At 71.6% G+C, this 227068-nt stretch carries 210 protein-coding genes, 1 tRNA gene, 6 pseudogenes and 1 riboswitch (2 of these 218 running past the window's edge); of the genes and pseudogenes, 75 read left to right on the forward strand and 142 right to left on the reverse strand.

From position 1 onward, the window contains the following. A protein-coding gene (locus tag RWE79_RS17220) for a HelD family protein (RefSeq protein WP_475940961.1) crosses the window boundary here: on the reverse strand, positions 1-684 show its 5' end (the start). 1344 nt of this gene lie to the left of the window's left edge; only the first 684 of its 2028 coding nucleotides appear in the window; it begins with the start codon at positions 682-684; the stop codon falls past the left edge of the window. Between the two features lie 239 nt (positions 685-923). Here RWE79_RS17220 and RWE79_RS17225 point away from each other — a divergent pair, with 239 nt between their 5' ends. Both RWE79_RS17225 and RWE79_RS17230 read left to right on the forward strand, forming a co-directional pair. Beyond that, positions 924-1298, forward strand: a complete 375-nt coding sequence (locus RWE79_RS17225) for a hypothetical protein (RefSeq protein WP_475940962.1) — start codon at positions 924-926, stop codon at positions 1296-1298. Between the two features lie 2 nt (positions 1299-1300). Further along, a complete protein-coding gene (locus tag RWE79_RS17230; RefSeq protein WP_475940963.1) occupies positions 1301-1588 on the forward strand; it encodes a DUF4031 domain-containing protein in 288 nt (95 codons plus the stop codon). Positions 1589-2033: 445 nt separating this feature from the next. Here the strand turns inward: RWE79_RS17230 and RWE79_RS17235 are convergent, their stop codons facing one another. Further along, entirely contained in the window at positions 2034-2693 is a 660-nt protein-coding gene (locus RWE79_RS17235; RefSeq protein WP_475940964.1) for an HD domain-containing protein, read from the reverse strand. 25 nt (positions 2694-2718) lie between these two features. On the opposite strand from RWE79_RS17235, the gene RWE79_RS17240 reads away from it, so the two are divergent. Beyond that, positions 2719-3423, forward strand: a complete 705-nt coding sequence (locus tag RWE79_RS17240; RefSeq protein WP_475940965.1) for a copper homeostasis protein CutC — start codon at positions 2719-2721, stop codon at positions 3421-3423. A 32-nt stretch (positions 3424-3455) separates the two neighbouring features. On the opposite strand, the gene RWE79_RS17245 is transcribed toward RWE79_RS17240, so the two are convergent. The 5 genes from RWE79_RS17245 to thrC all read right to left on the reverse strand — a co-directional run bounded on the left by RWE79_RS17245 (position 3456) and on the right by thrC (position 8983). Beyond that, the gene (locus RWE79_RS17245) at positions 3456-4565 is read right to left on the reverse strand and encodes an NADH:flavin oxidoreductase (protein ID WP_475940966.1); all 1110 of its coding nucleotides are present in this window, start codon (positions 4563-4565) and stop codon (positions 3456-3458) included. Between the two features lie 162 nt (positions 4566-4727). Next, positions 4728-6353: a chaperonin GroEL gene (groL, locus tag RWE79_RS17250; protein WP_475940967.1), complete on the reverse strand. Its 1626-nt coding sequence runs from the start codon at positions 6351-6353 to the stop codon at positions 4728-4730. 337 nt (positions 6354-6690) lie between these two features. Beyond that, positions 6691-6894 carry a cold-shock protein gene (locus RWE79_RS17255; RefSeq protein WP_037910665.1) on the reverse strand — a complete coding sequence of 68 codons (204 nt, stop codon included), beginning with the start codon at positions 6892-6894 and terminating at the stop codon, positions 6691-6693. Between the two features lie 476 nt (positions 6895-7370). Next, the gene (locus RWE79_RS17260; RefSeq protein ID WP_475940968.1) at positions 7371-7649 is read right to left on the reverse strand and encodes a ubiquitin-like small modifier protein 1; all 279 of its coding nucleotides are present in this window, start codon (positions 7647-7649) and stop codon (positions 7371-7373) included. A 41-nt stretch (positions 7650-7690) separates the two neighbouring features. Beyond that, positions 7691-8983 (reverse strand): threonine synthase, encoded by a 1293-nt coding sequence (gene thrC, locus RWE79_RS17265; protein WP_475940969.1) that lies wholly within the window; start codon positions 8981-8983, stop codon positions 7691-7693. Between the two features lie 17 nt (positions 8984-9000). After that, positions 9001-9128: riboswitch (SAM riboswitch) on the reverse strand. A gap of 211 nt (positions 9129-9339) precedes the next feature. Here thrC and RWE79_RS17270 point away from each other — a divergent pair. The 4 genes from RWE79_RS17270 to RWE79_RS17285 all read left to right on the forward strand — a co-directional run bounded on the left by RWE79_RS17270 (position 9340) and on the right by RWE79_RS17285 (position 12608). Then, positions 9340-10305: a glucosyl-3-phosphoglycerate synthase gene (locus tag RWE79_RS17270; protein ID WP_475940970.1), complete on the forward strand. Its 966-nt coding sequence runs from the start codon at positions 9340-9342 to the stop codon at positions 10303-10305. A gap of 61 nt (positions 10306-10366) precedes the next feature. Beyond that, a complete protein-coding gene (locus tag RWE79_RS17275; protein ID WP_475940971.1) occupies positions 10367-11824 on the forward strand; it encodes an alpha,alpha-trehalose-phosphate synthase (UDP-forming) in 1458 nt (485 codons plus the stop codon). A gap of 50 nt (positions 11825-11874) precedes the next feature. Next, a complete protein-coding gene (locus RWE79_RS17280) occupies positions 11875-12207 on the forward strand; it encodes a hypothetical protein (protein ID WP_475940972.1) in 333 nt (110 codons plus the stop codon). Beyond that, positions 12204-12608, forward strand: coding sequence for a hypothetical protein (locus RWE79_RS17285; protein ID WP_475940973.1), 405 nt, complete (start codon positions 12204-12206; stop codon positions 12606-12608). Before RWE79_RS17280 ends, RWE79_RS17285 begins: the two co-directional genes overlap by 4 nt. A gap of 29 nt (positions 12609-12637) precedes the next feature. On the opposite strand, the gene RWE79_RS17290 is transcribed toward RWE79_RS17285, so the two are convergent. Further along, the gene (locus RWE79_RS17290) at positions 12638-13087 is read right to left on the reverse strand and encodes a hypothetical protein (protein WP_475940974.1); all 450 of its coding nucleotides are present in this window, start codon (positions 13085-13087) and stop codon (positions 12638-12640) included. A 158-nt stretch (positions 13088-13245) separates the two neighbouring features. On the opposite strand from RWE79_RS17290, the gene RWE79_RS17295 reads away from it, so the two are divergent. Continuing rightward, on the forward strand, positions 13246-14064 hold the full coding sequence (locus RWE79_RS17295; protein WP_475940975.1) for a helix-turn-helix domain-containing protein: 819 nt from the start codon (positions 13246-13248) through the stop codon (positions 14062-14064). Next, complete coding sequence (locus tag RWE79_RS17300) at positions 14061-14309, forward strand: DUF397 domain-containing protein (protein WP_475940976.1); 249 nt, start codon at positions 14061-14063, stop codon at positions 14307-14309. Before RWE79_RS17295 ends, RWE79_RS17300 begins: the two co-directional genes overlap by 4 nt. Before the next feature lie 55 nt (positions 14310-14364). On the opposite strand, the gene RWE79_RS17305 is transcribed toward RWE79_RS17300, so the two are convergent. Continuing rightward, positions 14365-14778 (reverse strand): peptidoglycan-binding domain-containing protein, encoded by a 414-nt coding sequence (locus tag RWE79_RS17305; RefSeq protein ID WP_475940977.1) that lies wholly within the window; start codon positions 14776-14778, stop codon positions 14365-14367. A gap of 176 nt (positions 14779-14954) precedes the next feature. On the opposite strand from RWE79_RS17305, the gene RWE79_RS17310 reads away from it, so the two are divergent. Further along, on the forward strand, positions 14955-16010 hold the full coding sequence (locus RWE79_RS17310) for a helix-turn-helix domain-containing protein (protein WP_475940978.1): 1056 nt from the start codon (positions 14955-14957) through the stop codon (positions 16008-16010). On the opposite strand, the gene otsB is transcribed toward RWE79_RS17310, so the two are convergent. Both otsB and RWE79_RS17320 read right to left on the reverse strand, forming a co-directional pair. Further along, entirely contained in the window at positions 15997-16872 is an 876-nt protein-coding gene (otsB, locus tag RWE79_RS17315) for a trehalose-phosphatase (RefSeq protein WP_475940979.1), read from the reverse strand. The genes RWE79_RS17310 and otsB overlap by 14 nt on opposite strands. A 29-nt stretch (positions 16873-16901) precedes the next feature. After that, positions 16902-17510, reverse strand: coding sequence for a tetratricopeptide repeat protein (locus RWE79_RS17320; protein ID WP_475940980.1), 609 nt, complete (start codon positions 17508-17510; stop codon positions 16902-16904). Positions 17511-17745: 235 nt separating this feature from the next. Here RWE79_RS17320 and RWE79_RS17325 point away from each other — a divergent pair, with 235 nt between their 5' ends. Then, positions 17746-18705 carry an ArsR/SmtB family transcription factor gene (locus RWE79_RS17325; RefSeq protein WP_475940981.1) on the forward strand — a complete coding sequence of 320 codons (960 nt, stop codon included), beginning with the start codon at positions 17746-17748 and terminating at the stop codon, positions 18703-18705. On the opposite strand, the gene RWE79_RS17330 is transcribed toward RWE79_RS17325, so the two are convergent. Next, on the reverse strand, positions 18659-18928 hold the full coding sequence (locus tag RWE79_RS17330) for a DUF3263 domain-containing protein (RefSeq protein WP_475940982.1): 270 nt from the start codon (positions 18926-18928) through the stop codon (positions 18659-18661). The genes RWE79_RS17325 and RWE79_RS17330 overlap by 47 nt on opposite strands. 66 nt (positions 18929-18994) lie before the next feature. On the opposite strand from RWE79_RS17330, the gene RWE79_RS17335 reads away from it, so the two are divergent. Then, positions 18995-19906: an ROK family protein gene (locus tag RWE79_RS17335; RefSeq protein WP_475940983.1), complete on the forward strand. Its 912-nt coding sequence runs from the start codon at positions 18995-18997 to the stop codon at positions 19904-19906. Next, positions 19906-21087, forward strand: coding sequence for an N-acetylglucosamine-6-phosphate deacetylase (gene nagA / locus RWE79_RS17340; RefSeq protein ID WP_475940984.1), 1182 nt, complete (start codon positions 19906-19908; stop codon positions 21085-21087). Before RWE79_RS17335 ends, nagA begins: the two co-directional genes overlap by 1 nt. Positions 21088-21150: 63 nt before the next feature. On the opposite strand, the gene RWE79_RS17345 is transcribed toward nagA, so the two are convergent. After that, the gene (locus tag RWE79_RS17345) at positions 21151-22146 is read right to left on the reverse strand and encodes a carbohydrate-binding protein (RefSeq protein ID WP_475940985.1); all 996 of its coding nucleotides are present in this window, start codon (positions 22144-22146) and stop codon (positions 21151-21153) included. 180 nt (positions 22147-22326) lie between these two features. On the opposite strand from RWE79_RS17345, the gene RWE79_RS17350 reads away from it, so the two are divergent. Continuing rightward, complete coding sequence (locus RWE79_RS17350; protein WP_475940986.1) at positions 22327-23301, forward strand: SAM-dependent methyltransferase; 975 nt, start codon at positions 22327-22329, stop codon at positions 23299-23301. Positions 23302-23326: 25 nt separating this feature from the next. Further along, on the forward strand, positions 23327-24469 hold the full coding sequence (locus RWE79_RS17355) for an NADH-quinone oxidoreductase subunit D (RefSeq protein ID WP_475940987.1): 1143 nt from the start codon (positions 23327-23329) through the stop codon (positions 24467-24469). A 25-nt stretch (positions 24470-24494) separates the two neighbouring features. Here RWE79_RS17355 and RWE79_RS17360 read toward each other — a convergent pair whose 3' ends face one another. The 13 genes from RWE79_RS17360 to dacB all read right to left on the reverse strand — a co-directional run bounded on the left by RWE79_RS17360 (position 24495) and on the right by dacB (position 38168). After that, entirely contained in the window at positions 24495-25457 is a 963-nt protein-coding gene (locus RWE79_RS17360; protein WP_475940988.1) for a hypothetical protein, read from the reverse strand. 256 nt (positions 25458-25713) lie between these two features. Beyond that, a complete protein-coding gene (locus RWE79_RS17365; protein ID WP_475940989.1) occupies positions 25714-26199 on the reverse strand; it encodes a DUF3180 domain-containing protein in 486 nt (161 codons plus the stop codon). Positions 26200-26255: 56 nt separating this feature from the next. Next, positions 26256-26846 carry a 2-amino-4-hydroxy-6-hydroxymethyldihydropteridine diphosphokinase gene (gene folK / locus RWE79_RS17370; RefSeq protein WP_475940990.1) on the reverse strand — a complete coding sequence of 197 codons (591 nt, stop codon included), beginning with the start codon at positions 26844-26846 and terminating at the stop codon, positions 26256-26258. Then, positions 26843-27202, reverse strand: coding sequence for a dihydroneopterin aldolase (folB, locus tag RWE79_RS17375; protein WP_475940991.1), 360 nt, complete (start codon positions 27200-27202; stop codon positions 26843-26845). Before folB ends, folK begins: the two co-directional genes overlap by 4 nt. 227 nt (positions 27203-27429) lie before the next feature. Further along, a complete protein-coding gene (locus tag RWE79_RS17380) occupies positions 27430-27909 on the reverse strand; it encodes a nuclear transport factor 2 family protein (RefSeq protein WP_475940992.1) in 480 nt (159 codons plus the stop codon). Further along, complete coding sequence (folP, locus tag RWE79_RS17385) at positions 27906-28760, reverse strand: dihydropteroate synthase (protein WP_475940993.1); 855 nt, start codon at positions 28758-28760, stop codon at positions 27906-27908. Before folP ends, RWE79_RS17380 begins: the two co-directional genes overlap by 4 nt. A 27-nt stretch (positions 28761-28787) precedes the next feature. Next, the gene (locus RWE79_RS17390) at positions 28788-30539 is read right to left on the reverse strand and encodes a phosphatidylglycerol lysyltransferase domain-containing protein (RefSeq protein ID WP_475940994.1); all 1752 of its coding nucleotides are present in this window, start codon (positions 30537-30539) and stop codon (positions 28788-28790) included. A gap of 154 nt (positions 30540-30693) precedes the next feature. After that, positions 30694-31302 carry a GTP cyclohydrolase I FolE gene (gene folE, locus RWE79_RS17395; protein WP_475940995.1) on the reverse strand — a complete coding sequence of 203 codons (609 nt, stop codon included), beginning with the start codon at positions 31300-31302 and terminating at the stop codon, positions 30694-30696. Between the two features lie 110 nt (positions 31303-31412). Next, on the reverse strand, positions 31413-33458 hold the full coding sequence (ftsH, locus tag RWE79_RS17400) for an ATP-dependent zinc metalloprotease FtsH (RefSeq protein WP_475940996.1): 2046 nt from the start codon (positions 33456-33458) through the stop codon (positions 31413-31415). A gap of 220 nt (positions 33459-33678) precedes the next feature. Then, the gene (gene hpt / locus RWE79_RS17405; RefSeq protein WP_475940997.1) at positions 33679-34233 is read right to left on the reverse strand and encodes a hypoxanthine phosphoribosyltransferase; all 555 of its coding nucleotides are present in this window, start codon (positions 34231-34233) and stop codon (positions 33679-33681) included. A 20-nt stretch (positions 34234-34253) separates the two neighbouring features. After that, positions 34254-35366, reverse strand: coding sequence for a tRNA lysidine(34) synthetase TilS (tilS, locus tag RWE79_RS17410; RefSeq protein WP_475940998.1), 1113 nt, complete (start codon positions 35364-35366; stop codon positions 34254-34256). Between the two features lie 151 nt (positions 35367-35517). Further along, positions 35518-36693 carry a zinc-dependent metalloprotease gene (locus RWE79_RS17415; RefSeq protein ID WP_475940999.1) on the reverse strand — a complete coding sequence of 392 codons (1176 nt, stop codon included), beginning with the start codon at positions 36691-36693 and terminating at the stop codon, positions 35518-35520. A 62-nt stretch (positions 36694-36755) separates the two neighbouring features. Beyond that, on the reverse strand, positions 36756-38168 hold the full coding sequence (gene dacB / locus RWE79_RS17420) for a D-alanyl-D-alanine carboxypeptidase/D-alanyl-D-alanine endopeptidase (RefSeq protein WP_475941000.1): 1413 nt from the start codon (positions 38166-38168) through the stop codon (positions 36756-36758). Between the two features lie 120 nt (positions 38169-38288). On the opposite strand from dacB, the gene RWE79_RS17425 reads away from it, so the two are divergent. Continuing rightward, positions 38289-38783 carry an inorganic diphosphatase gene (locus RWE79_RS17425; protein ID WP_475941001.1) on the forward strand — a complete coding sequence of 165 codons (495 nt, stop codon included), beginning with the start codon at positions 38289-38291 and terminating at the stop codon, positions 38781-38783. 165 nt (positions 38784-38948) lie between these two features. On the opposite strand, the gene RWE79_RS17430 is transcribed toward RWE79_RS17425, so the two are convergent. Together RWE79_RS17430 and RWE79_RS17435 are read right to left on the reverse strand one after the other, a co-directional pair. After that, positions 38949-40682 carry a threonine/serine exporter family protein gene (locus RWE79_RS17430; protein WP_475941002.1) on the reverse strand — a complete coding sequence of 578 codons (1734 nt, stop codon included), beginning with the start codon at positions 40680-40682 and terminating at the stop codon, positions 38949-38951. A 44-nt stretch (positions 40683-40726) separates the two neighbouring features. Further along, positions 40727-41446, reverse strand: coding sequence for a DedA family protein (locus RWE79_RS17435; RefSeq protein WP_475941003.1), 720 nt, complete (start codon positions 41444-41446; stop codon positions 40727-40729). A 141-nt stretch (positions 41447-41587) separates the two neighbouring features. Here RWE79_RS17435 and RWE79_RS17440 point away from each other — a divergent pair, with 141 nt between their 5' ends. Both RWE79_RS17440 and RWE79_RS17445 read left to right on the forward strand, forming a co-directional pair. Then, complete coding sequence (locus RWE79_RS17440) at positions 41588-42940, forward strand: ABC transporter ATP-binding protein (RefSeq protein WP_475941004.1); 1353 nt, start codon at positions 41588-41590, stop codon at positions 42938-42940. 18 nt (positions 42941-42958) lie between these two features. After that, positions 42959-43336, forward strand: coding sequence for a YbjQ family protein (locus RWE79_RS17445; RefSeq protein ID WP_475941005.1), 378 nt, complete (start codon positions 42959-42961; stop codon positions 43334-43336). A gap of 31 nt (positions 43337-43367) precedes the next feature. Here the strand turns inward: RWE79_RS17445 and RWE79_RS17450 are convergent, their stop codons facing one another. Beyond that, positions 43368-44123, reverse strand: a complete 756-nt coding sequence (locus RWE79_RS17450; RefSeq protein WP_475941006.1) for a MerR family transcriptional regulator — start codon at positions 44121-44123, stop codon at positions 43368-43370. A gap of 49 nt (positions 44124-44172) precedes the next feature. Between RWE79_RS17450 and leuE the strand changes: the two genes are divergently transcribed. Genes leuE through RWE79_RS17465 form a run of 3 tightly spaced genes read left to right on the forward strand, consistent with a single transcriptional unit; the run spans position 44173 to position 47288 of the window. Beyond that, positions 44173-44847: a leucine efflux protein LeuE gene (gene leuE, locus RWE79_RS17455; RefSeq protein ID WP_475941007.1), complete on the forward strand. Its 675-nt coding sequence runs from the start codon at positions 44173-44175 to the stop codon at positions 44845-44847. Positions 44848-44872: 25 nt separating this feature from the next. Next, positions 44873-46276 carry a glutamate decarboxylase gene (gad, locus tag RWE79_RS17460; protein WP_475941008.1) on the forward strand — a complete coding sequence of 468 codons (1404 nt, stop codon included), beginning with the start codon at positions 44873-44875 and terminating at the stop codon, positions 46274-46276. Positions 46277-46304: 28 nt separating this feature from the next. Further along, positions 46305-47288 (forward strand): cation diffusion facilitator family transporter, encoded by a 984-nt coding sequence (locus tag RWE79_RS17465; protein WP_475941009.1) that lies wholly within the window; start codon positions 46305-46307, stop codon positions 47286-47288. Between the two features lie 9 nt (positions 47289-47297). On the opposite strand, the gene RWE79_RS17470 is transcribed toward RWE79_RS17465, so the two are convergent. Further along, positions 47298-47939, reverse strand: coding sequence for a response regulator (locus tag RWE79_RS17470; protein ID WP_475941010.1), 642 nt, complete (start codon positions 47937-47939; stop codon positions 47298-47300). Next, positions 47930-49129, reverse strand: a complete 1200-nt coding sequence (locus tag RWE79_RS17475; protein WP_475941011.1) for a sensor histidine kinase — start codon at positions 49127-49129, stop codon at positions 47930-47932. The genes RWE79_RS17470 and RWE79_RS17475 overlap by 10 nt, the downstream gene beginning before the upstream one ends. 109 nt (positions 49130-49238) lie before the next feature. On the opposite strand from RWE79_RS17475, the gene RWE79_RS17480 reads away from it, so the two are divergent. After that, entirely contained in the window at positions 49239-51086 is a 1848-nt protein-coding gene (locus RWE79_RS17480) for an ABC transporter permease (RefSeq protein WP_475941012.1), read from the forward strand. Positions 51087-51395: 309 nt separating this feature from the next. Here the strand turns inward: RWE79_RS17480 and RWE79_RS17485 are convergent, their stop codons facing one another. Further along, positions 51396-52520: a peptidoglycan DD-metalloendopeptidase family protein gene (locus RWE79_RS17485; protein WP_475941013.1), complete on the reverse strand. Its 1125-nt coding sequence runs from the start codon at positions 52518-52520 to the stop codon at positions 51396-51398. A 69-nt stretch (positions 52521-52589) separates the two neighbouring features. Next, positions 52590-54290, reverse strand: a complete 1701-nt coding sequence (locus tag RWE79_RS17490) for a SpoIIE family protein phosphatase (RefSeq protein WP_475941014.1) — start codon at positions 54288-54290, stop codon at positions 52590-52592. 182 nt (positions 54291-54472) lie between these two features. On the opposite strand from RWE79_RS17490, the gene mreB reads away from it, so the two are divergent. From mreB to RWE79_RS17505, 3 genes are all read left to right on the forward strand, one after another. Then, complete coding sequence (gene mreB / locus RWE79_RS17495; RefSeq protein ID WP_475941015.1) at positions 54473-55501, forward strand: rod shape-determining protein MreB; 1029 nt, start codon at positions 54473-54475, stop codon at positions 55499-55501. 129 nt (positions 55502-55630) lie between these two features. Further along, the gene (locus RWE79_RS17500) at positions 55631-56080 is read left to right on the forward strand and encodes a hypothetical protein (protein WP_475941016.1); all 450 of its coding nucleotides are present in this window, start codon (positions 55631-55633) and stop codon (positions 56078-56080) included. Next, entirely contained in the window at positions 56077-56454 is a 378-nt protein-coding gene (locus tag RWE79_RS17505) for a VOC family protein (protein WP_475941017.1), read from the forward strand. The genes RWE79_RS17500 and RWE79_RS17505 overlap by 4 nt, the downstream gene beginning before the upstream one ends. A gap of 276 nt (positions 56455-56730) precedes the next feature. On the opposite strand, the gene RWE79_RS17510 is transcribed toward RWE79_RS17505, so the two are convergent. From RWE79_RS17510 to RWE79_RS17530, 5 genes are all read right to left on the reverse strand, one after another. Then, positions 56731-57909 carry an IS4 family transposase gene (locus tag RWE79_RS17510; protein WP_475940874.1) on the reverse strand — a complete coding sequence of 393 codons (1179 nt, stop codon included), beginning with the start codon at positions 57907-57909 and terminating at the stop codon, positions 56731-56733. Positions 57910-58179: 270 nt separating this feature from the next. Continuing rightward, entirely contained in the window at positions 58180-59241 is a 1062-nt protein-coding gene (locus tag RWE79_RS17515; protein WP_475941018.1) for a PDR/VanB family oxidoreductase, read from the reverse strand. Beyond that, positions 59238-60194, reverse strand: coding sequence for a metal-dependent hydrolase (locus RWE79_RS17520; RefSeq protein ID WP_475941019.1), 957 nt, complete (start codon positions 60192-60194; stop codon positions 59238-59240). Before RWE79_RS17520 ends, RWE79_RS17515 begins: the two co-directional genes overlap by 4 nt. Further along, positions 60191-61123: an alpha/beta fold hydrolase gene (locus RWE79_RS17525; RefSeq protein ID WP_475941020.1), complete on the reverse strand. Its 933-nt coding sequence runs from the start codon at positions 61121-61123 to the stop codon at positions 60191-60193. Before RWE79_RS17525 ends, RWE79_RS17520 begins: the two co-directional genes overlap by 4 nt. Positions 61124-61210: 87 nt before the next feature. Next, the gene (locus RWE79_RS17530) at positions 61211-62245 is read right to left on the reverse strand and encodes a DUF2786 domain-containing protein (protein WP_475945884.1); all 1035 of its coding nucleotides are present in this window, start codon (positions 62243-62245) and stop codon (positions 61211-61213) included. Between the two features lie 246 nt (positions 62246-62491). Between RWE79_RS17530 and RWE79_RS17535 the strand changes: the two genes are divergently transcribed. Continuing rightward, positions 62492-63685: a S8 family peptidase gene (locus RWE79_RS17535; protein ID WP_475941021.1), complete on the forward strand. Its 1194-nt coding sequence runs from the start codon at positions 62492-62494 to the stop codon at positions 63683-63685. Here the strand turns inward: RWE79_RS17535 and RWE79_RS17540 are convergent. The 7 genes from RWE79_RS17540 to rho all read right to left on the reverse strand — a co-directional run bounded on the left by RWE79_RS17540 (position 63667) and on the right by rho (position 71400). Further along, the gene (locus tag RWE79_RS17540) at positions 63667-65046 is read right to left on the reverse strand and encodes a cytochrome P450 (protein WP_475941022.1); all 1380 of its coding nucleotides are present in this window, start codon (positions 65044-65046) and stop codon (positions 63667-63669) included. The two genes, RWE79_RS17535 and RWE79_RS17540, sit on opposite strands and share 19 nt — an antisense overlap. A 621-nt stretch (positions 65047-65667) precedes the next feature. Beyond that, positions 65668-67077, reverse strand: a complete 1410-nt coding sequence (locus RWE79_RS17545) for a cytochrome P450 (protein ID WP_475941023.1) — start codon at positions 67075-67077, stop codon at positions 65668-65670. Next, on the reverse strand, positions 67074-67694 hold the full coding sequence (locus RWE79_RS17550) for a GTP-binding protein (RefSeq protein WP_475941024.1): 621 nt from the start codon (positions 67692-67694) through the stop codon (positions 67074-67076). The genes RWE79_RS17545 and RWE79_RS17550 overlap by 4 nt, the downstream gene beginning before the upstream one ends. Next, positions 67675-68040, reverse strand: a complete 366-nt coding sequence (locus tag RWE79_RS17555; protein ID WP_475941025.1) for a DUF742 domain-containing protein — start codon at positions 68038-68040, stop codon at positions 67675-67677. Before RWE79_RS17555 ends, RWE79_RS17550 begins: the two co-directional genes overlap by 20 nt. Beyond that, positions 68037-68444 carry a roadblock/LC7 domain-containing protein gene (locus tag RWE79_RS17560; protein ID WP_475941026.1) on the reverse strand — a complete coding sequence of 136 codons (408 nt, stop codon included), beginning with the start codon at positions 68442-68444 and terminating at the stop codon, positions 68037-68039. Before RWE79_RS17560 ends, RWE79_RS17555 begins: the two co-directional genes overlap by 4 nt. After that, positions 68441-70000 (reverse strand): ATP-binding protein, encoded by a 1560-nt coding sequence (locus tag RWE79_RS17565; protein WP_475945886.1) that lies wholly within the window; start codon positions 69998-70000, stop codon positions 68441-68443. The genes RWE79_RS17560 and RWE79_RS17565 overlap by 4 nt, the downstream gene beginning before the upstream one ends. Positions 70001-70287: 287 nt before the next feature. After that, the gene (gene rho, locus RWE79_RS17570) at positions 70288-71400 is read right to left on the reverse strand and encodes a transcription termination factor Rho (protein ID WP_475941027.1); all 1113 of its coding nucleotides are present in this window, start codon (positions 71398-71400) and stop codon (positions 70288-70290) included. Positions 71401-71902: 502 nt separating this feature from the next. Here rho and RWE79_RS17575 point away from each other — a divergent pair. Then, entirely contained in the window at positions 71903-73018 is a 1116-nt protein-coding gene (locus RWE79_RS17575; protein ID WP_475941028.1) for a terpene synthase family protein, read from the forward strand. Here the strand turns inward: RWE79_RS17575 and RWE79_RS17580 are convergent. After that, positions 73002-73922 carry an aldose 1-epimerase family protein gene (locus RWE79_RS17580; protein WP_475941029.1) on the reverse strand — a complete coding sequence of 307 codons (921 nt, stop codon included), beginning with the start codon at positions 73920-73922 and terminating at the stop codon, positions 73002-73004. The genes RWE79_RS17575 and RWE79_RS17580 overlap by 17 nt on opposite strands. A gap of 50 nt (positions 73923-73972) precedes the next feature. Beyond that, complete coding sequence (locus tag RWE79_RS17585; RefSeq protein ID WP_475941030.1) at positions 73973-74278, reverse strand: SHOCT domain-containing protein; 306 nt, start codon at positions 74276-74278, stop codon at positions 73973-73975. 195 nt (positions 74279-74473) lie between these two features. Here RWE79_RS17585 and RWE79_RS17590 point away from each other — a divergent pair, with 195 nt between their 5' ends. The 3 genes from RWE79_RS17590 (at position 74474) to RWE79_RS17600 (ending at position 77926) form a co-directional block, all read left to right on the forward strand. After that, positions 74474-75313 (forward strand): SDR family oxidoreductase, encoded by an 840-nt coding sequence (locus RWE79_RS17590; protein WP_475941031.1) that lies wholly within the window; start codon positions 74474-74476, stop codon positions 75311-75313. Positions 75314-75452: 139 nt separating this feature from the next. After that, positions 75453-76874 carry a cytochrome ubiquinol oxidase subunit I gene (locus RWE79_RS17595; RefSeq protein WP_475945888.1) on the forward strand — a complete coding sequence of 474 codons (1422 nt, stop codon included), beginning with the start codon at positions 75453-75455 and terminating at the stop codon, positions 76872-76874. Then, positions 76871-77926 (forward strand): cytochrome d ubiquinol oxidase subunit II, encoded by a 1056-nt coding sequence (locus RWE79_RS17600; RefSeq protein ID WP_475941032.1) that lies wholly within the window; start codon positions 76871-76873, stop codon positions 77924-77926. The genes RWE79_RS17595 and RWE79_RS17600 overlap by 4 nt, the downstream gene beginning before the upstream one ends. Positions 77927-77934: 8 nt before the next feature. Here RWE79_RS17600 and RWE79_RS17605 read toward each other — a convergent pair whose 3' ends face one another. Continuing rightward, positions 77935-78351 (reverse strand): DUF6325 family protein, encoded by a 417-nt coding sequence (locus RWE79_RS17605; protein ID WP_475945890.1) that lies wholly within the window; start codon positions 78349-78351, stop codon positions 77935-77937. A gap of 208 nt (positions 78352-78559) precedes the next feature. Between RWE79_RS17605 and RWE79_RS17610 the strand changes: the two genes are divergently transcribed. After that, positions 78560-79978, forward strand: a complete 1419-nt coding sequence (locus RWE79_RS17610) for a hypothetical protein (RefSeq protein WP_475941033.1) — start codon at positions 78560-78562, stop codon at positions 79976-79978. On the opposite strand, the gene RWE79_RS17615 is transcribed toward RWE79_RS17610, so the two are convergent. Next, on the reverse strand, positions 79956-80897 hold the full coding sequence (locus tag RWE79_RS17615; RefSeq protein ID WP_475941034.1) for a DUF389 domain-containing protein: 942 nt from the start codon (positions 80895-80897) through the stop codon (positions 79956-79958). The genes RWE79_RS17610 and RWE79_RS17615 overlap by 23 nt on opposite strands. Positions 80898-81006: 109 nt before the next feature. On the opposite strand from RWE79_RS17615, the gene RWE79_RS17620 reads away from it, so the two are divergent. From RWE79_RS17620 to RWE79_RS17630, 3 genes are all read left to right on the forward strand, one after another. Continuing rightward, entirely contained in the window at positions 81007-81939 is a 933-nt protein-coding gene (locus tag RWE79_RS17620) for a cyclase family protein (protein ID WP_475941035.1), read from the forward strand. A 106-nt stretch (positions 81940-82045) separates the two neighbouring features. Next, a complete protein-coding gene (locus RWE79_RS17625; RefSeq protein ID WP_475941036.1) occupies positions 82046-83623 on the forward strand; it encodes a GMC oxidoreductase in 1578 nt (525 codons plus the stop codon). An 82-nt stretch (positions 83624-83705) separates the two neighbouring features. Continuing rightward, positions 83706-85577 carry a glycoside hydrolase family 15 protein gene (locus tag RWE79_RS17630; RefSeq protein ID WP_475941037.1) on the forward strand — a complete coding sequence of 624 codons (1872 nt, stop codon included), beginning with the start codon at positions 83706-83708 and terminating at the stop codon, positions 85575-85577. On the opposite strand, the gene RWE79_RS17635 is transcribed toward RWE79_RS17630, so the two are convergent. The 4 genes from RWE79_RS17635 to RWE79_RS17650 all read right to left on the reverse strand — a co-directional run bounded on the left by RWE79_RS17635 (position 85474) and on the right by RWE79_RS17650 (position 91246). Beyond that, positions 85474-86832 (reverse strand): chloride channel protein, encoded by a 1359-nt coding sequence (locus tag RWE79_RS17635; RefSeq protein WP_475945892.1) that lies wholly within the window; start codon positions 86830-86832, stop codon positions 85474-85476. The genes RWE79_RS17630 and RWE79_RS17635 overlap by 104 nt on opposite strands. A 228-nt stretch (positions 86833-87060) precedes the next feature. Further along, the gene (locus RWE79_RS17640) at positions 87061-87633 is read right to left on the reverse strand and encodes a pyridoxal-phosphate dependent enzyme (protein ID WP_475941038.1); all 573 of its coding nucleotides are present in this window, start codon (positions 87631-87633) and stop codon (positions 87061-87063) included. Positions 87634-88121: 488 nt separating this feature from the next. Then, positions 88122-90518: an ABC transporter permease gene (locus tag RWE79_RS17645; RefSeq protein WP_475941039.1), complete on the reverse strand. Its 2397-nt coding sequence runs from the start codon at positions 90516-90518 to the stop codon at positions 88122-88124. Continuing rightward, positions 90515-91246, reverse strand: a complete 732-nt coding sequence (locus RWE79_RS17650) for an ABC transporter ATP-binding protein (RefSeq protein WP_475941040.1) — start codon at positions 91244-91246, stop codon at positions 90515-90517. The genes RWE79_RS17645 and RWE79_RS17650 overlap by 4 nt, the downstream gene beginning before the upstream one ends. A gap of 205 nt (positions 91247-91451) precedes the next feature. On the opposite strand from RWE79_RS17650, the gene RWE79_RS17655 reads away from it, so the two are divergent. Further along, the gene (locus RWE79_RS17655) at positions 91452-92753 is read left to right on the forward strand and encodes a sensor histidine kinase (protein ID WP_475941041.1); all 1302 of its coding nucleotides are present in this window, start codon (positions 91452-91454) and stop codon (positions 92751-92753) included. After that, complete coding sequence (locus RWE79_RS17660; protein ID WP_475941042.1) at positions 92753-93457, forward strand: response regulator; 705 nt, start codon at positions 92753-92755, stop codon at positions 93455-93457. Before RWE79_RS17655 ends, RWE79_RS17660 begins: the two co-directional genes overlap by 1 nt. A 20-nt stretch (positions 93458-93477) precedes the next feature. Here the strand turns inward: RWE79_RS17660 and RWE79_RS17665 are convergent, their stop codons facing one another. Further along, on the reverse strand, positions 93478-94443 hold the full coding sequence (locus tag RWE79_RS17665; protein ID WP_475941043.1) for a quinone oxidoreductase family protein: 966 nt from the start codon (positions 94441-94443) through the stop codon (positions 93478-93480). A 79-nt stretch (positions 94444-94522) separates the two neighbouring features. On the opposite strand from RWE79_RS17665, the gene RWE79_RS17670 reads away from it, so the two are divergent. The 8 genes from RWE79_RS17670 to RWE79_RS17705 all read left to right on the forward strand — a co-directional run bounded on the left by RWE79_RS17670 (position 94523) and on the right by RWE79_RS17705 (position 101764). Further along, the gene (locus RWE79_RS17670) at positions 94523-95023 is read left to right on the forward strand and encodes a MarR family winged helix-turn-helix transcriptional regulator (protein WP_475941044.1); all 501 of its coding nucleotides are present in this window, start codon (positions 94523-94525) and stop codon (positions 95021-95023) included. Positions 95024-95191: 168 nt separating this feature from the next. Next, a complete protein-coding gene (locus tag RWE79_RS17675) occupies positions 95192-95605 on the forward strand; it encodes a GntR family transcriptional regulator (RefSeq protein ID WP_475941045.1) in 414 nt (137 codons plus the stop codon). After that, positions 95602-96546, forward strand: coding sequence for an ABC transporter ATP-binding protein (locus RWE79_RS17680; RefSeq protein ID WP_475941046.1), 945 nt, complete (start codon positions 95602-95604; stop codon positions 96544-96546). The genes RWE79_RS17675 and RWE79_RS17680 overlap by 4 nt, the downstream gene beginning before the upstream one ends. Further along, positions 96543-97574 carry an ABC transporter gene (locus RWE79_RS17685; RefSeq protein WP_475941047.1) on the forward strand — a complete coding sequence of 344 codons (1032 nt, stop codon included), beginning with the start codon at positions 96543-96545 and terminating at the stop codon, positions 97572-97574. Before RWE79_RS17680 ends, RWE79_RS17685 begins: the two co-directional genes overlap by 4 nt. Positions 97575-97676: 102 nt before the next feature. Further along, entirely contained in the window at positions 97677-98402 is a 726-nt protein-coding gene (locus RWE79_RS17690; protein ID WP_475941048.1) for an ABC transporter ATP-binding protein, read from the forward strand. Next, positions 98399-100078, forward strand: a complete 1680-nt coding sequence (locus RWE79_RS17695) for a hypothetical protein (RefSeq protein ID WP_475941049.1) — start codon at positions 98399-98401, stop codon at positions 100076-100078. The genes RWE79_RS17690 and RWE79_RS17695 overlap by 4 nt, the downstream gene beginning before the upstream one ends. 300 nt (positions 100079-100378) lie before the next feature. Continuing rightward, positions 100379-101266 (forward strand): hypothetical protein, encoded by an 888-nt coding sequence (locus RWE79_RS17700; RefSeq protein ID WP_475941050.1) that lies wholly within the window; start codon positions 100379-100381, stop codon positions 101264-101266. Positions 101267-101425: 159 nt separating this feature from the next. After that, entirely contained in the window at positions 101426-101764 is a 339-nt protein-coding gene (locus RWE79_RS17705; protein WP_475941051.1) for a DUF4333 domain-containing protein, read from the forward strand. An 84-nt stretch (positions 101765-101848) separates the two neighbouring features. Here RWE79_RS17705 and RWE79_RS17710 read toward each other — a convergent pair whose 3' ends face one another. From RWE79_RS17710 to RWE79_RS17735, 6 genes are all read right to left on the reverse strand, one after another. After that, positions 101849-102532 (reverse strand): response regulator, encoded by a 684-nt coding sequence (locus RWE79_RS17710; protein WP_475941052.1) that lies wholly within the window; start codon positions 102530-102532, stop codon positions 101849-101851. Continuing rightward, complete coding sequence (locus RWE79_RS17715; RefSeq protein ID WP_475941053.1) at positions 102529-103758, reverse strand: sensor histidine kinase; 1230 nt, start codon at positions 103756-103758, stop codon at positions 102529-102531. The genes RWE79_RS17710 and RWE79_RS17715 overlap by 4 nt, the downstream gene beginning before the upstream one ends. A gap of 240 nt (positions 103759-103998) precedes the next feature. Beyond that, positions 103999-105246, reverse strand: coding sequence for an SGNH/GDSL hydrolase family protein (locus tag RWE79_RS17720; RefSeq protein ID WP_475941054.1), 1248 nt, complete (start codon positions 105244-105246; stop codon positions 103999-104001). Further along, positions 105243-107681, reverse strand: coding sequence for a glycosyl hydrolase family 95 catalytic domain-containing protein (locus RWE79_RS17725; RefSeq protein ID WP_475945894.1), 2439 nt, complete (start codon positions 107679-107681; stop codon positions 105243-105245). The genes RWE79_RS17720 and RWE79_RS17725 overlap by 4 nt, the downstream gene beginning before the upstream one ends. A gap of 60 nt (positions 107682-107741) precedes the next feature. Then, a complete protein-coding gene (locus RWE79_RS17730; protein ID WP_475941055.1) occupies positions 107742-109580 on the reverse strand; it encodes an alpha-galactosidase D in 1839 nt (612 codons plus the stop codon). A 106-nt stretch (positions 109581-109686) separates the two neighbouring features. After that, positions 109687-110865, reverse strand: a complete 1179-nt coding sequence (locus RWE79_RS17735; protein WP_475941056.1) for an ROK family protein — start codon at positions 110863-110865, stop codon at positions 109687-109689. 455 nt (positions 110866-111320) lie between these two features. Between RWE79_RS17735 and RWE79_RS17740 the strand changes: the two genes are divergently transcribed. The 3 genes from RWE79_RS17740 to RWE79_RS17750 are packed head-to-tail and all read left to right on the forward strand — an operon-like array spanning position 111321 to position 113464. Then, positions 111321-112031, forward strand: a complete 711-nt coding sequence (locus RWE79_RS17740) for a WXG100-like domain-containing protein (RefSeq protein ID WP_475941057.1) — start codon at positions 111321-111323, stop codon at positions 112029-112031. Beyond that, positions 112028-112855 (forward strand): nucleic acid/nucleotide deaminase domain-containing protein, encoded by an 828-nt coding sequence (locus tag RWE79_RS17745; protein ID WP_475941058.1) that lies wholly within the window; start codon positions 112028-112030, stop codon positions 112853-112855. Before RWE79_RS17740 ends, RWE79_RS17745 begins: the two co-directional genes overlap by 4 nt. A gap of 39 nt (positions 112856-112894) precedes the next feature. Then, positions 112895-113464, forward strand: coding sequence for an SUKH-4 family immunity protein (locus RWE79_RS17750; RefSeq protein WP_475941059.1), 570 nt, complete (start codon positions 112895-112897; stop codon positions 113462-113464). Positions 113465-113536: 72 nt separating this feature from the next. Here RWE79_RS17750 and RWE79_RS17755 read toward each other — a convergent pair whose 3' ends face one another. Both RWE79_RS17755 and RWE79_RS17760 read right to left on the reverse strand, forming a co-directional pair. After that, positions 113537-113971, reverse strand: coding sequence for a hypothetical protein (locus RWE79_RS17755; RefSeq protein ID WP_475938094.1), 435 nt, complete (start codon positions 113969-113971; stop codon positions 113537-113539). Between the two features lie 125 nt (positions 113972-114096). After that, a protein-coding gene (locus tag RWE79_RS17760) for an IS630 family transposase (protein WP_475938095.1) occupies positions 114097-115160 on the reverse strand; the annotation gives its coding sequence in 2 pieces (ribosomal slippage) (positions 114097-114693 and positions 114696-115160; 1062 coding nt in all). Positions 115161-115303: 143 nt separating this feature from the next. Here RWE79_RS17760 and RWE79_RS17765 point away from each other — a divergent pair. From RWE79_RS17765 to RWE79_RS17775, 3 genes are read left to right on the forward strand one after another with little or no spacing between them, the layout of a single operon-like run. Next, the gene (locus RWE79_RS17765) at positions 115304-115657 is read left to right on the forward strand and encodes an SUKH-4 family immunity protein (protein WP_475941060.1); all 354 of its coding nucleotides are present in this window, start codon (positions 115304-115306) and stop codon (positions 115655-115657) included. Positions 115658-115694: 37 nt separating this feature from the next. Then, complete coding sequence (locus RWE79_RS17770) at positions 115695-116528, forward strand: nucleic acid/nucleotide deaminase domain-containing protein (RefSeq protein ID WP_475941061.1); 834 nt, start codon at positions 115695-115697, stop codon at positions 116526-116528. Further along, on the forward strand, positions 116525-118291 hold the full coding sequence (locus tag RWE79_RS17775) for a WD40 repeat domain-containing protein (RefSeq protein WP_475941062.1): 1767 nt from the start codon (positions 116525-116527) through the stop codon (positions 118289-118291). The genes RWE79_RS17770 and RWE79_RS17775 overlap by 4 nt, the downstream gene beginning before the upstream one ends. A 230-nt stretch (positions 118292-118521) precedes the next feature. Here the strand turns inward: RWE79_RS17775 and RWE79_RS17780 are convergent, their stop codons facing one another. The 6 genes from RWE79_RS17780 to RWE79_RS17805 form a co-directional block, all read right to left on the reverse strand. Beyond that, on the reverse strand, positions 118522-119166 hold the full coding sequence (locus tag RWE79_RS17780) for a response regulator (protein ID WP_475941063.1): 645 nt from the start codon (positions 119164-119166) through the stop codon (positions 118522-118524). Positions 119167-119169: 3 nt separating this feature from the next. Next, a complete protein-coding gene (locus tag RWE79_RS17785) occupies positions 119170-120378 on the reverse strand; it encodes a sensor histidine kinase (protein ID WP_475941064.1) in 1209 nt (402 codons plus the stop codon). Between the two features lie 145 nt (positions 120379-120523). Continuing rightward, the gene (locus RWE79_RS17790; RefSeq protein WP_475941065.1) at positions 120524-123073 is read right to left on the reverse strand and encodes an ABC transporter permease; all 2550 of its coding nucleotides are present in this window, start codon (positions 123071-123073) and stop codon (positions 120524-120526) included. A 3-nt stretch (positions 123074-123076) separates the two neighbouring features. Beyond that, complete coding sequence (locus tag RWE79_RS17795; RefSeq protein ID WP_475941066.1) at positions 123077-123835, reverse strand: ABC transporter ATP-binding protein; 759 nt, start codon at positions 123833-123835, stop codon at positions 123077-123079. 34 nt (positions 123836-123869) lie between these two features. Next, positions 123870-124847: a CPBP family intramembrane glutamic endopeptidase gene (locus tag RWE79_RS17800; protein WP_475941067.1), complete on the reverse strand. Its 978-nt coding sequence runs from the start codon at positions 124845-124847 to the stop codon at positions 123870-123872. A 105-nt stretch (positions 124848-124952) separates the two neighbouring features. Beyond that, positions 124953-125372: an RICIN domain-containing protein gene (locus RWE79_RS17805; RefSeq protein WP_475941068.1), complete on the reverse strand. Its 420-nt coding sequence runs from the start codon at positions 125370-125372 to the stop codon at positions 124953-124955. Positions 125373-125752: 380 nt separating this feature from the next. Between RWE79_RS17805 and RWE79_RS17810 the strand changes: the two genes are divergently transcribed. Continuing rightward, complete coding sequence (locus RWE79_RS17810) at positions 125753-127294, forward strand: serine/threonine-protein kinase (protein WP_475941069.1); 1542 nt, start codon at positions 125753-125755, stop codon at positions 127292-127294. Positions 127295-127355: 61 nt separating this feature from the next. On the opposite strand, the gene RWE79_RS17815 is transcribed toward RWE79_RS17810, so the two are convergent. From RWE79_RS17815 to RWE79_RS17830, 4 genes and pseudogenes are all read right to left on the reverse strand, one after another. After that, entirely contained in the window at positions 127356-127547 is a 192-nt protein-coding gene (locus RWE79_RS17815) for a DUF397 domain-containing protein (RefSeq protein WP_475945896.1), read from the reverse strand. After that, positions 127548-127667: pseudogene (locus tag RWE79_RS17820) on the reverse strand (Uma2 family endonuclease); the annotation flags it as partial. It lies immediately after the preceding gene. A 28-nt stretch (positions 127668-127695) separates the two neighbouring features. After that, positions 127696-128244 carry a Uma2 family endonuclease gene (locus tag RWE79_RS17825; protein WP_475945898.1) on the reverse strand — a complete coding sequence of 183 codons (549 nt, stop codon included), beginning with the start codon at positions 128242-128244 and terminating at the stop codon, positions 127696-127698. Between the two features lie 276 nt (positions 128245-128520). Further along, positions 128521-128946 (reverse strand): annotated as a pseudogene (locus RWE79_RS17830) (IS3 family transposase); the annotation flags it as partial. Between RWE79_RS17830 and RWE79_RS17835 the strand changes: the two are divergent. After that, a pseudogene (locus RWE79_RS17835) lies at positions 128846-129097 on the forward strand (hypothetical protein); the annotation flags it as partial. The pseudogenes RWE79_RS17830 and RWE79_RS17835 overlap by 101 nt on opposite strands. A gap of 330 nt (positions 129098-129427) precedes the next feature. Here RWE79_RS17835 and RWE79_RS17840 read toward each other — a convergent pair. Then, positions 129428-129892 carry a hypothetical protein gene (locus RWE79_RS17840; protein WP_475941070.1) on the reverse strand — a complete coding sequence of 155 codons (465 nt, stop codon included), beginning with the start codon at positions 129890-129892 and terminating at the stop codon, positions 129428-129430. A gap of 317 nt (positions 129893-130209) precedes the next feature. Between RWE79_RS17840 and RWE79_RS17845 the strand changes: the two genes are divergently transcribed. Then, positions 130210-131826: a translation initiation factor 2 gene (locus RWE79_RS17845; protein ID WP_475941071.1), complete on the forward strand. Its 1617-nt coding sequence runs from the start codon at positions 130210-130212 to the stop codon at positions 131824-131826. Here the strand turns inward: RWE79_RS17845 and RWE79_RS17850 are convergent. The 19 genes and pseudogenes from RWE79_RS17850 to RWE79_RS17940 all read right to left on the reverse strand — a co-directional run bounded on the left by RWE79_RS17850 (position 131823) and on the right by RWE79_RS17940 (position 158200). Beyond that, entirely contained in the window at positions 131823-133841 is a 2019-nt protein-coding gene (locus RWE79_RS17850) for a tetratricopeptide repeat protein (RefSeq protein WP_475941072.1), read from the reverse strand. The two genes, RWE79_RS17845 and RWE79_RS17850, sit on opposite strands and share 4 nt — an antisense overlap. Before the next feature lie 95 nt (positions 133842-133936). After that, on the reverse strand, positions 133937-135253 hold the full coding sequence (locus RWE79_RS17855) for a TIGR02679 family protein (RefSeq protein ID WP_475941073.1): 1317 nt from the start codon (positions 135251-135253) through the stop codon (positions 133937-133939). After that, positions 135243-139349: a TIGR02680 family protein gene (locus tag RWE79_RS17860; protein WP_475941074.1), complete on the reverse strand. Its 4107-nt coding sequence runs from the start codon at positions 139347-139349 to the stop codon at positions 135243-135245. Before RWE79_RS17860 ends, RWE79_RS17855 begins: the two co-directional genes overlap by 11 nt. Continuing rightward, positions 139346-140791: a TIGR02678 family protein gene (locus RWE79_RS17865; protein ID WP_475941075.1), complete on the reverse strand. Its 1446-nt coding sequence runs from the start codon at positions 140789-140791 to the stop codon at positions 139346-139348. Before RWE79_RS17865 ends, RWE79_RS17860 begins: the two co-directional genes overlap by 4 nt. Further along, positions 140788-142368 carry a TIGR02677 family protein gene (locus RWE79_RS17870; protein ID WP_475941076.1) on the reverse strand — a complete coding sequence of 527 codons (1581 nt, stop codon included), beginning with the start codon at positions 142366-142368 and terminating at the stop codon, positions 140788-140790. The genes RWE79_RS17865 and RWE79_RS17870 overlap by 4 nt, the downstream gene beginning before the upstream one ends. 333 nt (positions 142369-142701) lie before the next feature. Continuing rightward, a complete protein-coding gene (locus tag RWE79_RS17875) occupies positions 142702-142998 on the reverse strand; it encodes a hypothetical protein (RefSeq protein WP_475941077.1) in 297 nt (98 codons plus the stop codon). 906 nt (positions 142999-143904) lie between these two features. Then, positions 143905-144339, reverse strand: coding sequence for an STAS domain-containing protein (locus RWE79_RS17880; protein WP_475941078.1), 435 nt, complete (start codon positions 144337-144339; stop codon positions 143905-143907). A gap of 442 nt (positions 144340-144781) precedes the next feature. Then, entirely contained in the window at positions 144782-146029 is a 1248-nt protein-coding gene (locus RWE79_RS17885; protein ID WP_475941079.1) for an MFS transporter, read from the reverse strand. Further along, positions 146026-147363 (reverse strand): hypothetical protein, encoded by a 1338-nt coding sequence (locus tag RWE79_RS17890; protein WP_475941080.1) that lies wholly within the window; start codon positions 147361-147363, stop codon positions 146026-146028. Before RWE79_RS17890 ends, RWE79_RS17885 begins: the two co-directional genes overlap by 4 nt. Positions 147364-147624: 261 nt before the next feature. Next, positions 147625-148803 carry an IS4 family transposase gene (locus RWE79_RS17895; RefSeq protein ID WP_475940874.1) on the reverse strand — a complete coding sequence of 393 codons (1179 nt, stop codon included), beginning with the start codon at positions 148801-148803 and terminating at the stop codon, positions 147625-147627. Between the two features lie 106 nt (positions 148804-148909). Then, positions 148910-150196, reverse strand: coding sequence for an aspartate aminotransferase family protein (locus RWE79_RS17900; RefSeq protein ID WP_475941081.1), 1287 nt, complete (start codon positions 150194-150196; stop codon positions 148910-148912). Next, complete coding sequence (locus RWE79_RS17905; RefSeq protein WP_475941082.1) at positions 150189-151298, reverse strand: hypothetical protein; 1110 nt, start codon at positions 151296-151298, stop codon at positions 150189-150191. The genes RWE79_RS17900 and RWE79_RS17905 overlap by 8 nt, the downstream gene beginning before the upstream one ends. Beyond that, positions 151298-152533 carry a GNAT family N-acetyltransferase gene (locus tag RWE79_RS17910; RefSeq protein WP_475941083.1) on the reverse strand — a complete coding sequence of 412 codons (1236 nt, stop codon included), beginning with the start codon at positions 152531-152533 and terminating at the stop codon, positions 151298-151300. Before RWE79_RS17910 ends, RWE79_RS17905 begins: the two co-directional genes overlap by 1 nt. A gap of 35 nt (positions 152534-152568) precedes the next feature. Further along, a pseudogene (locus tag RWE79_RS17915) lies at positions 152569-153938 on the reverse strand (DUF6002 family protein). 29 nt (positions 153939-153967) lie between these two features. Then, positions 153968-154375, reverse strand: a pseudogene (gene panD / locus RWE79_RS17920) (aspartate 1-decarboxylase); the annotation flags it as partial. Between the two features lie 27 nt (positions 154376-154402). Further along, the gene (locus RWE79_RS17925) at positions 154403-155143 is read right to left on the reverse strand and encodes a TauD/TfdA family dioxygenase (RefSeq protein WP_475941084.1); all 741 of its coding nucleotides are present in this window, start codon (positions 155141-155143) and stop codon (positions 154403-154405) included. Between the two features lie 680 nt (positions 155144-155823). Continuing rightward, complete coding sequence (locus RWE79_RS17930) at positions 155824-156063, reverse strand: hypothetical protein (RefSeq protein ID WP_475941085.1); 240 nt, start codon at positions 156061-156063, stop codon at positions 155824-155826. A 1466-nt stretch (positions 156064-157529) separates the two neighbouring features. Continuing rightward, a complete protein-coding gene (locus RWE79_RS17935; RefSeq protein ID WP_475941086.1) occupies positions 157530-157925 on the reverse strand; it encodes a hypothetical protein in 396 nt (131 codons plus the stop codon). Beyond that, entirely contained in the window at positions 157925-158200 is a 276-nt protein-coding gene (locus RWE79_RS17940; protein ID WP_475941087.1) for a hypothetical protein, read from the reverse strand. Before RWE79_RS17940 ends, RWE79_RS17935 begins: the two co-directional genes overlap by 1 nt. Before the next feature lie 152 nt (positions 158201-158352). Here RWE79_RS17940 and RWE79_RS17945 point away from each other — a divergent pair, with 152 nt between their 5' ends. Together RWE79_RS17945 and RWE79_RS17950 are read left to right on the forward strand one after the other, a co-directional pair. Continuing rightward, positions 158353-159156 carry a hypothetical protein gene (locus RWE79_RS17945; RefSeq protein ID WP_475941088.1) on the forward strand — a complete coding sequence of 268 codons (804 nt, stop codon included), beginning with the start codon at positions 158353-158355 and terminating at the stop codon, positions 159154-159156. Between the two features lie 97 nt (positions 159157-159253). Continuing rightward, a complete protein-coding gene (locus RWE79_RS17950) occupies positions 159254-159421 on the forward strand; it encodes a hypothetical protein (RefSeq protein ID WP_475941089.1) in 168 nt (55 codons plus the stop codon). Between the two features lie 88 nt (positions 159422-159509). On the opposite strand, the gene RWE79_RS17955 is transcribed toward RWE79_RS17950, so the two are convergent. From RWE79_RS17955 to RWE79_RS17970, 4 genes are all read right to left on the reverse strand, one after another. Then, positions 159510-159586: transfer RNA gene (locus tag RWE79_RS17955), tRNA-Thr, on the reverse strand. Positions 159587-159686: 100 nt separating this feature from the next. Further along, complete coding sequence (locus RWE79_RS17960; protein ID WP_475941090.1) at positions 159687-161258, reverse strand: alpha/beta hydrolase; 1572 nt, start codon at positions 161256-161258, stop codon at positions 159687-159689. A gap of 80 nt (positions 161259-161338) precedes the next feature. Continuing rightward, entirely contained in the window at positions 161339-162313 is a 975-nt protein-coding gene (locus tag RWE79_RS17965; protein ID WP_475941091.1) for an alpha/beta hydrolase, read from the reverse strand. Between the two features lie 138 nt (positions 162314-162451). After that, the gene (locus tag RWE79_RS17970) at positions 162452-163663 is read right to left on the reverse strand and encodes a DNA polymerase III subunit delta' (protein WP_475941092.1); all 1212 of its coding nucleotides are present in this window, start codon (positions 163661-163663) and stop codon (positions 162452-162454) included. Between the two features lie 120 nt (positions 163664-163783). On the opposite strand from RWE79_RS17970, the gene RWE79_RS17975 reads away from it, so the two are divergent. Together RWE79_RS17975 and RWE79_RS17980 are read left to right on the forward strand one after the other, a co-directional pair. Continuing rightward, on the forward strand, positions 163784-164584 hold the full coding sequence (locus RWE79_RS17975; protein WP_475941093.1) for a class I SAM-dependent methyltransferase: 801 nt from the start codon (positions 163784-163786) through the stop codon (positions 164582-164584). A gap of 242 nt (positions 164585-164826) precedes the next feature. Further along, complete coding sequence (locus RWE79_RS17980) at positions 164827-166227, forward strand: PP2C family protein-serine/threonine phosphatase (RefSeq protein ID WP_475945900.1); 1401 nt, start codon at positions 164827-164829, stop codon at positions 166225-166227. Between the two features lie 22 nt (positions 166228-166249). Here the strand turns inward: RWE79_RS17980 and RWE79_RS17985 are convergent, their stop codons facing one another. From RWE79_RS17985 to RWE79_RS17995, 3 genes are all read right to left on the reverse strand, one after another. Beyond that, positions 166250-166591 carry a DUF2516 family protein gene (locus RWE79_RS17985; RefSeq protein ID WP_475941094.1) on the reverse strand — a complete coding sequence of 114 codons (342 nt, stop codon included), beginning with the start codon at positions 166589-166591 and terminating at the stop codon, positions 166250-166252. A 93-nt stretch (positions 166592-166684) separates the two neighbouring features. Then, complete coding sequence (locus tag RWE79_RS17990; RefSeq protein ID WP_475941095.1) at positions 166685-167311, reverse strand: hypothetical protein; 627 nt, start codon at positions 167309-167311, stop codon at positions 166685-166687. Between the two features lie 36 nt (positions 167312-167347). Next, a complete protein-coding gene (locus RWE79_RS17995) occupies positions 167348-167827 on the reverse strand; it encodes a helix-turn-helix domain-containing protein (protein ID WP_475941096.1) in 480 nt (159 codons plus the stop codon). Positions 167828-168087: 260 nt separating this feature from the next. On the opposite strand from RWE79_RS17995, the gene RWE79_RS18000 reads away from it, so the two are divergent. Beyond that, positions 168088-169194: a MerR family transcriptional regulator gene (locus tag RWE79_RS18000; RefSeq protein WP_475941097.1), complete on the forward strand. Its 1107-nt coding sequence runs from the start codon at positions 168088-168090 to the stop codon at positions 169192-169194. A 56-nt stretch (positions 169195-169250) separates the two neighbouring features. After that, complete coding sequence (locus RWE79_RS18005; protein WP_475941098.1) at positions 169251-169796, forward strand: DinB family protein; 546 nt, start codon at positions 169251-169253, stop codon at positions 169794-169796. A 103-nt stretch (positions 169797-169899) separates the two neighbouring features. Here RWE79_RS18005 and RWE79_RS18010 read toward each other — a convergent pair whose 3' ends face one another. Both RWE79_RS18010 and RWE79_RS18015 read right to left on the reverse strand, forming a co-directional pair. After that, entirely contained in the window at positions 169900-170934 is a 1035-nt protein-coding gene (locus RWE79_RS18010; RefSeq protein ID WP_475941099.1) for an aspartate-semialdehyde dehydrogenase, read from the reverse strand. Further along, positions 170931-171860 carry a dihydrodipicolinate synthase family protein gene (locus RWE79_RS18015; RefSeq protein WP_475941100.1) on the reverse strand — a complete coding sequence of 310 codons (930 nt, stop codon included), beginning with the start codon at positions 171858-171860 and terminating at the stop codon, positions 170931-170933. The genes RWE79_RS18010 and RWE79_RS18015 overlap by 4 nt, the downstream gene beginning before the upstream one ends. Before the next feature lie 85 nt (positions 171861-171945). Between RWE79_RS18015 and RWE79_RS18020 the strand changes: the two genes are divergently transcribed. After that, complete coding sequence (locus RWE79_RS18020) at positions 171946-172476, forward strand: GNAT family N-acetyltransferase (protein ID WP_475941101.1); 531 nt, start codon at positions 171946-171948, stop codon at positions 172474-172476. Here RWE79_RS18020 and RWE79_RS18025 read toward each other — a convergent pair. The 5 genes from RWE79_RS18025 to RWE79_RS18045 form a co-directional block, all read right to left on the reverse strand. After that, complete coding sequence (locus tag RWE79_RS18025) at positions 172444-173496, reverse strand: aminoglycoside phosphotransferase family protein (RefSeq protein ID WP_475941102.1); 1053 nt, start codon at positions 173494-173496, stop codon at positions 172444-172446. The two genes, RWE79_RS18020 and RWE79_RS18025, sit on opposite strands and share 33 nt — an antisense overlap. A gap of 250 nt (positions 173497-173746) precedes the next feature. Beyond that, a complete protein-coding gene (locus RWE79_RS18030; RefSeq protein ID WP_475941103.1) occupies positions 173747-174538 on the reverse strand; it encodes an HAD family hydrolase in 792 nt (263 codons plus the stop codon). Next, positions 174510-175694 carry a phosphotransferase gene (locus RWE79_RS18035; protein ID WP_475941104.1) on the reverse strand — a complete coding sequence of 395 codons (1185 nt, stop codon included), beginning with the start codon at positions 175692-175694 and terminating at the stop codon, positions 174510-174512. The genes RWE79_RS18030 and RWE79_RS18035 overlap by 29 nt, the downstream gene beginning before the upstream one ends. Before the next feature lie 37 nt (positions 175695-175731). After that, positions 175732-176466 carry an HAD family hydrolase gene (locus RWE79_RS18040; RefSeq protein WP_475941105.1) on the reverse strand — a complete coding sequence of 245 codons (735 nt, stop codon included), beginning with the start codon at positions 176464-176466 and terminating at the stop codon, positions 175732-175734. A 55-nt stretch (positions 176467-176521) separates the two neighbouring features. Then, positions 176522-177385: a GntR family transcriptional regulator gene (locus RWE79_RS18045; RefSeq protein WP_475941106.1), complete on the reverse strand. Its 864-nt coding sequence runs from the start codon at positions 177383-177385 to the stop codon at positions 176522-176524. Between the two features lie 294 nt (positions 177386-177679). Between RWE79_RS18045 and RWE79_RS18050 the strand changes: the two genes are divergently transcribed. Further along, positions 177680-177850 (forward strand): hypothetical protein, encoded by a 171-nt coding sequence (locus RWE79_RS18050; protein WP_475941107.1) that lies wholly within the window; start codon positions 177680-177682, stop codon positions 177848-177850. Between the two features lie 44 nt (positions 177851-177894). Further along, entirely contained in the window at positions 177895-178077 is a 183-nt protein-coding gene (locus RWE79_RS18055) for a hypothetical protein (RefSeq protein WP_475941108.1), read from the forward strand. Positions 178078-178139: 62 nt separating this feature from the next. On the opposite strand, the gene RWE79_RS18060 is transcribed toward RWE79_RS18055, so the two are convergent. Then, the gene (locus RWE79_RS18060; protein ID WP_475941109.1) at positions 178140-179378 is read right to left on the reverse strand and encodes a GNAT family N-acetyltransferase; all 1239 of its coding nucleotides are present in this window, start codon (positions 179376-179378) and stop codon (positions 178140-178142) included. 122 nt (positions 179379-179500) lie between these two features. Continuing rightward, positions 179501-180067 carry an RsiG family protein gene (locus RWE79_RS18065; protein WP_475941110.1) on the reverse strand — a complete coding sequence of 189 codons (567 nt, stop codon included), beginning with the start codon at positions 180065-180067 and terminating at the stop codon, positions 179501-179503. A gap of 158 nt (positions 180068-180225) precedes the next feature. Between RWE79_RS18065 and dtd the strand changes: the two genes are divergently transcribed. Next, on the forward strand, positions 180226-180651 hold the full coding sequence (dtd, locus tag RWE79_RS18070) for a D-aminoacyl-tRNA deacylase (RefSeq protein ID WP_475941111.1): 426 nt from the start codon (positions 180226-180228) through the stop codon (positions 180649-180651). A gap of 81 nt (positions 180652-180732) precedes the next feature. Here the strand turns inward: dtd and ygfZ are convergent, their stop codons facing one another. The 10 genes from ygfZ to RWE79_RS18120 all read right to left on the reverse strand — a co-directional run bounded on the left by ygfZ (position 180733) and on the right by RWE79_RS18120 (position 195487). Continuing rightward, the gene (ygfZ, locus tag RWE79_RS18075) at positions 180733-181704 is read right to left on the reverse strand and encodes a CAF17-like 4Fe-4S cluster assembly/insertion protein YgfZ (RefSeq protein ID WP_475941112.1); all 972 of its coding nucleotides are present in this window, start codon (positions 181702-181704) and stop codon (positions 180733-180735) included. A 10-nt stretch (positions 181705-181714) separates the two neighbouring features. Continuing rightward, positions 181715-182158 (reverse strand): Fur family transcriptional regulator, encoded by a 444-nt coding sequence (locus RWE79_RS18080; protein ID WP_475941113.1) that lies wholly within the window; start codon positions 182156-182158, stop codon positions 181715-181717. 13 nt (positions 182159-182171) lie between these two features. Continuing rightward, a complete protein-coding gene (locus tag RWE79_RS18085) occupies positions 182172-182747 on the reverse strand; it encodes a sarcosine oxidase subunit gamma (protein WP_475941114.1) in 576 nt (191 codons plus the stop codon). Then, a complete protein-coding gene (locus RWE79_RS18090; protein WP_475941115.1) occupies positions 182740-185835 on the reverse strand; it encodes a sarcosine oxidase subunit delta in 3096 nt (1031 codons plus the stop codon). Before RWE79_RS18090 ends, RWE79_RS18085 begins: the two co-directional genes overlap by 8 nt. A 95-nt stretch (positions 185836-185930) precedes the next feature. Next, on the reverse strand, positions 185931-187163 hold the full coding sequence (locus RWE79_RS18095) for a sarcosine oxidase subunit beta family protein (protein WP_475941116.1): 1233 nt from the start codon (positions 187161-187163) through the stop codon (positions 185931-185933). Between the two features lie 90 nt (positions 187164-187253). Further along, positions 187254-189722 carry a GcvT family protein gene (locus RWE79_RS18100; protein WP_475941117.1) on the reverse strand — a complete coding sequence of 823 codons (2469 nt, stop codon included), beginning with the start codon at positions 189720-189722 and terminating at the stop codon, positions 187254-187256. Between the two features lie 184 nt (positions 189723-189906). Beyond that, positions 189907-190908, reverse strand: coding sequence for an ABC transporter substrate-binding protein (locus RWE79_RS18105; RefSeq protein ID WP_475941118.1), 1002 nt, complete (start codon positions 190906-190908; stop codon positions 189907-189909). 15 nt (positions 190909-190923) lie between these two features. Continuing rightward, positions 190924-192900, reverse strand: a complete 1977-nt coding sequence (locus RWE79_RS18110; RefSeq protein WP_475941119.1) for an ABC transporter permease — start codon at positions 192898-192900, stop codon at positions 190924-190926. After that, positions 192900-193916 carry a quaternary amine ABC transporter ATP-binding protein gene (locus RWE79_RS18115; RefSeq protein ID WP_475941120.1) on the reverse strand — a complete coding sequence of 339 codons (1017 nt, stop codon included), beginning with the start codon at positions 193914-193916 and terminating at the stop codon, positions 192900-192902. Before RWE79_RS18115 ends, RWE79_RS18110 begins: the two co-directional genes overlap by 1 nt. A 101-nt stretch (positions 193917-194017) precedes the next feature. Next, positions 194018-195487 carry an aldehyde dehydrogenase family protein gene (locus RWE79_RS18120; protein ID WP_475941121.1) on the reverse strand — a complete coding sequence of 490 codons (1470 nt, stop codon included), beginning with the start codon at positions 195485-195487 and terminating at the stop codon, positions 194018-194020. A gap of 192 nt (positions 195488-195679) precedes the next feature. On the opposite strand from RWE79_RS18120, the gene purU reads away from it, so the two are divergent. Together purU and RWE79_RS18130 are read left to right on the forward strand one after the other, a co-directional pair. Further along, positions 195680-196552, forward strand: a complete 873-nt coding sequence (purU, locus tag RWE79_RS18125; protein ID WP_475941122.1) for a formyltetrahydrofolate deformylase — start codon at positions 195680-195682, stop codon at positions 196550-196552. Positions 196553-196675: 123 nt separating this feature from the next. Then, positions 196676-196891 (forward strand): annotated as a pseudogene (locus RWE79_RS18130) (PIN domain-containing protein); the annotation flags it as partial. Here the strand turns inward: RWE79_RS18130 and RWE79_RS18135 are convergent. Continuing rightward, on the reverse strand, positions 196886-197716 hold the full coding sequence (locus tag RWE79_RS18135) for a methylenetetrahydrofolate reductase (RefSeq protein ID WP_475941123.1): 831 nt from the start codon (positions 197714-197716) through the stop codon (positions 196886-196888). The pseudogene RWE79_RS18130 and the gene RWE79_RS18135 sit on opposite strands and share 6 nt — an antisense overlap. Next, positions 197713-199371, reverse strand: coding sequence for a choline dehydrogenase (betA, locus tag RWE79_RS18140; RefSeq protein ID WP_475941124.1), 1659 nt, complete (start codon positions 199369-199371; stop codon positions 197713-197715). The genes RWE79_RS18135 and betA overlap by 4 nt, the downstream gene beginning before the upstream one ends. Positions 199372-199576: 205 nt before the next feature. Between betA and RWE79_RS18145 the strand changes: the two genes are divergently transcribed. Then, on the forward strand, positions 199577-200323 hold the full coding sequence (locus tag RWE79_RS18145) for an IclR family transcriptional regulator (RefSeq protein ID WP_475945902.1): 747 nt from the start codon (positions 199577-199579) through the stop codon (positions 200321-200323). 33 nt (positions 200324-200356) lie between these two features. Here RWE79_RS18145 and RWE79_RS18150 read toward each other — a convergent pair whose 3' ends face one another. The 10 genes from RWE79_RS18150 to RWE79_RS18195 form a co-directional block, all read right to left on the reverse strand. Beyond that, positions 200357-201490 carry an aromatic ring-hydroxylating oxygenase subunit alpha gene (locus RWE79_RS18150; protein ID WP_475941125.1) on the reverse strand — a complete coding sequence of 378 codons (1134 nt, stop codon included), beginning with the start codon at positions 201488-201490 and terminating at the stop codon, positions 200357-200359. 119 nt (positions 201491-201609) lie between these two features. After that, a complete protein-coding gene (locus tag RWE79_RS18155; protein ID WP_475941126.1) occupies positions 201610-202791 on the reverse strand; it encodes an NAD(P)/FAD-dependent oxidoreductase in 1182 nt (393 codons plus the stop codon). Then, positions 202788-203162 carry a bifunctional 3-phenylpropionate/cinnamic acid dioxygenase ferredoxin subunit gene (locus RWE79_RS18160; protein ID WP_475941127.1) on the reverse strand — a complete coding sequence of 125 codons (375 nt, stop codon included), beginning with the start codon at positions 203160-203162 and terminating at the stop codon, positions 202788-202790. Before RWE79_RS18160 ends, RWE79_RS18155 begins: the two co-directional genes overlap by 4 nt. A gap of 138 nt (positions 203163-203300) precedes the next feature. Then, entirely contained in the window at positions 203301-203930 is a 630-nt protein-coding gene (locus RWE79_RS18165; RefSeq protein WP_475941128.1) for an MBL fold metallo-hydrolase, read from the reverse strand. Beyond that, positions 203930-205015 carry an S-(hydroxymethyl)mycothiol dehydrogenase gene (locus tag RWE79_RS18170; RefSeq protein ID WP_475941129.1) on the reverse strand — a complete coding sequence of 362 codons (1086 nt, stop codon included), beginning with the start codon at positions 205013-205015 and terminating at the stop codon, positions 203930-203932. The genes RWE79_RS18165 and RWE79_RS18170 overlap by 1 nt, the downstream gene beginning before the upstream one ends. Positions 205016-205147: 132 nt before the next feature. Then, the gene (locus RWE79_RS18175) at positions 205148-205711 is read right to left on the reverse strand and encodes a heme-binding beta-barrel domain-containing protein (protein WP_475941130.1); all 564 of its coding nucleotides are present in this window, start codon (positions 205709-205711) and stop codon (positions 205148-205150) included. A gap of 283 nt (positions 205712-205994) precedes the next feature. Next, positions 205995-206735, reverse strand: coding sequence for a hypothetical protein (locus tag RWE79_RS18180; protein WP_475941131.1), 741 nt, complete (start codon positions 206733-206735; stop codon positions 205995-205997). Between the two features lie 170 nt (positions 206736-206905). Further along, positions 206906-208318, reverse strand: a complete 1413-nt coding sequence (locus RWE79_RS18185) for a hypothetical protein (protein WP_475941132.1) — start codon at positions 208316-208318, stop codon at positions 206906-206908. Between the two features lie 278 nt (positions 208319-208596). Then, a complete protein-coding gene (locus RWE79_RS18190) occupies positions 208597-209388 on the reverse strand; it encodes a hypothetical protein (RefSeq protein WP_475941133.1) in 792 nt (263 codons plus the stop codon). A 52-nt stretch (positions 209389-209440) separates the two neighbouring features. Further along, positions 209441-210169, reverse strand: coding sequence for a hypothetical protein (locus RWE79_RS18195; protein ID WP_475941134.1), 729 nt, complete (start codon positions 210167-210169; stop codon positions 209441-209443). A gap of 168 nt (positions 210170-210337) precedes the next feature. Here RWE79_RS18195 and RWE79_RS18200 point away from each other — a divergent pair, with 168 nt between their 5' ends. Then, positions 210338-210703 (forward strand): DsrE family protein, encoded by a 366-nt coding sequence (locus tag RWE79_RS18200; RefSeq protein ID WP_475941135.1) that lies wholly within the window; start codon positions 210338-210340, stop codon positions 210701-210703. Between the two features lie 26 nt (positions 210704-210729). Here RWE79_RS18200 and RWE79_RS18205 read toward each other — a convergent pair whose 3' ends face one another. The 8 genes from RWE79_RS18205 to RWE79_RS18240 form a co-directional block, all read right to left on the reverse strand. Next, on the reverse strand, positions 210730-210987 hold the full coding sequence (locus RWE79_RS18205; RefSeq protein ID WP_475941136.1) for a DUF3099 domain-containing protein: 258 nt from the start codon (positions 210985-210987) through the stop codon (positions 210730-210732). A 74-nt stretch (positions 210988-211061) separates the two neighbouring features. Next, on the reverse strand, positions 211062-211352 hold the full coding sequence (locus RWE79_RS18210; protein ID WP_475941137.1) for a DUF1416 domain-containing protein: 291 nt from the start codon (positions 211350-211352) through the stop codon (positions 211062-211064). Between the two features lie 14 nt (positions 211353-211366). Beyond that, positions 211367-212212 (reverse strand): sulfurtransferase, encoded by an 846-nt coding sequence (locus RWE79_RS18215; protein ID WP_475941138.1) that lies wholly within the window; start codon positions 212210-212212, stop codon positions 211367-211369. A 146-nt stretch (positions 212213-212358) separates the two neighbouring features. Continuing rightward, positions 212359-212445, reverse strand: a complete 87-nt coding sequence (locus tag RWE79_RS18220; protein WP_475945904.1) for a putative leader peptide — start codon at positions 212443-212445, stop codon at positions 212359-212361. Between the two features lie 179 nt (positions 212446-212624). After that, the gene (locus RWE79_RS18225; protein WP_475941139.1) at positions 212625-213341 is read right to left on the reverse strand and encodes an LmeA family phospholipid-binding protein; all 717 of its coding nucleotides are present in this window, start codon (positions 213339-213341) and stop codon (positions 212625-212627) included. Between the two features lie 31 nt (positions 213342-213372). Next, positions 213373-214281 carry a hypothetical protein gene (locus RWE79_RS18230; protein ID WP_475941140.1) on the reverse strand — a complete coding sequence of 303 codons (909 nt, stop codon included), beginning with the start codon at positions 214279-214281 and terminating at the stop codon, positions 213373-213375. A 5-nt stretch (positions 214282-214286) separates the two neighbouring features. Continuing rightward, positions 214287-214553 (reverse strand): MoaD/ThiS family protein, encoded by a 267-nt coding sequence (locus RWE79_RS18235; RefSeq protein ID WP_475941141.1) that lies wholly within the window; start codon positions 214551-214553, stop codon positions 214287-214289. 84 nt (positions 214554-214637) lie between these two features. Continuing rightward, positions 214638-215447, reverse strand: a complete 810-nt coding sequence (locus tag RWE79_RS18240) for an alpha/beta hydrolase (protein ID WP_475941142.1) — start codon at positions 215445-215447, stop codon at positions 214638-214640. 194 nt (positions 215448-215641) lie between these two features. Here RWE79_RS18240 and RWE79_RS18245 point away from each other — a divergent pair, with 194 nt between their 5' ends. The 8 genes from RWE79_RS18245 to RWE79_RS18280 all read left to right on the forward strand — a co-directional run bounded on the left by RWE79_RS18245 (position 215642) and on the right by RWE79_RS18280 (position 222713). Next, positions 215642-216421 (forward strand): response regulator transcription factor, encoded by a 780-nt coding sequence (locus tag RWE79_RS18245; protein WP_475941143.1) that lies wholly within the window; start codon positions 215642-215644, stop codon positions 216419-216421. An 89-nt stretch (positions 216422-216510) separates the two neighbouring features. Beyond that, positions 216511-217533 carry a LacI family DNA-binding transcriptional regulator gene (locus tag RWE79_RS18250; protein ID WP_475941144.1) on the forward strand — a complete coding sequence of 341 codons (1023 nt, stop codon included), beginning with the start codon at positions 216511-216513 and terminating at the stop codon, positions 217531-217533. Positions 217534-217685: 152 nt separating this feature from the next. Next, positions 217686-218819: a S1C family serine protease gene (locus RWE79_RS18255; RefSeq protein ID WP_475941145.1), complete on the forward strand. Its 1134-nt coding sequence runs from the start codon at positions 217686-217688 to the stop codon at positions 218817-218819. A 42-nt stretch (positions 218820-218861) separates the two neighbouring features. Further along, positions 218862-219062 (forward strand): hypothetical protein, encoded by a 201-nt coding sequence (locus RWE79_RS18260; RefSeq protein ID WP_475941146.1) that lies wholly within the window; start codon positions 218862-218864, stop codon positions 219060-219062. Positions 219063-219131: 69 nt separating this feature from the next. Continuing rightward, complete coding sequence (locus RWE79_RS18265) at positions 219132-219866, forward strand: response regulator transcription factor (protein ID WP_475941147.1); 735 nt, start codon at positions 219132-219134, stop codon at positions 219864-219866. Positions 219867-219873: 7 nt separating this feature from the next. After that, positions 219874-221448, forward strand: a complete 1575-nt coding sequence (locus RWE79_RS18270; RefSeq protein ID WP_475941148.1) for a sensor histidine kinase — start codon at positions 219874-219876, stop codon at positions 221446-221448. Between the two features lie 140 nt (positions 221449-221588). Then, a complete protein-coding gene (locus RWE79_RS18275) occupies positions 221589-221867 on the forward strand; it encodes a cupin domain-containing protein (RefSeq protein ID WP_475941149.1) in 279 nt (92 codons plus the stop codon). Positions 221868-221972: 105 nt separating this feature from the next. Beyond that, entirely contained in the window at positions 221973-222713 is a 741-nt protein-coding gene (locus RWE79_RS18280) for a PH domain-containing protein (RefSeq protein WP_475941150.1), read from the forward strand. 16 nt (positions 222714-222729) lie between these two features. Here RWE79_RS18280 and RWE79_RS18285 read toward each other — a convergent pair whose 3' ends face one another. From RWE79_RS18285 to RWE79_RS18300, 4 genes are all read right to left on the reverse strand, one after another. Beyond that, a complete protein-coding gene (locus RWE79_RS18285) occupies positions 222730-224877 on the reverse strand; it encodes an ArnT family glycosyltransferase (RefSeq protein ID WP_475941151.1) in 2148 nt (715 codons plus the stop codon). After that, the gene (locus RWE79_RS18290) at positions 224874-225347 is read right to left on the reverse strand and encodes a GtrA family protein (RefSeq protein ID WP_475941152.1); all 474 of its coding nucleotides are present in this window, start codon (positions 225345-225347) and stop codon (positions 224874-224876) included. The genes RWE79_RS18285 and RWE79_RS18290 overlap by 4 nt, the downstream gene beginning before the upstream one ends. Continuing rightward, complete coding sequence (locus tag RWE79_RS18295; protein ID WP_475941153.1) at positions 225344-226213, reverse strand: dolichyl-phosphate beta-glucosyltransferase; 870 nt, start codon at positions 226211-226213, stop codon at positions 225344-225346. The genes RWE79_RS18290 and RWE79_RS18295 overlap by 4 nt, the downstream gene beginning before the upstream one ends. 72 nt (positions 226214-226285) lie before the next feature. Further along, positions 226286-227068, reverse strand: partial view of a sensor histidine kinase gene (locus RWE79_RS18300; RefSeq protein WP_475945906.1) — the 3' portion only. Its footprint extends 615 nt past the window's final position; 783 of the gene's 1398 nt are visible here — the last part of the coding sequence; the start codon falls outside the window, past its right edge — the gene reads right to left on this strand; its stop codon occupies positions 226286-226288.

Consider the following 227068-nt stretch of genomic DNA (forward strand, 5'->3'; position numbering starts at 1 on the left):
GCCGATGACCAGCGTGCCGGTGCGCGCCAGCCGCTCGCGGTGGGCGAAGAGCAGGTACGCCACCCGGTGCAGGCCCACCGCCGTCTTGCCGGTGCCGGGGGCGCCCTGGACGCAGACCGTGCCGCCGATCCCGGCCCGCACGATCTCGTCCTGCTCGGGCTGGATCGTCGCCACGATGTCGCGCATCGGGCCGACGCGCGGCCGCTCGATCTCCGCCTGGAGCAGCGCGCTGGTGGCCGGGGCCTCCTCCGCCGGATCGGTGAGGTGCTCGTCCTCGTACGCGCTCAGCTCGCCGCCGGTGTAGCCGAAGCGGCGGCGCAGCGCGACCTCCTGCGGGTCGGTGCGCGAGGCCCGGTAGAAGGGCTGCGAGACGGGGGCCCGCCAGTCGACGACCATCGGGTCGCCCCCGGCGTCGTGGACATGCCGGCGGCCGATGTAGAAGCGGGTCATACCGGCCTCGTGGCGCAGATAGTCCAGGCGGCCGAAGAACAGCGGGGTGTGGGACAGGTCGGCCAGCGCCTTGATGCGCAGCCCGATCTGGTGGTGCAGGATCTCGGCGGTGACCCAGCTGGCGGCCACGTCCCGGATGTCGAGTGCCTCGACGTCCTCACGCATCGCACGCAGTGCGGAACGGGACGCGGCGAGATGTGCGCGCTCGCGCTCAAGGGGGTTCTCGGGATGCACGAACTGCCTCCGACGGCGCGTAGGGCATGGCTCAGCGGACCCCTGGGGCGGGGTGGCGCTGTCCTGATACGGGCGGGATGGCCGACCGGTTTCCGAACGGTCGACGGCGCTTCCGGCACGGCTGGGCGGAAGGCGGCAAGACGCAGGATCCTACGCGGCTCCCCGGGCACGGGTCGAATTCTTATCGGCGGGCGGGCGGACGGGCGGATGACGGCACCGGGAGCGGAGACAATGGCGGTATGCCACACGACGCACCCGGGGGCACCCTCGAAGCCGCCCTGCACACCGCACGCGCCCTGATCCTGGCCGACCTCGCGGCGGCCGGCGTGGCCGACGCCGAGGTGGTCTCGCTGGTCGAGGAGGCGGTGGCCCAGCGCCGCTGGTGGGTCGGGCAGTGGCCGGAGGGCGCCGGGTTCGTCGCCGGGCTGATAGCCCAGGACGTGCAGGACGCCCTGCTGGAGCGTTACGGCCGCTGGCCGCTGTGCCCCCGCTGCGAGGAGGCCGACCCGCACGCCCTGGCCGTCGAACCCGAACTGGGGCCGGACCCGCACTGGGTCTGCGAGGCCGCCGGGGTGGCCGTCGCCCCCCTGGGCTCCCTGCGGGGAGCGCTGTAGCCGTGGCCGTCTACATAGACCCGCCGACCTGGCCCGGCCACGGGCGCATGTGGTCGCACCTGGTCAGCGATGTGTCGTACGAGGAACTGCACGCCTTCGCCGCCCGCATCGGCGCGCCCCGCCGGGGTTTCGAGCGCGATCACTACGACATCCCGAGCGAGCTCTACGACGCCGCCGTCGCGGAGGGCGCGGCCGAGGTCGGCAGCAAGGAGCTGCTGCGCAGGCTCACCGGAGCGGGCCTGCGGCGCCCGAAGCACCGAGCGGCCCCGGGCCGCCCCGGCAGCGCCTAGCCGCGGCGCGGCGCCGCGCAGACTCACCGACGTTCATGGCCGATGAGGCGGCGCGACAGGCCGGTGGGTGGCGCAGACAACGGCGGTCGCGCGGACCCCGCCGCCGAGCAGCCCGGTCAACGCTCGCCCCAAGCCGCGCCGCGCCGGCTCACCGAGGTTCATGGGCGATGACACCCCGGTTCAAGGCGGCGCGGCAGGCCGGTGGGCGGCGCAGACGAAGGCGGTCGCGCGGGCCCGCGGCGCGCGGACACGCCACCGAGCGGTCCCGCAGCGCCGAGTAGCCCGACCAACGCTCGCCCCAAGCCGCGCCGCGCCGGAGCGGGCCCGCAGCGCCCGACGCACCGAACGGCCCCGGGCCGCGCTCAGCCGCTCAGCGGGCCCGCGGTGCGCCGACGCACCGCCGGGCGGCCCGGTCAGCGCTCGCCCCGAGCCGCGCCGCGCCGGCTCACCGGGGCGGGTCTGCGGCGCCCGACGCACCGCTGAGCAGCTCCGCCTCGGTGGCGATGTTGTGGCGGGCGACGCGCTCCCAGCGCTCGTACGCCACCGGGGTACGGAAGAGCCGGGGCAGGGCGAGCAGCTGGCGCAGGACGTCGGCGCGGCCCGCGCGGAAGAGCTCGTCGGGTACGAAGCCGTACTCCTCGCGGACGGCCGCCGCGTAGGCCGCGTACTCGGCCGGGGCCCCGGCCAGGACCGCGAGGTCGGCGTCGCACAGGACCTCGCCGTTGTGGTCGCCGGCCGCCGGGTCGTGGGTGACGGTCAGCCGGACCAGGCGGGCGGCCTCCGCGGTGACCGCCGCCGGCACCCCGGCCTCGGGAAGGGCCCGTTCGGCCAGGCGGGCGCTGCGCTCCTCGTTCTCGTCGCGGTCGGGGCGGTAGACGGCGTCGTGGAACCAGGCGGCGAGCCGCACGGCGTCCGGGTCGTCGGCGTACCCGGCCAGCTCGTCGATCCGGTCCAGGACCGCGACCAGGTGCTCGGTGGTGTGGTAGCGGCGCTGCGGTTCCGCCCAGCGGGCGAGCAGGTCCCGGCCGTACGGGGCGGGGTCGACGTCCGTCGTCCGTACCCGGCGCAGCAGCTCGGACCAACGGGTTTCAGGGGTGGCAGCCATGCGGTCATTGTGACAGGGTGACTACATGTCTAGACCAATTTTCGAAGTGATCGCTCTCGGCGCGGACGACGCCGTCGCGGCGGCGGCGGGCGGGGCCGACCGCCTGGAGCTGGTCACCGACATGGCGGCCGACGGTCTCACCCCCGCCCGGCGGACCTTCGCCGCCGTACGGGCGGCCGTCCGGATCCCGGTCCGCGTGATGCTCCGCGCCGACGCGGGTTTCACCGCCGGCGGCCCCCGCGAGCTGGACGCGCTGTGCGTCGCCGCCGCCGGGCTCCGCTCCGAGGGCGCCGAGGAGTTCGTGTTCGGCTTCCTCGGCGCGGACGGCGGCCCCGACCTCCCCGCCGTCCGGACGCTGGTCGACGCCATCGGCCCCGGCGCCCGCTGGACCTTCCACCGTGCCGTCGACCACAGCGCCGACCGGGCCGCCCTCAGGTCCGCGCTGCACGGCCTTCCCGGCCTGGACACCTACCTCACGGCGGGCTCGGCGGCGGGCGTCGACGCGGGCCTGCCGGTGCTGCTGGCCGAGGTCGGCCGGTACGCCGCCGAACCGCAGCTCATGGTCGGCGGCGGCCTGCGCACCGACCACCTTCCGGCGCTGCTGGCGGGCGGCCTGTCCGCCTTCCACGTCGGGGGCGCCGTCCGCCCGGCCGGCTGGTCCGGCCCGGTCGACCCGGCCTCGGTCCGCGCCTGGCGCGACCTCCTGGACGCCCCGGTGGCCGTCCACTGACCGGTGTCCTCAAGCGCCGGCGGCCCGCGCCGTCAGCTCAGGGCGCGAAACGCCTGGGGGGTGAAGGGGACGATGTCGTCGGTGCGGCCGGCGAGGACCTTGGCGGCCCAGGCGGGGTCACCGAGCAGGGCCCGGCCCACCGCGACGAGGTCGAACTCGTCGCGCTCCAGGCGGTCGATCAGCCTTTCGATGTCCGCGACCCCGGGCGCCTCGCCGGAGAAGCCGCGGATGAAGTCGTTGTCCAGCCCGACCGAGCCGACGGTGATCGCCGGCCTGCCGGTCAGCTTCTTCGCCCAGCCCGCCAGATTCAGGTCCGAGCCCTCGAACTCGGGCAGCCAGTAACGCCGGGTGGAGGCGTGGAACGCGTCCGCGCCGGCCTCGGCCAGCGGGGCGAGGACCGCCTCGAACTCCTCCGGGGTGTGGGCGATCCGGGCGTCGTAGTTCTCGGCCTTCCACTGCGAGAGCCGGAAGATCACCGGGAACTCCGGTGACACGGCGGCCCGCACGGCGGCCGTGATCTCGGCGGCGAAGCGGGTACGGGAGGCGGTGTCGCCGCCGTAGCCGTCGGCGCGGCGGTTCGTGCCGGACCACAGGAACTGGTCGATCAGATAGCCGTGGGCGCCGTGCAGTTCGACCCCGTCGAAACCGATCCGCTCGGCCGCGGCGGCCGCCTCCGCGAAGCCGCGCACCACGTCGTCCAGGTCGGACAGGGTCATCGCCCGGCCCGCGCTCTCCGTGCCGTCCAGCGCGATCCCGGACGGGCCGACCGGCGGGGCGTCCACGACCGGCGGGGAGCCGGCCTTGCGGGCCATCCCGACGTGCCACAGCTGCGGCACGATCCTGCCGCCCGCCGTGTGGACGGCCTCGGCGACCCGGGCCCATCCGGCGAGCGCGTCCTCGCCGTGGAAGCGGGGCACCCGGTCGCTCTGCCCGGCCGACGGGTGGTCTATGTACGTGCCCTCGGTGATGATCAGGCCGACCTCGCCGGCCGCCCGGCGGGCGTAGTACGCCGCGACGTCCTCGCCGGGCACACCACCCGGGGAGAACTCGCGGGTCATCGGCGCCATCACTGTCCGGTTCCGTACGGTCAGCCCGTTCAGGGCGAACGGGCGGGACAGCGTCTCGGTGATACGGGTCGACACGGCGGGGTCTCCTCGGTCGGGGCAGGCAGGGGCGTATGCGGGCGGGGTGGCCCGACCTGGTCAACCTCCGCCGCAGGAACGGAAATTCCGGGAACGCCCGAGGGCGGCACCCCCGCGCTGGGGATGCCGCCCTCGGTCAGGCACTGCCGATCCGCGAACGGATCAGAAGTCCATGTCACCGCCCGGCATGCCGCCGCCGGCCGGGGCCGCACCGGCCTTCTCGGGCTTGTCGGCGATGACGGCCTCGGTGGTGAGGAAGAGCGCGGCGATGGAGGCCGCGTTCTGCAGCGCGGAGCGCGTGACCTTCGCCGGGTCGATGATGCCCTCGGCGATCATGTCGACGTACTCGCCGGTCGCGGCGTTGAGGCCGTGACCCACCGTCAGGTTGCGCACCTTCTCCACGACGACGCCGCCTTCGAGGCCGGCGTTGACCGCGATCTGCTTCAGCGGGGCCTCAAGGGCGATGCGCACGGCATTGGCACCGGTCGCCTCGTCACCCTCCAGCTCCAGCTTCTCGAAGACCGAGGACGCCTGGATGAGAGCGACGCCACCACCGGCGACGATGCCCTCCTCGACGGCGGCCTTGGCGTTGCGCACCGCGTCCTCGATGCGGTGCTTGCGCTCCTTGAGCTCGACCTCGGTGGCGGCACCGGCCTTGATGACGGCCACGCCGCCGGCCAGCTTCGCCAGACGCTCCTGGAGCTTCTCGCGGTCGTAGTCGCTGTCCGAGTTCTCGATCTCGGCGCGGATCTGGTTGACACGGCCCGCGACCTGGTCGCTGTCGCCGCCGCCGTCCACGATCGTGGTCTCGTCCTTGGTGATGACGACCTTGCGGGCGGTGCCGAGCAGGTCGACGCCGGCGTTCTCCAGCTTGAGGCCGACCTCCTCGGAGACGACGGTGCCACCGGTGAGGATGGCGATGTCGCCGAGCATGGCCTTGCGGCGGTCACCGAAGCCCGGGGCCTTGACGGCGACGGACTTGAAGGTGCCACGGATCTTGTTGACGACGAGGGTGGACAGCGCCTCGCCCTCCACGTCCTCCGCGATGATCAGCAGCGGCTTGCCCGACTGCATGACCTTCTCCAGCAGCGGGAGCAGGTCCTTCACCGAGGAGATCTTGGAGTTGACGATCAGGATGTACGGGTCGTCGAAGGACGCCTCCATACGCTCCAGGTCGGTCGCGAAGTACGCGGAGATGTAGCCCTTGTCGAAGCGCATGCCCTCGGTGAGCTCAAGCTCCAGACCGAAGGTCTGCGACTCCTCGACGGTGATGACGCCTTCCTTGCCGACCTTGTCCATGGCCTCGGCGATGAGCTCGCCGATCTGGGGGTCGGCGGCGGAGATGGAGGCCGTCGAAGCGATCTGCTCCTTGGTCTCCACGTCCTTGGCCTGCTCCAGCAGGGCACCGGAGACGGCCTCGACGGCCTTCTCGATACCGCGCTTGAGGGCCATCGGGTTGGCACCCGCGGCTACGTTGCGCAGGCCCTCGCGGACCAGCGCCTGGGCCAGGACGGTCGCGGTCGTCGTACCGTCACCGGCGACGTCGTCGGTCTTCTTCGCGACTTCCTTGACCAGCTCGGCGCCGATCTTCTCGTACGGGTCCTCGAGCTCGATCTCCTTGGCGATGGAAACACCATCGTTGGTGATCGTGGGGGCGCCCCACTTCTTCTCGAGGACGACGTTACGGCCCTTGGGGCCGAGGGTGACCTTGACGGCGTCTGCGAGCTGGTTCATCCCGCGCTCGAGACCGCGCCGTGCCTCCTCGTTGAACGCGATGATCTTGGCCATGTGAAGTGGTCCTCCCGGACGGGGTGGATTGCTCCGGACCGCGCTGGCGCCCGCGACGGACGGCCTGCCGACCACCGGCCTCTTGCCGGCACTCGGACGGGCCTCGCCGACCCGGTCCTTCTGTTGTTCTGGGTAGCACTCTCACCATCAGAGTGCTAACGCTAATGATTAGCACTCGACCCCCGAGAGTGCAAGCGACCGCGGCCGAGCCTGTGGACCCACGGGCGCACTCATCACACCCCGGGCGCACGCACGAGGGCCCGCACCCCGGACGGGATGCGGGCCCTCGTACTGAGCGTGAGCGTTGAGCGTGTCTGGTGGCCGATGCCGCGCCGGTCTAGACGGCGAGCCGGACCATGTCCGCCTGCGGCCCCTTCTGACCCTGCGAGATCTCGAACTCGACCCGCTGGCCTTCTTCGAGGGTGCGGTAGCCGTCCATCTGAATCGCGCTGTAGTGCACGAAGACGTCCGCACCACCGTCGACCGCGATGAAGCCGTACCCCTTCTCCGCGTTGAACCACTTGACGGTGCCCTGAGCCATTCCTAACTCCCCTATTACTGGCCCTTCGCAGATCCGCACCTCGCGAACCCGGGTCAGACCTCACCCCCTACAGCCCAGGGGGCGTGCGCCGGAACGCGTCGACCGCCGCTGAATGTATCTGCCCGGATGCCCTCTGCAACAGGTCAATCGGACGAGAATTCTGGGCACAACAGAACGACAAAAAGGGGGAATTGAAACATAATCCGGGGCAACTCGGACCGGACATAACTGACCAACACGACATTCAACGCGTGAATTTGGCGATAAATCGCCGCTCGCGGAAAGGAATTGTCAGGGTCTCTGCGGCCACTGTACCGCCATTCAACTACCGCTCAGCACACAGGTGCCCCGCCCTCACCACCGAGGACGGGGCACCTGTGCGCACCTTCTGAGCGGGCTCAGCGCGGGCTCAGCGCGGGCTCAGCGCGGGCTCAGCGCGGGCTCAGCGCGGGCTCAGCGCGGGCTCAGCGCCCGGCTCAGCAGCCGCCGGCGACCGCCGGGATGATCGAGACGCTCGCGCCGTCCGCCACGGACGTCTGCAGCCCCTCGGAGAAACGGACGTCGTCGTCGTTGACGTACACGTTGACGAAGCGGCGCAGCTTGCCCGTGTCGTCGAGCACCCGCGCGGAGATGCCCGGGTGGTTCGCCTCCAGGGACGCGATGACCTCGGCCAGCGTCGTGCCCTCGGCGGGCACCTCGGACTGTCCGCCGGTGTAGGTGCGAAGGATGGTCGGGATGCGGACGGAAGCGCTCATGATTCGGGATTCACCTTCAGTCGGGCAGACGGGAGTCGGGGTCAGCCGGACAGGCCGGCGGCACGGAACGCGTCGAGGCTGGGCTTGATCGTGGCCGTCGGCCCGGTGGTGTCGGCCACGGCGTCCAGGGTCTTCAGGCCATCGCCGGTGTTGAGGACGACCGTCTCCTCGGCCGGGTCGAGCAGGCCGCTGTCGATCAGCTTCTTCAGGACACCGACCGTCACCCCGCCCGCCGTCTCGGCGAAGATGCCCTCGGTACGGGCCAGCAGCTTGATCGCGGCCACGCACTCCTCGTCGGTGACGTCCTCCACCGCGCCGCCGGTGCGGCGCGCGATGTCCAGGACGTACGGGCCGTCGGCCGGGTTGCCGATCGCCAGCGACTTGGCGATCGTCTTCGGCTTCTGCGGGCGTACGACGTCGTGGCCGGCCTTGAAGGCGGTGGAGACCGGCGAGCAGCCCTCGGCCTGGGCGCCGTAGATCCGGTAGGGCCTGTCCGCCACCAGGCCGAGCTTGATCAGCTCCTGGAGACCCTTGTCGATCTTGGTGAGCTGCGAGCCCGAGGCGATCGGGATGACGATGTTGTCCGGCAGCCGCCAGCCGAGCTGCTCGCAGATCTCGTACGCCAGGGTCTTGGAGCCCTCGCCGTAGTAGGGGCGCAGATTGACGTTGACGAAGCCCCAGCCCTCGCCGATCGGGTCGCCGATCAGCTCGCTGCAGAAGCGGTTGACGTCGTCGTAGTTGCCCTCGATGCCGACCAGTTGGCCGCCGTAGACCGCGGCCATCACGACCTTGCCGGCCTCCAGGTCGTGCGGGATGAACACGCAGGAGCGGAAGCCGGCGCGGGCGGCGGCGGCACCGACGGCGCCGGCCAGGTTGCCGGTGGAGGAGCAGGACAAGGTGGTGAGGCCGAAGGTGCGGGCGGCCTCCAGGGCGATGGCGACGACCCGGTCCTTGAACGAGTGGGTCGGGTTGCCGGAGTCGTCCTTGATGTGCAGGCCGCCGGTGATGCCCAGCTCGCGGGCGAGGTTGTCGGCCTTGACGAGCTTGGTGAAGCCGGGGTTCAGGTTCGGCTTGGTGGTCACGTCGGCCGGGACCGGGAGCAGCGGCGCGTAGCGCCAGATGTTGTCCGGGCCGGCCTCGATCTGCTTGCGCAGCCGCTCCGGGTCACCGGTGGGGAGGTCGTAGGCCACTTCGAGCGGCCCGAAACACTCCTGGCAGGCGAAGATCGGCGTCAGCGGGAAGCGCGTGCCGCATTCGCGGCAGGACAGCGCGACAGCGGGGCCGAAAGCGGCGGAAACAGAGGTGTGATCTGCGGAAATGGTCTGCGCAGCCATGGAGGCGAGGCCCTTTCTCCTCATCTTCCCCGCGGCGCATTTCGCCGCGAGACGGAATTGGCACCTTCCCCACCTGGACCTCGCGGTCGGCGGGAGGGTTGCCGGGGCTTCAACGGGCCGTTCCCTCTGCCCCTCTGGATGAGCGGTATGGCGGTGACGCACTGGCACAGGGCCACCGCATTTGTCGTCCGAAGACGTAACAAGCCCAGATCATCGTGGACATACGATGGTCATGTCTCGTGTTCAAGACTGTAACCGACGACCCCGAACCTGGTCATAGGCAGTCCGTCCATCGAGACAGATGCGACAGACCGCCCTGCCGGAGGGGGGACAACTCCGACAGAACGGAGCCGCACGTGCTTGACGAGGTAGCCGACTGGCTGGAGCGCCGGTCGTGGTCCGCGGACCGCAGGCCGCTCTCGACCCTGCTCGCCGCGAAACGGTCGGCGGGCCCGAGCGGGACGGTGAGCGTGGTGCTGCCCGCGCTCAACGAGGAGTCCACGGTCGGGACGATCGTGGAGACCATCCGCCGTGAGCTGATGAGTGACGCCGTACCGCTCGTCGACGAGCTGGTGGTGATGGACTCCGGTTCGACGGACCGTACCGCCGCCGTCGCCGAGGCCGCCGGCGCGACCGTCGTGCACCGCGACGCGGTGCTGCCCCGGCTGCCGGCCCTGCCCGGCAAGGGCGAGGTGCTGTGGCGGTCCCTGCTCGCCACCAGCGGGGAGATCGTCGCCTTCGTCGACGCCGACCTGCGGGACTTCGACGCGCGCTTCGTGTCCGGGATCATCGGCCCGCTGCTGACCGACCCCGGCGTGCAGCTGGTCAAGGCCATGTACGACCGCCCCCTCGAAACGGGCGGCACCGTCGTCCCGGCGGGCGGCGGCCGGGTCACCGAGCTCGTCGCCCGGCCCCTGCTCAACCTGCACTGGCCGCAGCTGGCCGGCTTCGTCCAGCCGCTGGGCGGCGAGTACGCGGCCCGGCGCTCGCTGCTGGAGCAGCTGCCGTTCCCGGTGGGCTACGGCGTCGAGCTCGGCATGCTCATCGACTCCCTCAACACGGTGGGCCTGGACGCCCTCGCCCAGGTCGACGTCGGTGTCCGCCACCACCGTCACCAGGACGGGCAGGCGCTCGGCCGGATGGCCGCGACGATCTATCGCACGGCGCAGCTCAGGCTCGCCCGGGGCCACCTCGTACGGCCCGTCCTGACCCAGTTCGACCGCGCCGAGGGCGGCTTCACGCCCCGCGTCCACGACGTCGCGACGGAGGAGCGGCCCCCGATGCTCACGGTCCCCGAATACGCGGCGCGCAGAGCGGCGTAGCCGCGAGGGCGGGGCGGCGCTCGACGTTTGGGTTCGGGCCGGCGCGGCTAGGCTGGTCAGCATGGTCGCCAAGCACTCCGCCCGAGTACTGGTCGCGTCCAACCGCGGCCCCGTTTCGTACGCCCTCCGCAAGGAGGACGGCTCGCTGACCGCCAAGCGCGGCGGCGGGGGGCTGGTGTCGGGGCTGAGCGCGATCGGGCCCGACGCGGACGCCGTGTGGGTGTGTGCCGCCCTGGGCGACGGGGACCGGACGGCGGTCGCGCGGGCGCAGGGCGGACGGCTGGACCCGGCGGACAGCGGCGGCCAGCAGGTACGGATGCTCGACATCGAGCCCCGGACCTTCGCCGCCGCCTACAACGGCATCGCGAACTCCGTGCTCTGGTTCGTCCACCACCTCCTGTTCCAGACTCCGCTGGAGCCGGTCTTCGACGAGGACTTCCGAGGTGACTGGGCGGCCTACCAGGCCTACAACACCGCCTTCGCCGACGGGCTCGCGGAGGAGGCCGCCCAGGGCGCCTCGGTGCTGGTGCAGGACTACCACCTGGCCCTGGTGCCCAAGCTGCTGCGGGCCCGCCGGCCCGATCTGCGCGTGGGGCACTTCTCGCACACGCCCTGGGCCCCGCCGGACTACTTCCGGCTGCTGCCCGACGACGTGGCCGCCGAGGTGCTGACCGGCATCCTCGGCTCGGACCGCGCCGCCTTCCTGACCAGGCGCTGGGCGAACGCCTTCGCGGACTGCTGCGCCACCGTGCTCGGCGCCTCCGTGATCCGCGACGAGGGCGCCCTGACGGTGACGTACCAGGGCCGCACCACCCGGATCGGCGTGCACGGCCTCGGTGCCGACGCCGACTTCCTGCGTGAGCGCTCCCACCGGGCGGATGTCGAGGAGCGGCTGGCCGGGCTGCGTGAGGCCGTGGGCGGCCCGGACCGCAAGGTCATCGTCCGGGTGGACCGCACCGAGCTGTCGAAGAACATCGTGCGCGGGCTGCTCGCCTACGGTCAGCTGCTGCGCGACCACCCCGAGTGGCAGGGCCGCGTCGTGCACATCGCGTTCGCGTACCCCTCGCGGCAGGATCTGCCGGTGTACGTCGAGTACACCGACGACGTACGCCAGGTCGCCGAGGAGATCAACGAGGAGTTCGGCACCCCCGGGTGGGAGCCGGTCATGCTGCACGTCAAGGACGACTTCGCCCGCTCCCTGGCCGCCTACCGGCTCGCCGACGTGGCCCTGGTCAACCCCATCCGCGACGGCATGAACCTGGTCGCCAAGGAGGTGCCCGTCGTCTCCGACGAGGGCGTCGCCCTGGTGCTGTCGCGCGAGGCGGGGGCGTACGAGGAGCTGGGCGAGGACTCCTTCGTCATCAACCCGTACGACCTGCGGGCGACCGCGCAGGCCCTGCACGACGCGCTGAGCCTGCCGGTGCACGAGCGGGCCGAGCGCAGCAAGCGGCTGGCCGCCGCCGCCACCGCGCTGCCGCCGCAGCAGTGGTTCCTGGACCAGCTGGCGGCCCTGGGCTGACGGCCCGGATCGCGGTGGCACCGCCGGTGGCCGGTGCGTCGCGTGGCCGCATGGCTGCTGAGAAGCTCTCGATCTCGTTCGACCCCGAAACGGTCGGTCGCGCACGCCGCGCGGCGGAGCACGAAGGGCTCTCGCTGTCCACCTGGACAGACCGTGCGGCACGCAGAGAGGCCGACCTCGCCGAGGGACGGGCAGCGCTGGCGGAGCAGTTCGCCGCGTTCGGGGAGCCCGAGGACGAGGCCCGCGCATGGGTCAGGGCCCGGCCGGCCGAGACGGGCACGGGGCTCCCGGCGTCCGCCGACGACGCCGCGAGGCGGCAGGACGCCCTGACCGCGCTCGACGCCCTGTCGACGGAGGGCACGGAAGGGGCCGGGCGAAAATGACGATCCTTCATCCGCGCCGGGCGCTCCTTGACGCAGGCGCCCTGCGGGAAGCCGAACAGAGCCCCGGAGGCCGGGTCCGGGCCCTTGGCGAAGCCGAACTCGCCGAGGGCCGGCGGCCGCTGCTCCCCGACGTCGTCCTGGCCCGGATGTGGCGCGGCGAGGGCGGGAAGCAGGCGGGCCTGGCCCGTGTGGTCAAGATCTGCGAGCCGGTCGCCCTCGATACGCGGACGGCCCGCCGGGGGGGTGTCCTCCTCGGCCTGTCGGCGACGTCGGATGTGGTCGACGCCGCTGTCGTCCTGAGCGCCGTGGCTGTCGGCGCCACGGTCTGGACATCGGACCCCGGCGACATGCGGCACCTGGCCGACGCCATGAAGGCCCCACTGGAGATCGTCGCCGTCTGACCCGGATGCCGCCCGCGCTCCGGCTGGGACTACTGACGGGACCCCGCGCGCGACGGCCCGCCGGATTCCGGTGGGCCGTCGCCGCCGGCGCTGACCCCCAGCCGCAGCCGGCCCGTCAGGGTTTTGGCGGCGACGTACGCCTCCACCTCCGGGCGCTCCGCGCCGGAGGGCAGCGGGTCCAGGCCGACCAGGAGTGCCACCGGTCCGCCGGAGTCGACGAAGGAGGTCCACTTCGGCCCGACCGGGATGCCGATGCCCTGCACGGAGACCCGTTCCGGGCCCAGGACGGTGACGCGGTCGCTGATGTCGGGCAGCCGGGCGCCTGGTTCGGCGAGGCCCAGGGCGGCGGCGAGCCCTTCACCCCGGCCGTCGGGCGGGACGAGCAGCAGGAAGGCCACCGGCCCGAAGGCGGTGTCGTCCAGCCAGGACCAGGCGGCCGTCCCGGGAGCGGTCCCGGGAGCGGTCTCGGGGGCCGTCACCGCACCACCGCCTTCACTGCCGAGAGTGGAGTTTCCGATGTCATGGCCTCAACGCTCCCCCGGGATGGCTAGCCTGACCAGGTACGACCTGAATACGCGTCAGATGGGCCCGCTGACTCAGGCCCTGTGTACGCGATGTGCGACGGGGAGGTGGGCCCGTGCCGGACAGCAGGGGTGGCGGCGAGGGTTCGGCGAGCATGCGGGTGTTCGGCACGGTGCTGCGCGCGATGCGGGAGCACGCGGGGGTCTCGGCGGAGGAAGTGGCCGCGCACGCCGGGTACTCCAGATCGCTGGTCGCCAAGATCGAGCGTGGGGAGCGCATGCCGCCGCCGGACTTCGTCGACCGGGCCGCCACGCTGCTGGGCGCGGCGGACGTGCTGGCGCGGGCCGCCCGGCATCTGGAGCGGGGTGACTTCCCGTCCTGGTTCGAGGAGTACGCGGAGCTGGAGGCGAAGGCCGTCAGCCTGTACAAGTACGACTCGCTGGTGATCAACGGCCTGTTGCAGACCGAGGAGTACGCCCGGGTGGTGCTCGGCATCCGCTGCCCGGTGCTGGACAGCGGGGAGATCGAGCGCCGCGTCCAGGCCCGGCTGGCCCGGCAGACGGTGCTGACCAGGTTCCCAGCCACCCAGGCCGCGTTCGTCATCGAGGAGTGGGTGCTGCGCCGGCCGGTCGGCGGACGGGCTGTGCACACCTGCCAGTTGGAACATCTGCTGGCGGTCGGCCGGGAGCGCAACGTCACGGTCCAGGTGATGCCGACCGCGTACGAACACGCCGGGTTCGACGGCCCGATGACGCTCCTGGAGACCCCGGAACGGCGCCTGCTCGCCTATCTGGAGGTCCAGGGGCGGAGCATGCTCATCGACGTTCGCGACGAGGTCAGCGAACTGCACATGCGCTATAGCATGATCCGGTCGCAGGCCCTCACCCCGGGGGATTCCGCGAGGTTGATCGAGCAGATTGCGGGAGAGACATGACCTCCGAACTCGCATGGTTCAAGAGCAGCTACAGCGGCAGCGAGGGCGGCGACTGCCTCGAAGTCGCCCTCGTATGGCACAAGTCCAGCCACAGCGGCAGCGAAGGCGGCGAATGCGTCGAGGTCGCCACCTGCCCCGACGCCGTCCATGTGCGGGACTCCAAGGACCCGCGGGGGCCGGTGCTGGCCTTCGGGACGGCCGCCTGGTCCGCGTTCACCGCCTACGCGGCGGGCCACCGGAAGTGAACGCGGGCCCCGGCGGGATCTCTCCCGCCGGGGCCGCGTGACCGTACGCGTCGGATCAGACGGTCGGACACCCGTCGTAGGCGCGCAGCGCGCTCCAGGTGTGCGCCCCGACCTTTCCGTCGACGAGCAGCTTTATGCCGCACCCCCGGCCGTTGTCCCAGGTCTGGAAGGCCTTCACGGCGGCCAGGGTATTGCTGCCGAAGTCACCGTCCACGCCGCTGGAGCCGACGCTGAACCCCCAGAAGAGCAGCAGGCACTGGATTTCCCGGACCCGGTCGCCGGTGTTGCCGTACACCGTCTCGGTGGTGCCGCTGTAGTAGCCGCAGGACCAGTACTGGGCGTGCACGGCGGCGGTACCGACGGTCGCCCGCGCCGGGGCGGCGGACGCGCTCCCGGCGGCGGTCAGGCCGAAGCCGGCCGCGAGCGCCACGGCGGCGAAAGCGGCGGCGAGTTTAGTGCGAAAGCGCATCTGATCTCCTTGTTTCATCTGCCACGGACCGGCCATGAAATCCCCCGAACGCATTGCGTCCCCGGCCCGGGATCAATGGCCGGATTCCTTACCCGCGAGATGTTGCCAGCGGCGGCGCGGGCTGGCCATGATGTGTCGTGTGGCCTTAAAGGCCCAGGCAGTACGGGGGGAATCAGATGCTCCGCATCCATTTCACCGATGCCGATTTAGCGCGTACGCGAGTGGCCGCCGACCCGGACCCGCTGTGGGAGATCGCGCTCAGCCTGCACCGGTTCCAGACCCGCGAGGGCCGCTGGGCGTACGCCGACTGGTACCGGGGCACCCGGCGGAGGCTCGGCGAGCGGGGGCTCGACCGGGTACTGCCGACGATGCTGCTGCCGCTCTTCCCCCGGGCCGCCTACTACCCGGACTTCCTCAATCCCGCCGAGGCCTCGGCGGGGCTCGACGCCGGACTGACGGCGATCAACGACACCCCGGCCGGCCGGGTCCGCGGCGAACTGCGGCGCCTGGAGCGGGTCACGACGAGCGCGTCGTCATGGATCACCGGCCTGGCGGACAAGGAGCGGCGGCGGGAACTGACGGAGACGCTCAGGGAGTACCACCACACCGCGATCGCCCCCTACGACGACCAGGTACGGGCCCGCCTGGACGCCGAGCGCTCCGTGCGCTGCCGGGCGCTGCTCCAGGGCGGCGTGGAGGGGCTGCTGAGCGGGTTCGGGCCCGTGATGCGCTGGCGGGCCCCGGTCCTGACCGTCGACTACCGGGTCGACGACCGCGATCTGCACCTGGGCGGGCGGGGGCTGCTGCTGGTCCCCTCGTACTTCTGCTGGCGGACGCCGATCGCGCTCGCCGATCCCGGACTGCCCCCGGTGCTGGTGTACCCGCTGCACCACGAGGCGACCCCCGAGGCCCCGCCCGCCGTGCCGGAGAACTGCCGGCGCCCGCTGACCGTACTGCTGGGCCGGACCCGCGCGGTCGTCCTGCGCGCCACGGCCGCCGGGGCCACCACCTCGGAACTGGCCCGCGCCGCCGGGGTCTCGGCGTCGGCTGCCAGCCAGCACACCACCGCGCTGCGCGACGCGGGGTTGATCAGCAGCCACCGCGACGCCGCGACCGTGCTGCACACCCTCACACCGCTCGGGGCCTCCCTGCTGCGGGCCACCGGTGCCGTCGCCGCGGACGTCCACCGCGTCGCGCGGCCCCCGGCCGCGCGGACCCCTAACCGCCGCTGAGCCCCAGCGCGTCCGCGAGGGCGTCCAGCAGCGCCACGACACCCGCGGGGCCGTCGACGACCAGGTCGGCGCGGGCGGCCAGCTCCGCGACCTCCTCGCTGCCGCTGCACACCAGGACCCCCGGCAATCCGTCCGCCCGGCGCTTCTCGACGGCGCCGAAGGCCGCGAGATCACCCAGGTCGTCGCCCGCGTAGAGGACGGGCCCGGCATCCGTCCTGCGCAGGTGGTCGTTGAGGGCGACGCCCTTGTCCATGCCCGGGGGCCGCAGCTCCAGCACGAGACGGCCGGGCTCGACGATCAGGCCGTTGCCGGCGGCCAGTTCGGCGACGGGCACGCGCAGGGCCTCGAAGGTGCCCTGCGGGTCCTCGGCGCGGCGGGTGTGGAGCGCCAGGGCACGCCCCTTGTCCTCCACCCAGGTACCGGGACCGGCGCCGAGCCGGTCCAGGAAGGCGGGCAGTTCGGCCCGTACGGCCGCGACACCGGGGTGCGGGGCGGGGGCGTGGACCCGGCCGTCGGCGGCGTCCCAGCGCTCGGCTCCGTAGTGGCCCAGGACGGTGAGGCGCTCCAGGCCGGGGACACCGGCGAAGCCGCCGTAACGTACCGCGACCTCTGCGGGGCGGCCGGTGACGATGACGACCGAGCGGACCCCCGGCGCCAGCCGGGCCAGGGCGGGCACCACGCCGGGATGGGCGCGGGCGCTGTCGGGGTCCGGGACGATCGGGGCGAGGGTGCCGTCGAAGTCGAGGCCGATCACGGCCTGGCCCGGGTCGGCGAGGAGAGCGGCGAGGCCCTCCTCGCCCTCGGTGGTGGTGGGGGTGGGGAGGTGGCGCGGAATACCGGTGTCGCTCGCGTTGCTGCCCATGCTTTCGACCTTACCGGCCACCCCGCATCTCATGCCTCGGGCCGGCCCTCGGGCTCGGATCCGGCCTTGGACTCGGGCTCGGATCCGGCCTTGGACTCGGGCTCGGACTCGGACTCGGACTCGGACTCGACGAGCAGCCGGGCGTAGTTCGCCATCGACCGCTGATAGCGGGGCAGGTGCGGGGACAGGGCCCCCACGGCGATCCCGACCGCCTCCCGGGCGCGGCCGATCTCGGCCAGGCCGAGCGCGAGGACCGCGCTGACCGCGTCGTCGAGATGGTCTGAGCCGGCGGCACGTTCCTCGGTCAGCAGCGCGACGCTCTCCTCGGGGTGGCCGAGGCCACGCAGGGAACTGGCCAGCTGGATCACCGCCCGGCGGCGGCGCTCGCCGGGCAGCTCGCCCCTGAGCGCCTCCCGGTAGAGCGGGACCGCCCGGTCGGTGTGCCCCAACGAGTCGGCGGCCGCGGCCCGCTCGAACAGGCCCACCGGATGGTCCGGCGGCAGCTCGGCGGTCAGCCGGTCCATCCGGTCCAGGAACTCCTGCTCGGGCAGCTCGTCCAGCGACGCCCAGAGCTCGCCGTTGCGCTTCTCCCAGTCCTGGGCCGGTGCGTGTGCCTGTGCCTGTGCGTGTGCGGTCATGGCAGGTGTTTCCCCTCGTCCCGCCGGGCCGGTGCGTCCCGGGTCCCGGGCATCGTGCGAGCGCCCGTACACTCCCCACCACTCATTCGGTCACCGCCGAATCACGCCGGATCACGCCGGACCACACCGGATCGCCGCTGGAGGTGCCCTCATCGCCGTCACCCTCCGCTTCGGCCCCGCCGACCTGCGCCGCTGCCGGTTCGCCTACTCCCCCGCCTTCGAGACGCTCGCCGCCGTGCGGGTGGCCACCGGCCCGCAGCCCCCCGGCCACCACCGGCACTGGCTCGACACCGTACGGCCGCGCCTGGACGCCCTGGACCTGCGCCCGCTCACGCTCCTCCAGCCGCGCCGGGGCTACACCCCCGACTTCCTCTCCCCGCCCCGGCAGGGGCCGCCCGGCCGCTTCGAGGACGACCTCGCCCTGATCGCCGCCACCGCGCCGGAGCAGGTCCGTGACGAGATCGCGCGGTCGGTCCACGACACCCCGGGAGCGGCGCGCACCGCGACCGGACGGCTGCTGCTGGGCGACCCGGCCCCGGCCCTCGCCCTGCTCACCCGGCTGATCGGCGAGGTGTGGCAGGCGGCCGTCGCCCCGTACTGGCCCCGGATCCGCGCGCTGCTGGAGGCCGACGTCGGCTTCCAGAGCAGGCGGCTGGCCGAGGGCGGTCTCGACCGGCTCTTCGCCGAACTGCACCCCTCCGTGCGCTGGCACGACAACGTACTGACCCGCGCGCACGGCGACGACGACCACCGTGACCTCGACGGCGAGGGCCTGCTCCTGATGCCCAGCGCCTTCAAGTGGGACCAGGTCGTCGTCGTCACGGACCGGCCCTGGCACCCCACCCTGGTCTATCCGGCCCGGGGCGTCGGCAACCTGTGGCAGGCGGCCGGCGGCGCGCGGACCGCCGCCGGGGGCGCCGCCGGAGACGCTGCCGCCGCCCTGGCCCGGCTGATCGGGAGGACCCGCGCCCAGCTCCTGGACGGTCTGGGCGAACCCGCCGCGACCAGCACCCTGGCACACCGTCACGCGCTCGCCCCGGCCACCGTGTCGGAGCATCTGTCGGTGCTGCGCGCCTCCGGTCTCGTCACGGGCGAACGCCACCGCCACGAGATCCGCTACCGCCGTACGCCGCTCGGCGACACCCTGCTCAGCGGTGGCCGCGCCGCTCCTCCCGGGCCCGGCGCAGCCGGTTGACGGTGACCGGGTCGTGGACGAGGGCGCGGGGATCGTCCAGGAGCGCGTTGAGCAGCTGGAAGTACCGGGTCGGCGACATGCCGAGGCGTTCCCTGACGGCCCGCTCCCGCGCGCCGGGGCCCGCCCAGGGGCGGCGGGCGATGTCGAGAACCGCGCGGTCCTGGTCGCTCAGCTCTCCCGGCCCGCTCGGCGGCCCGCTCGGCGGCTCGGTGGAATCGGTCACCCGGTCACCATAGCGCGGCCACAACTGGACTAGACCTCTGACGGGGTAAGGCGCCAGACTGTCCCCGTGAGACATGTCATCGCCCTCGACGTGGGCGGCACCGGGATGAAGGCGGCGCTGGTCGCGGATGACGGCACACTGCTCCACCAGGCGCGCCGCCCGACCGACCGCGAGCGCGGCCCCGAGGCGGTGACCGCCGCCGTACTCGCCTTCGCCGGGGAGCTGCGGGCCCACGGGCTCCGGGCGTACGGCGAGCCGGCCGCCGCCGCCGGGGTAGCGGTCCCGGGAGTGGTCGACGAGGCGCGGGGCGTCGCGGTCTGGTCCGCCAACATCGGCTGGCGGGACGCGCCGCTGCGGGCCCTGCTGTCCGAACGGCTGGAGGGCGTGCCGGTGGCCCTGGGCCACGACGTGCGCGCCGGTGGCCTGGCCGAGGGCCGGATCGGCGCGGGCCGGGGCGCCGACCGCTTCCTGTTCGTGGCGCTGGGCACCGGCATCTCGGGAGCCTCCGGCGTCACCTGCGGTGACCACAGCCGGGTCGAGGCGATCGAGCTCGGCCACATCGTCGTACGGCGCAAGGGCCCGGAGTGCGGCTGCGGGCAGCGCGGCTGCGTCGAGGCGCTCGCCTCGGCAGCGGCGGTCGGCCGGGCCTGGGTCGGCGACGCCGCCGACTGCGCACGGGCCGTCGGGACGGGCGACCCGCGCGCGCTGGCGGTCTGGGACGACGCGCTGGCCGCACTCGCCGACGGACTGCTCACCGGGCTCACCCTGCTCACCCCCGACCTGCTGATCATCGGCGGCGGCCTGGCCGGGGCGGGCGAAACGCTCCTCACGCCGCTGCGCGCGGCCCTGGCGGCCCGGGTGACCTTCCAGAAGCTCCCCCTGATCGTTCCGGCGGCCCTCGGGGACACCGCCGGCTGCCTGGGCGCAGGGCTCCTCGCCTGGGATCTTCTCTCTGTGGACGTGGAGGTGACCGCCTGATGGCGGAAGCAAGCGTGCTGGCCGGCGCCACCGTGGTGCTGCCGGACGGCGTCGTCGAGAACGGCCGGATCACCGTCGAGGGCCGGACGATCGCCCCCGACCGGGCCGTCCCGGCCGGACCCTCCGGACCCTCCGGGCCGTCCGGGACCGCGGCCACTGTCGACCTGACCGGGCACTGGATCGTGCCCGGCTTCATCGACATCCACGTCCACGGCGGCGGCGGCGCGTCCTTCTCCTCCGACCGTACGGAGGAGATCCTCACCGTCGTCGACACCCACCGCCGGCACGGCACGACCACCATGGTCGCCTCCACCGTCACCGGGGATCTGGACGACCTCGCCCGCCAGGCGGGCCTGCTGTCCGAACTGGTCGAACAGGGCGACCTGGCCGGCATCCACTTCGAGGGCCCCTTCATCTCCCCGCACCGCTGCGGCGCCCACAAGCCCGCGCTGCTGCGCGACCCCGATCCGGCCGACGTGCGCAAGCTCCTCGACGCCTCCCGGGGCACCGCGCGCATGGTCACCCTCGCCCCCGAACTGCCGGGCGGGCTCGACTCCGTACGCCTGCTGGCCGAGCAGGGCGTCATCGCCGCCGTCGGCCACACCGACGCCTCGTACGAGGCGACCCTGCGGGCCGTCGAGGCGGGCGCCACCGTGGCCACCCACCTGTTCAACGCGATGCCGTCGCTGCTGCACCGCGAGCCGGGACCGGTCGCGGCGCTGCTGGAGGACGAGCGGATCACCGTCGAGCTGGTCAATGACGGCGTCCACCTGCACCCGGCCGTCCTGGAACTGGCGTTCAGGAGCGCGGGAGCGGGCCGGGTCGCGCTGATCACCGACGCGATGGACGCGGCCGGCTTCGGCGACGGACGCTATCTGCTCGGCCCGATGGAGGTCGAGGTCACCGACGGCGTCGCCCGGCTGGTGGACGGCGGCGCCATCGCGGGCTCCACCCTCACCCTGGACACCGTCTTCAAGCGGTCCGTCACCGTCGACCGCCTCCCGGTCACCGACGTCGTCCAGGCCCTGTCCGCCACCCCGGCCCGCCTGCTGGGCGCCTACGACCGCGTCGGCTCCCTGGAACCGGGCAAGGACGCCGACCTGGTCGTCCTGAACGCCTCCTGGGACCTGGTGGGCGTCATGCGCAAGGGCCGATGGCTGGTGCCGCCCCCGGGGCGGTGAGCGTGCGGAGACGCCGCTGCCCCCGTGTCGGGGTGACACGGGGGCAGCGGGTGGCCTGCGGTCCTACCAGCCGTCAGGGGCGGTGGTGCCTGTCACCAGGGCCAGCTGGTCCAGGTTGACGTGACAGGCGTCGCCGGTCCCGCAGGTCAGGGCGATGGTGTTGGAACCCTTCTTCAGGCTCACCGTCTGGTACGACTTGAACCAGGAGTCCCAGTTGCCTTCCTTGCCGTAGTTCTTCAGGTCCATCTTGAAGCTCATAGCCTGGCCGTTGACGACGGTCGTGAGGCTCGCCGCGTCCTTCTCGGCGTTGGCGTAGCGCAGGTACAGCGTGTACGAGTCCGCCTTGGCGATGTCGACGGTCCAGGTCACGGTCGCGCCGGCCGTCGTCATGTGGTCGACGTAGACACCCCCGGCGGCAAGCGCCTTGCCGTGCTCGGTGCTCTTCGCGGCGCCGCCCGTGAGGCTCTGCGTCGCGGCGTCCACCGTGCCGAGGCCGGTCGACGCGCTGGCCGACGCCGACTCCGAGGGCTTGCCGGAGGCGGACGAGGAACCGTTGCCGTCGTTGCCCGCGCCTGCCGAGGCGGAGGGGGAGGTGCCGGCCGTGTCCTCGTCGCCGGAGCCGTTGGCCATGGCGACGCCGATGCCGATGGAGACCGCGGCGACGACCGCCACGGCGCCGATGAGCAGACCCTTGCTGTTGGGGCCGCGTCCCGGGCCGCCGGTGCGACCGCCGCCGCCGTGCCCGCCGCCGTGCCCCGAGGCGCGGCCGGTCTGCGGCTGCTGGGGAAGCTGCTGGGTGGCCCCGTACGGCTGCTGCTGCTGGTACGAGGCCTGCTGCTGCGGCTGCTGCGGCGGGTAGCCGTAGGAGGGCTGCTGGGCGGGCGCGGGGCGGCGCTCGCCGACCGCGCGGACATGGTTGTACGAGGTGCGGGGCACGCCGGGCTGGGGCGCGGTGGCAGCCGCCGGACCGTCCCCGGGCTCCGCACCCTCCTGGCGGTACAGATACGCGAAGGGGTCGTCGTTCCCGGGGTCGGGCGTGCCGTTGGTACCGGCCGTCATCCGCTGTTCACCTTCCACTGCATTTGGCCTTCGCGGCGCGTACGCGCCTGTACAGCACTTACCAGTGCCGGGGCTCCCCAGTACAGGGAAGCAGCCGCTCCGATGGTCAAAGTTCATGATCGATTAATCCACGGCAGCCCATAGCAGCCTACCTGGAATCACTGCCCCTACGGTGGGAACGTGAGTGACATCGACTCCTGGACCAGTTGGCGGTACGCCACTGAGCAGGCGCTTTACGGTCCCGAAGGCTTCTACCGCCGCCCCGAGGGCCCCGCCGGGCATTTCCGGACCTCCGTGCACGCCTCCCCCCATTTCGGCGGTGCCGTCGCCGCTCTCCTGGCCCGTGTGGACGCCGGCCTCGGCCATCCGGCGGAGATCGACTTCGTCGACGTGGGCGCCGGACGCGGCGAACTGACCGCCGCCGTGCTGCGGGCGGCCCCGCCCGGCCTGGCCCGGCGGCTGCGCCCGTACGCCGTGGAGAAGGCGGCCCGCCCGGCCGGTCTCGACGCCCGCGTCACCTGGACCGACGAGATCCCGGACGGCGTGCGCGGGCTGCTGTTCGCCAACGAATGGCTCGACAACGTCCCCGTCGACCTCGCCGGGACCGGGCCCGACGGCATCCCCCGCCAGATCCTCGTCCGCCCCCGGGACGGCGCCGAACGCCTCGGCGAGCCGGTCGGCGCCGAGGACGCCGGATGGCTCGCCCGCTGGTGGCCGCTGGCCGGCTCGCCGCCCGGCAGCCGGGCCGAGATCGGCCGCCCCCGGGACGCCGCCTGGGCCGGGGCGGTGGAACGCGTCGCGCAGGGGCTCGCCGTAGCCGTCGACTACGCGCACACACGGGACGCCAGACCGCCGCACGGCACCCTCACGGGCTTCCGGGAGGGCCGCGAGGTCCCGCCCGTCCCGGACGGCTCCTGCGACATCACCGCCCACGTCGCCCTGGACGCCTGCGCGGCCGCCGCGGGCGGGGGCACCCTGCGCACCCAGCGCGAGGCGCTCACCGACCTGGGCGTCAACGGACGCCGACCCCCGCTGGCCCGGGCGTCCGCCGACCCGGCCGGCTACGTACGGGCCCTGGCGGCCGCCTCCCAGGCCGCCGAACTGACGGATCCGGCGGGGCTGGGCGCGTTCGTCTGGCTGAGCCACAGGCTCTGAGCCACCCGGGTGGGAGACTGTGCGCATGACGGAGACCACGATCGGCATCGGCGGCGCGGCCGAGAGCACCGACATGGTGCTGAACATCGGCCCGCAGCATCCCTCGACCCACGGCGTGCTGCGCCTGCGGCTGCGGCTGGACGGGGAGCGGATCAGCGAGGCCGAGCCGGTCATCGGCTATATGCACCGGGGCGCGGAGAAGCTCTTCGAGGCCCGGGACTACCGGCAGATCATCATGCTGGCCAACCGGCACGACTGGCTGTCGGCGTTCTCCAACGAGCTCGGGGTGGTGCTGGGCGTCGAGCGGATGCTCGGGATGGAGGTCCCCGAGCGCGCGGTGTGGACCCGCACCCTCCTCGCCGAGCTGAACCGGGTGCTGAACCACCTGATGTTCCTCGGCTCGTACCCCCTGGAGCTCGGCGGCATCACGCCGATCTTCTACGCCTTCGACGAGCGCGAGAACCTCCAGCACGTCATGGAGGAGGTCTCCGGCGGCCGTATGCACTACATGTTCAACCGGGTCGGCGGCCTCAAGGAGGACCTGCCCAACGGCTGGTACGACCGGGCCCGCCGGGCCGTCGCCGGGGTGCGGGCCAGGATGCGGACCTTCGACGACCTCGTCCTGGGCAACGAGATCTTCCGGGGCCGCACGCGCGGCGTCGGCGTGCTCTCCCAGGAGACCGTGCACGCCTACGGGGTGAGCGGGCCGATCGCCCGCGCCTCGGGCGTGGACTTCGACCTGCGGCGCGACGAACCGTACCTGGCCTACGGGGAGTTGCAGGACACCCTCAAGGTCGTCACCCGCACCGAGGGCGACTGCCTGGCCCGCTTCGAGATACTGCTCGACCAGACGCACAACGCGCTGGACCTGGCCGACGCCTGCCTGGACCGGCTGGCGCAGCTCCCGCCGGGGCCGATCAACCAGCGGCTGCCCAAGGTCCTCAAGGCCCCCGAGGGGCACACCTACGCCTGGACCGAGAACCCGCTCGGCCTGAACGGCTACTACCTGGTGTCGAAGGGCGAGAAGACCCCGTACCGGCTGAAGCTGCGCTCGGCGTCGTACAACAACATCCAGGCGCTCACGGTGCTGCTGCCGGGCACCCTGGTCGCCGACATGGTGGCGATCCTCGGCTCGATGTTCTTCGTCGTCGGCGACGTCGACAAGTAGCGGGAACCCGGCGGGCGTTACCGCTCTACGACGAGTGGACGCGCAGCCCGCTCAGATCGAGCTGCTCGGTCTCGTCGTGCGCGGTCAGGTCGATGACCTCGGCGTCGGCCAGGAGCGCCTCGTCACCCACCACGTCGTCGATGTCCCGTCCCTGTTCCAGGGAGCCCTGCTCCAGGGCTCCCTGCTCCAGGGCTCCCTGCTCCCCCTGCGTGCCGAAGAAGTCGAACCCGCCCTGCGCACGGCTGGCGGCGCGCGCCGGCTTCGCGTACGGCAGCACGGCGGCGGCCACGGCCGGCACCAGCCGGTGCTCGCGCACCGGGAGGGCGACGACCGGCCGGGGACCGGCGTGACGGCCCTGGGGCTCGTCGGGGGCGGTGTGCTCGGCGGCGTCGCGCCGACGGGCCTCCTCGACGGTGCGCAGGGCCTGCTGGCGGGCGGCGTTGCGGCTGAGGTCCCGCAGCGCCTCGCCGGCCCTGGCGTACACGTCCGGGGTGAGCGGCGATCCGGCCGACCCGGAACCGGCGGACGTCGCGGCGGTCTCCAGGGCCAGCTGGCGGCGCCTCTCCAGAGCGGTGGCCCGCTCGGACTCGGCGGTGGCGTAGCGGCGCAGGAGACCGGCGTGCTCGCTGCGCAGGCGGGCCAGTTCGGCCCGCTTGGCGCGAAGCTTGTTCTCCAGCCGGCCGCGCAGCTCGCGGGAGTCGTCGAGGTCGACCTCCAGCTCGGCGATCCGCTCGTCCGTGCGCCACTCGTCGCGCACCCGGGCCGCTTCGAGTTCGGAGACCCGCTTGCCCGCGGCCCGGTCCCAGTGCCGCAGCAGCACCGCGCCCGCGCACGCCGTGGCGGCGGCGGCCGCGACTATCGAGCGGAGCAGCACCGGATCACTCGCGGCCCAGGCGCCGGCCGCGATCAGCGCGGCGGAACCCGCGACGGTCAGCGGCGGCAGAAGCCTGTGCAGGGGCTGGGAATGACGGTGGCGTCCACGTGACATGAACGAAAACCTAGCGTGCGAAAGAGGCGCGTGGGGCCACCCCATCTGATTTCTCACTCAACATACAACGACTAATACGCAGGGCATCCGAGTGGATACGATGCGTTGTCGATCAGGTGTTCCCAAGGCCCCCATCAGGCATTCTGTGATCTTGCTCTGAGACCCGGCGCCCAGGCCCGCGGATTGCCGCCACCGGACCGCATTCGCGGATCATTCCTCTTCGCGAAGTCCCGTGATCACGAATGCGTATTCGGCGTCAGCGGGGTTGGGCGACCGTGCTGTCGTCCTCGTCCTCGGGGAGTTTGCAGACCCGCTCCAGGAAGATCGCGGCGACGACCACCGCGATACCCGCCAGGACCGCCGCACCGGCGTAGATGGCCTGGTCACGGCGGGGAGGGTTGTCCAGCTCCTGGATGACCAGGAAGAGCCCCGTACCCCCGTACATCCCGGCGACCAGCGCCGCGACCAGCGCACTGGCCTGGCCGAAGACGACCGCGCGGGCGGCCAGCAGCGGATCGACGCCCTTGGCCCCCGGCCGGCGCTCGCGCTGCGCGCGCAGCCGGGACCGGATCCCCAGGGCCGTGGCGGCCAGCACGGCGGCGATCAGCCCGAGCACGACCGGAGCGGCCACCGGCACGCTCGGCAGCGTGCCGACGGAGTCCCAGAGCCTGGCACCGGCCCATGACAGCACCCCGGCCACGGCGAACAGCCCGACCAGTGTCCTGATTCGCAGCTGCTTCACCGAGAAATCGCCCTCCGCCGTGATGTGTCCCGTCCCGGGACCCCTGCTCGTAACGATTATTCAGGCAACCGGAGTTCCACATCGGCACGGACCCTTACGGTGTCGCGCCCCACGGCGTCGAGCAGCTGCCCGACCGCGCCGAAACCGGGCAGCTCGGCAGCCGGGTCGATGTCGTGCCAGGGCGCGAGCACAAAGGCGCGCTGATGGGCCCTGGGGTGCGGAAGCGTGAGCTCCGGATCGTCCGAGACCACACCCTGGTACGCCACGATGTCCACGTCGATGGTGCGGGGGCCCCAACGCTCGGTGCGCGTGCGGGCGTACGCGTCCTCGATGGCGCGGCCCCGCTCCAGCAGCGACGACGGCGGCAGGGTGGTCTTCACCAGCACCACCGCGTTGTAGTAGTTGGGCTGACTGCCGGGCGCGACGCCCCACGGCTCCGTCTCGTAGACCGGGGAGATCTTCTTGACCCTGACCCCCGGGGTGTCCTCCAGGGCGTCGACGGCGCCCTGGAGGGTGTCCAGGCGGTTGCCGAGGTTGCCGCCGAGCGAGAGCACGGCGACCTTCGGGTTCTGCAAGGTGGTGTCGGCGGCGTCGACCTGCGCGACGACGGAGGCCGGAACCGGCTGCACGGTGGGGTCGTAACTCACGGGCGCCTCCGGATGATGGTGACGGTCACGTCGTCGAAGGGAACGGTGATCGGGGCGTCCGGCTTGTGCACGGTCACCTCGACCTCCTCGACCAGGTCGTGCTTGAGGACCCGGTCGGCGATGCGCTGCGCCAGCGTCTCCACGAGGTCGACCGGCTCGCCGCGCACGACGTCCACGACCTCCTCGGCCACGATGCCGTAGTGCACCGTCAGGGCCAGGTCGTCCGAGGCCGCGGCGGGAGCGGTGTCCAGGCCCAGCACGAGGTCCACGACGAAGGTCTGGCCCTCCTCGCGCTCCCGGGGGAACACGCCGTGGTGCCCGCGCGCCTTGAGGCCACGAAGCGCGACACGATCCACGAGATCACTCCTGCAGGTTGTCGACAGGTTGTCGGACAGGTTTGTCGGCCGGATTGTCGGACAGGCCGTCGGATGTCGGGAATCCGCCCTCGGTCGAATCTACCCGCGACCACCGACAGGGCTCGCCGCAGGAGTGGCCGGAGGCAACCGCTCCGCCCTTACCCCGCTCTCCCCGCGGCTACTCCCGCGCCGGCGCGGGAGTAGCCCGGACGCGTGGTCAGATCCCCTCAGGCCGAGCCTTCTCCGGGCACGTCGTCGTCCTCGCCGATGCCGTCGGCCATCACCGGCGAGCCGTGGTGCACCCACAGCCGCCAGCCCTCCGGTGTGCGCCGAAACACATTGGTGGCCACCACCAGCCCGCCCACGAGGGAGCCCATGCCCTCCTCGCCGTCCTCGTCGGCCGGACCGCCGGTGAGGATGTTCTCGGTGCAGGTCACCAGGGCGGTGTCACCGTCGACCGCCACCTCGACATCGGTCAGGAAGAACTGGATGTACTCGGTGTTCGCCATGATCAGCGCATACGACCGCATCACCTCGCGCCGCCCGCGCAGCACCGGCCACCCCGGGTGCACCACCGACACGGTCTCCGCGAGCGGGCCGGTCAGCACCAGCACCTCCAGCGCGTCCAGGTCCGAGCGCTCCACGGCGTCGTAGAACTCCTGGTTGGCCTGCTCGACCTTCGCGGCCTCCGCCGTACGGGGGGTCACAGCGCTCCCTCGATCGCGCGGGCCACCCGGACCGCGTCCGCGCTGTCGTGCACCTCGTGCACCCGGACCGCCCAGGCGCCCTCGCGGGCCGCGATCGCCGTCACGGCCGCCGTCGCCGCGTCGCGCTCGCGCGCGGGCGGCGGATCGCCGCCCTCGCCCGCCAGCACCCGGCCCAGGAACCGTTTGCGGGAGGCCGCCACCAGGACCGGCCGGCCCAGCGCCCGGATCTCGGCCAGGTGCGCGACCAGCGTCAGGTCGTGCTCGGCGTTCTTGGCGAAGCCCAGCCCCGGGTCCAGCACCACCCGCCCGGGGTCCACACCGCCGGCCACCGCACGCTCCAGGCTCTGCCGGAGTTCCGCGACCACCTCCGGGACCACGTCCGCGTAGACCGCCCGGTTGTTCATGTCGATGCTCTGGCCACGCCAGTGCATCACCACGAACGGCACCCCCGCCGCCGCCACCACCGGGATCATCGCCGGGTCCGCGGCGCCACCGCTCACATCGTTGACCAGCACCGCCCCCGCCTCGACCGCCCGCTCGGCGACCCGGGCGCGCATCGTGTCCACGCTCACCACGGCCCCGGCCCCGCTCAGCTCGCGCACCACCGGGATCACCCGGCGCAGCTCCTCGGCCTCGTCGACGCGCTTCGCCCCGGGGCGGGTCGACTCACCGCCCACGTCCACCAGATCCGCCCCGGCGGCCACCAGGTCCATGCCGTGCTTCACCGCCGTCGCCGTGTCGAACCACCGGCCGCCGTCCGAGAACGAGTCCGGCGTGACGTTCACCACGCCCATCACCGCGCACCGGTCCCACTCCGGCAGACCGTCCACCCGTCCTCGCAACGTACCCATGCCCTCAGCCTATGGTGTGGTCCGGCCTCACGCGGACGGCCTGCGCCCGAGCCACCGGTTCCGCGCCCAGCCCGGCAGCGCGAGGGTCACGAAGCCCTCGGCCTGCATGGCGGCGAAGCCGATCCGCGGCAGCTCTCCGGTGCGGCGGAAGACCACGAAGCGCGGCACCCACTCCGGCTGGAACTTGGCGTTGAACTTGTACAGGGACTCGATCTGGAACCAGCGGGACGCGAAGACCAGGACGCCCCGCCAGCCCCTCAGTACCGGCCCGGCGCCGAGCCGTTCGCCCCGCGCCAGCGCCGCCCGGAACATGGCGAAGTTCAGCGAGACCCGCTTGATGCCCAGGTCCGGCCCGGCCTCCAGCGCGGCCACGATGAGCAGCTCGTTGAGCCCCGGGTCCGCGGCGCGGTCCCGCCGCATGAGCTCCAGGGACATCCCGTCGCTGCCCCAGGGGACGTAGTGCTGGACGGCCCGCAGCTCACCGTCCGCGTCATGCGCGGTGGCCACCACGCAGTCGTCGTCCGCGCGGTCCCCGAAGCGGCCCAGGGCCATGGAGAAGCCGCGCTCGGTCTCGGTGCCCCGCCAGGCGTCGGCGGCGCGGCGGATCCGGGCGCGCTCGTCGTCGCAGAGCTCCGCGACCCGCCGCACCCGGCAGGTGTAGCCCGCGCGCTCGATCCGCTTGACCATCTGCCGTACGTTGCGCATCGCCCGCCCCGACAGGGTGAAGGCGGCGGTCTCCACGATCGCCTCGTCGCCCAGCTCCAGGGCGTCCAGGCCGGTCTCCCGGGTCCAGACCTCGCCACCGGTCTCGCTGCACCCCATGACCGCCGGAATCCACGCGTGCGCCCGCGCCTCGGCCATGAAGCAGTCGATGGCGCCGGGCCAGGCCTCCACGTCGCCGATGGGGTCGCCGCTGGCGAGCATCACACCGGACACCACGCGGTAGCAGACGGCGGCCTTGCCGCTGGGCGAGAAGACGACGCTCTTGTCCCGGCGCAGCGCGAAGTGGCCCAGCGAGTCGCGGGCGCCGTGCCGGGCCAGCAGCTCCCGCAGGCGGCCCTCGTCCCGCGGGGTGAGCTCGGCGACCGGCCTGGCGGGGCGCAGGACCAGGTAGACGGTGGTGAAGGCGGTGAGGAAGCCCAGGCCGCCCAGGGTGTACGCGACGACGTCCGATGCCTGGTCGGTGGCGTACGAGACAGGGCCCTGGAGGCCGAACAGGCCGTACAGGGCCTCCCGCAGACGCGCGCCCCAGCCCGGGTCGCCCATCACGGACTCCGGGTGGGCGCTGACGATGACCAGGCCGAGGCCGAGGCCGAGCGCGCTGAGCCCGAGAAGGGCGGCGAGGCCCTGCCAGCGGGTCCGGGGATCGGCCTTGGCGGTGAACTCACGGCGGTGGGTCACCAGCAGCGCCAGCAGGCCCAGTGCGAGCAGCGCGCCGCCCACCGAGTGCCGGTGCAGCACCGCGGCGCCCGCGCTGACCGGCAGCAGCACCACCGTGGCGCGCCAGGCACGCCGCTTGCCGCGCTTGAGGGCGTGCGCCAGCATCAGTATCAGGATGCCGGTCACCACCGACGCGGCGGCGGCCAGCGAGGTGACCGCGCCGGGGAAGACCCCGGCCACGACATGCATACGGCTGTGCCGGAAGCCCGGGAAGACCCCGGCCGCGACATCGACCAGGCCGACCAGGGCACAGGCCGTCCCGATGATCCTGGGTACGGTCCGGGGGTGAACGAGACGGCGGCGAGGCAGCCGTACGGCGACGGCGTGGTCTGCGGACACGTGCGCTCCAGCATTGCGGATCCCGGTGTGGCGTCCCCTAGGAGGGACATTCCGGCCGACCGGTTCCAGGGGAGCGAGCCCAGTATTGGCAGCAGTACGCCGCGGTGCCAGCTCACCGCAGAGGTTTCACCCTGCCGCGCCCGCGTGCCCCGGGTCAGCGCGCCATGATCAGGCTCATCGCCTCGGCCCGGGTCGCGGAGTCGCGCAGCTGCCCGCGCACCGCCGAGGTGATGGTCTTGGCCCCGGGCTTGCGCACGCCGCGCATGGTCATGCACATGTGCTCGCACTCGACGACGACGATCACACCGCGCGGCTCCAGGATCCGCATCAGCGAGTCCGCGATCTGGGTGGTCAGCCGCTCCTGCACCTGCGGGCGGCGGGCGTAGACGTCCACCAGGCGGGCGAGCTTGGACAGGCCGGTGATCTTCCCCTCGGCCGACGGGATGTAGCCGACGTGCGCGACCCCGACGAACGGCACCAGGTGGTGCTCGCAGGAGGACATCACCTCGATGTCCTTGACCAGCACCATCTCGTCGTGCCCGAGGTCGAAGGTGGTCGTCAGGACGTCCTCCGGCTCCTGCCACAGCCCGGCGAATATCTCCCGGTACGCCCGCGCCACGCGGGCCGGCGTCTCCCGCAGGCCCTCACGATCGGGGTCCTCACCGACGGCGAGGAGGAGTTCCCGCACCGCGTCCTCGGCCCGCTTCTCATCGAACTCGCCGATGCGGTGGTAGCCGTCCAGCGCCGTGATCGGGTCGGTCATGGGTGCCTCGTTCCTCGTCCGTCGCTGCGGCGACATTCAGCCAAAAAAACAGAGCCGCGCCCCCAAGGCTACAAACCTTGGGGGCGCGGCTCACATTCCGCTGTGACCGGTCAGGCCTCGGGGCGGGGCTCCTCGGGGAGCTCGACCGTGTCACTGGTCTTGCTCAGCGAGGCCGGGGCTCCGTTGGAGGCCTGGGCGCCGTTGGCGAGGGTGAGCTCCTTGGGAGAGAGCACCGGCGGGCGGGTGGAGGGCGTACGGCGCGAGGACCCCGTCCAGGCCGGACGCGGCGGGCGCTTGACGATCGGCTTGAAGACCTCGGCGATCTCCTCCTTGTTCAGGGTCTCCTTCTCCAGAAGAGCCATCACAAGGCTGTCGAGAACGTCGCGGTTCTCGACCAGGATCTCCCACGCCTCGTTGTGCGCGGTCTCGATGAGCTTCTTGACCTCTTCGTCCACCAGCCCGGCGACCTCTTCCGAGTAGTCGCGCTGGTGAGCCATCTCACGTCCGAGGAACGGCTCGGAGTCGCTCGTACCGAACTTGATCGCACCGAGCCGCTCGGTCATGCCGTACTGCGTGACCATGGCACGGGCGGTCGCCGTGGCCTTCTCGATGTCGTTCGCGGCGCCGGTGGTCGGGTCGTGGAAGACCAGTTCCTCGGCGGCGCGCCCGCCCAGCATGTACGCGAGCTGGTCCAGCATCTCGTTGCGCGTGGTCGAGTACTTGTCCTCGTCCGGCAGGACCATGGTGTAGCCGAGGGCACGGCCCCGCGAGAGGATCGTGACCTTGTGCACCGGGTCGCTGTTCGGAGAAGCCGCCGCGACCAGGGCGTGTCCGCCCTCGTGGTACGCGGTGATCTTCTTCTCCTTCTCGGACATGATCCGGGTCCGCTTCTGCGGGCCCGCCACGACGCGGTCGATCGCCTCGTCCAGCGTGTGGTTGTCCAGCAGCTTCTTGTCGCTGCGGGCGGTGAGCAGCGCGGCCTCGTTGAGGACGTTGGCCAGGTCGGCACCGGTGAAGCCGGGGGTGCGGCGGGCGACGGCCCGCAGGTCGACGTCCGGGGCGACCGGCTTGCCCTTCTGGTGGACCTGGAGGATCTCCAGGCGCCCCTGGAGGTCCGGGCGGTCCACGGCGATCTGACGGTCGAAGCGGCCCGGGCGCAGCAGCGCCGGGTCGAGGATGTCCGGCCGGTTGGTGGCGGCGATCAGGATGACGCCGCCCTTCACGTCGAAGCCGTCCATCTCGACGAGCAGCTGGTTGAGCGTCTGCTCGCGCTCGTCGTGACCGCCGCCGAGACCCGCACCGCGGTGCCGGCCGACGGCGTCGATCTCGTCGACGAAGACGATGGCCGGGGCGTTGGCCTTGGCCTGCTCGAACAGGTCACGGACACGCGAGGCGCCGACACCCACGAACATCTCGACGAAGTCGGAGCCGGAGATCGAGTAGAACGGCACACCCGCCTCACCCGCGACAGCGCGGGCCAGCAGGGTCTTGCCGGTCCCGGGCGGGCCGTAGAGCAGCACACCCTTGGGGATCTTGGCGCCGACGGCCTGGAACTTGGCGGGCTCCTGGAGGAACTCCTTGATCTCCTGGAGCTCCTCGACGGCCTCGTCGGAACCCGCGACGTCCGAGAACGTGGTCTTCGGGGTGTCCTTGGTGATCAGCTTGGCCTTGGACTTCCCGAACTGCATGACCCGGGAGCCGCCGCCCTGCATCTGATTCATCAGGAACAGGAAGACCACCACGATGAGCACGAACGGCAGCAGCGAGAGCAGGATGCTCACGAACGCGTTCTGCGACTGCGGCGAGACGGTGTACCCGTCGGGCAGCGTGCTCTTGTCCTGGTCGTCGACCTTCGACTGGAGAATCTTGGCCACGTCGACGCCCTGGTCGCCGATGTAGCTCGCCTTGATCTTGGTGCCGAGGTCCTTGCCACCGACCTTGGCACCGCTCTTGAGTTCGACCTTGATCGAATTCTCGTCGCCGGTGGTCAGCTCGGCTGACTTGGCCTGGTTGCTGTTGATCGCCTCAATGGCCTGGCCGGTGTCCACTGTCTTGTACCCGCCGGACGAGCCGACGACCTGCATCAGTACGACCACGGCGAGGACAGCCAGCACGATCCACATAACTGGCCCACGGAAATAGCGCTTGACGTCCATCCATGCGGGGCGGCTTAAGCCCCGTCCCTCCTGCCACAGTGAGGCACCCCGGCCGGCTGGCCGCTGTGCATCCGGTGTATGAACCGACCTTCGGACGGTACCCCAGCATTGTCACTCGAAGATGCCGGAGACCGTTAACAAACCTTCGTTCCCAGTCTCCAACGCCGGAAAACGGGGTGAAGTTCCCCGGCGTTCCCCCGGTGCCCGCCGCGGCCGGCCCTCAGCCCCCGTAGACGTGCGGGGCGAGCGTCCCGACGAACGGGAGATTGCGGTACTTCTCCGCGAAGTCCAGGCCGTAGCCGACCACGAACTCGTTGGGGATGTCGAAGCCGGTGTACTTCACGTCGATCTTGACCTTGGCCGCCTCCGGCTTGCGCAGCAGCGTGCAGACCTCCAGCGAGGCCGGGCGGCGCGAGCCGAGGTTGCTGATCAGCCAGGACAGCGTCAGACCGGAGTCGATGATGTCCTCGACGATCAGGACGTCGCGGCCGGCGATGTCGGTGTCCAGGTCCTTGAGGATCCGTACGACCCCCGAGGACTTGGTGCCGGCGCCGTAGGAGGACACCGCCATCCAGTCCATCGTGACGTTGCTGGACAGCGCCCTCGCCAGGTCCGCCATGACCATCACCGCGCCCTTGAGCACACCGACGATCAGCAGGTCCCGGCCCGCGTAGTCCTTGTCGATCTGCGCTGCCAGTTCGACCAGTTTGGCGTCGATCTCGGCCTTGGTGATGAGCACCTTCTCAAGGTCGGTGCCCATGTCCTTCTCGTTCACCTGTGGTACTTCCTCAAGGTCTACGACGGTGAGAAGAACAGTCTGCCATTGCGCCGCCCGGCCAGGACGCCGCCGGGGAGGTTGAGGGGCTTCTGACCACGCCAGTCGGTGAGCAGACGGTCGGTCTCCTCGATGTGCCGGGCGAAGAGCGAGCCGGCCGGCGAACCGGCCGCGATGGCGGCCCGGCGCAGCACGCGGCGGCGCACGGCGGCCGGCAGCGCGAGCAGCCGGCCGGCCGCGAGGCCGCCGTCACTGTCGATCGCGTCACGTTCGGCGGAGGCGGCCCACTGGTCGAGCGCGTCGGCGTCGTCACGGGAGAGCTGGGCGGTACGGGCCAGGGCCTCGACCACGCCCTTGCCCAGGGACTTCTCCAGCACCGGGAGCGCCTCGTGCCGGACCCGGGAGCGGGCGTAGGCCGGGTCGTGGTTGTGCGGGTCCTCCCACACGTCGATGCCCTGCACCAGGCAGGCCTTGCGCACGGTGTCGCGGTCCAGCAGGAGGAAGGGGCGGCGGTACCGGCCGTTGACCCCCGAGACGGCGGCCATCCCCGACAGCGAGCGGGTGCCCGAGCCGCGGGCCAGGCCCAGCAGGACGGTCTCCGCCTGGTCGTCCCGGGTGTGGCCGAGCAGCACGGCGGCGGCCCCGCGGTCCCGCGCGGCGGCGTCCAGCGCGCCGTACCGCGCCTCCCGGGCGGCCGCCTCCGGGCCGCCCTGGCGGCCGACGGTGACGCCGATCGCGTCCACCGGGTCCAGGCCGAGGTCGCGCAGGCGGGCGGCGACCTCGCGGGCCCGGATGTCGGAACCGCTCTGGAGGCCGTGGTCGACGGTGACACCCCCGGCGCGCATGCCGAGCTTGGGGGCTTCGAAGGCGAGGGCGGTGGCGAGGGCCATCGAGTCGGCTCCGCCGCTGCAGGCGGCGAGCACGAGCGGGCTGCCGTCCGGCTGGGCCGGAAGCCGCCCGGGGGTGCCGCCCGGCGCGATCCGGCCGGCGCCGGTACGCGCCCGGCCCGCGGCCGGAGCGGTGGCGGTGGTGAAGGAGTCGGTGGAGGTGGTGGTCGAGATGTCGCCGAGGATGTCCTGGAGTACGCGGCGGACCGCCAGGCGTATCGCTGCGACCGCGGGGTGGGGACCCATGTCCGGTTCCCTCCTAGGGAGGCTGTGGGGCTGATGACGCAGGGTAGCTAGATGGTGACAGAAGCCGGCCCATACCCGAGCATCGCACGCCACACCCTGCGGTTACGGTCCCTCGGACGGGTGAACCGGGTGCTGTCGCAGCGCCGCTTCGTCACATTTCGCTACGCCGGTGCACCCGCGCCACCCAGTCCGCGGGTTTGGCGATCTCCAGCTTGGTGGGGAGGGTGTTGGGCGACGTCCAGATCCGGTTGAAGCCGGCCATGCCCGCCTGCTCCACCGCGGCCCGCACGAACCGCTCGCCGTCCCGGTACTGGCGCAGTTTCGCGTCCAGGCCGAGCAGCTTGCGCAGCGCGAGGTCCAGCCGGCCGGCCCCGCTCTGCCGGCGCTGCTGGAACTTCTCCCTGATCTCGGCGACCGACGGCACCACCTCGGGGCCGACGCCGTCCATCACGTAGTCGGCGTGCCCTTCGAGCAGCGACATCACGGCGGTGAGCCGGGCCAGGATCTCCCGCTGGTTGGGGGTCTGGACGAGGTCGATCAGGCTGCGGTCGGCGCTCTCGTCGGACTCGGCGTCGGCCGAGGCCTCGTCGGAGTCGGGGCGGCCGGAGGCGAAGGCCTGGAAGGCCTCCCTGACCCGCTCGATCAGGGTCGACGGGTCGATGTCGGTCTCGGCCAGGAAGTCCTGGATCTCCGACTCGATGTGGTCGCGCAGCCAGGGCACGGCCGTGAACTGGGTGCGGTGCGTCTCCTCGTGGAGGCACACCCACATCCGGAAGTCGTGCGGGTCCACGTCGAGTTCACGCTCGACATGCACGATGTTCGGCGCCACGAGCAGCAGCCGGCCCGCCTTGCGCTCCCCGGGGCCCGGTGTCGCCGGACCGGCCGGCATCAGGCGGGTGGCCGGGGCGAAGGTCTCGTACTGCCCCAGGACCCGCGAGGACAGGAAGCTGAGCAGCATCCCCACCTCGACGCCGGTCACCTTGCCGCCCACGGTGCCCAGGACGGCCCCGCCGGGGCCGCCGGGGCGGCGGGACTCCATCTTGGCCAGCAGGGGCCTCAGGACCTCGCGGAAGCCCTCCACGTTGGCCTTGATCCACCCCGGGCGGTCCACGATCAGTACGGGCGTGCCGTGCTCGTCCGGCTCGTCGTCGCCGAACATCCCGGTGAAGGAACGGACGTGCGCCTCCGAGGACTTCGCGTGCCGCCGCAGCTCGGCGACGACCTCCCTGGCCTCGTCCCGCGACACCTCCGGGCCCGGGCGTACGAATCGGGTCGCGGTAGCCACCGCGAGCTTCCAGTCGACCATCTCCGCGCCACCGATGCTCATCCCCTCACCGTACGTGCTGCGTCCGCCGGGCGGGAGGCGGACGCAGCCGGGGTGTCCGCGATTCAGCGGCAGCCGCAGTTCGCCACCGCCGAGGCCAGCCGGTCCAGGGCGGAGACAGCGGCCGTGGGGTCCGTGGTGCCCGAGGTGAGGAAGGCGAAGGTGAGCAGCCGGCCGTCGGCGTCCACGACCGTTCCGGCGAGGGCGTTGACGCCGGTGAGGGTGCCGGTCTTGGCGCGGACGAAGCCGGCGGCGGCCTCGCGGCGCACCCCGGTGGAGAAACGGTGCCGCAGCGAGCCGGAGAAGGCGGCGACGGGCAGACCGGTGAGCACGGAACGGAGTTCGGGGTGCGCGTCGGAGCCGGCCAGGACCAGCAGCCGGGCGAGCTGGGCGGCGGTGAGGGCGTCGCGGTGGTCGAGGCCGCTGCCGTCGTGGAAACTCGCCCCGGTCAGGTCCAGGCCCAGCGACCTGAGCGTCCGGGCGATGGCCCGGGATCCACCGGCGAAGGACGCGGGCCGGCCGACGGCCACCGCGGCCTGGCGGGCGAGGGCCTCGGCGATGTCGTTGTCACTGTTGGTCAGCATGCGTTCGACCAGGTCGGACAGGGGCACCGACTCGACCTGGGCCAGCACGCCGCCGGACGACCCGCGCTTGTCGGGCGTGCCGCTGACCGTGATGCCCCGGTCCTCCAGCAGGTCCGCGAAGGTGTTGGCGGCCGACTGGGCCGGGTCCCAGGCACGGGCGGCCGGACCCTTGTACGTGGAGCCGTCGTCGCGGCCCTCGTCGGCCATCAGGGCCGTGACCGGGGCCAGGTTGTCGTTGCGGCCGAGGCGGTGGAGGGTGGTGCCGCTGTAGAGCGAGGTGTCGTACGACAGCCGGACCTTCTTCTCGCCCTTGCGCAGCAGCGCCCTGGCCGTGTCGTCGGCCAGCTTGCGCAGCGAGGCCGCGTCGTAGCCGCCGCCCGCCGCCGCGCGGGCGGTGAGGGTGGGGTCGCCGCCGCCGACGAGGGTGATGCGGGAGCCGTGGGCGGCGCCGGTCACCTCGGTGGTGAAGGTGTGGTCGGCGCCGAGCAGGGACAGGACCGCGACCGCCGTGGCGATCTTCGTGGTGGAGGCTGGGGTGCCCGCGGTGCCGGCGCCGAGGCCGTAGACGGTCCGGCCGGTGGCGGCGTCCACGACGGCCGCCGTACGGACCGGGCCGAGCCCGGAGGCCTCCAGCAGCGGGGCGAGGGCCTCGGCCAGACCGCTGCCGGTGGGCAGCGGCACACCGGAGGTGCCGGTCGCGGCGGTCAGCACGTCGGAGGCGAGCGGCGCCCGGTCCTGGGCGCCGGACGACCCGGCGGGCCCGGCCCGCTTCGCGCGCGCCACGGCGTCCTGGGAGGCGGCAAACCCCCGTTCGGCCGTACGCTGACCTGACTCCCACGGGCCGGACGCGGCGACCGCCACCAGCGCCACCGCCAGGCCGACTGCGGCAGACACCGCTGTGACCTGCCAATTCTTGGTGAGCCGCACCCCGGACCAGCCCCTTTCGCGCCCACACACATGCGTGGGAGACACTTAATCACCAGAAGTATGTGCTGATCATGGAGGAGTGGAGTCTTGGAGTTCGACGTCACGATCGAGATCCCGAAGGGTTCGCGGAACAAGTACGAGGTGGACCACGAGACCGGTCGTATCCGCCTGGACCGCCGGCTCTTCACCTCGACCAGCTACCCGGCCGACTACGGCTTCGTCGAGAACACCCTCGGGGAGGACGGCGACCCGCTGGACGCCCTGGTCATCCTGGACGAGCCGACGTTCCCCGGGTGTCTCATCAAGTGCCGTGCCATCGGCATGTTCCGGATGACGGACGAGGCGGGCGGCGACGACAAGCTGCTCTGCGTGCCCGCCTCCGACCCGCGTGTGGAGCACCTGCGTGACATCCACCACGTGAGCGAGTTCGACCGCCTGGAGATCCAGCACTTCTTCGAGGTCTACAAGGACCTGGAGCCCGGCAAGTCCGTCGAGGGCGCCAACTGGGTCGGCCGCGCCGAGGCCGAGGCCGAGGTCGAGGCGTCGGTCAAGCGCCTCAAGGAGTCCGGTCACGCGCACTGACGCGGCGGCGTGCGCATGCGTACGCGGTACGGCTGCGGGCGGCACCCCTGAGCGCGGGGGTGCCGCCCGCAGCCGTACCCGCTCCCTGACGCTCCCCGGCGCGGTGACCGCGTTGGTTCACCGGGTAGCGCGGCCCCACCCAGCGGTAGCTGGGGGCGCTGGAATTCAGAAGCCGCGGGTGCGCTTGGCCGCGCGGCGCTGCGCCGGGTCGCCGGCGCCCGGTACCTGGAGGAACATCCGGGCGATCTCACCACCGAGGTTGACCCCGATCGCGACGGCCAGCGCCAGGGCCGCCGCCTTGGTGAGCGAGGCGAGACCCTGGCTCAGATGGCCCTGGGTCAGGCCCAGCAGACCGAAGTAGGTCGCCGAGCCCGGCAGCAGCGGCCCGATGGCGGCGGTGACATAGGGCAGCGCCGAGGCGTGCCGGTGCCGCGAGAGCATCTGCCCGAACAGACCGACCAGGCCCGCCGCGACCGCCGTCGCCGCGACCGGGGACATCCCGACCCCGGCCGCCTTCTGGTGCAGCACGCCGTAGACCGTCCACGCCACGCCGCCGTTGAGGGTGGCGATCAGCAGCACCCCGCGCTCGCACTGGAGCAGCACCGCGAAGGCGAGGCTGAGCGCCATGGCCGCGACCAGCTGCACCGGAGGGTTCTCGTAGGTGCGCAGGGTCTGCTGCGGGTCCAGTTCCGCGCCCAGGCTGACGCCCGCGTACAGCACGAGGGTGACGCCGACGACGATGCCGGTGAACAGGTACATCACTTCGAGCAGGCGGGCCGAGGCGGTGATGTAGAAGCCGGTCAGGCCGTCCTGGACGGCGGCGACCAGCGCCCGCCCCGGGATCAGCGCGAAGAGCCCACCGGTGATCACCGCGGAGGCCTGGATGGTCGACGTACCGGGCAGATGGTGGCCGAAGCGGTCGACCAGGACGCCCAGCACGGCCGCCGGCATCGCGGCCGCGGTGAACTGGTAGAACTCCGGCAGCCCGCGCCCCGCGCAGAGCCAGGCCAGCCGGTCGCCCAGCATCGCGCCGATCGCCGCGATCAGGAACACCACCGGGCCGCCGCCGCCCACCAGCATGCTCGCCGCGCCCGCGAGCAGCCCGGCGGCGGCCGTCAGCAGCCGGCCCGGGTAGGGGTGCCGGTTACGGCGGATCTCCGCCAGACGGCGGTAGGCGTCCTCCAGGGTGAGCGCCTCGGTCGTGATGTCGTCGACCAGGCGGAAGACGGCCGCCAGCCGAGTGTAGTCGGTGCCCCGGCGGCGTACCGTCCGGTTCGCCGTGACGGGCGGGTCGATCAGGGACGGCTGGTGCGAGATGCCGAGCAGGGTGAAGGTGACGGTCGGCTCGACCCGGGCCAGCCCGTAGGCGTGTGCCACGCCCAGCATCGCCGCCTCGACGTCCTCGGCGCCCTCGCCGCCCGCGAGCAGCAACTCCCCGATACGCAGGGTCAGGTCCAGCACCCGGGGGACCGGCGGGCCGGACTCGGCCCGCTCGGCGGCCTGCTCCGGCGCGGGCCGCTCGGTCACCGACATCCGGAGCATCGCCCGCATCCGGTCCGGCCAGGGCGTCTCCTTCGACAGGTTCACCATCGGTATCCCGAGCGGCGGCGTGTACGCGGGATACCCCGGATACCCCCCGTGCGGAGCCGGGACCGGGGCGGCCGGCTGCCGGCCCCCGGGCGGCGCGAAGGCCGAGCCCTGCGGTCCGGGCTCGGCGGGGACGTCCACCCCGGTCGGGGCCGCGAACTCCGAGGTCGGCGCGTCGTCGGAGGACGACTCCGGCGGCGCCGGCACGCCCAGCGGCGGTGTGAACTCCGAGCGGGCCTCGTCGGACCTCGGCTTGCCCTCGTCCACCACTTCCGTGCCCTTCGCCGTGCTGTGCTGCCGTACGGGCCTCACCTTGCCGGATCGGCGCCCGGCATGCGCGACGGGGGGGCGCCGGGTCAGCGGCGGGCCCGGTGCCGGCCGCCGCCGCGCTGCGCGGGCGTCTCGGCGGAGGGATCGTCGGAGCCCGCGGACGGGACGGCGGTGGACGCGGCTCGTCCGGACTTGCCGCGGGCCCGCAGGAACTCGATGGCGATGGGAATGACGGAGATGGCGACGATGGCGATGAGGATCAGCTCGATGTGCTTGTTGACGAACTCGATCTTGCCGAGCCAGAAGCCGAGCAGCGTGACGCCGCCGCCCCACAGGGTGCCGCCGATGATGTTGTACGTGAAGAAGGTGCGGTAGTTCATGCGGCTGACGCCCGCGATGATCGGCGTGAAGGTCCGGATCACCGGGACGAACCGGGCCAGGACGATCGACTTGCCGCCGTACCGCTCGAAGAACTCGTGCGCCTTCTCGACGTTCTCCTGCTTGAAGAGCCTGGAGTCCGGCCGCCGGAAGAGGGTCGGCCCCACCTTGCGCCCGAAGAGGTATCCGACCTGGTCACCGGCGATCGCCGCCACCACCACCAGCAGGGCCACCACCCAGATCGGCCAGTCCAGCTTGCCGCCGGCGACCAGCAGGCCACCGGTGAACAGCAGCGAGTCGCCCGGTAGGAAGAAGCCGATGAGCAGCCCCGACTCGGCGAAGACGATCGCCAGCAGGCCGATCAGGCCGGCCGACGAGATGAGGTAATCGGGGTCGAGCCATTGCGGGCCCAGGGCGAGAGTCGTCACTCGCACAAAGTATCAACGGTGTCCTGCCCGAACCGTTCCCAGGCCGGGAACAGTGGACTACCTTCGGCGCAAGCGTTTCCCCGTGCACCACCGCGCACCACCGCAAGTCGCCCGTCCCACCCGATTCCCCGGCGGAACCACATGACTCGCGCCATCGCACTGCACGACGTAACGAAGGTCTACGGACGGGATGTCCGGGCCGTGGACCGTTTAACGCTCGACATCTCCCCCGGGGAGTTCCTGGTCCTGCTCGGCCCGTCGGGCTGCGGGAAGTCGACGCTCCTGCGCATGATCGCGGGGCTGGAGGAGATCAGCAGCGGCGAACTGCTGCTGGACGGCGAGTACGCCAACGACCTGGCGCCCGGTGACCGCCGGATGGCGATGGTCTTCCAGAACTTCGCGCTGTACCCGAGTATGACCAGCCGCCAGAACATCGGCTTTCCGCTGCGCTTCGAGATGCCCGGCGAGGAGACGGAGCCGCGTGTCGTCGAGACCGCCCGCACCCTGGGCATCGAGGACATCCTGGACCGCTATCCCGGGCAGCTGTCGGGCGGCGAGCGGCAGCGGGTCGCGATGGGCCGGGCGATCTCCCGGCATCCGTCGGTCTTCCTGATGGACGAGCCGCTGTCGAACCTGGACGCCAAGCTCCGCTCCCACCTGCGGGCGGAGATCTCACGGCTGACCCGCGGCATGGGCGTCACCACGGTCTACGTCACGCACGACCAGGCCGAGGCGATGTCGCTCGGCGACCGGGTGGCGATCATGCGAAGCGGGGTGCTGCAACAGGTCAGTACGCCACGTGAGGCATATCACCTCCCCGAGAACGTCTTCGTGGCCGCCTTCATCGGCACTCCCCGCATCAACCTCCTCCAGGCGACCGTGCTGGCCCCGCTGGGCGGCGGGATCTGGATCGACTTCGGGCGGCAGCGGCTCGGGCTCCAGGAGCCGCTGAGCCGGGACCACCAACTGCTGCGGATCCAGCAGGGCCGCAAGATCATCGTCGGGCTGCGCTCGGAGGCGGTACGGATCGACCGGCCGAGCGCCGCGCACGCGGGCGAGGTCGTGCTGAGCGGCGTCGTCGAGCATGTGGAGTACCAGGGCCACGAGTCGCTGGTGCACCTCAACACCGGGGCGCTGCCGGCCGTCGTGCCCGAGCTGGAGGCCCCCAAGCCGGCGCCGGGCGCCCGGACCAGGGCCCAGGCCAGGCGCGGGGCCGGGGGCGGGGGCGCCGACGGCGGCGGGGGCGGAGCGGTGGGCCTGGGACGCCGGCTGGTGCAGCGCGCGGCCGGGCGCGGCAGCACCGCGGTCATGGAGTCGCGTCCCCCGGACCAGCCCCGCGTCGTCCCCGGCGACCTGGTCGTCCGTACCGGCCCCGACCTCCAGTTCCGCCCGGGCGACCGGGTCCCGCTGCTGGTGGACCTCGCCCACCTCTATGTCTTCGACCAGGAGGGCCACCGCATCTGCCCGGCCCCCCAGGAGGCGCCGCGGCTGTAGCGGGGGCACGATGGCGCCATGCCCGATAACCGGATCGACGAGTACGGCGGCGGTCAGTCGCAGCAGTCCGACGTCCTGGTGGTCACCACCAACGACGTTCCCGGGCACCGGGTCGAGCGGGTGATCGGCGAGGTCTTCGGCCTCACCGTCCGCTCCCGGCACCTGGGCAGTCAGATCGGCGCGGGGCTGAAGTCGCTGGTCGGCGGCGAGTTGAAGGGGCTCACCAAGACCCTGGTGGAGACCCGCAACCAGGCCATGGAGCGGCTGGTGGAGCAGGCCCGGGCGCGCGGCGCGAACGCGGTGCTGATGATGCGGTTCGACGTCAGCGAGGCGGCGGACGTCGGCACCGAGGTCTGCGCCTACGGCACGGCGGCGGTCATCGCGCCGAACGCGTAGGGCGCGCCGGCCGCGGACGGCCACCGGACGGCTACCGGGCCGTGCCGGCTCCGGCGGCGTTCGCCAGGATCGCGTCGTGGAGGTAGCGGGCGGCGCCGGGGTGGATCTCCTCGTAGTGGCGGGTGAAGCGCTCGTCCGTGACGTACATCTCGGCGAGCGCTGTGTGGATGGCGTGGGTGCAGTCGTAGAACCACCGGCTGATCCGCTGCCGGTGCTCCTCGGCGAGATCCGTCGCGGGCTCGCTGTCCGGGGCGGCGCCGCCGGCGATCAGGGCGGCCAGCCGGACGCCCCATTCGCGGTTCTCCTCGTGGTGGCGCAGCCAGTCCCGCTTGCCGTACGAGGAGGTGCGGCGCTGTGACTCGGCGTACTCGCCGGTGCCGCCCCAGCGGCGTCCGGCCTCCTCGCCGAAGACCTCGAACCGCTCCTCGGGTGTCAGGTCGATGCCCATCGTGTGTGCCTCCATGGCTCGTTGGACGGCGGCGGCCATCTCGTTCAGCCTGCCGATGCGGGCCGTCAGCAGACCGTGCCGGTGGCGCAGACGCTCCAGCGGGTCCGCGTCGGGGTCGTCCAGCAGGACCGCCACCTCGTCGAGGGGAAAGCCGAGCTCCCGGTAGAACAGGATCCGCTGCAGCCGGTCGAGGTCGGCGTCGTCGTACCGCCGGTGGCCGGCGTGGCTGCGGCCGCCGGGCGACAGCAGGCCGATCTCGTCGTAGTGGTGCAGGGTCCGTACGGTCACGCCCGCGAAGGCGGCGACCTGCCCGACCGGATAACTCGCGCTCATGGGCATCACTCTCCCGCCTCACGCCACGTGAGGAGCAAGTGCGATATTGGTCCACATGCTGGGGATAACCGATCTGCCGACCTATGTCCTGGGCACCGTCCTGATCGTTCTGCTGCCGGGCCCGAACTCGCTCTACACGCTCTCCGTCGCCACCCGCCGGGGCATCCGTACGGCGTACCGCGCCGCGCTCGGTGTCTTCCTCGGCGACACGGTGCTGATGACCGCGTCGGCGGCCGGGGTGGCCGGGCTGCTCAGGACGAACGCCGTGCTGTTCGGCTTCGTGAAGTACGCGGGCGCCGCCTATCTGGCGTGGATCGCCTTCGGGATGGCCCGCGCGGCCCGGGACATGTGGCGCTCCCGTGGCGGGCGCGCGGCGGGGGCCGCCGCGGAACCGGTGCCGGGAACCACCGCGGAGTCCGCGACGGGCGAGCAGCCCTTCCGGCGGGCGCTGATGATCAGCCTGCTCAACCCGAAGGCGATCCTGTTCTTCATCTCCTTCTTCGTGCAGTTCGTGGACCCGGGCTACGCCCACCCCGCCGTGTCCTTCCTGGCCCTCGGTGCCATCGCCCAGACCTTCAGCCTCTGCTACCTGACGGCGCTGATCCTGGGCGGCACGTATCTGGCCGCCCAGTTCCGCCGCCGCAAGCGGCTGTCCGCCGGGCTCACCTCGGGCGCGGCCGCGCTCTTCCTCGGTTTCGCGGCGAAGCTGTCACTTGCGAGTGCGGGCTGAGCGGCGCCCGCCTATGGTCCGTTGCATGGCCCTCCACAAAGGCGACAACGACGAGCGGGAACTGCCCGTCAACCCGTTCTACGGCGAGACGGACCCCACCAGCGGCATGCGCGCCGCGCCGCCGAAGCACCGGCTGGCGGACGGCCCGATGGCGCCCGCCACGGCCTATCAGCTGGTCCATGACGAGCTGATGCTGGACGGCAACTCCCGGCTGAACCTGGCGACCTTCGTCACCACCTGGATGGAGCCGCAGGCCGATGTCCTGATGGCGGAGTGCCGCGACAAGAACATGATCGACAAGGACGAGTACCCGCGCACCGCCGAACTGGAGCGGCGCTGTGTGGCGATGCTCGCCGACCTGTGGAACGCGCCCGACCCCGCCGGGGCGGTGGGCTGCTCCACCACGGGGTCGAGCGAGGCGTGCATGCTCGCCGGGATGGCGTTCAAGCGGCGCTGGATGAAGCGGACCGGCGACCGCTACCCGGGGAGCGCCCGGCCGAATCTGGTGATGGGCGCGAACGTGCAGGTGTGCTGGGAGAAGTTCTGCACCTTCTGGGAGGTGGAGGCCCGGCTGGTGCCGGTGCGGGGCGACCGGCTGCACATGGACGCCGAGTCCGCGCTCGCGCTGTGCGACGAGAACACCATCGGGGTCGTCGCGGTGCTCGGTTCGACCTTCGACGGGTCCTACGAGCCGGTGGCGGACATCTGCGCCGCCCTCGACGACTTCCAGGCCCGTACCGGCACCGACATCCCGGTGCACGTGGACGGCGCCTCCGGCGCGATGATCGCGCCCTTCGTGGACCCCGGGCTGGTCTGGGACTTCCGGCTGCCGCGCGTGGCGTCGATCAACACCTCCGGGCACAAGTACGGGCTGGTCTACCCCGGGGTGGGCTGGGCCCTGTGGCGGGACTCCGGCGCCCTGCCGGAGGAACTGGTCTTCCGGGTCAACTACCTCGGCGGCGACATGCCGACCTTCGCGCTGAACTTCTCCCGCCCCGGCGCCCAGGTCGTCGCCCAGTACTACACCTTCCTGCGGCTGGGCCGGGAGGGCTTCCGGGCCGTGCAGCAGACCTCCCGGGACGTCGCCACCGCGCTGGCCTCGCGTATCGAGGCGATGGGCGACTTCCGGCTGATCACCCGCGGTGACCAGCTGCCGGTGTTCGCCTTCACCACGGCCGACGGCGTCACGGCCTACGACGTGTTCGACGTCTCCCGGCGGCTGCGCGAGCGCGGCTGGCTGGTGCCCGCGTACACCTTCCCCGCCGACCGCGAGGACCTGGCGGTGCTGCGCGTGGTGTGCCGCAACGGCTTCTCGGAGGACCTGGCCGACCTGCTGGCGGGCGAGCTGGAACGGCTGCTGCCGGAGCTGCGGGCGCAGTCGGGGCCGCTGGACCGGCCCGCTTCGGCCGCCACCGCGTTCCATCACTGAGCGGCCTGCTTCTGGGCACTCGCAGCGTATGGCCAAGGATCAGGAAACCCGGGGGACCGTTGTCGTCGCGCTCGTCGCGAATCTGGTGATCGCGGCGGCGAAGGCGGTCGGCGGACTGGTGACGGGCTCGCCGGCACTGCTGTCGGAGGGCGCGCACTCGGTCGCGGACAGCCTCAACGAGGTGTTCCTGCTGGCCTCGCTGAAGCGCAGCAGGAAGGAACCGGACGCGCAACATCCGTTCGGCTACGGCAAGGAACGGTTCTTCTGGTCGCTGCTCGCGGCCGTCGGGATCTTCGTGATGGGCGGCTGCTTCTCGTTCTACGAGGGGCTCATGGCCTTCCGGGAGACCGAGACCCAGACCACCCGCGCCTTCGTGGTGGCGGCCGTCGTACTGGTGGTGGCGCTGCTGGCGGAGGGCGCCTCGCTGGCCCGGGCGGTGCGGCAGAGCATGCGGGAGGGAGGCGGGCTGCGCGGCGGCTCGGACCCGACCCTGCGCACGGTGCTGGCCGAGGACAGCACGGCGGTGCTGGGTGTGCTGCTGGCCCTGGCGGGCGTGACGCTGCACTGGATGACCGGGAGCCCGGCGTACGAGGGGGGCGCGTCGCTGGGGATCGCGCTGCTGCTGATGTACGTGGCGTACCGGCTGGGCAAGGACTGCCGGGACAGCCTGATCGGCGAGGCGGCCGACCCCGTACTGCGGGAGCACGTGTACGAACTGCTCATGCGGCAGCCGGAGATCGACACCGTGACGTCGGTGCTGACGATGCGGCTCGGTATGGACGCCACGCTGCTGGCCGCCCGGGTGGACCTGGTCGGGGGCATCGACAGCGAGACGCTGGAGGACTCCCTCGTACGGATCAAGCGGCACATCGCGGAGCAGTACCCGGAGCTCGACGCCGGGCACGTCTTCCTCGACATCCTCGACGCCTCCCCCGGCGACCGGCGGCACGCGACCCGGATGCGCCACGCGCTCCGTGAGGCCGCCGGCGCGCAGCGGGCCCGCGAGGAGTGACGCCTCCGGCTACGCCCGCAGATAGGCCAGGACGGCGAGTACCCGGCGGTGGCTGTCCTCGGCGGGCGGCAGGCCCAGCTTCATGAGGATGTTGCCGATGTGCTTGCCCACCGCGGCCTCGGAGACGGTCAGTTCACGGCAGATCGCGGCGTTGGACCGGCCCTCGGCCATCAGCCCCAGCACCTCGCGTTCGCGCGGGGTCAGCCGGGCCAGCGGGTCGCGGCGGCGGCGCAGCAACTGCCGTACCACCTCCGGGTCGACGACGGTGCCGCCGGACGCCACCGTGTGCAGCGCGTCGGCGAACTCGGTGACCCGGCCGACACGGTCCTTGAGCAGGTAGCCGACGGCCGATCCGTCCCCGGAGTCGAGGAGTTCGGCGGCGTACGAGCGCTGCACGTACTGGCTCAGGACGAGCACCGGCAGGCCCGGCCGGGCGGCCCGCAGGGCGACGGCGGCGCGCAGCCCCTCGTCGGACAGGCCCGGCGGCATCCGGACGTCGGTGACGACGATGTCGGGGTCGTGCTCGGTCACCGCGGCGGCGAGCGCGTCCGCGTCACCGACCGCGGCCACGGTGTGGTGGCCGAAGCGGGCGAGCAGTCCGACGAGCCCCTCGCGGAGCAGGACACTGTCCTCGGCCAGGACTACGCGCACGGGAACTCCATCCGCAGCAGGGTCGGGCCGCCGGGCGGGCTGGCCAGGGTCAGGGCGCCTTCCAGTACGGCGACCCGGTCGGCGAGCCCGGTCAGGCCGGTGCCATGGGCCGGGTCGGCGCCACCGCGGCCGTCGTCGCGGACCTCGACCAGCAGCCGCCGGCCGTCGTGGCGGGCGGCCAGGGCGGCCCGGCCCGCGCCGCTGTGCTTGGCGACGTTGGCCAGCGCCTCGCAGACGGCGAAGTACGCGCCCGCCTCCACGGCCTCCGGCAGCCGGGCGGCCGGCAGGTCGACAGCCAGGTCGACCGGGACCGGGCAGCGGTCGGCGGCGTCCGCGAGGGCGTCGGACAGCCCGCGGTCGGTCAGCACCCGGGGGTGGATGCCGTTGACCAGGTCCCGCAGCTCGGCCAGGGCCCGGCCGGCCTCGTCCTGGGCCTCGGCCAGCCGGGCGGCGAGCGGGCTGCCGGGCTCCGCGTCCAGCCGCGCCAGGCCGAGGCTGATGGTCAGCGCGACCAGCCGCTGCTGGGCCCCGTCGTGCAGATCCCGTTCGATCCGGCGCCGCTCCGCCTCGAAGGAATCCGCCAACCGGCGCCGGGAGCTGGTCAGTTCACCGATCCGCTCGTCCTCGCCCGGCCGCGCGGCCAGCAGCGCGCGGGCCAGGGCGCCCCGGGCTCCGGCGAGCGCGGTCAGCGCGTACGCCGCCACCGGCAGCAGCACCAGGCCCACGGCGGCCGCCCCGACGGCCACCGGGTACGACGTGGCCGGCCACGCCTTGAGGATGTTCACCTGCTCGCCGTCGGCCGCCAGCATCACCGGCGCCGCGATCAGCTGCAGCGGCAGGACCAGCGCGAACACCACCGCCAGCAGCTCCAGCGGCCACAGTACGAACGCGGTGAGCAGCCCGTATGCCAGCTCGCGCCAGGTGGCCGGCTCGGCGAGCCGGGTACGCGCCCACGGGCCGAGGCCCGGCGCGCCGGGAGGCCGGTGCGCGCCGGCCGCCGGGACCGGGTCCACGACCCGCAGCCGGCGGCGCTCGGCCGACGGCAGCAGCGGCAGCGCGAGCGGGAGCAGGACCAGCGTCACGGCGCCGGTGAGCGCGCCGGTGAGCAGATAGGCCGCCGCGCGCCACGGCCATGAGGTCCGCAGGAACCGGCGGTCCGCCAGTGCCTGCCACGCGGTTGTCTGTGCCACCCGGCCACCGTAGAGGGCGTGCCCCGGGTGCGCGGTAGGGCAGGCCATACCCCCGACTGTCGGGCCAGGGCTGCCGACAGGCGCGCCGCGGTGGGATGGAGTTGGCCGCATGGTGAGAATCGCGCTGAGATCGTTGAGGACGCGCTGGACGGGGCTGCTGGGCGCGGCCGTCGCCCTGGCGCTGGGGGTGGCGCTGGTCGCCGTCATGGGCCTGGGCATCGCGGCGGCCGTCGCCGTGCCGGGGGGCGGGGAGCAGGCGGTGACCGTCAACGCGCTGCTGGGAACGGCGGGCGGGGTGGCGGCCTTCGTGTCGGTGTTCGTGGTCGCGTCGACCTTCTCGTACGCGGTGGCCGCCCGGCAGCGGGAACTGGGGCTGCTGCGGCTGTCCGGGGCGACCGGCGCGCAGGTGCGGACGGTGGTGGTGACGGAGGCCGCCGTGGTGGGGGTGGTGGCGTCGGCCGCGGGGGTCCTGCTCGGGCGGGCGGCGGCACCGTGGCTGGGGCGGGCGCTCCTCGACGGGGGCGTCGCACCGGCCGGGTACGCCATCGGCGGCCAGACATGGCCCCTGCACCTCGCGTTCTGGACCGGCGTCACGACCGCGCTGGCGGGTGCCGGGGCGGCGGCGTGGCGGGCGGGCCGGCTCGGGCCGCTGGACGCGCTGCGGGAAGCCGACGCCGAGGCGGGCGCGATGACGGCGGGCCGCTGGGTGTGGGGCGCCGGGCTGCTGCTCTTCGCCGTGGGCCTGACGGCGTGGCGGCTGGGCACCGACCCGGGGGATCTGCTGAAGCGCAAGACGTACACCGTCCAGCCGATGCTGCTGACCGGGGCCTGCGGGCTGCTGGCGCCGGTGCTCGTACGGCCCCTGGTACGCACCCTGGGGCGGCTCGGCACCGGCTGGTCGGGGCGGCTGGTCCGGGCGAACGCCATGGCCGCCGGCCGCCGTACCGCCGCGGTGGCGGCGCCGGTGCTGATGACCGTGGCGCTGGCGGGCTCGCTGCCCGGGGCCGCCGCCATGATCGGCGCCGCCAAGACCGCGGAGCTGCGGGCGCACACGTCCGCCGACTACGTCATCACCGGCGACGCCCTGCCGGACCGGCTGGCCGACGCCGTGCGCCGGCTCCCCGGCGTGACCTCGGCGAGCAGCGCGACCACCGAACTGCGCGTCCCCGAGGACGGCCGGGCGGTGATCGACACCGGGGCACGGGCCGTCGAACCGGCCGCCTTCGCCCGCCTGGCACGGCTGCCCGTGGTGGCCGGGTCGCTCACCGCCCTCGACGACCACGGCATCGTGGTGAACCAGGAATGGGAACGCCACACCGTCGGCGACCGGGTCACCGTCCACCTCGCCGACGGCACCCGGACCACCCTGCGCGTCACCGCCGTCCTGCGCACCGGCACCGGCGACAACGGGGCCTACGTCACCGCGCACAACGCGCCCGGCGCCCGTACCGACCGGATCGAACTGCGCACCGGACGCCCGAGCCGCCCACTGCTACGGCAACTGCGTTCGCTGGCACGGGAGTACGGAGCCACCCTGGCCACCCGGGACGCCTGGGCGGCGGCCCGCCACCCCGGCGGCGGGCCCACCCGGCTGGGGTTCGCCGTCGTCCTGGGCATCGCCCTGCTGTACGCGGTGATCTCGCTGGCCAACACCGCCGTCATGGCGACCTCCGCCCGCCGCCGCGAGGTGGGACTACTGCGCCTCGCCGGCGCGAACCGGCGCCAGGTACTGGCCCTGTTCACCGCCGAGTCACTGCTCGCGGTGGCCGCCGGCGCGGTCCTCGGCACGGCCGTCGCGGCGCTCGGACTGGCCGCGATGCGCAGTGCGCTGGGCCTGCTGTCGGTCGACGCCCCCACCCTTTTCCCCTGGACCGCGACCGCCGCCCCCGCAGCGATCTGCGCCCTGGCAGCCGCCCTCGCCACCGCCCTCAGCACCCCCCGCCCCGCCACGGGTTGACCGCCCCCGACACGACGCCCGTTGGAACGGCCGGCGACCGGCGAAGCCGCAGACCCCCCAGCCGGTGGCCGGTGGCCGGTGGCCGATGGTCGGCAGGCCTCAACCGGCCACGCCGCGATGCCTGTTGGTACGGCAGGGGCCCCACCGCCCACCACCGCCTCAGCCGCACGGCGCCCGGGCACGGGGCGCGTCGCGGCGACGCAACCGGCCATGACGCGGCACACGTTGGACGACCGGCAGGGGGCACCGCGCGGGCCGTCGGCACGACCGCTGCGAGGCATGTCGGAGCGGCCGGCGGAGCCGTGGGGGTCACGGGGTGTCGCGTAGTGGGGCGCCGTGTTCGGCCATCCAGGGAACGGGGTCCACGCCGGAGCCCAGGAGGGGGGTGACGCGTACCTCGAAGTGCAGGTGCGGGCCGGTGGAGTTGCCGGTGCTGCCCGACAGGCCGATGAGGTCGCCGGTGCGGACCCGGTCGCCGGGGACCACGTCGAGACGGGAGAGATGGGCGTACTGCGTGTAGTAGCCGCACGCGTGCCGGATGACGATCTGGTTGCCGAAGCCGTCGCCGCACCCGGCGGCGACGACCGTGCCGGTGCCCGCGGCCCATACGGGGGTGCCGACCGGAACCGCGAAGTCCTGGCCGGTGTGGCGGTGGGACCAGTGCGCGCCGCTGCGGGCGAAACCGGCGCTGAGCCGGTAGTGGCCGACGGGGCTGACCCAGGCCGTGGACGCCGACGCCGTCCCGGCGGCCCGCAGGGCCGGGAGGTCCGGGCGGTGACTGAACTGCCGCGACCGTGCGTTCGGGCAGTCCTGGCTCAGGGCGCCGACGCCGGCCTGCCCCTGTCCCTGCCGCCCGCGCGCACGCTCACGCTCGCGGCGCAGCATCTCGCGGGCGCGGCTCAGTCCGGCCTCGATCCGGCGCCGGATGGCGGCCTGCCGCCGGGCGTCCGAGGCGAGCCGGTCCACCACGCGGTCGGCGGCCGACGTGGCGGTGTCCAGGCGGCGTTCCGACCGGGCGGTGGCGTCCAGCAGCGCGGCCGTCGCGTGGTCGCCCTCGCGCAGCAGCGTCGTCAGTTCCAGCAGCTCGTCCGGGGTGTCCGACAGGAACAGCCGCGCCGGGGCGGCGAGTCCTCCGTCCCGGTACTGCTTGGCGGCCATGTCCCCGACCTGTTCCCGCAGTTCGCCCAGGTGCCCGCGCTCCCGCCGGGCGGCCCGCCGCAGGACGTCCAGCTCGTGCCGTTTGCGGTCCACGGCCCTGCGTACGGTCTCGTACGACCGGACCGCGCGGGCCGCCTCGCCGTACAGCCGGTCCACGGTGGCCGCCGTGTTCTCCCCGGGGCGGTGGCCGTCGGCGTGGACCGGGGCGGCGGCCGGGGACAGCCACACGGTGGCGGCGATCACGGTGACGACGGCGGTGCGGACGGCTCGGCGCATCGACCGATCCTCACCAGGGGCGCCACGGGCGCCCCGCCGACACGCCCCCGGGTCACCCGACCGGGTGGCTCAGCAGGGGATCACCCGGGCGGCCAGCAGCGCGACGTCGTCCTCCGCCTCCTCCGTGACCAGCAGGGACAGCACCAGGTCGACGAGCGGCCCGACGCCGAGGTCGGTGGGCAGCCGCAGCGCGGCGAGCCGGGCGAGGGACACGTCGATGTCCTCACCGCGCCGCTCCACCAGGCCGTCGGTGTAGAGCAGCAGGAACTGGCCGGCGGCGCAGTCACGGGAGAGCAGTTCGTAGCCTCCCTGGCCGGTGCCCAACGGGGGGCCGACGGGCAGCGAGACGATCTCGATGCGCCCGTCGGCGTGCAGCACGACGGGCGGCAGATGTCCCGCGCTGGCGAACGAGCAGCGCCCCCTGTCCGGGTCCATCAGCGCCAGCAGACACGTGGCCGGGCGGCCGTCCTCGGTGTCGGCGATCAGCGTGTCGAGGCGCCGCAGTATCCGGTGCGGCGGCAGGTCGGCGCAGGCCACGAAACGCAGCATCGAGCGGTACTGGCTCATGTCCACCGAGGCCTCGACGCCGTGGCCCATGACATCGCCCATCGCCAGCAGCGTCCGCCCCAGGGGCAGCCGTACGGTGTCGTACCAGTCGCCGCCGACCAGGGCGCTGCTGCCGGCCGGCTCGTAACGGAACGCCACCTCCACGGTGGGGTGCGGGATGCCCGGCTCGGACAGCAGCGCGCGCTGCAACTCCAGCGCGATGCCGTGCTCGCGGCTGTAGCGGCGGGCGTTGTCCAGGCTGATCGCCGCCCTGGTGGCGAGGTCCTGGGCGATGACCACGTCCTCGTCGGTGAAGGCGGGCGACTCCCCGGCCCGGACCAGGGTGACGGTGCCGATCGGATGGCCCCGGGCGGTGATCGGCGCGACCAGCGCGGAGTGGATGCCGACCGCGCGGTAGGCGGCCACCCGCTCGCTGTTGGGGGCCATGCCGCCGAGTTCGCTGTCGGAGGGCAGGTTCTCCAGGATCGGCTTGCCGGACTGCAGACAGCGGGGAATGGAGGAGTGCGACTGGTAGTCGACGAACGCCCCCGGCACCCCGAAGACCCGGACCTGCTCGCGGAGGTTGGGCAGCGCCGCCATCCCGGCCCGGCGCAGCCGCAGTACGCCGTGCGGCGGAGGGCGCACCGCGGCCCCGTGCGGATGTTCCGGGGGCAGGACCTCCACGGTGGCGATGTCCGCGAGCAGCGGGACGAGGAAGGTGGCCAGCTCAGCGCATGTGGTGTCCATGTCCAGGGTGGTGCCGATCTTGGTCGCCGCCCGGTCGAGCAGCGCCAGCCGTTCCCGGGCCCGTTCGAGGTCCCGCTGCTCGGCCCGCGAGGCGCTGACCTCCAGGACGATGCCCACGATCCCGGCGACCGTGCCCCCGGCGTCCAGCAGCCGGTGGTAGGCCCCCTGCCAGTAGCGGCGCTCCAGCCCGGAGGCGCCCCGAGTCTGGCCGCTCGACGTCAGCTCGCGCGCATGGCCGTCCGCCAGGACCTGGCGCAGAGCGCCCCCCTCCGGGTTGTCCAGGTCCGGCAGCACCTCGGCGATGGTGCGGCCGATGTGGTCGGCGGCGGGCACGCCGTTCATCTCGGCCAGGGCCGGGTTGACGTACACGTAGCGCAGGGCGGTGTCGAGGATGGCGATGCCCGCCGGCGTCCCGTCCAGAACCTGCCGCAGGGCCTGCTCGCCCAGCGGTGACCACGCGCCGCCGCCGTCGCTCACTGTTCCATGGTCACCCGTCGCGGCCTCCTCGGCATCCTGGCGCGTCCCCTTCCCCCGGAGGGAGTAGCCCCCCGCTTCCCCCGGAGGGAGTAGCCCCCCGCGCGCCGGAACGCGGGGGCGCCGACGATGACAGAGAGGGCCGCCGTCCGAAGCGGTCCGCAGGCCGTTGGGGAGGACCCGCTGTGACAGTCAGCCTCGCGCAGTTGCGCCGTTGCTCCGTTGCCGTGGACATGGGCGCCGCACGGACCCGCGTCTATGTGAAGGGCTCGGGGCTCGTGGTGGACGAACCCAGCGTGGCCGCGGTGGACGCGCGCTCGGGCGCGCTGATCGCGGTGGGGGCACTGGCCGAGCAGATGACGGGCCGGACGCCTGCCCACATCCGGGTGGTGCGGCCGGTGCAGGGCGGCATGGTGGTGGACATCGACATGGCGCAGCGGATGCTGCGCCATCTGCTGGGCGGGCAGCTGCGCAAGGCGTGGCGGCGCAAGCCGATGCTGCGCGCGGCGGTGTGCACGCCGCACGCCAGTGAGCCGCTGGCGCAGCGCGCGGCGACGGAGACGATGTACGGGCTGGGCGCGCGCCGGGTGGAGCTGGTGGACGCGCTGATCGCCGCCGCCGTGGGGTGCGGGCTGCCGGTGGAGCAGCCCGAAGCCACGATGATCATGGTGAGCGGGGCGTCGACGACGCAGATCGCCGTACTGTCGCTGGGCGCGATCGTGGCGGCGGAGACCGTCGCCGTGGGCGGTGACGCGATCGACCGCGCGGTGGTCCAGCACCTGCGCAACAAGCACGAGCTGATGCTGCCCAGCCAGTCCGTGCGCCCGCTGCACCTGTTTCTCTCCGAGCCGGGTTCGACGGCGCTCAGCGCCGAGGTGCAGGGGCGGGACGTGGCGAGCGGCCTGGCCCGCACGGTGAGCGTCGACACCGAGAGCGTGCGCCGCGCGATCCGTACGCCCTTGGCGTCGGTGGTGGACGGCATCAGCATGGTGCTGCGGCGCTGCCCGCCCGACCTGGTCGCGGATCTCACGGACCGCGGGATCATGCTGGCCGGGGGCAGCGCGCTGATGCCGGGGCTCGACACGATGCTGCGGCAGGCGACCGGGATGCCCGTCGTCATCGCCGAAAGTCCGGGCGGGTGCGCGGTGCGCGGACTCGGGGCGATGATGGAGGGCCGGATCGCGCCGATGGTGGTGGACCCGCTCTCCGTATGAGCTCCTGCTTGTTGCTTGTTGCTTGTTGCTTGCTGCTTGCTGCTTCCGGGTGACTTGTGTGATGCGACGGCCTTCCGACTCGTTCCTGCTGGTGCGGGAAGTGCTACCGATCAGGAACGAGAGACCCATATGAGGCTTTCCTTCGGGGCCACCACCGTTCTGGCAGCGTGCGCGGCAGCAGCCGCCGCTGCGGCCGTGGTGCCGGCGGTCGCAGGAGTGGCCACCGCCGCGGAGCGGTCCGGCAGCCTCCCCACGGCCCCCGCGGCGACGCTGCCGGCGACCCCCGAGGTGAAGCCGCCGGCCGCGCCCGAGCGGGCGCCGGGCGCCGTCCTGCCCGAACCGCTGATCCCCCCGCTGCCCGCCCGGGCCCGGATCCCGGAGACCGACCTCACCGCCCCGCTGCCCGACCTGCTGGGCAAGGGCACGCCCCGGCCGGCCACGCCCGCGGTGCCGGTCAGGGCGACCACCCCCGCCCTCAGCCTCGGGCTGCCGTTCGACGCCCCCGAGCCCGGCGAGCAGCGTCTGGTCCAGGCCCTGCTTCCGGGGCCCCGGACCCGTACGGCAGAGTGGCGGCCATGACTTCCGTGATCAGGCACGTCACCGTCGACTGTTCCGACGCGTACCGGCTCGCCGGTTTCTGGGCCGCCGTACTGGACGCGCCCCTGCACGAGGACGACCAACCCGGCGACGAGGAGGCCCTGGTCCTGGCCCCGGGCGCCGGGCTGCTGTTCGTCACCGTGCCCGAGGGCAAGACCGCGAAGAACCGGGTCCATCTGGATGTGCGGCCGCAGGACCGCACCCGGGACGAGGAGGTCGAACGGCTCCTCGGCCTGGGCGCGACCCTCGTCGCCGACCACCGCAGGCCGGACGGCACCGGCTGGGCCACGCTGGCCGACATCGAGGGCAACGAGTTCTGCGTCGAGCGCAGCGCGGCGGAACGCGGCGGCGCGTAGGCGCGCGGGCGCGCAGCGGCGGGGGTCAACCTCTGCCGCGGCCACGGCCTAGGCCCAATGCCGTTGCGTTACGGGCTTGCGGGCTGGGGTCTTGTGATGAGGACCGCTTGAGGTCCGGTGCGGGTCGGCTGTGGCCAGGAACGGTGTTCAGTTCGCTTGAGGCGGTAGTTGGACATCTTGCGTTTCACCACGCGGGGCTGGCTGCGGAGGCGTCTGACGGGCAGGAGCCGTTCCAGGAGGTCCTGCTCGAGCATCACCAGTGCTCTGACCAGGAGGTCAGGGGGAAAAACTGCCCGGCGTGACGGTCACGCTGCGCCGGGCAGAGCGCAGCGTTTCGGTGAAGGAGACCCGGTCAGGGCCCAGGCCACGGGTGGCAGCCGTTCTCAGCATGAGTTCCCGCAGAGCGTGGTGGACCAGCAGGTGTGCCCAGATCTGCTGGTGAACACCGTCGGGTGTTTTACTGCTGAGCACGACGCGTGCGCCACGCTGATGGGTTTTGATCTCGGCGAAGACGGACTCGATCTCCCAGCGTTCGCGGTAGAGCGCGGCCAGCTGCCGGGCAGGATACCGTCGGGCGTCCAGCAGGCTGGTGACCAGGCGATAGTCGTCGGTCTCACCCTCACCGGCCCGGTCCTTGAGCCGGTAGGCCAGGACACGGACCACAACCGGCTCCTTGCGGGCCGGGCCGCCGCTCGCTCTGATGTGTGAGAGCCATGACCCGTCGCGGAACTGTTTGGTGACGGGCAGGACGCGGTTGGCGGGCACCCGCCACAGCAGGTCGGCGCCGGTGGCGGTGAACGCCTGCCACAACGGGACGCCAAGGAACCCACGGTCGGCCAGGACCAGCTGACCTGGGCCGGTCGAACGCGGCAGGCGGCCTACCAGAGTGACTTCCCCGGTGCGGCAGCCGGCCAGTTCCGCGTCCAGCACCGCATGGCTGCCGATCTCCACCAGAGCTGCCATCCGCACTTGCGGAAACGCGCTCCTGCCCGACCCGCGGCCACTGCCCGGACGTCCGAAGGCAGTCTCGTTGGCTTCACTGTCCGCGACGTCCCAGCACGTGCCGTCGACGGCGAGCAGCCGCAAGCCCCGCCAGAACGCGCCGGGCGTCGCCTCGGTCGCCATCGGCTTCGCGGTCGTGGCGAACAGCACCCGCAGCGGCTCGGAGCCCAGCCGCTGCCGGGCCCTGAACAGCGAGGACTTCGCCGGAACACGCCAGTTGCCCAGCAGCCCCGAGCCCCGCAAGCCCTCGACGAGATGGCGCATCACTTCCAGATACGGGGCAGGTGAGAACAGGGCCAACGCCAGCACGAAGTACACCACCAGCCGCGCGGGAAGCAGCCGCTGACGTCGCTCGGCACGGCCGCACGCCGTCACCACCCGGTCCACCAAGCCTGGCGGATACACCCAGGTCAACAGGCCGAGACCCGATAAGTCAGACACACTCGCAGCCATCCGAACCACCCCCGGGACGAACTGCCAAGCACAGTACGCCTACAGCAAAGGCAACGGCATTGGGCCTAGGGCGTGTTGCGAAAGTAGCGCCGTCCGCCCGCAGGGCGGGTCCCGCGGCGTCTGGTGCGGTGCATCGCAAGGCGGAGAACTGTCCTCGTAGTGGGCTACTCGGACAATTCGACAACGCAGCGAGGTGCCGTGCCTGGGGGTACCACCCAGCCGCCTGGCTGGGGGAGGGTCGCGGGACAGGCGGGACTTCTAAAACACGGCCTAGCAGTCGAGGGTGAGACGGGCGCCCGGGTGCGCGGCGCGGGAGACGCAGATCAGCATGGCGTCCTCCGTACGGCGGGCCGCCGGGCTGCCGTGGTGGGTGACCTCGCCGTCGAGGACCCGGAGGCGGCAGGTGCCGCAGAAGCCCCGGCGGCAGGAGTAGGCGGTGCCGGGGCGGGCCTCGGCGATGACGGAGAGCGCGGAGCGGTCGGCCGGGACGCTCAGTACGGTGCCGCCGGGCCCGAGCTGGACCTCGAAGGGGGCGCCGTCGAGGACCGGCGGGGTGGCGAAGCGCTCGACGTGCAGGCCGGTGGCGTCCCGCCCGGCCAGGGCCTGGCGTACGCCGGTGACGAGCGCGGGCGGCCCGCACAGGTAGACCGCCGCCGCCGCCCCGGCACCGGCCAGCAGTTCGGCCGCCCCGGGGACACCGTCGCAGTCGTCGGTCCTCACGGTCAGCCGGGCCCCGGTGGGGTCGAGGGCGGCCAGCTCGTCGAGGAAGGGCATGCGGGCGTGGCTGCGGCCGGTGTAGACCAGCCGCCAGTCGGCGCCCGCTGCGGCCGCGGCCCGGGCCATCGGCAGGATGGGCGTGATGCCGATGCCGCCGGCGACGAAGAGCAGCGGTCCGCCGGTCAGGGCCAGCGGGAAGGCGTTGCGCGGACCCTGGGTGTGCAGGGTCGCGCCGGGGCGCAGGGTGTGCAGTTCCCGGGAGCCGCCCTCACCGCCGGCGTCTCGCGGGATGCGGCGGACCGCGATCCGGTAGGACGTGGCGTCGGCCGGGTCGCCGCACAGCGAGTACTGGCGGCGCCGGCCGGACGGCAGGTCCAGGTCGAGGTGCGCGCCGGGCCGCCACGGGGGCAGCGGCCCGCCGTCGGCGGTGGCCAGCCGGAGGCTGACGACCTCCTCGGCCTCGGGCCTGACCTCCCGTACGACCAGGGCCAGGGAACGGTCGACGGCCCGTGGCTCCCGTATCCGGGTGTGCGCGCTGCGGCGTACGAGCAGCGGGGCGGCCCGGTCCAGCAGCCGCAGGAACGCGGGGAGGGGCTGACGGGGCGCCGTCGTCACAGCGCCGCCCGGGCGGCCGGGGAGGAGGCGAGGTAGGCGACGGCCTGGCTGGTGGAGCCGTACCGGGCGGGGTGGTAGCCGGGTCGCAGATAGGCGAAGAACAGCCGCAGCACATGGCGTGGCCTGGGCAGCAGCCCGCGCCGGGCGCCCCGGTACCAGTCGCGCCAGCGCGGCTTGCCGCTGCGGACCGGGTCCGCGGCCATGAGGCGGCGCAGCCCGCGGATCCACCAGTACAGCAGGACCGGGAAGGCCACCAGGTGGGCGCGGACCCGGGTGCGGTAGCGGCCGTCGAGGTGGGTGAACAGGTCGTAGGCGACCGCCCGGTGTTCGACCTCCTCGGCGCCGTGCCAGCGGTAGAGGTCCAGGACGGCGGGCGCCGCGCTCACCTCGTCGATCGCGTCGGCGTTGAGGATCCAGTCGCCGAGGAAGGACGTGACGTGCTCGATGGCCGCGATGATCGCGACCCGCTCGATCAGCCAGCCGCGGGCCGCCGGGCCGGTCAGTTCCCGGTCTCCGAGCATGTCCTGGAAGAACCAGCGCAGTTGGCCGACGAAGGTGCCGGTGTCCAGCCCGTCGGAGGCGAGGTGGGCCAGCAGGCTCTGATGGGCGGTGGCGTGGGTGGCCTCCTGGCCGATGAAACCGATGACGTCCTCGCGCAGCAGGTCGTCCCTGATCAGCGGGACGGCCTGCTGGAAGACGGTCAGGAACCACTCCTCGCCCTCGGGGAGCAGGATGTTGAGGACATTGGCGAAGTGGGTGAGGAAGGGGTCGTCGTCCAGGTGGTGCATGGGCAGCCCGGTCCAGTCCCATTGGACGTCGCGCGGCTTGAGGACGATGTGCTCGGGGTCGCGGACGTGGTCACGGCCGCGGTCGTGGCGGTGGCGGCGGTCGTGGCGGTGGCGGCGGTCGTGGTCGTGGCGGCGGTCGTGGTCGTGGTCGTGGCCGGCGTTCATGCGGCGTTCCTCACGCTCTCGGTGCGTTCCACCAGCGCGGCCGTGAGCTCCGCCACCAGCTCCGGGCGGTGGCTCGGCAGCCAGTGCCCGCCGTCGACGTGGTGCACCTGGGCCGCCGGTGCCCACCGGGTGATCTCCGTCGCCCACGGGGCCAGCACGAACACGTCCTTGCGCGGGGCCAGCACCTGCGCCGGTACCGACGTCGCGCGCTCACGGGGCCGGAACATCCGCGGCAGCACATTGGCCCGGTACAGCTTCAGTCCCGCCCGGTTGCGGGCCGCCAGCCCCGGACCGTACCCCGGTGGACCCTCGCCGGTCTCCAGCCGCCGGCGCAGGGTGCCGGCCACGGCGTCCAGGAGGCCGCTGCGGCAGACGAGTTCGGCGATTCCGGGAAGGTGGAACAGGCCCACGTACTGCGAGGCCAGGCTCTGCCGGGCCAGCTTCGCGAGCCGGGCGGGCGTGGGCCGGCGCAGCTGGGCCCGGTACCAGTGGCCGGTGTGGTCCAGGTCCGGGCCCGAGATCGAGGTGAGCGAGGCGTAGCGGTGTGCCAGCCCCGGGGTGGTCACGGTGTGCCAGCTCTGTACGGAGCCCCAGTCGTGGGTGAGCAGATGGACGGGGGCGTCCGGGCTGACCGCGTCCGCCACCGCCGTGGTGTCCGCCGCGAGCTGCTCCAGCCGGTACGCCCGGGTCCGGCGCGGTACGCCGGAGGCACCCGAGCCGCGTACGTCGTAGGTCACCACCCGGAACCGGCCGCCGCCGGTGAGCCGGGCCGCCACGCCGTCCCACACCCTGTGGTCGTCGGGGAAGCCGTGCACACACAGCACCGTCGGTACCGTCGGCACCCTCGCGGCGCCCGGCCCCGCGTGGCCGCCGTGCTCGTACACCGCGAGGCGCACCCCGTCTGACGCCGTGACCCAGCGCTGCGCCATGGCTCGGCCCCGCCCTTCGCTCTCTCGGGAAGTCTGCGGACCCATGGCACCACCTTGTTGACGCCTTGTCTAGCAGCGCGGGTGGATTTACCGGCCGAGCCTGGCCCGGTCCGCGGCGTCCGCGCCACGCTGCCAGCCCTCGTGGTCGCGGCCCCGGAGGCGATGGGTCGTCGTCGCCGGGAACATCCGGTCGGCGGCCTCACCGACGGCGACCTCACGGGCCGCCAGCACCGGCAGCACCTCGGGGGCGCCGGCCTCCTCGGTGGCGGCGGCGGTCTCCGCGGCGAGACGGTCACTGATCCGGCCCGCGTACGCGATCAGGAACGACTCACGGAAGTTCCTGGACCGGGAGCCGCCGCGCTGCATGGCCGTGTCGGCCTGGACCAGGAGCGAGGTGTAGAGCAGTTCCACCGCCTCCAGGTCGGCCTCGTAGCCGACGACGGTGGAGAACCCGAAGTCGCCGGACCAGACCGACCGGCAGCGGTTGGCGGCGGCGACGGCGTCCAGCAGCAGCGCCTTGGCACCCTCGTAGGGGCGGTCCACGCCGATACGGCGGGCGGTGGGACCGTCGGCGGGGCCGGCCGCGCCGGCCGGCAGCAGGGCTTCGTCGATGCTGTAACGGGCCATCAGGTGCTGGGCCTTGGCACTGAGGGCCTCCGCCTCCTCGGGGAAGGCGGTGGACTCGGCCTTGGCCAGCAGCGCCCGGACCCGCCCGAGCATCCGGTGGGCCGGACGCCCGGAGCGGACCGGCGCCGCGAGGGGCGTGATCGCGGGCAGCCGCCCGTACAGCCGGAGCAGTTCCAGGACGACGGTGGCGGTACCGAAGCGGTCGAGCCGCTCGCTGCGGCCGAACCCGGCGAGCAGCTCACCGGGCCGCTCACCGGCCGCCTCCAGCGCCTCGGCCAGCCGTACGTGCTCGGGGCGCAGCTCGCGCCGGGCCATCCGCACCAGGTCGGCGTCCAGCCAGCCCCGGGCACGGCAGCCACGGCGCAGGCCGTCCGCGAGCGCGGCCACCTCGCGCCCGGCCGCCGCCCAGTCCCCGGCCGCCGCCAGTATCGACGCCCCGGCGTCTGTGTCGGGCGCGGCGTAGGCCGCCGCGGCGACTCCGGCACCCCCGGACATGGTTTCGTCTTCTCGCACGCCAGCAATGGTCACACGCCCACCAACCGCCCCCGGCGGGGCTGCTTGGCGTGATCACGCCCATGACCCCGCCCCGGCCGGGCCCGACGGCGGCTCGGCAGCGGCCCCGCCGGGGTGGCCGGCCCGGTGAGGGGGGTTCACCCTGGCGGCGGATCACCGCGCGCCCGGCGGTGATCTTCGCTGATAGGCAGGGATGGCCGAGTAGCAACGATCCGAGGAGCTCACCGTATGCGCGTGTACCTGCGTCGGACGTTCGCCGCCGCCCTGATAGCCGCCGTGCCGGTGCTCACCGCCGCCGTGGCCGTGCCCTCGCCGCATGCCAGGAGCCGTCCGGCGCCGCTGCACGCGATGCGCGACGTCATCCCCGGCGACTACATCGTGAGCCTCACCGCGGGCACCGACCCGGCCGGTGTCGCCGACCGTCTCGGGGTGCGGCCCCGGCACGTCTACCGCGCCGCGATGGTCGGGTTCGCGGCGGCGCTGACCGGGCCGCAGCTGGCCCAGGTGCGGGCGCTGCCGTCGGTGACCGGGGTGGAGGAGGACTCGACGGTGACCGTGTCGCCGGTGGAGCGGACGGCGATCCACCGGCGCGCGGCCGGCACCGGCATCCCGTGGGGGCTGGAGCGGATCAACGAACGGGCCCCGGGTGGCCACGGCTTCACCGTGAGGTCGACCGGTGCCAAGGTCACGGCGTACGTCATCGACAGCGGCATCGACTTCACGCACCCGGAGTTCGGCGGCCGGGCCACCCTCGGCATCGACCAGATGAACGACGGCCGCGACGGCGTGGACTGCGCGGGCCACGGCACCCATGTGGCCGGCACCATCGGCGGCGAGCACGTCGGGGTGGCCCGGCGGATCGGCCTGGTCGCCGTGCGGGTGCTCAACTGCGATGCGCGCGGCCCGAACTCGGGCATCATCGCGGGCATCAACTGGGTGGCGGCCAACGCCCACAAGCCCGCCGTCGCCAACCTCTCGCTCGGCGGCAACTACTCCTCGTCCATGAACGCCAGCCTCAACGGGCTGGCCGCCGCCGGCGTCTTCCCGGTCGTCGCGGCCGGCAACGGCAACACCAACGCCTGCGTCGTCTCGCCCGCCAGCGCCGCGCAGGCGTTCAGCGTCGCCGCCATCGACGAGTACGACCGCAAGGCCGACTTCAGCAACTACGGCTCCTGCGTCAACCTCAACGCCCCCGGCACCGGCATCACCTCGTCCTCGCTGGGCGGCACGTACGCCGAGATGAGCGGCACCTCCATGGCGGCCCCGCACGTGACCGGCGTGGCCGCCCTCTACAAGGACACCTACGGCGACGCGCCCTTCACCAAGGTCGCCGGCTGGCTCACCGACAACGCGACCCCGAACGTGCCGATCAGCGCCCCCTGGGGGACGCCGAGGCTGCTGGTCTACACGAACGGCCTCTGAGGCCCGTCCGCCGGCGGGCCCGTGCGGCGGCGTTCCACGACCATCGGCATCCGGTCGGGGTGCGGCATCGCGGAGATGGCCTCCCTCGGCGGCTCGCCGGGCGCCGGCCGCAGCTTCCAGTGGGCCAGGACGGTGGCGATCAGGATCGGTACCTCCGTCCAGGCGAAGGCGTCCCCGATGCACTTGCGGGCGCCGCTGCCGAACGGGACGAACGCCTCCCGCGGGATGTCGCCCGAGCGCTCCGGCAGCCAGCGGTCGGGGTCGAAGCGCTGGGGCTCCGGGAACCAGCGGGGGTCCTGGTGGAGGGCGTAGAGGCTGAAGGCCACCTCGGTGCTGGGGGGCAGGGTGACGCCGCCCAGTTCCACGTACTCGGTGCTGCGGCGCATCAGCAGGGTGACGCTGTGCAGCCGGACCACCTCGTCGATGACGCGCCGGATGTACTCCAGCTTCGGGACGTCCTCGAAGGTGACGGGCCGGTCGCCGATGACGGTGTCGATCTCGGCGAGCACCGCCTCCTCGACCTCCGGGCGCCGGGCGATCTCGTAGAAGGCCCAGGCCAGCGTGGAGACCGCGGTCTCGGCACCGGCGAACAGGATGGTGCCGAGCTCGTCGCGGATCTCGATGTCGGTGAGCGCCTCACCGGTGTCGGCGTCCCGCGCGGCCAGCAGCGTGGACAGCAGGTCCGGCTGATCGGTGTCGCCCTCCTCGCGGGCCGCGGCGATCACCCCGTCGATGACCTCGTGCAGCTCGTGCTGGGCCGCGTCGAAGCGGCGGTTGGGGCGGATCGGCACCCGGTCCAGCAGCTTGGGCGACGCCGACCGCAGCAGCAGGGTCTCGATGATGACCGGTACGTTCCGGCGGACCGCCTCCTCGGCGGGGCGGCCGAGTTCGCCGGAGAACATGGTGCGGGCCAGGGTGCTGATGACGAAGTCCGCCACCGCCTCGTCCACCGCGACCGTCCGCCCGGGCTGCCAGTCCTCGGTCATCCGCTGCGCCTGCTCGGTCATGATCCGCGCGTAACCGGCGATCCGGGCCCGGTGGAACATCGGCTGGACCAGCCGGCGGTGCCTGCGGTGGGTCACGCTGTCGGCGGTGACCAGGCCGTTGCCGACCAGGCTCCGCAGCCGGTCGAAGAACCGGCCCTTCTCGAAGCTGCGGGCCTTGGTGACCATGACCTCGTGGGCCAGTGCCGCGTCGTTCACGAAGTAGACCGGCAGGGTGCCGAGGTCTATCCGGACCAGGTCACCGGCTTTCCGGAGGGATTTGACGAATCCGTACGGCTCGCGCCACAGCGACCAGGCGTGGCCCAGCAGGGGTATTCGGCCCGGGGCGCGTGGAACGGTGCGCAGACCTGCGCTCATTTCTGACTCCAGCCCTCGAAGGAATTCATACGGATCGCGCTGCCGACACTCGTGACATCTCACGCATTTCAGGATTTCCGGGCGTTTTTATATTTTCTGGCCACATCGCCATAAACGCGCATCAGGGTGTGGTCGTCGGCCGGCCGCGGCATACGCGGTGATCCGTCGGCGCAGACCCGCGGTAACCGGGAGAGGACGCCGCCGAGTTCGCCGGGATTCCTGCCGAATTCATCTTCCTCGCGATGCCGTCGCCGACCCCGGATAACCGGACGGTGAAATCCGCGAGAAAGGGGACGACGGAACCGAAGCCGAATTCCTGCGCCCAGGCGGCCGTCCGCCGGTCAGTAATTTCGTGACGGGGGTTGATGGCTGATGAAATCGGCGAAAATACAGGGGGAACTCTCAGCCCGTGCGCCACTATCGTTCACCTTCAATTGCCTGCGTGCGCTGAACCGATCAAACAACGACAAGATCAATATTCAGTCAGTCGGTCGGCGCATCGCAAGGGCGCACCCTTGAAGCACGACGGCGCACGCCCGTGGCACGGGGCGCACGAAAGGGCGCGCGACGAAAAGGTCGTCGCGCGCCGGGTGTTGAAATCACGTCATATCGGACGTGTCGTCACAGACGTTGCTTGAGCCACCCCTTGAACGCCCCCCACCATGTCACCGACGTCACATCCGTACGCGGTGAGGCGGCGGTGTCCGCCGGGACCGGGTCGGGGAGGGTAGCGCTCTGCGGCGGGAGCGGAGCGGAGGCGCGTACGGTCGAGCCGGTGTCCTCGTCGTGCCGGGGCTTGCGCGGGGTGAACTGCACCGGCAGCGCGTCCAGATGCCGGGACATCCAGGTCGAGCTCCAGGAGATCTCGTCCTCGGCGACGGCGAGGTCCAGGTCGGGCAGCCGCGCCAGCAGCACGTCGATGCCGGTGTCCGCGATGGCACGGCCGATGTCCTGACCGGGGCACTCGTGCGGACCCGCACCGAAGGCGAGGTGGGAACCGTTGCCGTGCATGGGGGTCGCCAGGTCGGGGCGGATGGCCGGATCGGAGTTGCCGGGCCGGATCCCCACCAGGATCATGTCGCCCTTCCTGATCCGCTTGCCGCCCAGCTCGGTGTCACCGGTGGCATAGCGGGCGGGCATCACCGACAGCGGCGGCTCCGTCCACAGCACGTGCTCCAGCGAGTTGGACAGCGTCATCTGCCCGCCGTTGAGGGTGCCGCGGAAACGCGGGTCGGTGAGCACCATGTGCAGCATGTTGGCGATCAGGTTGGACGTGGTCTCGTGGGCCGCGATCAGGAAGTGCCGCAGCAGCTCGACCACCTCCTCGTCGCTCAGCTCGGAGTGGTGCTCCAGCAGCCAGGAGGCAAAGTCGTACCCGGACTCGCGGTGCTTGACGGCGACCAGCTCACGCAGCAGCCCGGTGATGACGCCGTTGCTGGCGACCGCGGTCTCGGTGCCCTTGATGAGGTCGCGTACCGCCTCCACCAGGCGGGGGCCGTGCTCCTCGGGCATGCCGAGCAGCTGGGTGACCACGAGCATGGGCAGGTGCTCGGCGAACTGGCTCACCAGGTCGGCGCGGCCGGCACCGGCGAAGTCGTCGGTCAGCAGGTGGGCGAAGCGCGTCACATAGCGGCGGATGCCGTGCCGGTTGAAGCGTCCCAGGCTGTCGGTGATCGATCCGCGCAGCCGCTTGTGCTCCTCGCCGTCGGAGAAGTTGGCCAGCGGCTGGTAGGCCACGATCGGGGCCAGCGGGTGCGCCGGGCCGATCGTCCCGTCGGCCACCGCGCTGGAGCGGCGCGGGTCGGAGGAGAACCGGGAGGGAGTGCGCAGCACGTCCAGGTTCTCCCGGTAGCCCAGCACCAGCCAGGCGGGGAGGTCCCCGTGCAGCAGGACCGGGGCGACCGAGCCGTGTTCGGCGCGCAGCCGCTCGTACAGGCCGCTCGCGTCGGCCTCGGCCTCGGGTCCGTGCAGCCGGCGGGTTCCGTCCGCGCCGGCGTTGTGGGCGGGGCACTGCGGGGGTGGGGTGGTCACGATGCCTCCGTTTTCACGGCAAGGGAGTGCAGATAGCGCATCAGGGTCATCAGAACGTCGCGGCTGGAGTCGCGCTTACGGGCGTCGCAGTCCAGGATCGGCACCTCGTCGGGCAGGTCCAGCGCGGTCCGGAGCTCCTCCAGCGGGTATCCGGGGGCCTCGGGGAAGGTGTTTATCGCGACGACGAAGGGCACCCCGCGCTCCTCCAGCCGTCCGATCACGTCGAAGCTGACTTCGAGCCGGCGGGTGTCGACCAGCACCACCGCGCCGAGCGCGCCCTCGAAGAGGCCGTTCCACAGGAACCAGAAGCGCTGCTGGCCCGGTGTGCCGAACAGGTACAGCACCAACTCCTCGTTGATGGTGATCCGTCCGAAGTCCATGGCGACCGTGGTCTCGGACTTGCGCTCGATCCCGTTGATGTCGTCCACGCCGACGCCGGCCTGGGTCATCGTCTCTTCGGTCGTCAGGGGCCGGATCTCGCTCACGGATCCGACCAGGGTCGTCTTGCCGACCCCGAAGCCACCCACGATCACCACTTTGACGGCGGTGGTTGCGGATGACGGCAATATGTCCTCGCTCCGCGGCCCGACGACCGCGTCAGAGCTTTTGAAGTCCATGCATCACCGCCTCGATAAGTGCGCGTTCGGGAAGGAGAGCCCTGGGGACGGGGGCTCGCGCCTCCACCAGTTCCTCGGCCAGGAGATCGCTGAGCAGTACGTTCACCACGCTGACCGGGGCGCTGAGATAGGCGGAGATCTCGGCCACCGACAGGGGTGAGGAACACAGCCGGAGCACCACAGCCGCCTCAGGCGCCGTGGTGGGCAGCGGCCCCGACCTCGCCACGATCAGCGTGACCAGATCGATGATCTTCTTGCGGCCGTCCCCGGTACGGCCGCCAGTGACCACGTAGAGCCGTTCGGGATCGGGGCCGTCCGGGGACGGCCCCTGGTCCGGTCCACTCATGCGGTCGATCCGTCGGTGCGGGGCGGACTGCTCAAGTGCTCGCCGATACGCGCGACAAGGTCACGCATCCGCTGTCCCATCAGGCCGGCATCCACCCCCTCGTCGGCCAGGACCGCGAGGTACGCGCCCACACCTGCCGCCATGAGGTAGAAGAAGCCGCCGGACATCTCGATCACGACCAGCCGCATCCGTCCGTCGCCGTGCGGGAACTCGCTCCCGACGGCCGCCGCGAGGCTCTGCAGCCCCGCACAGGCGGCGGCCAGACGGTCGGCCGCGTCAGGGTCTCCGCCGTACTGGGCGATACGCAGACCGTCGGAGGACAACACCACGACGTGTCGGGTCCCCGGAACACTCTCCGCGAGATCCTTGAGCATCCAGTCCATGTTGGCCCGCTGCTGAATCACGGCTTCTCACTCTCATCTAACGGCGCGTCACTGTTCGGGCTGCCGGGAGCCGGTGCCGGCGTCTCGCCGTTCACCCCGCTCGTGAACGCGGCCAACCACAGACCTGGCTGCACCGGCTCTTCGCCCTGTGCGCGGTCGGAGGAAGCAGTGACGGCGGCGGCTGACTGCCGCGCCTCGCCTGCGGCGGCGACCGCGCTGCGGCGTCGTCGCTGCGGCAGACCGCTGGCGGTCCGTTCGGTCACCACGGGGACCTCGTCGTCGTCCATGGAGACGGGGGGCGTCGCCTTGGGCGACGTGAGCTGGGCGGGCAACGAGACCGTCCTGATCGGCGCGGACCCCCGGGTGGGGTCGGGCTTCTCGGCCGGCTGCGAGGTGGACTGGGCACCGATGCCGTGCGCGATACCGGTGGCGGGGGCGGTGGTGATCAGTTCCTGGGGAATGATCAGCACGGCCCGTACGCCGCCGTAGGCGGAGGAGCGCAGCGAGATCTGGAAGCCGTAGTCGCGGGCGAGCCGCCCGACGACCGCGAGGCCCAGGCGAGGGGTCTCGCCGAGGTCCTTGAGGTCGATACCGGCCTGCGCCTCGGCGAGCGCCCGCTCGGCACGCTCCCGGGCCTCCTCGCTGAGGCCGACGCCGCCGTCCTCGATCTCGATCGCGATACCGGTCTGCACCTCGACCGCGGTCAGGTGCACGCGGGTCTGCGGCGGGGAGTAGCGGGTCGCGTTGTCCAGCAGCTCGGACACCGCGTGGATCAGCGGCTCGACACCGGGGCCGACGACGCCGACCTGGGTGACCGAGTGCAGATCGACCCGCTGGTAGTCGGTGATCCGGGACATCGCGCCCCGCAGCACGCTGTACAGCGCGACGACCCTGCTCCACTGACGGCCGGGACGGGCGCCGCCCAGCACCGCGATGCTGTCGGCGAGGCGGCCGATGAGCGCGGTGCCGTGGTCGATCTTGAGGAGGTCACCGAAGACGGCGGGCGAGCTGCCGTGCCGGTCCTCCATCCGCCGCAGGTCGGTGGCCTGCTGGTGGGTGATGGCCTGGACGCGGCGGGCGATGTTGACGAACGCGCGCTGCGAGGACTCGCGGATGTCCTCCTCCGCGGAGACCGCCTCCAGCGCCGAACGGAGCAGCGCCGTCTTCGCGGTCCTGAACTCGGGGGTCAGCCCCTCGTCGAAGTGCTCGATGCCCTTGAGCACGTCCTCGACGAAGTCACCGCGCTGGAGCCGGGCCACGGCGAGCGGCAACTGCTGCCGCGCGAGCCGTATGGTCTCCTCCTCCTGGCGGGCCAGGCTGTGCCGCAGCTCCGCGACCTGGCGCGCGGCCTGCTCGCGCAGCGCCCGCAGCGCACGGCCCCGGCGGGCCGCCTCGGCGGCGACCAGGGCCACCGCCAGCGCGGCGACCGCCCCGCACCACGCGACCGGGGTACGGGCCCCGTGCGGGGCGAGTACGACCGCGGTGACGGCGGCGCCCGCGGTCACGACGGAAGGAAGTAACCACGCCAGAACGGGGGTGGGTCGCCGGTCTCCGGGTGGCGAGCCTGCACGAACCATCAGCATCCTCATACGATCGCGGGATTACGGAACGACTGTGGGATCGGCCCCAGCGGAACTGAGCACGCAGGGCACGCAGCGCACCCGAGGGCATGCGGGGCTGACCTGGCGTAATTGCGACAACACGCTGAGCCGCAAGTAGCATAGCCGCTTCCGGGAGCCCCCGAAGCCGCGGCGAGCATATGCCAGGGTCCCCAAAACGCTTTCTATGAACGATAGTTCGGGCGTTGTTCCGGCCGCGCTTTCGCGCCACCCCGATCGCCACCCGTACCGCGGGTAAGTCGAACTCAGGCTCCGGGCACCGTCTGCCGCAATTGTCGTACGAACGCCGCATTGCTCGGCGTCTGCCGGATGCGTTCCAGCAGCACTTCCAGCGTCGCCCGGGAATCGCGGTCCTGAAGGAGCCTGCGCAGTCCGCGCACCGCCGACAGCTCGGCCGACGGCAGCAGCAGCTCCTCGCGCCGGGTGCCGGAGGGGGTGACGTCGACGGCGGGGAAGACGCGCTGGTCGGCGAGGGCGCGGTCGAGCCGCAGCTCCATGTTGCCGGTGCTCTTGAGCTCCTCGAAGTAGTAGTCGTCGGCCCGGGACCCGGTGTCCACCAGGGCGGTGGCCAGGATGGTCAGCGAACCGCCCTCCTCGGCGAGCCGGGCCGAGCCGAACAGCCTCTTGGGGCCGAGCAGGGCCGCCGCGTCGACCCCGCCGGTGAGGGTGCGGCTGTTGCGCGGCGCCGCGTTGTTGTACGCCCGGCACAGCCGGGTGATGGAGTCCAGGAGCACGACGACGTCCTGGCCCAGTTCGACCAGGCGCTTGGCGCGTTCGAGGGCGAGTTCGGCCAGCGCGATGTGCTCCGCGGCCGGCCGGTCGAAGGTCGACGCCAGCACCTCGCCCCGTACCGAGCGGCGCATGTCGGTGACCTCCTCGGGACGTTCGTCCAGGAGCACCACCATCAGATGGCAGTCGGGGTGGTTGTCCGCGACGGCGTTCGCGAGGGCCTTGAGAATGACGGTCTTGCCGGTCTTGGGCGGCGCCACGATCAGCCCCCGCTGCCCCTTGCCGACCGGGGCGACCAGGTCGACCAGCCGGGTGGCCAGCGCGGCCGGTGTCGTCTCCAGGCGCAGGCGCTCCCGGGGGTGCAGGGGCGTCAGTTCGGCGAAGTGCGGCCTGCCGCGCAGCGCTCGCGCCTCCGGTGGACGGCCGTTGACCCGGTCGATGCGGGTCAGGTCCGGCGAGCCCTCGACGAAGTCGCCCTTGCGCAGGCCGTACTGACGGATCCGGGCCGCCGGTACGGCCACGTCCCGCGGGGCGGGCAGATAGCCGTCCGCCCGCAGGAAACCGTGGGTGCCGTTGACGATGTCAAGGACACCGGATGTTTGTTCGATTACTTCGGTAGTGCTGGACATGGGGGGCCTTTCACGGACGCGACGCCGCCGGACATGCGGGACGTGGCGCACCAGGAGGAGAGGGAGAGGAACCACGGCCGCACCGCCGGATCGCCGGTCCCGGGAAGGGACGGCCCATCAGCGGCGCGGGAGGGAATGGCATCGGCGCCACGGCTATCCGACGAATGTTCAGCGGACAGCCAGACCTACACGAGTGCCATGAAGAGGTTAGCACGCCCGACCCGGTTCCGGACAGCCCCGCTACTGGACCCGGCCGGAACGATGACATATACCGAAGAAACGTTCCCCGTAGACCCGCCCACATGAACATGGCTTATGGTTCTCGATTGGCGTTCCCAAGATCTTCTGCCAACTCCCTCTCTCCCAGGCCGACTTCGCAAGTGCGCAACCTTCACCCCCACCCCGTGCCAGCGGTCGTCGCCGTGCCGGTGCCTCCTGGCCCCGGCCTGCCTGCGAGGGCAGACGCGCTGCCCGTGCGGCCTCGTTCGAGGAGGAAAGCACCGTGCCGTTGCTGCCCCGTCTGGACCAGCCCCTGCGCGTCCCGCCCCCGTTCTGCCCGTTCCCCCCGGCCGTCCATCCGAGGGTCCTGGAGATGGACGCCCGGACCAACGCGTGGATGACCGAGAGCGGGCTGTTCATCGACAACGCTCATCAGCAGAAGCTGCTGCGGGTCGGCGCGGCCGAACTGACCGCGCGCGGCATCCCGTTCGGTGAGGACGAACGCACCCAGGACGTGAGCGACGTCGGCATGTGGCTCTTCGCCGTCGACGACTACTGCGACGAGACCGGGTTCAGCCACGACCCCGGCGGCTACGCCATGGTCGCGTCCCGTATCCAGCGGGCGGTGGAGGCCCCGGAGGTGGACGTCTTCGACGACAACCCGTACGCCGCCGCCGTGCGGCACCTGCGGCGGCGGCTGGAGGCGAACGGGGCCAGCCCCATGCAGCTGACCCGGTGGGCGTACGCCGTCCGGACGTTCCTGTTCGGCCAGATCAACGAGGCCCACCACCGCGCCACCGGCACCATCCCCAACCTCAGCGACTTCATGGTCATGCGGCTGGACACCGTCGGCACACTGCCGGTCTTCCTCCTCAGCGACTACGCCGCCGGGTTCGAACTGCCACCCGCCGAGATGGACAACCGCGCGGTCCGCGCCCTCACCGAGATGGCATCGATGCTGTTCGGGCTGGACAACGAGATCGTCTCCTTCCACAAGGAGAGCCGGCGCAGCCCGGACGACATCAACCTCATCGCGGTCCTCGCCCACCAGCACCGCATATCGTTGCCGGAGGCACAACTCCAGACCGTCGACCTCCGCAACCGGGTGATGGCCCGCTTCGCCCGGCTCGGCGACGAGGTCATCCGGCACGGCAGCCCCGAACTCGCCACCTACGTCGGCTCGTTGCGCACCTGGGTCCGGGGCCACTGCGACTGGACCTACGACAGCGACCGCTACATCAACCCCGACGACGCCGAGGACAGCCAGGACCTCGCCGACCTGACCAGCGGCTGCACCGACGTCTGGCCGGCCGGCTGCTCCGAGCCCGCCGCCATCGCCTCGATCGCCTGGTGGTGGGACCCGGCCCACTGCGAGGCGCAGCTCACGGCGCTGGGCTGAGGCCCCACCGCATGGTGTGCCGGGCGCCCGGTTCGAGGCACACCAGGTCGGTGCCGCTGCGGAAGGCGTCCGGCGGGCAGCTCATCGGCTCCACGGCCACACTCCGCCGCCGCCACGGCTCCGGGAGGGTGTCGCCGGTGTAGAGCTGCACGCAGGCGGTGCCCTCACCGAGCCACAGTTCGGTGCCGTGCCCGTGGTCCGGCCCGGCGAGCCGGACCACGGTCCGGCCGTCGGCGTCCGGCTCCAGGTCAGCGAAGGCGGTGTCCAGACGCAGCGCCCCGATGGGCCGGGGGGAACGGAAGTCGTACGCGGTGCCCTCGACCGGCTCGCTCGCGACCGGCAGCGCCCGGTCGTCGGTACGGAGCCGGCTGCGGGCCGGCACCGTCAGCAGCAGGTCGTCGACCCGCCCGCCGCCGACCGCGAGGTACGGGTGCTGGCCCACGCCGTACGGGGCCGCGGTGCCGCCCTCGTTCCTCGCGGTCACGGTGACGGTCAGCCCGCCGGGGCCGAGCGCGTACTCCACGGCGGCCACCAGGTGGAAGGGGTAGCCGGGCTGCGGCCAGAGCGCGCACTCCAGCACGACACGGCTGTCGGAGCGGTCGGCGCGGAGGGCCGGCCGCCAGGACGACCAGCGGAGCAGGCCGTGGATGGCGTTGCCGTACGCGGTCTCGTTGACGGGCAGCTGCTCGTCCTGCCCCTGCCAGCGGTAACGGCCGTCGCCGATCCGGTTGGGCCACGGCAGCAGGAGCTGGCCGCGGCCGCCGGTGATCACGTCGTCGGCGCCGAAGCCGTCGACCACCTGCCGTTCACCGACCGCGTACCGGCGCAGCGCCCCGCCCAGCTCGACGACCACGGCCGTCTGCTCCCCGTGGCTCAGCCGGAACTGCTCCCCTGTGCGATGCATACGGACCGTCCTGTTCGGAGGGGACCGGGGGCCGGGACCGCGGGCCGTGGTCAGGAGCCGAGGATCCGGCGCTTCTGCTCCTCGAACTCCGCCTCGGTGAGCACCCCTTGGGCCTTGAGGTCCCCGAGCTGCTTCAGCTGGTCGATCTTCCTGTCCATGTCGTCGCCCGGCGGCGCGGACGAGGCGGCCGAGGCGGGCGCGGCCGGCGAGGCGGGCGGCGCGGACTGCGGGGCCGCCTGCGGATGGTCCTGCTCGGCCCACCGGCCCTGCTGGCGGCGGCTCACCCGGTTCGACACCGCGGTCGCCGTCCCGGCCACCACGGCGGTCCGCGCGACCCCGCGAAGAAGACCTGGCATGGCGCTCTCCCTTCGTCCCTCCCGTTCGTCCCTCCCGTTCCGTCCCTGTCCATTGCAGCACCGGGTGGATCCCGTCGCACATCGGCCGGCCACCCCGACGGCCCAGCACACCGGGCCGCGGCGGCCCTCCGGTGCTTTCGTGGTGGGGCGGATTCCGCCGGTTTCCGCCGTCGGCACCCCCCTCGGGAGACACTCGTGCAGACCAGCGGCAGTGACCGTCCTCAGCCCCTTGCCCTTCCCCTGCTCAAGGGGCAGAAGGCCCTGGTGACAGGCGCGAACTCCGGCATCGGCAAGGCCACCGCCATCGGTCTGGGGCGGGTCGGCGCGGACGTGGTGGTCAACTACGTCGCCGGGCGGGAGTCCGCCGAGGAGGTGGTGCGCGAGATCGAGGGCTTCGGGGTCCGCGCCTACGCCCACGAGGCGGACGTGTCGCAGGAGGACCAGGTCGCCGGCATGGTCTCCCGGATGGTCGAGGAGTTCGGGACCATCGACGTCATGGTGGCCAACGCCGGGCTCCAGCGCGACGCCGCCGTCACCGACATGACCCTGGCGCAGTGGCAGAAGGTGCTGGACGTCAACCTGACCGGCCAGTTCCTGTGCGCCCGCGAGGCGGCCAAGGAGTTCGTGCGGCGGGGCGTCGTGCCCGAGGTCTCCCGTTCCGCCGGGAAGATCATCTGCATGAGCTCGGTCCACCAGCTCATCCCCTGGGCCGGCCACGTCAACTACGCGTCGTCCAAGGGCGGTGTGCAGATGCTGATGGCGACCCTCGCCCAGGAACTGGCGCCGCAGGGGATCAGGGTCAACGCCGTCGCCCCGGGGGCCATCCGCACGCCGATCAACCGCAGCGCCTGGGACACCCCGGAGGCCGAGTCGGAGCTGCTCCGCCTGGTCCCCTACCACCGCGTCGGCGACCCGGACGACATCGCGAACGTGGTCGCCGTGCTGGCCTCCGACCTGTTCGACTACGTCGTCGGGACCACGGTCTACGTGGACGGCGGCATGACGCTGTTCCCCGGCTTCGCCACCGGCGGCTGACCCCTTCCGCCGGCCCTCCGGCCCCCCTCAGCCTCACCCGCCCTCCCGCCGTCCGGTACGAGCCACCGAGGCCCATGTGAACAGCGCGATCGAATTCCTGGCGGACGCCCCACCCCAGCTGCTGCCGGCGCGGGAGCTGATGGCCTTCACCCTGGCCTGCCACATCCTGCTCGTGCCCTTCGGCGTGGCGCTGCCCGCCATCACCCTGCTGATGCACCACCGCGGGCTGCGCCGGGGCGACCCCGTCGCCCTGCGGCTCGCCCGGCGCTGGTCGGCCGTGATGGCGGTGCAGTTCGCCATCGGGATCGTCACCGGCACCGTGCTCTCCTTCGAGTTCGGTCTGCTCTGGCCGGGCATGATGGGCCGCTGGGGCGATGTCTTCGGGCTCGGCTTCGGCATCGAGGCCTGGGCGTTCTTCCTCGAAGCGGTCCTCATCGCGATCTACCTGTACGGCTGGCGCAGGCTCAAGCCGTGGACGCACTTCTGGCTCGGCCTGCCGCTGCCGCTGGCCGCGCTGATGGGGGCCTTCGGGATCGTTGCCGCCAACTCCTGGATGAACACCCCGCGGGGCTTCACCGTCGACGCGTCCGGCAGGCCCGGGAACGTCAACGTCCAGCAGGCGGTCTTCACCCCGATGTTCGGGCCCGAGTACTGGCACTTCGTGGCCGGCGTGGTCCTGACCGCGGGATACGTGGTGGCCGGGGTGTACGCGGTCGGCTGGCTCCGGGGCCGCCGGGACCGCTACCACCGGCTCGGCTTCACCGTGCCGTTCACCGTCGCCGCGATCCTCACCCCGGTGCAGTTCATGCTCGGGGACTCCATCGCCCGCTCGGTGTTCCACAAACAGCCGGTGAAGTTCGCGGCCACCGAGATCGTCTGGAAGACCGACACCCACGTACCGGAGTACATGTTCGGCCGGCTGCACCCCGACGGGACGATCTCCGGTGGGCTCAGGATCCCCCAACTGGACTCCATCCTGGCCGGGTTCAGCCCCGACACCAAGGTGACGGGCCTGTCGTCGGTCCCCGCGGCCGACCGCCCGACGGCGACCCAGGCCACCATCGCGCACTGGGCGTTCGACATCATGGTGACCGTCGGCAGCCTGCTCGTCCTGCTCGCGCTCTGGTACGGCTGGTGCTGGCTGCGCCACCGTGACCTGCCCCGGTCGCCGTGGTTCTTCCGGTGCGCCGCCGTCGCCGGCGCCGCCTGCCTGCTGACCGTGGAGTGCGGCTGGATCACCACCGAGGTGGGCCGGCAGCCCTGGATCGTCTACCAGCACATGCGGGTCTCCGAGGCCGTCACGCACACCCGTGCCGCCGCGCTGTGGACCATGCTCGGCATCGTCGTGGTGGTCTACGTCCTGGTGCTGGGCTCCTTCCTGGCCATCGTCACGCGGATGAGCCGCCGCTGGCGGCTGGCCGACGAGGGCCGGTCCCCCGGGACCGTGAACGGGGAAGGGACCGGCGGCGGGACCGGCGGCGGAAGCGACGACGACCTGGAGGACGCCACCCCCTACGGCCCGCGCCCGTTGTCCCCCACCAAGGACGGAGCCCGCGAATGATCGAGGACATCGTCGCCTGGGTGCTGCTCGCAGCGGTGGCCGCCTACGCGTGCGCCGGCGGCGCGGACTACGGAGCCGGCTTCTGGGACCTCTTCGCGGGCGGCCCGGAACGCGGCAGACGACCCCGGTGGCTGATCGACCACGCCATGGAACCGGTGTGGGAGACCAACAACGTCTGGCTCATCTTCGTCCTGGTCATCATGTGGACCGGCTTCCCCGTCCTGTTCCAGACCGTCTTCACCGCCATGTGGCTCCCCCTGGCCCTCGCGGCCGTCGGACTGGTGCTGCGCGGTGCCGGGTTCGCCCTGCGCAAGCCCACCCGGCAGCTCGCCCGCCGCCGGATCTACGGCGCCGTGTTCGCCGTCTCCTCGCTGCTGACGCCCTTCTTCCTCGGCGCGGCCGTCGGAGGACTGGCCACCGGCCGGGTGGCCCCGGGCACCGAGGCGTCCGCCGACGCCTGGTCCAACGGGACGTCCGTACTCGCGGGGCTGCTCACCATCGCCGCGACCGCCTTCCTCGGGGCGGTGTTCCTCACCGCCGACGCCCGCCGCTTCGACGCCCCCGACCTCGTCGGCTACTTCCGGCTGCGGGCCTGGTGCAGCCTCGGCGTCATCGCCGTACTGGCGGTCGTCGGCCTCGTGGTGACCCGGGACGACGCGCGCTACGTCCACGACGGGCTCACCAGCGGCATCGGGCTCGCCCTGGTCCTGGTGGCCGCCGTCAGCGCGCTGGCCACCGCCGCGCTGCTGTACCGCGCCGCGACCGGATGGGCGCGGGTCACCGCGGCCGGCAGCGTGGCCCTGGTCGTCGTCGCCTGGGGGCTGGCCCAGCGGCCGTACCTGATCCCCACCTCACTGACCGTCTCCGACGCGGCCGGCGCCTCGACCACGCTGCGCTGGCTGATGCTGGTCACGGTCATCGCGGTGGTGCTGGTCGGCCCGCCGCTCGTCCTGCTCTACCGGCTGGACACCCGCGGCGTCCTCCAGCCCCTCACCGAGTCCGACCTGCGGCAGACCGCGCCCGGCCGGGACCCCGGGCCCGGGGACGGCTGACCCCGCGGTCAGTGCTCCGTGGCGTCGAGCGCGGCCAGGACGGCCTGGACCGGAATCCGCCCGGAGGCGACCAGTTGCGCACCGCCGCGCCGCAGGGCGGCGGCGAAGGGCGCGGCCCAGGTGTTCTCGTAGACCAGGATGCCCGCGGAACTGCCGGGTTCCAGGGCGGCGCCCGCCTCGTCGATGTCGTCCTGGCACAGCAGCCCGGAGGACGCGCCCTCGAAGACGGCCAGGTCGAGGGCGCCGTCCCCGGTGAGGTCGGCGATCGCCAGGCCCACCACGGTCCCGTCGGGCTCCTTGTGCACGAAGGTCAGGTCGAGGATACGGATCAGGCCCCGGTCCACCAGATCGACCAGCAACGGGAAGCCCTCGCCCGTCATCCGGCTGCCGGGGAACTCGACGACCACGTAGTCGATCGGTCCCATGTCCTGGAGTTCATCGCTCACGGCTCGCCCCTGTGGTCGCGGCTGTCCCCGTCTGCCATTGCATCACCGCGGCCGGGCCCCCGCACCTCGGTACGGCGTTCACCCGCCGGGCCCCGTCCGGGTCGCGTGATCGCCGGCGGCCGGATCTCCTGTAACGGCGTAGGGCCTGCCTTCCCGGGCGGCCGCCGTGCTGACGAAGGAGAGCGCCATGACCGACAGCGCGCCCCCGCCGGAACCGTGGCGGCCTTCCGCGGGGGCGTCCCGTGACGACGCGCCGCCGGCCCGGGAGCGCGGTGAACTGGACGAGCTGCGGCACCGGGTGAGCGCCCTGGAGGGCGCCGGGCCGCCGCGCGAGCCGAGGCACTGGTTCCGGTCCACCGGCTCGTTCCTGCTGATCCTGCTCGCCTCGCTGCTGTCGCTGCTGTCCGTCGTCGCGGTCTGGGCGAACAGCATCGTGCGCGACACCGACCGCTATGTGGCCACCGTGGGGCCGCTGGCGAGCAACCCGGACGTGCAGAAGGCGATCACCAACCGGGTCACCACCGTGGTCCTGGCGCAGATCGACGTGAAGGCGCTGGTCGACCAGCTGTCCAGGGCGGCGACGGGGCGGGGCGCCCCGCCGGAGGCGGCCAAGCTGCTCGGCACGCTGAGCGGCCCGATCACCAGCGGCCTGAAGTCCCTGGTCAGCAGCACCGTCGAACGGGTGGTGTCCAGCAAGACCTTCGACACCGTCTGGGTGAACGCCAACCGCGCGGTCCACAACTCCCTGGACAAGGCCCTCACCGGGGAGGCGGGCGGGGCGGTGTCCCTGAAGAACGACCAGGTCGCCATCGACGTCGGACCCGTCGTGGCCAAGGTCAAGGACCAGCTGGTCGGTGCCGGGTTCGGGCCGGCCGCGCGGATCCCGGCCGTCCACACCGACTTCGTGGTGTTCGCGTCGAAGGACATCGGCACGATCAAGACGTATCTGAGGCTGCTGGAGATCCTCGGCGGCTGGCTGCCCGTCATCGCCGTGCTGATCGCCGCCGTGGGGGTGTACCTGGCCGCCGACCGCCGCCGGGCCCTGATCGGAACCGCGCTGGGCGTGTTCGCGGCCATGGTGGTGCTCGGCGTCTCGCTCACCGTGGCCCGGGCCGTCTACATCGACCACCTGCCCGTGGGTTCCTCCGAGGCCGCCGCCGGCGCGGTGTACGACGCGCTGGTGAGGTTCCTGCGCGCCGGGGTGCGGGCGGTCGGCGCGCTCGCGCTCGCCACGGCGGCCGGCGCTTTCCTCGTCGGCCCGTCCCGGGTCGCCGTCCTCACCCGTACGGTCTGCCGCAGCGGCATCGGCGCGGTCCGCGGAGTGGCCGTGGGGGCGGGGCTGCCGCTGAACGCGGTGGGCCGGTTCGTACACCGCTTCAAGGAGTGGATCGGCTGGCTGATCCTGGTGGTCGCCGCGATCGTCCTGTTGACCTGGAACTATCCGACGACGGCGGTCGTGGTGTGGACGGCGGTGATCGTGCTGCTGGCCTTCGCGATCCGCGAGTTCCTGGACGCCGCGCCGGACGCCACGACCGGCGCCACGACCGGCGCCACGCCGGGAGCGTCCGCCGGGCCGCCCGCCGTCACGTCGCCCGGCGCGCGCTGACCCGGCGCCAGATCGCCCGCTGGCACTTGAGCGTGCCGGTCCCGACCAGGATCAGGACGACGATGTTGAGCAGCAGCTGCAGCAGCGAACCCCACGCCTCGCTCCAGCTGCCGAAGGCGCAGGACACCCCGATGTCGGCCCCCGCCGGAATGGTGGTGACCGAGATGAAGACGCCGAGCAGCGCGCTGGTGCGGGCCTCGGTCAGCGAGACGATGCCGACGACCCCGGCCAGCAGCGCCACCACCACCGAGAAGAAGTTCGGGGTGTTGATCAGATTCGAGACGGGCCGCAACCCCAGTTCGAAGGCCTGCGGCTGAAGTCCGAAACCGCGGACCAGCAGACCGAACAGCAGGGTGGCCACCACGGCCAGCGTGAAGCCGGTCAGCAGGGCCGTCAGCCCGCGCCGCACCCGGCTGCCGGAGCGGCGGTCGATGCCGAGGGCGACGCTGGTGATGGCCCCGTACTCCGGTCCGACCACCATGGCCGCCACGATGAGGATCTGGGAGTTGGTGAGGATGCCGACCGCGCCGATGAGCCCGGCGACGACAAGGAAGAGGTAGAAGCTCGGCGGGTACCGGCCCTCGGCCCGGATCCGGGCCTCCACCTGCTCCCACACCGGCGCGCGCAGCCGGGCCCCGAGCTCCTCGGCCCCCGCCCTGGCCGCGCGTTCGGAGAAGACCATGTCGACCGGGTCGAGGACGATGGAGCCGCGCTGCTCCAGCCCGAGGTCGCGCAGGCCGCGCAGTACGTCGTTCGCGGCTCCGGTCAGCACGTCACAGTCGACGGCGTCACCGTCGGGATTGCGTACGGTGCCCCGTCCCAGGACGAGGTTGAGTACGCACGGCTCGGCACCCAGCAGGGCCATGGTGCGCTCCGTGAGGTCCGGGGGGCACACCGCCCGGACATGGATCATGTCCATTGCCTTCATTAACCCGGCGGTTCCCCGGCCCCGCAACCCGGCGGCGGCCGGGCGGCTGACCGGGGCCGCCCGGCGCGCGGAATCGCGGCGGCTGCCGGAGGGTGGGGGCATGCCGACGCCCGACGAGCTGAGCGAGGCCGAGTTCCGGTCGCTGTACCGGCACCTGCGCGCCCGGTCCCCCGGCGGCGCGGCGCCCCGGGGTGCCCTGGACACCATCGGCCCGGAACAGGTGCTGGCCGCCGTCCGCGAGGTGCGGACGGGACGGACGATCACGCTCGCCGCCCCGGTCAGCACCCGTTCCGGACCCGACAACGCCCAGCCGGCCGAGCACCGGCTGACCGCCCCGGCCGGCGGCGAGCCGGGCCCGGACGGGCTGGACTTCGCCCGGGACCGCTTCGCGATGAACATCCACGGCGACGTGGACAGCCACATCGACGCACTGTGCCACGTCATCTACGACGGCACCCTGCACGGCGGCGTACCGGCCGCGGAGGCACTGTCACCGGACGGGTCGAGCGCGCTGTCCATCGACCTGGCCCGCGACGGCATCGTCGGACGCGGTGTGCTGCTGGACATCCCGCGGGTGCTCGGCCTCCCGTGGCTCGAACCCGGGACGCGGGTGACGGCCGAGGACCTCAGCGCCGCCGAGGCACGCCAGGGGATCCGGGCCGGGCGGGGCGACATCCTCCTCGTACGGGTGGGACACCGGCGGCGGCGCGAGGAACTGGGGCCCTGGGACAGCGCCGTCGCACGGGCCGGGCTGCATCCGACGGCGATGGAGTTCCTGGCCGAGCGGCAGGTCGCGGTGCTCGGCAGCGACGGCAACAGCGACCCGGCCCCCAGCCCGGTGCGGGGCGTGGCGTTCCCGGTGCATGTGCTCGCCGTCCACGCGATGGGCCTGCACCTGCTCGACTACCTGCGCTTCGAGGACCTCGTGCCGGTCTGCGCGCGCGAGGGCCGCTGGTCGTTCCTCTGCGTGATCGCCCCGCTGCGGCTGCCCGCGGCCACCGGCTCGCCCGTCAATCCGCTCGCCGTCCTGTGACCGGCCCGAGTCGCCGGACCGGTCCGCCGGGGATACGTTGAAGTACCAGAACGGATGCCCAATTCCCCCGGCAGGACCGGAGCGTGCTCCGAGAACGGTGGGCGGTATGGCCGACGCGCACTACGACGTCATCATCATCGGTACCGGGGCGGGCGGTGGCACTCTTGCCCACCGGCTGGCGCCCACCGGAAAACGGGTTCTGCTCCTCGAACGCGGTGACTACCTCCCGCGTGAACGTGACAACTGGGACTCCAGGGCGGTCTTCGTCAAGGGCAAGTACCGGGCACCGGAGTTCTGGTTCGACAAGCACGGGAACAGCTTCCCGCCCGAGGTCAACTACTACGTGGGCGGCAACACCAAGTTCTACGGCGCCGCCCTGTTCCGTATGCGGCCCGAGGACTTCGGCGAACTCCGGCACCACGACGGCCTCTCCCCCGCCTGGCCGCTGGACTACCAGGACCTGGAGCCGTACTACACACAGGCCGAGCACCTCTATCTCGTCCACGGCCGGCACGGCGAGGATCCCACCGAGGGAGCCGCCGGCGCCCAGTACGCGTACCCCCCGGTGGAACACGAGCCGCGGATCCAGCAGCTCAGCGACGACCTGGAGAAGCAGGGGCTGCACCCCTTCCACCTCCCGATCGGCGTGAACCTCACCCAGGACGAGCACGGCCGGGCCACGCACAGCAGCGTCTGCATCCGCTGCGACCGGGTCGACGGCTTCCCGTGCCTGGTCGGCGCCAAGTCCGACGCCCAGGTCATCTGCGTGGACCCGGCCCTGCGCCACCCCAACGTCGAACTGGTCACCAACGCCGACGTCACCCGGCTGGAGACGGACCCGGCCGGGCGCAGCGTCACCTCGGTCGTCGCGACCCTGGGGGACGGCTCCACCGCGCGGTTCGGCGCGGCCGTGGTGGTCGTCGCCTGCGGTGCCGTCAACTCCGCGGTGCTGCTGCTGCGTTCGGCGTCCGACCGGCATCCGAACGGCCTGGCCAACAGCTCGGACGTGGTGGGCCGGCACTACATGCGGCACAACAACACCGCTCTGATGGCCGTGTCCAGGGAACCGAACGGCACCCGCTTCCAGAAGACCCTGGCGCTGCACGACTGGTACCTGGGGGCCGACGACTGGGACTACCCCCTCGGCGGGATCCAGATGCTCGGCAAGTCCGACTCCGAGCAGATCCACGGCGAAGCACCCCGCTGGGCCGGAGCCATCGCCCCCGACATGCCGTTCGAGGTACTCGCCCACCACGCCGTCGACTTCTGGCTGTGCGGGGAGGACCTGCCCGACCCGGACAACCGCGTCACCCTGGACGGCGACGGCGGCATCCATCTGGCCCTCGACGAGAAGAACAACACCGCCGGGCTCAAGCGCCTCCAGCACAAACTCCGCGGCATGCTCGGCCGGCTGGGCATGCACCCGGACCATCTGCTGCCGCACAGCATCTATCTGCACAAGGGCATGCCCATCGGGGCCACCGCCCACCAGGCGGGCACCGTCCGCTTCGGCCGGGACCCGGCCGACTCCGCCCTCGACGTCAACTGCAGGGCCCACGACCTGGACAACCTCTACGTCGTCGACACGAGCTTCTTCCCGAGCATCGGGGCGGTCAATCCCTCCCTCACCGCCATCGCCAACGCGCTGCGCGTCGGCGACCACCTCGCGGAACGGCTGCGCTGACCACCGGCGTTCGGAAAGGGCCGGGCCAGGGACGGACAGGGACAGGGACAGGGAAACGGACAGGCAGGCGAAGGAGAGCACCATGCACCGCTACCCGCCCATCGCCGATCACGGGCTCATCGGGGACCTGCAGACCGCGGCCCTGGTGTCGTCCCAGGGTGTGATCGACTGGTTCGCGGCGCCCCGCTTCGACTCCCCCAGTATCTTCGCCTCCCTGCTCGACCACGACGGCGGCGGCCACTTCCTGCTCGCCCCCGACCACCCCGAGGGGAGCTGGCGGCAGCTGTACTACCCGGACACCGCGGTGGTCGTGACCCGCTTCATGTCACCCGACGGGGTCGGCGAGATCATCGACCACATGCCGGTCCTGCCCGGCCCCACCGCGACCGACCGGCACCGCGTGGTGCGCGTCGTACGGGCGGTGCGCGGCACCGTGCGCTTCCGGCTCGAATGCCGGCCGCGCTTCGACTACGGGCGGGCCGTCCACGAACTCGACGTCACGACCCACACGGCGACGTTCCGGACCGCCGGGATGACCGCCCACCTCCAGGGCACGATCCCGCTCGACCGCGAGGAGCAGGACGTCCGGGGCGCCGTCACGCTCAACGCCGGCGAGTCGGCGGCCGTGGTGTTCACCGTGTGCGCGCCGGACGGGGAGGTCCCGGAGCCGCCCGACACCCAGCAGATCACCGAGGAGCTGTGGGAGAACGTCGACTTCTGGCAGCGGTGGGTGCGCACCTCGAACTACCGGGGCCGCTGGCCCGACATGGTGCACCGGTCGGCCATCACTCTCAAGCTCCTCACCTACGCCCCGTCGGGCGCGCCGGTGGCCGCCGCCACCATGGGTCTGCCGGAGCAGGTGGGCGGCGAACGCAACTGGGACTACCGCTACACCTGGGTGCGCGACGGGTCCCTGTCGGTGCGGGCGCTGCTCGACCTCGGCTTCGTCGAGGAGGCGGCCCGCTTCACGCACTGGCTCGGCGACCGCCTGGCCGCCCACGACGGGCCGGGCGGCGAACCCCTGCAGATCATGTACCGGGTGGACGGCGACCCCCATCTGACGGAGGAGATCCTGGAGCACTTCGAGGGCTACCGGGGCTCCTACCCGGTACGGGCCGGCAACGCCGCGTCCGACCAGCTCCAGCTCGACATCTACGGCGAGGCCCTCTACGCCCTGGCCGAGGGCCGCGCCATCGGCGAGCAGGCGGGCTACCACGGGTGGAAGGGCCTGGCCGCGATGCTGGACTGGCTCGCCGACTCCTGGGACCGGCCCGACGAGGGCATCTGGGAGACCCGCGGCGGCCGCAAGGACTTCACGTACAGCCGGGTGATGTGCTGGGCCGCCTTCGACCGCGGCCTGAAGCTGGCCGCCGAGTTCAGCCGGCCGGCCGACACCGTCCGCTGGACGCAGGCCCGCGACGCCATCCTCGAACAGGTCATGGAACGCGGCTGGAACGAGAAGGAACAGGCGCTGGTCCAGCACTACGGCGGCGACGTCCTGGACGCCTCGCTGCTGCTCGCCCCCCGGGTCGGGTTCCTGTCCTCGCGCAGTCCGGGCTGGCTCAACACCCTGGACGCCATGGACCGCGTCCTGGTCTCCGACAGCCTGGTCTACCGCTACGACCCCCAGGCCTCCCCCGACGGTCTGCGCGGCTCCGAGGGAACGTTCAGCCTGTGCACCTTCCTGTACGTCGACGCCCTCGCCCGGGCCGGCCGGCTCCCCCAGGCCCGCTACACCTTCGAGAAGATGCACACGTACGCCAACCATGTCGGCCTCTTCGCCGAGGAGATCGGCCCCAGCGGCGAGCAACTGGGCAACTTCCCGCAGGCCTTCACCCATCTGTCGCTCATCATGGCCGCGACGACACTGGACGAGGCCCTCGACGGGGCCCGCGACCAGGCCCTCCACGGGGTCGCGGCAGGCACCGGGGCCACCCGCGGACCTCTTCGCTGAACGGGGGGATCCCCGGTCCCTGCGGCAGCAGCTCCGTCACCACGAACGCCACCACCGCGGCGATCGCGATCACCGGCACCGTTTCCGAGTTGCCCACCATCAGCACGACCAGCACCACACAGCTGACCGGCAGCCGCAGCGCCGCGGCGGACGCCGCCGCCATGCCCGCCGCCATGGCCGGCACCACGCCGAAGCCCGGCAGCGGCGCGAGCAGCGCCCCCGTCGCCCCGCCCAGGAACAGCGCGGGGAAGACCGGGCCGCCGCGGAGGCTGCCCAGGCAGAGCCCGTACGCGACGGCCTTGAACACCAGCACCGCCACCAGTGCGCCGACCGGCCAGCTGTGCGGGTGCGCGGCCAGATCGCCCAGGGTGGCCTGTCCGGACAGCGCCACCTCCCCCGGCGAACGGCCGGTGACGAGCGCGTAGAGGGTGGCGCAGCAGGCCGCCGCGAGCGCGCAGAGCACGGTGTTGCGCAGCGGGTGCGCGACCACGAAGCGGGCCGCGATCCGGCCGCCGACCAGGATCCAGTGCACGGCCGCCCCGATCACCACCGCCATCAGGACCGACCACACCACGTCCCCGGTGTCGATCAGGGGCGGGGCCGGCAGCCCGACGGCCAGACTGCCGGTCCGCAGCCCCGTCCAGTGGCCGAACCCGGTGAAGACGATGGCCCCGACCCCGCTGGACAGCAGGGCCGGGAGCATGACCGCGAACAGCTGCGGGCCGCCCACCCCCGCCACCTCCATCAGCAGCACCGCCGCCACCAGCGGACTCCCGAAGATCGCCGAAATGGCCGAGGCGGCTCCCGCCGCCGCGAGCACCGCCGTACCGGCCTCCGTCACCGGGGCCCGTACGAGGTCGCGGAAGGCCAGCGCCAGCCCGCCGCCCAGCGCGATCAGCGGCGCCTCCGGGCCCAGCACCGCGCCCAGCGGCAGGCTCGCCAGCGCCGCGAGCACCACGCCCGGGACCGCGGCGCTGGTCGCCCCGCCCGAGTGCAGGCCCGCCGCCGGGACATGGCCGCCCCGGCCCGGGAACCACAGCACGACCGCGGTCACCAGCACGCCCGACAGCAGCGCCGGCGGCAGCGGCCACCACCAGGGCGGATCGGCCCAGCCCAGATGGTGCGGCCAGTCCACCCACACCAGCCGCTCCAGCTCATGGAGCAGCACGAGGAACCAGAACGCCACCAACGACACCGGAATGCCGATCAGCCCGCTGAACAACAGCCCCCGGCGGTAGGCGGACTGCCGCAGCATCGCCCGCAACTGGTCCGCCTCCTGCGGCTGGTTCCCCGGCCCGGCACCGCGCTTCGACTCGCTGATGGCACCTCTCCCGTCCTGCCTCCGACCCCTCCCGCCCACGGCCGCCACCCCGGCAGCGCGACCCTACCCACCCCCTCCCGCACCGCCCCCACGAGCCACGCCCCCAGACCCGGAAACCCTCTGTGTGGCCGAGCCGCCCGCCCGGGCTCGGACAGGGTTGGTTCACCGGGTCCGTCCGGTGGCCGTTTCGTCCTCGATCGCCGCCCGGACAGCGGCCCAGTCAGCGGACGCGGGCTCCCCGGCGCCGGCCCCGGCGTCGGTGCGGGTACCGGTGGCGGTGTCCTTGAAGCCGCTGGAGGTGGCCACGCACACCACCGGCCCCCTGGTGGCCCGCGGGCGGGCGGCGAGATGACCGGCGAGACCGGCGGCGGCGGAGAGTTCCGTCCACATCCCCTGGGTGGCCAGCCGCGACCGGGCCTCCGCCAACTGCCCGTCGGTGACGGTCAGAGCGGCGCCGCCGCTCTCCCGCACGGCGACCCGGCCCCGGTAGCCGCTGACCGCGCAGGCGATGCCATAGGCATCGGTCGGAACGTAAGGGACCTGCGCGGTGGGGCGGCCGGTACGGAACGCGGCGGCAAGCGCACCGGTGGCGGCCGGGCACCCGCTCGTAGGCGTACTCCACCTCCAGCGGGTACGCCGTCGCGTCGGTGGAGGTACGCGGGCACCCGGCGGTGAGGGGTGGCCACAGTGGGTAACGGATGCGGGGGTCTCCCAGGGACCGCCGGGCGGTGGCAAGTGACGCCGTTTCGGGCGTGGTTGGCCGATCCATGGCCGGAATCACGGCAGACCTTCCGGTGCGCGTGGTCCGTCCCCGCCGCCGGGTGCGCGGCCCGCGCCACACCCTCGACGCCAGGGCCGGGTCACCGCCGTCACCGCCCGCGACCGGACCGAGAGCTACGCCTACCACGCCGCCGGAACCAGTCGGCCGCCCAGTGGCCCGCCCAGTGGCCCGACACCCTCCGGCCGGCCGGCACCCGGGGCGAACGCCGTTACGAAGGCCCCCGGATCACCACCGCCGGAAACATCCGCCACAAGCACGACGCGCTCGGCCGCACCGCCCTCCGGCGGCGCAACGGCTGTCACTACGGCCGCCGAGCCCCCTACTGGGCCCCCGAGGCCGACCTCTCCCCCTGGCAGCCCCTCCCGCCGCCGCCCCCGGGCTCGCCGGCCTGGACCCTCTGACCCGGCGCGGCGAGCGACAGGGCGCCCGGGGACAGGCGCGCTCACTCGGTGCGCAGCGCGGTGGCGGTGCCGGTTCCGGCGGCCCAGCCGGCCGGGAGGAGGGCGCCGGCCACCGCGATGAGCAGCCCGCCGAGGGTGAGCAGGGCGAGTTGCGGGGCGTGGTAGACGGCGACGAAGGAGGCGGGCAGGGTCATGCCGACGGCGTCGCCCATGAACGGCATGACGTAGGCGTGCAGGGCCACCCCGGCCGGGACGGCGACCAGTCCGGCGAACAGGCCGATTCCGGCGACCGAGGTGATGACCATGGTGACGGTCTGGCGGGGTGTCATCCCCAGGGCCTTGAAGACGCCGAGGTCGTGGATCCGGTCGCGGGTGTCGAGGACGACGGTGTTGAGGACACCCAGGCCCGCGACCGCGACGAGCATCAGGGTGAGCGTCCCGATCAGCGCGTCCATGGCCGCGATCACGCTGGAGGTGCCGCCGGTGTTGGCGCGGGCCACGGCCCCGGCCGGGTCCAGCCGGGCGTTGAGCGAGGCGAGATAGCCCGCGAGGTCCGTGCCGGGGTCGGTCTCGACGTTGAACCGGGACGGTTTCGCGTCGAGTCCCAGGCCGGCGAGGGTCGAGGTCCGGGTCAGCAGTTCCATGCCCTCGCCCTCGGTGAAGAACGCCTCGCCGACGATCCGTACGGAGGCCCGCCGGCCGTGCTCGGTCAGGGTCACGGTGTCCCCGACGTGGATGCCGGCGGCCCGCAGGAACCGGGTGGTCACCACCGCCTGGCCGGGGCCGGTGAGCCAGCTGCCCGACACCATCCGGGGCGCGCCCCAGGACGCATCACCCTGGTAGGCCACGACAGTTGTCGGGCCGGTGATGCCGGACGCGTTCACCTGGGTGTGGGTGGTGCCGTAGAAGCGGCCGGTCCCCCGCTGCGCGCGGAGGGCGGCGGTGACCTCGGCCGGGTCGGCCGTCGGCGTGTCCGCCTCACCGGCGGCGTGGACGACCTCGGCGCCGGGCGGTCCCTGCCCGCCGCCGGTCTCCACCACGACCGAGCCGGCCGAGTCGAGCATGCGGCCCGACTGGACGGCCCCGAGCGTCAGCGCCAGCCCCACCCCGAAGGTGACGGTGACGGCGCCGAAGGCGACCGCGGCGGCCATCGCCGACGAACGCCCCGGGCGGGCGAGCGGGTACGCCAGCCCGAGTCCGACCGCGCGCGGCAACGGCAGCCGTGCGGTCAGCCGCCCCACCCGGCGCCCGCGCCCGCGCCCGGCGTCGGAGTCGGCCGTACGCCCCACGGTGATCGCCTCGACGGTACGCAGCCGGCCGGCGTGCGACGCGGGCGCCAGGGCGGTGCCGGCGACCAGCGCGAGAGCGGCGGCGGGCACCACGGCGTCGATCCACCAGGGAATCGACGAGGACGCGGCCCCGTAGGCGGTATCGACGTCGCTGAGCACCGGAACGGCCAGCAGATTGCCCAGGACCACCCCCAGGGCGCAGCCGATCGCCGCCGGGATCAGCGCCTGCCCGACGTAGGCACGGACGACCTGGGCCGGGGTGAAGCCGAGGGACTTGAGGATGCCGATCCGCCGGGTCGCGGCGCCGACCGCGCCGCTGACCACGATGCCGATGACCAGCATCGACATGAGCAGCCCGAGGACACCGAACGCGGCCACGAAGGGCACGAACACCATCGTGTTGGAGGTCGCCCGGAGTCTGACGGTGAGGAAGGACCGCGATCCGGTCATCGAGCCCCTGGGCACGGCCGCCGTGATCGCGGCACGGCCGGCCGCCACCCGGGCGTTCGTATCCGCGTGGCGGAAGCGGTAGAGCATCTCGTACGCGGGTGTGCTGCCCTTCGCGGTCAGTGCCTCGGCCTGCGCGGGGGTCACCCAGGCCTCGGCGGTGCCGGTGACCGACCGGGCCAGCCCGACCACGGTCAGCGTCGGACTGCCCGGCAGGTCGGGGAAGTCCAGCCGCGCGCCCGGCTGCAGGGGGAGCCCGTCGTAGGCCAGCACGATCTGGCCGGGCCGGGTGGCCCAGGTGCCCGCGACAAGGCTGAGAGCGTCGACCTGCCCTCCGGCATCCGCCCGGCCGGCCACGGTCAGCGGCGGCAGCTCGGTGCCGGCCGGGAGCGCGTCGGAGTCCGTGGCCGTACGCGGGCGCAGTGACAGGGTCCGGAAGGGTCCGGCCGCTGCGGTCACGCCGGACGCGTGCGCGGTGGCCGCGAGTTCCCGGGCGGTGACCTTCGCCCCGTCGAACTGCCCGGTCAGATGGGCGCCGTTCTGCTTGGCGAAGGCGTGGTCGAAGGGCGCCTGTGACGCCACGAGCAGCCCGGCGGCCAGGACCGACGCGGTGACGGCCATGAGCGTGGTCAGGATCATGACTGCGGTCTGCACGCGCCGCCGCCCGACTCCGGCGCGTACCACCCGGCCCAGGGCGCTCATCGGGTCACCGCCGCCGGGTGCCGGACGTGCTGGACGTCCCGGACGATCCGGCCGTCGACCAGCTCGACGGTGCGCGTCGCGCTGGACTCGGCCAGGCCCAGATCATGGGTGACCAGCACGATCGTCTGGCCGTCCGCGTTGAGTTCGGCCAGCAGCCGCCGGACGTCCTCGCCGGAGGCGGTGTCCAGCGCGCCCGTCGGCTCGTCGGCCAGCAGCAGCGCCGGGCGGTTCATCAGCGCCCGGGCGACCGCGACCCGCTGGCGCTCCCCGCCGGACAGCCTGCCGGGGTGGGCGCGGGCGTGCCGGCCGATGCCGAGGGACTCCAGCAGGCCGGCGGCGCGGGTACGGGCCGCGGCCCGGGGCATTCCGGCCAGCTGGGCCGGCAGCAGCACGTTGTCGGTGACGGTCAGGTCGTCCAGGAGGTTGAAGAACTGGAAGACCATGCCGATCCTGGCCCGCCGGTACTTCGCCGACGCGGCCTCCCCCAGCTCGTCCACCCGCAGCCCGTCGACGGTGACACTGCCCGTGCTCGGCCGGTCCAGTCCGGCGATCAGGTTGAGCAGCGTCGACTTGCCGCTGCCCGACGGCCCGAGCACGGCCAGCGCCTCCCCGGCGCGCACGCTCAGCGTCACGCCGTCGAGAGCGGGTGGCCCCTCCCCGTACGTCCTGCTCACCTCGCGGATGTCGATGAGGGGTGCTGCCGTTGCCGTTGCCGTTGTCGCTGTCACGGGGCCTCCACAGGCGGGTGGTCGACGATGCGGCCCGACGCTAGGCCCGGGCCGGTGCCCGGGGCGTCACCCGTGGTGGCCAAGTCGGCTACCGCGCCGGGACGACCCGTCGGGCATGTCATCCCCGCGATGTACGCGGACGGTGTAGCGCCCGTCCGCACCGGGAGGGATGTGGCCGGGCCCGAAGGCTTGCGACACTGGGCGCATGGGCGGGGCCGAGATCGTTCAGCGGTGGCGGGGCAGCGTGGTGGCGCTGCTGCGCGAGACGAGCCCGCCGCCACGCCCGTCCCCGTGGGCCTGGGCGGCCGACGCCATCCTCGCCTTCGTCCTGGGCGTCTGCACGGCGACCGCCGCCCTGCGGCAGGGTGACGCCGGCGTCGAGATGGTGCCCTTCCCGGCGGGCGGGGTGCCGGCGCCGCCGGAGCCGCCCCTGCCGGGCGACCTCGCACCGCAGTTGGCGGCCGTCCAGCCCTGGCAGGTGATGCTGGCCGTGCTGACCGCGCTTCCCCTGGTCGTACGCCGGCGGTGTCCCCTGACGGCGTTCTGGATGGTGATCGGCGCGACGCTGCTGTTCCATCAGCGCACGGCTCCCGGCAGCAACACCTCGCTGTACACGTTCGTCTCCTGCGTGATCGCCGCGTACAGCGCCGCCGTGTACAGCCCGTACCGGGTGCGCGCGATAGCGAGTCTGGTGGTGGGCGCCGCCCTGGTCGCCGACGCCCATGACACGAACGTCCCCTACATCACGTCCGGTTTCGTCCCCTTCCTCGCGCTGCTCGGGGGCGGGCTGGCGGCCAACACGATCCACACCTGGAAACTGCGCGTACGTACCCTCGAAGCGCAGCACAAGGCCGAGACCCGGCTCGCGGTCGACAGTGAACGCGCCCGGATCGCACGCGAGTTGCACGATGTCGTCACCCACAACGTCAGCGTGATGGTGATCCAGGCGGGCGCGGCCCGCAAGGTGATGGACGCCGCGCCCGACCGGGCCCGCGAGGCGCTGCTGGCCGTCGAGGCGGGCGGGCGCACCGCGATGGCCGAACTGCGCCATGTCATGGGCCTGCTCACCATGACCGGTGACGGCCCCGACCCGGCCGGCACCGCCGACCTGGCCCCGCAGCCGGGCCTGGGCCAACTGGCGGCCCTCACCGACCGGATACGCGACACCGGCGTCCCCGTCGAACTGACCGTCACCGGCACCCCGGCACCGCTTCCGGCCGGCGCCGACCTGGCCGCGTACCGCGTGGTGCAGGAGGCGCTGACCAACACCGTCAAGCACGCGGCGGGCGCCCTGGTGCAGGTCACCGTCGGCTACACCCCCGGCGCGGTACACGTCGAGGTGGCCGACACCGGCGGCACCCCGGCGGCCCCGGCCGGTTCCGGCGACGGCCGCGGCCTGATCGGCCTGCGCGAACGCCTCGCCGTCTACGGGGGCAGCCTCCAGGCCGGCAGGCGCCCCACCGGCGGCTATCGTGTCCGAGCCGTCATACCGGTCGAGGAGCAGTGATGAGCGGGAGCCGTACGGCCGAGCCGCCGCGCGTGGTGATCGCCGACGACCAGGCACTGGTCCGTACCGGCTTCGGCATGATCCTCGCCGCCGACGGAATCGAGGTGGTCGGCGAGGCCGCCGACGGCGACCAGGCCATTGACGCGGTCCGCCGCACCCGCCCCGACCTGGTGCTCATGGACATCCGGATGCCCGGCACCGACGGCCTCGAAGCCACCCGGCGCATTCTCTCCGGCACCGTGCCCGACCCGCCCCGCGTCATCATCCTGACCACCTTCGACCTCGACCGTTACGTCTACGCCGCCCTCACCGCCGGCGCCAGCGGCTTCCTCCTCAAGGACGTCACCCCCGAACACCTCGTGGCCGCCGTGCGCCTCGCCCGCTCCGGCGACGCCCTGCTCGCACCGGCCATCACCCGCCGCCTCATCGAACGCTTCGCCTCCCGCGACGACCGGGCCACCACCCTGCACCGCGACCTGTCCGCCCTCACCCCCCGCGAACTCGAAGTCCTCCAGTCCCTCGCCAAAGGCCTGAGCAACGCCGAACTCGCCGCGGGCTTCGGGCTGAGCGAGGCGACCGTGAAGACGCATGTGGCCCGCATCCTGGCCAAACTCCACCTGCGCGACCGCGCACAGGCCGTCGTCGTCGCCTACGAGACCGGCCTGATCACCCCCGGCGCGGGCACCCCACCCACCAGCCCCTGAGACCCCGCGCCCACGGACGGTCAGGGCACCAGGACGGTGCGCACGCCCGGGATTTCGGGCGTGGTCCACGCGGTTCCGGTGTCGGCGAGGGGTACCGCACGGGTGGTGACCGCGATGCCGCCGCCCTCGATCTCGTCGATGAGTGACGGCAGTTCGGCAAGGTACGCCCCGGTGGACACCGCGCCCTGGCCGTTGCCCTGCAGACGGAAGTTGGCCGAGCGCAGCGCCACCGACGGCAGTTCGACGGTCGGACCGGCCATGGAGCCGATCTGGATCCAGTTCAGGGCTCGGCCGCGGTCGGCGCGGGCCCGCAGCAGCGCCATGATCGCGTCACCGGCGGGCCTGCCCCACAGGTAGTCGACGACCAGGTCGACCTCGGCGGCGGCCTCGGCCAGCGACGCGGCGGTGGCGTCGGCGTCGTCGGTGAGCGCGACGGTCGCGTCGGCGCCGAGCCCCGGCAGGGTCGCGAGGCGGGTCAGGTCACGGCCGGCGCCGACGACCCGGCCGGCGCCCAGCCGCTTGGCGACCTGGACGGCCATCCGGCCGGCGTTGCCGGTCGCGCCGAGGATCAGCACCGACTGCCCGGACTCGATCGGGACGCGGCGGCGCAGCGCCACCCACGCCGACATGGCCGGGTTCATCGCCGCGGCGATCTTCACCACGTCCGCGCCGTCGGGCAGCACGACGCTGCGGCGGGTGTCGATGACGGTCCGGGTGGCCATCGGGCCGACGAGGTCGTCATCGGCGACGAAGTACACCAGCCGCCCGTCCTCGCGCCGGCCGACCCCGTCGACGCCGGGGACCATCGGCAGCTTGCCGGTGCTGGTGTAGTGGCTGCCCGACGCACCCGTACGCACCCGTGGATGCAGGCCCGTCGCGAGGACGTCGACGAGCGCCTGATCGGGGCCGGAGGGGGCCGGCAGGTCGAAGGGTCCGTAGCGGGGCGGGGCGTCGAACGAGCTGACCACGGCGGCGTGGATGTCCATGTGAAGGCTCCTCACAAATTGGTTCGTGCCACGTATTAATTTAGTTGGTGCCACGTACCTTCGCAAGTAGAATCGGGATATGACGTCGACCAACGGCACGCCACCCCCGCAGACACCGTCACCCGCCGGCGGGGACCACGACATGGTGGACGCCCTCGCCCAGCTGTCGTTCCTGGTGCACAACGCCCTGGCCGGGATCGCGGGGCGGCACGACCTGTCGATCATCCAGACGCGACTGCTCGGAGTGCTCCGGGACCGGGAGCCGACGATGAACGAACTCGGCCGGCATCTCGGCCTGGACAAGTCCTCGGTCAGCGGCCTGGTCGACCGCGCGCAGCGCCGCGGTCTGGTCACGCGCACCGTCAGCGCGACCGACCGCCGCGTGTTCCAGGTGTCCATCACCGACAGCGGCCGGCAGCTCGCCCAAGAGGTCGCCACCCGGTTCGGCGAGCGGATCGAGCTGGCCGTCGCGCCGCTGCCCGAGTCCGACCGGCAGCTGCTGACCCGGCTGGCGGCCCGGATAGTGGCCACCGACGCCCACCCCCACGGCATCGACCTGCGCACCACCACCCGCGACTGACCGGACCGCGTCCGGCACGGGACTCGGACCCGACGCACCTCGGAGGCCCTTCCGCCGATCACGACGGGAGGGCCTCCGGCATGCGCTGACCACAGGGCTTTGACAGGTTCGCGATCCGTACTCCATCATCAATCCACTAGTCGACTAGCTAAAGGGTGGTGATGGAGGTTGGAGTTCCGCATTGACCGGCGGGGCGGCGTCGCCGCCTATCAGCAGATCGTTCAGCAGACCAAGCAGGCGCTGCGGCTGGGCGTACTCATGCCCGGGGACCAGCTGCCGACGGCCAAGGAGGTCGCCGAGACCTGCGCGGTCAACCCGAACACGACGCTCAAGGCGTACCGCGAGCTGGAGCGGGAGGGCCTGGTCGAACCGCGACCGGGGCTGGGCACCTTCGTGCGCCAGTCGCTGGCCCGTCCGCAGACGGCGGCGGATTCACCGCTGCGCGGCGAGCTGGAGACATGGATGGACCGGGCCCGCGAAGCAGGTCTGGAGCAGGAGGACGTGACCGCGCTGGTCACGTCGGTGATGGAGGAGCGGTACGCCGGGACCAAGGCGGCCGCCGGGAACGAGGGACAGCGATGACGAGCAACAGGACGGGCCACGGCGACCCGGCGGACGAGTCCGCGATAGAAGCCCACGGGGTCGGCAGGAAGTACCGCCGGGGCTGGGCACTGCGGGACTGCTCCTTCCGGCTGCCGGCCGGGCGGATCTGCGGCCTGGTGGGCCCCAACGGCGCCGGCAAGACCACGCTGATGGCCATCGCCGCCAACCTGCTGGAGCCGACCACCGGCACCCTGCGGGTGTTCGGCGCGGCCCCGCAGTCCGCGCAGGCCAGCCGGCGCACCGCGTTCCTCGCCCAGGAGAAGCCGCTGTTCCGGCGCTTCACCGTCGCCGAGACCCTGCGCCTGGGCCGCGAACTGAACCCCGGCTGGGACCAGAAGGCCGCCGAGAACATCGTCCGCGCGGGCAATGTGCCCTTCGAGGCGAAGATCGGCACCCTCTCCGGCGGCCAGCGCACCCGGGTGGCCTTCGCCGTCGCCTTCGGCAAGCGTCCCGACCTGCTGCTCCTCGACGAGCCGATGTCCGACCTCGACCCGCTGGTGCGCCACGAGCTGATGGGCACCCTGCTGGCCGAGGCCGCCGAGCACGGCACCACCGTGCTGATGTCCACCCACATGCTCGCCGAGCTGGAGAACACCTGCGACTACCTGCTGGTCATCGCCGACGGCGGGCTGCGCATGGCCGGTGAGGTCGACGAACTCCTCACCGCCCACACCCTGCTCACCGGAGTCTGCTCCGACGGGCAGGCGCCCCCGGACCTCGCGCGCCACACCGTGATCGAAACCCGCACCAGCGGAAGGCAGTTCACGGCACTGATCCGCCCCGACGGACCGGTCAGCGGTCCCTGGCAGGCGGACTCCCCGAACCTGGAGGAACTCTTGCTCGCCTATCTGCGCTCCCCCCAGGCGCCGTCCCTGATCAGTCCCACCTCCCAGGTCGGCCCCCAGGCGGTGGCGGCATGAGCACCATGACCAGCACCGGCAGCCCCGCCCCCGCCGGCTCCGCCTCCGATTCCGGCCCCGCCTCCGCCGAACGCGGCCGCGGCCGCGGCCTGCGGCTCAGCGGCATGAACTGGCTCGTCTGGCGCCAGCACCGCGCCGCCTACTGGACCCTCCTGGCCGCCACCGCGGTGAGCGTCGCGGTGATCGTCTACGAACGCCACCAGATGCTGACGTACCTCGACGGATACGGCTGGCCTCACCTGAAGTCCGGCTGGGAGGAGAGGTTCAACCAGCGGCCGCTCGACACGGCCGCCCTGGCGCTCGGGTTCGCGCCCATCCTGCTCGGTGTCTTCCTGGGAGCGCCGCTGCTCGCCGGCGACCTGGAGACCGGCACCGCCAAACTGGTCAACGCCCAGTCCGCCAGCCGCGTCCGATGGCTCACCACCAAGCTCGGCGTGACCGCGCTCATGGTCGTGGTGTGCACCACGGCGGTCTCCGTCGCGTTCGCCTGGTGGTGGTCGCCGATCAGGACCTCGTCGTACATCCTCAGCTGGAACGAGGGCCCCGCCTTCGACAGCACCGGGCCCGTGCCCGCGGCGCTCTCCCTGCTCACCGTCGTCGGTGGCGTGGCGATCGGCATGCTGCTGCGCCGCACCCTGATGTCCATGGTCGTCACCTTCGGCTTCGCCGTCGCCGTGCAGCTGGTCTGGTCGCACTTCCGGATGTCGCTCGGGCACGTCCTGACCATCACCACCCACCACGGTGTCGGGTCCGAAGCCTTCCCGGCCCTGCCCGACGGCGCCTACGCCGTGGACCAGTCCTACCTCACCTCCTCCGGCGACCTCATCGGCTGGGGCAGCTGCGCCGAGGCGACGGACAAGGCCACGAACGCCTGCCTGGACAAGGCACACGTCGTCGGCTGGGCGGTCGACTACATCCCCATCTCCCAGATGTCCTCCATGCAGTGGTTCGGCGCCTCGGTGCTGCTCGCCCTGACCGCCGCCATCGCGGCGTTCGTCATCCTGTGGGGCCGTAAGCGCCTCGTGTGACCCGGACCGCCCACCGCACCGCACCGGGCGGACCCGTCCCGGGGCCGGAGTGGACAATGGCCGGAGTCCGACATCTTCCGTGGCCTTCTAGGAGTCCGGTCCGTGGGCGTACCCCTGCTGCAACTGAACGGCGTCAGCCGTACCTACGACCGGCGGGAGGTACTGCACCGCGTCGACCTCTCGCTCGACGCGGGCGAATGCGTCGCGCTGCTCGGCCACAACGGATCCGGCAAGTCCACGCTGCTGCGGATCGCCGCCGCCCGGGACACTCCGACCACCGGCACCGTCGTCTTCGACGGCCTGCCGATGAACGAGAACGATCCCCGGGTCCGTGCCCGGGTGGCCGTCGTCGGGGACACCGCCGCCTGCTACCCGGACCTGACCGTCCGGGAGCACCTCCAGCTGGTGGCGGTCGCGCACGGGGTGGCCGACGCCGAGGAGTGGATCGATCACGTACTCGCCGAGCGGCTGCTCGGCGAGCATGCCGGGGCGCTGCCCTCCGCACTGTCGTCGGGGCAGCTGCAGTCGCTGCTGCTCGCCTCCGCCCTCGTACGTCCGCGGGACCTGCTGCTGCTCGACGAGCCCGAACAGCGTCTTGACCCCGGAGCCCGGCAGCGGCTGGCCGAGCTGATCGGCTCGGAGACCGAGCAGGGGGTGGGCGTGCTGCTCGTCACCCACCACGCGGAACTCGCCCGCGCGGTCGCGGACCGGGCGCTGGTGCTGCGCGACGGCCGGCTCATCGCGGACGGCACGCCCGCCGAGGTGCTGACCGACACGGACTCCGCACACGTGTCCTGGCTCACCGGCTCCGACGGCGAGGCCAGGTGAGCACCGCCGGTCAGCCCGCCGGGGAACGGGCGGCCGACTGGTCCGTGGAGGAGGACGACTGGACCGACGAGGCGCTGCGGCTGCTGCGCGACCTGCGCGCACCGCACCGGCGCAGACGTGCCGGCCAGATCGGCTATGTCGTCTACTGCGTGCTGATCATCGCCGTCGTATGGGGAGTCCTGCCCACCATGGGCATGTTCCTGGAGACGTCGATGGGCGCCGACTACACCGGTCACGGCCCGGCGATCCTGTCGGCGATGCCCGCCGGGATCTGCGCGCTCGCGACGGGGTGCCTGCTGGTCGGCGCCCGTGACAGCCTGTGGCGCGGTCCCGTGGTGCCGCCGCGCGAAAGCATCGACTGGCTGCTCGCCCAACCGGTACGTGTCGGACGGATTCTGCGGCCGTGGTTCTGGCTGTCCTGCTCGGCCGCGCTGGGCCTGGGGGTGCTGACCGCCGCGATCGGCATGGCCACGCTGGGACTCACCGCCCGGGTCGGCCTGGTGGCGGGATTCGCCTGGTGCCTCACGGGCGCGGCCTGCCTGCCGCTGCTCGCGACGGCGCTCGGCGTCGCCGTCGAGAACAGCACCCGGGTGGCCGGGTGGGCGCGCTCGCTGACCCCGTACCTGTCCGTGGTGGTCCTCGCGCTCGCCGGACAGACCGCACTGGCCGCCGACGGCCACACCGTGCCCTGGCTGGAGCGGGCCGAGCTGTGGTCGGGCCCGTGGGGCTGGGCGGGGATCGCGGCGCTGTCCCCCACACCCGCCGCGGTGCCCGGCGGTCCTGTCGCCGCCGGTCTGCTGCTGGCGCTGACCTTCGGCTCCCTGACGCTCGCCCACCGCGCCGTGCGCCGCGGCCTCCCGCTCGACGCGGTACGGCAGCGGTCGCGTACCTCGTCCGGGGTCATGAACGCGCTGCTGACGGTCGAGCTGCGTACCGCGCGCCAGGTCGCGGCCGGGGCGACGGGCAGCGGCCGCCCCGCCCGGTTCCGCCTCCGGGCGCCGCGCCGGGCCGGCCTGGCGGTGCCGTGGCGTGACTGCCTGGCACTGCTGCGGACCCCCGTCCGTACGGTCAAGTGCGTGCTGCTCGCCGCGCTCTCCGTCCTGGGGGCGGCGCTGGCGGCCAACGCGCACGGGGGAACCGCGGTCGCCGCCACCCTCGCGGCGCTGGGCCTCGGATACCTGGCGGTCGCCCAACTCCTGGAATCCGCGCGCCTGGAGACCGACGACACCCGCCGCGGCTCGTGGGCGCCGTACCCCTTCGCGAACCTGATGATGCGTCATGCGATAGCACCGGGGGCGGTCGCCCTGCTGATCTCGTGCGCCGCCGCCGCGGTGGTCCTTCCGCTCGGCGGCGGCGCGCGGGCCGCACTCGCACCGCTGGCCGTACCCGTCCTGGTCGCGGCGGGCCTGGTCAACGCCTGCAGGGGGGCGACCAAACACCATCTGCTGATGTCCCCGGCGGCCCAGTCCCCCACCGGCAGCGCAGGCCCCGTGCTGTTCCTGGTCTGGTACGCGGCCGGGCCACTCGCCGCGATCGTACTGCTCACCGTCCCGTACCTACTGGCGCTGCACGCCGCGAACGCGGCGGCGACGACAGCGATGGCCTTCACCAGCGCGGTGGTCACCGGCGGGCTGCTGGGCTGGGCGTACGCCCGCGCCCGGCAGCTCACCGGCTGAGCGACCACCGGGTGAAGACAGGACGGAGGCTGTGACCGCCTCGTCCCGGCTCGACACGAACCGGTGCACACGTTCGACCTCTGAACCGTTTCGGACCCCGGTACGATCGGCGACTCGGCGCCGCCGGATATGTTCGGCAGCGCTCTCCTGAAAGGGCGCCAAACAGTGCAGGCTCCGCTGCCACGCCGGTCAAAGGGACCGTCGGCGATCGCCGCGGCGTCCGCCGGCGTCGCCGGGCCGGGTTCCAGGTCCCAGGACGGCTCCGGGCCCGCGCCGGAGCCCGAGGCCACGGCGCCGCCGATGTCCGCGGCGGCGGCCACGTTCGTGGCGGAGCTCGCCGTCGCCCCGCCGGACCGGGCGGCCGACGACACGGCCGAAGCCGCCCTTCACCCCCCGGCGGAACGGCGGTTACCCCGGGCAGCGCTGCTGGCCGGCGCCGCCGTGGCCGGGGCCGTGCTGATCGGCGGCGCCTTCCTCGTGGCCGGCGCCGGTGACACCCGGCCGTCGGCGTCGTTGCCGGGCACCGAACCGCACACCACCCGTGGTGACGGCCCGTACGAGAGCACACCGAGCCGACTCGGCCCGCCCCCGCCGTCCACCTCACCGTCGGCGGACAGCACGAGCGCGTCGCCGCAGTCACCGACCACGGGATCCGCCACGGACGGCGGTACCCGCACAGCCGCACCGGCCCAGCCGTCCGCCACCCCGGCCGTCGGCATCGGCGCCGACGCCGACGCCGACGGTACCCAGCGTGCCCACGCCGGGTCGGGCGGCAGCGATGACGGCACCTCCTGCACCGCCACCGCGGGCTCCGGCGCCATCACCGGCTACTCGGCCTGCAGGCCCTCCGGAACCGTCACCTTCCGGGCGACCTTCAAGACCCCGCAGAGCTACTATCACGTCTTCATCAACACCGACGGCGACACCACGACCGGTTACCAGCTCCCCTATCCGTCGCCCTCGGCCCTGGGCGCCGATTACATGATCGAGAACGGCTCCCTCTACCGGAGCAGGTCGACCGGCTGGAGCTGGACCGCGGCCGCGGCCGGTCCCACGATGACGGTCAGCGGCTCCACGCGGACCTGGACGCTGCCGCTGAGCGGCATCGGAGCACCGAGCGGCACCCAACGGGTGGAATTCAACGCCGGAAGCGACTACACCCCGGTGATCACCTTCAGCCCGAAGTAGCCGACCGCCCCGAACCGGCGGCGACCAGCCCTCGTCCTTTCGGCCGAGGACGGGGCTCGCAACCGGCCGTTGTGCCGAGGCGGCGGGGCGGGCACGGGAGGAGGCTCTGAGTACGACGGCCGGCAGGGACCGGCCGCAACGCGACCCGAGGAGCACCGCATGAAGCGCATCGTCATTGCCCTGGCCGTGGCCGCAGTACTGGCGGGAGGCGTCGTGGTGGCGTGGAACGCGATGGACAACTCGTCGGTCGCCACCGCGGGCGGAGCGGATCGCATGGTGTCGCGCACCGAGGTCGAGAAGCTGGCCAGGGAGAACTACGCCATCCCCTTCGTCCAGGACGGGCCGCAGTCCGTGAGCTGCCCGCGGGGGTTGCGCCCGAAGATGGACGACACCGTGGAGTGCACCGCTGTCTTCAAGGGTGAGAGCAGGACGATGCTGATCTCCGTGACCGGAGTGACGGGCGACAGGGTGAGCTTCGACTACGGCCTTACGAAGTAGGCCGGGGCGGCAAGAGACCGGGAAGTGGCGGGGAAGGGCGAGCAGCAGCCGGCCATCCGCCGGGCGGTGTGGTCGGCGACCGGATCAGCGGTCGCCGACCACACCGCAGCGCCACGCCCAGGCGGCGATCTCCACGCGGTTCCGGAGCTTCAACTTGGCCTGTACGGACGCCATATGGGTCTTGACGGTGGAGAGCGAGACAAAAAGCTCGCCGCAGATCTCCTGGTTGGTCCGCCCGTCGGCGACCAGCCGGACCACATCGAGTTCCCGTGCCGTCAGCGGACTGTCGGACGCCTCGGCCCGGGCGGCGGGCCGCTGTTCGCCGATCCGCTCCAGCAGCCGTACGGTCACGGCGGGTGAGACCAGCGCGTCGCCGCGCGCCGCCGCGCGTACGGCCTCCACCAGCAGCGCGGGGCCGGCGTCCTTCAGCAGGAACCCGCAGGCGCCGCCGTGCAGCGCCCCGTAGACGTAGTCGTCCTGGTCGAAGGTGGTCACGACCACCACGCGCAGCGGGTCGACGGCCTTCGGGCCCGCGAGCAGCCGGGTCACCTCCAGCCCGTCGAGTTTCGGCATCCGGATGTCGACCAGGCACACGTCGGGGCGCAGCTTCCTGGCCAGTTCCACGCACTCCGCGCCGTCGGCGGCCTCGCCCACGACCTCGATGCCGGGCTGGGTATGGAGAATCAACCGGAAGCCCGTGCGCACCATTTCCTGGTCGTCGGCGATCAGGACCCGGATACGTCTCGCTGATCCGCCGGCGTCGGTCATGCGGGTGATCCTGTCACAGCGCCGCGCAGCGGGAACTCCGCCGTCAGCCTCCAACCGCCGTCCTCGGCCCGGCTCGCGTGCAGAGTGCCGCCGACGGCTTCGGTGCGTTCGGTCAGCCCGACGAGGCCGAGGCCGCCACGTCCGCCGAGAGGTTCGGCGTTCTGCGCCGGCTGCCCCGGCGGTGGCGCGTTGTGCACCTCCACCCGAAGCCGCCGGGCATCCGCGTCCGGGCCCTCGTCCGACAGGCCGACCCGCACGGAGACGGACGGTGAACCCGACGCGTGGCGGCGTACGTTCGTCAGCCCCTCGCGCACGATGTTCCGCACGGAGGTCTCCACCTCGGGGTCGGGCCGCGCCTGCCGGGCCCCGGCCCCGACCAGGAGGGTGGCGGGGGCGTCGCGTTCGGAGAACGCGGCGACCAGTTCGCCCAGTTCGGCGAAGAGCTCCCCCGGCCGCACCGTCCGTGCGTCGTCCTCGCGCAGCACGCGGACCAGCTTGCGCATCGACTGGAGGGTCTCGGACCCGGCCTGCTCGATGCGGCGCAGCAGCGGGTCCACCTGCTCGGGCGCGCTTTCACGGATCGCCCGGGCGGCCTGGGCCTGGACCACGATGCCCGTGACGTGGTGGGCGACGAAGTCGTGCAGCTCGCGGGCGAGTTCGAGGCGTTCGCTCTGGCGGGTGTCGGCGACGGCGCGCCTTCTGCGGTCGTCGAGGCTGCGCAGATAGCAGCCGAGGGCGACGGCGCCGCCCGTGGGGAAGGTCAGGAGGAAGGAGAAGACGACGTTGCCGTCCTCGTTCAGCCGCATCGGTGCCGCGATCACGGCGACGCCCAGTGCGGTGCCGAGCATGGCGGCCTGCCAGGGCTCGGACACGTCCTTCGCCGTACGTACCAGCAGGAGCAGCAGACACAGCGTCTCCAGCAGGCCCCAGCCGGCGAACGTCGGTGCCACGGACGTGAGAAGGGCCAGCGTGATCGCCCAGGATACGAGCACCGCGGCGCCCGCGCCCCAGGTCAGTGCGGGAGGTCTGCCCGGCAGCAGCAACACGACGGCGGCCACGAGACCCGGGGCCGCCCTCCACCACACGCCGTTGCCTTCGAGTCCGGAGGTGGACTGGATGCCGGCCACATCGAGCACCCACAGCAGCGCCATGACCACCGCCAGCGCGGTGAGGGCGGTGCGGCGGGACAGCCGGGAAAGGGGAGTCTGATCATCTCGGTCTCGCACAACTGGCAGCGTAGGGGCGGCCCTTGTCGCACGGCCTCGGCCGAAAGAACGACGCGGTGGACATCTCCGTGCGGGCGGGCGAGTCCGTGGCCGTGAGGGGCCCCTCGGGGTCGGGCAAGTCGACGCTGCCGCACTGCCCGGCGGACAGGGCGCCCGGACAGCGGCCACCTACTGCTGGACGGTGGAGGCCTCGGCAACGGGCCCGGCGTCCGCGCGTCCGCGCGGCCGCCGGGCCCGTTCTCAGCAGGAGGTCAGGCTCTCGATGCCGACCGCGTCGGCCATCGCCTGCATCCCCTTGTCGTTGGGGTGCAGGTGATCTCCGTTGTCGAAGAGCGGAGAGATCCTTTCGTGGTCGTAGGGGTTCCGCAGGATCCCGTCGAAGTCGGTCACCGCGTCCAGCTCGCCGCTGTCCCGGACGAACCGGTTGACCTCAAGGCGTACGGACTCCGCTGCCGCGTCCCATTCGTACCAGCCCTTGAAGGGGGCGATGGTCGAGCCGACGACGCACTTGCCCGCCGCGTGTGCCTGCTCGATGATCTCCCGGTAGCCGTCGATCAGGTCCTGGGCCGTGACACCCGAGTGCGCCTTGATGTCGTTGACGCCCTCGAAGAGGAACACCGTGCGCACACCGGGATGGGAGAGCACATCGCGGCCAAGACGGTTCAGCGCGCTCTGCCCGGCGCCGTCCGCGAGCACCTTGTTCCCGGAGATTCCCTCGTTCGCGACACCCTTGACGGGGGTGTCCGCCCGCTGGAGCCGGCGGGAGAGGTAGTCGGGCCAGCGGCGGTCCAGGTCGGTGCTCGACTGCCAGCCGTCGGTGATGGAGTCGCCGAGGGCCACCAGCGAGCCGATCGCCGTGGACGTCTCCACATCGACGGCGTCCAGCCAGTACCAGGACCCCATCGGATCGGTCCAGTTGGCCGCCCCCTCCTCGGCGGCGTGGTCGCCCGCGGTCGCGTAGTTGGTCTGCATGGCCATGCTGTGACCGGTCGTCGGTCCCTGGGCGCCCGTCACGTACAGGCTGATGACCAGATCGCTCTGGGCGGCCAGCTTCCCGGGCAGTCGGTCGCTGAGCACGGTCTCGCCGGCCGGGACGGTGACGGACGCGGCACCTCCGAACGTCAGCCGCCGGTTGGAGCCCCGGACCAGCTCCGCACCCTGCTCGCGCAGCCCGGCGTACGCGCTCGCGAAGGTCACCGGGTGGTCGCCGAAGGCGTTGGACAGCCGGATACGCATGTTCGTGCCGCCCACGCTGGTGCGCACGATCAGCCGGTAGCTGCGATCGGCGGGGCCGGCGCCCTGCCGGTCGGCGCTCGCGCCCCAGGTGACCACGGAGTGCTTTGCCTTCGCGGCGACCGGGGTCGCCACGGTGCCGCCCGCCGGGGCCTGTGTCTGGGCCGCCGACGAGACCGTCATGGGCCCGCAGATCGCCATGAGCAGCATCGGGACGACGCCCACCGCGCGGCGCCGGTACGAGGCGGCGCTCATCCGAAGTTCCTCAGCGTGACGGACTCGCCGGGCTTGAGGCTGATCTTCCGCGAGGCGCCGCCCGCGACGACGGTCGTGTCACGGCCGCCGACGCTCTTCAGCGTCGCCCGGGTGACCTTGCCGTTCTTCCAGCCGACGTCGGCGACGAAGCCGCCCCGGACGCCCACGCCGGACACCGAGCCGGACGCCGCCCAGGCGGCGGGCAGCGCGGGCAGCAGCTCGACCCGTCCCGGCCGCGAGTAGACCAGCATCTCGATCATCGCCGCGGGGGTACCGAGGTTCGCGTCGATCTGGAAGATGCCCCGGCCCTGCTCCACCTGGTAGATGTCGAAGAGGTTGAACGCGGTGCCGTTGCTGCCGCCCTCCGACGGCTTCAGGTTGTTGACGACGAGCCGGTACGCCTTCTCCGCGTTCTTCAGCCTCGCCCAGCACAGGCTGCGCCATGCGTTGGCCCAGCCGAAGCTGTTCATGCCGCGCGCGGTGAGGAGGGCGGTCGCACCGTCGACGATGTCCTTGGGCGTGGAGTCGTCCGGACGGATCCGGTCGCCCGGGAAGAGCCCGATGAGCGGGGAGAGGTGGCGGTGCGTGGTCTCGCCGAGGTTGTCGGGGGACATCCACTCCTCCAGCCAGCCGGTCGTGGGGCTGACCACGGGCAGGTACAGCCGTTCACGCAGGCCGTCGACGGTCTTGCGGTAGGCGGTGTCCCTGCCGAGCACCTCGGTCGCGGTGCGGTAGTCGCCGAAGAGGTTCCACACCAGTTCCTGGGCGTACGTGATGCCCTTGGCGTCGAGCGGGCCCTGCTCCGGCGACCAGTCGCTGTCCGCGACCAGGACCTCGCGCTCGGCCCCGGACGCGTCGGTGACGGTCGTGGTGACGAGGCGGGCCTCCCAGAACTCCACGGCCCCCTTGAGCAGGGGGTAGATCTTCTTGAGGTAGGCGCGGTCCTGGGTGTACTCGTAGTGCCCGAACAGGCTCTGGCAGAGCCAGGCGTTGCCGGCCGGGTGCCACCACCAGCCGCCTCCGCCATAGGGGTTGGTGGAGACGGCCACGGTCCAGCCGGCGATCCTGCCGCTGGAGTTGCGGTACCTGTTGGCCGGGTCGTTGAACAGCCGCCGGGTGATGTCGGTCCAAGCGGGCAGCTGCGCGAGGCAGTAGTCCGTATAGGCGTCGAAGCAGTCGGACAGACCTGCCCGGTCGGCCATCCAGTAGTTCATCTGGATGTTGATGTCGGTGTGGTAGTCGGCCATCCAGTCCGGGTCGTTGCCGTCCAGCCACGGGCCCTGGAGGCCCATCGGCAGGCTGCCCCGCGATCCGGAGATCATCAGATAGCGGCCGAACTGCAGGTAGGCGGCTTCGAGTTCCGGGTCGGGGACATCGTCCCGGTGGCGCGCCCGCACCCGCTCCCAGGTGTCCAGTTCGCGCTGCGCGGCGGACGACGTGCCGAGGTCGATGTCCAGCTGTCCGAACACGGCACGGAAGTCGGCGACATGCGTGTGCAGCAGTGTGCGCTGCGATTGCCCGGCCGCGTCGAGGACCTTGGTCCTGGCGAGGCGCTGCGGGTCCAGGGACGGATCGCGGAACCCGGCGGCGGCGTCCGGCGCGTAGTCGGTGCCGCCGCTGACCACGACGGTGAGGTCCTCGCAGCCGCTGAACGATATCGACGTACCGTCGACACGGACCCTGCCGGTGCCGCTGCGGGCGGTGACGGCGGCGCCGTACTTCAGACCGTTCGCGAACGAGGCACCGAACGACGCGTACCGGCCGGCGCTGTTGGCGGTGGTGGACTCGCCGTGAGTGCCGGCGAGGGAGACGGTGCCGGTGTAGGAGCCGCCGCCCTGCTGGGAGAAGTACAGGACGATGACGTCGTCGGGGCGGCTGGCGAAGACCTGCCGCCGGTAGGTCACGCCGGAGATGTCGTACGAGGTGCTGACCAGCCCCTGGGCCAGGTCGAGGGTGCGGCGGTAGTCGTTGACGTTGCCCAGGTCGTGGTCGGGGATGGCGACGGTGAGCTCGGCCAGCAGGGTCAGGGAGCCGAAGTCGTCGCGGCCGTAGGGGAACTGGCCGTCGCTCTGCGGCTTGTCGTTGCGACCGCCGGTCCACAGGGTGGCGTCGGTGATCATCAGAAGCTCGTTGGAGGGATCGTTGCCCGCGAGTGCCCCGAGGCGCCCGTTGCCGACCGGCAGTCCCTGCTCGATCATCGAGCGGGAGGAGCCGGGAGCCTGCCACCACAACTGGTTCCTCGCGGCCTCGGCCGCGGACAGCATGGGCGACCCGGTGGGGCGCGCGGGGGCCGCCGAGGCGGTGAAGGCGGGCAGCCCGCCGAGCGCGGTGGCCGCGCCGACAGCGGAGGCGAGAGCGAGGAAGCCCCTTCGGCTGGGTCTGTCGCCGGGTGGTTCGGTGTGCTCGGTGTGCTCGGTGTGCTCGGTGTGCTGGATGTCCACGGTTGTGCACTCCCAATCCGGGGGAACGGCTCGTGCGGGGACGGCTCGTGCCGGTCAGACGGACTGCGGAACGACGATCCTGTCGATGTCGGGTGCGTATCCGCTGCCGCTGTCGAAGGTGATGGTGTTGGAGCCCGCCTTCAGCGCCAGCTGCACGCTGACGGTCTCGGCCGTGCCCCAGTCGCCCGTGGAGGGGAACTTCTGGCTGCTGCCGTTGCCGCTGTTGGAGGAGACCGTCACCGAGCGCGGGTCGCCGCTGACGTAGGCGATCCCGACGGTGTAGATCCCGTCCTTCCTCACCGTGACGTCGTTGATCCGCAGCTTGCCGCCGGAGTAGAGGTTGCCGACCTTCTTGCCGCCCGAGCAGGCGTCGCATCCGGCGACGGAGGCGTTGCCCGACAGGGTGTTGGCCGCGGCCTCGGCCTCGTAGCTCGTGGTCGCCAGGGTGCTGCCGCCGGGCGCGATCGTGAACAGCCGCGAGCCATGTGCGGGCAGCGCCTCGGTGATCTTGTCCTTGTGGGTCCCGAGGCTCGCCTTGTTCCACAGGTCGCGCACGGCGGCGTTGCCGGCGAAGCCCAGGGAGGCCCAGTGGGCGGTGACGGAGGCCGGCGAGTCGCCGAGGTTGAACAGGGCGACGGTGTAGCCGCCGTCGGAGTTCTTGGCGGCCCAGACCTGCTGGTCGCCGACCGTGGTGACCGGACGCGCCACGGGCGAGTCGCTCTGGTCGACCGCGATGACTTCCTTGTTGGTGAGCAGGGAGACGCCGTAACTGTCCAGCCTGGTGAGGTCGTCACCGGTGAACAGGGGCGACTTGTTGATGGCCCACAGCGTCAGGTAGCTCTGCCGCTCGGCCTTGGTGAGGCCGTCCATCTCTCCGTTGCCGACGTCGATGGCGTCGAGGTCGTTCCAGCCGCCGGGGCCTGCCTTGCTGCTCCACGCCGGGGCGTCGTCCCACCGGTCCTCGACCGAGTTCTCCCAGCTGACGAGGGTGTTGCAGTAGCACTCGACGTCGGTGTCGATGCGCCAGCCGTTGGAGTACCGCTTCCAGTCGGCGGCGTGGCCGATGTCGAGCGACCAGGAGAGTTCGAGGTGGATCGGGCGGCCGGCGGTGGCGATGGCCTGCTGCCAGGCGGCGACGTCGGCGACGTTGTCGTACTGGTCCCCGCTCTTGAAGGAGCCCGGGCCCACGCCGTCGAGCTTGAGGAAGTCGTAGCCCCAGTCGGCGAACTGCTGCGCCTGGGAGTCGATGTACTTCTGCGCGCAGGGGTTCGAGAAGTCGATCTTGTAGGCGCTGTCCCAGCCGTTGGTGGTGCGCAGGTCCGAGTAGACGATGTCGGCGGTGGTGCAGCCGGCGGCGCTCCGGACGGGCACCTTGCCGTCGCCGTACGCCCCCTTCTCCAGGCCGACGGGCAGGTAGATGCCGGCCTTGAGGCCCTTGGAGTGGATGTGGTCGACGACCGGCTTCATGCCGTGGGGGAACCGGACCGGGTCGGGCGTCTGCCGGCCGTACTCGTCGAAGCCGGGCTTCCAGTTCTTGTCCATCCACCAGCCGGCATCGATGTTGACGTACTCGTAGCCGTAGTTCTTGAGCTTGGCGGCGAGGGCGTCCGTCTGCTTCAGGACGTTCGCCTCGGTCAGATAGCTGTAGTCGCCGTCCGGGTTGAGGCCCGGGTACTTCGACGACTGCATGCTCCAGCTCGACCAGCCCATGTACGGCTTGGCGGCGATCGGAGCGGCCGCGGCGGGCGTGGCGGGCGTGGCGCTGCCGGCCTGGGCGGCCGGAACAGCTGTCGCGACGCCCGCGGTGAGGGCGAGGACGACCACGGCTCTGAGTGTGCGCCGGCCGGAGCGCAGGGCGGCTTCGGGCATGGTGGAGTACGAGGATGACCACATGGGTCGGACCTCCAGGGAAGGTGTCAGCGGGGACGGTCGGGACACGGGCGGAATCGGTACGGATGGCCGCGCATCGCTGCGTGACGGTCACGGATGGGGGCGTCTGTCAGCACTCGTCCGCCCGGATGAAGGACTGGATGGCGGTGGCCGCGGCCCCGCGCGCCCACTCCTCGAAGGGCAGGGGGCGGGTCTGTACGTCGCACCGCGCGGCCGAGCCGAAGGCGGCCTGGGCGAAGGCGCCGCGGATCTGCTCGGCGAAGAGGTCGTAGGCCGCCAGTCCCTCGCCGGAGATGATCACCCGCTCGGGACCGAGCAGATTGGCCACGGTCGCGATGCCGCGGCCGATCGCCTCCCCCGCCCGCGCGTACACCTCCCGGGCTCCGGGATCACCGTCATGGGCCAGGTCCAGGGCCTGGGCGGCATCGGCGACCGGTACGCCGGTCACCTCCCGGACCCTGCTGACGATCGCCGAGTCCCCGGCGATCGCCTCCACACAGCCCCGGTTGCCGCAGTGGCACAGGGGGCCGGCCGGGTCGATGGGGACGTGCCCGATCTCGCCGGCCACGCCGTGCGCTCCCGACACCACCTGCCCGTGCACCACGAGACCGCAGCCGATGCCGGCGCCGACGGTCACCACGGCGAAGTCGGACAGACCGACCCCGGCGCCGAACCACTGCTCGGCGACGGTCAGCGCCCGGACATCGTTGTCGACGGTGACGGGCAGCCCGGTCGTCATGCGGGCCAGTTCGGCGAGCGGTACGTCACGCCATTCGAGGAAGGGTGAGTAGCGCACCACGCCCGCCGCCGGGTCCACGTCACCGGAGACCGCGATGCCCAGCCCCTGGACCCGCACCCCGAAGCCGTCGGCCTCCGTCAGCAGCTCCTGCACCAGCCCCGCGGTCGAGGCCAGCACCGCCCTGGGGTCGCGTGCGGTGAGTGGCACATGCCGGGCGACCCTGATGCGGCAGCACAAGTCCGTGAGTACGCCGATGAGTTCGTCGCCCGTCATCTTGATCCCGATGAACAGCGCCCGTCCGCCGTCGACCAGCACCGGGTTGGCCGGCCTGCCGAGGGACGGCTGCCGCGCGTCCTCGTCGACGTCCTCCAGGAGGTAGCCGGCCTCGATCAGGGGCCGGACCGCCTTGGTGACCGCCGCGGCGGACAGCCGGGTCCGCCGCGCTATCTCCGACCGCGTGAGCGGGCCGTGGGACAGCACGGTGGTGAAGATCTGGGAAGCGGCCGGCGTGTGGGCGGGGAAGGCCTCGGTTCGGCTGGTCGAGCGCATGGCCGGAACCTAAGTCCCTTATTTTCCGCTGTCAATGAAAGAAGCAGAATTATCTTCAGGACCTCCTCCAGTGGGCCAGCAGCCTACGAAAGACAGACAGACAGCGGGTGTTGACACCTGATCAGAGGCTGGGGTTGGCTGTCGCTCGTCTCGCCGCGCCACCGGAACGGGAGGATCACCGTGCTCCGATCGACGGTTGCGTGGGCTCATGGCCGCGATCGTCGCCGGACCCGGGCCGGATGTGAGACCCGTAGGGGCCCGGACGGGGACGTGCATGCCCGAGCACGGCGCGCGTAGCACCCGTCGCCCTGGGCAACCGGCCTGTGCAAAAACGTTTCTTGCGAAAACTTTGCCCTCTCCTTGTCCCCCGCAGTCCGCCCACGCGCAACTCTGACGGGAGCCAAGACTTGACGGCGGCATGCACTTTGGCGATCGAACTGCCTGACGAAGTCGTCTTGTTACTCCAGTTCATCGGCATCAACTGGCCGAACGTGAACGAGGACAAGGTCCGCGAATTCGCCACGCACGTACGCGACTTCGCCTCCAAGGTGGACGGGACCCACCAGGACTCCACGGCCACCATCACGAAGATGGCCGACGTCTACCAGGGCGCCTCCTACGACGCCCTGCTGACCACGTGGGGGCAGATGTCCTCCACCCACATGTCCGATCTGGTCACCGCATGCGGCACGGTGGCCACCGCACTGGACGCCGCCGCCGATGTCATCGTCGCCATGAAGGGCGCCGCCATCGCCGAACTCATCGTCCTGGCAGCCTCGTTCGTGGCCGACCAGGCGGCCGCCGTCGCCACCCTCGGACTGGCCGAGGCCGCCGAGGCGCTGATCGTGGAGGCGGCCGAGAAGGCCGTCGACTACCTCGAACAGCAGCTGGAGCAGTACATCATCGGCGAGGTCATCGAAGCCGCCGTCAACCCGCTGGTCGAGGTCGTAGGCCGAACGGTGAACGGCCTGATGTTCCAGGCCGCCCGGTCCGCGCTCGGCGTCCCCGCCGACGGCGGCGCGGACGCAGCCGGGTTCGGGACCGGCTTCTCCATCCACCCTGCGGAGATCCATGCCCGCGCGGAGCTGATGCACGGCCACGCCGAGACGGTCGCCGCCCACGCCGCGGAGTTCCACGCCAAGGCATCGGGGTTGAGCTTCGAATGACCAACAAGATCACCCAGGCGCTGGAGCACGGCGCGGGCAAACTGGCCAAAGCCCTCGGCAAGGACGCCGGAGAGGCCGTCAAGGGCCTCTACCACGACACGGGCAAGCGGCTGAAGCGGGTCGCCGACAATCATGTGGAGAATGACGCCAAGCACGCGGCGGAACTGGAGAACATCGCCAAGCGTCCCCGGCTCCAGGAACAGCACGTTTACCACATGGCCGATGACGGCACCATTCGGCGGCTGAACCCCGACCGCTCCCACTCCGACCTGACGGACGAGGACAGGGCGAGGCTCGGACTCGACAGTACGTCGCTGGGACGCCCGGTCAGAGGCGAACAGAACGCCAAACTCAAGAACAAGCAGGAAGGGCGGACCGATCCACGGCCGCAGGCGTCGTCCCAGGAGGTTCCCCTGGGCAGCAACGACCTTTCCCGCGCCACCCAGCTCGCCCGTCACGCGGACAACAGTTACGGGACTCGGAACGCTGACGGGACATTTACGAGCAACAACTACGCGGCCGCGAGAGTCCGCAGCGCCGACGGTAGCGGAGACTTCGTTCTCGTGGCCCGCAGCAACGGACGCCGGCATTCGGAACGAATGATCGGAACACCTTTTCTGAGAGAGGGGGAGCCGAGCCGAATACGTGAACTCTATACAGAACGAGAACCCTGCAGCGACGGAGCGAACTGTAGTTCCTGGATGGCGGAGAGATTCCCGGAAACACAGGTGAGCCATAGCATCGAGTACGGCGACAAAGAATCAAGGGAGCGCGGGAACGCCGCCATGAGATCTTACCTTGACCAGCTTCAACTGAGTAGATAAAATGCCGCAGATTATCTGACCATGACAGGACCGGAGCGTATGAGCAGCCCCCTCAACCGCGACATGCTCGAGAGCGTATTCGAGCCGAATGAACTGGTCACATCGCCGGAGAGCATTCTCGGACCTGTGACGAACGCAGATGCCAGGGAAGTGCTGCGAGCGCTGGGAATTCCGGTCTGGGAAAACCCGTGGTTCGACTTGGACGCCGGGATCGGCGAGCGACTGGAACCGGCCGAGGAATGGGCCGGGGAACTCTCCGACCGTTTCGACCATGTCCCGCCCGGATCGGACGGCTGGATCGGCCTTGGGCTCTTCCCCTACGACGATATCGCGTTCGACCCGGACAGCGGGAAGGTCTACTGCCTGCCTCAGGATGATGAGATCTACCTGGTGAACAGCAGCCTGCGATCCTTTGTCCACTTCCTGTACCTTCTCAAGGCCGAGAGCCCGAACTACGATTGGGAATCCAACGGAACGGCCGAACTCGAAGCCACACGTCTGCGTATTCGGGAGACGATGGCCTCCGTTGATCCGGACGCCCTGGAAAACCAGAATTCCTGCTGGACCGAGGTTCTCACGTATATCGTGGATCCCGAACACCACTATTGAACTTGAACTCGTGATGTCGGCCTGACCTCGGGTGTCGGCCGACATCAATCAACTTGCAGTAGCTGACTCGGGTTACCAGGCGGGGCGCTTGTCCTGACGGTCCGTCGAGAAGCCGGTGGGCACGGTCGCTTCGGTCCGCAACAGCAGGCCCGGGTCGGGCGGAAATTCATCGGTTGTCGGCGCTGGGCCGTGCAGGCGCCTATGGCCCGGGACCGGCAATTCGACCAGCACACCGTCGCGCATCATCCACAGCCCGAAGCAGTCATCTTCCTCGTCATGGATCAGCACCTGCACGCTCGCCGGATACGGCCACGCCAGGGATTCCAAGTGCCGCAGCAGACCTGACCGCGGACGCACGCGGTTGAACTCGATCATCCACCCGTCAACAAACATGTCCAGCCGCTCGAAGTGGCCCCGCCAGCTGCGCGAGTCATCCGGCCGTGTCAGTGGCTCCATCACATCGTCCGCGTACGGCGCCAGCACGATGACCTGCGCAATTCTGCTCATGCCGAAGTATCAGCGCACTCCATGGGCCGGTGGCAATCGAATTCCGAGGCGACGGGCGAGGGAGAAGACCCGCCTGGGCAGCGGCAGCACCCAGTAAGCCGACGGGACCACATCCGCGAAGCCGATCACTTGCTGAGGGTCAGGCCCGTGCCGGCCAGGCAGCCGTCGATGACCTCCGGCCGGTACTGAAGCATCTTGAGCTTGCGTTTCACGGCGCGGGTGATCTGACTGAGGTCCGCAGCGGCAAGGTTGCCGATGTCGCGTTTGACCAGCGACCAGATGCCCTCCTGCGGGTTCAGGTCCGGGGCATACGTCGGCAGCTGGAAGACGGTGAGCCAGTCGGCATTGGCCTCGAAGAACTCCCGCAACGGCGCGACCAGATGCATGCGCAGGTTGTCCCACACGAGGACGATCGGGCCGCCCAACTGCGTGCGGGCGCGGAGAATCAGGTCGCGGTAGTCCTTCCAGCCGAAGCCCTTCGGTTCGTCCTTGCGGCCCCGGTACTCACGGATCGCGTAGATCAGCCGGGACCGCTCACCGGGCTTGTAGCAGGTCATGCCCGCCATCGACACCCGGCCCGAGCCACGTCCACGCACGCGGACAACTGGGGTACTGCCTTGGCGGCCCCAGGTCCTGGCACGCGGCGGCGTCATCGACTGGCCGGCTTCGTCCTCGAAGACCACCCAGGCGCTGTTCGCCGCCGCGGTGCTCTTACCCGCGGCCAGACCTCCCGCTTCCACAGCTCCACCGCGTCGCCATCGCGCTCGATCGCGCGCCGAGCAGGCTGCTGCCAGGACCAGCCGTGCCTCCTCAGCAGCCGCCACGTGCCCTCCACGGTGTACGAGACGTGGAACAGCCGGCCGATCATCGTCTTCACCCGGGCCAGCGTCCACCGCTGATCGGTCCACCCATGGGCCAGCGGGCCACGCTCCAACTCCCGCTCCAGCCTGGCCATCTGCGTCTCCGACAGGCGAGGCCGCCCCGGCGATCCCTTCGACGCCACACCGGCCAGGCCCTCCTCGCGCCACTGGCGCCGCCAGCGTTCCACCGACCGCTCCGAGACCCGCAACGCGGCAGCAATCTCCCGATTCTTCTCCCTGCCCTCGAAGCACGCCACGGCCTGGACCCGGACCCGCTCCCGCGCGGCCCTCTCGGCGTCGGTCAAGCCACCACCCTGCGGATATCTCACCTCACCAGGGCTACCGAGCCCACCTGCACGCTGTCCGGCGAACAGCCCGACATCACCCGATCAAGTTCAGTACTGACAGGAAGAGCACATGGGCACCTCTTTCGATCTCAGTCACGAAATGATGGAGGCCGTATTCGCGCCGGATGAACTGGTCACCGTCCCCGAGCGCGACCTCGTGGCCGTGCCGGATGATCGCCTACGACAGCATCGTGCTCGACCCGTACACCGGCAGGGTCCACTGCCTGCCGCAGGACGGGGAGATCTACCTGTTCAACAGCAAGCTCCGGTACTTCGTGCACTTCCTGTACGTACTCCAGGCCGAGCGCCCGCATTTCGACGTCGAATGGGAAGGCGACGACGACCTCTTCGACCCCGAGGGCGCCCGGGCCCGTACCGAGGCGGCGATGCGGGCCGTCGACCCGGCCGCGCTGGAAAACCCGGGATCCCGCTGGTTCGATGTCCTCACATCCATCGTGGACCCTGAGTCCGACTACTGATCCCCGCCCCTGATCCCCGCCAAGGAGAGACGCCCCGGTGACTGAAGACGGAGCCCTGCGGACCTTCGGACCGACCGGCCCGGAGGATCCCGCCGGTACGCCCGCGCACCGCCTGGCCGGGATATCCGTACCGTGGCGGGCCGGTCCTTATTTCGCCACCGGTGACCAGGATCCGGTGCCGCTCGGCGAGTACGCCGCCGCGACCGGCCACCGTGTCGGGCGCGAGGAGTGCGCGGCCTGGGCGCGGCTGGGCGGCGACAACGGCTTCGAGCTCGCCGCCGACGCCGAGGGCACCGTATGGGCGGTACTGCTGGACTTCGACGAGGCCGACCGCTTCGTCAACTCCTCCCCCGAAGCCTTCGCCTACGGCCTCGCGGAGTTGCGCGAGGCCCTGCGCGTGATCCTCACCACCGACCAGCCGCATACCGCCTCCGCGGCCTTCGACGGGCTGGCGGAGCGGCTCCGGGCGGGTGATCCGCAGGCGTTCGCGGAGCGGGAGAACTGGTGGCCCCTGGTGCTGGACGACATCCGGGACACCGCGAGCGTCGAGAACTACGCGGCCTTCGAATACGTCGACGCCGGCGGCGACAAGCGGATCGTCACCCAGTCCGGCGCCGTCGCCCTGCACCCCGAGGAACGGCTGTGGGACAGGCTGAACGGGGCCGGAGTCGAGCCGGAGCAGATCCTGCGCGTCCACACCGACCTGGCGCCCTGCTTCATGCCCGGCCACTACTGCTCCATGTGGCTGGCCCAGGCCCTCCCGCACGCCGCGATGACGCACAACTTCCCCTACGGCGAGTCCGCCGAGTCACGCGCCGAAGGAATCCGGCGACTTCGCGAGAGCGCCGACGGACCGGCGGCCGGCCAGTGAGTACCGCGCCCACGGGGCTCGCCCCGGACATCACCGTCTGGCCGCCGCTGAGCGGAGTCACGGCGGCCCACGGGCCGGCACTGCTGAACTGGGCGGCCGACACCTCCCCGGGCCGCCCCAGGCTCTGCCTGGTCCGTGGCGCCAGAAGCAGCGGCAAGAGCCAGTTGCTGGCCTGGTTCCTGATGGGTTCGGCCGCCCATCCGCGTACCACCGTTCACGCGGCGGTCCTTTCGGCAGGACTGTTCGCGGACGCGTTCGCCTGGGACCTGGGGCGGCAACTCGGCTACGGCCCGCTGTCGCCGGCCCGGCTGCTGGGCCGCCTCGTGGCCGATCAGCGGCCCCTGCTGCTGCTTGCGCCGGACCTCCACCGCTCCGGGCGCGGTCCCGCCGACCGCCCGGCGGCCCGCCCGGCGACCCTGGTCCAGGAGCTTCTCGTCCCCCTCCTGGAGCTTCCGCAGACCCGGGCCGTCGTCGAGGTCGGGAACACCGGTCTCCTCGACGGCTGGGGAAACGCCGAATCCGTCGAGACTGTCGACGTCGGCGACACACCGTACGGAACCTACGCCGAGCCCGTGCCACCGGCCCGGCTTCCCCGCACCCCCGACGGCCGCCCGCTCTGGGACCAGGCCCCGCAGTCGCTCCGTGAACACGCCCTCGACCAGGCGCTGCTCGCCCCCGACGCCGAGCACGCCGTGCGTGCGCTGCTCACCGATCCCGGGTTCCTGCTCCACGGCTCGGCCGTGTCCATCGCGGCCTGCCTGGCCGACGAGCGCATCGCGGCCCCGCCGGGACTGCGGCGCACCTGGCGACCGGCCGCTCCACAGCTGTCGGACACCGAGCACAGCGACACCGAGCGCGCCGCCCTCCTCCACGCCGCCGCGCTGGGCGCAAGTCCCGCCCTCGCCGGCTATCTGCTGCCGCTGGCCGAAGGTCATGTGTTCACGGCCGTCTGGGCCCGGCCGGACGCGACCGTGACCGCCCTGGCACCGATACCGGGCGGACAAGGGGAGTTGCTCGCCACCGACCCGCTGGGCGGCGCCACCCTGCTCGACGCGGACACCGGCCGGAGCACCGCCCCCGTCCCGTCGCCGGGCACGGCCCGCCCTCAGGGCATCGCCGTACGCCACGACCACGCCCTGTCTCTGCTCCTGCTCGACGACAGCGGCGCGCTGCTTCCCGCCGGGGTGGATTTCACCGGCGTCCTCGGCCGCATCGCGGCCCACCACGGGCAGGCCTCCCTCAGGAACCCGGACCACAGGCCGACCGCCCTCGGCCAGTGCCCGCACAGCGGGATCACGGTCGTCGGCGACGAACAGGGAAACGTCCACGTCTGGGACCCGGGAGCCCCCCGGGACGCCCCGCTCTCCCGCGCCCTGCACCCGTCCCCCGTCACCGCCGTGGCCTGCCTGGCCCTCCCCGGTGACGGCGACGACGGGGGGCACACCCTCGTGATGAGCGCGGCCATGGATGGCACGGTCCGGCTCTGGGAGACCTCCGCCGACCCCATGCCGGCCCCCGTCGAACAGCGCCCCGCCCTCGTCACCGCCATGACCGCCGCCCGGACCGCCGACGGCCCCGTCCTCGCCGTCGCCTGGAACGACGCGACCCTCCACCTCTGGCACCTCCTGACCAGCCGCGTTCGCCCCGTCCCCCTTCTCGTCCCGTGCCAGGCGCTCGCCCTCTCCCCCGCCTCCCGCCTCACCGTCGGCGGCCCCGAAGGCGCCTACGCCCTCAGGCTCGACACCGCGCGGCTCTGGGACTGACGGCCCGACGGCTCGTCGAAGCGAACGGATCACGGTCAACCCGACCCGTCGGACCCGTCGGCGGCCCCGCACAGACCGGCAAGCCGCTCCAGGCGTACACCCCGGACCTTCTCTCCCGGGAAGCCGCCGAGCCCACCCTCGCGGAGACGGCCACACGAGAGGAACGTGAAACCCGCACCGAGCTCGATACGACCGGCATCGGCGTAAGCCGCACAGGCGGCGGGGGCCGCTCAGGCCTTGAGGTAGGCGAGCACCGCGAGCACCCGTCGGTGGCCCGCGTCCGTGGTGGGCAGTCCGAGCTTGCTGAAGATGTTGCCGATGTGCTTGTGGACCGCGCCGTCGCTGATGGTCAGCAGGCTGCCGATCGTGGCGTTGGAGTGGCCCTCGGCCATCAGGCCCAGCACCTCGCGCTCGCGCGGGGTCAGGCCTCGCAGCGGGTCGTCGGCGTGGCGGCGTACGAGCAGTTGGGCGACGACCTCCGGGTCCATGGCGGTGCCGCCGGCCGCCACCCGGTGCAGTGCGTCGAGGAAGTCGGCGACCTTGCCCACGCGTTCCTTGAGCAGGTACCCCACACCGCCGGTGCCATCGGCGAGCAGGGCGGTCGCGTAGCTCTCCTCGACGTGCGCCGAGAGGACGAGCACCGCCAGGCCCGGCAACCGTCTGCGTGCCTCGACGGCGGCGCGCAGCCCCTCGTCGCGGTAGGTCGGTGGCATCCGGACGTCCACCAGGGCGATGTCCGGGCGGTCCGCCGCGAGGGCGGCCAGCAGGTCATCGGGGTTGTCGACGGCGCAGGTGACCTCCAGGCCCTCGGCACGCAGCAGGTGTGTGAGGCCCTCCCGCAGGAGGGCGTCGTCCTCGGCGATCGCTATGCGCACGGCTCAGGATCCCACAGGGATTCCGACCCGCATGACGGTGGGTCCGCCGGGAGGACTGTCGATCCTGGTGGTGCCGTCGAACGCGGCGACCCGCCCCTGGATGCCCACGAGTCCGGTGCCGAGCGCCTCGTCGGCGCCGCCGTGGCCGTCGTCGGTGACCTCGACGACGAGCAGGCCGCTCTCGTCGCGCAGACTCACGGTGATCCGCTCGGCTCCGCTGTGCTTGACGGCGTTGGTGAGCGCTTCGGCCACCACGAAGTAGGCCGCCGCCTCCACGGCCGCCGGGGCGCGCGGCATGGGGTGTTCGTCGAGGGTGCACGGGATCGCGCAGTGCGCCACCAGCGAGGCCACAGCGCCCGGCAGGCCCAGGTCGGCCAGGACCGGCGGGTAGATCCGCCGCACCACCTCGCGCAGTTCGGCGAGGGCGTCGGTGGCCGCGTTCTGCGCGGTGAGCACCATGGGCAACGCCGAGTCGGGGTCGCGGCGCAGGGCCCGTTCCACCATACCGAGGTGCATGACCACCGCGACGAGGCGGTTCTGCGTGCCGTCGTGAAGGTTGCGTTCGATGCGCCGCAGTTCGGTGCCGTGTGCCTCCAGCGCGGCCGCCCGGGTCGCCGTGACCTCGGCGAGCCGTTCGGCGAGCGACGGCTTCGGTGGCGCGAGGCGTGCCGCGCTGACTTTCGCGTACCAGCGGGCCAGCCGTGGCACGAGGAGGACGCCCGCCAGGCCGTACCCGGCGGCGGTGGCCAGCGCCAGGGCCGCGTCGCCCCACGACCGCACCGGGACGGCAAACGTCGTACTGGCGTTGGGAATGAGCGGCCAGAACCCGGTCACCACCAGGTTCTGCAGCGCGCCGGCCACGGATCCGACGGCGACGGCTCCCACCCCCAGGCCGACGGTGGCCTGCAGCGCGAGCCAGTTGGCGTCACGGCGGGCGTGGCGGCTGGCCGCCACGCCCGCGACACCCTGCTCCGTGGCCGGTGGTGACGGAGGGATCGGGGTGCCCAGGAAGCGACCGGTTCGGTCGCGTTCGCCCGCCGCGAGCCGGCGGGCGATCCGTGTGACGCCGGGGAGCAACGGCAGTGTGACGACCAGCGCCGTGCTCAGGACCATCCCGATCAGCACGAACAGGGCCTGGAGCCCGACGACCGCGCCGAAGGCGAGGAACCGCCATGCCTTCGGCCACGGCCGGTCCGCGGCACGGTCTGTCATGGTGACTGCTCCTCGGTCGACGGCGCAGGGGATGCGGGCCATGGTGGCATGCGCGGCGACCGGTCCTGCGCGACGGACCCCCGGCCTTCGGCCGGGCTCGTCCTCAAGCGCCGCACGGACCCGGTGAACGTGCCCGGCCACCGCGCTACGCACCCGAGCCGACGGCGTCGACAGGGCGGCCGCGCATGGCCGCGCGGGCGGCGAGCACGATCGAGGAGAACCCGATCACCCCGGTCGCCAGCACGATCGCCCCGTACACGAGCGGTTCCACGGCGGGCAGCGCGCGCCCGGTCGTGGCGATGCTGATCCCGGTCAGCGGCACGATCGCGACCGCGGTACCGATCGCCGTGGCCGCGGCGACCACGATCGCGGCTTCCAGCGCCATCATGCGCCGTACGTGCCGGCGCTTCGTGCCGATCAGCCTCAGCATGGCGAACTCGCGCCTTCTCGCGCCGGTCGCCATCACCAGCGTGTTCACCACGCCGATGACCAGGTACAGCAGCAGCAGGCCGTTGCCGATGAGGTTCGTCGAGGACTGCTGCCTCTGCTGCTTCTGCTGGGCGGTGGAGAACGCGGACCTGTCGAGCACGGTCAGGCCGGGAAACCGCGCCGACAACCCGCGCAGGGCGACACCGGTCCGGGTGAGGTCCGCGCCGTCGGCGGCGGAGACCAGGACCGAGTCGTCGAGCCCGCTCGTGGTGTGCTCGGCGAGCAGGTCGTGCGGGGCTGTGACGTCGCCGAACCCGAGCCCGTTGGCGTAGAGCGCCACCACCCGCAGACTCCGCTTCGTGCCGTCCCCGAGGTAGAGGTGCACGGTGTCGCCGACCTCGGCTCCGGCGGTCCCGGCGGCCGTCCTGCTCAGCGCGACCGTGTCGCCGCGCAACCCGTCCAGGGAGCCCGGCCCCACCGCGAGATCCATCGTCGTCCCCACGTCCTCCGGTGCGATTCCCTGCGCGGCGAAGGACTCGGTCTCGACGTCCTGGAACATCCGGTACTCCAGCAGGACTTGGCTCCGGACCACCGGCAGCGCGGACCGTACTCCCGGCACTTTCCGTACGGCGTCGACGACGTCGGGGGACAGACCGGACGGGCCGCCCGACAGGACGAAGCCGGCGGTCACCCCGGACTTGACCTGGTCGGCCGCGGCGGCCTCGGCGGTGGTGATGCTGAAGATCTGTACCGCCGCCATGGCCAGGGCGAGCGCGAGCGGCACGACGGCTCCGCTGAGCCGCCGGGCGTTCGCCCTGGTGTTGGCCACCGCGAGGTATCCGCTGATCCGCCCGCGGTTGAGCAGCGGGGCGGCGAAGGCGGTGGCGATCCGCATGAGGTACGGGCCGAGCAGCGCGGTGCCGGTCATCAGCAGCAGTACCGACCCGGCGGCGCTGCCGACGGCGGCCATGCCGGGCACCACCCTGGGCAGCACCGTGCCCGCGACCACGCCGAGCGCGAGGAGGATCACGCCGAACGCCTTCCGTACGGACCCGGGCTCCGCGCGGTCCACCGCCGCCTCGCCCAGCGCGTCGACGGGGTTGGCCCGGGCGATGCGCCGTACCGTGAAGTAGCCCGCCGCCCACCCGCCGAGCACGCACAACAGCAGTGCGGCCACCGCGGGGAGCGGGCTGTACGCGAGTTCGAGGTCGGGCGGCAGTACGCCCGCGTCGGCGAAGGCGTCCCGCAGCAGCCCCGCCGCGGCAAAACCGGGCAGGCTCCCCAGCAGGCCCCCGGCCACTGAGACCAGGAGCAGCTCGGCGCCGATCATCCGGTGGATCTGCCGCGGGGTGGCCGCGATCGCCCGCAACACGGCCAGTTCCCGGCGCCGCTGCTGGATGGACAGGCCCAGGGTGGCGGCGACCACGAACAGGACGACCATGGTGACGGTCCCCATGAGCGAGGCCGACAACGCGGTGAGGACCCCCCGTGCCTGGCCCACGTCGAGGAATTCGACGTCTCCGAGGCTGTGTCCGGTGTAGGTGGTCACGGGGACGTCGCCGCGCAGCGTCCCGCTGATCCGGGCCGCCAGTTCGTCCGCGTTCACTCCCGGTGCGGCGAGCACCCCGACAGCGGTGATCCGATCCGGCCGACCGGACAGCTCGGCGGCCAGGGCGTCCGTGACGAACACCGCGGACTGCCGGTGCAGTACGGGGGCCGAGACGAGCCCGACCACGCGGTAGTCCGCCGGAACGGAACCGACCGCGATCCGAGTCGTGTCCCCCGTGGACACTCCGGCCCTCGCGGCGAGCCCCACGTCGAGCACGGCTTCGCCCGGTCCCCGCGGCTGCCGGCCGGCGGTCAGCGTGAACGGCGCCAGCTGGGCCGACGACCAGCCGTGTGCGTACACCGGGACGCCGGCGCTCACGACACCCCCGCCGCGGGACGACACCGTCACCTCGACGCTGCGCTCGGGCACCGCTTTCCTGACTCCGGGCACCCGCGCCACCTGGTCCGCCGTTCCGGTGGGCAGCAGGACCCGTTCGGCGAACGGGACGGACGGGTTGTCCGGGACGTCGAGGGACTGTCCGCCGCCGGCCACCACCGCGGCGGCCGCGTAGCGTTCCGCGGGGACACCGGACCGGAGGCCGGATTCCAGCAGGACACCACTGGCGGTGATCACCGCGGCGCCGAAGAACAGCGCGACGAACGCGGCGACGAACCCGCCACGACGAGCCCTGATCGTGCTCCAGGCAAGGGAGAACATGGCTCACACCTCCCCGAGGTGGGTCATCCGGTCGGACACCTGCGCGGCCGTGGGGTGGTGCAGCTCCCCGGCGATCCGGCCGTCGGCGAGGAAGACGACCGAGTCGGCGTACGAGGCGGCGACCGGATCGTGGGTCACCATCAGGACGGTCTGCCCGAGCTCCGCGACCAACTGCCGGAAGAGTTCCAGCACGTGGCGGCCGGTGCGGGTGTCGAGCGCGCCGGTGGGTTCGTCGGCGAGCACCACCTCGGGCCGGTTCACCAGAGCGCGGGCTATCGCGACCCGCTGCTGCTGGCCGCCGGACAGCTGGGAGGGACGCCGGTCGAGCCGGTCGCCCATACCGACCCGGTCGAGCAGCTCCAGCAGCCACGCGCGGTCGGCCCGGCGCCCCGACAGGCGCGGTACGAGCCCGACGTTCTGCTCGACGGTCAACGCCGCCATCAGGTTGTAGGCCTGGAAGACGAACCCGACCCGCTCGCGCCGGACTGCCGTGAGCGCGGCCTCCTTCAGCCCGGACAGCTCGACGTCACCGAGCCGGACACTTCCGGACGTCGGCCGGTCGAGCCCCGCGGCGCAGTGCAGAAACGTGCTCTTGCCCGATCCCGACGGGCCCATGACCGCGGTGAACGTGCCCCGGGCGAGCCCGATGGACACCTCGCGCAGCGCGGTCACCGCACTCTCCCCGCTGCCGTACGTCTTGGTCACGCGGTCCAGGCGCAGTGCGCAAGTACCGGCCTGTTTCGTGGTCAGGGTGCTGTTCATACGAGGTTCCCTCCGCTGTGGACAGACAGTTGCTCTACGGTCCGGTGACCGCCGCCGCCGACGAAGGCGTCCGGTCAGCCGGGGAGGAACTTCGGATGCCGGTGTGCCGCATCCCCTGCTCGGCGGTGCCGGTGAACCCGAGCCTGCCGCGGGTGGCCGCGATCGCCAGAAGGGAGAGCACGCCGAACCCGACAACGGAGCCCCAGGCCCAGCGGGGATCGTCTCCGGGGAAGATGTCGGACCACGCGACCGACTGGAAGTTGTTGACCGTCGAGTGCAGCAGCATGATGAGCGGCACGCTCTGGCGCCCCTTGTTGAAGACCAGGGTGATCACGACGCTGATCTCGACCGCCATCACGACGAACCGCCCGACCACCACGGGATCGAACCCGCCACCGCCCCAAGGGGTGAAGAACAGGGGCAGGTGCCAGCCCGCCCACAGGACGCCGAGGATCAGCGTCCCCACCAGCGGGTGGTGGCGGTTCTGAAGCCGCGTCAGCGCGAAGTCACGCCAGCCGGGCTCCTCGGCGAGACCGGTGGTGAAGAACTGGACCACCAGCATCGGCAGGTAGGCCGCCAGCACGATGAGCGACGGAAACCGCAGCGCTTCCGCGGCGCCGGGCATTGCCAGCGTGCCGAACACGACGGTCAGGGGGACCCCGACCAGGGCCAGTGCGTACCACCGCAGACCGGCACGGACCTGGAACAGCCGCTTGCGCCACCGCCTGAGTCCCTCCCGGCCCTCGGTGAGGGCGGTGACCGTGAACGCCGCGGCCAGTGGGCCGAGATACGCCCCGGGCAGCACCGCCGTCAGCTGGTTGGCGATGTCGGAGCCCGGATACCGGAAGTCCAGGACACCGAGCCCGTCGAGCGACAGTACGTACGGCGCCCAGGCGAGCCAGCTGATCCCGTAGGCGAGCCCGAAGAACGAGATCAGGGGGTAGTGGAGGACCAGGGTCTGCCAGCGGTTCGAGTGGGCGCGGGCGGCGTCCGCGGGCGGCGTTGAAGTCATGCCCCAAGGCTAGGAATCGATCTCGCGGAAGGCATTGCAGCGCAGGGGCGTCCTGGTGGTAGAGCCTGCTCTACCACCGCCGCTTACCGGGGTGCACGATGGTGGTCACGAACGTGACCACGCGAAGCCGGCGGCCGTGCCGCGGGTGCGCTGTTCGAGCAGGGCGCCGTTCGCGGTCGAGGCTCCGGCGACGCTGACGCACTTGCCGCTGTGGCGGGCTACGGGCTGGTGGTACCCGTCGCCCATGTCGACCCACTGGAAAATCTGGTTGGCGCCGGAGGAGCAGGGGTACTGGATGAGGGCGGCGCCGTCGGCGGTGGACCTGCCGGCCACATCCAGGCACTTGCCGCTGTTGAGGCTCTCGATATGGAAGTAGCCGTTGCCCATGTCGGCGAAGCGCCACTGCTGCCAGGGCCTGCCGTTCGAGGTGTACTGGCCGATCTGCGCGCCGTCGTCGGTGTTGGGGAGCTGGACGTCCATGACCTTGCCGCTGTCGCGGTTGGTCACCCGGTAGTACGTGCGCACTTCAGCACCAACGCACAGCGTTCCACGACCCGTGAACGGCTGGGCGGTTCCGGTGCTCAGGAGGGAGGCGGCGCTCAGAGTCCGCGCCCGGTCGGAGGTCTTGTCGGCGAAGGCGTCCAGGAGCAGGGCACCGACACGACGCGGTCCGTCGAGGGCGCCGATACCGAAATCGGTGCCTCGCCCCGCTGTACGGGCGAGTGCACGTGCGGCGCCTCTGCAGGGCAGGTACCTGTCTGATCCTGAAGCAAGAGGATCTTCCGCATTCCAGGGGTTCCTGATGTGAGGAGTACGTAGGCTGCCGTGCAACGGCGAGTGCGGGCATCACCGCACCTCATGCGCCTCACGGACAGTATTTGATCGCGGGGGACGGAGAGTTCGCGGTGCGCGGAGAAGTACTTGAGGGTCGCTACCGGCTGGTGGAGAAACTCGGGGCCGGTGGGATGGGTGAGGTCTGGCGGGCCGTCGACTCGCGTCTCGACCGGGAAGTCGCGGTCAAGACCATCACCCAGGGTGGGGACGCCGACAGGCAATTGACCGAACGGTTTCGCAGAGAGGCCCGCACTGCGGCGCGTCTGGCGCACCCGCATATCGTGACCGTTCATGACCATGGCGAAGCCGAGCTTGGTGGTCGTCTCGTACTCTTCCTGGTGATGGAGCTGGTCCAGGGGCGCTCCATGGCCTTCCGCACCACGGAAGAACTGAGTGTGGCTGCGGTGGTGGCCTGGGGCCTCCAGATCTGTGACGGTCTCGCGGAAGCACACCGGATCGGCATCGTTCACCGGGACATCAAGCCGGCGAACATCATGGTGTTCGGTGAGGGGGAGCTCAACGTCAAGATCTGCGACTTCGGTATCGCCCGGCTGGTCGAGGATTCCGGGCCGGGGCTGACCGGAACCGGCGCGGCGATCGGGACCCCGGCGTACATGTCGCCGGAACAGGCTCGCGGAGAACTCAGCATCGATGGACGCAGCGATCTGTACTCGCTGGGCTGCCTGCTGTACGAGCTCCTCTCCGGAGTCCCGCCGTTCAAGGGAGCCGGGTGGTCACTGCTGGCTCAGCACATCAGCCAAAGGCCGGAGCCGGTGAGCACGCTGCGTCCTGCGGTGCCCGACGATCTCGACCGGCTGATCCTGGATCTGCTGCACAAGGATCCGGACCGGCGGCCGAGCACCGCCGATGAGGTCAGCCGTCGGCTGTCCGGTGTGCTGGAACATCTCGGCAGCGCTCCCCGAGAAGCGGTGGAGTTCGCCCAGGCCCCAACCGCCGACGCCACCCGCGCACAGCATCCGGAGCACGCGCCTTCACGGCCGGCTCCGCGGCTCACCGAGCCGGATTCACCGAGGGCCGATCGTGTACAGACGATTCCGAGGACCGGGCAGATCATATTCCGGAGTGGGCTGCTCGCTGCCGGACTCCTCTATGCCCAGTTCGCCCTGCTGACCGACTGGACTCCGGTCTGGACCGCGGTGCTGTGCGTGCTGGCCTTCGCGACGGTCATGATAGCGGCGTATCTCGGGGCGCCCGTCAAGGACAGCGAGAGCGAGGTGGATCCAGCCGTATCCTCCACCTGCATGGCACTGTTGTGCGCGTTGCTCACGGCAGTGTTCCTCCTCATATGGCCCCCGGCACCGTGGTGGACGGCGCTGCTGGCCGGCGTGCTTGCCGGGCCATTGTTCATCTTCAGCGCTGCCGGGATACGAAGGGCCGTCGAGTCAGCAGTCCGCCGCGGCAGGTGGCAGGCCGAGGTCGGCACGACGTGCGGTCTCATCAACGGGGTCGTACTGGCAGGGCTGTTGGCCGCAGGACCGGAGCTTCCTGTTCTCATCGCGATCCTGTCCGGCATCGCGGCATGGGCGGTTGTCGCACTTCTGATCGCGTTCCTCCTTCCTCGCGCGGCGGGTCAGGTCGCTCAGGAAGGGTAAGCGTGGCTCCGCCAACGGTTCTGACCACGCTGCCAGGCCGGCAGCAAGCCGGACGCCCGGATCAGGAGTCCCAGGCCACTGTCCTGGCAACCCACTCGGGTACTGCTGCCCTCCCGAGAAGCAATGGCCGCAGCTCGGGCCTCTTGGAGTCCCGAACGGCCACGCACGTTCCAAGGCCAGCCAGCTCGACGCAGTCGTTCGCCCCCCCCGCTGCAGGAGCTCTTCCGCCAACGCGGGGAGAGTGCCGCAACACGCCCCTCTCCGGCTCGGCCTGGACCCGGACCTCGCAGGAATCCCGGTCGATCAGCAAGTAGACCGAAAACCCGGTCTCCGCGTAAGCGCGCGGCTTCCCCTCCCGATCCCGCTTGTCAGTGACGGTGTGAAGGGCCCCTCACAGGCACTCAGGCGTACGGGAGAAGCGTTGCTGTGTCCAGGTCGAAGTCGAACGGTTGGGGGATGTGGAGGGTTTCGCCGAAGTCCACGTCCTCGCGGCGGTGGTACTTCTTGCGGTCAGGGTGGCTGAAGAGGGTGACGGTCTTCAGTCTGGCATCGACCACGAGGTACAGCGGGATTCCCATCAGCGGGTAGTCTCTGACCTTGCCCACCCAGTCGTTTTCGGGGTTGGAGGGCGAGACCAACTCGACGGTGATCGCTGCGGCTTCGGCGGGGACCTGGTTGTCGGTGGTCTCCAGGACTTCGGCCGGCAGGTACGTCAGATCGGGGTTGCGGCTCTTGCCGACACCGGGCGAGATCAGGTCCGTGTTCTCGCTCGGCAGCAGGTCGGCCGGGGCGTGCGCGTCGAACTGGCGCCGCACTACCAGGAGATTGCGCTGGTGGATGCCGGAGGGGCTGACTATCATGACAATGATGTCGCCGGAGATCTCGGCCTTGAACCCGTCCGGCAGACTCCTGCGGGCCTCGTCAAGGAGTGCGAAGTGCTGCGGGTCCATGCTGCTGCGCCTCCTTGGAGCGTTCCCACCACCCTTCGAGGATAGCGGGAACTCGCGGCCTTTCCCCACCGCAGCCGGTCGGAACGTGCGAGTGGCCGACGAAGCGGATCGCCGCCGACGGCTCCTCCCCTTGACGGGCTTCACCCCCGAGGGGCTGCCGTGCTTCGGCGCAGCACCGACTCCGGCGCCACCGGCACCCTGCCCGCGCTCGGCCGGGAGCACTTCGTCCTCGAAGGCGGCCGGGTGCCCGCCTGAAGCTTCCTTTTGACCGTGGACACGGCCGGCAACCCCGGCCACCCGCATCGGTCGCGCCACCCGCGCGCGGTTCACCGCCGGCCCGTTCTCCCGCAGCTCACGGGTAATGCGCGGGACCCCGTACGCGCCCTTCGTGCCGGCGTGGATGGCCCGGATCTGCTCGGTCAGCTCCGCCTCACGCTCGACCCGCTCCCGGCGGGCCGGCGCAGCGAAGCGCCAGCGGTAAGCGGCGATGTGGATCTCCCCGGGCACACGCTCACGGTCACTACGCAGCTCGTCCAGGACGGCTGAAAAGTCGCGGAGTCGGACCCCAAGACGGACAGCGGCTTCCGCGTGATCGCCCTCGATGACAACACCGTCGGCGTCCTGGAGCGGGCACCGCAAGCAGCAGCATGCGGACGGGGCGGAGTGGGGCACTGCCTGGGTGGAGACCGGCCGGCTCTTCACCCAGGAGGACGGTTCCCTCCTCCATCCCGGCAAGATCACGGACTACCTCGAGCGCCTGGTCGCATCGTCCGATCTGCCGCCGATCCGGCTGCACGACCTCCGCCACGTGGCGGCGACGCTGATGCTCGCCGCCCGGGTGGACGTCAAGGTCGCGTCCGACACGCTCGGGCACAGCGACACCGGGATCACGCGGGACATCTACCAGAACGTCTTCCCACATGTGGCCAATAACGCCACCAAGGCGACCGCCCAACTGGTCCCCCTCAACGGAAGACCGATGTCGATGTCCGCTGACCGTGATCCGTCAGTACATCGAGGGCCAGCAGCGGCCTGTCTGACCGTCAAGACGGAGGCGCAGAGCACTCCGGCGACGCTGCGCGCCTCCGCGCCAAGGATGCGTTTCCCTCCCCGGCTCAAGCCGGGGATACCCACGCAAGATCAGGGATGGCCTCTCCAGCCATGCAGGGGACCTGGGCGAGGGCTACTGGGGGTCACCGGACCGGCAGCATTCCTGCGCCACCGAGACGAAGGCCAGCTTCGCGCGCGTGAGTTCGTCGGGTCTCTCATGGCGTCGCAGGCAGTCGACGAGGTGTTGCGCTGCGGCGGCGGCATCCGGCGGGCCTTCCAGGAGTACTCCGCCCAAGGTGCGTTGCAGCAGGACGTCGTCGTCGGCTTGGCCCCGCCCGTTCCGTTCGGTGAGGATCTTGGCGTCCGCGGCTCCGAGGAAGTCCGCGTAGGTCTGGCGGCGGAGGGCGAACTCGCGGTGGCCGGACTCGGCGCGGAGCGTCATGCGAACCGATTCGAGCAGCGCGTCCGCCTGGCGGTCGCCGGCGTGCCGTGCCGCAGTGGCCTGCCGGATGCCGGCGCTGCGGGCGTACCAGCCGGTGACGACGCTGCCCGCGATCGCCGATCCCGCGGCGATCAATGCGATTCCCCAGTCACTCATGCGGCCATCCTCGCGATCAGCCACGGCATGCCACACCACCCTTGCCGAATGTGCGGCGTGGATCACTCCCGACAGCCGTCGGACGCCGAGCGATAGGATCAGGTCATGTCGCCCGACGACGCGGACAAAACCGCCCCGACCTGCGGAAACAGCTGTTGTCGCGCGCCGGTTCCCGATACAATGGAATACTTTCGGGCGACGGGCGACGGGCGACGGGCGACGGGCGACGGGCGACGGGCGACGGGCGACGGGCGACGGGCGACGGGCGACGGGCGACGGGCGACGGGCGAGCGGTTCTGTTCGCGGCCAGGTCGGCGGTGGCCCTGTATCGCCTGCTCGATGTTCTCCCCATATTTTCCGGTGACGACCGGATCACCCGTCTGTTCACCCTCGTCCCCGGGTCCGACTTCGGAGCCGACGCGCTCTCCGCGTTCGACGCCCTAGGCGGCCACACGGTGCCATGGAGCGAAGCGTGCGCTCGCACGCACGACCTGGTCGTCGCCACGAGTCCGAAGGGCGACCTGAGGCTGCTGCGCGGCCCGCACGTCCTCCTGCCGCACGGCGCGGGCTTCAACAAGTCGATCCCGGGCGAAGGTTCGGCAGACTCGGCATCCGGACTGGACCCGGCGTATCTGCGACGAACCGGCCACGACGACGCGCCGATAGCGCTGCACGCCCTGGCCCATCCCGATCAGGTCGCCAGGGTGACCGCCATGGACCCGCAGGCCGCCCGGCACGCGAAGGTGATCGGCGATCTCACTCTGGAACGCGTCCTCGCCTCGACGTCCCTGCGCGACCGCTACCGGGCCGCGTTGGGCACCGGGGCCCGCAAGCTGCTGGTCCTGGTCTCCACCTGGGGGCCCGAGTCCCTCATCCGGCGACACCCCGGACTGCCCGCCCTGCTCGCGACCCAACTACCGCATGATGAACACCAGTTGGCATTCGTGATCCATCCCAACGAGCGCGACCTGCTCGGCACGTACGAGCTGACCGAACGCCTGGCGCCAGCTCTGGACGCGGGGATGATCCTGCCCGATTCACACGAGGAGTGGGCCTCCGTCCTGATAGCCGCCGACGCCCTGGTGACCGACCACGGATCTGCCGCCCTGTACTACTGCGCCGCCCAGGACCGCCCCGTCGTGGGCGTCCACCGGGGCGGTGGCGAACTGATCCCCGACAGCCCGATGGCCGTACTCCTCAACCGGATACCGCAGTTGGGACGCGCCGAGGACATCATCGACGCACTGCGGGCGTACCGGCCGGGCCCTGGGCACGCCGCTGCCCAGGCCGCGTTCGCACCCCCCGGCGACGCCATTGACCGCCTGCGCACCGAGGTCTACATCCTGCTCGGTCTCACGCCACCCGCTCACGGCGTCACTCCCCGGCCACTGCCCCTGCCCGCTCCCGCCGGGCGTGTCCCCGCAGCGTTCGACGTCCACGTGGAGACCACCGCGGCCGGTGTCCGGCTCACCCGGCACCCGGCCGGCACGGGGCTGCCCGGCCACCACCTGGCCGTGGAGCACGGCGCCGCCGGCGAACAACTCGCCCGTTCCGCAGGCCTGTTGTACCGGCGACCGCTCCCCGTGTCCGCCATCCCCGTGGACCTGGCCTGGACCGCCGACGGATGGACCCGGCACGCACTGGCCGCCTACCCGGGCTGCCGTTCCGCCGCGGCCCTGCTGCCGTCCGGCGAGTGCCTGCTCAGAGTCCGCGGCCATGAACGTGCGTACGCCGTCCAGGCCGAACCGCGCTCCGAGGAAGGCCGGGTCGTACGGATCGACCCGGCCGTCGCGCTGTCGGCCGTACACGCCCGGCTGGTCTCCACCCGGCCCGCCCCGGACAGCCGCACCGTGCTGAACTGCCTCGTCGGAGAACGGACTTACCGCATCATCCTCCGCCCGGCCACGGACACCGAAGCAACGCAGGTGATCTAGACCAGACCGTTGCGCCGCCGGAGGGTCCGGGCCGTCGTACGGTGCGCCTCGGCCTCCGTCAGGCGCCCTTCGGCGGTGTCCAGGTCCGCGAGCGCGTCGTGGACGCGGGCCAGGTCGAAGCCGGAGCGCCGCCTGTCGGCCCGCCCGAGCGACTCCTCGTACAGCGCACGGGCCTCGTCCGGCCGGCCGAGCTGATGCAGGACGCCGGCGAGGGCGAACGCCGAGCGTCCGATCAGCCTCTCGCGTTTCTTCGCCACGAACCCCGCGTGTGCCTCGGAGAGCAGACGACGCGCCGCCTCAAGATCGCCCGCCTTCGCGTTCGCCTCGCCCATCCGATAGGTCTGGAGCAGGATGCCGTAGGGGTTGGGGATCGCCTGGTGCAGGTCGCGGGAGCCGGTGAAGTCGTCCAAGGCGGAACTCCACTGACCCAACGCGCCCTTGAGCATGCCGCGGTGCTCGACGGCCGACGCGGCGAGCTTGCGGTCACGTTCGGAGTCACCCAGCAGCCGGGCGGCGGACATCGCGCCGTCGATCTGGACCTGGGCCTCGCTCAGCTCCCCCGACTCCCATAGCGGCCTGGCCAGTTGGCAGCGCGTGCGCACCAGCCATCCCGCGTTCCCTCCGTGCCGGACCGCCGAGTCGACGGCCCGCCGGAAGGCCTCGATCACCTCGGACTGGTGGGGGTGATCCAAGGCATGCGTCCACACGGGCTCGGACAGGGCCACGACCTCGGCGTCCATCCCACGCGCGTGAGCCAGGCGCGAGCATGCGAACAGGACTTGGCGCTCCTCGTACAGCCAGCGCGCCGCGCGTTCGGCGCGTTCACCCCCGACCCGCTCGTCCTCGGTCGCCCCCGGATCCTCCAACGGAACGTCCGGCACACCGGGAACGGGATCGAAGAGACCCACGACGGTCAGCCGACGGCCGGCTGCGAACCGGTCGGCAAGCTGAGCCTGCCGTACGAACCAGCGCAGCAGCCTGACCTGCGCCTCAGCCACCTCACCGTCCGCCGTCTCCCGGCGGGACCGGCGCAGGGCGTGTGCGCGCAGCGGTCCCAGCAGTTTCATCTGGCCGGCCTCCGTCAGCGACAGCAGACGCAGGTCCAGTAATCCGGCCCGGTGCAGCTCCTCCAGGGCGTCCCGACAGACCTCCGGTCCCAGTCCCGAGAGCGCGGTGGCGGAGGGGAGCGTGAACGTCCCGCCGGGATGGTGCGGAAGCAACCGGTAGAGCAGGGCCGCCAGCCGGGACAGACCGGCGTAGGCCATGTCCCAGACGGGCTCCACGCCGGACACGCCCTTCTCGTCCAACTCCGCCCGGAGATCGGCGAGAAGACGGGAAAGCGGACGCAACTGGTGCGCACGGACCCACTGGCCCGCCACATGCAGCGCCGCGGGCAGACCGTCGCACAGACGGACCACCGCCCGTGCCGCTTCCGGATCGGCGGCCAACCGGTTGTCACGGACGATCAGTTCCAGCAGGTCTGTCGCCGGCCGCTCGTCCAGTGGCAGCAGTGCCAGATCCTCCACGGCGCCGGCTTCGAACTCGTGGAGCGGACCGTGGCTCGTGACGATCACCACGCTGCCGCCCGACGCCGGAAGGAGGGGGACGACCTCCGAGGCGTAGCGCGCATTGTCCAGCAGGAGGATGAATTTCGCCTCGGATGTCCTGTTCCAGTACTGTGTGCACCGGGCCGCGTACTGAGCCTCCACCTTGTCCGGCTCCACCTCGAGGGATCTCAGCAACCGGGAGAGCACATCACCGGGGTCCAGCCTCCCGTCCACCCGGAAGTCGTCGAGGTCGACGGACAACACGCCATCGGTATAAGCTAAACGGTCGCACAGAGTACGAGCGATCCGGTTGGCCAGCTCGGTCTTTCCCAGGCCGGTCGGCGCGCGCAGCACGATGACCGGCGGGCGGGACCGGTTCCGCCAATCCGTCACCGCACGCACGGCACGTTCCTGCTCCTCGTCACGGTTGACGAAGTTCAGCGGCTCCGGCGGAAGTTCGACCCTCACACAGCCCCCTCGATCATCCACAGTGCCCTGCACGCACTACCCGACGATCATGCACTCTAAAGACTTTCACCGCTTGGTGTCCGGCACCAGGCGGGTCAGGTGCGGGTGAGGTCGGACAGGAGCGCCGGGAGGAGGCGTTCCTCCATGACCGTGCTGCCCGACTCCTCCATGGCACGGGCCAGTGCGGGGTCCCAGGGGCTGCCTGCCGGCGGTCCCACGAGCGGTGTGGACTCGCCCTTGCTGAGGGCCGCCGTGTAGTCGGCGGCGGTCATCCGCCAGGGGCGGGCGCCGTGGCGGGCCACGGCGTCCGCAGTGATACGCAGGCCGGCCCAGTCGAAGTCGGCGCGCCAGTGCAGCCGGGCTCCCGCGCGCACAGCGTCGCCGAGCAGTTTGTGGCAGGCGGCGGACGGGACGCCCTCGGTGCAGACGAGGGCGGCGCCGGTGTCCTCAAGTTCACCGGCCGCGGCGCGCAGTACGGCCGGGTTCTCGCAGACGAAGATGGTACTGGCGGCGGGGACCACGGGATCGGTCGCGAGCTGGTGGAGGGTGAGCCGGAAGGGGATGCCGAAGTCGGCGGCGTCGCGCAGCCAGTCGCAGACCACCGTGTCGCCCCGGGCGCCGATGTTGAGGACGAGCACCTGGCTGGCGAGGTCGTCGGCGATGGCTCCGGCGCTCTCCCACAGGGAGCGCCGCCCGGCCCGCTCGCGCGGTACGACCGAACTGTCTCCGCCGCGCTGGGCAAGGGCGCGCAGGACGAGCTGTTCGAGCGGGGTGCCGGGAACGAGGGCCTTGGTGTCGCCGGTGGCCCACTCCGCGAGGACCGGAAGCGGCAGGAGGCCGGTTGAGTGCGCGGGGAGCCGGCTCTGGTCACCGGGGAGGCGGTCCCGGTCACCCAGGAGCCTCTCCAGGACACGTACCGCCGCGTCGAGGAGGGGCGCGTCCCCGCGGCGTACGAGACGGGTGAGGGTGCCGTCGGCGGCGATCCGCTCCAGCCAGGCGGCGAACCATCCGTGTCCGGCGAGCCGGCTGGAGTAGACGGATTTCAGGGCCCGTTCGCGGTGCGCGTCCTCGTCGGCCCGTTCGGCCGGCCGGTCGCGCAGCGGGCCGTGGAGCCGGCCGAGGGTCTGGAGGAGACCCGTGCCGTAGCGGTCGTGCAGATACGCGTCCAGGTCGCGCAGGGGTACGGCGAGGCGCTGGGCGGTCTCGGGCCGGTAGCGGCCGGTGATGCCGATGACGGTACGGCGTTCGGCCTCGTTGGGCCGCGCGAGCCCGATGTCTCCGTCGAGCACACCGCCGGTGCGCTCCAGCCTGCGGCGGGCGGCGGCGAGCAGCCGGGGCCATCCCCCGCCCCGCAACTCGTCGTACGCACCGTGCTCATGGTGCTCATGGTGCTGAGGCGGCTCAGCCGGCAACCTCGGCCTCCTCGGGCGTCGGGACGCGCCGGGTGCCCGGCGAGCCGAGGGCGGCGGTGAGATCGCCGGTGTCGTCGGCGAGGAGCCGGTCGCCGTCCCAGACGAGCAGCAGCGCGGAGACGGTGTGGTCGACGGCGGTGTGCGCGAGATCGTAGTGGGCGGCGGCGGACACGGAGGCGTGGGCGGCCCACAGGTCGTAGCCGGTCATGAACAGGTCGAGGTCGAACTGGGCTGCCAGCGACATGAGCTCGCCCCGCCCGGTGTCGTCCACGCCCGCGAAGGCCTCGTCGAGGGCGAGCAGGCGCGGGGCGTGCGGGTCGGCGGAGTTGAGCATGGCGTGCGCGGCGGCGAACAGCGGAAGGTGCAGCGACACGGACTGCTCACCGCCCGACAGACGGCTGTGCCGGGCACGGGTCAGCCGCTCCTCCGTCTTTCCGGACTCGCCGGGCCGTACCAGCTGGAACGCGAACTGCCGCCAGTGCCGGTAGTCGAGGACCTCGGCGAGCAACTCCCGGTAGGGCTGGTCGCGGTGGCGGGCGCGGGCGGTCTTGATCTGCGCGGCGAAGTGGACGCGCACCCGGGCGAGGCCGTCGGGGCCGAGGCGGGCGGCGTCGGCGTCGAGGAGGGCGCAGACGGCGCGCTGCTCGTCGTCGAGATGGTCGGCGAGCAGCCAGTTCACGCCGACCGTCGTCCCCGAGGACATCGTGCGTGCCCGCATGTCGGTGTTCATCCGCCGGATCAGGTCGCGGGCGTCGACGGTGCGGTCGTGGATCTGCTGGGCGAGCCGGGTCAGCAGGGCATCCTCCAGGATGCGCTGCTCGGAGTCGGAGAGCAGTTCGGCCTGGTCACGGCGGTGGGAGGAGATCTTCTGGGCGAAGGCAGCGACGGGCAGGGGGCCCTCCTCGTCGGCCACGCGGACGAGGATGACCCCGTCGGAGCCGTCCCACTCGGGCCGGTAGTCCTGTCCGGCGGCGGCGAGCTGCGCCTGCAGGTCGTCCAGCGCCTTGGTGAGACGGGTGACGGACTGCTTGAGGCTGGTCTCGGTGGGGGTGAGGTCGCGGGTCGCGGAGAGGATCGCCTCGTGTACGGCGATCACGGCGGGCGGGAGTGCTTCGCCTGCCCAGTCGGCCTCCTGGGCGGGCCAGGTGAGTGAGGGCGCACAGCGCAGGATGTCGAGGAGTTCGCGGGCGGCGTACGGGCGCAAGCCGCGGGCGGTGTCCTTCTCCTCCGCCGCGGCGACCGACCCGGCCTCGGCGGCGGCCGTACGGCGGGCCTCGGCCGCGGCGGTGCCCGCGATCGCGGTGTGCTGGGCCGTGCGAGCCGCCTCGGCCTCCCCTGCCAGGGCGTCGATCCCGTCCTCGGCCTCCTGGACCTGGCGCATCACGTCCTGCGCCTCGGCTCCGACGGCCGCCTGGAGCGCCTCAAGACCCGCGGCCTCCTCGGTGTGCCGGCGGCGCGCCGCGCGCTCGGTGTCCAGCGCCGCCTCCTCGTCCTCGGCGGCGGCGGTGAGCCGGTCGGCGCCTGCCTGGGCGGCCTCGGTCTGGCGGGCGTGTTCGCGGCGGCGGGCGGCGAGTTCGCGTACCGCCGTCTCGAAGGCGCGGGTGGCGGTCTCGACGGCGTCGACGCGCTCGATCTCGATGGCGTGTTCGGCCGCGGTGCGGCGCAGGGCGCGCTCGGCGACCGAGCAGGCGGCCACCGACTCGTCGTACGAGGCCTGGGCGGCGTCGGCGGCGTCGCGGGTGGCGCGCAGCCTCGCCGAGGCCTTGTCGAGTTCGCGCAGGGCCTGCGTGATGCCAGTGGTGCGGGGCAGGGCGGCGCGGGCGGCGGCGTACGCGTCGAGAGCGGCGTCCGCACGGGTCTGTGCGTGCGCCAACTCGTCGAGCTGGGCGGAGAGGTCGGCCAACAGCGTGTCGCAGGCGGCGATCCGGGCGGCACGCCTGCGCGCGCGGGCGGTGGCGCCGACGTACTCGGCGTGCTCCTTGGTGTGGGCACCGACCAGGACACCGGCCGCGTACCGGCCGTCGGGGCTGATCTGCGGTGTCCCGGTGTCGAGGTCGCCGGTGACGGTGACGGAGCGCAGTACGGCGGTGATCCGCGCGGCCGGGATCGCGGCATTGCGCTCAGGGTTCTCGGGGGCCTCGGGTCGTAGGAGATCGGCGAGGCTCGGACCGCTCACCGGGGCGCCGGCACGGAGGTGGCCCTCGCTGTGCCCGGCCGCCACGGGAGTGTCCTCCGCGGTGAGGAGGGCGTCGAGGAGGCCCGACGCCTCCAGAGCCGCTTCCAGGTCCGCCCGCTGACGATCGGTCAGTTCATCGTCGAAGTCGACGAGTTGCCACAGCGGCACGCCGTCGCCGGGCGCCCGGTCTGCGCTGCGTCCGCGGGCCGGGGGTGGGGCGTCGTCGTGTTCGGCGGCGATCCGGTCGCGTTCGGCCCGCGTCTCGGCGCGGCGGCGCTCGACGTCGGTGCGCCGTGCGCGCAGGGAGGCAAGGGTGTCGCGCAGTTCCTGCACTGCGGGAGCGGTGGCCTCGGTGAAGGCGTCGGCGAGCGTGAACGCCTCGGCCTCGCCGGTGAGTTCGAGGGCTTCGGCGAGTCGCTCGGCACCTTCCCCGGCGAGGAGCGCGCCGTGTGTCTCCGTCCACTGGCCCAGTGCCGTACAGGCCTCTTCACGGGCGGATTCGAGGGCCGCCTCGGCGACCGTTTCGGCGGTTTCGGCCGCGCCGACGGCCTCCTGCGCGCGGTCGAGGGAGACCCGGGCGAGGTCACGGGTCTGCTCGGCACCGCGTGCCGCCTGCTGGGCGCCGCGCACGGCCCGGACGCCCTCGTGGCGGGCCGCGGCCAGCGCGGCGGAACGGTCGGCGAGACGGGCGGGCTCGGCGTCCGCCGGGGTCCAGGGGAGGCCGGCGGTGTGGGCGTGGTCGGCGACGGTGGCGGCGTCCCGGGAGACCGCGGCGTCGAGTTCGGCGGCCAGCCGGGCGGCGCGTTCGGCCTCGGCGCGGGCGCGGCCGGTGGCGGCCGTACGGCGTTCGCGTTCGGCGCTCGCCTGCCGGGCGGTGTGCTCGCAGGTGCGCACCAGGCGTTCCAGGTCGGCCAGTTGCTCGACGGCCTGATAGGCGGCGGAGGAGCGCAGCTGGTCGAGACGGGCGCGTTGGGCGGCGAGCGAGGCGTCTGCCGACTCGGCGCGTGTCTCGGCGACGGCCTGCTGTTCGCGGGCCGCCGCCAGGTCCGCGGCGGCGGCGCGGAGGGCGGCGGCGCGCCCGGCGGTTTCGGCGCGGCGGGCGGTGAGCCGGTCCGCGGCGGTGCGGGCGTGGACCCGCAGATACGTGGAGTAGCTCGCGAGGAAGACACGGGTGGCGTCGTCGGCGGCGACCAGCCCCTCCAGGGTGCGCTGCACGGACTCCATGTCGTCGAAGGAGCGGGCCGCCTCGGCGATCAGGTCGTCGTCGAGCGGGCGCAGGCCCGCGGTGAGGGTGTCGGAGAGCTTGGCCGGGTCGAGGTTCTTGGCGAGCTGTGGGCGGCGCAACGTGAGGATCAGGGTGAGCAGTTGCTCGTACCGCTCCCGGCCGAGGCCGAACAGTCGCTGGTCGACTGCGGCGCGGTAGTCCGCCGTGGAGGCGATCAGCTCGCGTCCGAGCTCGGCGGCGAGCTGCTTCCTCGTCATCGGCCGGTCGTCGTCCGTCAGCAGCGAGAAGTCCTCGCCGACGCGGCCCTCGGCGACGAAGTGCCAACGCGCCGGCGTGTCACGGTGCCGCTGGGCGTGCAGCCCGATGCCACAGGTGACGGCCTCACCCGTCTCCCGGTGGGTGAACTCCATCCAGACGTAGCCGAGGGCGCTGTCCTGCCCGCGGAAGAGCAGGTTGGACTTCATCGTGCGGTCCTCGGCGGCGAACGGGTTGAGCCGCTTGGGGTCGATACGGCCGTCGAGGACGAACGGGAAGAGGACCTCCAGGGCCTTGGTCTTGCCTGACCCGTTGGGGCCACGCAGCACCAGCCAGCCACCGGCGAAGGAGAACTCCTCGTCCCGGTAGTCCCACAGGTTGATGATCCCGGCGCGGGTGGGGACGTAGCGGGGGGCCGGGGTGGGAGCGGGGGTGCTCACGGAGTCGGGTCCTTGGCGGTGTCGTCGGCGAACAGGGCGGTCTGGGCGGGCAGCTGGGCCGACGTGCGGGCCGCGGTACGCGTCTTCACCCGGGCGGTAACCCCGCGGTAGCGGGCGAGCAGGGGGAGCGCGAGGGCGCCGCCGTCGACCCGGGTGATCAGCGACATGGCACCCAGCAGGTCGAGCGCCTGGTCGAGCAGCCGGTCCGGGTCGCCACGCAGCTCGGCCGCGAAGCCCGCACCGTACTCGTCGGTGATCTCCTTGAGCCTGCCCCGGAGCCAGGAGTCCGTGACGAAGGGATACCGGGCCTCCCCCGGTTCCTGACCCGCGTCGCCGGACATTTCGTACACCTCGTACACCTCGTACACCAACTCATCGTCTGTCTCCGCGAGTTGGGCGACCAGCCCGCGCGACGGCAGGGCGCCGTCGATCCGCCGGGCGCGGGCCACGAGGCGTTCGGCGGCGGTGGGGGCGGGCAGCAGTTCGAGGGCGTGCCGTCCGGTGCGCTGCACGGCGGCGCTGATCCGGGCGGCGAGGAGCAGCGCGGCCTGCGCGACAGTGCCGCCGCCGGGGAAGCGGATGTCGGACAGCCTGCCGGAGGTGTCGATGAGCGCGACGCCCTCGGCCCGTCGCTCCACCGTCAGCCCGGTCAGACGCTCCAGGTCCTCGGCGAGGGCGGGGGCCCGCAGCTGGCCCAGGAGTTCGGTGTCGGCGTCGGCGTAGTACGCGACCGGGTTCTCCAGCACCAGGCGTCGGGCGCGGCGGGCCTGGTCGCGGCGCCGGCCGGCGCGGCCGGCGGACATGCCGAGCGCGCTGCCCGTGTCGAGGAGCACGGTGACGGAGGTCAGGTGCTGCAGAACCCGGGTCGGGTGGTGGACGGCGAGGAGGATCTCGCGGTCGATGTCGTACAGGGCCTCGGCGCGCTCGGGATCCCCGGCCCAGGCGGTGGCGGAGCCGTCGGCGAGAGTGAGCGCGCCGCGTTCGGTGAGCCAGGTGACGGCGTCGACGAAGGCGTCCCGGTCGGGTTTGCGCGCGGTGTCGAGCCCGAGTCCATCGATGCGTACGGCGTCGGCGGCGACCGCGTCGGCCAGCTCGCCCAGCGCCACCTGCGCGCCGTGGCGGCCCAGGGCGGCGAGGGTGAGGACGAGGTAGGCGTAACGGCGTCGGTCGAAGGGGCGTCCCGCGCGGGTGAGGGCCGGGCGGGTGGTGTCCAGGCCGTCCTGGGCGCGCTGGAGCCGGGCGGTGTCGGCAGTGGTGACGAGCCGGTGGCCGAGCGCCTCCATCAAGTCGGTGCGCAGCTGCCCGGCCCAGCGGCGCACGGTCGCCAGCGCCGCCCTGTCCGGATACCCGGGCGTGATCAGCGGATGCCGCAGTACGAGCCGTACCGCCTTCTGGTAGTCGGCGAGTTCGAGCGGGGAGACGCCCTCGGCGACGCGGCTCATGCGGTCCTGCCTTGCTGGTGCTGGTGCTGGTGGTGACTGACCTCCAGGCGCAGCCCGTCGAGGTGGAGGCGTCCGCGCACGGTGTCGACGGTGGTGGAGCCCTCGGCGGGGGTGAGGGTGAGCCGTACCCCGTGGGCGGATCCGGAGGCCGCGGTGACCAGGCGGCTGGCGGGGACGCGGGCGGCGAGCGCCACGTCCAGCAGGGCGAGCAGGGCCCGCGTCTCGGGCTCGTCGAGCGTCCGGCCGTACACGCCGTCCGACGCGAGGGCGTTCGAGGCACCTCGGCGCTCGGCCTGCTCCTTGAGCTGCCCGGCGCGGAGCAGGGCCCGCCGGTCGTCGTCGCGCTCGATGCGGCCGGGACCGTGCAGGGCGGGGGTGCGGCCGGACTGGACCAGGGTGCGGGCCAGCTCGACCGGCTCGGCCTCCCACCAGGACGTACGCCCCGGGATCTGCTCCGGATCGGCGTACGGGACGGCGATGTGGCGGGGCGCGCCGAGCCCGAAGACCGCCTGGAACAGGGCGTGCGCGTCCTCGTCGCTCTCACAGGAGGTGAACCACTGGGCGAGATGGCGCAGCTGGCTCTCCCGGCTCACCCCGCCACGGCGCGCCTCGGTGACGCGGCGCAGCAGCGCGAGGACGGAGCGGATCGCGGTGACGGTGGCGTCCTGCAGCCGCTCGGTCTCGCTGTGCTCGCGCTCCGCGAACCAGTGGACGATGCCGTCCCACCGGTGCCGCCAGTCCGCCAGGCGCTCGGCGGGGCTGCGGAAGAGCCGCTCGTCCGCCTCGGCCGCGTACTCGATCATGCGGTCCACACCGGTGGCCGCGGCCTTCTCGACGGCCTCGGCGAGCAGCGGGGCGTAGCGCCCGAGCTCGGCGGTGAACTCCCGCATGTGGGCGAGGAGCGTGTCCTTGTGGGTGAGGAACACCTCGGGCCGGGTGTCGTTGGTGCGCGCCAGGTCGCCCAGCATGAGGTAGAAGCGGGCGGCACGCTGCGCCATCTCGTTCAGCACGGAGTCGAGCCGGCCGAGCTTGCGGTACACCTCCTCGCCGTCGCCCGCGGTGTTGGCCTCGGCCAGCGCGTGCAGGTCGCCGAGGATGTCGGGGAAGACGAGGCGGGAGAGCTGGGCGTCCTCCAGGCTCGCCCCGAGTACGTCCTCCACGGCCCGGTAGGCCCGGTATCCGGCCTGGGTGAACTGGTAGACGTAGTGGCGATTGCGGTACTCGGCCAGGTTCGCGGCGCGTGTCCCGTCGTACGACCGGTCCAGGATCTGCCACTCCGCGAGCGCGTCGAGCAGCGGCTGAACGCCGGCCAGCCCGCTGACGGCTCCCGCGGCGGGATGGTCGGCGGCGAGCCGCTCCAGCAGTCCAACCGCGTCCGAAGCGTGCAGCAGCACCTGGTAGTTGGCGCGTCCGCGGTCGAAGGCTCGCAGCAGCCACAGGTACTCGTGGCGCTTCTCGGCGGCGGCGAAGTGGAACAGCCGCAGCCGGTCGTCGAGGGAGAACGCGTCGATGCCGAACGCGCCCTCGTCGACGGGGTCCGGAACATCGGGGTGCGAGGCGTGGGGCTCGTCACTCACGGATCTGGCGGCTTTCCTCGCTGCGGCTGGTACGCGGCGCCTACAGCGACCGGTACACGCTCTCGTCCCCGGCCGGGCAGCCGGGGTTCCGCACCAGTCTGCCGCACTTGTACCAGTGGCGGTAACTCGCTCTCCGGCCCGCACTCCCTGTGCTATTTGCCCCTCCGCGCGCCCCGTGGGGCGCGGAGGGCGGGCCTCCCGATCCCCGATGCCCCACCTTGCCCTCGTCCTCCCGAAGGTCCGGGCGGACGCAGGTGGCGCGCTCCGCGAGCAGGGCGTGGTAGCGGTCCGGGGGCAGGGCGTAGTCGCCCGGTGGGGTGATGCCGGGTGCAGTCAAGGGCGTCGATGCCACGGGCACGGGCCGCCTCCCCACATGCGCGGGACAAGGCAGGGCACGTGCGGCGCGGTGGCCATCCGCTCACACATCCACAGCAGCCGTCCGGCGCCCCGGCGCGGCCCGAGCACGCGCCAGCGGATGGGCAGCGCGTGGTCGCCGGCGACCACGGCCGCCCAGGGGTGAACCGTGCCGATGTGTCCCTGTGCGCCGAGCCAGGCCAGGTAGCGCCGGGCCTCCTCCAGGATGCCGGTCATGGAGTCGACGGCGGACAGACACCAGACGATGTTTGTCAAAAGACTACAAAAGTACCGCCGGTGTCCTTCGGGGTGTCGCTCACCGGGCTGACGGCGCGGTGGCTGGATCCGCGGTCGGGGGCCGGTTGCGACCCGCGCCCCCGGGCGGTTCTGACGGGGCGGGTGCACCAGCGTGGACGTCGGGGTGGCTGGCCGATCAACGGTCCGGGCCCGTGGCGGCGACGGTCCATCGGGGGCGGGCCGGGCGGATCGGCCACGGCCATAGGTAGCTGCGTACCGCGGCCCCGCGGGTTCGTCAGCCGGTTCGGCGGGGTTCTGCGCGTTCTTCGACGAGGGTCAGGCCGTGGCCGGGCGCGCCGCCGATGCCGGGGGTGATGCTGCCGCCCGTGGGGTCGAGGGTGCCGTCGAAGAGCAGGTCAGCGGCGCCGTACGAGCATGACGATGGCCACGATTACCACAATGATCACTACTGTTCCGAGACCTATGTACATGCGAGGTTCTTGTTCTTTGTCATTTTCTGGTCAGCGCGGCCAAGCCGTACCGACAGGGACGCGTCATGATTTTCTGGAGCCCCGTCTTGTGATTACTCCTACCCGCCACGGCTGGGTCAAACTGCGAGATCCAGTCAGCGTGGCATCACGAGCTTGACGATGAACAGCATTTCCCGAACAGGGCTGCCATTTGAGCGGACCCCGGGATGGAAGGAACTTCGTGATCTACAAGGAGGGGACCCCGCGGACCGAGCGGATCGTGTCGCGGAGCAACGCCGTAACCTCGCCCAGCGGAATCGCCGCCAGCCGCCCACAACGGAAACTACCTGCAGGCGTGGCACCTTCCGCAGCCCCTCGGCTTGCCGGCGGGTCAGCCGGCGGGGGCTCATCGGGTGCGAGGCGGGTGGCTCGTGGCCTTCGGGGCTGAGGCCGCGCGGTTGCCCCGGCTCGGGCGTCACAGCACACCACCTGCCAGGCCGATGGGCACGACCTGGGGCAGCAGGCGCGCTACCTCGTGTGCGGGTGAGGGCTGCAGCGCTGGCGGGCTCCCGGCGAGGGCGTCGGGGAGGGTGAGGAAGAGGGACTCGGAGCCGGTGAGGGCGACGAGCCGCTCCAACGCCGGGCTCGGGTAGTGCAGGTGCAGGGATCCGCCGACCGCGGCGGTGTGCAGGAGAGCGTGGAGGAAGGTGTTGAGGCCGCTGCAGTCGCAGAAGGTCACCGTGGTGACATCGACGTCGATGGTACGGATGCCGTCGCGCAGGCACTGCCCCAGTGACTCGCGCACCAGGGGCGCCGAGTCCATGTCGATCTCACCGGTCAGGGTGACCAGCGCCTGGTTGTCCGTGTCGTGCCGGAAGACGTTCAGCATGGGTGGGATGTTCAGGGTCATGGCGCCTCGGTTCACGAGACCGTGCCGGGCTCCCGGTACGGTCGTACGGTCGGGCAAGCAGGCGAATGACCGATCCAGCAGCCGGTGTTCCGGGGCCAAGGACCCAGCCGGTTCCCCTCGGGGATGCGCTGGGCGACGGGACGAACGATCCGCTCCCACAGGCATCTGAGCAAAGCAAGAATGTGCCGCCGGAGTCTGGGGCGTCCGTGCAGCAGTGTAGCTCTCAAATGGGCCCAACGGACGGGCAGAGCCACCCCGTCCACCAATGCTTGTAAACCCGCAGGAATTCGATCCCGGCACGTCGCTTCCCGCCACGTCTACGGCGCCCGTGACGCTCGCCCCTTTGATGTCTTACCAAGCTCGGGCATCTGCGGGCCGGGGCGCTCACGCAGATGTCTCCCGCCGGACGCTGATCGACGCAGCCACATATGCGAATCGTGACTCAGATGCGAGCAACTGGTGGTCCGTGGTCGGACATCAGGGCGGTGCTTGACCGGGTGCGCAGAGATGTGCGGGCGAGCCGAGCGGTGGGGACGCACGCAGCGAGGAATAGGGCAGCCAGTACGGCCCACCCGATCTGGTGCCATCCGGTGACCAGGAGGGTGACCACGGCGGGGCCGATAGCCTGCACGGCTGCCTCGGTGGTGGCGACGACCCCTTGGTACTGGCCGGCGGCGTCCTTGCGCATGAGTCGTAGCGACAGCCCCCAACGAGAAGCCATGTAGTACAACTCGCCGATGACGTGCGCGATCACTCCCGCGAAGAGGATGGCCAGGGCCCACAGGGGACTGGGTGTCCATGGGGCGGCGGCAAACAGCAGACAGCACGTGCTGAGTGCGATACCCGAGACTGTGATGGCGCGTACGGCGCCGCGCAGCCGTTCCGTCTGCCGGGTTACCGGTAGTTGGAAGGCCGCGATGCCCGCAGAACTGACCACGACTGCCGCTGCCGAGGCCCAGGCTGGTGCGGCTGTGTTCTCGCTGGCCCACAGAGGCAGGCCACTGGACAGCAGGGCCCAGCACAGCGCGAGGATGGCGGTAGTGGCCATCAAGGCGAGGAAGGGGGTGTCACGGAGCGCGAGGGTACCGGATGGCCGGGCATGCGAGGCGGGTGGACGGACGCTGGGCACTGCCAGCGTGAGGGCGGCGGTAATGAGGAAGGTGACGGCGTTGAGGAGCACGGCGCCCACGTAGACATTCCGCTGGTTGGAGGCCAGCACAGCTGCGCCGAGTGCGGCGCCCCCCGCGTAGGCGATGTGCTGGACGACGCGCGAACGGGCCAGGACGCGCAGCCGGCGATCAGCGGGGATGAGGTTGTAGATCAGGGTGATCCGTAGTCCCACCCCCGCGCTCTGAGCGGCAGCAGAGAGCGCCGCTACGGCCAGGAGCGGCCAAAAAGATCCAACCCACAGGTAGCACACCAAGATGCCCGCTCGCGCAGCGGTGAGTGCGGTCAGGATTCCGCGGGGGCCATGGTGGTCGGCGTACACACCGCATGGGACTGAGGCGAGCAGTCCGAGGGCACCGCCGAGTCCGACGGCCACCCCCATCTCGCCTGCCGGGATGCCCTGCTCGCGGGTGAGGAAAAGAGCCCAGATGGTGAACCACAGGCCGTCGCCGACAGCGGTGACCGCCTGGGCGTACATCAGCCGTCGTACCGTGCGCCGCTCGCCGGCATGAGGTGGACTCACGCCTCGGCCACCGCTGCGTTCTCCAAAGCGCCGTACCCTTCCCTGCTCACGATGCCGGCCGCGCCGGTGGTGAAGAACCGTGCCCACACCCCGCCGGGACGGCCGCCGAACAGGAACGGACTGAAGACGGGCGCGACGTCGATCTCTTGGAGCGGCTCGCCCGGACCCATACTGATCGGCAAGGGACACGACTGGGCCGGCACGTATTCCTGGACGATGCTGCCGCCCTGGGTGGCAGCCTGTTCCACCAGTGCCTGCCACTTCGCGGGAGGGGTGTCCCGGCCCAGGACGACCTGCAGGCCCTGCATGCCGATGCCTTGCTTGAGGACCATCCGCTCTTGCTGACGCAACACATGGGGCAGGAGCTCCACGGTCTTTCCGGCGTAGGTGGTGTGCCGGTCGGTCACGATGCGGGTCCACGGCAGGTATTGCTCGATGAGCGAACGTTCGGCGTTGGTCATCCAGGGGCGGCCCTCAGACACCAGGCCCAGGGTTTGTTTGTTGGCGAGGAAAGCCGACGTCTGGGGGGACAGCAGCCGGCAGCCGTTTTTCAGGGCCCGGCGGACGGGGGCGGTATCAATCCCCAGCTCTTCCCATTCGGGGATGGTGAAGTGGCGCAGTCCTAACGGGTAGCGCTGGTGCTGGGGGGCATTCCACGTCTCCTCCAAGTCCTCTGGTTCGAAGTGGCGGGCGGTGAAGCCCCTGCTCTTCAGATAGTCCGTCTCCAGGTCGAAGTAGCGGGTGGAGTTGGTGTGTTTCAGGTCACGGACGCTGCCCACCCAGGCCAATCTACGGGGTAGCGCCAGTTCCTCGCAGACGTCGGCAAAGAGGCTGGCGCGCGCGGCGAAGGGATCGTGGAAGGTGAACGGGGTCGGGGAGTACTGCCGGTACAGCGTTTGCCATGCCTGCTGGAGACAGTGGAGTTCCACCGGGCCGCCGATGGCGCCGCTCACGTTGAATTCAAGGAAGCGGGGACCTTCGGGGCCGATCGCCACGTCAGGGCGGGCCATGCAGTGCGCATAGCGCTCCTCGGTCCAGAGGTCGTCCGTAAACAGCGGGTAGTCGTGGTCGGTGGTTCCGTAAGCTGCCATCCGACCTTCGTTCGTCGGTGCAATCTCCAGAACGGTGCGGTGCAACAGGTCCAGTAGGGCGCGGCCGACACGGAACAGCTCCGCGTAGGAGGACCGCGGCAGAACGAAGGGAGCGGCGGGGACCGCAGAGCGGGGCGGGATACCGGTATCGCGTATCTCGGACAGCAGGACCTCGCGGACACGTTCGGCCGAGGCGGCCGGCGCGGGGCAGCGGCTGGCGAACCATGCATGCGGAGGGGGCACGGCGGTGTCCTTTGGTGGTCATGAAAACCTGGGCTAGGCGCAATGCCGTTGCGTTACGGGCTTGCGGGCTGGGGTCTTGTGATGAGGACCGCTTGAGGTCCGGTGCGGGTCGGCTGTGGCCAGGAACGGTGTTCAGTTCGCTTGAGGCGGTAGTTGGACATCTTGCGTTTCACCACGCGGGGCTGGCTGCGGAGGCGTCTGACGGGCAGGAGCCGTTCCAGGAGGTCCTGCTCGAGCATCACCAGTGCTCTGACCAGGAGGTCAGGGGGAAAAACTGCCCGGCGTGACGGTCACGCTGCGCCGGGCAGAGCGCAGCGTTTCGGTGAAGGAGACCCGGTCAGGGCCCAGGCCACGGGTGGCAGCCGTTCTCAGCATGAGTTCCCGCAGAGCGTGGTGGACCAGCAGGTGTGCCCAGATCTGCTGGTGAACACCGTCGGGTGTTTTACTGCTGAGCACGACGCGTGCGCCACGCTGATGGGTTTTGATCTCGGCGAAGACGGACTCGATCTCCCAGCGTTCGCGGTAGAGCGCGGCCAGCTGCCGGGCAGGATACCGTCGGGCGTCCAGCAGGCTGGTGACCAGGCGATAGTCGTCGGTCTCACCCTCACCGGCCCGGTCCTTGAGCCGGTAGGCCAGGACACGGACCACAACCGGCTCCTTGCGGGCCGGGCCGCCGCTCGCTCTGATGTGTGAGAGCCATGACCCGTCGCGGAACTGTTTGGTGACGGGCAGGACGCGGTTGGCGGGCACCCGCCACAGCAGGTCGGCGCCGGTGGCGGTGAACGCCTGCCACAACGGGACGCCAAGGAACCCACGGTCGGCCAGGACCAGCTGACCTGGGCCGGTCGAACGCGGCAGGCGGCCTACCAGAGTGACTTCCCCGGTGCGGCAGCCGGCCAGTTCCGCGTCCAGCACCGCATGGCTGCCGATCTCCACCAGAGCTGCCATCCGCACTTGCGGAAACGCGCTCCTGCCCGACCCGCGGCCACTGCCCGGACGTCCGAAGGCAGTCTCGTTGGCTTCACTGTCCGCGACGTCCCAGCACGTGCCGTCGACGGCGAGCAGCCGCAAGCCCCGCCAGAACGCGCCGGGCGTCGCCTCGGTCGCCATCGGCTTCGCGGTCGTGGCGAACAGCACCCGCAGCGGCTCGGAGCCCAGCCGCTGCCGGGCCCTGAACAGCGAGGACTTCGCCGGAACACGCCAGTTGCCCAGCAGCCCCGAGCCCCGCAAGCCCTCGACGAGATGGCGCATCACTTCCAGATACGGGGCAGGTGAGAACAGGGCCAACGCCAGCACGAAGTACACCACCAGCCGCGCGGGAAGCAGCCGCTGACGTCGCTCGGCACGGCCGCACGCCGTCACCACCCGGTCCACCAAGCCTGGCGGATACACCCAGGTCAACAGGCCGAGACCCGATAAGTCAGACACACTCGCAGCCATCCGAACCACCCCCGGGACGAACTGCCAAGCACAGTACGCCTACAGCAAAGGCAACGGCATTGGGGCTAGGCGTTCTCGGGAGTTGTGCCTGGGGGAAAGCCGCTGGTCATCTTCCGCCGCCCGGCGTTGGGCTTGGTGCGGTGGCGTGCTCCAGGATCCGCAGGGCCTCGTCGGACTCTGATGCGGTCACAGTGAGTGGAGGAGCGATACGCAGGGTGCTGCCATCAGCGCCGCCCAACCCAAGGAGGAGACCGGCTGCGCGGGTGTCCTCAAGGATCAGACGGGCACGATCAGGATCGGCTGCACGGGTGAGGGGGTCGATGATGTCGACGGCCAGCATCAGTCCGTATCCCCGTACCGCACCGACGAAGGCGACGTCAGTGGCAAGTCGACGCAGCCCTCGCAGCATGCGGTCGCCGATCGTGGCGGCGTTGCGTTGGAGATCATGGTCGCGCAGGTAGTCGAGGGTGGCCAGGGCGGCAGTGCACGCGAGAGGATTGCCGCCGAAAGTCGAGATGGACTTCCCGGGGATGCTGTCCAGGATGTCGCGCCGGGCGATGACGCCGCCCATCGCCATCCCGTTGGCCACTCCCTTGGCGAAAGTCAACATGTCGGGTTGCAGGTCGTGCAGTTGGTGTCCCCAGAAGTGCTGGCCGGTACGGCCCCAGGCGGTCTGCACCTCATCGCAGATCAGCACAGCGCCGCGGTCTGCGGTGATGTCGTGATAGCGGCGCAGCAGTCCGGTGGGAGGGATGTGGAAGCCGGCAAGGCCTTGGACGGGTTCGACGACCAAGGCGGCGAGCGGCGGCCCGTCGGCGAGTTGGGCCTGCAGGTCGGCGGCGGGATCGGATCCGGCGGGCGGTGCGGCGTCGGGTTTCGGGGTGTTGCCATTGGCGGCCCAGGTGACCTTCAGCGCGCTGTAGGGACTGGGCTGCCATCCGGCGAGCCCGGAAACGGCAGTGGAGGTAAGAGACCTGCCGTGATAGCTGTCAGTGAGAGCGACAACATGGTTGCTCTGTGTGTGGCAAGTGGCGGCGAGCAGGGCGGTGTCGTTGGCCTCGGTGCCGGAGTTCGTGAAATACACGGCTGGGTTGTTGATACCGGAGAGTTCGGCAAGGCGTTCGGCAAGGCGTACCTGGGCGTCGATGAGATAAAGGGTGGAAGTGTGCACAACGCCGGTGTCGAGTTGGCGGTTCAGGGCGTCGCGGATCTCCGGGATGTTGTAGCCGATGCTGTTGGTGAGGATGCCGGCGAAGAAGTCCAGGTAGCGTCGGCCAGTGGTATCGGTGACCGTGCGATCCACGGCGCGTGAGATGGACAGTGGCTCGTCGTAGTAGGGGGTGACCCAGCGGGGGAGCACCCGGCGGTGGCGGGTGAGCAGACTGTCAGGCATGGGCGGACTCCTCGGCAGGGGAAGGCGTGGGCAGTCGGCGCAGGTCGTCGCGCAGACGTAGTTGCCGGGCGGCCAGGTCGGCGAGGTCCTGCGGGCCGAACGCGATGGGGGCATCGGGCCAGTGCTGGTGCAGGGCCTGGGCTGCGGACGGGGTGAATTCCGCCTTGCCGTGGGGGTCGACGGTGATGCCGTCGAGGGGGGCTCGGGACGCGTTCCAGGCAATGGCCTGCCGCTCCGACATACCAGGCGGCAGGCGTAGGGCGATGCTGCGCCCGGTGATGACGACCGGATAGCCGCCAGGGAGGCCGTGGGGTCCGGGGACGTGGCCCACGTAGGAGTGGTCCTCGTCCGTGAGGGCCCGCAGGACGGACGCACCGGCGGCGGCACCGATTTCGTTGAGGTCCTCGCGCGGATGTCCGCGGACGTGCGCTAGTAGTTGCGGAAGCCGACCCAGCGGCCGGTCATCGAGCCAGGCGGCGGCATCCTCGCTGGGGTCGGCGGGAGCGTGCAGGTGCGCATGGTGGGCGAGCAGCTTGAGCCGGCTCTCGTCGCGCACCCCCAATTGGGCCCGTATAGCAGTGGCGAGCGTGGCGACATTTCCCAGGCCGCACTGGGCCGGTGCATCGGCTGCCCGCAGGAGAGTGTTGACAGCGTCGGGGAAACAGGCGTTGACCACGGCAGTGGCTGGGCATACCTCGGCGCAGGCGCGGGAGGCACGGAGCGCGAGTGCGGCCTGCAGGGGCAATGTCACGCCGAACCCGGCCTGACGCAGGAGGTGGGTCCATGCCGAGGAACCGTTGCGGGTCTCGGAAGGCGACTGGTCGGACGCGCAGATCACCAGGACGCCGGGGCGGAGGCGGGTGAGCAGGGGGCGCAGGTCGCCCGTTTCGGAGAGGTCCGCGGCCAGGGCGGCGAATGAGATCGCGGTGTCGGCCAGGGTGGCGTGGGCATTGCCGAGTTCGGCCAGCCTGGTGCTCCGGGCGAGGCTGCGGCCGATCACATGGACGGTGAGGGCAGGTCCCGGGTGGCCGGCGAGCGAGCGGACCAGGCCCGTGGCGAAGGCTCCGGTGCCGAGAATCGTGATGTTCCGGGATGCCTCCATCACACATTCCGGAACAGAACGTGGGCCGGAGCGGCATCAGGGGCCAAGAAGGTGTCGAGGTCGACCGTGCGAGGTTCGGGCATTTCACTGCACTGAGAGCTGATGTCCAAGCGGGGCTGCCGCTGAGCGTCGGTGAAGTAGACCGGCTGCAGGACGCCGGAGGCATCCAGGCACAGCAGGGGGTTGGCGACCAGGAAGTCACGGACCGCCGCGGTGTCGCGGCGGACGTACAAGCGGACGCGCTTGGTGGCGAAGTGATTGGGCGGGAGTTCCACTCGGGGGGAGAACTTGCGCTTCCACTGGAAGATGCCCTTGCTGAAAAACGCCTCGGTGCCGAAGAAGTCCACTCTGGGGACGCCGTGCTCACACGCCCACTGAAGAAGCAGGTGGTAGACGGCCTTGAAGGCTCCTGCCTCGTAGTGCTCGTCACGGCCGTCGAGGACACCGAGCAGGCGAGTGGTCAGGGTACGGCGGTCGGCCGACCAGTGGCACAGCACGCCCGCGACGCGCTCCCCGGATCGAGTGACGAAGAAGAGGGTGCCGTGACGAAGAATGGCGTCGTAGGCGATGCTGAACGATTCGGTCCGGCTGCGGTCGCCATGCCGGCGCTCCATGGTGGGGGCGTGCATACGTGTGTAGAAGAAGGCGAATCCCTCCGGTGAGGCGTCCTCTTCGATCACCCACTGCTGCTGCTTCTGATTGCGGCGGAACTGCCACCGCTCACGTTTGGAGACCTGTTGTTGAAGCTGCTCGAACGTGGCGGGGAGGTCGACGACCAGATGGACGCGGAAGGGGGCGGTCAGGCTCCGGCCCTCGGGCAGGTGAGCGACTCGGCGGGCTTCGGCGCCGACGACGATCAGGTCGGCGTCCGGCCAGTGGCCGGCGTTCAGGTCCCGCCAGCGGGCAGTGGTGCGCTCGCGGTGGCGAGTAGGGCCTCCCTGAAGGGCGCGTTGGTGTTCCAGGAACTGCAGGATGTTGACCTCGCCGATCGGCAGCCCCAGGTAGGCGAAGCTCACCTGGTCGGGATCGGCACGGGAGACGATGACCTGGACTGGGCCGCCCCGCCCGTCGCGGATACGACGGGCGGCACGCCAGGCTGAGTGGGGACTGTTGTTCCAGGTGTAGGTGAGCCAGGACCGGGCGTCCCTGAGCCGATTGGGATGGCGACCTGGGGGACGGCGACCGGAGGGCGGCGGGGCGGTCGGGGTCGCGGGCGGGACGGAGGTCACGGGCACGACGGGGCTCCCAGTCTGGCGGACGGATCGCGGGGTCAGGAAGCCGCGGTGTGCAGGACGTGCCGCAGGTCCTCAAGCGTGCTGATCTGCTGGAGTTGGTCGCCTTCAGGCGGCAGATAGTCTTCGGCGTCGTAGGAGCCGGAGGCGTGGATGAGGACGTCCGGCGAAGTGATCAGGCCACGGTCCAGGCCGTTCAGGACCCCGGTGACGGCCATCACCAGCGACCATTCCCGCAGGCTGCGTGGATCTGCCGGCAGCCGGACGTCCACGGCCGCGAGAAGACGGCGAACGCGCGGATATCGCTCAAGGCACTCGGGCAGCGAGACCACGATGCCTCCCCCGCCCTGGCGGCGGATGATCTCGTTCATCCGGGGCGATGTGGCGGGAGTCTTGGTGTAGAAGGTCGGTTCGAGCTGCTCGTCAGGGGCGTAAGCCATCTGGGGGAAGTGCGGGTCGGAATCCTGGACGAACGATCCTTCATGCTCTGTCCAGGCGGGTCGGTGGTCAAAGCGCTGATGGTAGAGACTCGCCACCATGTCCGGGGTGCCGAGATGCTGGACCAAGAAGTATCCAGCTCCCGTGTCCGGCCATTCCTGACCGCTGTGCTGCTGCTGACCGTAGTGGTGGCCCAGGAGGCCGAACGCGCTGGAGCTGCGTGGGCATGCATACGAGGGCCCGGCGGCAAATGGTCGCGTTCGAAAAGAGCCCGGACGGCGTCAGCCACCACGTAGTTGGCCAGTTCGAGCGAGTGCCACACCCGTATGCCCTGTTGTGTGTGGAGGGTCTCGGCCTCCTGGTCGGCCACGGCTCGCGCGAGCTGTTTGACCTCCCCCGGTTCGCGGCTGTCCAAGACGGCCAGGGGGTTGACGCGGCGCAGTTGGGGATCATCGGTGAGCTGGGAGCGCCAGAGCTTGTAGCGAGAGGTGGACGGCACGACGCACACGACGCGCAACTGGTCCGGGCCGGCAAGGCCGGTCTCGTAGGCTCGCAGGACCGCATCCCGCAGCGCAGTGGCTTTGTTCGCGCTGGAGGGGGTGACGATGAGGATGGACTCACCGGTCCGCTGGATGTGGGCGACCGCTCTCGCCACGATCATCAGTGAGGCGAAGGTCTTGGTGGTTCTGGTGCGGGGGTTGTGCATCAGGTTGAGCAGAGTGAGCTGTGCGCCACCGTAGGGTTCCAGAACCGGGGCACTGATACCGCTCGGCTCCAGGAAGACGTCAAGCGCGGCGCTGGGAGACGGCAGTTCCCATCCCGGGGAGAATCGCTTCGCGTCCTGGTCCAGGGTCGCGGCGTGGGCAAGGATGTCCTGCAGTTCCGGGCGGTAGCGACTCAGAGCGCCCGCGCAATGGGTGGGGCGGATGGTGACTGGCTGAGGCGCGGCTGTGGCTGCGGTGGTGGGCATCGACTGTCCTGGTGCGCCAGTAGATCGCCACGGACGAGGTCGTCGTATGGGTCCGGGGCCGACGGGGCGTGAGCAAGGTCGTTCCCGGTTTCGAGTAACCGGTTGTCCCGGTCAACGAAGGCGACCTGGGGCTGCAACTCCCGGGCCTCCTCGTCGGTGACGGTCACGTAGCCGATGATGATGACCAGGTCACCGGGGGAAATCAGCCGGGCCGCGGCACGGTTGATGCCGATGATCCCGCTGCCTCGCTCACCTTCGATCACGTATGTGCTGAGTCGGCTGCCGTTGTCGATGTCGACGACGTCAACCTGTTCGCCCGGCAGCAGACCAGCAGCCTCGATCAGGTCCTGATCGATGGTCACGGAGCCCACGTAGTGCAGGTTGGCCTGAGTCACCGTGGCCCTGTGGATCTTGCTGTGCAGCATGGTGCGTTGCATGCGGAACTCGCTTCCCGGGGGCGTGCGTCAGGCCGCGATCTGGATGCGGCGCAGGTGTCGGCTGCGGTCACTGAAGGCATTGCGGGCGTGAAGCAGCCGCCAGTTGTCCCACACGAGTACGTCGTTCTTGTGGTAGTCGATAGCCACATGATCGGCGTCGAAGGCTGCGCGCCAGTGCTCCTGCAGCTGTGCCGAAGGGTCGTCGTCCTCCCGGAGCAGGTTGTTGCAACTGAAGCGGACGATGAGCCCTTGGTCGTGTTGTTCGAGAATGGGGTGACGGGTCTTCAGGTCCAATCCCTGCCGCTGCACGCCTTCCGTGGTCTTCCAGGTGTACTCGGAGCGCTCCAGGGTCTTGCGCTCGTCCTCGGGCAGGGCCTCCACCCACGGGCGGGTGTCGGCCAGTGTGGTCTCCCCGCCGGGGCCGGCGGCAGGCGTGACGCACCACAGGGCGATGTAGCGGGGCGGGGTCACAGCGAAGTCGTAGCCCTCGGAATGCGGGGTCAGAGGCCTGGTGTTGCCGGCGTGGTAGACGTCGTCCATCCCCGGCTCCGGCCGCACGTCGCCGATTACGGCGCCCGTGTAGTTGGGGACGAAGCTCCCGAGGCTGCGGCAGAAGCGCACCTGATCGAAAGCATCAGGCACGTTACACATGAGGACGTAACCGTGCTCATCCATGAGCTGGTGAAATGTTTTCATGAGTAACTGGTCACTCAGCGGCTGATTATTGAAGTCGACCTGAGACAGGATGCTCATCGGTGAATGAGTCATAATTTCCTCCTTGGAGAAGGATTGGATTATCGATGGGCGAAATAGTGCCAATGGACCGCATTCCGTTCTTGCTGAAGAATTACGCGATGGAGTTGACGACATTGGAGGGAACCGCTGGAATGACCTCTGCAACAACTCGTTTCCGCTGTTCAGTCGTCCTGCGGCGGCACCTAGACCGCCTTAAGCCGTGGCCATTGATTGCCGGCTAGTGATCCCACGTCACTTCGTAGCCTCATAATTTTTCTGTCAGGAAAGATCCTTCTCTGCGAGATGCGATATTCGCGAAACCCTGCCAGCTATTTTGGTGGCCGTCCCTCCGTAAGGTGGCTGCCCCTCATTCCCTGCCGCAAACTATTGGAGCTTCGTTCAGAAAAACGGCGGCGTCCGGGAAGGCCGACCGCAAACGAAATCCGCGATTCCGATTGACGCTCGGCCGGTGCTGGCAGGGCATGTCGCCTCGGTCGTGCTTTTGCTCTCATTGGCTTCCTACCAGCGATAACAGCGTCCTTAGCCTCGATTCTTCAGCGGGATTCGGTCGCTGATCGGTCCGACGGTTCGCCCGTAATGTCCTCTGCCGGTAGATGGTGGGCCCTCGCGTGACGCCGCGGCTGCGCCGGGTTCCACGGGCCCGGAGACCGCGGGTCTCTCCTTCCTGGTCCTCGTCGGGGCGGTGCCGGCCGTCAGGTGACGGCCGGAACCTGGGTGAGTCGCCTCCAACTGGTGGTGAACGCCGACGCCCAGGCCCAGGTCCGCTCGATGCGCAGGTAGCGGCGGCGGGCGTGACAGGCCAGGCGTGCGGGCAGGTGGTAAAGACGGAAACGCATGGTGTCCGGCTCGGTGTTGGCCAGTTCCTCGCTGTCGTGCAGGGTCAGCAGACGGAGCCAGGCGTCGAGATCGACCGCGAGGTTCGCGGTGAGCATCCATTCCGCGTTGATCTGCCAGGACTGTGTGAGGGCAGATTGCGCAGGCCCATCGCCTTGTTCGTGCGCACCCGGTCCTCCACTTCGGCATGGTCGGGGTGCAGAGCGTCGAGGAACTGGATCTGGTGGGAACCGGCGATGCCCCACGTGTGCCTGATGTTCGTGGCAGCGACCGAGTACCGCGAGCCGGTTTTCTTCTCGAAGTCGGTCAGCTTCTTCAGTCGCCGCCGTGACGGCCGCACCCTGCGGACGACGAACCAGTCGCAGCCATAGATGTGCGGCGCCGGGAGGCTACGTTCGGTACACAGCCGAACCATGGTCGCGCGCTTCGTTGCGTCAACGGTTGCGAGCAGGCCATCACCACCAGATCGACGTGCACGTTCTTCGCGCATTCGGCGTAGGCCCGTACGCAGGTTCGCCACCGGATCCCCGGTGGCGACAAGCAGATGCCCGCGAGCGTTCACATCCTCGGAGCCCCACGGAAAGTAGATATCGGCATGGCGACCGAAGTCGTGCCCGCCCTCAATCGCGGACAGACCCGGGTACTGCGATTGCAGGAGCGCACAGGCACAGCGTTCGAACTCCGTTGGGTGGACGGCCTGTTCGCACAAAGCCCGGAGTACGCGTGCCACCGAGATCCGTTTACATCCATGAACGGATCTCTCTCTGAAATGGGACGGCGCTCCCGCATACACCGACGCAGCCGCTCCTTCGAGGCCGAGCCCCGATCGGCTACTGCAGGTGCTCACGGCCAATCATCGCCAGGACCCGAGTCGGACGTGAGATCTGTCGGCACCGGACAATCCCGATGACACCGACCGTCCCATCGGCGACCGGTGGATTTCACCCTCGGCCCAGAGGGAGCGAGAGTCCTCTGACGGAGTGTCACGCACGCCTGTCCACCGGTTGTCCACCGGGGCCCTTTGCGTCAGCATGATCCATTCCCAACGAGCAAGGAAAATACCAGGCCACAGCGTTGGATCGTCCATCTCGTCACAGAAACCAAACCTCCGACCTACGCATCACGATGCGCAGACCACGAGTGCCCGATTAGTCCGAATTCCAAGGTCAAACGAAAACAAGAAACCCCAGGCGGCCAAAGGCTTGACCTGGGGTTCACCATGGAGCCGCCTTCGGGATTCGAACCCGAGACCTACGCATTACGAGGGCTGGCGGGATCGTGATGCAGGGTCGTCGGCGGTGCCACCGAATCCGGTTTCTGCTGGTCAGCGGCGTTCAGCCTGGGGGTCAGGTCCGGTGTCGGGGGCTTGGTGTTGCGTCGTCCGCTCACGCATCGCTCACGCGGCTCGGGCGGATCGGGCCGGCCTGCACCAGTTCAGTCCACGGCGTTCGGATCACGGGGAAGGCAGCAAGCACGAGGTGCAGCGCGCCCGGTCCAGCGTCATCCGTGGTCGGTTCGCACAGCGAAGCGGGGTCGATCCGCTCTCCTGATCGACCCCTGTCCCTCAAATGCCGTAAATGACGACATGGTCGCCGCAGAGCAGCCTCATGTCCTCCTCGTCCGAGGTGAAGATCGAGACATCGCCGCGCTGGCGCAGGGCTACGGCGGCGAGTGCGGCGTCGATCGCATACTTGTGCCCGTGCAGCCCAGCGGTCTCCAGCAGGCCGATCGCCTCGCCCGCGACTTCCTGGGTGACCGGCTCGACGGCGATCTTGGAGAGGGTCCACTTCCACGCGGCCTGCTTGACACGCTTGTGATACGCCTCGATGAGTGTCATGGACGTGGTCACCACCCGAATCCCGGAGCGATCCGCGTCCTTGAGACGGGCACCCATCGCGCGGTGGCCCAGGACCGCCTGGGAGAGACCCTCGCTGTCGAGGAGATAGACGAGTGCGGACATCAACTCGCCCTGCGGTCCGACACAGAGCGGGCCTTGCGTTCCGCATGCTGCCGCTGGAGCACCAGGCGCTCCGCCTCCGCGCGCGCCAGTTCCTCGTCGGTGACCTCTCCGTGCTCACCCTCCCACCAGCCCACGAACTCATGGAGGTGATCCCGCTCGCGCTGGCGCTCTATGGCTTGTGCGACGTACCGGCTGAACCCTCCGGAACCCACCTCCGCGCGGATCTCCTCCGCCAGCTCCTCGGGCAGCGTCACCGTGTACTTCTTCGTTGCCATACCAGTCATCATACCGTCGATCCGTCGACGCGCAGCGAGCGTCTCAGATACGCGGACGCCTGCCTCCGCCGAACCCCGCCAGATGTTCGACCAACGGTAGAAGTCCCGGATGCGCGCTCCAGGTATCGGCTGTACCGGCATGATGAACTGCTGTGGAGGACTTCGTGATTGCTCTCGTTGTCGCAGTGATCGGGCTGGCTGCAACCGGGCCGGGCGCCGTTGTGGGAGCACGAGCATCCAGATTCGGCGCCGAGAAGAACGCCGAAACCGTACGGCGACAGGTGCAGGACCAGGGCGCCGTGGAGCATGGCCATTGGCTGAGGCAGCAGCGGCTCAGTACATACGAGAGCTTCCTCGAAGCCTGGGACGAGTGCCTGCGTATCACCCAAACATCCGGAGATGCGCACGACCCCGACTCAACGGGCCTCGACGAACTCAGAGGGGCCGCAAATCGCATGGCAGAGCGTGCACGGCGCATCGCGCTCTTGGGGCCCGAGGAAGTCACGCATGCGGCTGAGAACCTGACCGAGACGATGCAGGAAGACGTCGAAGTCTCCACCCGGTTCATCGAGGTATCCCAAGCCGCCATAGCAGCGATCGACGGCCGGCCTGTTCGCGCTGAGGCTATGGCCGAGGCAACAGAGGAGTACAGGCAGCGCACGGAACAGCTTGTGGAGCTCGTAAATGCCTACGGTGATCAGGGGCGGGACCTACGAGACCTTGATGGTCACCCCCTGTTGAGGGAGGTAATGAAGACCATCGAGCAGTACCGGCAGGTGTCCGGAGATGCGCGGGGCGCACTGTTGGAGAACGTCGAGCGACTGTCCGCGACCGTGGGCGAGGCAGCAGCGATGGTGGATGTACTCAAGCGCAACAAGGAATCACGGGAACTCAGTCGGGAACGTTTCACGGGCGCGGCACGGAAGGCACCCGGCACGCCGCCAATGCCCGAGTAGCAATCCGATCGGGGGTGAGGGATGGCTGTATCGCCTCGCCGCCGGCCTGGACATCGAGATCGTCTCCGACACGCTTGAGCACAGCCACACTCGGAACATGCAGGGCATCTACCAGAGCCTCTTTCTCACGTCGGCAAGCACGCCGCTGAGACAGCTGCAAAGCCCTCCAGGGCAGGGCGGGCGCAGGCCGAAAGCAAAGAAGAAGGGCCAGAAGGCCAAGCGCAAGAAGCTTGAGCACGGCGCTCCCACCTGTCCGCTCACGTAAGCCATTGCGTGGCACTCAGGGCGAACGACGCCACACCCCTACTAGCAACAAAAAGGCCAGGTCACGGGTAGTGTGACCTGGCCTCCACTGGAGCCGCCTTCGGGATTCGAACCCGAGACCTACGCATTACGAGTGCGTTGCTCTGGCCAACTGAGCTAAGGCGGCAAGCTGCCGGGCACAGTCAGACTGGCAGCGGCAGCGCGGCCAAGTCTACACAGTTTCGAGGGGTGCTCCGGACAGCGGCGGGAGGGGGTGGCGGGGGGCGCTAGCTGCACTTCTTGTCGTCGGGGGGGACGTCGCCTTCGAGGAGGTAGCGGTTGACGGCGGTGTCGATGCAGTCGGATCCGCGGCCGTAGGCGGTGTGGCCGTCGCCGTCGTAGGTGAGGAGGGTGCCGGAGTCGAGTTGGCCGGCGAGGGACTTGGCCCAGGCGTAGGGGGTGGCGGGGTCGCGGGTGGTGCCGACCACGAGGATGGGGGCGGCGCCGGGGGCGGTGATGCGGTGGGGGGTGCCGGTGGGGGCGACGGGCCAGTAGCCGCAGATGAGGCTGGACCAGGCGAGGTTGGCGCCGAAGTGGGGGGAGACCCGGGTGAAGGAGGGGAGGGCGCGGGTGACGGCGGCGGGGTTCTTGAGGGCGGCGGGGAGGTCGAGGCAGTTGACGGCGGCGTTGGCGTACATGAGGTTGGCGTAACGGCCATTGGGGGAGCGCTCGTAGTAGGAGTCGGAGAGGGCCAGGAGGGCGCTGCCGTCTCCCTTCTCGGCCTTGGTGAGGGCCTGGCGCAGGACGCCCCACTGGGACTCGTCGTACATGGCGGAGATGACGCCGGTGGCGCCGAGGGCCTCGGTGAGTTTGCGGCTGGTGCCGGTTTTCAGGGGGTGGGCGTCGAGCTGCTTGAGGAAGGCGTCGAGCTTGTGGCCGGCGTCGGCGGCGCTGACCCGGCCGAGGGGGCAGCCGGTGCGGCGCACGCAGTCCTTGGCGAAGGCGTTGAAGGCGGTCTCGAAGCCGCCTGCCTGGGCGCGGGCGGACTCCAGGGCGGAGACGGAGGGGTCGACGGCGCCGTCGAGGACGAGGCGGCCGACGCGGGAGGGGAAGAGGCCGGCGTAGGTGGCGCCGAGGAGGGTGCCGTACGACTTGCCGACGTAGTTGAGCTTCCGGTCGCCGAGGAGGGCCCGGAAGATGTCCATGTCACGGGCCGACTCGACGGTGGAGATGTGCTTGAGGATCTTGCCCGCGCGCTGCTCGCAGCCGGCGGCGAAGGCCTTGTCGGCCTTGACGAGGGCGGCCTGCTCGGCGGCGTCGTCCGGGGTGACGTCGGTGGCCGAGTAGGCGTCCATCTGCTTGTCGGTGAGGCACTTCACGGGCTCGCTGCGGGCGACGCCGCGCGGGTCCACGGCGGCCATGTCGTAGCGGGCGGTGACGGGGGCGGGGTAGCCCACGGCCGCGTACTGCAGGTAGTCGATGGCCGAGCCGCCGGGGCCGCCGGGGTTGACCAGGAGGGAGCCGAGGCGGCTGCCGGGGCCGGTGGCCTTCTTACGGGCGACGGCGAGCTTGAGGTCGGTCGCGGTGGAGGGGGCGTCGTAGTCGAGCGGCACCTTCATGGCCGCGCACTGGAAGGCGGCGTTGTTGCAGTCCTTCCAGTTCAGCTTCTGCTCGTAGTACGGCTTGAGCGCGGCGGAGTCCGAGGTGCCGGACGAGGGGAGCGCGGTCAGTGAAGAGGGTGAGGAGGGTGAGGAGGCGGCGGCGCTGTGACCGTCGCTCCCGGTGGAGCAGGCGGTGAGCAGCAGGCCGGCGACCGCGATAACGGTGCCGGAGGTGCGGAGCAGGCGCGGGGTGTGCATCAAGGTGCCTCGGTTCCTCCCGTCGGGTGTTTGGGAGCGTATCCGTCCTGGTGGGGCGGAATACGTCTTCCGCCGCCCCCTTATGGGTGATTCGGTCCGTCCAGGATCTCGGTGAAGTAGCCGGCGACGAGGGCGAGCAGCCGGCCAGGCGGGCCGGCGCCGTCGAGGATGCGCACCCCGTCGGGGTGGCCGAGGGTGTCGCGCAGGCGCAGGGCGGAGGCGGCGTGCGCCTCCTCTCCGGAGGGGGTGGCCAGGAGCAGTTCGGTGCCGTCCGCGGGGGGCGGGGTGAGCCGGTCGTACGTGCCCGAGACGGCGGCGGTGGCGCCGTAGCGGTCGGGGTGGGCGAGGGCTTCGCGTACGGCGCAGGGCGCGTCGGCGCCGAGGCCGAGCAGGCCGCGGGCGGAGCGGGCCGGGGCGACGCGGTAGCGGGCGGTGACGGCGGCCGGGACCGGGGTGCCGCAGTGGACGGGCAGGACGATCACGAAGGGGTCGGCCAGGCCGCGGCGGGTGTGGGCGGCGAAGGCGTCGATCAGGTCGGCGGGGTCCTGGGTGGGCGCCGCGTAGGCCACGACGACGGGGAAGTCGAGGTCGGCGGCGCCGGGGTAGCGGTACTGGGGCGGGAGCCAGACCCGGGTGCCGTCGGCGTAGCGCTGGAGGGTGCCGTCGGCGGGGTGGGCGATGGTGCGGGGCGGGCGCGCGGCGGGGTCCGCCGGGGGGCCTACGGGATGTGGGTGGTGCGAGGGATGCGAGGGGGCGCGTTCAGCGGCGCGTGGTGGTGAACTGTGCGCCGGTTGTGCGCCGGCGCCCCCTGCGGCTTCCCACGAGCCGCCGGAGGCCGTCGTCCACAGGGCGACCGCCAGCACGGCCCCCGCCAGCGCCGCGCCGCTCGCGCGCAGCACGGTGCCCGCGTACGCGACCGGCAGTTCGTACGGTCTGCCCGCACGCTGCGCCCACCAGTGCCGCAGCGCCGAGCGGGCGAGGGCCGCCATGGTGACAGCGGCCGCCAGGGCCAGTAGTGCGAGGGCGCCGGGGAGCAGCGGGAGGGCGTGGGCCACGGTGACGTACCACCTCGAAGACAGCGGTGGGGGCAAGGCAGCAGCCTGCGCCACGCGCCGCCGTACGCCCGGCGCCGACGCGGTTCGTCCCGCCCGCCGGGCACGATGATCACCCGAAGGGGGGAGCGGGCGGCGCCGTCAGCCCGCCCGCAGCGCCAGGGCCATCGCCTCGACGGCCAGCAGCGGCGCGACATTGCGGTCGAGGGCCTCGCGGCAGGCGAGGATCGCCTCGATGCGGCGCAGGGTGTGCTCGGGGCGGCACTCGGCGGCGATGCGGTCGATGGCGTCGCGGAACTCGACGTTGGCGATGGCGACACCGGTGCCGAGCTGGACGGCGAGCACATCGCGGTAGAAGCCGGCGAGGTCGGTGAGGGCGAGGTCGAGGGTGTCGCGCTGGGTGCGGGTGGAGCGGCGCTTCTGGCGGTCGGCCAGGTCCTTCATCACGCCGGCCGTGCCGCGCGGCATTCGGCTGCCGGCTCCGGCGGAGGCCCCCAGGGCGGCGCGCATCTCCTCGGTCTCCTTGGCGTCGGCCCCCTCGGCGACCTGCTTGGCGTCGTCCGAGGCGGAGTCGACCAGCTCCTGGGCGGCCTTGAGGCAGCCGCCGACGTCGGCCACCCGCAGCGGCATCCTCAGCACCGCGGCCCGCCGGGACCTGGCCTGCTCGTCGGTGGCGAGGCGGCGGGCGCGGCCGATGTGCCCCTGGGTGGCCCGGGCGGCGGCCTCGGCGGCGGCGGGTTCGATGCCGTCGCGGCGGATCAGCACATCCCGTACCGCCTCGACGGGCGGCGTGCGCAGGCCGAGGTGCCGGCAGCGGGACCGGATCGTCGGCAGCGCGTCCTCCACGGAGGGGGCGCACAGCAGCCACACGGTGCGGGGCGCGGGCTCCTCGACGGCCTTGAGCAGCACATTGCCGGCGCCCTCGGTGAGGCGGTCGGCGTCCTCCAGGACGATCACCTGCCAGCGGCCGCCGGCCGGGGAGAGGGCGGCGCGGCGCACCAGGTCCCGGGTGTCCTTGACGCCGATGGAGAGCAGGTCGGTACGGACGAACTCCACATCGGCGTGGGTGCCGATCATCGTGGTGTGGCAGCCGTCGCAGAAGCCGCAGCCCGGCGCGCCGCCCAGGGCCCGGTCCGGGCTGACGCACTGCAGCGCCGCCGCGAACGCGCGGGCCGCGGTCGACCGCCCGGAGCCCGGGGGGCCGGTGAACAGCCAGGCGTGCGTCATCTTCGACGCGGCCGGCCGCGGCTCCCCCGCCATCGCCGCGGTGACATAGGCATCCGCGTCCCGCGCGGCCGCCGACAGCTGCGCCGTCACCCGGTCCTGCCCGACCAGGTCGTCCCATACCGCCATGGAGCCGCTCCTCTGCCGCGTTACGTCCTCCCCATTGTCGGGTACGCCACCGACACTTCCGGCCCCGGGACGCCCCCTACCCCACCACGGGGCCGACCCCGTCTCGCATACGCTCGCCCTATGCGCCCCGCCCGTCCCGTCGGCGCCGTCACCCGCGGCACGACCAACCCGAACCGGCTGCGCCGGATGGACCGGTGGATCGCCGCCACCTGCGGCCCGGCCCTGCGCAGCGCGGCCGATCCGATCGCCGTGGACCTGGGCTACGGGGCGGCACCCTGGACCGCCGTCGAACTGCTCGGCCGCCTGCGCAGGGACGTACGCCCGGACCTGCGCCTGGTCGGCGTCGAGATCGACCCGGCCCGGGTCGAGGCGGCGCGGCGTTACGAGGGCGACGGGCTGAGCTTCGTCCACGGGGGGTTCGAGATCCCGCTCCCGGACCGCGCCCGCCCCGCCCTGATCCGGGCCGCGAACGTGCTGCGCCAGTACGACGAGGCCGAGGTGGCGGCGGTCTGGGCACGGCTGACGGCCCGCCTCGCGCCCGGCGGGACGCTGGTCGAGGGCACGTGCGACGAGATCGGGCGGCGCCATGTGTGGGTGGCGCTGGGCCCGGAAGGCCCCCGGACGGTGACCTTCGCGACCCGGCTGGGCTCGCTCGGCCGCCCGTCGGACCTGGCGGAACGGCTGCCGAAGGCGCTGATCCACCGCAATGTGCCGGGCGAGCCGGTGCACGCCTTCCTCACCGGATTCGACCGGGCCTGGGCCGCGGCGGCGCCGTTCGCTTCGCTGGGGGCCCGGCAGCGCTGGATCCGGGCGGTACGGACCCTGGCGGAGACGGACGGCTGGCCGGTCGTGGACGGCCCGGCCCGCTGGCGGCAGGGCGAAGTGACCGTCCGCTGGGACGCGTTGGCGCCCCGCGCCTGACCCGGTCGGCCGGCTCGGCGCCGGTCTGCCCGCGCAGGCCGGCCCGCGCAGGCCGGCCCGGTGCCGCCTGCCCGGTGCCGCCTGCCCGGTGCCGCCTGCCCGGTGCCGCCTGCCCCGGTGCCGCGACCGCGGTCGCGCACCGGCTTGCGCGGCCCCGGAACGAACCGGGCGGACCGGTACGTTCCGGAGGCCTCGCGGCGGGCGTGACCCACGCCACCCGCACTCAGTTTCCAAACGTGACCTTGGTCATGTCCAGTTCGTCCCCTGCGAGGCGAAATCCCCTGCTCGGAGCCGCATATGACACAGGCGGTTTACCGTCAGCTCTCCCACCGCGGCGCCCGCTGCCGCTATGGTCGCCACTCAGCACAGCACCCTCGGGGGGAGGGAAGGAACATCCGATGTCCGCAACAGAGGTCCCCCAGGCCTCCGTACCGGGGCCGCGCCAGGAGCACATGGCCGACGGCCGGAGCTCCCCTGCCCTCACGCTGCTGGCCATCGGTGACGACCCCACCGGTGCCTTCACCGTCCCGGACCTGCTCGACGTCTCCGGCACCCGGGTCCGCATCCGCCGGGCCCGCAACCTCACCGAGGCCGAACGGCTGCTGAAGGACGACGTCAACTGCATCCTGCTGGACCTGGCCGGCCAGACCGAGCTGCTCGACAGCCTGCGCCATGTGCTGCGTCTGGCGCCCCGTACCGCCGTGCTGGTGCTGACCAGCACCGGCGAGACCAGTGCCGAGCGCGCCGCCGAGGCGGTCCGGATCGGCGCGCAGGACTACCTCACCACGGACGAGCTCGACCCGTCCCACCTCACCCGCGCCATCCGCTACGCCGTGGAGCGCAAGCGCGCCGACATCGCCCAGCGCAAGCTGGCCGAGACCCGTCTGCTCGCCCAGGAGAACTCCCGCCTGGAACGCGGCCTGCTGCCCGTGCCGCTGCTGGCCGGCGCCGAGGAGTGGCTGGGCTTCGCCTCCCACTACCGCCCCGGCCGCAGCCGCGCCCTGCTCGGCGGCGACTTCTACGACACGGTACGGACCCCCGACGGCACCGTTCACGCGATGATCGGCGACGTCTGCGGCCACGGCCCGGACGAGGCGGCGCTCGGGGTGGAACTGCGCATCGCCTGGCGCGCGCTGATCCTCGCCGGGCTGACCGGCAGCCGTCTGCTCGCCACCCTGCAGCAGGTCCTGGAGCACGAGCGGGCGGACGACGAGATCTTCGCGACGCTGTGCGCCCTGGACATCGCCCCCGACGGCCGCACCGCCGACCTCTATCTGGCCGGTCACCCCTCGCCGCTGGTCTCCCGCCCCGGCGAGGTGCCGCACCTGCTGCCGTACGAGCACGGGGGCGCCGCACTCGGACTGCTGCCGGACGCGGACTGGGAACCGGCCCGCATCGAGCTGGGTGAGGCATGGAGCCTGATGCTCTACACCGACGGCCTGATCGAGGGCCGCATCGGCCAGGGCACGCAGCGGCTCGGCCAGGACGGCATGGTGCGGCTGATCGCCGCCCGGCTGGCGGCCGGCCTGCGTGGCGAGGACCTGCTCGACGCGGCGGTCACCGAGGTGCGCGAGCTCAACGGCGGAGAGCTGACGGACGACGTGGCGCTGGTACTGCTGGACCGGACCAGCCGGCCGGCCTGAGGCCGGGGCCAACGAGACCGGGTCAGCGGTTGAAGGGCCCGTACGGCCCGTCACTGCTGCTGCCGCCGCGCGGCCGGCGCGGGCCGCCCTTGCCGGAGACCTCACGGAGCTTGGGGCGCACGTCGACCGTGTAGACGATCACCGCGATCAGGCCGATGATCGGCAGGAACGACAGGATCGAGAAGATCTTCATCACCACGGCGGCGATACCGAGGATGATCAGCCAGAAGGCCTTGGTGTTCTTGTCGGCCGCGCGATAGGCGTCCTCGCGGTGGATGGCCGCGTCGATGAACGCGAACAGCGCGAACGCCAAGAGCGCCCAGGAAACCAGCCCCAGGAGACTGAAGAACCCCGCCACCAGCATGCTGCCCACCTCGTCGTCCGTCGTGTCCGGTCCACCGTACCCAGAGAACGGGCCGGGCACGTGGTGTGTGCCCGGCCCCGTGTCACGGTCTCGTTACTGCACCGGCCTGCCGCCGGTGGGCTTCTTCGCCTGGGTCTTCTTGGCGCCGCTGGAGGCGGAGGCAGGAGCGGAGGCCGGAGCGGAGGCGGGGGCCGGAGCCGGATCCGGCTTCTTCGCCTCGGCCGGGGCGGGGGCCGGGACCGCGGCCGGACCGGGCTTCGGCAGGGGGTCGGGCTCGATCGCGATCGCGACCTCCTCGACCTGCTCGGCGGCCTCGCCGCGCCAGGTCGCCACGGCACCCTTGCCGCGCTCGGCCAGCTCGTCGTACGTCTCCCGGGCCTTGACCGCGTACTCCGCGGCCCGGCCGACCTGCTGCAGCGCGAAGTCCTGCGCGGCGTCGCGCAGCTTCTTCACGTCGCCGTCGATCGTGCCCAGCAGCTCGCTGACCTTGGCCTGAGCCTTGGTCTGGGCCTCCTTGGCCTGCGCGGTGACCTTCTCCTGCACGGCCTTGGGGTCGGCGCCACGCACCTTCTCGATCCGCTGCGGCGCCTCCGCCTTCAGCTTCTCGATCAGCGGCGGGACCTCCTTGAGCTTCTCCGCGGCCAGGTCGGCGGTGCCGGCCAGCGCGTAGAGCGGGGTCGGGTCCTTGAAGGTCTTCACGATGTCTTCGGTGATCGCCATGAGGGTTCTCCCGTATGAGGGTTGGGGGTTCTGGCGTTATCCGGCGGCCGCGGCGTCGTCGCCACCGCCACCCGTCGTCCTCGGCTTCAGCACGGTGACAGCCTTCTTGGCCGCCTTCCTCGCCGCCCGCTTGCGCGGTGGCGCCGGCGGCTTCGTCTGATCCTCGTCCACGACGCCGTTCTCCTTGCGGAACGACTCGTAGATCTGCAGCAGTACCTGCTTCTGCTTCTCGTTGATCGTGGTGTCCGCCAGGATCGCGGCCCGCAGCTCGATGCCCTCCTGGTCACGCTCGTCCAGGATCCCCGCCTGCACGTACAGGGTCTCGGCCGAGATGCGCAGTGCCTTGGCGAGCTGCTGCAGGATGTCCGCGCTCGGTTTGCGCAGCCCGCGCTCGATCTGGCTGAGGTAGGGGTTCGACACCCCTGCGGCGTCGGCGAGCTGACGCAGCGACAGCTGCGCGTTGCGGCGTTGCTCCCGCAGGTACTCACCGAGGTTGCCGACATTGAGTGAAGCCATGCCTCGATACTGCCGGGTAGCGCTAACTTTTGCAAGCGCACTGCTTGCAAAAGGATAATGCGGCGCCGCCTGGCCCCGCCGCCTCCGGGGCTCAGCGTCCGGACGCGTGCTCCGGGCGATCACCGATCTGCTCCGCGCAGCGGGCGGGTGAGACCGGGGAGTCGGGCCGGCCGTCCTTCCTCGCTCCTTGACCTTCACCCTGGGGAAAGCCACAGCATCGGTGGAGCCGGGCGACGGGCCCGGCGCGAGGAGGAACAGGCATGGGGCTGCTGACCATCGGGGCGTTCGCGAGGGCCTCCCGGCTGTCACCGAAGGCGCTGCGTCTCTACGACGAACTCGGGCTGCTGCCCCCGGCCCGCGTCGACCCGGTGACCGGCTACCGCCACTACGCCCCCGAGCAGCTGGAGCGGGCCCGGCTGGTGGCGTGGCTCCGCAGGCTCGGCATGCCGCTGGCCCGGATCCAGCAGGTCTGCCTGCTTCCGGCGTCCGGGGCGGCGCGCGAGATCAGCGCGTTCTGGGCCCGGATCGAGGCCGACACCGCCACCCGGCGCGACCTGGCCGCCTTCCTCGTCGACCACCTGTCCCAGAAGGACTCCGCCATGTCCCCGACCGTCAAGCCCCTGGAACTGCGCTACGCCGCCCTGTCCGATGCCGGTCTGGTCCGCCCGAGCAACCAGGACACGGCCTACGCCGGATCCCGTCTGCTGGCCGTCGCGGACGGCTGCGGCAGCCAAGGAGGCGCTGCCGGCGCGGCCGCCGTCAACGCGCTCAAGCACCTCGAAACCGACAGCATCCCGGCCGGCAGTCTCCTCGACGTCCTCGGAGACGTCATCGAACAGGCCAAGCAGGCCGTGCACGACATCGCCAGGAGCGGCTCTTCAGAAGACACCGGCACGACGCTCACCGCGATGCTCTGGACCGGATCACAGCTGGCGCTCGTCCACATCGGCGACTCCCGCGTCTACCTCATGCGCGACGGAGAGCTGTTCCAGATCACCCACGACCACACCATGGTGCAGTCGATGGTCGACGAAGGACGCCTCAGCCCGGAAGAAGCCGCCTCCCACCCTCAGCGGTCGCTGCTGGTCCGGGCCCTGGGCCCAGGAGCCGACACCACCCCCGACATGCGCCTCCACGACGCCCGGCGGGGAGACCGGTACCTGCTCTGCTCCGACGGTCTGTCGACCGTCGTGTCGACCGGAGAGATCCACCGGGTGCTCTCCGGGATCGGGGAGCCCGAGCAGGCGGTCCGCGATCTCGTGGCCCTGGCCAACGGCTCCGGGGGCCCCGACAACGTCAGCTGTGTGGTCGCCGACGTACGGGAGGCGGGGGAATCGCGGACAGAAGCTGACCGCATGGCCTTCTAGCGTGGGAACACCGAAAGCGACAGGGGCCGACCGCCCCGCGACGAGAGGTGGACCCCATGCCGACCCTGGTGCGTGCCGAGACGGACGAGCGTGACGGACTGCTGGCCTTCCTGGCCGCGCAGCGCGGCGCCCTGCGGCGCTCGGTGCGCGGGCTCACCGAGGAGCAGGCCACGACCCGGTCCAGTACGAGCGAACTGACACTGGCCGGGCTGGTCAAGCATGTCGCCCGCACCGAGGAGGTGTGGGTGCAGGGCACACTGCTGGGCCGCCCGGAGTTCGCCGGCACCGAGGCGGACTACGTCAGCGGCTTCCGGCTGCTGACCGAACAGGGCGAGACGCTCGCCTCCGTCCTCGCCGGTTACGCGGAGGTGGCCCGCGCCACCGAGGAGGCCGTCAACGGCCTGCCCGACCTGGAGGTGACGGTCGCCCTCCCGTCCGCCCCGTGGTTCCCGCCCGGCATGAAGGTCACCGCCCGGTGGATCCTGCTGCACCTGATCGAGGAGGTCGCCCGGCACGCCGGGCACGCGGACATCGTGCGCGAGTCGCTCGACGGGAGGACCGCCTTCGAGCTGGTCGCCGAGGAGTCGGCGGACGACCGGTGAGTTCCGCGGCGCCGGGCCGCGCGCCTGTCCCCGATCGCCGCACGGCTGGATATTCGGCCTGCCCGTGCGGCGATCGGGGACGAGGGGCCCGAGGGGCCCTGCCTCACAGCTGTGCGGCGACGAGCTCCGCGATCTGGACGGCGTTGAGCGCCGCGCCCTTGCGCAGGTTGTCGTTGGACAGGAAGAGCGCCAGACCGTTCTCCACGGTCTCGTCGACGCGGATCCGGCCCACGTAACTGGCGTCCTTGCCGGCCGCCTGGAGCGGGTTCGGGATCTCCGACAGCTCGACGCCGGGGGCCTGCGCCAGCAGCTCGTAGGCCCGCTCGACGCTGATCGGGCGCTCGAAGCGCACGTTGACCTGGAGGGAGTGGCCCGAGAAGACGGGCACGCGCACGCAGGTGCCGGAGACCTTGAGGCCGGGGATCTCCAGAATCTTGCGCGACTCGTTGCGGAGCTTCTGCTCCTCGTCGGTCTCGAAGGAGCCGTCGTCCACGATCGAGCCGGCCAGCGGCAGCACATTGAAGGCGATGGGGCGCTTGTAGACGGCGGGCTCGGGGAATTCGACGGCCTCGCCGTCGAAGGTCAGCTCGGCGGCGCGGTCGGCGACCTTGCGCACCTGCCCGTCCAGTTCGGCGACGCCTGCCAGCCCCGAGCCGGAGACGGCCTGGTAGGTCGTGGCGACCAGGGCGGTCAGCCCGGCCTCGTCGTGCAGCGGGCGCAGCACGGGCATGGCGGCCATGGTCGTGCAGTTCGGGTTGGCGATGATGCCCTTGGGGCGGTCGGCGATCGCGTGCGGGTTGACCTCGGAGACCACCAGCGGCACCTCGGGGTCGCGCCGCCAGGCCGAGGAGTTGTCGATGACGACGGCACCCTGCCCGGCGACCTTCTCGGCGAGCGCCTTCGATGTCGCGCCGCCGGCCGAGAACAGCACGATGTCCAGGCCGCTGTAGTCGGCGGTCGCCGCGTCCTCGATCACCACGTCGCGGACCTCGCCGCCGAAGTTCCACGGCAGCGTCCGTCCGGCCGAGCGGGCCGACGCGAACAGCCGCAGCTGCTCCACCGGGAAGTCGCGCTCGGCCAGCACCTTGCGCATGACCCCGCCGACCTGGCCGGTGGCTCCGACGATTCCGATCCTCATCGCGTCTGTCCCGTCTCTCCGGTGTTTCCGGTTGTCGCATTCGCGTACGCCGCGGGCGTACTGTCCCGGTCCCGAGTATCCCCCGACCCGGCGAGTACCCGGAGAGCCGTCTCACGCGCTGAGCGGCCGGCCGGCAGCAGCGGCAGCCGTACCGCCGGGGTCGGGATCCGGCCCCGGGCGTGCAGCACCGCCTTGATCACGGCCGGGCTGGGCTCCGCGAAGAGGGTGGCGGCCAGCGCCGACAGTTCGTGGCCGAGCCGTGGGTCGTAGGCCCTGAAGAGCTCCACCCAGCGCCGCGTGCCGAGGTGGGCCGACGCCAGGATCGCGCCGGGGGCGCCCAGCGCGAGCAGCGCCGGGGCGAAGAGGTCGTCGCCCGCGTACAGCGGGACCTCGCGCACCAGCGCCACGGTGTCGGCGTCGATGCCGCCCACCGCGTGCTTGAAGCCGATGATCCCGGGGACGGCGGCGAGCCTGCGGATGGTGGCCGCGCTCAGGGTCAGCCCGGTGCGATACGGGATATTGTAGACAATCAATGGTACGGCGGACTCCGCAGCCACCCGCTCGAAGTGCGCGATCACCCCGTCCTGCGACGGCCGGGTGAACGGCGGCACCGGCACCAGCGCGGCATCCGCCTCCAGCCCGGCCAGCTCCCGCCCGGTCGCGGCCGTGTCGTTCGACCCCGCGCCCACCGTGAACCACGCCCCGAAACCCCGGCAGACCCGCCCCACCACCGCCCTGACCCGGTCCTTCTCCCCCGCGTCCAGCGTCGCCGCCTCCGCCGTCGTCCCCAGCGCGACCAGCCCCGCCGCCCCCTCGGACAACACCTCGTGCGCCAGTCGCTCCAGCGCCTCCGCGTCGATCCGGCCGTCCTCGCCGAACGGCGTGATCAGCGGTACGTGAATCCCGTGCATGCTCCGCAAGCCCATGCCCCCGACCCTGCGGCATCCCCACCCTCAAGGTCTATTTAATTGTCCTGCACCGAACCGGTAAGCACCGCTACCCTGACGCCCCATGACCGACGCTTCGGCCCTCACCCCGGCCCTCACCCCGCCCCACCCGCCGGCCCCCGCGCCGACCCACGCCCCGGCCCACGCCCCGGCCCCGTACGAGATCTCCACCGACCCCGGCCGCCTCGACCGCGACCTCATCCACCACTGGCTCTCCACCGACGCCTACTGGGCCCTCGGCCGCGCCCGCCCCACCACCGAGGCCGCCATCTCCGCCTCCCTCAACTTCGGCGCCTACGACTCCCGCTCCGGCGCCCAGCTCGGCTACGCCCGCGTCGTCACCGACCACGCCACCTTCGCCTGGCTCTGCGACGTCTACGTCTCCCCCGCCGCCCGCGGCCGGGGCCTGGGCACCGCCCTCGCCACCGCCGCCCGCGACCACCTCCGGTCATGCGGCGTGCGCCGCATCCTGCTGGCCACGCACGACGCGCACGGCGTCTACGCCAAGGTCGGCTTCGAGCCGCTGGCGGAGCCGGAGCGGTGGATGGCGCTGGTGCTGCCGTCAGCCGGTGGGCCACAGCCATCGGCCGGCTGAGCCGGCCCTCCCCCGGCCACCCCTGGGCGCCACCCAGTCGGCCAACCGCCCGCGGATGCCCTCGGCGTCCGGAACCCGCAGCCGCAAGGGCCTGCGGGCGGCTTCCAGGGCGCTCCGGACCTGCCGGACCGCCGCCCGTTCCGCCGCCTCTCCGGAATCCGCCTCGTACCGCAGCGCGGCCCGGATGATGTCGGGGTAGATCGACTGCGCGTACTCGTAGTCGAGGTACCAGCGCAGATCGGACTTCACGTCCCGGACCGCCTCGCCGGACACATCACTCATCGCGGTCATCCACTGGGCGACGACGGAGCGCCGGGCGTGCCTGCCGGGATATCTCATCCGCACCAGGTGCGTGGCGAGTTCGTGGAGGGGATCGCCCACCATGGCCAGCTCCCAGTCGAGGAGAAACAGGGTTCCTCCCGGCCGCATGACCAGATTGTCCCGGTGCATATCGGTGTGCAGCAGGAAGAAGGGCCGCTTGCCGAGTCTCGGTATCCGCTGACCGAACTCCTTCATCGCGTCGGGCGGCACACCGAACTCCTGGAAGAGCGTGCCGAACTCGTCGCGGTTGCGGGCATGGACCTCGTCCTCGGTGAGGTCCACCAACCGCCGTAAGAAACCTGTGGAGTCCCCGTCGGAGGGCCATCCGACTGGCCGGTCCGGCAGCGAGCCGATGTCCACCCGCGCCATCCGGCGGAAGAACGTCATGAGTTGCCGCATGCAGTGCCGGCTCGGCATGACCCACGACGGCCGCCTCAACGCGGACACGGCCCGGCCCGGTACGTAGGTGTGCACGGCATAGCCCCTCCACTCCCCCAGGTGCCTGGGCGTGTTGGGCACGCACCGGTGGACCGCGGCGAGGATGTCCGCCTCCCTGGGCCACACGCGGCAGACCACCGAGGGAACGCCGGGAATGGTGCGCCGCAGCTTCACCAGCGCGTCCTGGGCGATCCCCCAGCGGCGCGCCAGTTCGGCGTCGACGACCCTGCCGAGGTGATGCTCATGGTGGTGTCCGCACATGCGGGGCGCACCCCTGACCGGCACGATGCCGTCCCCCGGCGACCGCCGGGGCACCGGCGCCCACGGCTCCAGGCACCCTTCCGAGAGCCCAGGTTGGCGAGTCACAACTCTCCCTCAACAGTCGACAGAGCACCCAGAGGACACGTGGCTGACGAGAGGCACAGGAAAGGCGGCTCGTTACCGGCCTGTCAGTCCAAACCGGATGGCTCATTCCCCGGCGGGCAGTCCGCCAAGCGGCCGCCGGCGGAGTTCACGAATCGAACGCGTCATGGAGCTGGTCCATCGAACCGGCGAGCACGAGCGCCCCGGCGTCACGGAGAATCCTCGCCTTTCGCCTGTTGCGCGCGTATCCGATGAATCCCACCGGCTCGTCGCGGATCTCCTTGATGGCGGCGGCGGCCCGCACATCGGCGCCGGAGTCCCCGATCATCACGCACTGCCCGGGCCAGGCACCCAGCGCGTCCAGAGCCCGCAGGAGGCAGTCGGGGTCGGGCTTCATCAGGCCCGGATCGGGCTGCCGGCCGTAGACGTGTCCGCCGAACATCGACGTCAGCCCGTGCAGACGCAGGTAGTGGTTGATGGCCGAACTCGAGTTGTTGCTGACGACGGCCAGCATCATGCCCCGCTCGTGCAGGGTACGGATCAGCCCGGCCGCCCCGGAAGTCGGCTCGGCCGAATCCGCGGCCCGCAGCTCACCGGCGGACAGGACGCTCTCCGCCAGTCCGACCGCCTTGTCCGCGAGCGGACGGTCGGCCGCCAGCACGCCGGGCAGCCGCCAGAGGATGCCATGGGGATCCCTCGACCGGGCCAGCCTCCTCGGCAGCGCCACACCCTCGGCCTTGCAGGCACGCTTGACCTGCCGGGCGATCCGGGGGGCCGAATAACCGGCGAACAGCCGGCAGATCGGCCCGTCGAAATCGAACAGGACACACTTGGCCTGTTCGAGGGACACCAGGGCGCCGCTCGGCTCGCTCGACTCGTTCCGCTCGCGCTGCTCGCGCTGCTCGCGGTGCTCAGGCGAACGCAGGGACAGCAGGTCCACTGGACACGCCTTCCATACTCGTCGACACGGGCCTCCCGGACCTCCCAGTCTTCCACCACGGCCTTGTGGCGGAACTGACCGAACTGCGGTAGGTCAGGACCACCTCGTCGTACGTGGGCAGCCGGTCGAAGGCGAGTTCCTTCGACGCCTCACGCATCAGACGCACGACGGCGCGGGCGTCCTGCTCCAGCGAGGCTTCGCCCCGCTCCAGCCGCTCCGCCCCGCGGATGACATCCGTGATCAGCGACTGGACCCGCTTGTAGCCCTCGTAGACCGGGAGATCGGAGTCGGCGCCCCTGGCGAATTCACGGTTGACGCCGGACACGGCACGCTTCCAGCGTCTGATCACCTCGGGCCGCTGGGCGTCGGGGTAGTCCATGAGCCACAGATGCGTGGCCAGCTCGTACAGCGGGTCGGCGAACCGCGCCAGCTCCCAGTCCAGCAGGACAAGCCCTCTGCCGCCGGGCTTCACCACGATGTTGGCCCGGTGCAGATCCCCGTGGACGAAGGCGAGCGGCCGGTCGTGCAGTTCGGGCAGCCGCCGGACATAGTCGTGAAGAAGTTCCGGGACAATGCCGAACCGCTGGAAAAGGGGACGATAGCGCAAGAATCGTTCGCCTTCGTACACTTCACGAAGAGTGAAGTCCGCCTGGCTCCGGAGGAACTCGGTCGCCGACGAAGGCACGACCCCGCACGGGTCGGGGAGTTCGTCCCGGCGGACCGACACGATCAGCGCGAAGAGGCGTTCCACGCCGTCCAGTTGACGCCGGTACAGACGTTCACCGCCGGGGCGCCGGTCACCGAGAACACACCCCTCGGCGAACTCGTGCACCGACCTCGAACGGGTGTCGAACAGCAACTGGGCGATATGTCCTTGCATGCGGGGCAAACACCCCAGGGCCTTCAGCAGACGTTCTTCCGACGTCCAGTCCTGCCGGTCGAACCTGATGGCGCCCTCAATGGGGACGCGAATCTTTACGGTCTCGGCCTGATCCAAGCGCAGGATTTTCCTGATGAGCCGGCCTTTTGCCACAGTCTTCCGGTTGACGTTGTGGTTACCCGACAGCATCGGGGCGCTGCCATTGGGCCGCCCGGCGTAAAGCATCCACCCCGTCATCAGGGCTTTCGCTACCAGGGCCGTCACAACGCGGATCATGGTTCCTCGGAATGATCAAGGGGCAATGCAAGGCAGACTACAGCCGGGCACCGGCCGCCGCCCGCCTTGTCTCAAAAGCCAGACTCAACTCCGGAAGCGACTCGATCAGATGCTCGACGTCCAGCGCTTCGAGGCCGGTTCGGTTCTCGCTCGATTTACCGGCGATTCCCACGAACAGCACACCGGCGCGGGCGGCAGCCATCGCGTCGGCCGGTGAGTCCCCGAGCATGAGCACCCGATCGCCCGCTACGTCCAATTTGCGCATCGCGCGGAACAGACAGTCCGGATCGGGCTTCATCAGGGCGGGTCTCTTCCGTCCGTAGACAAATCCCTGAAAAGATTCCGCGAGCCCGTTCCTGTCCAAAAAGATATGGACGGCCTGCGGGGCATTATTGGTCGCTATCGCCACCCCGCACCCACCCTTTGCCAGTTCTTTAAGTAATGGGCCGAGATCATCCGTGGGATTCGCAAGCCGCGCGGCTTCGCTCTCCTCACGCGTGGCCAACCTCACCAGACTCTTCGCGACAGCCGGATCGCGGCGCGCGAAATAACCGAAGCCGTCCTGCAGAACATGGGCAGGGCTGTCCAGAAAACGCAGCTCACCCGGCGGAAGTCCGTGCTTCACAAGGAAACGGACCATCCGGTCGGCCACCTCCGGAGCCCTCCTTTTCGCGAACAGGTCGCAGATGGGACCGTCGAAGTCGAACAGGACGCATTCGACGGATCCCAGGAAGCCGGCCAGGCGATCAGGGTCAGAGGCGATGGAAGTCACCCCGCCAGTGTCGACCCGCGGACAAGATCTCTTGAACACTGCCTCCTGAGCCCCTCTATTCGGCCAGGCGCTCCCACAAGGAGTCGAACCAGCGCTGGGCCTCGTCGACGAATACCGAGTCGCGGGACTTCGGATCCTCGTCCCTGACATGCCGGAAGAGCGTTGCCCCCATCCCCAGCACATCGAATATTTCGGTCATTTCACCATCAAGCTCCACCGGGCGTTCCACCACCCGGTACAGCCCGAAGAGCGCCTCCCGGCCATTGAGCAGGTAGAGCTTCATGCTGGGCGTGAAATTCACGGTTCTGATCTCGACCGACACCGCCGGCACCAGACCGAGGAGCTGCAACTCGGTCAGGGCGTAGCGGAGCGACTCGATGGACCGCCTGCTGATCTTCCGCAGCCGCTCCAGCGGGCGCTGGTCGTCCGGATCGTCCTTGGCGCGGGGCAGCGCGAGCTGGATGTCGAGACTGGGCAGCAGGAGCCGCATAGCGATGCTCTGTGGCCGGATCTCACCGCTGTGGATACGAAGCGCCTGGGTGCGCACATGCGCGTCCATCGACTCCGCCGTCAGGGTGAACAGATCCAGCGTCACGTCCGGACTTTCGAACGCCGCTTGGATGTACGGCCCGAGAACGACCATCGGCGAGTGGCCGGTGGTCACCGCCGGCGAGCGGCCGTTCTCCCGGGGCAGCACGGTCGCGCCGCTGCCCTGCCGGGATTCGATCAGCCCCTCGTCCTGCAGCTCCGCGAGCGCCTTCTGGACGGTGGCCCGCGAGACGCCGAACCGCTTGACCAGGTCCTGCTGGGTGGGGATCCGCTGTCCGACCCCGTACTTGCCCTCGATGATGTCCATCCTCAGCACATCCGCGATGTGCTGGAACTTCATCTCACCGGTGGCTGCACGGTCAGGGCTCACTTGACCACCATACAACTACGCGACTGCTGTGCGTAATTGACTTACCAAAACAAGCGGCTTTCGAGCCGGACGACGCTGACCAGCCCGGACGACCCGACGCCTGGAGCGGGCGCTGCACAGGGATGCTGGCCGACGCATACAAAATCGGCCGGTTCAGGACAACAAGTTGGACCGGTCGTCTGGTCGGTGTGAGACCAATCAAGCGAGGGGACAAGACAAGTAGGTCAACCAGTCTTATTTGAGGGCCAGTTGATCGGTCCGTCTGAGCTCCGGCTCAGAGAAGGAGGGATCCACATGCCCGTTCTGACTCTGTGCACCTTCGCCTTCGAGCAGATCGTCCAGTACCGCTACGGGGCCGCCGGTGCCATCGCCTTCGGGGTGTTCACCGTGGGCCACAAGGCCCGGAACACCACGGTCACCTGCGTCGGGCTCGTGGTGATCGCCCTGCTGCTGGCCGCCCGGTAGGACCGTACCGCCCCGGCCGTCAGCACCCGGAAAGAGGTGGGCTCATGCTGTGGAACGAACTCGCGCTCGCACTCCTGGGCCGGCTGCTGGAGCAGGCGTACGGGCCGCTCATGGCGGTCGGACTGTTCGTCCTGGCGGTGGGCTGGAAGGGACGGTCCCCCAAGGTGTTCTGTGCCGGGGGCCTGCTGGTGCTGATAGCGATCCGGTCGGTTTGGTGGGTGACCTGAGGAACCGCACCATACAACTTGGCCGCTGCCGGACAGGGTTGACTGCACGCGCCGCTCGCCCCTCAGAAGATGTCGGGGCACCACGGTCGGCGTGGAGTGCGGAATCGCAGGTCGAGGCGGGCGGCGGCGCCCGGAGTGTGTTCGGTGAGGTGGCCGAGGGCGGAGAACCGGACCGCTGACGCGTCGCCGAGGTAGAGGGCGCCCAGGGTGCCGACGGGCAGGGTCAGGTCGGGGGCGGCGTCCGTGGCGACGCAGGTGGCGGTGGAGTCGGCCCGGACGTCGAGGGCGAAGCGGCCGGTCGCATGGCCGGCGGGGTCCTCGACGTCGAGGACGAGGGTGCCCGGGGCGGCGTAGGTGCGGGCGGTGAGGGCGGCGGGGGTGTCGAGGACGCGGAGCCACATGAAGTCGGTGGAGTGGTCGACGCGGGCGGAGCGGGGGTCGCCGAGGAGGTCGGGCAGGAGATCGTCCGGGGCGCGGAAGCCGGTGCTGACCCGGGTGACCCAGTCCACGGACAGGACGTGGTGCCACAGCGCGCGTTCGGCCTCGGGGGTGGTGGCGACGAGGTTGCTGACGGTCAGCGGGCAGTCGGGGTACATGCCGTGCCACTTGTCGTCGACCCTGTAGGTGGCGAGGCCCTGGGGGCGGCCGGTGGAGTCCCGGTAGACGACATGGAACCGATCCTTCCAGTCGGCGGAGGGTATCCGGACGGTGCCGGTCTCCAACTCCCACCACAGGTCGGTGCGGTTGATGGCGCCGGGGGTGCGGCGGCGGAAGCGGTCGTGGAGCTCGGGACCGAGGACGAGCACCTCGGCGGGGTCGGCGAAGTCGACGCGGGCGCCGGCGGGGAGAGTGCGGGGGCCGAGCCCGGCACGGGGGACGTCGATCCGCCACTCGGTGATGGTGGTGGCGGGGCCGAAGCCGAAGCGGCCGTAGATGGGGTGCTCGGCGGCGATCAGGATCGCGAGGGCCTCGCCGCGCCCGCGGGCGGCGGTGAGCTCGGCGGCCATCATGCGGCTCGCGAGGCCGCGGCGGCGGTGGGTGGCGCTCACCGAGACGTTGGTGACGGCGCTGGCGGCGACCAGCGCCCCGCCGGGGACGGTCAGCTCGCGGGGCATGCTGCGGAAGGTGGCCACGCAGCGGCCGGCGTCGTACGCGCCCAGGGTCCGGGCCGGGTCGATGCCGCGGCCTCGGACATCGGCCTCCTCGTCGGTGACGGGGTCGGCATGCAGAAAGCCGAAGTTGGCGGCCGTGAGCCATTGCGGCAGGTCGGAGGCGGTCAGGGTGCGCACGTCGGGGCTCATCCCCGCACGCTATGCGGCCGCGCGGCGCGGCGCCTCCCGTTTTCGGCAGGCTCCCGGGCTCGGGGCCTCACGGGCTCCCGGGCTCGCCGGCTCACGGGCTCATGGGCTCCCGGGCGGCCCGGTCAGTCCCCGGCCAGCAGGTCGTCGATGCTGGCCTCACCGGCCCGGTAGCGACGGGCGATCTCCCGGCTGCAGCCGTCGACCGTACGTTGCAGGGTCTGGCGGCGACGGGAGACCTGCTGTTCGTGGCGGACCAGCCGGCCCATGGCGTCGTGGAGTTCGTCGTCGGTGCGGGCCGTCAGGTCGGAGAGCGCGACCTCGTCGAGGATGTCCTCGGCGACCCGGCGGTAGCGCTCGCTGACCGGGATGCCGAGGGTGACATGGCGGGCGGAGGAGCGGTGCCGGGACGGGGTGTCGGTGAGGATCTCCGGGAGGCGGTCGAGCACCGGCGAGTCCGGCCGCGTACGGCGGTTCGTCTCGGCGCGCAGGATGTCGATGCGGCCCTGGAGGAGCCGGCGCAGATAGGACAGGTCGGCCTCCTCCTGCTGGGCGTCGCGGCGCAGCGTGCGCAGCCCGTCCAGGCCCAGGGCGGTCAGGTCCGGTCCGGGCCCGGTGTCCGCGAACGGGCTGCGGGGGTTGGGTGCCTTGAGCATGGGCTCGCCGCCTGTCTGGTTCGTACGGTTGGTCATGCCTGTCGTCCCCTCGTGCCCTCTTCCCCGCCTTACGGCGGATTTCGATCGTGCCACCTCGGTGTGGTGGGGCGCAGCGACTCTGCACCCGAACGGCCGCTGCGTACTGGTGCGCGGGGTTCGGGCCGCGCGCCCCCTGGGACGGGCAGAATGGCCCCATGCGTGCGGTGGCCCAGCGGGTGAGCGAAGCGAGTGTGGTGGTCGACGGCGCGACGGTCGGGGAGATCGTCGGGCCGGGGCTGTGTGTGCTGGTGGGGGTGACACACGGGGACACCCCGGAGAAGGCGGCGCTGCTGGCCCGCAAGCTGTGGAGCCTGCGGATCCTGCCGGGCGAGAAGTCCTGCTCGGACGTGGCGGGGCCGCTTCTCGTCATCAGCCAGTTCACGCTTTACGGTGACGTTCGCAAGGGGCGGCGGCCCACCTGGCACGCGGCGGCGCCGGGGGATGTGGCCGAGCCGCTGGTCGACGAGGTCGTCGCGCAGCTGCGGGCGCTGGGCGCGCAGGTGGAGACGGGGCGGTTCGGGGCCGAGATGAAGGTGTCGCTGACGAACGACGGGCCGTTCACGGTGATCGTCGATCTCTAGCCGCCCGCCGGTGCGCGTCTCGTCCTCGATCGCGGGGCCGATCCCGGCGGGTCCGGCGATCGAGGACGGAACGGGCGGAGCCTACGGCTCGACGATCACTTCCTGTGCGGCCGGCGTGCCGTCGGCCAGCAGCGTCGCGTCGGCCGGGACGTTGCGCTTGACGACGGCGAGGGCGATCGGGCCCAGCTCCCAGTGACGGGCCGACGAGGTGATCGTGCCGATGGGGCGGTCGTCCTCGGTGAGGCGGAGCGGGGTGCCGTGGCCGGGGAGGGTGACATTGCTGCCGTCGAGGTGCAGGAAGACCAGGCGGCGCGGGGGCCGGCCCAGGTTGTGGACCCGGGCGACGGTCTCCTGGCCGCGGTAGCAGCCCTTTTCGAGGTGGACGGCGGTGGTGAGCCAGCCCAGCTCGTGGGGGATGGTGCGGTGGTCGGTCTCCAGGCCCAGGCGCGGGCGGTGCGCCTCGATGCGCAGCGCCTCCAGGGCCAGGGTGCCGATGGGGTTGCCGACGGTCTTGGCGTACGCCTCCAGCTCGTCGCGCGGGACGAAGACGTCACGGCCGTACGAGGCCTCGCGTACCGTCCAGCCCTCCGGTACCGGGGCGATGCTGCCCGCCGGGAGGTGGACCAGGGCGTAGCGGTCGGTCGCGTCGGCGATCTCCACCCGGTAGAAGAACTTCATGCTCTCCAGGTAGGCGACGAGCGCGCCGGCCGTGCCCGGCTCGACATGGATCCAGGTGGTGACGCCGTCGTCGACGAGGTACAGCGCGTGCTCGATATGGCCGTGGGCGGAGAGGATCAGGGCCTCGGTCGCCTGGTGCGGCGGCAGCTCGCTGACGTGCTGGGTGAGCAGCAGATGGAGCCACGAGAGGCGGTCCTCGCCGACGACGGTGACGACGCCCCGGTGGGAGAGGTCGACGAAGCCCGTGCCGTCCGCGAGGGCGCGCTGCTCACGGAACAGGTCCCCGTAATGGGCGGCGACGCCTTCGTCGGGGCCCTCCGCGGGGACGGCGCCGGGGAGCGACAGCAAAGGGCTGGTCGTTGATTGTCGCTTCATGGGCTCAAGACTACGGGCCGGTAGTTGAATTCCCGGCCTTGGCCGAGCAGTCGGCACAGCGACCGAAGATCGCGAAGTGCTTCATGTCGGTCTCGAAGCCGAAGCCGGACCGCAACTGGTCGGTGAGCGCGCCGGCGAACGACACGTCGGCCTCGATGACCGTGCCGCAGTCCCGGCAGACCAGGTGCAGGTGGTGGTGCCGGTCCGCGAGGTGGTACGTGGGCGCGCCGTGGCCCAGGTGGGCGTGGCTGACCAGGCCCAGTTCCTCCAGCAGCTCCAGGGTGCGGTAGACGGTGGAGATGTTGACCCCGGAGGCGGTCTTGCGGACCTCGGTGAGGATCTCGTCCGGGGAGGCGTGTTCGAGGGTGTCGACGGCCTCCAGGACAAGCTGGCGCTGCGGTGTCAGCCGGTACCCGCGCTGCCTGAGGTCGCTCTTCCAGTCCGTGGTCGCCACCGCTCCAGTGTATTCAGCCGCGCCCCGGAAGGAGGTACTCCGTCGCGGCGTCCCGCAGCCACTGGGTGAGGTAGCCGGTGAAGGAGGAGCGGACCAGGATCCGGAAGCCGTCCTCCCGGGCCACCAGGACGACCTGGGCGCGGGCCAGCATGGTCTGGGCGCAGCGGCCGGGGCCGAAGACGCGTGGGTGCAGGTCCAGGGCGCAGCCGTGGGCCAGCAGGTCGCGGGCCCGGGGGCCGGTGAGGCGCAGGACGGTGCGGGCCGCGGAGACGTCGGTGACGGCCTCGGCCCCGGCGCCGGTGATCCGCTCCTCCAGGCCGGCCGCGCTGCCGGGCGGGCCGGTGAGCAGCCACTCGTCGGGGCCGAGCCAGAGGGCGGTGAGGTCGCCGTGGGTGGTGGCGGTGTTGGCCTCCCGGGGGAGGTCCAGGCCGACGGCGAGGCCCACGGCGTCGGCGGCCGGGCTCTTGGGGTCCAGCCGGATGTTCAGCTGGGCGACGTGGGGCAGCTCCACGAGGCGGAGGGCGGCGGAGTCGATGTGGACGGCGCCGGAGGCGTGGGTGGTGCCTGGGGCGTGGGTGGCGTCAGCCATCGCGGCGGGCTCCCTCGGGGTCGTAGAGGACGGGGCCGGCGACGGTCACCGGGACCAGCCGGTCGCCGACGGGGGCGTACAGGCGCTCGCCGACGCGGTCCCGGCCGCCCTTGATCAGGGCGAGGGCGAAGGTCCGGCCGAGGGCCGCGCTGCGGTAGCTGGAGGTGACATGGCCGAGCATCGGGACGGGGGGTGCCGGGAGCACCTCGGAGGCGACCAGCTGGGTGCCCTCGGGGAGCAGGTCGGCCGGGTCGTCGGGGAGCAGCCCGACGAGGTGCTTGCGGTCGGGGCGGACGGCGTCGGCGCGGGCGTACGAGCGCTTGCCGACGAAGTCGGGCTTCTTCTTCGACACGACCCAGCCCATGCCGAGGTCCTGGGGGGTGACCGTGCCGTCGGTGTCCTGGCCGATGATCGGGTAGCCCTTCTCGGCCCGCAGGACGTGCATGGTCTCGGTGCCGTACGGGGTGGCTCCGGCCGCGTGGACGGCCTCCCAGACGGTCAGTGCCTGCCACGGCGAGATGTTGATCTCGTACGCCAGCTCGCCGGAGAAGCTGATCCGGCAGACGCGGGCGGCGACACCGGCCACGGTCGTGTCGCGCCAGGCCATGAAGGGGAAGTCGGCGTTGCCGGTGGCGAGGTCCGGGGCGAGCCCGGCCAGCACCTCGCGGGAGCGGGGGCCGACGAGGGCGACGGTGGCCCACTGCTCGGTGACGGAGGTGCAGTGGACGCGCAGGCCGGGCCATTCGGTCTGGAGCCACTCCTCCATCCAGTCCAGGACGGCGGCGGCGTTGCCGGTGGTGGTGGTGACGAGGAAGCGGTCCTCGGCGAGGCGGATGACGGTGCCGTCGTCGAAGATCATTCCGTCGAGGCGGGCCATGGCGCCGTAGCGGATCATGCCGGTCCGCAGGGTGCTGATCAGGTTGGTGTAGATCCGGTCGAGGAAGACCCCGGCGTCCGGTCCCCGGACGTCGATCTTGCCGAGGGTGGAGGCGTCCATGAAGGCCACGTCCTCGCGGGCGGCCCGGCACTCGCGCAGCACGGCGGTCTCCATGTCCTCGCCGCCGCGCGGGTAGTACCAGGGGCGCTTCCACTGGCCGACGTTCTCGAAGAGCGCGCCGTGGGCGGCGTGCCAGGGGTGGAGCGCGGTCGTGCGGATCGGGTCGAGGAGGGCGCCGCGGTGGCGGCCGGCCAGGGTCGCGAAGGAGACGGGGGTGTACGGGGGCCGGAAGGTGGTGGTGCCGAGGGCGGACACGTCGACGCCGAGGAGGTGGGCGACGGTGCCGGAGGCCAGCACGCCGGAGGTCTTGCCCTGGTCGTTGGCGGTACCCGCGGTCGTGTAGCGCTTGGTGTGCTCGACCGAACGCATCCCGGCGGCGGTGGCACGGCCGAGGTCGGCGACGGTGACGTCACGCTGGAGGTCGACGAAGGCGGTCCGGCCGGCGCCGGTGCCGGGGACGACGAAGACCGTCTCCGGGGCGGCCTGCGGTTCGGCCTCGGCGGGCGGCAGTTGGGGCTGCTCCGGTACGAAGCCCTCGGCCTCCAGCGCGCGGGCGGCGGCGGCCGCGCCCTCGGCGGCGGAGCGCACGAACTCCACGGCCTGGCGTGCGGAGTCCGGTACGGGGACGAAGGTGCCCTCCGTCTCGTCGTACCGGAGCTTGCCGCCCGCCTGGCTGAACAGGTGGCCGACGGGGTTCCAGCCGCCCGAGACCAGGAGGAGGTCGGCGTCGAAGCGGCGGTCGCCGACGAGGACGGCGGTGAGACGGCCGTCGGCCGCGGCGCCCTCCGTACCGGTCACGTACTCGCCCCGGCGGGTGTCGACGACGGCTGCCACCTCCACGCCCGCCGCGGCCAGGTCGCGGGCGGCGGCGTGGGCGCTGTCGTTGGTCGTGAAGACCACCGCCCGGCGGCCGGGGGCGACCCCGTAGCGGTTGACGTAGGTACGGGCGGACCCGGCCAGCATCACGCCGGGGCGGTCGTTGCCGGGGAAGGCGAGGGAGCGTTCGTGGGCGCCGGTGGCCAGGATGACGCGGCGGGCGCGGATGCGGTGGACGCGCTCGCGGGAGACCTCCGGCCGGGCGGCGGCGCCGAGGTGGTTGGTGCGGCGCTCGACGGCGAGGAGGTGGTTGTCGTCGTAGTAGCCGAAGACGGTGGTGCGGCGCAGGACGCGTACGTCGGGGGCCGAGGCGAGGAGTGCCTCGACGTCCGCTGCCCACTCCAGGTGCCGGCCGGTACCCAGCAGGCTGCCGCCGGGCTCGGGCTGGTCGTCGGCGAGGATGACGCGGGCGCCGCTGCGGGCGGCGGCGGCCGCCGCGGCCAGCCCGGCCGGGCCGGCGCCGACGATCAGCAGGTCGCAGTGGGCGTGCACGGCGTCGTAGCGGGCCGGGTCGGGGGTGGTGGCGAGGCGGCCCTGACCGGGCAGGCCGGTCGCTACGAGACCGTCGTACAGCTCGACGGTCGTGGCGGGCAGCATCGGCTCGGGGAAGGGCTCCTCGATCTGGATGAGGGCGTTGGGTTCCTCGACGCCGGCGGAGAAGATGCCGCGGGGGCGGCCGAGCTTGATGCTGGTGCCGGTGCGGATGACGCCGTTGGCGAGGAGGGCGGAGGCGAGGGTGTCGCCCCTGAGGCCTTCGTACCGCGTGCCGTCGAAGGTGAACGTCAGGGGTTCGTGCCGGGACACCCGGCCGCCCTCGGTGAGCCGGAACGGCTGGCCGGCGTTCCCCACCCCGCCCCTTCCCGGAACCGGGGCCGCCGCCGCGGATCCCGCCGCTTCCGTTGCCGGCCGGCCGCCGGTGGGTGGGTTGTGGCCGTCCGTTCCGCCATGCGGAACGGCTGTCTGCCCGCAACTCGGGTCGACGAACGTGTTGGTGGATGTGTCGCGGACCGCGTCGAACCAGCGGCGGCAGCCGGCCGCGTGCGTCCAGCGTTCCGCGAAGGGGCCCTTGGGGTTGTCGCGGAAGAACAGGTAGCGGGCCCATTCGTCGTCCGTGAGGGCGGCCGGGTCCTCGGGGTAGGCGATGTGTGCCTGGCCCCCGTAGTGGAACTCGGACTCGTCGCGGGGTCCGCACCAGGGGCATGGGATGAGCAGCATGTCGTGAGATCACCTCGCGCAGTCGAGCGGGGCCGCCGCGGGGGCGGCGGCCGGGGCGTTCCGGGGCGGCGGCACGGGTCCGGGGCGAAGCCGCATCAGTGGGCCACCGCGGCCGCGCCGTGCTCGTCGACGAGCGCGCCGGTGGTGAAACGGTCGAGGGAGAAGGGGGCGTTGAGGTGGTGCGGGGTGCCGTGGGCGATGGTGTGGGCGTAGACCCAGCCGACGCCGGGGGTGGCCTTGAAGCCGCCGGTGCCCCAGCCGCAGTTGAGGTAGAGGTTGTCGACGGGGGTCAGGCCCACGATCGGGGAGGCGTCGGGGCTGACGTCGACGATGCCGCCCCAGGTGCGCAGCACATGGGCGCGGGCGAAGACCGGGAAGAGTTCGAGCGCGGCGGACATCTGCTCCTCGATGATGTGGAAGGCGCCGCGCTGGGTGTAGGAGTTGTACGAGTCGATGCCGGCGCCCATGACCAGCTCGCCCTTGTGGGCCTGGCTGACGTACACATGGACGGCGTTGGACATCACGACGGTGGGGTGGACGGGCTCCAGCAGTTCGCTGACCAGGGCCTGCAAGGGGTGGCTCTGCAGCGGCAGTTCGAAGCCGGCCATCGCGGCGAGCACGGACGAGTGGCCCGCCGAGCAGAGCGCGACCTTGCCGGCCGCGATCGGGCCCAGGGTGGTCTGTACGCCGACGACCCGGCCGCCGGCGATGTCGATGCCCGTCACTTCGCAGTTCTGGATGATGTCGATGCCGGCGGCGTCCGCCGAGCGGGCCAGGCCCCATGCCACGTGGTCGTGCTTGGCGATGCCGGCCCGCGGCTGGTACGTGGCGCCCAGCACGGGATAGCGCACGTCGGGCGAGATGTTGACGATCGGGCAGACCTCGCGGACGCCCTCCGCGTCGAGCCATTCCGCGTCGACGCCGTTGAGGCGGTTGGCCTCGACGCGCCGGACGCTGTCGCGGACGTCCTGGAGGGAGTGGGCGAGGTTCAGCACCCCGCGCTGGGAGAAGAGGATGGGGTAGTCCAGCTCCTCCTCCAGGCCCTCCCAGAGCCGCAGGGAGTGCTCGTAGATGCCGGCGCTCTCGTCCCAGAGGTAGTTGGAACGGATGATGGTGGTGTTGCGGGCCATGTTGCCGCCCGCGAGCCAGCCCTTCTCCAGGACGGCGACATTGGTGATGCCGTGGTTCTTCGCCAGGTAGTGGGCGGTGGCGAGACCGTGTCCGCCGCCGCCGACGATGACGACGTCGTACGACTTCCGGGGTTCGGGCGTACGCCAGAGCCAGTCGGGGTGCTCGGGGAGGTCGGCGCCGGGGGTGCGGGGGGTCATCGGGCGTCTCCTGACTGGTGCGGGGACCGGGTTGGTTCACCGGGTCCGTCCGGTGGCCGCGCGGTGCGGTGAACGGTCGCGGCCACGGCGCTAGCCGCGGAGGCGGGACATGGACGGGTCGAACAGCGGCTCCGCGGCGACGACGGCCTCGATGCGCTGGTCGAAGTACCCGATGTGCAGCCGCCTTCCCGGCTCGGCCAGTCCGGCCGGGAGCCAGGCGTAGGCGATGCCCTTGCCGATGGTGTGGCCGTACGCGGCGCTGGTGACGTAGCCGACCGCCCGCGCGCCGTCGTAGACGGGCTCCTTGCCCATCACCACGGCCGCCGGGTCGTCGATGGTGAGGCAGGTCAGGCGGCGCTTCACGTCGGCCTTGCGGCGGGCCAGCGCGGCCCGGCCGATGAAGTCGGTCTCCTTGTCCTCCTTCACCGCGAAGGCGAGCCCGGCCTCGTAGGGGTCGTGCTCGTACGTCATGTCGGTGCCGAAGGAGCGGTAGCCCTTCTCCAGGCGGAGGGAGTTGAACGCGCCGCGACCGGCGACGATCCCGCCCAGCGGCCGGGCGGCCGCGTACAGGGTGTCCCAGAGTTTCAGGCCCTGGTCGGCGGTGGTGTAGAGCTCCCAGCCGAGCTCGCCGACGTAGCTCAGGCGCATGGCGGTGACGGGCACCGAACCGATGTACGCGTGCTTGGCGCGGAAGTACTTCAGGCCGGCGCCCGAGAAGTCGGAGTCGGTGAGCGGCTGGAGCACCTGGCGGGCCAGCGGGCCCCACAGACCGATGCAGCAGGTGCCGGGGGTGATGTCGCTGACGGCCACCGATCCGTCGTCCGGGAGGTGCCGGGTGAACCAGTCGAGGTCGAGGTTGCCGTTGGCGCCGACCTGGAAGCGGTCGCGGGCGAGCCGGGCGACGGTGATGTCGCTGCGGATGCCGCCGTCGTGGTCCAGCAGCAGGGTGTACGTGACCGAGCCGACGGACTTGTCGACCTTGCCGGTGGACAGCCGCTCCAGGAACGCGGCGGCCCCCCGCCCGCTGACTTCGAGCCGCTTGAGGGCCGTCATGTCGTACATGGCGACGGTCTCGCGGGTGGTCTGGGCCTCGGCGCCGACGACCGGGGACCAGTAACGCGCGGCCCAGTCGTTGGGGGTCGGGATGGAACGGCCTTCGAGCAGGCCCTCGTTGGCCTCGTACCACTGGGGGCGCTCCCAGCCGTTCGCCTCCAGGAAGAAGGCGCCGGCCTCCTGCTGGCGGGCGTAGAAGGGGCTGGTGCGGATCGGGCGCGGGGTGCCGGAGGGCTGGAGGGGGTGGAGGATGTCGTAGACCTCGGCGAAGTTCTGGCAGTCGCGGGCGAGGACGTACTCCGGGGAGAGCTGGTGCGGCTCGAAGCGGTTGAGGTCGCACTCGTGGAGGTCGAAGGACGAACAGTGGCCGTCCACCAGCCACTCGGAGACCGCGCGGGCGACGCCGGCGGAGTGGGTGACCCAGACCGCCTCGGCGACCCAGAAGCCCTTCAGGTCCGGTGACTCGCCCAGCAGCGGGAGGCCGTCGGTGGTGAAGGAGAAGAGACCGTTGATGCCCTCCTCGATCTTGGCCTCGCGGGTGGCGGGGAGCAGGGCCCGCGTCTCGGTCCAGGCGTCGGCGAAGTCGTCCTCGGTGAAGGTCATGACGGACGGCATCCCGTCGGCCGCGTCGAAGGCCAGGATGTCGTCCGCGCAGACCGGCATCGGGCGGTGGCCGTAGGAACCGATGCCGATCCGGTCGAAGCGGTCGCGGTAGTAGAGGTCGGCGTCCTGGTGGCGCAGGATCGGGCGGACCGCCTCCTGCGTCTGGCCCTCCAGGGCGGGCACCGGGCCGGTCCAGGCGAGCTGGTGGGCGAGCGGGGTCAGCGGGAGGTTCAGGCCGGCCATACGGGCGATCCTCGGGCCCCAGATCCCGGCGCAGCACACCACGATGTCGGCGGGGAGGTCGACGGGGAGGTCACTGCCGGCGTCGGTGCGGACGCCGGTGCGGACGCCGGTGACGCGGCCGTCCTCCTGGAGGATGTCGAGGACCTCGTGGCGGGCCAGGAAGCGGACGCCGCGCCCGGTGGCCCGCCGGATCTGCGCCTCGACGGCGAGGACGGCCTTGGCGAGGCCGTCCGTCGGGACCAGGAGGCCGCCCAGGACCTTCGTACGGTCCACGAGCGGGTGCAGTTCGACGCACTCGTCGGGGCCGACCAGGCGGGCCGGTACGCCCCAGGCGGTGATCCAGCCGTGGCGGCGCCGCAGTTCGGCGAGGCGCTCCGGGGTCGTGGCCACTTCGAGGCCGCCGACCTGGAGGAAGCAGGGCTCTCCGTCCACGTCGAGGGAGCAGAACTTCTCGACGGTGTAGCGGGCCATCTCGGTCATGGTCTTGGACGAGTTGGTCTGGAAGACCAGGCCGGGCGCGTGCGAGGACGAGCCGCCGGTGGCGGGGAGCGGGCCCTGGTCGACGACGGTGACCTCGGTCCAGCCGGCGGCGGACAGTTCGTCCGCCAGCGCCGCGCCGACCACACCCGCTCCGATGATGACCACTCGGGGTCCCGCCATCGCCGCACCTCCGCTTGAGTTGCTGTGAGCGCAACAGGATTCAGGTTGCGCAACTCAATGTGCCGTGCCCTCCGGGAGGTGTCAAGAGGGTGGAACACACCTGGCCAAGAGGGCGGAACGCAGGTGCCCGGCGGGCTGCCTGAGCAGCCCGCCGGGCACATGTCGCCGGGGTCGCTCCGGTGGCTCACTTCAGCCAGGCGGCGACCTTGCCCGGGTTGGCGTCGACCCACTTCTTCGCCGCGGCCTCGTCCGACAGCTTGTCCACGGCGATGTACTTCGCCACCAGGTTCTGGTCGTCGTTCGTCCAGTTGAAGTTCTTGACCAGGTCGTAGGCGGGGCTGCCGGACTTGGCGAACTTCGTGCTGACGATCTTGTCCAGGTCGTATACGGGATAGTCACACGCGACCTTGGCCGCGTCCGCGTCACAACCCGTCTTCCAGGCCGGCAGATCGACCTTCACCAGGGGCACCTCCGACAGGAACCACTGCGGCTCGTAGAAGTAGCCGATGACCCACTGCTTCTTCTTCTCGGCCTGCCGGAAGGCCTGGATGAGCGCGGTCTCGCTGCCCGCGTACACGACCTTGAAGTCCAGGTCCAGGTTCTTCACCAGCGCCGCGTCATTGGTGACGTACGACGGGTCGCCGTCGAGCAACTGGCCCTTGCCGCCGGACTCGGAGGTCTTGAATTTCGCGGCGTACTCGTCGAGGTTCTTCCAGTTGGTGATGTCGGGGTACTTCTTGGCCAGCCACGGCGGTACGTACCAGCCGATGACCCCCTTGTTCCCGGTCTGGCCGGCCGAGACGGCGGTCTTCTGCTGGGTGATGTACTTCTTCCTCAGGTCGTCGTGGCCCCAGTTCTCCAGGACCGCGTCGACCTCGCCGGTCCCGAAGCCCTGCCAGGCGACCTGCTCCTTGAGGTCCTTCTTCTTGACCGTGCAGCCGAGCTTCTTCTCCGCGACGTACGCCACGACCGCCGCGTCCGCCTCGTAGCCGACCCACGGGTTCACCGCGAGATTGAAGGTGCCGCACTTGCCGGAGCTGCTGCCGCCGGCGTCGGAGGTGGTGTCGCCGATCTTCGCCCCGCCGCAAGCGGTGAGGGTGAGGCCGAGGGCGGCCGTCCCGGCGATGCCGGTGAGCCAGTGCCCCGGGTACCGCGCCTGCCTTGTCTGTCCTGCCTGTCTAGCCATGATTCCGTGCTCCGTTCATGCCCTGGTGCGTCGCGCCGCAGCCTGTGTGATCCGGTCGAACATGACTCCGAGCAGTACGATGGCCAGTCCCGCCGCCAGCCCCTTGCCGTACAGCTCTCCCTGCGAGAAACCGGCCACGACGTCGTAGCCGAGGGCGCCCGCACCGACCAGGCCGCCCACAACAACCATCGACAGCACGTAGATCAGGCCCTGGTTGGTCGCGAGGGTCAGGGCGCCGCGTGCCATCGGCAGTTGAACCTTGGTGATGATCTGCCAGGGGCTGGACCCGGCAGCCGTGGCCGCCTCGACGGTGGTCTCCGGCACGGCCCGTACTCCGTCGGCGACGATCTTCATCGTGACGGGGGCGGCGTAGACGACGGCGGCGACGATCGCGGTGAAGCGCGTCGCCCCGAACAGCGCGAGGAACGGCACCAGATAGACGAACGGCGGCATGACCTGGGCCGCGTCCAGGCCGGGCCGGATGAGGCGGTCGGCCATCGGGCTGCGGCCCATCCACACCCCGACGGTGACGCCCAGCAGCATCACCAGCGCCGTCGCCACCACCGTCGAGGCCAGCGTGGTCATGCTGTCCGACCAGACGCCCGTGCCGACCAGCAGCCCGACGCAGACCCCCGCGGTGACCCCGGCCCGCCAGCCGCCGAGCACCGCGCCGACGGAGACCAGGACGGCGCCGACCAGCCACCAGGGCGAGTCGGTCAGCAGGGTCTGGAAGGGGTTGAGCAGGCCGTTGGTGATGACGTCACGGATGGCGTTGGTGACCCCCGACAGGTTGTCCTGCGCCCAGGTGGTCACGCTGTCCGCGGCCTTGGCGATCGTGCTGCCGGTGCCGCCCTCCCCGGGGAACCCGGCCGCCCATACGTAGGTGTGGGAGACGTACACGGCGACCGCCGCCACGACCCCGCCCGCCGTCAGCAACGGCCGCCGCCACGTGGCGAAACGATTCCCCGAGCGCCGGGCCGCCTCGGCCCTCGCGCTCGCCGCGGTCGTGACGCGGTCCAGGACGATCGCCATCACGACGATGGCCAGGCCCGCGTTGAAGGCCGTGCCGACATCCAGCGACTGCAGGGCGTTCATGACGGTCTTGCCGAGGCCGGGGGCGTCGATCAGGGCGGCGATGGTGACCATGGCCAGGGCGGCCATGATGGTCTGGTTGACGCCCATCACCACCGTCCGCCTGGACATCGGCAGCAGGACCTTCAGCAGCGTCTGCCGCCGGGTCGAGCCCAGCGACTCGGCCGCCTCGACCGTCGTCCCGGGGACCGAGCGGATGCCGTGCGCGGTGATCCGGATCGCCGGCGGAGCCGCGTAGATCGCCGTGGCGATCACCGCCGAGGCCGGGCCGATCAGGAAGAACAGGGTGAGCGGGGCCAGATAGACGAAGGTGGGCATCGTCTGCATGAAGTCCAGGAAGGGCGTCAGCACCCGGTTCACCCGGTCGGACATGCCCGCCCACACCCCGAGCGGGATGCCGATGAGCAGGGAGACGAAGACCGCCGACAGCGTCAGCGCCAACGTGTCCATGCTCTCCTGCCACAGGCCCTGGAGCCCGAAGAAGGTGAAGCCGGCCACGGCCAGCAGCGCGACCCGCCAGTTGCCGAAGGCCCACGAGAGGTAGCCGGCGACGCCGACCACGCCGAGCCAGCCGACGGTGGGGACGGGGCGGGAGCCGGACGGCTGGGAGATCAGCGACTGGATGAAGGTCACCAGGTTGTCGATGACCAGCCGGATCTCGTTGAAGAAGTAGAGGAAGAGCGGATTGCTGTTCCGGTCGGCGCCGATCGAGTCGTTGAGGTCGTTGAACCAGCGGTGCAGCCCGGTCAGGTCGGCCGCCGCCAGCGTCAGCGTCTGCTGCCCGCGCAGCACGGCGAAGAGCACCAGCCAGGCCGCCACGATCCCGGCGACGACCACCCGGCGGCTGACGACGGTACGTATCGATCCCGGTTTCGCGGGTGCCTCGGCGACGGTGGCCATCACGCACCGCCCGCGGCGGCACCCGCTATGACGGACAGGATCTCCTCGTCGCCGACGACGCCGAGCAGCTCACCGTTGTCGACGACCTTCACCGGCCGGTCGGACGACAGCACCGCCCGGGTCGCCTCCCGCACCACCACGCCGGGGCCCAGCTCCGGCCCGTCCAGGGCGTCACCGGGCCCGGCCGGGCGCATGATCCAGCGCAGGGTCAGCACATCGGCGCGCGGCACGTCCTTGACGAACTCGCGTACGTAGTCGTCGGCGGGGGCGCCGACCAGTTCGTCACCGGTCCCGCACTGCACCGTCTTCCCGTCGCGCATGATCAGGATGCGGTCGCCGAGCTTGAGCGCCTCGGACAGGTCGTGGGTGATGAAGACCATGGTCTTGCCGACCTCGTGGTGCAGCCGGATGACCTCGTTCTGCATGTCCCGGCGGATCAGCGGGTCCAGGGCCGAGAACGGCTCGTCGAAGAGCAGGACGTCCGGGTCGCCGGCCAGGGCGCGGGCCAGGCCGACGCGCTGCTGCATACCGCCGGAGAGCTGGTCGGGGTAGGAGTTCTCGTAGCCGGACAGGCCGACCAGTTCGACCACCTCCAGGGCCCGCTTCGTCCGCTCGGCGCGGCTCATGCCGCGGATCTCCAGGCCGTACGAGACGTTGTCGACGACCCGGCGGTGCGGCAGCAGGCCGAAGTGCTGGAAGACCATCGAGAACTTGCGGCGGCGCAGGTCGCGCAGGCGGGCGGCGTCGGCCCGGCGGATGTCCTCGCCCTCGAAGACGATCTCGCCGGCGGTCGGTTCGATCAGCCGGGTCAGACATCGCACCAGCGTGGACTTACCGGATCCGGACAGGCCCATGACGACGAACACCTCGCCGGGCCAGACGTCGAAGTGCACGTCGCGCACCGCCGCCGTACAGCCGGTACGGTCCATCAGCTCGCGGCGGGTCAGGCCGCACAGCTCCTCGTCGCCCGGCACCTTGTCGGCCTTCGGCCCGAACACCTTCCACAGCCCGCGCACGGAGATGACCGGGGTGGTCCCGCCCTTGTCCTGCCGCGGAACGGCAGCTTCGTCTGTGACGGTTGGGGTCGTAGGGGGCACGCTCGACCTCTCTTCGGGCTTCAGCCGCTGAACCAGCGCTGCGGCCGGGGATGAATGTTCTGCCAGATGTGCTTGGGCTCGCGGTACTCGTCCAGGCCGGCAGGTCCCAACTCCCGGCCCACACCCGAGTGCCCGAAACCACCCCATTCCGCTTGCGGCACATAGGGGTGGTAGTCGTTGATCCACACGGTTCCGTGGCGCAGCCGCCGGGCGACCCGCTGCGCCCGGCCCGCGTCCTGCGTCCACACGGCACCCGCGAGGCCGTACTCCGTGTCGTTGGCGATGCGTACGGCGTCGTCCTCGCCGGTGAAGCGCTCCACCGTCAGCACCGGGCCGAAGGACTCCTCGTGCACGACCCTCATGTCCTGCGTGCACCCGTCCAGGACGGTCGGCGGGTAGTAGAACCCGTCCGCCAGCGCCGGGTCGTCCGGCCGGGCGCCGCCGCAGCGCAGCACGGCACCCTCGGCCAGCCCGGCGGCGACGTACGCCTCGACCTTGTCGCGGTGGGCGGCGGAGATCAGGGGGCCGGTCTCGGCGGCGGGGTCGAAGGGGCCGCCGAGGCGGATCAGCCGGGCGCGGCGGACCACTTCGTCGACGAAGGCGTCGGCGACCGGCTCCTCGACGATCAGCCGGGCCCCGGCCGAGCAGACCTGGCCCGAGTGCAGGAAGACGGCCGTGAGGGCGAAGTCCACTGCCGTCTCGAAGTCCGCGTCGGCGAACACGACGTTGGGGTTCTTGCCGCCCAGTTCCAGGGCCACCTTCTTCACCCCGGCCGCCGCCGTGGCCATGATCCGCTTGCCGGTCTCCAGGCCGCCGGTGAAGGAGACCATGTCCACGTCCGGATGCTCGGACAGCGGCGCCCCGGCCTCCGGGCCGGCGCCCAGGACCAGGTTGGCGGCCCCGGCGGGCAGCCCGGCCTCCTCCAGGGCCCGCATGAGCAGGATCGAGGTGGAGGGGGTCAGTTCACTGGGCTTGAGAACGACGGTGTTGCCGGCGAGCAGAGCCGGCGCGACCTTCCAGGAGGCCTGCAGGAGCGGGTAGTTCCAGGGGGTGATGAGGCCGCAGACCCCGACCGGCTCGTAGACGACCCGGCTGACGGCGTCGTCCCGGCCGGTGTCGATGACCCGGCCCGCGGCGGTGCCGGCGATCCCGCCGTAGTAGCGGAAGCAGGAGATGACGTCCGCGATGTCGTACTCGGCCTCCGCCAGCCGCTTGCCGGTGTCCAGGGACTCGGCCCGGGCGAACTCCTTGAGGTCCCGCTCCAGGATGCCGGCGACCCTCAGCAGCAGCGCCCCGCGCTCGCGCTCGGGGGTACGGGGCCAGGCCCCCTGGTCGAAGGCGCGGCGGGCTGCCATGATCGCGGCCTCGGTGTCGGCCCTGGTCGCCTCGGCCACCGTGGCGACCGGCGTCCCGTCCGCGGGGCAGCGGATCTCGCGGCTGCCACCCGCCACCGGGTCGCGCCACTCTCCGCCCACATACAGGTCTGCCACGCCCGGAGCCCTTCGCTTCGTTGCGCATAGCGCATCGAATTGCTTGTGGTGGAACACCCTGGCCGAATGGGTGACTTACGTCAAGAGCTTGGGATGCACCGGTTTCATCTCTTGACCTCAACCCGCGCCTGCCCGGAATATGTTGCGTATCACTCACCCCGTTGCTCATTACGCACCAGCGGAGGCCGTTCGATGTCCCCTCGCCCCCAGCTCGGCCACGAGTACGTGCTGACCCTGTCCTGTTCCGACCGGACCGGTCTGGTCCATGCCGTGAGCGGCTTCCTCGTCCGCAACGGCGGCAACATCCTGCAGAGCCAGCAGTTCGACGACCGGCTCAAGGGCCGCTTCTTCATGAGGGTTCACTTCGACGTTTCCGACGCGAGCACCGGCCTGGAAACCCTGCGTTACCGATTCGGGCCGGTCGCCGCGTCCTACGGCATCACCTGGACCCTCCGCGACGCCGCCACCCCGACCCGCACCCTGCTCATGGTGTCGAGGTTCGGCCACTGCCTGAACGACCTGCTCTTCCGGCAGCGCACCGGCGCGCTCAACATCGAGATCCCGGCGATCGTCTCCAACCACCGCGAGTTCGAGGGACTCGCCGCGACCTACGGCATCCCCTTCCACCATGTCCCGGTCACCCGCGACACCAAGGACGAGGCCGAGGCACGGCTGCTGGAACTGGTCGGCGAGCTGGACGTCGAACTCGTCGTACTGGCCCGGTACATGCAGATCCTCTCGGACGACCTGTGCAAGGCGCTGGAGGGGCGGGCCATCAATATCCACCACTCCTTCCTCCCGAGCTTCAAGGGCGCCCGCCCCTACAACCAGGCCTACGACCGGGGCGTGAAGCTGGTCGGCGCGACCGCGCACTACGTCACCCCGGAGCTCGACGAGGGCCAGATCATCGAGCAGGACGTGGTCCGGGTGGACCACTCCCTGGACCCGGACGAGCTCGTCACCGTGGGCCGGGACGTCGAGGCCCAGGTGCTCGCCCACGCCGTGAAGTGGCACAGCGAGAGCCGGGTCATGGTCGACGGCAACCGCACGGTCGTCTTCCGCTGACGGTGCGCCCTGTGCCACCGGGTGGCACTCCGGCATGCCGTGGCCGATATGACAGCGCAGCCGGAGATCACCCAGCGGGACCTGCGCGACAGGTCGAAAGAGACCATGGACGCCGTCCAGAACGCGTTCGACGCCGAAGCGGCCCGTGTCCACGGGAGAGTCCGCGCAGCCGTGATCAGCGCCGGTCGCAAGCCCCGGCGGCGGGTGGCCGACCTGATGATCGCGGCTGTCGCGATCGCTCAGGAGCTACCGCTGTTCACGACCAGCCCTGACGACTTCAGGGGACTGCAGGAAGTTCTCACCGTCGTGCCGGTGACCCGGCCGCCGGTGCTGTCATGAGGAGACGCGTTCCAGCAGCTCCCGCCGCCAGCGCTCGGTCTCCGCGATCTGGTTGAACGTGAAGATGTGCAGACCGGCCACCCCGGCCGTGGGCGCGGTCAGGGCCGCCCCGGTGCGGGCCAGCAGGCGTTCGGGGGCGTAGCCGCCGGGGGCGGCCAGGCGGAGGAACCAGGCGGGGTGCCGGGCCAGGAAGCGGGTGGACTCGCCGACGCCGATCCGGGTGGCCATGGCGAGCAGCTTCGTCCGCTCCACCGGCCCGGCCACCCCGACATGGACCGGCAGCGCGACCTCCCGCGCGCGGACCCGCGCCAGCCATCCGGCGAGCACGCGCGGGTCGAAGCAGAGATTGCTGACGATGTACGTGGCGTGGGCGCGCTTGTCCCACATGGCCTGGACGGTGACGTCGTCGGCGATGAGCGGATGGCTCTCGGGATAGCCGGTGATGCCGAGCTGGCCGAAGGGATCGCCCAGGTCGCCGAGCCGGCGCAGCACCGGCAGGGCGCCCTCGTACTCACCGGCCGGCGGGTCGGCGTCCCCGGCCGGGACGAAGACGTCGTCCACCCCGGCCGCCCGCAGGCGCCCGGCGACCTCCGCGACGTGCGCGCCGTCCCGCAGCAGCCGGGCGGGCAGGTGCGGCACGACGCGGTAGCCGTGGGCGGCCAGCCGCAGGGTGAGGTCCAGGGTCGGCTCCAGGCCCCTGACCGGCGACGCGGTGACGGTGACCACCACGTCGCGCGGCACATGGGCGAGGACCTTGTCCTCGGTGGACGCGGCCGGGAGCACCTCGTAGCGGACCCGGCCCAGCAGTTGCCCGAGCTGCTTCAACGCGGGTCGCGGTGGCGGTAGTACTCCGCCTTGGAGGGCGGCAGGGGGTCCTTGCCGAGGATGAGGTCGGCGGCCTTCTCGGCGATCATCATGACGGGGGCGTAGATGTTGCCGTTGGTGACGTAGGGCATCACCGAGGCGTCGACGACCCGCAGCCCCTCGACCCCGTGGACCCGCAGGCTGTCGGGGTCGACGACGGCCATCTCGTCGGTGCCCATCCTGCAGGTGCAGGAGGGGTGCAGGGCCGTCTCGCCCTCCTTGGCGACCCAGTCCAGGATCTGCTCGTCGGTCGCCACCTCCGGGCCCGGGGAGACCTCACCGCCGTTGTAGGGCTCCATGGCGGGCTGGTTGAGCAGCCTGCGGGCGACCCGGATGGCCTCGACCCACTCACGGCGGTCCTGCTCCGTGGACAGGTAGTTGAAGCGCAGCGCGGGATGTTCGAGCGGGTCCCGGCTCTTGATCTTCACCGAGCCGATCGCGTCGGAGTACATGGGCCCGACGTGCACCTGGTAGCCGTGGCCGCCGGCCGGGGAGGAGCCGTCGTAGCGGACCGCGATCGGCAGGAAGTGGAACATCAGGTTGGGGTAGTCGACGTCCTCGTTGCTGCGGGCGAAGCCGCCGGCCTCGAAGTGGTTGGTGGCGGCCGGGCCCTTTCTGAACAGCCACTGCAGGCCGATGAAGGGGGCCCGCCACTTGGCCATGTGCGGCTGCATGGAGACCGGCTGCTTGCAGGCGTACTGGACGTAGACCTCCAGGTGGTCCTGCATGTTCTCGCCGACGCCGGGCAGGTCGTGGACGACGGGCACGCCCAGCGCGCTCAGCTCCCCGGCGTTGCCGATCCCGGAAAGCTGCAGCAGCTGGGGGGAGTTGATGGCGCCGCCGCACAGGATGACCTCGCGGGCGCGGACCTGCTGCGGCTTCCCGCGGCCGTGCCGGTACTCCACGCCGACCGCTCGCTTGCCCTCGAAGAGCACCCGGTCGACCATCGCCCGGGTACGCACCGTCAGGTTGGGCCGCTTCATGACCGGGTGGAGGTAGGCCTTGGATGCGGAGAGCCGGCGGCCCCGGTGGACGTTGCGGTCGAAGCGCGCGAAGCCCTCCTGGCGGTAGCCGTTGACGTCGTCGGTGAGGGGGTAGCCGGCCTCCTGGGCCGATTTCAGGAAGGCGGGGAAGAGCGGGCTGGTGGCCGGACCGCGTTCGAGCACCAGCGGGCCGTCGTGGCCGCGGAAGGCGTCGTCCGGGGCGGCGGCGAGGCAGTTCTCCATGCGCTGGAAGTACGGCAGGCAGTGGTGGTAGTCCCACTTCTCCATGCCGGGGTCGGCGGCCCAGCGCTCGTAGTCCATGGGGTTGCCGCGCTGGAAGATCATGCCGTTGATGCTGCTGGAGCCGCCGAGGACCTTGCCCCGGGCGTGGTAGACGCGCCGGCCGCCCATGTGGGGCTCGGGCTCGGACTCGTACTTCCAGTCGTAGAAGCGGCTGCCGATGGGGAAGGTGAGCGCCGCGGGCATCTGGATGAAGACGTCCCACCGGCGGTCGGGGCGGCCGGCTTCCAGGACCAGCACCTGGTTGGCCGGATCGGCGGAGAGCCGGTTGGCCAGCGCGCTGCCGGCCGAGCCGCCGCCGACGATGACGAAGTCGTACTGCAAGGGAGCCATGGGCCTCTCGCTTCCCGCTCGCGCCGTCTGTGTCAGGCATGCTAATACGAGTATCGCAATACGCACCAGGTTGCGCGCCGCGCAACTTGACGGCTCAGGTTTCCTTTTCGTTTCCTACCGGGCCGTTGTTTACCGCGCGTATAGTTTCGCTGTGAGCAACTTCAGCGCGGATAACGAAACGGCGGGGTCGCAGGCGACCGGCGGAGTGCAGTCCGTCGACCGGGCGATCAGCGTCCTGGAGATCCTCGCCCGGCGCGGCGAGGCCGGTGTCAGCGAGGTCGCGGGGGAGATCGACGTTCACAAGTCGACGGCCTTCCGGCTGCTGGGCGCCCTGGAGGCGCGCGGCCTGGTGGAGCAGGCCGGCGAGCGCGGCAAGTACCGGCTCGGCTTCGGGATCGTACGGCTGGCCGGCGCGGTCACCGGGCGTATCGACATTACGCAGCAGGGCCGCCCGGTGTGCGAACGCCTCGCCGAGGAGATCGAGGAGACCGTGAACATCGCGGTCATGGAGAAGCAGTTCGCGATCAACCTCTTCCAGGTACGGGGCCCCGGGGCCGTCACCGCCCACAACTGGGTCGGCCAGCTCACCCCGCTGCACGCCACCTCCAGCGGCAAGATCATGCTGGCCCACCTGCCCGTCAAGGAGCGTGCCGAGCTGCTGTCGGACGCCGGCCTGGAGAAGATCACCCCGCGCACCCTGACCTCGAAGACCAAGCTGGAGAAGAACCTCGCCGAGGCCAGGGAGCGCGGCTACGCCTGGACCCTGGAGGAGCTGGAGATCGGGCTGCACGCCATGGCCGCCCCGATCCGCTCCCGGGACGGCGAGGTCATCGCGGCGGTCAGCGCCAGCGGGCCCTCCTACCGCTTCACCGAGGAGCGGATGCACGAGCTGGCGCCGGTGCTGGTCAGGGGCGCGGCGGAGATCAGCCACCGTATGGGCCACCTGGGCTGACCGGCCGGACGGGCTGAACGGCCAGGCCACGGCCTAACCGGGCCGGCCCGTGCCCAGGCGCTCGTGGATCCAGTCGTGGAAGGCGCCGATGTGGTGCTCGCTGGGCACCAGCACACCGCCCTTGGCGTACAGACGGGAACTCATGGCCGGCTGGCAGCGCTCGCAGGCGTCGAAGTCCTGGCGGTTGACCCGGTCGAACAGCTCCACGGAGCGGCTGACGTCCCGGCCGGACTCCACCACACCGGGCAGGTACAGCCAGTCGCACTCGACGATCGTGCGGTCCGCGGCGACCGGGTACATCCGGTGGAAGATGACATGGTCGGGCACGAGGTTGATGAAGACCTGCGGCTGCACGGTGATCGCGTAGTAGCGGCGGTCCTGGTCCTCGCTGACGCCGGGTATGCGCTCCAGGCCCTCGGAGCCGTCGACCGTGAAGCCCTGGACGTCCGAGCCGAACTCCGCGCCGTGGCCGACGTAGTACTGGGCGGCGTAGCCGTCGGCGAACTCCGGCAGCACCTCGGTGAGTTCGGGGTGGATCGTGGCGCAGTGGTAGCACTCCATGAAGTTCTCGATGATGAGCTTCCAGTTGGCCTTCACGTCGTAGACGATGCGCCGGCCGACTTCGAGGTTGTCGATGTCGTAGTGCTCGATCGACTCCACGTCGCCCAGCCGGGTCACCACCGCGCCGATGACCTGCTCCTCGAACGAGGGCGGCTCCTCGGCCAGGCAGACCCAGACATAGCCGAGCCACTCGCGGACGTGCACACTCGCCAGGCCGTACTCGGTGCGGCCGACGTCCGGCATCTTCGTCAGGTTGGGGGCGGCGATCAGCCTGCCCGTCAGGTCGTACGTCCAGGCGTGGTACGGGCACTGGAAGGCGCGCTTGACCTCGCCGGTCTCCTCGGTGCAGAGCTTGGCGCCGCGGTGCCGGCAGACGTTGAAGAAGGCGCGGACGGCGTTGTCGCGGGAGCGGGTGACCAGGATGGACTCACGGCCGACCTCGACGGTCCGGAAGGCGCCCGGCCTGGCCAGCTCCGAGGCCCGCGCGACGCAGAACCACATCGTCTCGAAGATGTGCTCCTGCTCCTGGGCGAAGACTGCGGGATCGGTGTAGTAGGAGCCGGGGAGGGTGGCGATCAGGCTGTCCGGCAGGCTGGTCGATGTCACGTGGGCACTCCTCGTGGCGTTGTGCGATAGGCAACGCGATGTGCAGTACGCAACTGCTTTCACGCAGAATGTGGTGCGGGAAGGCCGCTGTCAAGACCTGACGGCCGTCGCGGACGCCGTCACCGACGCGGCGGCGGGACGGCGGCGGGACGGCCCAACTGCTTGCGCAGGCGCATGAACTGCCGGGGCAGGTCCATACCGAGCACCGCGACCGGTTCCCCGGCACGGCGGTAGACCGCGAGGAAGCTGCGGTCGCCCACCGCTCCCTCCTCGACCGTGACGCTGTCCGCCGCCGCCGCGTGGCCCGCGAACTGGATGCGCACCCCGTACTGGTCCGACCAGAAGTACGGCGGCCTCACCGGGCCCGGCGCGGCCGCGCCCCCGGAGAGCAGGGTGGCCACGGCGACCGCCGGGCGCTCCTGGGCACCGCTCCAGTGCTCGACGCGGCGGTGGACGCCGGAGGGTGGGTCGTACCAGCTGGCGCAGTCGCCGGCCGCGACCACGGCGGCCAGGCTGGTGCGGCCGTCGGCCCCGCAGATGATCCCGTTGTCCAGCGCGACCCCGGAGCCCTCCAGCCAGCGGGTGTTCGGCAGGGCGCCCACGCCGACCACCACCGTGTCGGCGGGCAGGCTCCGCCCGTCCGCCAGCAGCACCGACTCCACCCTGGCGCCGCCGCGCAGTTCGCTCACCCCCACGCCGCAGAGCAGCCGTACCCCGTGGTCCGCGTGGAGGGAGGACACGACGCCGCCCATCTGCTCACCCAGCGGCCCGGCCAGCGGGACCGGCGCGACCTCGACGACGGTGACGTCCAGCCCGAGTGCGTACGCGGTCGAGGCGACCTCGGCACCGATGAAGCCGCCGCCGATGACGACCAGCCGGCCGCCCCGGGCGAGGTCGGCGCGGAGCGCGCGGGCGTCGTCCAGGGTGCGCAGGGTGTGGACGCCCGCCAGCCCGGCACTGCCCGGCAGGGTGCGGGCGGCGGCGCCGGTGGCGATCACGAAACCGTCGGCCCGGACGGCGCTGCCGTCGGCCAGCCGCACCAGCCGCTCGTTGCGGTCCAGCCCGGTGGCGCGTACGCCGAGCAGCCACTCGGCGGCCAGGTCCTCGCCGTCGGCCTCCAGGGTGAGGCCGTCCTCGCCGACCGTCCCGGCCAGGAACTCCTTGGACAGCGGGGGCCGGTCGTACGGCCGGTGGGGTTCGTCGCCGATGACGACCAGCCGCCCGTCGAACCCCTGGCTCCGCAGGGCGCGGGCGGCCGACAGGCCGGCGAGCGAGGCCCCGACGACGGCCACCGTCCTCACGTGACGCCCCCGGCGGCCCCGGCCGCCGGCCTGGCGCCGACGCAGGGCGGGAGGTTGGGCGCCGCCGTGGACAGCTCGACCCAGACCGTCCCGTCCTCGATCAGCACGGCGTGCGTACGGACGGGGCGTTTGGCCGGCGGGGCGTCCACGGCTCCGGTGCGCAGGTCGAACTTCGACGCGTGCAGCGGGCATTCGACCTCGCACCCCTCCAGCCAGCCGTCCGCCAGCGAGGCGTCCTGGTGGGTACAGGTGTCGTCGATGGCGAAGACCTCTCCGTCGTCGGTGTGGAACACCGAGACAGGCGGGTCGACTTCGAGCCGGTAGGCCTCGCCTCGCGGCAGATCCGCGAGCTGGCACACGGGAATCTTCATGACACCTCGGTGCGTATGACGAAACGGATTGCGGTAAGCGCAACAACAGTTTGGAGGCGCCCCCAGCCCCTGTCAAGACACGAAAACCGCCCCGTGGAACGGGGCGGTTGACGTACCGAACGGCCAGGTCAAGCAGGTTCAGTGGCCGCGCTTGATCCATTCGTCGAGCTGCGGCGCCTCGGCACCCACGGTCGTGCCGTCGCCGTGCCCGGTCCGCACGGCCGTCGAGGGCGGCAGCGTGAGCAGCCGCTCCCGGATCGAGTCGATGATCGTCGGGAAGTGCGAGAACGAACGCCCGGTGGCCCCCGGCCCGCCCGCGAACAGCGTGTCCCCGGTGAAGACGGTGCCCAGCGCGGGCGCGTACAGGCAGACCGCGCCCGGCGCGTGCCCGGGGGTGTGCAGCACCGTCAGCTCGATGCCGGCCACCGACAGGGTCTGCCCGTCGGCGAGTTCACCGTCCGGGGCGCGATCGGGGTGGGTCTGCTTCCACAGCGGGAGGTCGTCCGGGTGCAGCAGGACCGGCGCGCCGGTCCGCGCGGCGAGCGCGGGGGCGGCGTCGATGTGGTCGTTGTGGGCGTGCGTGCACACGATGGCGACCAGCCGCCGGTCCCCCACCGCCGCCGCGATGGCGTCGGCGTCATGGGCGGCGTCGATGACGACCGCCTCGGTGTCGTCGCCCACGATCCAGACGTTGTTGTCGACGTCCCAGGTGCCGCCGTCCAGGCTGAACGTCCCCGAGGTGACGAGATGGTCGATGCGCGCGGCCATCAGAAGACCACCACCGAGCGCAGCACGTCGCCGTGGTGCATCCGCTCGAAGGCCTTCTCGACCTCGTCCAGGGCGATCGTCTCGGTGACGAAGGCCTCCAGATCCAGCCGACCCTGCAGATACAGGTCGATGAGCATCGGGAAGTCCCGGCTGGGCAGGCAGTCCCCGTACCAGGACGACTTGAGCGCGCCACCGCGTCCGAAGACGTCCAGCAGCGGCAGTTCCAGCTTCATCTCCGGGGTCGGCACACCCACCAGGACCACGGTCCCGGCCAGGTCACGGGCGTAGAACGCCTGCTTGTACGTCTCCGGGCGGCCGACCGCCTCGATGACGACGTCGGCGCCGTTGCCGTCGGTCAGCGCCCGGATGGCCTCGACGGGGTCGCCCTCCTTGGAGTTGACCGTGTGCGTGGCACCGATCTTCCGGGCGGTCTCCAGCTTGCGGTCGTCGATGTCGACCGCGATGATCTTCGCCGCGCCGGCCAGGCGGGCGCCGGCGATGGCCGCGTCGCCGACACCGCCGCAGCCGATGACGGCGACGGAGTCGCCACGGCCGACGTTGCCGGTGTTGATGGCGGCGCCGATGCCCGCCATCACGCCGCAGCCCAGCAGCCCGGCGACGGCCGGGGAGGCGGCCGGGTCGACTTTGGTGCACTGGCCGGCGTGGACGAGGGTCTTCTCGGCGAAGGCGCCGATGCCCAGCGCCGGGGACAGCTCGGTCCCGTCGAGCAGGGTCATCTTCTGCTTGGCGTTGTGGGTGTTGAAGCAGTACCACGGACGGCCCCGCCGGCAGGCGCGGCACTGGCCGCACACCGCACGCCAGTTGAGGATCACGAAGTCGCCGGGGGCGACGTCGGTCACCCCCTCGCCGACCGACTCGACCACACCCGCCGCCTCATGGCCGAGCAGGAAGGGGAAGTCGTCGTTGATGCCGCCCTCGCGGTAGTGCAGGTCGGTGTGACACACCCCGCAGGCCTGGATCTTCACCAGGGCTTCGCCCGGCCCCGGGTCCGGCACGATGATCGTTTCGAGGCTGACCGGGGCGCCCTTGGCACGGGCGACTACAGCACGGACCTGGTGAGCCATGAATGCTCCTCCGCTGGTTGCTTATCGCGGCACGCAGCGCGCGTGCCGCAACGAAAGCATCGAGCAGCGGACCAGCCAGGTCAAGGATCCCGACCTGTCCGCAAATGCCATGAGTCGGATGACCCGGATGCCTCAGCGGAAGAACGCGATCCCGTCGTCCGGGAGGTCCTTGAGGTCCTTCGCCCACTCCCGCGGGTCGACGACCTTCTTCAGGTGCGCCGACATGTACGGACGCAGCGGCACACTCGGCGTCGCCTTCTCGGCGACCCACATCAGGTCGCTGTTGACGTAACCGTAGAGCCGCTTGCCACCGCTGTAGTCCGGGGCCGACGGAATCCGCGCCACGGCGTCGGTGACCAGGTCGACCTGCGGCTTGCCCTCGGCCAGCTCCCCGTACCAGATCTCCACGACACCCGAGTCGCGGGTGGTGGTGACCTCGATCCGGCGGTCCTTGTCGATCCGCCAGAAGCCGGCCTCGTTCTCCAGCGGGCGGACCTTCCCGCCCTCGCCGTCCAGCACCCAGGTCCTGGACACGTACTCCAGGAAGGGCCGGCCGTCGTGGGTGAAGGTCACCTCCTGGCCGAAGTTGCACTTCTCGTCGCCGGGGAAGTCGAAGACTCCCGCGCCTTCCCAGTTGCCCAGCAGGAAGGAGAGCGGCACGAGCTCGGGGTGCAGGTCGGAGGGGATCTCGATCATGTTCAGCGCTGTCCCTGGTAGAGCTTCTTCACCGCGAGCACGGAGAACGCGGCGACGCCGACACAGACCAGGACGAGCAGGGCGTCGTAGAAGTACTCAATCGTCACGAGCGGAGCTCCTCGGGCAAGCGGGTTCGCGGGGCGGCCGTGGCCCGGGCTGCGGCCCCGGCCATGGACCGCCTACGAGTCTAGTCGCCGCGAGCGGGGGCGGCGCAGTGAGGTGCGCCGCTCCCGCTCACGCGCGTGTCACGCGGCTGACGCGGGTGACGCGGGTCCCGCGCGCGTCAGCCGAGCAGCTGCGACTGCAGCGTCACCGTCTGGCGGAACGGTACGGCGGGCTGGTGGCCCTCCTTGGACAGGTACACCAGCGCCACCGTGTCACCCGCGATGAGGTAGGCGAAGCGGACGTGCTGGTCGCCGCGCGGCTTCACCTCGTCGTAGACGTAGCTGCTGATGCCGCGCGGCACGCCCTTCTCCTTGAAGTCGTCGTCGTAGGTCACGTTCGGCGCCTGCCCGAGGACCGCGTTCGTCGACAGGTCGCCCTGCGCGTCCGTCGCGTACGGCTCGCTGTTGAACTGGAGCAGATAGATCTCCGTGCGGGTGCCGTCCGGCATCGTCCACGCCCGCGCCGCGATGTGCCGCAACGTGTTCTGCCCCAGCCGCGCCGCGACCGCCTTGCGGTCGGCGGTGTCGCGGTACAGCTTGAGGAAGGTGCTGGTCGGCAGCCAGCCGCCGGCCCCCGGGAACGCCGCGTCGGCCTTGGCGCCCTTCGGCGCCGGGAGCAGCAGCTGCCGCAGATCCGCGTAGTGCCGCCCGGCGGGATTGCCGTCGTCGTCGCGCGCGCCCGGCTTGCCGGCCGGAAGCTTCGGCAGCTTCAGCGTCCGGTACGTCCAGCGCCCGTCGTCCGGCGTCCTGAGCCCCGGGACGTCGGTACGCCTCGGCTGCGTCACCTCGTACGCCGCGACGCCGCCGAGCGCGGCGAACACCAGCACCGCCGCGGTCCACCGGGCCACCGCGCGGAGCACCCGGCGGTCCTTCGGCCCGGGCTCAGGCTGCGGCTGCGACTGCGACTGCGACTGCTGAAGCTGCGGCCAGGGGCCGGCCGCGCCCCACGCCGGCGGGGGCGGAGGCGGGGGAGGTGGCGGCGGGGTCGGGGTCGGGGTCGGGGTCGGGGTCGGGGGGATGTTGTCGGAGGTCATGCGGCCTCTCCCGGGTCCTGGACGCGGTCGAGCTGCTGCTTGAGCAGATCCGCGGCACTGTTCTTGTTCAACGGCGACGTGCCGGTGGCCGTCAGGGTGACGAGCAGGTCTCCCTCGGTCGCCTGGCAGCTCATCCAGTCGAGCTTGGAGCCGGGCGTCTTGGGCGGCAGGACACAGCGGGCCTTGTCGTGCCCCGGGATCCGCGGGCCGTTGCGGTAGATGCCCAGCGCCTTGGTGACGGCCGAGTAGAACTCGGTCATGCTGCGCGCCGCCCGCTTGTTCTTCATCTGCACGATCTGCATCTCGACGACGAGTTCACCGCCGCTCTCGGTGTACGTCCGCATGCCGACGCCCTCGATGTGGAGCCGGTCGACCGCCTTGCGCGCGGCCTTGCGCTGCTTCGCGGACAGATCGCGGTACGAGTCCTTCATCAGGGCGACCGCGCGCTTGCCGGTCAGCTCGCTGTCATTGCCGTACTCGGCGATGTCCGGACCCGCGGAGTAGCCGTCCGGCACGGGAAGCAGCAGCTTGCCGAGGGCACCGTAGTGGCTGCCGCCGGACTGGGCCCCGTACTCGCCGGTCTTCTGCGGCTTCGGCGCCTTCCACGGCTGCGCCGCCGACCGGTCCTTCGCGTCCTGCCGGTGCTTCAGCACGGTGTAGCCGATACCGCCCCCCGCCCCGACCCCCACCAGCACCAACGTCAACGCCAGAGCGAGCCCCTTCCGGCTCCTCCCCCGCGGCGAAGCGACCCCCGGCGCAGCCCCGTACCCGTCACCGGCATACGCCTGCCCCCCGCCGTACGCGGCCAGGGACTCGGCCTCCGCCTTGTTGTTGGGCTCGGCCCCGGCCTCCGGCCCGGGCTGGACCAGGGCCCCCGGCTCCGGGACGACCGTGCCCTCGGGCCCGGCCTCGGCCGCAAGGGCGGCCTCGTCTTCCGGCGCAAGCTCAGGCGCAGCCCCGGGCACAGCATCCGCCGCAGGCGTGACGCCGGCCGCAGAACCGCCTTCCGGGTCCGCCGCGACCTCGGGCTCCGGGCGCGGCCCGGGCACAGCCTCGGCCTCGGCCTTCGTGAGCGCGACCGTAGGCTCACGCCGCCCGGCCTCCGGCTTGGCATCGGCTTCCAACTCGGGCTCGGCATCCGCTTCGGACACGGTCTCCGGGTCCGCCGCAACTTCGGGCGCAAGCTCGGTGGCGGCCACGGGGCCGCCCTCCGGCACGGACTGCGGCGCAGCCGCAGGCGCGGGCTCCGCCTCGGCGTCCACGGGCTCACGCCCAACCTCGGGCGCGGCCTCCAACTCCGGCGCAGCCGCGGGCACGGGTTCCGCCTCGGCGTCCACAGGCTCACGCTCAACCTCGGGCGCGGCCTCCGGCTCCGAGCCGGCACCGGCCGCGGGCACGGTCGCAGCCACGGGCCCGCCGTCCACCACGGACTCAGCCGCAGGCGCGGGCTCACGCCCAGCCCCGGGCGCGGCCGCCGGCTCCGAGCCGGCACCGGCCGCAGGCCCGGTCGCGGCCACGGGGCCACCGTCCGACACGGACTCAGCCGCGGGCTCCGCCTTGGCGTCCACAGACTCAGGCGCAGCCGCAGGCCCAGTCGCGGCCACGGGGCCTCCCTCGGGCACAGCCTGCGGCGCAGCCGCGGGCGCAGCCGCGGGCGTGGGGGTCGGGAGGGGGGTGGTGTCGTCGGTCACAGCCGCTCCAACTGCCGCTTGGCCAGGGACTGGATGGTCTTCATGGTGATCGGCTTCGACGAGTAGACCCAGACGTCCATCATGACCGTGCCCCGGCGGGCCATCGCGCGGGCCGTGTAGAGCGGCAGGTAGCCCGCCTTGGTCTCGGGCTTGGAGTAGACCCAGGCCCGGCCGTCGACGGAGCCGGGGATGGCCTTGCCGCTGTTGTCGGCGTAGTCGTGGTCGTCCATGTAGCTCTGCTGCTCGTCGAGCAGGGTCGGGGTGTAGGCGTCCGTCTCGTCACGGAACTGGATGAGGCTGATCTCGGTGGCCGCGTAGCTGGAGTAACTGCCGGTGGACCAGCCGATGGAGGCGGCCCGCCGGAAGGCGTTCTCGGACAGGATCCGGAACATGTTGTCCGGCTTCTTGTACGTCTCGGCGTAGTCGTACTGCGACATCCAGTTGTCGTCGGCGTACGTGTCCGTGTAGTCCTTCGCGCCCTTGGGCTTCTTGAGCAGCAGCTTGCGCAGGTCGCCGTCGTACGTCACGAGGGTGTCCTCGGCGGCGGTCAGCGGCTTGGTGGAGGGGGCCGCGCCCTTGGGCTGCTTGGGCGCGCTCTGGGCGAGCGGCGGCAGCGGGGTGGGCGGGCGGTCGTACTGGATCTTGTAGCCGGCGCCGGCTCCCGCGAGGACGCCGAGGACGGCCGCGGCGGCGATGATCAGCGTCGTGCGGCCCCGCCGCCGGGGCCGGCGGGGCGGTGGGGCCGCGGGCGGCTCTGGGGGGACGGGGACAGGGCTGTCCTGGGACAAGGGGTTCTCCGGGTGAATCGGGATGGAGGGAGTTCAGGGGGCTGCGGCGAGGTCAGCGGCCGGTCTCCAGGCGGTCGTACTGCCGGTCGACGAGGCGTCGCAGCTGCGCGCTGCCGGGGACCCTGGCCCCGGTCACGGTGAGGGTGATGTGGACGTCGCCCTGGTGGGAGACGACGATCACGGTCTTCGCGTGGCGGTAGGCCTTGGCGGGGTGGCTGCCGCCGATGGTGACGCCGGTGCCGCTGAAGTAGAAGCGGCTGTAGAACGCGGTGGCGCCGGCCGGGGCGGAGAAGCGGACGAGGTCGGCCACGACCTGGGTGTCGCCGTCGGCGGTGAGGTATGTGCGGGTGGCGCCGGACTTGAAGCCGTAGGTGGCGAGGGCGCTCCTGACGGAGGCGGAGCCGTCCGCGATCTGGGAGCGGGTCAGCTCGGAGCCGTCCTCGTCGCCGTAGATCTCGGCGTCCTCCGGGGGCGTGAGCAGGAAGTACCGCAGGTCGCCGGTGTGGGTGCCGCCGCTCTTCACCGCGCCGGTGACCGTGCTGGACGGGGTGGGCGCGGCGGTGGTCGGGGCCTCCGCGGAGGGCTCGGCGGTGGCCGGCCCGGTGGACACGCTCGCGCGGGGCGCGGCCGCGGCCGTCGGTCCGGGCGACGAGGAGCCCAGGGCGACCACGGCTCCGGCGGTGACTCCGACGACCAGCAGCATGCCGGCCACCACTGCGGCGATCACCGGGCCTCGGCGGGATCCGGTCGGCGGTGCGCCCACCGGCGCATACGTTGGCATGGCCGGAACAATCGGCATATCGGACTGCGGCTCCACAAGGCCCCCCCGGGCGTGTCACTCAAGGCCCCCGCGCCACACGCGCAACAAGCAAGATCGCATTATGCCGAGTACACACAGCCTCTTGACAGTCTTTTTTGTGTGAGACGGGCCACGCGTAGGGTGATGACCATGGCGAAGAAGCTCGTGATCAAGGTGACGGCGGGCGCGGACGCCCCCGAGCGCTGCTCCCAGGCCTTCACGGTGGCGGCCGTGGCCGTGGCCAGCGGCGTGGAGGTCTCGCTCTGGCTGACCGGCGAATCCGCCTGGTTCGCGCTCCCGGGCCGGGCCGCGGAGTTCGAGCTGCCGCATGCCGCGCCACTGCCGGAACTCATCGACGGCATCATGGCGGGCGGCGGGCGGATCACGCTGTGCACGCAGTGCGCGGCCCGCCGCGAGATCGCGGAACGGGACGTGCTGGAGGGCGTGCGCATCGCGGGGGCCCAGGTCTTCGTCAGCGAGATCATGCCGGAGGGCGTGCAGGCCCTGGTCTACTGACGGTCCCCTGACCGCCTGCCGACGGTCTACCGGCGGCGCCGGTCGTCGAGTTCACGCCACCAGCGGTCGGACTCGGAGTCCCCCGACTCGTCCCACCAGCGCTCCCCCGGCTCCCTGCGGTTGGCGACGATCGCGGCGAAGGGCGGGATGACCATCGCCACCGCGCACATCGCCACGGCGGCCGGGACCGACCACAGGCGCACGACGGCTCCCGCCAGGACGAACAGCCCGATGCAGGTGCCCATCATGACGAAGTAGAGCCGGTGCCGCCGTCGTGCTCCCACCCTCCTACGGTACGCCGCAGGGCCGCGCCCCGGGTGGGGCGCGGCCCTGCGTACGTACCGCGCCGCGACTGCCGTCAGACGGCGATCGCGACCTCGGTGAGGTTGCCCTGCTGGGCGACCACGGCGCGGTCCACGGTCGCACCCGGGACCAATGCGCGCAGCGTCCAGGTGCCGGGGGCCGCGAAGAAGCGGAACTGTCCGGTCGCCGAGGTCGGGACCTCGGCGGTGAACTCGCCGCCGCCGTCGAGCAGACGGACATAGCCGGTGACCGGCTCGCCGTCGCGGGTCACCGAACCCTGGATGATCGTCTCGCTCGCCACGTCAACTCCTGCCAGGTCCGGGCCGCCGGCCTTTGCTCCACACATACGTCTGCCTTCCCTTACTTCGCCGCGCCGAGTTCGATCGGCACGCCGACGAGCGAGCCGTACTCGGTCCAGGAACCGTCGTAGTTCTTGACGTTCGGCTGGCCGAGGATCTCGTGCAGCACGAACCAGCTGTGAGCGGAGCGCTCACCGATCCGGCAGTAGGCGATGGTGTCCTTGGACAGGTCCACGCCCTCACCCTCGTAGAGCTCCTTGAGCTCGTCGTCGGACTTGAAGGTGCCGTCGTCGTTGGCCGACTTCGACCACGGGATGTTGCGCGCGGTCGGGATGTGGCCCGGACGCTGCGACTGCTCCTGCGGAAGGTGCGCCGGGGCGAGCAGCTTGCCGGAGAACTCGTCGGGCGAGCGGACGTCGACCAGGTTGAGGCTGCCGATGGCCGCCACGGCGTCGTCGCGGAAGGCGCGGATCGAGGAGTCCTGGGCCTTCGCCTTGTACTCGGTGGCCGCGCGGGCCGGGACCTCGGCGCCGTCCACCAGGTCGCGGGAGTCCAGCTCCCACTTCTTGCGGCCGCCGTCGAGGAGCTTCACGTCCTGGTGACCGTAGAGCTTGAAGTACCAGTAGGCGTAGGACGCGAACCAGTTGTTGTTGCCGCCGTAGAGGACGACGGTGTCGTCGTTGGCGATGCCCTTCTCCGACAGCAGCTTCTCGAAGCCGGCCTGGTCGACGAAGTCACGGCGCACCGGGTCCTGGAGGTCCTGCTTCCAGTCGATGCGGATGGCGTTCTTGATGTGGTTCTTGTCGTACGCCGACGTGTCCTCGTCGACCTCGACGATGACCACCTTGGGGTCGTCGATGCGGGCCTGGACCCACTCGGCGTCCACCAGGACGTCACTGCGGCTCATGCTGTTCTCCTCCGGGGCAGTTGGCGGGGTACTTGGCGGCGTTTTCGTTTCGGGCGCACCGCGCACGGACGGGCGCGTGGCGCGCTGCGGCACGTGATCGCTCACGCGGCGGGGAAGGACGGCCCGGGCCCGGAAAGGGCTACGCGTCAGGCCTGGCGCGTACGACAGAGCATGGCGGCGACGCGGCACAGGTCAACTGCCCGCCGCTTCGTGAGGTCCGCCTGTCGCTTCATGGCTCGATCGTAGGGACCGTTTCGGGCAGTGTCACCGCCCGTCCGCCATTCGGGACGTCAGTGTCCGCATTATGGTACGGATCCGGGGCGGCCACCGGCCCGCAGGCGCGCGGGGCGAGACGGCATGTGTCGTACGCCTACGGGCTGGACACCTCCGTCTCACCCTGCGGACACAGGGTTCAGCCTCCGGCGAGCACGACCTCGGTCCCGGTGGCGGCGACGGTGATCCCGTCCGAGCCGGTCCGCACCGACTTCAGCTCGATGCCCTCCGGCAGTCCCAGCAGCTCGCGCGAGAAGTCGATCCGCTTCCTGATCGCGGTCTCCACGGACGACGGCAGCCCGTCCACGTCAGGTATCGAGTCCGCGCGCAGCGTGATCGTGTCGCCCCCGGTGACGCTCACCTGGCTCACCACCGACCGCTTGACCTTGCCCACCACCGGCAGCGACACACTCACCGTGAGCTTCACCTTGCCCTTGCCGTCGGCGGCCGCGCCCCCGTACGCCACGGAGACCCCGTCCGGCGCCGCCTTCGTCAGGTCCTCGTAGGTGATCAGCGCCGAGCCGTCCGCCGAGTCCGCCACCGCGTCGCCGAAGCCGTTGCTCAGGCGCACGTCGTGCAGATCCGCCGTGAACCGGTCGATGCGCAGCGCGGTGTCGCCGGCGCCCGCCGTGATGTCCTTCGCGGTCACCGTCACATCGTCCAGTTTCTGCGACGCCACCTGCGTCAGGAACGGGAACCCGTGGATCGCCACGTCCGGTTTCTCGCTCAGGCTCTGGCGCTGCTGCGCCTTGTCCGCCGCCTCCGACTCCGCCAAATGGACCGCGAAGCGGTCGGCGGCCACGAACAGGCCGCCGAGAATCACGAGAAGGACCAGTAGGACTTTTACGGCTCGCATCGGTTACCCCCGGGTTGGAATCCGTAGCACGCTAGCCCACGAGTACCCGGCCCAGGACGTAAACCACAGGCGCGGCCGCGGTGAGCGGAAGGGCCACGCCCGCCGTGAAGTGGACGAAACGGGACGGGAAGTCATAGCTCGCCACCCGAAGCCCGACCAGGGCCGCCGCGCCGGCGGCGGCGCCGATCACCGCGCCGTGCGGGGTGCTCAGACCGGTCACCTGGGCGAGCGCCAGCCCTGCGCCGCAGGCCGCCAGCAGGGCGACGACCAGTGTGGCGACACCCCGGCCGTGCAGACCGCGGGCCACCGTGGCCACCGCGACCGCGACGGCGCCGGTGACGGCCACATCGCCGCCGTGCGGCTCGGCGACGGTGGCCAGCCAGCCGCCGGCCAGCACCGTCAGCAGCGTCGACGCGGAGGTCGCGGTCAGCGAGGACAGCCGTTCCTCGGAGCTGCCGCGGTGCCGAAGCTGGAGGACCAGGACGAGCAGCAGCCACACCCCCAGGGTGCCGACCAGCGCCGTGGGCCCGTTGCCGCCGTCGGCGTCGGTGGCCAGCAGCGCGACATCCGCCGTCACGCCGGCCAGGAAGGCCAGCACGATGCCCTGCCGGGCCGGCCACATCCCGTTCAGCCGGAACCAGCCGGCCGCGGTCACCGCCTGGAGCAGCAGCAACGGCACCGTCAGCCCCGGCCGCCCGAGCACCGCGCCCCCGGCCAGCAGCAGCGCCAGCACGGCGGTGAGCGCCGCCGGCTGCGGCCCCGGCGGGATGATCGGCGAGCCCGTACGCAGTTCGGGCGGCACAGTGCCCTTGCGGCGGGCCGCCCGGCCGCCGGCCCCGGCCTCGGCCTCGGCCTGCGACGGAACGTTCTCCACCGGCGGCATCACGGCGGTCTGCTCGGCCTCCTGCGGCATGGCGCCGCCATACGGTTCGTAAGTCACGCGGCTCATCCTCCCGCGAACGGCGGCAGCACTTCGACCGTCCCGCCCTGCCGGAGTTCGACCGTCGTGTGGTCCCGGGTCCCCACCGGGTCACCGTCGACCAGGAACGAGCAGCCGGTGAGCACCCGCCCGAACTGCGGCCGCCCCTCGTGCCGGGCCCGCGCCCCGGCGAGCGCCTCGGCGAGGGTCACCGCCTCGTACGGCTCCTCCGCCACTCCGGCGGCGGCCTTCGCGGCGGCCCAGTACCGGATCGTCCCGGCTCGTCCGGCCATCACGGCTCCCTCGTTCGCGTTGCTCGCGTCGTTCTCGCGTCGTTCCCGCTTCCTGCCTGCCGCCCAGGGTACGCAGCGCCCGGCTCAGCCCGTCCGCGCGGCCACCCAGGCGCCGATCCGGCGGACGAGCTCGGGGCCGGCCGCGTTCTCGGCGTGCCCGAATCCCGGCTCCAGCCACAGCTCGGCGGCCCCGCCCGACGCGGCGGCCAGCGAGCGGGGGTGGTCGAGGGGGAAGTAGCCGTCCCGGTCGCCGTGGACGATCAGCAGCGGGGTGGGGGCGATCAGCGGCACCGCCTCCACCGGCGAGCGGGGCACCGGGTCCCAGTCCCGCGGGTGGATCCGGGTGCGCAGCCCGACCCGGGACACCAGGCGCCCGGCCGGCCGGGTGATCGCCCAGTGCACCCGCCGCATCGGCGCGGTGCCCCGGTAGTACCAGCGGGCGGGGGCGCTCACGGAGACGACCGCGTCCACCGGGCCGACGGCGCCGTGCCGCAGCACCACGGAACCGCCCATCGAGAAGCCGACGGTGACCACCCGTGCGAATCCCAGCCGCCGGGCCCACTCCACGGCCGCCGCGAGGTCGAGGATCTCGCGGTCCCCGACGGTGGAGCGGCCCCCGGAGCGCCCGTGGCCCCGGAAGGAGAACGTGACGACACCGCCGAACTCCGTCAGGACCCCGGCCGCCCGCCGCACGGCGGGGCGTTCGAGGGCTCCGGTGAAACCGTGGGCGATCACGAAGGCAACATCCCGTTCACCTGTGCTCAATCCCGCAGGGGGGTCGTAGGCCGCGTCGATCCGCACCCCGTCCTCGGTCGGCAGCACCGCACGGCGGCCGACGCGGATGATCGGCGAAACACACGAACGCGCGGGTCCGGTCTCTTCAAACGACGCCATGTGGGCTATTCTCTTAGGTCAAGAGGATCCGGGCAGCGTCGCCCCCGGGTCCTTTCGTGCTTTCCGGAGCACCGGACAGCACGAAAGTACGTCCTCGCATGGGACCGAGGAGGGTTCGCAATGGGCAAGCGAAGCGCGCATGACCGGATGATGAACAAACTCACGACCGTGAACAACGACGACGGGAGCAGCCGGTGAGCTCACTTCTCCTGCTGACGAACGCGCTCCAGCCGTCGACCGAGGTGCTTCCCGCACTCGGACTGCTGCTGCACAGCGTCCGAGTAGCCCCCGCCGAGGGGCCCGCGCTGGTGGACACCCCCGGCGCCGACGTGATCCTGATCGACGGCCGCCGGGACCTCCCGCAGGTGCGCAGCCTGTGCCAGCTGCTGCGCTCCACCGGGCCCGGCTGCCCGCTGGTGCTCGTCGTCACGGAGGGCGGCCTGGCCGCCGTCACCGCCGACTGGGGCATCGACGACGTCCTCCTGGACACCGCGGGCCCCGCCGAGGTCGAGGCACGGCTGCGGCTGGCCATGGGCCGCCAGCAGATCACCGTCGACGACTCGCCGATGGAGATCCGCAACGGTGACCTGTCGGTCGACGAGGCCACGTACAGCGCCAAGCTCAAGGGCCGGGTCCTGGACCTGACCTTCAAGGAGTTCGAGCTGCTCAAGTACCTCGCGCAGCACCCCGGCCGGGTCTTCACCCGCGCCCAGCTGCTCCAGGAGGTCTGGGGCTACGACTACTTCGGCGGCACCCGCACCGTGGACGTCCACGTACGGCGGCTGCGCGCGAAGCTCGGTCCCGAGCACGAGTCGCTGATCGGCACCGTCCGCAACGTCGGCTACCGCTTCGTGACGCCCGAGAAGGTCGAGCGGGCGGCCGAGGAGGCGCTGAAGGCGCAGCAGCGCTCCGAGGCGGAAGCCGCGGCGAACACGGCTGACACGGCTGACACAGCCACCGCGCAGCAGGGCTGATCCGCGCTGATGGCGCCGCTGATCACACCCTGGTCACGCTCCCGCTCGCACAGTGTTATCCGGCCGGTGGACCCGCGTAGACTCGGCCCGTGGCAAAGGTGACGCGGGACGATGTGGCCAGGCTTGCGGGAACGTCGACCGCAGTCGTCAGCTATGTCATCAACAACGGACCCCGGCCGGTCGCACCGGCCACCCGCGAGCGGGTGCTCGCGGCCATCAAGCAGCTCGGCTACCGCCCGGACCGTGTGGCCCAGGCGATGGCCAGCCGCCGGACGGACCTGATAGGCCTGATCGTTCCCGACGCCCGGCAGCCCTTCTTCGGCGAGATGTCGCACGCCGTCGAACAGGCGGCTGCCGAGCGCGGGAAGATGGTCCTGGTCGGGAACTCGGACTATCTGCACGAGCGCGAGATCCACTATCTGCGCGCCTTCCTCGGTATGCGGGTCTCCGGCCTGATCCTGGTCAGCCAGGGCCTGGGCGAGACCGCCGCCGCCGAGATCGAGGCCTGGGACGCCCGGATCGTGCTGCTCCACGAACGCACCGAGAGCGTCAACGAGTTCGCCGTCGTCACCGACGACATAGGTGGCGCCCAGCTCGCCGTCCGCCACCTCCTGGAGCACGGGTATCCCTACGTCGCCTGCGTCGGCGGCACCGATGCCACACCGATCGTCGGGGACCCGGTGACCGACCACGTCGAAGGCTGGCGCCGCGCCATGCGCGAAGCCGGCCTGGAGACCGAGGGCCGGCTCTTCAAGGCCCCCTACAACCGCTACGACGCCTACCAGGTCGGCCTGGAACTGCTGGCAGGACCCGACCGGCCGCCGGCTCTGTTCTGCGCCACCGACGACCAGGCGATCGGCATACTGCGGGCGGCGCGCGAGCTGCGGATCGACGTACCCGGCGAGCTGGCGGTGGCCGGCTTCGACGACGTCAAGGAAGCCGGGCTCACCGACCCGCCGCTGACCACGGTCGCCTCCGACCGCCAGGCGATGGCACGGGCGGCGGTCGACCTCGTGCTCGACGAGGGGCTGCGGGTCCCGGGTACCCGGCGCGAGCGGCTGCGGCAGTTCCCGTCCCGGCTGGTGGTCCGCAGGTCCTGCGGCTGCGCCTGACCGTCGCAGGGCTCTGGCCTGCGGTTGTTCGTGGCATGTAAAGGACAGCGCTGACCTGCGGTTTCTCTTCTTATATCGGTCATACGGACTTCTGCTGGGCTTCTCAGCGGGCGCTCAGGAACCTCTCATATTCGAGGTCCAGAGTCAGAGCCATGAACGAGAGCACCCATCGCAGCAGCAGCGCTTCCGACCCGCAGCAGCCGTACGGCAGCGGTGGGTACGACTCTTCCGGCAGCGGTACGCAGGCGCCGTACGCCCACGCCGCCGCCTCCTACCCGGCCCCGCCCCCGTACGAGCCCGCACAGCCGGTGGCCGCCGCCCCCGGTATGACGGTCTGGCCCGGCGGCCCCGTCCCGCCGGCCGCTGACGCACCCGACCCGGCGCCCCGGCGCAAGTCGCGCCGGCCGATCGCGCTGGTCGCCGCGGTGGCCCTGGTCTCCGCCCTCATCGGCGGCGGTTCCGCGGCCCTGATCGGGAAGGCGACCGCCCAGACCACCGCCGCCACGACCACCACCAAGGTCATCAACGCCAGCTCCTCCAGCTCCGGCGTCGCGGCCGTCGCCAAGGCCGTCAGCCCCAGCATCGTGGAGATCAGCGCCACCTCGTCCTCCGGCGAGGCCACCGGCTCGGGTGTGATCATCACCAGCGGCGGCGAGATCATCACCAACAACCACGTGATCTCCGGCGCCACCACCATCAAGGTGACCTTCAGCAACGGCAAGACCGCCACCGCCAAGGTCGTCGGCACCGACAAGAACAAGGACCTGGCCCTGATCAAGGCCGAGAACGTCAGCGGCCTCAGCGCCGCGACCCTCGGCGACTCCTCCAACGTCGCCGTCGGCGACGAGGTGGTGGCCATCGGCTCCCCCGAGGGCCTGACCGGCACCGTCACCAGCGGCATCGTCTCCGCCCTCAACCGGGACGTCACCGTCTCCACCGAGGACTCCGACAGCAGCAGCCAGAGCCAGGGCGGCCAGAGCGGCGGCAGCGGCCAGTGGCCCTTCTCCTTCGGCGGCGAGGACTACAACGGCAGCACCGGCTCCAACACCACCACGTACAAGGCCCTCCAGACCGACGCCTCGCTCAACCCCGGCAACTCCGGCGGCGCGCTGATCAACATGAACGGCGAGATCGTCGGCATCAACTCCGCCATGTACTCGGCGTCTTCGTCCTCCTCCGGTTCCAGCTCCGGCAGCGCCGGTTCCATCGGCCTCGGCTTCGCCATCCCCGTCAACACGGTCAAGGCCGACCTCGACACCCTCCGTAACGGCGGAAGCGACAGCTGAACCTTTCCTCCGCCCCTTCCGTCTTCCAGGGAGAACAACCCCATGAGCCTCACCGTGAACATCACCGTCCACCGCGGCGAGCACCCCGCCGGTATCGCGACCGGCCCCGCCGACCTGGCGCTGCCCTTCGCCGCCGTGGCGCTCGCCCCCGGCACCCGCGCCCCCGAGCTCGCCACCCGCACCCGCCCCACCCGCAACCGCCGCAGGTCCGGTTCCGCCACCCGCCGCCCCACCGCGGCGTGAGACGCTGATAGCGAAAACCGGAAACACCAGCGGTACCCCCGTCCCCATCCCTCTGCGAGGTACACGAGCATGAGTCCCGGCGAGAACGGCGAGGCCCCCGCCCGCATCCTTATCGTGGACGACGAGCCGGCCGTCCGTGAGGCACTCAAGCGCAGCCTCGCCTTCGAGGGGTACGACACCTCCCTCGCCGAGGACGGCCTCGCCGCCATCGACCAGGTCGGCTCCTACCAGCCCGACGCCATCGTGCTGGACGTGCTCATGCCGCGGATGGACGGCCTCACCACGGCCCGCCGCCTGCGCGCCGGCGGGGTCACCGTTCCCATCCTCATGCTCACCGCCCGTGACACCGTGGGCGACCGCGTCACCGGCCTCGACGCCGGCGCCGACGACTACCTCGTCAAGCCCTTCGAGCTCGACGAACTCCTCGCCCGGCTCCGCGCCCTGCTGCGCCGCAGCTCCTACGCCGCCACGGCCGGCGTCGCCGAGGACGACAGCGTGCTGTCCTTCGCCGACCTGCGGATGGACACCACCACCCGCGAGGTCAGCCGCGGCGGGACCCCCGTCGAGCTGACCCGCACCGAGTACACGCTGCTGGAGATGTTCCTGGCGCACCCGCGCCAGGTCCTCACCCGCGAGCAGATCCTCAAGGCCGTGTGGGGCTTCGACTTCGAGCCGAGCTCCAACTCCCTCGACGTCTACGTCATGTACCTGCGCCGCAAGACCGAGGTCGGCGGCCTCCCCCGTCTCGTCCACACCGTCCGCGGTGTCGGTTACGTACTCCGCTCCACCGAAGGCAAGGGCTGACCGTTCCATGGCATCACCCCACCGTCGCCACAACCGCGTCCTGCGGTTCCGGTCGCTGCCGCTCCGCTCACGGCTGGCCATCCTCACGGCTGCCGCGGTCGCGGTGGCGGTGGCAGCGGTGGCGGTGACGGCGTGGTTCATCGTGCGGGGTCAGCTGATGAATCAGCTCGACCAGTCGCTGCGCTCCTCGGACACGGTGCGGGTGGTCGGCCCCACCCTCGGCAAGTACGGCTGTCTGGCCAAGTCCTCGGCCGTCCCCACCGACCGCCAGCCCGGCTGGCTCAACCTGAACAAGGCGACCGTGCGCGTGGTGCTGTCGAACGGCGACACCTGCGCGATCATGGGCAGCGAGTCGCTCCCCCTCTCCAGCGCCGAGACCGACGCCGCCGCCCAGTCCGCCGCCACCAGCGACTCGGACACGCGCGGGGGCGGCGACATCCCTCCCCCACCCGGAGCCGAACCCCGCACCGTCACGTCCGCGGACGGAACGGAACTGCGGGTCTACACCCAGCAGATCTCGAAGGTCAAAAACGCGACAGGCGAGACCTACGGCGCCGCGGTGACCGTCGCCCGTCCCCTCAGCGACGTCACCGACCCGCTCAACACCCTCGCCCTCATTCTGCTGATCGTCTCCGGCATCGGGGTCGTCGGCGCGACCGCAGCCGGCCTGTGGGTCGCCCGGGCCGGGCTCAAGCCCGTCGACCGGCTCACGGACACCGTGGAGCACATCGCCCGTACCGAGGACCTGAGCGTCCGTATCCCCGTCGACGGGGAGGACGAGATCGCGCGGCTGTCGACCTCGTTCAACTCCATGACCTCCCGACTCGCCGCGTCCCGCGAACTCCAGCAGCAGCTGATCGCCGACGCCGGGCACGAGCTGCGCACGCCGCTGACCTCGCTGCGTACCAACATCGAGCTGCTGGAGCGCAGTGAGGCGACCGGCCGGGCGCTGCCGCCCGAGGACCGGCGGGCGCTGCTCACCTCGGTGAAGGCTCAGATGACGGAGCTGGCCTCGCTCATCGGCGACCTGCAGGAACTGTCCCGGCCGGACACCACGCCCGGCGGCAGCCCCTTGCAGACGGTGGCCTTCCACGAGGTCGCGGAGAACGCCCTGCACCGCGCCCGGCTCCGGGCCCAGGACATAAAGATCCTGTCCCAGCTCGCGCCCTGGTACGTACGGGCGGAGCCCGCCGCGCTGGAGCGGGCGATCGTCAACCTGCTGGACAACGCGGTGAAGTTCAGCCCGCCTCTCAGCAGCGTCGAGGTGATGCTGCACGGCGGCGAGCTGACCGTCCGCGACCACGGCCCGGGGATCGCCCCCGAGGACCTGCCGCATGTCTTCGAACGCTTCTGGCGGGCGACCGCCTCGCGTGCTCTCCCCGGCAGCGGCCTCGGCCTGTCGATCGTCGCCCGTACGGTCCAGCAGGCCGGCGGCTCGGTGGGCCTGCACGCGGCACAGGGCGGGGGCACCATCGCGTTGATGCGCCTGCCGGGTACCCCGACGCCGCCGTCGTCCTCCCTGGCCAACGGCTACAGCGAGACCGGTTACAGCGGGGCGATCAACGAGGTCTTCGAGCACTGAGCCCGCCCCTGGCGCCAGGGCGGCATGGGCGGCACTGCCGCGGGGGGATCGTTTCCGCGCCGTGACGAGTCGGTGACCATCTCCCCCGTTCGTGTTTCCACCGGCGAGCCGGAGCCCCGGGCCCGATACGGTCCCGGGGTATGGCCATGCTGAACCTGATGGACGCGTTCGCCCCCGCCGCCGCCACCTCTGTCAAGGTGATGCGGATGAACGGCCTACCCCTGCGGCAGGAGACCCACCCGGCGACCGAGGCGCTGCTCGTCCTCGACGGCCGCCTCGAACTCGACGTCAGCGGCAGCCGGGTGTCCCTCTCCAAGGGCGAGCTGTACGTCCTGCCCGCCGGCACCCCGCACGCCGCCAGGCGCGGCAGCCACGGCACGCTGGCCATCGTCGAACTGGCGGCGGCCGAGCGCGGCTGAGGGCTGTCCCGTAGGGCTGTCCGACGCGGTGGCCGTCTCGTCCTCGACCGCCGGCCGAAGGCAGCACAGATACGTGATCTGGCATCTGCTCCTCGGGAGGGGCAGATGAATCAGCACGGATTCGAACATACGTACCGGATGCGGAAGCGGCCGTCGTGGCACAGGCTCGCGGGACCGGCCGTCTGGGTGTTCCTGGTGCTCCTGCGGGTCACCTCTCCCGGCCCGGCCGGCCGGACCGACGCGGCGGTGCTGGTGCTCCTGACCGGGATCGTCCTGGTCACCGTGGTCCAGGCCCTGCGCGGCGCAACGGTGGTCGGGCCGGACGGCATCACCACCCGAGGGGCGATACGCCAACACCGCCTCGCCTGGGCCGAGATATACGACATCCGGCTGGAGTCCCCCGCCGGCGGACCCGTGCGGTACCCGGCGCCGTGGGTCGTCCGGATCTACGACCGTACCGGCCGCCGGTATCGGCTCCCGAACGTGGACGGCGAGCAGTTGGACAGCCCCGCGGACGCCGAGGCCATCCGTATCGCCTGGACGGCGGAGCGCGGCCCCGAGTGGGTGGCCTCGCCCGAGTCCGAAGCCGGCATCCTCTGGTGGGCCGCACGCCGAAAGGCATGGGAGCGGGCGGCTTTCGCCGCCCTGTTCTGCGCCCTCGGCCTCTTCGTCGCGTCCATCGCTCTGATCTTCAAGGACATGGTCGTCCCGACCTGTCTGCTGCTGCTCGTCCCGGGAGCGGTCTTCGCCGTCACCGGCGCCGTGCTCGACCCGCGGGCACGGGTAAGGGCGGGCCGCCGGGGAGGGGGAGAGAACCCGGCGACCCGCCCTGATCGGGGGGACTGAGGTCGACGTCGGAGAGTCAGCCGACGTCGGAGGCGTCCAGGCGGTAGAGGCCGCTGCTGGAACTCGTGCTGGTGCTGGAGCTGGTGCTGGAGCTCGAAGAGCTGGTGTAGGCGGAGGACTTGACCTCGGTGCCGTGCTTCTTGATCCAGGCGGTGACCTCGGAGTTGGTGGACTGGCCACCACCGCTGCTGACCATGACGTAGTGCAGCTTTCCGGCCTTGACCAGGGCCTTGAGCTTGGCCACCGTCATGGACTTGTCGTTGCCGCTCCAGCCGCCCATGGACATCACGGGCTGTCCGGAGGACAGGATGATCGACGAGGCGCTCTGGTCGGAGGCGACCGCGACCAGCCAGGTCGCGCCGTCCTGGTGCTTCTTGAGGTAGGCGATCATGTCGGAGCTGACGCTGCCGCCCATGCCGCCTCCGCCGCCCATGGCGCCGCCGGGCTGGGAGTTGCCGGAGCCGGACGAGCTGGACGAGCCGGACGACGAGCTGGAGCTGCCGCCGCCGGGCATGCCGCCGGTGGGCGGGTTGCCGCTGGGCCGCGTACCGCCGGGCATCGAACCGGACCCGGCACCACCGGGGGCCGAGCCGCCGCCCATGCCACCGCCGCCCATGCCGCCGCCCGTGGAGGGCCCCGCGGTGGGGTTGGTGCCGTTGGTGGAGGAGGTGGCCGCCGCCAGGGAGTACGTGGTGGGGCCGGCCAGGAGGGCGACGATGGCCGCGATGGTGGCGAGGCCGATCAGGCGGCCCCGGGCCAGGAAGCGGCCGGCCAGCAGGCCGATGACGGCCAGGGCGGAGCCGGCGCCGGCGACGATCTCGGCGACGGTGTACGCGGTGCCGGAGCCGCTGACGCGCTGGAGGAGCACGACGGCCCAGATACCGGAGGCGGCCACGGCGACCGGGAGCACCCAGGCCCACTTGGCGGCGGCGCCCTCACGGAATGCCTGGTGGAGCATGACGCCGCCGGCCCCGCACAGGGCGGCCACGGCCGGGGCCATCGCGGTGACGTAGTAGGGGTGGAAGGTGCCCTCGGCGAGGGCGAAGGTCAGGTAGTGGATGACGGCCCAGCCGCCCCAGAGCATCAGGGAGGCGCGCCGGGCGTCGGTGCGCGGGGCACGGCCGACCAGGATCAGGCCGCCGGCCAGGGCGATGGCGGCGAACGGGATGAGCCAGGAGATCTGGCCGCCCATGATGCTGTTGAACAGGCGGCCGATGCCCGCGGTGCCGCCGAAGCTGCCGCCCTGGCCGGCGCCGCTGCTGCCGGCGCTGGCGCCGAAGATCCGGCCGAAGCCGTTGTAGCCGATGACCAGGTCCCACACGGTGCCGTCGGTCGAGCCGCCGATGTAGGGGCGGGACGAGGCCGGGATGGCGTCGACGACGACCATCCACCAGGCGGAGCTGACGACCAGGGCGACGGTGCCGGCCGCCAGGTTGCGCAGGCGCCTGCCGATCGAGCCCTCGGCGGCCCACAGGTAGACCAGGAAGAAGGCGGGCAGCACCACGAAGGCCTGCATCATCTTGGTGTTGAAGGCGAAGCCGATCCACACGCCGGTCCACACCAGCGGCATCGCGCGGCCGGTACGGACGGCCTTCATCAGGGAGGCCGCGCCGAGCAGCATCAGCAGGACGAGGACCGGGTCCGGGTTGGTGTCGCGGGTGATGGCGACGGTGATCGGGGTGAGGGTCATCACCAGGCCGGCGACGGTGGCGGCCACATGGCCGAAGTCGCGCCGCACCATGCGGCAGGTGATGGCCACCGAGCCGACGCCCGCCGCGACCATCGGCAGCATCAGCTGCCAGGTGCCGTAGCCGAAGATCCGGGCGGAGATGCCCATCGTCCACAGCGCGAACGGCGGCTTGTCGACGGTGCTCCAGTTGCCCGCGTCCAGGGAGCCGAAGAAGAAGGCCTTCCAGGACTTGGTGCCGGAGTAGACGGCCGCGTTGTAGAAGGAGTTGCCGCTGATCGTGGTGAGGTTCCAGGCGTACAGCGCCGTGGCCAGCAGCAGGATCGCCCAGAGGGCGGGCCGGGCCCAGCGGGGGTCCTCGGGGCGGCCGGTGAACAGGGTTCTGGCGCGGGCGGCGAGGCCGCCGTCGGCGGGCGGGGCGGCCCGGTGGGAGCTCCGGCTCTCCTCGACGGGAGGCGGTGGTGCCAGTGCAGTCATGACGCGTACTCCGGGGAGGGGGACGGGCGGCGCCGCGGGTTGAAGACCCAGAGCCGCATGAGGACGAAGCGGATGACGGTGGCGGCGGCGTTGGCGCCGACCAGCACGGCGAGCTCGGTGCCGTGCGAAGCGTTGGGGGCCAGCAGGTGCAGTCCGGCGACGGCGCCGGTGGTGAGTCCCAGCCCGATGACGAAGGCCATGCCGCCTTCGAGCTGGTGGCGGACGGCGTCCGCCGAGCCCTTCACCCCGAAGGTGAAGCGGCGGTTGGCGGCGGTGTTGGCGACCGCCGTGACCAGCAGGGCCAGGGCGTTGGCCCAGAGCGCCGGCATCAGCTGCCGGGCGCCGAGGTACAGGGCCATGTACGCGGCGGTGCTGGTGGCGCCGATGATCCCGAACGCCGCCAACTGGCGCAGTCCGCGCCCGCGTCGGCCCTGACGTCGGCCCTGGTCCCGGCCCTGGCCGGTGCTCAACGGGAACCGGCGCCGGTGAGCGCCTTCTCGGAGGAGGGTGCGGGGGCCGCGGCGCCGGCGGGGCTCTGGCCGACGACGTACGACCGGTTCTGGCGGCGCGGAACCGCGATCCTCGCCTCGCCGCGCAGGGTGCGCCGGGCGATCCGCCACATGCCCCTGAGGTCGTCCAGGGCGGTGCGGACGACGTCGACCCGGCTGTCGGGGTCGTCGGTCCAGTCGACCGGGACCTCGTGGATCCGCAGCTTGTTGCGTTCGGCGAGGACCAGCAGTTCGGTGTCGAAGAACCAGGCGTTGTCCTCGATGTGCGGGGCCATCGCCTGGAACACCTCGGTGCGTACCGCCTTGAAACCGCACTGGGCGTCGGAGAAGCGGGCCGCCAGGCCCAGCTTCAGCAGGATGTTGTAGCAGCGGGAGATGAACTCGCGCTTCGGTCCGCGCACGACCGCCGCGTGGCGGTGCAGGCGGCTGCCGATGGCCACGTCGCTGTGGCCGGACAGCAGGGGGGCGACGAGCGGAAGGAAGCCTTCGAGGCCGGTGGACAGGTCGACGTCCATGTACGCGACCACGTCCGCCGTACTCCGGCTCCAGACGGCCTTGAGCGCGCGGCCCCGGCCCTTGAGCTCCAGGTGGACGGCGTGCACATGCGGCAGCCGGTAGGTCAGGTCGGTCGCGACCTGCCAGGTGGCATCCGTGCTCGCGTTGTCCGCGACGGTGATCCGGAAGGGGAAGGGGAAGGAGGATTCGAGGTAGGCGTGGAGGCGGCCGATGCTGTCCGCGAGGACATGCGCCTCGTTGTACACCGGCACCACGACCTCGACCGATCGTTGCCGGGTTCCCCCCTTGATCCCTGCTGTCGTCTCGTTCATGACCCCAACTTTCCCGGCGGGATCTGGGGCCTCAGTAAGACCGCAATGAGCACCGGATGAGAAACAGCGTTCTCATAGACCACTCACAATGTGTGCGACGCCGCCCGCCCCGACGGGGGTCCCGGGCAGGCGCAGACAGGCCACGGTGCCGCCCCCGTAGGCGGGTTGCAGGCTCACCTGACCGCCGGAGCGCTGCACGGTGTGGGCGACGATCGACAGGCCGAGACCGCTGCCGGGCAGGGCGCGGGCCTGCGGGGAGCGCCAGAAGCGCTCGAAGACATGCGGCAGGTCGTCGGCCGGGATGCCCATCCCGTGGTCGCGTACGGTCAGTTCGCCCGCGTGCAGCCGGACCTCGATCCGGCCGTCCCGCGGGGAGAACTTCACCGCGTTGTCCAGCAGGTTGACCACGGCGCGTTCCAGTGAGGCCGGGTCGGCCAGGACGTGCCAGGACTCGATGTCGGTACGGAACTCGATGCCGGGCCCGCGCAACCGGGCCCGCTCCAGGGCGCGTTGGACCACCGCGTGGAAGGGCGTGGGTACCGCGGCGGCCTGGGCCGCGTCGGGGCGCGAGAGTTCCAGCAGGTCGCCGATGAGGCTGGTCAGCTCCTGCGTCTGCGCCTGGAGGCTGCCGAGCAGGGCGTCCCGTTTGCCCGGCGGAATGGGCCGGCCGGTCTCGTTGCTGCGGACCAGCAGATCCACGTTGGCGCGCAGCGAGGTCAGCGGGGTGCGCAGCTCGTGGCCGGCGTCGGCGATGAGGCGCTGCTGATGGTCGCGGGAGCTCTCCAGGGCCGCCGTCATGGAGTTGAAGGAGGCGCCCAGGCGGGCGATCTCGTCATGCCCCTCGATGGGGATGCG

This window comes from Streptomyces sp. RLA131, from assembly GCF_056270125.1.

Coding starts and splice junctions, on each gene's coding strand:
- RWE79_RS18200 (WP_475941135.1), top strand. CDS start 210,338: ATGGCGAAGAAGCTCGTGATCAAGGTGACGGCGGGCGCGGACGCCCCC.
- RWE79_RS17235 (WP_475940964.1), bottom strand. CDS start 2,693: ATGGCTGCCACCCCTGAAACCCGTTGGTCCGAGCTGCTGCGCCGGGTA.
- RWE79_RS18025 (WP_475941102.1), bottom strand. CDS start 173,496: ATGTGCGGACACCACCATGAGCATCACCTCGGCAGGGTCGTCGACGCC.
- leuE (WP_475941007.1), top strand. CDS start 44,173: ATGCTGGGGATAACCGATCTGCCGACCTATGTCCTGGGCACCGTCCTG.
- folP (WP_475940993.1), bottom strand. CDS start 28,760: ATGGGTACGTTGCGAGGACGGGTGGACGGTCTGCCGGAGTGGGACCGG.
- RWE79_RS17670 (WP_475941044.1), top strand. CDS start 94,523: ATGACGTCGACCAACGGCACGCCACCCCCGCAGACACCGTCACCCGCC.
- RWE79_RS18085 (WP_475941114.1), bottom strand. CDS start 182,747: ATGGCTGACGCCACCCACGCCCCAGGCACCACCCACGCCTCCGGCGCC.
- RWE79_RS18275 (WP_475941149.1), top strand. CDS start 221,589: ATGGCCATGCTGAACCTGATGGACGCGTTCGCCCCCGCCGCCGCCACC.
- RWE79_RS18050 (WP_475941107.1), top strand. CDS start 177,680: ATGCCCGTTCTGACTCTGTGCACCTTCGCCTTCGAGCAGATCGTCCAG.
- RWE79_RS18240 (WP_475941142.1), bottom strand. CDS start 215,447: ATGGCGTCGTTTGAAGAGACCGGACCCGCGCGTTCGTGTGTTTCGCCG.
- RWE79_RS18295 (WP_475941153.1), bottom strand. CDS start 226,213: ATGAACGAGACGACAGCAGGGATCAAGGGGGGAACCCGGCAACGATCG.
- RWE79_RS18100 (WP_475941117.1), bottom strand. CDS start 189,722: ATGGCGGGACCCCGAGTGGTCATCATCGGAGCGGGTGTGGTCGGCGCG.
- gad (WP_475941008.1), top strand. CDS start 44,873: ATGGCCCTCCACAAAGGCGACAACGACGAGCGGGAACTGCCCGTCAAC.
- RWE79_RS18005 (WP_475941098.1), top strand. CDS start 169,251: ATGCCGACCCTGGTGCGTGCCGAGACGGACGAGCGTGACGGACTGCTG.
- RWE79_RS17240 (WP_475940965.1), top strand. CDS start 2,719: ATGTCTAGACCAATTTTCGAAGTGATCGCTCTCGGCGCGGACGACGCC.
- RWE79_RS17440 (WP_475941004.1), top strand. CDS start 41,588: ATGACTCGCGCCATCGCACTGCACGACGTAACGAAGGTCTACGGACGG.
- nagA (WP_475940984.1), top strand. CDS start 19,906: ATGGCGGAAGCAAGCGTGCTGGCCGGCGCCACCGTGGTGCTGCCGGAC.
- RWE79_RS17445 (WP_475941005.1), top strand. CDS start 42,959: ATGCCCGATAACCGGATCGACGAGTACGGCGGCGGTCAGTCGCAGCAG.
- RWE79_RS18090 (WP_475941115.1), bottom strand. CDS start 185,835: ATGCTGCTCATCCCATGCCCCTGGTGCGGACCCCGCGACGAGTCCGAG.
- RWE79_RS17605 (WP_475945890.1), bottom strand. CDS start 78,351: ATGGGACCGATCGACTACGTGGTCGTCGAGTTCCCCGGCAGCCGGATG.
- RWE79_RS18065 (WP_475941110.1), bottom strand. CDS start 180,067: ATGACCAACCGTACGAACCAGACAGGCGGCGAGCCCATGCTCAAGGCA.
- RWE79_RS17510 (WP_475940874.1), bottom strand. CDS start 57,909: ATGGCTGCGAGTGTGTCTGACTTATCGGGTCTCGGCCTGTTGACCTGG.
- RWE79_RS17975 (WP_475941093.1), top strand. CDS start 163,784: ATGCGCCCCGCCCGTCCCGTCGGCGCCGTCACCCGCGGCACGACCAAC.
- RWE79_RS17705 (WP_475941051.1), top strand. CDS start 101,426: ATGAAGCGCATCGTCATTGCCCTGGCCGTGGCCGCAGTACTGGCGGGA.
- RWE79_RS17730 (WP_475941055.1), bottom strand. CDS start 109,580: ATGTGGTCATCCTCGTACTCCACCATGCCCGAAGCCGCCCTGCGCTCC.
- RWE79_RS18225 (WP_475941139.1), bottom strand. CDS start 213,341: ATGCGAGCCGTAAAAGTCCTACTGGTCCTTCTCGTGATTCTCGGCGGC.
- RWE79_RS17865 (WP_475941075.1), bottom strand. CDS start 140,791: ATGAGCCGCGTCGCCGAGGGCGTCTCCCCGCTCGAACTCGCCGACTAC.
- RWE79_RS17930 (WP_475941085.1), bottom strand. CDS start 156,063: ATGCTCACCGCGAACCTCGCGGTCGATCTCGACGCCTGGCTCCGTCTG.
- RWE79_RS18015 (WP_475941100.1), bottom strand. CDS start 171,860: ATGGGCTTGCGGAGCATGCACGGGATTCACGTACCGCTGATCACGCCG.
- RWE79_RS17345 (WP_475940985.1), bottom strand. CDS start 22,146: ATGACGGCCGGTACCAACGGCACGCCCGACCCCGGGAACGACGACCCC.
- RWE79_RS18265 (WP_475941147.1), top strand. CDS start 219,132: ATGAGTCCCGGCGAGAACGGCGAGGCCCCCGCCCGCATCCTTATCGTG.
- RWE79_RS17310 (WP_475940978.1), top strand. CDS start 14,955: ATGCTCCGCATCCATTTCACCGATGCCGATTTAGCGCGTACGCGAGTG.
- RWE79_RS18215 (WP_475941138.1), bottom strand. CDS start 212,212: ATGAGCCGCAGTGACGTCCTGGTGGACGCCGAGTGGGTCCAGGCCCGC.
- RWE79_RS18175 (WP_475941130.1), bottom strand. CDS start 205,711: ATGATCGAGATCCCCTCCGACCTGCACCCCGAGCTCGTGCCGCTCTCC.
- RWE79_RS18105 (WP_475941118.1), bottom strand. CDS start 190,908: ATGGCTAGACAGGCAGGACAGACAAGGCAGGCGCGGTACCCGGGGCAC.
- RWE79_RS17550 (WP_475941024.1), bottom strand. CDS start 67,694: ATGGACTTCAAAAGCTCTGACGCGGTCGTCGGGCCGCGGAGCGAGGAC.
- RWE79_RS17260 (WP_475940968.1), bottom strand. CDS start 7,649: ATGAGCGCTTCCGTCCGCATCCCGACCATCCTTCGCACCTACACCGGC.
- rho (WP_475941027.1), bottom strand. CDS start 71,400: ATGTCCAGCACTACCGAAGTAATCGAACAAACATCCGGTGTCCTTGAC.
- RWE79_RS17970 (WP_475941092.1), bottom strand. CDS start 163,663: ATGGCGGTATGGGACGACCTGGTCGGGCAGGACCGGGTGACGGCGCAG.
- purU (WP_475941122.1), top strand. CDS start 195,680: ATGTCCCCTCGCCCCCAGCTCGGCCACGAGTACGTGCTGACCCTGTCC.
- RWE79_RS17465 (WP_475941009.1), top strand. CDS start 46,305: ATGGCCAAGGATCAGGAAACCCGGGGGACCGTTGTCGTCGCGCTCGTC.
- RWE79_RS17785 (WP_475941064.1), bottom strand. CDS start 120,378: ATGACAGACCGTGCCGCGGACCGGCCGTGGCCGAAGGCATGGCGGTTC.
- RWE79_RS17665 (WP_475941043.1), bottom strand. CDS start 94,443: ATGGACATCCACGCCGCCGTGGTCAGCTCGTTCGACGCCCCGCCCCGC.
- RWE79_RS17825 (WP_475945898.1), bottom strand. CDS start 128,244: ATGGACCCGCAGCACTTCGCACTCCTTGACGAGGCCCGCAGGAGTCTG.
- RWE79_RS17595 (WP_475945888.1), top strand. CDS start 75,453: ATGGCCTTCACCCTGGCCTGCCACATCCTGCTCGTGCCCTTCGGCGTG.
- RWE79_RS17985 (WP_475941094.1), bottom strand. CDS start 166,591: ATGCTGGTGGCGGGGTTCTTCAGTCTCCTGGGGCTGGTTTCCTGGGCG.
- RWE79_RS17765 (WP_475941060.1), top strand. CDS start 115,304: ATGAACTGGTCACCGTCCCCGAGCGCGACCTCGTGGCCGTGCCGGATG.
- RWE79_RS17355 (WP_475940987.1), top strand. CDS start 23,327: ATGACGGAGACCACGATCGGCATCGGCGGCGCGGCCGAGAGCACCGAC.
- RWE79_RS17940 (WP_475941087.1), bottom strand. CDS start 158,200: ATGGCAACGAAGAAGTACACGGTGACGCTGCCCGAGGAGCTGGCGGAG.
- RWE79_RS17660 (WP_475941042.1), top strand. CDS start 92,753: ATGAGCGGGAGCCGTACGGCCGAGCCGCCGCGCGTGGTGATCGCCGAC.
- RWE79_RS18160 (WP_475941127.1), bottom strand. CDS start 203,162: ATGAAGATTCCCGTGTGCCAGCTCGCGGATCTGCCGCGAGGCGAGGCC.
- RWE79_RS18210 (WP_475941137.1), bottom strand. CDS start 211,352: ATGTGTGGAGCAAAGGCCGGCGGCCCGGACCTGGCAGGAGTTGACGTG.
- RWE79_RS17935 (WP_475941086.1), bottom strand. CDS start 157,925: ATGTCCGCACTCGTCTATCTCCTCGACAGCGAGGGTCTCTCCCAGGCG.
- RWE79_RS18270 (WP_475941148.1), top strand. CDS start 219,874: ATGGCATCACCCCACCGTCGCCACAACCGCGTCCTGCGGTTCCGGTCG.
- betA (WP_475941124.1), bottom strand. CDS start 199,371: ATGGCTCCCTTGCAGTACGACTTCGTCATCGTCGGCGGCGGCTCGGCC.
- RWE79_RS18000 (WP_475941097.1), top strand. CDS start 168,088: ATGGGGCTGCTGACCATCGGGGCGTTCGCGAGGGCCTCCCGGCTGTCA.
- RWE79_RS17645 (WP_475941039.1), bottom strand. CDS start 90,518: ATGAGCGCCCTGGGCCGGGTGGTACGCGCCGGAGTCGGGCGGCGGCGC.
- RWE79_RS17225 (WP_475940962.1), top strand. CDS start 924: ATGCCACACGACGCACCCGGGGGCACCCTCGAAGCCGCCCTGCACACC.
- RWE79_RS17720 (WP_475941054.1), bottom strand. CDS start 105,246: ATGAGCGCCGCCTCGTACCGGCGCCGCGCGGTGGGCGTCGTCCCGATG.
- tilS (WP_475940998.1), bottom strand. CDS start 35,366: ATGGGTCCCCACCCCGCGGTCGCAGCGATACGCCTGGCGGTCCGCCGC.
- RWE79_RS17655 (WP_475941041.1), top strand. CDS start 91,452: ATGGGCGGGGCCGAGATCGTTCAGCGGTGGCGGGGCAGCGTGGTGGCG.
- RWE79_RS18165 (WP_475941128.1), bottom strand. CDS start 203,930: ATGGCCGCGCGCATCGACCATCTCGTCACCTCGGGGACGTTCAGCCTG.
- RWE79_RS18170 (WP_475941129.1), bottom strand. CDS start 205,015: ATGGCTCACCAGGTCCGTGCTGTAGTCGCCCGTGCCAAGGGCGCCCCG.
- RWE79_RS18055 (WP_475941108.1), top strand. CDS start 177,895: ATGCTGTGGAACGAACTCGCGCTCGCACTCCTGGGCCGGCTGCTGGAG.
- RWE79_RS17255 (WP_037910665.1), bottom strand. CDS start 6,894: ATGGCTCAGGGCACCGTCAAGTGGTTCAACGCGGAGAAGGGGTACGGC.
- RWE79_RS18260 (WP_475941146.1), top strand. CDS start 218,862: ATGAGCCTCACCGTGAACATCACCGTCCACCGCGGCGAGCACCCCGCC.
- otsB (WP_475940979.1), bottom strand. CDS start 16,872: ATGGGCAGCAACGCGAGCGACACCGGTATTCCGCGCCACCTCCCCACC.
- RWE79_RS17700 (WP_475941050.1), top strand. CDS start 100,379: ATGTCCGCGGCGGCGGCCACGTTCGTGGCGGAGCTCGCCGTCGCCCCG.
- RWE79_RS17300 (WP_475940976.1), top strand. CDS start 14,061: ATGACCTCCGAACTCGCATGGTTCAAGAGCAGCTACAGCGGCAGCGAG.
- RWE79_RS17960 (WP_475941090.1), bottom strand. CDS start 161,258: ATGCACACCCCGCGCCTGCTCCGCACCTCCGGCACCGTTATCGCGGTC.
- RWE79_RS17895 (WP_475940874.1), bottom strand. CDS start 148,803: ATGGCTGCGAGTGTGTCTGACTTATCGGGTCTCGGCCTGTTGACCTGG.
- RWE79_RS17320 (WP_475940980.1), bottom strand. CDS start 17,510: ATGACCGCACACGCACAGGCACAGGCACACGCACCGGCCCAGGACTGG.
- RWE79_RS17285 (WP_475940973.1), top strand. CDS start 12,204: ATGACGATCCTTCATCCGCGCCGGGCGCTCCTTGACGCAGGCGCCCTG.
- RWE79_RS18110 (WP_475941119.1), bottom strand. CDS start 192,900: ATGGCCACCGTCGCCGAGGCACCCGCGAAACCGGGATCGATACGTACC.
- RWE79_RS17600 (WP_475941032.1), top strand. CDS start 76,871: ATGATCGAGGACATCGTCGCCTGGGTGCTGCTCGCAGCGGTGGCCGCC.
- RWE79_RS17505 (WP_475941017.1), top strand. CDS start 56,077: ATGACTTCCGTGATCAGGCACGTCACCGTCGACTGTTCCGACGCGTAC.
- RWE79_RS17620 (WP_475941035.1), top strand. CDS start 81,007: ATGCCGACGCCCGACGAGCTGAGCGAGGCCGAGTTCCGGTCGCTGTAC.
- RWE79_RS17275 (WP_475940971.1), top strand. CDS start 10,367: ATGGTCGCCAAGCACTCCGCCCGAGTACTGGTCGCGTCCAACCGCGGC.
- RWE79_RS17795 (WP_475941066.1), bottom strand. CDS start 123,835: ATGAACAGCACCCTGACCACGAAACAGGCCGGTACTTGCGCACTGCGC.
- RWE79_RS17625 (WP_475941036.1), top strand. CDS start 82,046: ATGGCCGACGCGCACTACGACGTCATCATCATCGGTACCGGGGCGGGC.
- RWE79_RS18255 (WP_475941145.1), top strand. CDS start 217,686: ATGAACGAGAGCACCCATCGCAGCAGCAGCGCTTCCGACCCGCAGCAG.
- RWE79_RS17520 (WP_475941019.1), bottom strand. CDS start 60,194: ATGAACGCCGGCCACGACCACGACCACGACCGCCGCCACGACCACGAC.
- RWE79_RS18235 (WP_475941141.1), bottom strand. CDS start 214,553: ATGGCCGGACGAGCCGGGACGATCCGGTACTGGGCCGCCGCGAAGGCC.
- RWE79_RS17555 (WP_475941025.1), bottom strand. CDS start 68,040: ATGAGTGGACCGGACCAGGGGCCGTCCCCGGACGGCCCCGATCCCGAA.
- RWE79_RS17480 (WP_475941012.1), top strand. CDS start 49,239: ATGGTGAGAATCGCGCTGAGATCGTTGAGGACGCGCTGGACGGGGCTG.
- RWE79_RS17530 (WP_475945884.1), bottom strand. CDS start 62,245: ATGTCCGGGGGTGCCGGAGTCGCCGCGGCGGCCTACGCCGCGCCCGAC.
- RWE79_RS17360 (WP_475940988.1), bottom strand. CDS start 25,457: ATGTCACGTGGACGCCACCGTCATTCCCAGCCCCTGCACAGGCTTCTG.
- RWE79_RS18035 (WP_475941104.1), bottom strand. CDS start 175,694: ATGATCCGCGTTGTGACGGCCCTGGTAGCGAAAGCCCTGATGACGGGG.
- RWE79_RS17735 (WP_475941056.1), bottom strand. CDS start 110,865: ATGCGCTCGACCAGCCGAACCGAGGCCTTCCCCGCCCACACGCCGGCC.
- RWE79_RS17450 (WP_475941006.1), bottom strand. CDS start 44,123: ATGCCCATGAGCGCGAGTTATCCGGTCGGGCAGGTCGCCGCCTTCGCG.
- RWE79_RS17615 (WP_475941034.1), bottom strand. CDS start 80,897: ATGGACATGATCCATGTCCGGGCGGTGTGCCCCCCGGACCTCACGGAG.
- RWE79_RS17745 (WP_475941058.1), top strand. CDS start 112,028: ATGACCAACAAGATCACCCAGGCGCTGGAGCACGGCGCGGGCAAACTG.
- ygfZ (WP_475941112.1), bottom strand. CDS start 181,704: ATGAAGCGACAATCAACGACCAGCCCTTTGCTGTCGCTCCCCGGCGCC.
- thrC (WP_475940969.1), bottom strand. CDS start 8,983: ATGGCTGCGCAGACCATTTCCGCAGATCACACCTCTGTTTCCGCCGCT.
- RWE79_RS17280 (WP_475940972.1), top strand. CDS start 11,875: ATGGCTGCTGAGAAGCTCTCGATCTCGTTCGACCCCGAAACGGTCGGT.
- RWE79_RS18095 (WP_475941116.1), bottom strand. CDS start 187,163: ATGACCCCCCGCACCCCCGGCGCCGACCTCCCCGAGCACCCCGACTGG.
- RWE79_RS17950 (WP_475941089.1), top strand. CDS start 159,254: ATGCAGGGCATCTACCAGAGCCTCTTTCTCACGTCGGCAAGCACGCCG.
- RWE79_RS18020 (WP_475941101.1), top strand. CDS start 171,946: ATGACCGACGCTTCGGCCCTCACCCCGGCCCTCACCCCGCCCCACCCG.
- RWE79_RS17925 (WP_475941084.1), bottom strand. CDS start 155,143: ATGACTCATTCACCGATGAGCATCCTGTCTCAGGTCGACTTCAATAAT.
- RWE79_RS17305 (WP_475940977.1), bottom strand. CDS start 14,778: ATGCGCTTTCGCACTAAACTCGCCGCCGCTTTCGCCGCCGTGGCGCTC.
- RWE79_RS18010 (WP_475941099.1), bottom strand. CDS start 170,934: ATGAGGATCGGAATCGTCGGAGCCACCGGCCAGGTCGGCGGGGTCATG.
- RWE79_RS17900 (WP_475941081.1), bottom strand. CDS start 150,196: ATGCCTGACAGTCTGCTCACCCGCCACCGCCGGGTGCTCCCCCGCTGG.
- dtd (WP_475941111.1), top strand. CDS start 180,226: ATGCGTGCGGTGGCCCAGCGGGTGAGCGAAGCGAGTGTGGTGGTCGAC.
- ftsH (WP_475940996.1), bottom strand. CDS start 33,458: ATGGACGTCAAGCGCTATTTCCGTGGGCCAGTTATGTGGATCGTGCTG.
- RWE79_RS17585 (WP_475941030.1), bottom strand. CDS start 74,278: ATGCCAGGTCTTCTTCGCGGGGTCGCGCGGACCGCCGTGGTGGCCGGG.
- RWE79_RS18285 (WP_475941151.1), bottom strand. CDS start 224,877: ATGACTGCACTGGCACCACCGCCTCCCGTCGAGGAGAGCCGGAGCTCC.
- RWE79_RS17635 (WP_475945892.1), bottom strand. CDS start 86,832: ATGCTGCGGCAGTCCGCCTACCGCCGGGGGCTGTTGTTCAGCGGGCTG.
- RWE79_RS17540 (WP_475941022.1), bottom strand. CDS start 65,046: ATGAGCGCAGGTCTGCGCACCGTTCCACGCGCCCCGGGCCGAATACCC.
- RWE79_RS17485 (WP_475941013.1), bottom strand. CDS start 52,520: ATGCGCCGAGCCGTCCGCACCGCCGTCGTCACCGTGATCGCCGCCACC.
- folE (WP_475940995.1), bottom strand. CDS start 31,302: ATGACCGACCCGATCACGGCGCTGGACGGCTACCACCGCATCGGCGAG.
- RWE79_RS18280 (WP_475941150.1), top strand. CDS start 221,973: ATGAATCAGCACGGATTCGAACATACGTACCGGATGCGGAAGCGGCCG.
- RWE79_RS18220 (WP_475945904.1), bottom strand. CDS start 212,445: ATGAAGCGACAGGCGGACCTCACGAAGCGGCGGGCAGTTGACCTGTGC.
- RWE79_RS17685 (WP_475941047.1), top strand. CDS start 96,543: ATGAGCACCATGACCAGCACCGGCAGCCCCGCCCCCGCCGGCTCCGCC.
- RWE79_RS18060 (WP_475941109.1), bottom strand. CDS start 179,378: ATGAGCCCCGACGTGCGCACCCTGACCGCCTCCGACCTGCCGCAATGG.
- RWE79_RS17535 (WP_475941021.1), top strand. CDS start 62,492: ATGCGCGTGTACCTGCGTCGGACGTTCGCCGCCGCCCTGATAGCCGCC.
- RWE79_RS17880 (WP_475941078.1), bottom strand. CDS start 144,339: ATGACCCTGAACATCCCACCCATGCTGAACGTCTTCCGGCACGACACG.
- RWE79_RS17755 (WP_475938094.1), bottom strand. CDS start 113,971: ATGAGCAGAATTGCGCAGGTCATCGTGCTGGCGCCGTACGCGGACGAT.
- RWE79_RS17415 (WP_475940999.1), bottom strand. CDS start 36,693: ATGAGCATCGGTGGCGCGGAGATGGTCGACTGGAAGCTCGCGGTGGCT.
- RWE79_RS17610 (WP_475941033.1), top strand. CDS start 78,560: ATGACCGACAGCGCGCCCCCGCCGGAACCGTGGCGGCCTTCCGCGGGG.
- RWE79_RS17710 (WP_475941052.1), bottom strand. CDS start 102,532: ATGACCGACGCCGGCGGATCAGCGAGACGTATCCGGGTCCTGATCGCC.
- RWE79_RS17840 (WP_475941070.1), bottom strand. CDS start 129,892: ATGAGTGACTGGGGAATCGCATTGATCGCCGCGGGATCGGCGATCGCG.
- groL (WP_475940967.1), bottom strand. CDS start 6,353: ATGGCCAAGATCATCGCGTTCAACGAGGAGGCACGGCGCGGTCTCGAG.
- RWE79_RS17630 (WP_475941037.1), top strand. CDS start 83,706: ATGCACCGCTACCCGCCCATCGCCGATCACGGGCTCATCGGGGACCTG.
- RWE79_RS17990 (WP_475941095.1), bottom strand. CDS start 167,311: ATGGCGATCACCGAAGACATCGTGAAGACCTTCAAGGACCCGACCCCG.
- RWE79_RS17905 (WP_475941082.1), bottom strand. CDS start 151,298: ATGGAGGCATCCCGGAACATCACGATTCTCGGCACCGGAGCCTTCGCC.
- RWE79_RS17580 (WP_475941029.1), bottom strand. CDS start 73,922: ATGCATCGCACAGGGGAGCAGTTCCGGCTGAGCCACGGGGAGCAGACG.
- RWE79_RS18195 (WP_475941134.1), bottom strand. CDS start 210,169: ATGCCAACGTATGCGCCGGTGGGCGCACCGCCGACCGGATCCCGCCGA.
- RWE79_RS17500 (WP_475941016.1), top strand. CDS start 55,631: ATGAGGCTTTCCTTCGGGGCCACCACCGTTCTGGCAGCGTGCGCGGCA.
- RWE79_RS17800 (WP_475941067.1), bottom strand. CDS start 124,847: ATGACTTCAACGCCGCCCGCGGACGCCGCCCGCGCCCACTCGAACCGC.
- RWE79_RS17680 (WP_475941046.1), top strand. CDS start 95,602: ATGACGAGCAACAGGACGGGCCACGGCGACCCGGCGGACGAGTCCGCG.
- RWE79_RS17995 (WP_475941096.1), bottom strand. CDS start 167,827: ATGGCTTCACTCAATGTCGGCAACCTCGGTGAGTACCTGCGGGAGCAA.
- RWE79_RS17750 (WP_475941059.1), top strand. CDS start 112,895: ATGAGCAGCCCCCTCAACCGCGACATGCTCGAGAGCGTATTCGAGCCG.
- RWE79_RS17565 (WP_475945886.1), bottom strand. CDS start 70,000: ATGGTTCGTGCAGGCTCGCCACCCGGAGACCGGCGACCCACCCCCGTT.
- RWE79_RS17790 (WP_475941065.1), bottom strand. CDS start 123,073: ATGTTCTCCCTTGCCTGGAGCACGATCAGGGCTCGTCGTGGCGGGTTC.
- RWE79_RS17525 (WP_475941020.1), bottom strand. CDS start 61,123: ATGGCGCAGCGCTGGGTCACGGCGTCAGACGGGGTGCGCCTCGCGGTG.